We start from the raw sequence: 230,686 nt of genomic DNA, 5'->3' as shown, positions 1-230,686 counted from the left end.
CAATGCTCAACTATACTTCCGGGGCGAAAGGGATTCAGAGCGCGATGACCGCGGCGCGGATTAAAACCATCGTCACCTCGCGGCAGTTTCTGGAGAAAGGCAAGTTGACCTACCTGCCGCAGCAGGTGAAAGAGGCTAACTGGGTCTATCTGGAAGATTTGAAGGATACCGTTACGCTGTCGGACAAACTGTGGATCCTGTTCCACCTGCTGTTCCCGACGCGCGCCATGCGCCCGCAACAGTCGGACGACGCGGCGATCATCCTGTTTACCTCCGGCTCGGAAGGCAACCCGAAAGGGGTGGTGCATACCCACAACAGCCTGACGGCCAACGTGGAGCAGATCCGCACCGTGGCCGATTTCACGCCGCGCGACCGTTTTATGTCGGCTCTGCCGCTGTTCCACGCCTTCGGGCTGACGGTGGGGCTGCTGACGCCGCTGATGACCGGCGCGCGGGTGTTCCTCTACCCGAGTCCGTTGCATTACCGCATCGTGCCGGAGCTGGTGTATGACCGCAACTGCACGGTGCTGTTCGGCACCTCCACCTTCCTCGGGCACTATGCGCGCTTCGCCCATCCGTACGATTTCGCCCGCCTGCGCTACGTGGTTGCCGGGGCGGAAAAACTGTCCGAACGGGTGCGGACCGTATGGCAGGACAAATTCGGCATCCGCATTCTGGAAGGCTACGGCGTGACCGAGTGCGCGCCGGTGGTGGCGATCAACGTGCCGATGGCTTGCAAACTGCATTCCGTCGGCCGGCTGTTGCCGGGCATCGAGTCGCGGTTGATTCCGGTGCCGGGCATCCATCACGGCGGCCGTCTGCAACTGCGCGGGCCGAACGTGATGAAAGGCTATCTGCGGGTGGAAAATCCCGGCGAGCTGGAGTTGCCCGCGGCGGAAAACGCGCTGGGGCAGCGTGAAGCGAACTGGTACGACACCGGCGACATCGTCGATCTGGATGAACAGGGCTTCTGCACCATCGTCGGCCGCGTTAAGCGCTTCGCCAAGCTGGCCGGGGAAATGGTGTCGCTGGAGAGCGTGGAGCAACTGGCGAATCAGGTATCGTCGCAGGCGCAGCACGCCGCCAGCGCCCGCAGCGACAGCAGCAAAGGGGAGGCGCTGGTGCTGTTTACCACCGATGCCGGTCTTACCCGCGACAGCTTGCTGACGCAGGCGCGCCAGAGCGGCATGCCGGAACTGGCGGTGCCGCGCGATATCCGTTACCTGAAAGAGCTGCCGTTGCTGGGCAGCGGCAAACCGGACTTCGTCACGCTGCGCCAACTGGCGGAACAGCCCGTCGGTGAGGCGGCGGAGGAAACCGGGGAACAACCGGAGCATGATGCATGAGTAATCAGATTTCTCCCTCGTCATCGCTGTTTTCCCGCGGCATGAACGCGGTGATGGTGGCGCAGTTTTTCTCCGCCTTCGGCGATAACGCGCTGCTGTTCGCTACGCTGGCGCTGGTGAAATCGTTGGCTTACCCCGACTGGAGCCAGCCTTTCCTGCAGATGGGGTTTGTCGCCGCCTATATCGTGCTGGCGCCGTTTGTCGGCCAGTTCGCCGACAGTTTCGCCAAAGGGCGGGTGATGATGTTCGCCAACGCCCTGAAGCTGGCCGGCGCGTTGCTGATCTGCCTGGGCGGCAATCCGTTTCTGGGCTACACGCTGGTGGGGTTGGGCGCGGCGGCCTATTCCCCGGCCAAGTACGGCATTCTGGGCGAAATCACCCGCGGCGATCAGCTGGTGAAAGCCAACGGCCTGATGGAAGCGTCCACCATCGCCGCCATTCTCACCGGATCGGTGGTGGGCGGCGTGCTGGCCGACTGGCATATCTACGGCGCGCTGGCGGTGTGTGCGCTGGCTTATGGCATCGCGCTGGCCGCCAACCTGTTGATTCCGAAACTGGCGGCGGCGCGCCCCGGCGCGTCCTGGCGCCCGGCGCGCATGACCCGCTCGTTCTTTGACGCCTGCCGCGTGCTGTGGCGCAACGGCGAAACCCGTTTTTCACTGGTCGGCACCGGCATGTTCTGGGGGGCGGGCGTGACGCTGCGTTTCCTGCTGGTGCTGTGGGTGCCGCTGGCGCTGGGCATCAACGACAATTCGACGCCGACGCTGCTCAACGCCATGGTGGCGGTGGGGATTGTGGTCGGTGCGACGGCGGCCGGTAAGCTGGTCACGCTGAAAACCGTGCGACGCTGCCTGCCCGCCGGGGTATTGATCGGCGTGATGGTGGTGGTGTTCACCCTGCAACACAGCCTGATTAGCGCTTACGCCTGCCTGCTGGTGCTGGGGGCGCTGGGCGGCTTCTTCATCGTGCCGCTCAATGCGCTGTTGCAGGAACGCGGCCGGGAAAGCGTGGGGGCGGGCAACGCCATTGCGGTGCAGAACCTGGGCGAAAACGGCGCCATGTTGTTGATGCTGGCGCTCTACTCGCTGGCGGTGAAGGTCGGCGTGCCGGTACTGGCGATCGGCGTCGGCTTCGGCGTGCTGTTTGCGCTGGCCATTGCCGGTTTGTGGGTCTGGGTACAGGTCACCCAGTGGCGGCGTCGGCCTGAACCGGCGGCAACGACCCATTCGGCTGACGGCGAATAAGGAGCGGCGATGAGTCTGATTTGGCATGACTGGGGCGTGAAAGACCTGAACCCTTATGCGCTATACGACATTTTGCGCCTGCGCAGTCAGGTCTTTGTGGTGGAGCAGCAGTGCGCCTATCAGGACCCGGACGGTCTGGATCTGGTGGACGGCAACCGCCATGTGACCGCCTGGCAAAACGGCAGGTTGATCGCCTGCGCGCGATTGCTGGCGCCCCATGACGGGCAGGACGCCGTAACCATCGGCCGGGTGGTCGTCGCGCCCGACGCGCGCGGTCAGCAGTTGGGGCATCAGTTGTTGATGCATTCACAGGCCGCCTGTGCCCGACACTGGCCGGGGCGGGCGCAATACTTGTCCGCGCAGGCGCACCTGCAGCATTTTTATCAACAGTTCGGTTTTGCCGTCTGTGGCGACGGTTACGACGAGGATGGGATTCCCCACGTGCCGATGCGAACGGCGGGGTAATGACGGTTCTGTAAAGGTGACCCGCCTGCCTGTGCGGCAGGCGGGGCGCCGATCAACTGGCGGTATGGGAAATGGAACTGCCGAGTTTCTGAACGTCCTGACCGAATCCGCGAGCGGTGTTGCAGCCGGTCAATGCGGTCGCCATAAATAGCGTGGCAACCAGTAGGGTGATCGTTTTCATGGTGGTTTACCTTTTATAGCGTATAACGGGGCAAATCCCGCCTTCACTTTGTCATAATCCCGTGCCGGAATTCAACGTGTCGTCAGTCGGTTAAGCCGGATTTTTGTGCTGCGACCGTGTCTCTTAGCTACTCATTCTTCCGCCAGAAACAGCTCCAGCAACGAGTTGAGAAACAGCTTGCCGTGTTCGGTCACCTGCCAGTGCTGCCCGGTTTCGGTCAGGTAGCCTTGCGCCAGCGCCGCGTCGATGTACGGACGGATGGCGCTTTCCGGCAGTCCGGTGTAGGCGGTGAAATCAGCGCGCGGCGCCGGTTCCAGCAACCGGAAACGGTTCATGAAGAACTCGAACGGCCGGTCGGCCATCGCCACCTCGCTGCGTTGCTGCAGGTAATTGCCCTGCATGTAGCCGCGTGGGTGGCGGGTTTTCACCGTGCGCACAATACTGCCGTCGGCGAAGGTGATTTTGCCGTGAGCGCCGCAGCCGATGCCCAGATAATCGCCGAAACGCCAGTAATTGAGGTTGTGCTGGCACTGGTAACCCGGTTTGGCGTAGGCCGAGGTTTCATACTGCTGATACCCGGCGTCGCTCAACAAACGGTGACCCTGCTCGAAAATGTCCCACAGCGCATCGTCGTCCGGCAGCACCGGCGGGCGCGAACCGAACAGGGTGTTGGGCTCAATGGTTAACTGATACCAGGACAAGTGCGGCGGATTGAGCGCGATGGCCTGACGCAGATCGTCCAGCGCTTCGTCCAGCGATTGCTCCGGCAGCCCGTGCATCAGGTCGAGATTAAAACTGCGCAGCCCCAGACCGGCGGCCAGCCGGGCGGCGCGTTTGGCCTCTTGTGGACCGTGGATGCGGCCCAGCCGCGTCAGTTTATCCGGGCTGAAACTCTGCACGCCGATGGAAATCCGGTTGATGCCTGCCCGCTGGTAGCCGCTGAAGCGGTCGGCTTCCACCGTACCGGGATTGCCTTCCATAGTGATTTCCGCCTCGGCCGGCAAGGACAGCCTTGAGCGCACGCCATCCAGCAACTGTTGCATCGCGTCGGCGCTGAGCAGGCTCGGCGTGCCGCCGCCGATAAAGATACTGTGCAGAGGGCGTCCGCCCGCCAGCGGCAGGTCGGCATCCAGATCCGCCAGCAGGTGCGCCACGTAGTCGTCGTGCGGCACCTCGCCTTTCAGCGCGTGGGAGTTGAAGTCGCAATAGGGGCACTTCTGCACGCACCAGGGAATGTGGATGTACAGGCTGAGCGGCGGCAGATTAAGCATGTCGCAGGGCATCCAGCAGCTGACGCAACGCCTGACCGCGGTGGGAAAGGGCGTTTTTCTCTTCGCAGCTCAGCTCGGCGGCGGTTTTGCCGATTGACGGCACAAAAAACACCGGGTCGTAGCCGAAGCCGCCTTCGCCGACCGGCGCGCGGGCGATGACGCCCTGCCAGCTGCCGTGGCACACCAGCGGCGTCGGGTCGTCGGCGTGGCGCAGATACACCAGCACGCAGTGGAAGCTGGCCCGACGCTGCTCGTCCGGCACGTTGTCCAGCGCCGCCAGCAGTTTGTCCAGATTCTGCCGATCGCTGGCGTCTTCCCCGGCGTAGCGGGCGGAGTAAATCCCCGGCGCGCCGCCCAGCGCGTCCACCGCCAGGCCTGAATCGTCGGCGATGGCCGGCAGACCGGTTTCACGCGCGGCGTGGCGCGCTTTCAGAATGGCGTTTTCGATAAAGGTTAAACCGGTTTCCTCGGCGGATTCGACCCCCAGCGTGGTTTGCGCTACCACGTCGAGGCCGAAATCCGCCAGCAGACCGGCGAGTTCACGCACTTTACCGGCGTTGCCGGTGGCTAAAACCACGTTTTGCATCTGTTGTTCCTGCAATCTGTTCAGGGTATTTGTTCAGGGAATCACTTCCGTTCAGGGAATCACTTCTGTTCAGAGAATAAATTCCGTTCAAAGAATAACTTCAGGAGATGAGTTCCGCGACATCGGTCGGGATGGCTTGCGGGTTGACGATTCTAATCTGTTTGTGACGCCCAAGCTCGCCCTTTTCGATGGTCACCATGCCTTTGGCGACGCGAAACTGTTTGGCAAGAAATTTGATGAGGTGAGCGTTGGCCTGACCGTCCACCGGCGGTGCGGTGATGGCGACTTTAAGCTCGTCGCCATGCAGCCCGACAATCTGATCCCGGCTGGCTTTCGGCTGAATATACAGCCGAATCACCAGCCCGTCTTCGCAACGACTGACGGCACTCACAACAGGAACCACAGCCCCGGGAAAAAATCCATGCCGAGATAGTTCAACAGGTACAGCACCAGAATCACCACCATCGGCGAAAAATCCAGCCCGCCGGCCGACGGCAGAATGCGGCGCACCGGCCCCATCAGCGGTTCAGTCAACTGATGCAGCATGTAGTCCACCGGGCTGCGGCCTTGGCTTATCCAGCTCATCAACGAACGGATAATCACCACCCAGAACACCAGATAACCGGCGGATTTGACCAGCGCCAGCAGCCCCACCAGCAGGTTGATCGGGCTGAGCGACAGCGAGCCGACCTGAATCAGCAACAGTAACGGATACTTGAGCGTGGTGAGCAGAAACGCCAGCAGCAGCGAGGCGCTGTCGATCGGCCCCAGCGACGGGATGATGCGGCGTAGCGGCCCGATGATCGGCTGGGTGAGCTTCACCACGAATTGCGCCAGCGGGTTGTAAAAATCACTGCGCGCCCACTGCATCCAGATGCGCAGCAATAACACCATCACGTACAGGTCAATCAGGGTCTTGACCAGAAAAGTCAGGGTCAGCATGAGACGGTTATTCCTTCATTAAAAATCATGTTTCAGACGGCAATCAGAACAGCGATTCCATTTCCTTCGCACGGTGTACGGCGGCTTGCATAGCATCGGCGACAATCTGGCCCAACTGGCGCTCGTTGAACACGCGCAGCGCTTCAGCGGTGGTGCCGCCTTTGGAGGTCACATTTTCCCGCAGTGTCGACAGCGGGATGTCCGGGCTGGCGTCCACCAGCGCCGCCGCGCCGCTGGCTGCCTGCTGTACCAGCAACCGGGCGGTGTCGGCGTCGAAGCCCTGACGAATCGCTTCCTGCTGCATGGCTTCCATGAACAGGAAGAAATAAGCGGGAGCGCTGCCGGCGGCGGCAATCACGCCGTTAATCTGCGCTTCGTCGGCGACCCAGCACAGCTTACCGACGCTCTTCATCAGGTCGGCGGCAAACGCCCGATCGGCTTCGCCGACGTTCGCCGGCGCGTACAGCCCGCTCATGCCCTGGCCCACCAGCGATGGGGTGTTGGGCATGATGCGTACGATGTTGAGCGAATCGCCCAGTAACTGACGGAAACGGGCGACGCTGACGCCGGCGGCGATCGACAACACCAGTTTGCCGCTGAAATCCACCTGCTGCGCCAGCGTTTGGCAGACGTCCGCCATCAATTGCGGTTTGACCGCCAACACCACAACGTCGGCATCGCGGGCGCTGGCGATATTGTCGCTCAGGCTGGCAACGCCATAACGGGCGGCCAGTACGTCCCGGTTTGTGGCGGACGGCGCGCTGACGCTGACCTGGCTGGCCGGATAGCCGCCCGCCATCAGACCGGCGATGATCGCCTGCGCCATATTGCCCGCGCCGATAAAGGCTATTTTACGGTGTTCCATCAGATTCTCGCTGTTCTCATCTGTCCGTTAAGGTTAACTGGCCGGTGAACGGTAATCACGTGCGCCAAAAATCGCGGTGCCGATCCGCACCAGCGTGCTGCCGGCCTCAATGGCGGCGGCCATGTCGTCGGTCATGCCCATCGACAGGGTATCCAAAGTGCCATAATCCGCTTTTAGTTGCAGAAAAAGTTCGGTCATCTGGCGAAATACCGCCAATTGACGGTCATGATCCGTTTCCGGCGCGGGGATCGCCATCAGCCCGCGCAGCCGCAGGTTCGGCAACTGGGCCACGCTGGCCGCCAGTTCCGGCAGGTCGCCGGCCAGAATGCCGGATTTGCTCTCTTCCTGGCTGATATTGACCTGCAACAGCACGTTGAGCGGCGGCAGATGTGCCGGGCGCTGTTCGCTCAGGCGTTGGGCGATACGCAGCCGATCGATGGTGTGGCACCAGTCGAAGTGCTCCGCTACCGGGCGGCTCTTATTCGACTGCAACGGTCCGATAAAGTGCCATTCCAGCGCCGTATCCGGCCGATGTGTCTGAAAATGGCGAATCTTGTCGACCCCTTCCTGCACATAGTTTTCGCCAAATGCCCGCTGCCCGGCCGCAATGGCTGCTTCGATCGCGCTCACAGGTTTGGTTTTGCTGACGGCAAGCAGCGTAATTTCTTCTGGCGCACGCCCGCAACGTTCCGCCGCCGCCGAGATTCTCTGCCGGACGTCCTGTAGATTTTGCTGGACTGTCGATATCGTCATAATGGTTCAGGAGGCCAATCAATGGATGTGAGTGAATGGGTGCGGTCTAGTGTAAAACAGAATGTGTCCGATCTGCACCTGTGCAGCGGTCATCCGCCGGTTTGGCGTATCGACGGGCAACTGGTGGCGGATGCTGCGCAGCCGCCGTTGCACAACGACGAGCTGGAGCAGTGGTGCGGCAGCTGGCTGGAACCAGCCTGCGAGCAGCAACTGCGGCAAAGCGGGCAGACCGACTGCGCGCTGACGCTGCCGGAGGGTCAGCGGTTACGGGCCAATCTGTTTATGCAGCGCCACGGCCTGTCGGCGGCGCTGCGCCTGATCCCGTCACATCAGCCGGATCTACAGGCGCTGGGCGCGCCGCCGATGGTAGCGGAGCTGGCCGATCGTCCCGATGGTCTGATTCTGGTGACCGGCGCGACCGGCAGCGGTAAATCCACCACGCTGGCGGCGATGATCGCCTCGCTCAATCAACGCCGTGCGCGCCACATTATTACGCTGGAAGACCCGATTGAGTTCCTGCATGTCAGCCAACGCTGTCTGATTCAACAGCGGGAGATTGGCCGTCATAGCGATGCGTTCGCCAGTGCGCTGCGGGCGGCGCTGCGCGAAGACCCGGACGTGCTGCTGCTCGGCGAGTTGCGCGACAGCGAGACGATTCGGCTGGCGCTTACGGCGGCGGAAACCGGTCATCTGGTGCTGGCGACGCTGCATACCCGGCGGGCGGTGCAGTCGGTGGACCGGCTGGTGGATGTCTTTCCCGCCGAGGAGAAAGCGTTTGTTCGCACGCAACTGGCCGCCAGTCTGCAGGCGGTGGTGGCGCAGAAACTGTTGCCGGGCGCGCAAGGCGGGCGCGTGGCGCTGTTTGAAGTACTGCTCGCCACCCCGGCGGTCAGCAACCTGATCCGCGAAGGTAAAACCCACCAGTTGCCGAGCCTGCTGCAAACCGGCGGCCAGGTCGGCATGCAGACCTTTGAACAGAGTTACCAGCAGCGATGCCGGGAGGGGAGGCTGCGGCCTGAAATGAATGCCGGTTAATAATCTGGATGCCAGTGAAGGTCATGGTGTGTTGCCGGGGCGGCAATGTGCCTAAACAGATCGGGAGGGTTTCCTTTTGCTTTCAGCACAGGATTACTTCATGCCAGGTTGCATGTATAATAAACAGACCAACATGGGGAGGACGATATGGCTGTCAACCAAAAGCACCGGAATGAGCAGTATGTTATGCCTTCTCGCGAACAAATCATCCGTACTGTGGCGACATCGACAGCCATTGAAACCGGCCAGTCTTCCAGCATGATTGCTTCTTCACTGGACGAGCAGCGGGATAAGTTCGCTTACCTGAGTTTGGCTGTTCACCCACCCGTTAGTGCTTGATTAACCCAGTATGTCATCGGCACCAAAGCGCGTTTCATGCCCTGATCAGGTCGAGACTGAGTGGCTGGTTGGCGGGAAAGTGATCTTCAAAGACGAAATGATACAGTTTTTCCAGTAGTACTAATTCGGCACCGTCAATGTCATCAGGGGTGGTAATACCGAGCCTGTTTTTCAGCACCAGATCTTCCGAGCCTTGTGCGTACTGCCCTTCACTGTTGAAAACATTATATCGTGTATTAGCTCAAACTTGGGCTGATAGTTTTCTCTGGCAGCGAACAGTTAAATTTGACAGTCGGCTTTGAGTGAGGAGCGGAAGTTGTTATCAAAAATGACTTCCGAAGCTGCTGCGATTCATGAATCTTATTATAGGGCAGGATCGTCTACCGGTGTGGGGTCAGTCCAAAGATACACTGACTGAAGAACTCTACGATTAGCATTGCCAACCCAGTAAATCCCCTTTGTTTGCTGGATAAAACACTTACCAGTGGCTTGATCATTTTTGATTAATGACGTAAATTTAGCCAACTGTTGACGAATCTGTCAGTAGTAAATGAAGTTCTACGCATACTCGTAGCCTTTTCTCCCTTGCAGGAGAACGCCGGAGAGGTGGATTACACCCACGGTTTAGTTGGCCGCAGCATCTGAAACGCTCGCGGTTTTCGCTGTAGAGGCCAAAGCGCCCACAGCTAAGGTGGACACATGCATGATGTACTGAACGAAAAGCGTTCAATTCAGACTATTCGTGATCATACCAGCATCATTGCCACGCATACCTTCAATCAGCATTTGCTCCAGGTGCGCACTCTCGACAATGAAGGTATGGTCGCGCCTGAAGACTTTCACTTTATTATCACCTTCAAGGATGATGTGGACAACGCTGATGCTACGGTTAAGCCGTTGGCCGAAGCAGTCCTGCTCGGTGATCGTGTTCGTTTCATCGTTAAACCTGCAAAACAATACCCTGAGCTGGCTAAAGCAATAGCTGGCTTCGTTGAGGTTATTGAACATTCTATTCGTCGTTTTTTCGATACTAATGGTAGAATTATAAGCACCAGAAAAGCTAATGGTTCTGCTGAGAAATGGCACCTACACTGATAGAATCCTACATCAAAGATTTAAGAGAGTGGCCTCATACCGGAGCCACTCTTTTTGTTCGTTCTGGTTTCCTTCTTGCCTCCAGATCTCTTTTCAAAGTGTCAGAGCATGAAATCCTCGATCCCGAAGATGACATTGTTCGGTACATTCTTATTGAGTGTGTAGGCGCACATATCAGTGACGCTGAGCTGAGCAACCTCATTTTCGACCATGAAGACGATGGTTTGGATGAGCAAGGCATTATTCAGGAGCTTTTTCGCTCAGGGATCATTGATCAGACCCAGAATGTCACCGTCGGTCGGGTTGGACTTCGAAACTACAGCTTTGTCGAGGGTGGCCAGCCCGTAGGCTGTTTCCAAGTTGCAGGGGCATACATTCAGCCCACAAATCATCACAAGGGCATCATGAGCAGGACTTACCTGTTCTTGCTTAACTGGTATGAGCATTTGGTTTGTGATGATATGCAGACTATACCTGGCGCGCGCATTTGGGCTGGCCCGATGGTTCGTGCTGGTGAGGTGCGGATCTACAACGAGAAGGGCAAATTGTTTGAAGACGTTCTCGGTGAGAAAGGGATTGGCAGACACACCGGTTTCTTACCGTGGAATAAAGGCCGTCTGTTTGACATTTCCTCTTGGGAGCCAAATAAACTTCAGGCCATGGTGCAAAAATTCATTGTGCTAATCATATCCCGCGGTACGTGCCTGAGAATTGGTTTCATTCCCTGAATAAAAGTTATTGCATAACCCGCTTCGGCAGGTTTTGGCCGCCGGATATGTGGTCACAAACCGCATCGAATCAGCACTTACATCACCCAGTGCGTCCATATATGGTAGAATAAAACTAGTCTCCACTTTAGATTTTTCTAGTATCAATTTCTTTCTCCATTTGTTTGGCGATAATCCACGAATTATATTCGTGTGGTCTGAGCCCTTTTGAAAAACTTGCGTGATGCTCATAACGTCCCCTCCTATCACAACGCTGCCTGCCAGCTTAGGTCAACCTCTGTGCCGTAAGCGTACCAGTTCAGGTGTGAGCTAATACGGTTGATGATAGCATTGAATGAGCTCATTCCTGTGCGGGCGCAGCGAAGAGCCTGTTTCAATAAGCTCTTCGTCACGCTTATTGTGGATGACGTTAATCAGGTTGGCGGTTCGGATACCGAATCAGCTCCGGTTCACGCTGCATGATGACCTTGCCGTGGCGTATCGACAGGCGCGCCTTGGCCTGACGCCGCACCGCTTCGTAGTCGTTTTCCGCATCCAGAATCAGCAGGTTGGCCGGGCGGCCGACGGCGAGGCCGTAGCCATCGCCCAGATGCAGCGCTTTGGCGCTGTTGTCGGTCACGAAATCGAGACAACGCTGCAGATCCTGATACCCCATCATGTGGCAGATATGCAGCCCGGCGTCGAGAATGCGCAGAATGTTGCCGTTGCCGAGCGGGTACCAGGGATCCTTGATCGAATCCTGCCCGAAGCAGACGTTCATGCCGGCACGGTCCAGTTCGGCTACCCGGGTGACGCCGCGACGTTTGGGAAAGGTGTCGAAGCGCCCTTGCAGGTGGATGCTTTCGGTCGGGCAGGAAACGAAGTTGATGCCCGAGCGGCGCAGCAGACGGAACAGTTTTGAGCAGTAGGCGTTGTCATAGGAACCCATCGCCACGGTGTGGCTGGCGGTGACGCGGGCACCCATGTTCCGCACCCGCGTTTCTTCCGCCAGCACTTCCAGAAAACGCGAGTTCGGATCGTCGGTTTCGTCGCAATGCACGTCCACCAGACAACCGGTGCGTTCCGCCAGATCCATCAGGAATTTCACCGAGCTGACGCCCTGTTCACGGGTGTTCTCAAAATGGGGAATCCCGCCAACTACGTCGGCGCCCAGTGCGATGGCGCGTTCCATCAACTGGCGACCTGCCGGGTACGACTCGATGCCTTCCTGCGGGAAGGCGACGATTTGCAGGTCGATCAGCTCCTTCGCTTCTTCTTTAACTTCCAGCATGGCTTCCAGCGCCGCCAGCGACGGGTCGGTGACATCGACGTGGGTACGCACATGCTGGATGCCGTGGTCGCGCAACATGCCGATGGCGGTATGCGCCCGGCGCTTGGTGTCTTCGTGGGTGATGACGGCCTTGCGCTGGCTCCAGCGTTCAATGCCTTCAAACAGCGTGCCGCTCATGTTCCATTCCGGTTCGCCGGCGGTCAGGACGGCATCAAGGTGAATATGCGGTTCCACCAGCGGCGGGAGCGCTAGTTGCCCGGCGGCGTCGATGGTATCCGGCGTGGCGGGCAGCATGGCGGGCTGGGGGACCATCGCGGCAATCAGGCCGTCCTGCAGTTGCAGCGTGTGAAGCCCGGCCTGATGGCGCAGGGCGGCGTTGATAATCTTCATAATCACTCCTGTGAGGTTGTCTTGAACGACGGTATGGCGGTTCCCTGCGTCTGTGAACCAGACAGGCGCCAGACTAATAGCGCGACGGAAGCGTTGAGGCGAAACAGCGGATCGTTCAACGCGCCGCCCGACAGCTGTTCAATACGTTGCAGGCGCTGATGCAGCGTATTGCGATGGATTGTCAGCCGCTCAGCGGCTTTGATCAGATTGCCGTTTTCCTGCAATACCGCATCCAGCGTTTCAATCAGCAAATTGGGCGATTTGCGGTTATTCTCCACCAGATTACCCAGCGCGTCGTGCATAAAGCGGGTAAGCAATGTCGGGTCGCTGACGGAAGTCAGCAATTGCAACACCCCCAGATCAGTGTAGTCGCACAGGCCTTTTTCCGGGCGCATGCTTTCTGCTGCGTTAAGCGCCTGCCGCGCTTCGCTCAGCCCGCGCCGATAGTGCTCGGCCGCGTTGATCGGGCCGGAAATCCCGCCAAACAGCGTCAGCGGCGCGATATCGGCGTTGATAGCCTGACGGAATGCGGTGAAGTCCTGATGTCCGCGGCGCAGCAGCGGGCTGTCGGCCGGCAGCGCCAGCAGACAGAGGTCGCCCAGCATGACCGGCGGCAGGTATTCCGACATGAGTTCCTGTAGCTGTTGTTGCAACTGCTGGCGTGCTCCGTGCAGTTGCGCTTCCGGGCAGCCGGCATAAGACGGGGAAAACAGCGTCGGCATACCGGACAGACGCCACGCCGTTACCCGATGGGGCCTGTCCAGCGGCAATTGCAGCCTGGCGGCGCGCTGATGGAGGAGAGGCAGATCCGGATGATCGCAGGTCAACAACTGGAGCAGAAAGTCGCTTCGCCACCTGTCCTGCTCACTTTCGGTATGATGATGAGGCAGGTTCCTGTGATGAAATACCGGCATGATGGTCCCTCTGGTTTTGCCCCGACATGGGGAACAGCAATCAATGTCCGTGGAATGACGTCCTTGGAGTTACAGCAAGGAGCGTGCCGGTTTTTCGGTTAGCGGCAGCCGGGCGGCGAGGGCGTGGCTCACTGTGCAGGTTGCATGGTTTGGCGCTGAAAACAGGCATACTGCGCCCGTTTGTTGTGCGTCATGCTGTGTTATGCACTGAAAGCGTGAATCTGCCGGGCTGGGAAAGGCTGAGCGTTCGGTTAGACGGGAAAGGCAGTGACCGATGGCCGGTCACTGCCGAAGCGGGGATGAGAATCAGCGCGCCTGCAGCAGCGCGGTGTGGTCTTCGATACGGAACATGGCCATCGCCTGCACCAACTGGCGAGACTGCTCTTCCAGCGATTGGGTGGTGTCGGCGGAAGCCTTGACCAGCGAGGCGTTTTGCTGGGCCACTTTGTCTATCTGGGTGAAGGCGATATTCACCTGTTCGATGCCGCGATGCTGTTCCTGAGAGGCGTAGGAGATCTCTTTCATCAGGCTGGTGATACGGTTGATCTCTTCCGCCACGTCGTCCATGGTGGTACCGGCTTTGGCAGCCAGGTCCAACCCTTCCGACACATGGGACTGAGAATCCAGGATCAGGGTGCGGATCTCTTTGGCCGCCTGAGCGCTGTGCTGCGCCAGACTCCGCACTTCGCCTGCCACCACCGCGAAGCCTTTACCTTGCTCGCCGGCGCGGGCCGCTTCCACCGCCGCGTTCAGGGCCAGAATATTGGTCTGGAAGGCAATGCCGTCGATAACGCCGAGAATATCGCTGATTCGTTTGGCGCTGGCGGCGATTTCACGCATTTTTTCCACCACGTAGTTAACGGATTCGTTGCCGCGATCGGTGGTGTCGGAAACCTGATTGGTCAACTGATGCGCCAGCTCGGCGTTGTCGGCGTTGCGTTTAACCGTCGCGCTCAGTTCTTCCAGGCTGGCGGCGGTCTGTTCCAGCGCCGCGACCGACTCTTCGGTCCGTTCCGCCAGATTGCGGTTGCCGCTGAACAACTCGCGGCTGCCTTGATCGATCTGATGACTGGCGTCACGCACCTGACTGACCGAATCCAGCAGCGCCAGCTGCATGCGCTCGATGGCGTCGCTCAGCCGGCCCAGTTCATTGTTGCCCCCCTGAGTAATGCGGCGGGTCAAATCGCCGGAGGCCACGTGTTCCAGCTGTTCAATGGCGTGATCCAGCGGTTTGAGCAGCATGTGGCGCAGCGCCAGCCAACCCAGCAGTACCAGCAGCAGCGACAGCAGGCAGGCGAACGCGATCAGCATCAGCATTATCCGTTCGTTGTTATTGGCCTGTTGGATATGTTGTTCGGAGAGTTGCTGGGAGTAGCTACGGAAGTTCTGGATGGATTTATCAAATGCGTCGCTCAGGGGCGTCAGGTTGTTTTCCAGCAAGGTGTAATATTCGTCGGTGTACTGCTTTTTCAGGGAGTCCAACATCGGTTTTAGTCCCTGATTCAGGTAGTCCTGATAACTTTTTAACACCTGCTGCGCCAGTTTCTGCTCCTGTTCGCCATTGGTTCCCACGCTGCTGAACTGGCGAATCTCTTTTTCCGATTGTTGTACATAACCTTCCAGCTTTTCGGTTTCCTTGGCCCCGACGTCCAGCAAACCGATTTCGATTTTGCGCACCGCCAGCGTGGCGGAGGCTCTGGCTCGTAGCGTCAGGTTATAACCATTCATCAACGCGCCCAGTTGTTCTCCCTGAATCTGATTGAGCGCCGTCAGGGAGGCGCGGCTCTTGTTGATGGCCTGAATCCCCATACCGCTGACCAGCAGCAACAACAGGGTGATGACGGCCAGCAATGTCAGCAGACCGGTGCGGATGGAGAGATTTTTCAAACGCATGGTTCATTTCCTAGTGTGTGCAGAGCAAAAAACCACTGACAGAGCCTATTCCGGGCTCGCCGTACGTTAAGGTGTTGTAGGGTTATTTTTGTTCAGAACATAACAGATGAAACAGCATGTTAGGAAGCACGATTCTCTTATCTTTTGTGAATGGAAATGCATGGACTCGGGGAATTCCACTTTGGAAAGGATCGGTTAGCGCTAAATAAATTCGCCCGGCGTTGATCACTGGTTTATCATCTGCTGATAAAAAATGAACATGACGGGCACGAACCAGGGCTAACGAGCGCCATCCCGGTTCCAGCCCGCGTTTTTCGGGGCGGTCGCCTGACTGTCCGGCAAGGTACCCAGAGGTCTCTGTGCAGTTAACAAGTTTTACAGATTATGGTTTGAGGGCGCTGATTTATATGGCGTCATTGCCGGAGGGCAAAATGACCAGCATCTCAGAAGTAACTGAAGTGTATGGCGTTTCACGTAACCATATGGTGAAGATCATTAATCAGCTGAGCCGCGCCGGGCTGGTCATGGCAGTGCGTGGCAAAAACGGCGGCATCCGGCTGGGCCGCGATGCGTCCACGATTCGCATCGGAGATGTGGTGCGAGAGCTGGAACCGTTGTCGCTGGTTAACTGCAGCAAGGAATTTTGTCATATCACCTCCGCCTGCCGCCTGAAGCAGGTGCTGCAGCAGGCTGTACAGAATTTCCTGAAAGAACTGGATAATTACACGCTCGCCGATATGGTGGAAGAAAACCCGCCCCTCTATAAATTACTTCTGGTTGAATAAGCCTGTTCAGCCGCCTGCTGATGACAACGGAGGAACCGCAATGTCACAAGATCCGTTTCTGGAACGTGAAGCAGAAAAATACGAATTCCCCATCCCCAGCCGCGAGTACATTCTTGAGCATCTGGCAAAACGGGACACCCCCATCAGCCGTGAGGAACTGGCCGCCGACCTGCAACTGACCAATGATGAACAACTGGAAGCGTTGCGTCGCCGGCTGCGCGCTATGGAGCGCGACGGTCAACTGGTGTTCACCCGCCGCCAGTGCTACGCGCTGCCGGAAAAACTGGATCTGCTGCGCGGCACGGTGCTCGGCCACCGCGATGGCTACGGCTTCCTGCGGGTGGAAGGGCGCAAAGACGATCTTTACCTCTCCGCCGAACAGATGAAGACGGTGATCCACGGCGATGTGGTGCTGGCCCAGCCGTTGGGCGAAGACCGCAGAGGGCGCCGCGAAGGGCGCATCGTGCGTATTCTGGAGCCCCGCACCAGCCAGATCGTCGGACGTTACTTCACCGAGGCCGGTACCGGCTTCGTGGTGCCGGACGACAGCCGGCTGAGCTTCGACATCCTGATCCCGCCGGAATTTATCGCCGGCGCCCGCATGGGCTCCGTGGTGGTGGTGGAACTGACCCAGCGCGCCACTCGCCGTACCAAGGCTATCGGCAAGATCGTGGAAATCCTCGGCGACAACATGGGCACCGGGCTGGCGGTGGATATCGCGCTGCGTACCCATGAAATTCCGCACAGCTGGCCGCCCAAGGTGGAAGAGCAGGTGGGCGACCTGACGGACGAGGTGCCGGAAAACGCCAAGAAAGGCCGGGTGGATCTGCGTTCCCTGCCGCTGGTGACCATCGACGGCGAAGACGCGCGCGATTTTGACGATGCGGTGTACTGCGAGAAGAAACGCGGCGGCGGCTGGCGGCTGTGGGTGGCGATCGCCGACGTCAGCTACTACGTACGCCCCGGCACGGCGTTGGACCATGAAGCCCGTGCGCGCGGCACTTCGGTTTACTTCCCGTCGCAGGTGGTGCCGATGCTGCCGGAAGTTCTTTCCAATGGGCTGTGTTCGCTCAACCCGCAGGTGGACCGCCTGTGTATGGTGTGCGAAATGACGGTTTCCACCCAGGGGAAACTGTCCGGCTATAAATTCTATGAGGCGGTGATGAGTTCTCACGCCCGTCTCACTTATACCAAGGTGTGGAGCATCCTGCAGGGCGACGAGGCATTGCGTGAGCATTACCAGCCGCTGGTGGCGCCGCTGGAAGAGCTGCACCGGATGTACAAGGTGCTGGAGCATGCCCGCGAGGTGCGCGGCGGCATCGCTTTCGAAACCGAAGAAGCCAAATTCATTTTTAACGCCGAACGCCGCATTGAGCGGGTGGAAGCGGTGGTGCGCAACGACGCGCACAAGCTGATTGAAGAGTGCATGATTCTGGCCAACATCTCGGCGGCGAAGTTTGTCGAGAAGAGCGAAGAGCCGGCGCTGTTCCGCGTGCATGACCAACCCAGCGAGGATCACGTGCTGGCGCTGCGCAGCGTGCTTGGCGAACTGGGGCTGACGCTGAAAGGCGGCATGAAGCCGCAGCCGAAAGATTACGCCGAACTGATGGATTCCATCGCCGACAGGCCGGACCACGAAATGCTGCAAACCATGCTGCTGCGTTCGATGAAACAGGCGGTGTATGACCCGGAAAACCGCGGCCACTTTGGCCTGGCGCTGACTTCGTACGCGCATTTCACCTCGCCGATTCGGCGTTACCCGGATCTGTCGCTGCATCGCGCCATCAAGTACCTGCTCAGCGACCGTAAGGCGCGCTGGACTCACAGCGGCGGCTGGCACTCGGATTTCAACGAGATGCTGCAACTGGGCGAACACTGTTCGATGACCGAACGCCGGGCCGATGAAGCCACGCGCGACGTGGCTGACTGGCTGAAGTGCGACTTCATGCAGGATCATGTCGGTGAAGCCTTCACCGGCATTATCTCCAGCGTCACCGGTTTCGGTTTCTTTGTGCGCCTCAACGACCTGTTTATCGACGGTCTGGTTCACGTTTCCACGCTGGATAACGACTACTATCGTTATGACAATGTCGGCCAGCGCTTGATCGGCGAATCCCGTGGTCAGACGTACCGACTGGGGGATGAAGTGCAGATCCGCGTTGAAGCCGTGCATATGGATGAACGCAAGATCGATTTCGCACTGGTGTCTTCCACCCGTAAGGTGCGCGGCGAAGGCAAAACCGCGCGCGATCGGGCGAAGAAAGGCGGCGAAGCGGACGCAAAACCGCCGCGTCGTCGTCGTACCGGGCAGCGCGCCAACTTTGAGCCGGATAGCGCATTCCGCAGCGACGGTGACGGCAAGCGTCAGCCTGCCGGCAAGGGCAAGGATAAAGATAAAGCGAAAACCGGCGGCAGGAAGAAGACGGCTAAATCGCAAAAGAACGCTGAAAAAACGCGTAAAATTGCTGCCGCCACTCGCGCCAAACGCGCCAGCAAAAAGAAGGCGCCGGCGGAATAACGGAAGTCGGCTGACCATCGCACCTGTATCATGGGCAGCCGGGCCGGCTGCCCCGTTAACCTGTTTGAAGCGTACTATTGAAGAGTTGTAATGAGCGAAATTATTTACGGCATCCATGCGGTGAAAGCGCTGCTGGAGCAAGACCCCCAACGTTTTCTGGAAGTGTTCACCCTTAAAGGGCGTGAGGATCGCCGCCTGCAGCCGTTGATCGCCGAGCTGGAAGCCAGCGGCATCACGGTACAGGTCGCTAACCGCCAGTGGCTGGACGACAAAGTGGAAGGCGCGGTGCATCAGGGCATTGTCGCCCGGGTGAAAGAGGGGCGTCAGTATCAGGAAAACGACCTGCCGGGGCTGCTGGCGTCGCTGGATACCCCGTTCCTGCTGGTATTGGATGGCGTAACCGACCCGCACAACCTGGGAGCCTGCCTGCGCAGCGCCGATGCGGCGGGCGTTCACGCGGTGATTGTGCCGCGCGATCGGTCTGCCCAACTCAACGCTACCGCGAAAAAGGTCGCCTGCGGCGCGGCGGAAACCGTACCGCTGATTCGTGTGACCAATCTGGCGCGCACGCTGCGTTTCCTGCAGGAGCAGAACGTCTGGATCGTTGGTACGGCGGGCGAAGCGGACCACACCCTGTATCAGAGCAAACTTACCGGCCCGCTGGCGCTGGTGATGGGTGCGGAAGGGGAAGGGATGCGTCGCCTGACCCGCGAACACTGCGATGAACTGATCAGCATTCCAATGGCGGGCAGCGTGTCGTCGCTGAACGTGTCGGTCGCCACCGGAATCTGCCTGTTTGAGGCGGTACGTCAGCGCTCGGCGTAATCATGGCGCAGGCGCGCTAAAAGAGAACGGGCGTCAGACAAGATTCCCGACAGGCAGGGCAACCGCGATAGGTTGCCCTGTTGCTATCCACTTCAGGATGGGCGTTATTTTTTCAGGCTGGCGAGTTTCTGTTCTACGGCCGCGCACCACAGCACGGAATTGCGCGATGGCCAGGAGGTCGCAGGCAGTCGGCTTTCTACCGCCTGCTGCCACACCAGCGAACCGACTTCCACATCGCCCAACTGTCCGCGGGTATTCACCTGCATTTCAACCCAGACATTCCATTCCGGGCTGCGGCACGGGTATTCCGAGGCCGCAGCCACGCCGCTAACGCCGGTTGTCAGCAGTAACAGGGCGATGGCGGCAATCTTTGTTTTCATCCTTATCCTCTCAATCTTTTTGGGGCGCTGATTGGCCTGGTTGGTTCAGGGGCGGGCGGCGGCAGGCGGGCGGTAGAAGATTGCATAGCCGTGCCAGCTATCCCGTCGCACATGTTCGTTTTCCGTCAGGCTGACCACCCGGTAGTAAGGCATGCCGCGAGCGTTGGCCTGACGCTGTATTTCCCGTACCGCATCATCCAGACTGCCGCGTACATCGACCGAAACTGAACCGGTTTTTTCCAGCAGATAGCTCTGTTCTCTGGATATTTCGGCCGCCTGTTCCGCGGGCGGCGGCGGCGGGACCGGCTTACCGGCCAGCAACGTGCAACCGCTGATCAGCATCGACAACAGGGTGCTCAGCAACACTCGGTTCAACGGCGTAACGCTGAATAGCCATGATGGGCGTGTCATTGGTGGTGTTCCGGTCAGTCCGGTACTGGGTGGATATAGTGTAACCCCTTGAGGCAGACAGGGATACCGCCGGCGTGTAACGGAGGATAACCCGCCTAAGCGGACCTCTGCCGGTAGCCGGCAGAGGTAATGAAGCGATCAGGAGTGGATGCGGAACACGCTGACCACATCGCTCAGATGATGGCCTTTTTCGCGTAGTCCCTGCGCGGTGCTTTCCGAATTCTGCACCAGCGAAGCGTTCTGGTTGATGGCCTGCCCAATCTGGTTGATGGCCACGTTAACCTGTTCAATGCCCAGCGACTGCTCGCGCGAGGCGATATCAATGTCGTTGACGATAGTGCTGACCTGCTGGATGCGATGCAGCAGATCGTCCATCACCGAACGGGTTTTTTCCGAGAAACGGTAGCCGGTTTCGATTTGATGCAGCGATTCGGCAATCAGCGCTTCGATTTCCTTCACCGCTGAAGAGCTGCGTTGGGCCAGCGAACGCACTTCGGCGGCAACCACGGCGAAGCCCTTGCCGTGCTCGCCGGCGCGTGAGGCTTCCACCGCCGCGTTGAGCGCCAGAATATTGGTCTGGAAGGCGATCGACTGGATGGTGGTGGTAATGTCGGCGATCTTCTGCGACGAGCGTTTGATTTCGCTCATGGTTTCCACCGAGTCCGTCACCGTGATGCTGCCGTTCTGCGCGGCGCTGGCGCTTTCCGCCGCCAGCCCTTTAGCGGCGGAGACGTTGTCGGCATTCTGTTTCACCGTCGAGGACAACTGTTCCATCGTGGCCGAGGTTTCTTCCACGCTGCTGGCCTGACGGGAAATCTGCTCGCTGATGTTGCCGCTGTCTTCGGCCAGCGCGTCAGTACCGGCGGCGATCTCTTCCGCGGCGTCGCGCACCTGAGACACCAGGCGGGTCAGGCCGTGGCCCATACCGTTGATGGCGTCCACCAGACGGCCGACTTCATCCTGGCTGTCGGTGGTCAGCGTCGCCTGCAGGTTACCGGCCGCGAACTGCTCCGCCACTTTAACCACTTCCTCCAGCGGCCGGCTCAGCCAGCGACGGGTAAGGTAGACAAAGAACACGGCGAACAGCACCACCAGCGCGATGCCGCCGCCCAGAAACAGATTGCGGATCGTGTTGATTTCCGCCAGCAGGCTGGCCTTGCTGATGGTGCCGATGACGACCCATTTCCACTGCGGCACGCTGCGATATACCATCACCTGGGTACGGTCATCGCCGCTCAGGCTGTTATCAGCGTATTCCAGCCTGCCGCCGTCGTTTTTCAGCACCTGCTGCAGAGCATCGCCAGACCAGTCCGGTTTTTGCCCGGCCAGCGACGGGTGCACCAGATAGGTGCCGGCCGTCGCGCCTGCCTTGCTGAGCACGATAAAGTGGCCGGTATCGCCGATACGCTTATCCAGAATGCGTTTTTGCATCTGGGCAAATTCTTTGCTGATATCAATCCCCACGAACAAAATGGCGATCACGCTGCCGCTGGCGTCGGTGACCGGTTTGTACTGGGTGATATATTGCTTGCCGAACAGTACCGCCAGGCCGCTGAAGGACTTGTTGCCGGAGACGGGCGCGAATGCCGGGCTGGCGCGATCCAGTTTGGTGCCGATGGCGCGCGAGCCGTCTTCCTTTTTCAGCGAGGTGGTGATACGCACGAAGTCGTCGCCGTCGCGCACGAAAATGGTGGAAATAGCGCCGGTACGGTTGAGAAAGTCGTCGGTGACGGCGGTGTTCATGTTGAGGACGGTATCGCCGGATTTCAGGGTCGGCGCGGTCGTGCCGCTGATGGGCAGACGCGCCTGATTGTCCACGGTAAAACGAGAAGGAAGAAAGCTGGCAAACAGATTGGTATAGCTGTCGACGCTGGCCTGCAGGCTGGTGTCGTACATGGCTATCATATCTGTAATACCCGTAACCTGACTTTCCATGTCATGCATTGTCAATGATTCCAGTTTTTCACCGGCCGAACGTGTCAGGCTGAGGCTGAATGCGATAAACAGCACGGCCACACTCAGGGAGGCGATAACTGAAAGTTTGACACCGAGGCTCCAGCGTCTAAAAGCAAGCTGCATGATAATTCTCTTTATTGTGAGACGTTATTAGGGGTGGTTAATGCCGTTAACGGCAAAAAAGTGCGAAATTTTACACTAACTGGTGCTTTTGTAACTAATTTGATCAAGATCATTGCGATCTATTTTTCTATGTGTCGATTGTTGTTGATGGTTAAATGATATACAGAATAATTGTAGGCGTTTTTTACGGTTTTACCTGTCAATCAACGAAGGAATGGAGGCAAGGATGGTAGAAATGGGAAGTGAGAATGTTTCAGGGATAGAGGTGTTGCATGCCTTTCCATCCGGCAGCCGAACGCGGCCGTTGCCAACCATTTTCTTCTTTCATGGCTATACCTCGTCGAAGGAAGTCTACGCGTATTTTGCCTACGCGCTGGCGAAGGCCGGGTTCCGCGTCATCGCGCCGGATGCGTTGATGCATGGCGCGCGGTTTGACGGCGATGAAGCGCGTCGCTGGCGCTGTTTCTGGGATATTTTCCTGAATAATGTCAGTGAATTGCCGCTCCATCTGGACTGGTGTCGGGAGCAGGGGCTGATTGACGGGGATCGGGTCGGGATTTGCGGCGCATCAATGGGGGGAATGACCGCGCTGGCTGCGATGACGCAATATCCCTGGCTGCGGGCTGTGGCCTGTTTTATGGGCTCCGGATACTTTTCATCGCTGTCGCAGACGCTGTTTCCGCCGGTCGCGCCGGAAGAGCCGGGCGCGCAGGCGCAGTTGCAGGCGCTGGCTGATCGCGTCGCGCCCTTTGATGTGCGTCATCAACTGGACAAGGTTTCCGACCGGCCGCTGCTGCTCTGGCACGGTCTGGCGGATGAGCTGGTGCCGGCGCAGGAGAGCGAACGGCTGTACCGGGAGTTAACCGCTCGCCAGTCCCACCAGCATCTGACTTACCTGACCGAGGCCGGCATCGGCCACAAGATCACCCCGACCGCCCTGCAGGCCGGCGCGGATTTCTTCTCGCGCTCGCTTTGATTTACCCGTCTATGGCCCGCCAGCGGCGGGCTATTTCTCCTGACCCAGCCCCCTCATGATGGAAATCAGCGATATGGCTTGTTTTCCCGCGTGGCAGTCAGTACAATTGCGCGTCATTTTTTCAGCCGTACACACAACACGTTCCTTGCTTCCATGGGCCGCGGCTGACCCTGACAGGAGGCTGAATAATCCGTAAGGAGCAATTCGATGCGTCATTACGAAATCGTTTTTATGGTTCATCCTGACCAGAGTGAACAGGTTCCGGGCATGATCGAGCGTTACACCGGTGCTATCACAGCAGCGGAAGGCAAGATCCACCGTCTGGAAGACTGGGGCCGTCGTCAGCTGGCTTACCCGATCAACAAACTGCACAAAGCTCACTACGTTCTGCTGAACGTTGAAGCCCCGCAGGAAGTGATCGATGAGCTGGAAACTAACTTCCGCTTCAACGACGCCGTTATCCGCAGCATGGTTATGCGCGTTAAGCACGCGGTAACTGAAGCATCTCCGATGGTTAAAGCGAAAGACGAACGCCGTGAGCGTCGTGACGAATACGCTGAAGCCGATGATGATGCTGAAGTTGGGGATTCTGAAGAGTAATTGTTGTGGTGACGGTGAATCGACTGGAGCTGTCGGGCACGGTGTGCAAGACGCCCATTCGAAAAGTCAGTCCGTCGGGTATTCCTCACTGTCAGTTTGTGCTTGAGCACCGCTCAGTGCAGGAAGAAGCCGGACTCAGCCGACAAGCATGGTGCCGTATGCCCGTGATTGTCAGCGGACACCCGTCACAGGCATTTACCCACAGTATAACGGTCGGTATGCAACTCAGGGTTCAGGGGTTCATTAGTTGCCATCAAGGGCGCAATGGCCTGAGCAAAGTGGTGCTGCATGCCGAGCAGATTGAATTGATTGATTCTGGAGACTAGCCAAATGGCACGTTATTTCCGTCGTCGCAAGTTCTGCCGTTTCACCGCGGAAGGCGTTCAAGAGATTGACTATAAAGACATCGCAACGCTGAAAAACTACATCACTGAAAGTGGTAAAATTGTACCGAGCCGCATCACCGGCACCCGTGCAAAATACCAGCGTCAACTGGCCCGCGCTATCAAGCGTGCGCGCTACCTGTCTTTGTTGCCGTACACTGATCGTCATCAGTAATCGGCCACTGTCCATTAACGAGACTTTGAGAGGATAAGGTAATGCAAGTTATTCTGCTGGATAAAGTAGCAAACCTGGGCAGCCTGGGTGATCAGGTTAACGTTAAAGCGGGCTACGCTCGTAACTTCCTGGTTCCGCAGGGCAAAGCTGTGCCGGCAACCAAGAAAAACGTTGAGTTTTTCGAAGCCCGCCGCGCTGAACTGGAAGCCAAACTGGCTGACGTTCTGGCTGCTGCTGAAGCCCGCGCTGAGAAAGTCAACGCGCTGGCTTCCGTGACCATCGCATCTAAAGCGGGTGACGAAGGCAAACTGTTCGGTTCCATCGGTACTCGCGACATCGCTGACGCGGTCACCGCTGCTGGTGTTGATGTTGCCAAGAGCGAAGTTCGCCTGCCGAACGGCGTTCTGCGCACGCTGGGTGAGCACGAAGTAAGCTTCCAGCTGCACAGCGACGTATTCGCCAAGCTGAACGTCGTGGTTGTTGCCGAGTAATTTTTACTTCGGTTGACCACAACAGGTAAAACGCTGGCCTTGTGCCAGCGTTTTGCATTGGTAAGTCGGTCAAAGCGGCCTATCATCAACGTGTGTATCACTGAACGACATACGAGATGAGCGAGCTGGTCCAATTGATGCGTGTCTATGATGCGCAGCCTCCTTTTTCTTCCCCCACGTTTCTGGTCGATCGGCTGTGGCCGCGCGGCATCGCCAAAATCCGTCTACCCGACGTCGTCTGGCTTAAAGACGTCGCACCCAGTCATGAATTGCGCCGCTGGTATCATGCTAACCCAGTAGAGTGGGAAACATTCGTCGGGATGTACCGCGCGGAGCTGAGTCAGCACACTGCGTGGCAGCCGCTGGCGGCGTTATTGCGTCAGTCGCAGCCGATAACCCTGCTGTATGGCAGCCGGGATACGGAACGGAATCATGCGGTGGTGTTGCGTGATTTTTTGATAGAACAGGCTGCGCTTAGCGAACGCGAATGAAGGAACCGTCCTGCTGGCGAACGAACTGCACCTGCTGACCGTCCGGGGTGTCGATCTCAAGCTGGCTCACCATTCCTTGCGTATTGAGCTGCAGCTGGACTTTCTGCCCGGTCCGCAGATTGCTGAGCGGCTTGCTTTGCCCCTCCACCTGCGCCATGGCGAAGACATCGTTGACGGGAAGGTTGTTGTCGCGAAACAGCTGGGCCAGCGTCTGGCCGGACGCGATCTGATAGGATTGCCAGGTGGCGCCAGACGTCGCCGGGCGCGGCGTCTGGCTGGCGGTGGCTGCAGGAGCCACCAATTGCGCCTGTATAGGCGCGGTCTGCGAGCTGAGCGGCACGTCCACCTGACGGGAAGGCGCGGGGGCTGGGGGGGACACCGGCCACAGCAGCACCAGCAACAGCAAACACAGCAAAATCAAAATACAACGACGGTGAAAATAGGGCAGCGGTTCCATCCAGCTGAAATCATCCGGCAGATGCCAAAGCGTTCGCAGCCAGGGTTGCTGTCTGCGATGTCTGCGGCGTGGAGCGGGGTCCGGGGTAACCGTCTCCGTCTCGTCTGCGCTTTCTTCCGGTTCACCGGGAATTTCCTTGCGTCGACGCCATTGGGCCAGCCAATTCTGGCAGGATTGCCATAGCGTCAGGTGATTCCAGGTGGATTGCTTTCTCCTGGGCGCGATTCTGCCCATGGTGACCTCTCTTAGAACCGTATAAAGGTGAAACAGCTTAATTATATCGGTAATCAAGGACAGATAACCAGTTAAGGTCATCGTCATTGGGTTCCGACGCCGCAAACATGAGCGGTTTGACGCTGTGCCGGCCGGCAACACGGCGAGATCGCGACAGAACGTTTTACCCTCAACCGACTCGCTGCTATGCTGCGCTTTCGTATTTTACAGATTAAAGGAACATTCATGACAACGCCTTCTTATGACAGCGTCGAAGCGCAGGCAAGCTACGGCATTGGCCTGCAGATTGGTCAACAACTGCAGGAATCTGGTCTGGAGGGGTTGATCCCCGATGCGCTGGTAGCGGGTCTGTGCGATGCGCTGGAAGGAAAAGCGCCTGTGGTGCCGGTTGATGTGGTACATCGCGCGTTGCGTGAAGTGCATGAGCGGGCGGATGCGGTGCGTCGTGAGCGTCAGCGTGAGCAGGCGGCGGAAGGCCAGCGCTTTCTGGAAGCCAACGCTGGCAAAGACGGCGTCAGCAGCACCGAGACCGGCCTGCAGTTCCGTGTACTGACGCAGGGCGAAGGCGCTATCCCGGCGCGTCAGGATCGGGTGCGGGTTCACTACACCGGCCGCCTGATTGACGGCACCGTGTTCGACAGCTCGGTGCAGCGCGGCCAGCCGGCGGAATTCCCGGTTAGCGGCGTGATTCCTGGCTGGATCGAAGCGTTGACGCTGATGCCGGTCGGTTCGAAGTGGGAACTCTATATTCCTCAGAATCTGGCGTATGGCGAACGTGGCGCGGGTGCGTCCATCCCGCCGTTCAGCACGCTGATTTTTGAAGTGGAACTGCTGGAAATCCTGTAAGTTTCTCTGCCGGGGACGTCGCGACCCGGCATGCTTTTCTCTGACCTATCATGGCGTTAGCCGCAGCGGCCTCATTGCTTTCATCCCTGCTGATTCCGTGTCGTGTAACCCGTCGATACACCTCGTAAAGGCGGCCTGACGATTGCCTCGTTATGCTGACGTCGATAAGCGGCGCCAAACCTGAATTGCTTTCCTGAAGGTATTAATATTTAGCCATTTTCTGATAGCGGCTCATGGCGGCGCGCCGTATAAGTGAGTCATCCGCCGCATCGCGGTGAAGCAGAGGTTAGCATTATGATTAAGCCACTTTTATTAGGTGCCATTATGACGGGTGTACTGTTGTCGGCGATGCCCGCCGCACAGGCCGACAGCCTGAGTCTGGCGCTGCCGGGTGTGTATCTTCACATCGGCGATCGTGACGATCGTGGCTATTACTGGGACGGCAATCGTTGGTGCGATCCCGACAGCTGGTATGAGCGTCGGCACCATCATGCCCGCCAGGTTTATTACTACGCACCGCCACCCCCGCCACGCGTTGTGGTGATTGAACGCCCGCAACCGGTTTACGTTGTCCCTGCCGGACCACGCGGTCCGGGGCCTGGCCCGGGGTGGGGCGGCTGGGGCCATCATGGCGGCGGCCCGCGCTGGTAAGCCGGGCGGCCGATAACGAAAAGACAAAAACCGCGCTAAAACGGCGCGGTTTTTTTATGGCGGCGGGCGCGGTGTGATGGATAGGCGCTGACGGATAACGCCAATTACTCGCCCCGCAGTGCCCGTGGGAACAGCTGGTTATTTTCCAGATGGATGTGCTCCATCAGGTCGTCGATAAACTCGTTGATGCCGGTATACAGCGCCCGCCAGGTGGTGCAGGCATTAGCGGGCGGCGTAACGTTGTTGGTGATCGTTTTGACCACTTCCAGTTGCTGACCGGCGTCATCATGTTCGTGTTCCATCATCGAAATCGGTCCGCCGGCTTGCGCGCCCATACCGGACTGAATCATCGGGAACAGGATCCGTTCTTCTTTCATCATGTGTTGCGCCAGATCGTCGTGAATCAGCATCAGTTGATTGGTCAGTCCGTGCGGGCAGGCCGGTTTGTCGTGGTGCACGCGTTCCACTTTTTCGGCCATGTGGATCAGTTCCGGCAACTGCTCACGGTGACGATCGTGGAAACGGCTGATGATGTGTTGGATCATCTCGCTCAACGAGGCCTGCTGCCAGTCTTTTTCCGTTGACGGCTGCGCCGCCAGATCGGCCAGACGCGATTCCAGTATCTCGATATCCAACGCCTGTTTGCTGGCGGCGCGCAGCAGCGTCTGTTTGCCGCCACAGCAGAAATCGAGGTTGAATTCACGAAACAGCGCGGTGGCGCGAGGGATGGTGATGGCCAGTTCGCCTAATGATTGGTCGCGGTAATGCATGATGGGTACCCCTGAACGGTGTAATTTATAAAATGTATTTTAAATGCATCTTTTAAAATTAGCTATCCCTAAAAAGGATTACGATGGCGAATGCGGGGGAGACGAAAAAAAACCGCGCCGTGGGAGCGCGGTTTGATAGGGTTACTGTTTTTGCAGGTCCAGACGGTAGACGGCAAAGCCGATGTCGTCGTTACCTACCAGCGTTAGCGGGTACTGCGATTTTTCCTTGATGAAGGCAGCCGCTTTCGGCGACGGCGATGTTTCCACCCGGATATCCAGCGGGGTATCACTGACAATTTTTGCCAGACGCCAGTTGTTGTCCGCGGCCGGTTTTACCTCGCCGGTTTTTTTCGTTTCGGCGCTGATATAGGCGGCCAGCACCGCGCGGTTTTCATCCGGCGAGGCGAACGCGACCTGTTTTTCGCCGGTGCCGGCGAATTTCTCGCCGTAGGCGCGGTAGTTGTTGGTGGCGATCAGGAACGTGGCCTGCGGATCGATGGGTTTGCCTTTGAAGGTCAGATCCTTGATGCGATGCGCATTGCCGTTGATCAACTGGCACTCGCCGTCGTAGCGGGCGGGCTGGGTGACGTCGATCTGATAATTCACGCCGTCAATAACGTCAAAGTTGTAGGTGCGAAAGCCTTCCCAGTTGATGAGCGACTGCGGCTCGCGTTTGTGCGCGTCAATCTGGTTGAACTGACCGGCGGAGCATTCCAGCCATTCCCGTACCTGCTCGCCTTTAACTTTTACCACTACCAGCGTGTTGGGGTAGAGATAGAGGTCGGCGGCGTTACGGAAGGTCAACTGGCCTTTTTCCACTTCCACGTAGCTGGCCGGGTCGTTCTTGCGGCCGCCCGCTTTGAACGGCGCCGCCGCCGACAGCACCGGCAGTTCGGCTAAATCCGGGTCGCCCTGAATAAAGTGCTCGACGTACGCGGTCTGCGCGTTGTTGACAATCTGCACCGTCGGGTCGTCCTGAATCAGCGACAGGTAGCTGTACATATTGTCGGAAGCTTTGCCGATCGGCTTACTGACGAACTCGCGGGTTTTCTGATGGGCGTCCGACAGCACGTTGACCAGTTGCGGGTCTTCCGCCGCCAGCGATTTCTTCTGCGCTTTGTCGTAGATCGGGCGGGCTTCCGCCTTACCTTCGGTCACTTTCCACTGGCCGCTGTCGTTGTTCAGTACCAGATCCACCACGCCGAGATGGTCGCCCCACTGGCCGGGCATCACGGCGGGAACGCCGTTCAGCGTGCCTTTTGCGATATCGGCGCCTTTGATGCTGGCGAAATCCTTGCTCGGGAATACCGCGTGGGCGTGGCCGAACATAATGGCGTCAATACCGGGGATGTGGCTTAAGTAGTAGACCGAGTTTTCCGCCATCGTTTTGTACGGCTCCGCCGACAGGCCGGAATGCGGTATGGCAACCACCACGTCCGCCCCCTGTTTGCGCAGTTCCGGCACCCATTTTTTCGCGGTTTCGGTAATGTCCGCTACCGTAACTTTGCCGCTTAGGTTAGCTTTGTCCCACACCATGATTTGCGGCGGCACGAAGCCGATATAACCAATGCGCAGCTCGTGGGATTTGCCGTCGCGGTCTTTCACCGTTTTCTTTTCGATCAGGTAAGGGGTAAACAGCGGTTTGCCGGTTTTCGCGTCCAGCACGTTGGCGTTGATATACGGGAAATGGGCGCCGGCCAGCGCGTTGTGCAGGTAGTCCAGCCCGTAGTTGAATTCGTGGTTACCGATATTGCCGACCGCATAATCCAGCGTGTTCATCGCCAGATAGACCGGGTGCACGTCGCCTTTCTGCAACCCTTTGGCGGCGGCGTAGTCGCCCAGCGGGCTGCCCTGAATAATGTCGCCGTTGTCCACCAGCACGCTGTTGACGGCTTGCTGACGGGCGGCTTGAATCAGGCTGGCGGTACGGACCAGTCCGAATTTATCCGTTGGACTGTCTTTATAGTAGTCATAGTCCATCATATTGCTGTGAAGATCGGTGGTTTCCAGCACCCGTAAATCGACGGTGGCTGCCTGAGTGGCGTTAGCGATGGCTATCGCGAGCAGGCTCAGCACCAGCTTATGCTTCATAAAGGTCGCTCCTGTGACGAGGTATCAACATGGCGGCGCCTGCGCAGTCGGACGGTTGTCCGACAATGGCGGCGCGGCCAGAATGTGTATCGCAGATTTTGATGAATATCGTGTTAAATATCAGCCTGAATTGTGAAGCATGACATAGAATTCCGGGGCAGACATAAAAATGGCCCGGTGCGTGCGCTGTCGCGGCACCTGACACATGGCCTGTACGTATAATGAGGTGAAACGATGTTAGAACAGATCTGCCAACTGGCGCGTGAGGCGGGAGACGCCATCATGCAGGTTTATAACGGTCAGCAGCCGCTGAACGTGGCGCTAAAGAAAGACGACTCGCCGGTGACGGCCGCCGACCTGGCGGCGCATCAGGTGATTGCGCGTGGATTGGCCGAACACTACCCCGAGACTCCGATGCTGTCGGAGGAGGACCCGCAGGCGTGGTCCGAACGTCAGCACTGGCAGCGTTACTGGCTGGTGGATCCGCTGGACGGCACCAAAGAATTTCTCAATCGCAACGGCGAGTTCACCGTCAATATCGCGCTGATCGATAACGGCAAACCGGTGCTGGGCGTCGTATACGTGCCGGTGACCGGGGTGATGTACGCCGCGGCGGACGGCAAGGCCTGGAAGGAAGAGGGTGGGAAACGCCGCGCCATTCAGGTAAAAGACGCCAGACCGCCGCTGGTCGTGGTGAGCCGCTCTCACGCCGATGCAGAGCTGGACGATTATCTGCGACAGTTGGGCGAACACCAGACCGTGTCCATTGGCTCGTCGCTGAAGTTCTGTCTGGTGGCGGAGGGCAAGGCCCAGCTTTATCCGCGTTTTGGGCCGACCAATATCTGGGATACCGCCGCCGGGCACGCGGTGGCGCTGGCCGCCGGCGCGCAGGTGCATGACTGGCAAGGGCGCTCGCTCTCTTATCTGCCGCGCGAATCCTTCCTGAATCCGGGCTTTCGCGTTTCACTGTTCTGATGCCTTTTCCGGTCGCTCCGGCCGGATTTTTCCTGATGATAGCCACGGCAGGCGATAGGCCTGCCGTGCTCTTCCCGCCTTCCCGTTTTTATCTTTATGCCGCTGGCGGCGCACTGTCGTTTTTTGGTCATATTTTCACGGTAGATTGGCGGCCGTTGATGCGTTTACCGTCGCGTATGTGAGTTTGCGGCATATCGCACATACGGCAATAACTTGAAGGTTTATACTGATTTAAAAAGTATGGCATTAGTCTATTCGGTAAAAATATGTAAACGCCGTAAATAATTCTGTCATTGCGGGAACTAACCGCAGGATAAGGACACTAACCAGTTGTACGTGATTGCCGTGCTGAACATCATCCGACCCTAATTGGGAACGGGTAGCGCGGTGGAAAAAAAACGGGAGGAGAGGAAGACGATGAGGATCTTCGAACGTTACAACCCCCTGAAGGTCGCCAAGTATGTGAAAATCCTGTTTCGTGGAAGACTCTACATTAAAGGGATTGGCGCTTTTGAATTTGATCAGGGCCGCATTCTGTTGCCCAAAACGCAGGATAAACAGCATCTGGTGGTGATGTCCGAAGTCAACCGTCAGGTACTGAAGTTGCAGGCTGAATTGGGTTGAAGGAACTCGCCCCCTGCGACAGGAAAACGGCCCGTTAACGGGCCGTTGTTATTTGTTGGGGTTGTACTCTTTGTTGAAGTTAGTGCGCGAAGCGGCTTATGCCGGATGCGTTTCAGCGTTGAGCGCCGTTTTTTCTTCCAGCCGTGTGACCAGCAGCTGGTCGATCTTGTAGCTGTCGATATCCACCACTTCGAACTTATACCCGGCGTAGCGAACAAAATCGGTGCGTTTGGGGATTTTACGCAGCGTGTACATCATGAACCCGCCGATGGTTTCGTAATTGTCGGAGTGGGGGAACTCATCGATGCTGAGTGCACGCATGACATCTTCTATCGGCGTACCGCCATCGACAAGCCAGGAGTTCTCGTCACGGGCGACGATCTGCTCTTCCAGCCCCTGCCCAACCAGGTCGCCCATCAGCGTGGTCATCACGTCGTTAAGGGTGATAATTCCCACCACCAGCGCGTACTCGTTGAGGATCACCGCGAAGTCTTCGCCGGCGGTTTTGAAACTTTCCAGCGCTTCCGACAGCGTCAGCGTGTCCGGCACGATCAGCGCCGGGCGAATCTGTACGCCGCTGGTCAGTTCCAGACTCTGATTGCCCAGCACCCGGTTCAGCAGATCCTTGGAATCCACATAGCCGACAATCTGATCGATGGTGCCGTTGCACACCAGAAACTTGGAATGCGGCTGGTGCGCGATTTTCTCTTTGATCTGCGTTTCATCTTCATGCAGGTCGAAATAGACCACGCTTTCGCGCGAGGTCATTGAAGAGGGCACGGTGCGCGACTCCAGTTCGAACACGTTTTCGATCAGCTCATGTTCCTGTTTACGCAGTACGCCGGCCAGCGCGCCGGCTTCCACCACCGCATAGATATCGTCGGGAGTGATGTCTTCTTTACGCACCATCGGCAGCTTGAACAGCCGGAAAATCAGGTTAGCCAGACCGTTGAACAGCCAGACCAGCGGGCGGAACACCAGCAGACAGAAGCGCATGGGGTTGATGATCCGAATGGCTATCGCTTCCGGGGCAATCATACCAATGCGTTTCGGCGTCAGGTCGCCAAACAGGATGAACAGGCTGGTAACCAGCACAAACGAGCAGATAAAACTGGCGCGGGCGACCATGTCCTGCGGCAGAAAGCTGGCAAACAGCATTTCGAAATAGGGCGAGAAGGCGGCGTCGCCGATGATACCGGCCAGGATGGCGACCGCGTTGAGGCCGATCTGAATCACGGTGAAGAAAATGCCCGGCGTTTCCTGAAATTTCAGTACCAGGGCGGCGTTCAGGTCTCCTTCGTCGGCCATCAGCTTCAGTTTGATCTTGCGTGAAGCGGCCAGCGATATTTCAGACAAAGAGAAAAACGCACTGATGGCGATAAGACATAAAATAATTAACAGACTGTTTAACATAGTTTTTTCGCACAGTCGTCACGGACGGCGAACCTCTGAAAGGGAATAACATTATGGGTGCGGCATCGCCGCAACAGGGGCCGGAAGCCGGCCCGTGGTCGCCCAGTATAGCAGGCGAGGTTAAATCGCCGCCAGTTTCACCCCTGCGGGGGCAGGCAAACCCCGATGCCGCCCAGCCCACAATAGCCGTTCGGGTTCTTGTGCAGGTATTGCTGGTGCTCGTCTTCGGCGTAGTAAAACGGCCCGGCGGGCTGGATTTCCGTGGTGATGTCGCGGTTCTCGCCCGCATCGCGCATGGCCTGCTGGAAGCGCTGGTAGCTCTCTTTCGCCGCGGTTTCCTGCTCCGGGGTTAACGTATAGAGAGCGGAACGATACTGCGTACCGATGTCGTTGCCCTGTCGCATGCCTTGCGCCGGGTTATGATTTTCCCAAAACAGTTGCAGTAACTGCGGGTAACTCACCACCGCAGGATCAAACACCACCCGCACGGCTTCCGCGTGGCCGGTTTTGCCGGTGCACACTTCCCGATAAGTGGGGTTGGGGGTATAGCCGCCGCAATACCCGGACGCAGTGCTGTACACCCCGGACTGTTGCCAGAACAGCCGTTCCACGCCCCAGAAGCAGCCCATGGCGAAGATCGCCACCTCCATGTGATCCGGCACATGGGTCATGGAATGCTGATTCACCACATGCAGACGGGCGACCGGCATCGGTGTGGTGCGGCCCGGCAGGGCGTCCGACTGGCCGATCAGCTGTGTCTTATCAAAATTCGCTATCACGTTTGGCTCCTGATTATCACCCTGTGTTTCATACTTTCAGAGCATAACCGAGTTAATGCGCTCTGTCTTTATGGCGAAATAGCACGGCAATATGACAGCGATGCTGGCGTCGGGCGGCGCGTTGCAACGATAGGCGCACGTATGGTCAGCATCCGGAGACCGTCAGACCTGCCCGTCGACTGGCGATGTCCGACATCAGCGATGGGGGTTTTCAGGGCGATAGCGTTGTCTGCATGGCGACGACTATCTATAGTTAACAGCACCGTTACAGGCATACTTGTCTGTGGTTAATCAGAAAATACGTCGATTCTGCTGACACTGCCGGGAAGTTAAGTGACAATTTTTATCAGGACAAAAAACAAATTTTGCCGTCGCGGCGTCATGTTCTGCCGCATGTTGGGACTCGGAAGTCTGCTGCTGATGGCGGCGCCGGCGCTTGCCGCATCGAACGTGCGCCTGCAGCTCACCGGGCTGGAGGGCGAACTGCAGAAAAATGTACGTGCCCGTCTTTCCACCATCACGCCAGATGAAGTCAACGCCGATGGCCGTTTCCGCGCCCGGGTCGATGAAGCGATCCGCAAAGGGTTGCGCGCGCTGGGTTACTACGACCCTGAGATCCGCTTTGAGTTTATCCCGGCGCAGGGGCGCGGCCGTCCGGTGCTGAAGGTGACCGTCAAGCCGGGGGAACCGGTGAAAATCGCCGGCTCCAGCATTGCCATTCGCGGCGGCGCGCAGAGTGATGAAGACTATCAAAAACTGGTGAGACAGCATCGTCCCGCCGAAGGCAGTATCCTCAATCACGGCGCTTACGATGATTTCAAAAGCGAACTCGGCACCCTGTCGATGCGAAAGGGGTACTTTGACGGCCGCTTCAATAAAAGCCAACTGGGCGTGATGCCGTCCACCCATCAGGCCTGGTGGGATATTGACTACGACAGCGGCACGCGTTATCGCTTCGGCAAGGTCAACTTTCGCGGTTCCCAGATCCAGTCGGCTTATCTGCACAATCTGGTGCCGTTTCAGGAGGGCGATGTTTACTCTGCGGAACAGTTGGGGGAGTTTAACCGACGTCTGTCCGCTACCGGCTGGTTCAATTCGGTGGTGGTGGCGCCCGATTTCGAACAGGGCCGCCAGAGTAAAGTGCTGCCGCTGGATGCGGTGCTGACGCCGCGCACCCGCAACAGCGTGGAAACCGGTGTCGGCTACGCCACCGATGTCGGGCCGCGGCTGAAAACCACCTGGAAAAGACCCTGGGTCAATTCTTACGGCCACAGCCTGGAAAGCAGCCTGAGTTTGTCCGCGCCGGAGCAGCAACTGGATCTGAGCTACAAGATTCCGCTGCTGAAAAGTCCGCTGGAGCAATACTATCTGATGCAGGGCGGTTTCAAGCGCGAAGATCTCAATGACACCCAGTCCGACTCGACGTCGCTCAACCTGGCGCGTTACTGGGAGCTGTCCAGCGGCTGGCAGCGGGCGGTCAACCTGCGCTGGACGCTGGATCACTTTACCCAGGCCAACGTCACCAATACCACCATGCTGATATACCCCGGTCTCAGCTTTAACCGTACCCGGCAGCGGGGCGGGCTGATGCCCGACTGGGGCGATACCCAGCGCTATTCGGTGGATGTCTCCAATACCCTGTGGGGCTCGGATATCGATTTTGCGGTGTTTCAGGCCCAGAACGTCTGGATCCGATCGCTGGCGGAAAAACACCGCTTCGTGGCGCGCGCCAATCTGGGCTGGATTGAAACCGGCAGCTTCTCCCGCGTACCGCCGTCGCTGCGTTTCTTCGCCGGCGGCGATCGCAGCATTCGCGGCTATAAATACAAGTCCGTTTCTCCGCGCGACAGCGACGGCAAACTCACCGGGGCCTCAAAACTGGCAACCGGTTCGCTGGAATACCAGTACAACGTCACCGGGAAATGGTGGGGCGCGGTCTTTGTGGACAGCGGCGAGGCCGTCAACGATCTGGCGCGCACCAACCTCAAGACCGGTGCCGGCATCGGCGTGCGTTGGGCGTCGCCGGTGGGGCCGATCAAATTCGATATCGCCCGGCCGATTGGGGATGACGACAAACACGGATTGCAGTTTTATATCGGGCTGGGGCCGGAGCTATGAGCAGGATGAAAAAAGCCGGAATTGGCCTGATGGCTGGCGTACTGGCGTTGTTGCTGGCGGTGGTGTTGCTGGTGACCACGACGCCGGGGTTGCATCTGTTACTCAGCGCCGCCGTGCGCTGGGTGCCGGGGCTGGAGATAGGGCAGGTCGAGGGCGGCTGGCGCGATTTGACGCTGAAAGCGGTACGCTATCAAATGCCCGGCGTGACCGTGCAGACGGACAATTTGCATCTGGCGCTGGCGCCGGATTGCCTGTGGCGCAGCCAACTGTGTCTGGACGACCTGTCGTTGCAAAATCTGACGGTGGCGATCAATACCAGCGATATGCCGCCTGCTGAACCCGAGCCGGTGACGCAGGCGGCGCCGGTGACCGAAATCAGCGCGCCGGTGGCAGTGCTGCTGCGCCGTGTAAACCTGAGCAACAGCCGTATTATTGTCGATGGCGCCGATGTGTCGCTGTCGTTGCTGCAAACCGGACTGAACTGGCAGGGGCGGTCGCTGACGCTGCTGCCGACGCAGGTATCGGGCCTCACCGTGGCGCTGCCTGCCGCCCCGAAAACGCCGACCACGCCGCCGGCGACTGCGGGTAAACCGCAACCGCTGGGCGAGACGCTGCGCACCCTGTTTGCCGCACCGCTGTTGCCGGCGATGCCTGAATTTACGCTGCCGCTGGATATCACCATCGCCGATTTGCGCGGCGAGTCGTGGCAGATTCTGGGCGGCCAGCCGGTGACCCTTTCCCGTTTTCAGTTGCAGGCCGCCACCCGGCAGCAAACACTGACGTTGCAACAGCTGACGGTACAGTCGCCGCAAGGCGCGCTGTACGCCCACGGCGAGGCCCGGCTGGCCGGCGACTGGCCGGTAACGCTCAACGTTAACGGCATTCTGAACCGCGACCCGCTCAAAGGCGAACGGCTGCGACTGACGGCCGAAGGCAGCCTGCGCCAGCAGTTGCGGCTGGCGATGAACTTGTCCGGCCCGCAGCGGGCGCAACTGGATATCCAAACCGCGCTGGCCGAGCCGGGACTGCCTTTGAATATCAGCCTGCACAGCCCGCAACTGCGCTGGCCGCTGACCGGCGACGCCCTATATCAGTTCAACGACGTACAACTGAGCATCGGCGGCAAAGCCACCGATTACTCGTTGGCCCTGCGGGGCGATATTCGCGGCCGCGAGTTACCGCCCGGCACGTTGACGCTGGAGGGCAACGGCAGTGAGCAGCAGTTCGCGCTGACGCGATTGCGGCTGGCCGCGTTGCAGGGCACGGCGGATATCACCGGTCAGTTGGACTGGCGCGATGCAATCAGCTGGAACAGCAACCTGACCCTGAAAGGCATCAATACCGCACAGCAATGGCCGGAGTGGCCGGCGCGGCTGGAAGGATCGTTGACCACCCGCGGCAGTCTGGCGGGCGAGACGTGGCAACTGGACGTGCCGCAGCTGGCGCTGGACGGGCAGGTACGGCAGAACAAGGTGATGGTCAAAGGGGCGCTGAGCGGCAACGCCGGCGGCCAGTGGTCGATTCCAGGCGTGACGCTGGCGTTGGGGCGTAACCAACTGACGCTGCAGGGTGAGCTAAGCGACCAGTGGCGGCTGAACGGCGATATCAACGCGCCGTCGCTCAACGGGATTCTGCCGGGTCTGGGCGGGCAGGTGATGGGGAAATTGCGACTGAGCGGCAAACGCGACGCGCCGCAGTTGCAGACGGAAATCAATGCCACGGCGCTGCGCTGGCAGGAACTAAGCCTTGGCAAACTGACACTCAATGGCGATGTGCAGTCGGATAAACAGGTGCACGGCACGCTGACATTGCAGCTACAGCAACTGGCGCAGGGCGACCTGCGTCTGGCGTCCCTGAATGTGCGCGCTACCGGCGACGAAAACCAACACCAGTTGCGGTTGACCATGAACGGTGAGCCGATAGGCGGTCAGTTGTTGTTGAGCGGTCATTTCGACCGTGCGCAGCAGCGCTGGCAGGGGGAACTCAGCGATACGCGCTTTGAAACCCCGGTCGGCGAGTGGCGGCTGGCGCCGGCGATGTCGCTGGTTTATCAGGCGGCGGCGCAGAAAGTCACGGTAGGAGCGCATTGCTGGCGTAACCCGGATGCCGAACTGTGTGTGCCGCAGCCGATCGAGGCGGGCGCCAGCGGCAAGGCGAGCGTCAATCTGAACCGGTTTAATCTGGCGATGCTGAAACCCTTTATCGGCCAGCAGACGGCGGTCAACGGCACGATTACCGGCAACGCTCAGGTTAGCTGGCAGGCAAACGGCGGTCTGCCGGAAGCCCACGTCGCGCTGGCCGGCAATGGCGTAACCGTGCGTCAGCAGGTGCAGGGCGGTACGCTGCCGGTGGTCTTTGATACGCTGACGCTGGAGGCCGGGTTGCAGCGAGGGCAGGCGCGGCTGGCATGGCTGATGGGGATTCAGGGCAATGGCCGTTTTCGGGGCGACGTACAGATTGCCGACCCGCAGCGACGCCGTAGCCTGAGCGGTACGGTGACGTTAAACGCGTTGTCGCTCGATCTGCTGCGGCCGATTCTGCGCCAGAACGAGAAGGCGGCCGGGGTCGTTAATGCCGATCTGCGGCTGGGGGGCGACCTGCAACGCCCGCAGGTGTTCGGGCAGATGACGCTGGATAATCTTGACGTGGACGGCAGTTGGATGCCGGTGGATTTGACCAGCGGGCGGCTGGCGCTGTTGTTCAACGGCATGTCGTCGACGTTGCAGGGCGTATTTCGCACCACGCAAGGGCAGATTAATTTGGCGGGGAACGCCGACTGGTCGGTGCCTGAAGCCTGGCGGGCGCGCATCGCCGTCAACGGCGACCGCATGCGGGTGACGGTGCCGCCGATGGCGCGACTGGATGTGTCGCCGGATATTGTGTTCGAGGCGACGCCGCAGTTGCTGACGCTCAACGGCACGGTGACGATCCCCTGGGCGCGAATCGTAGTGCATGACATGCCGGCCAGCGCGGTGGATGTGTCGTCGGATGAGGTTATTCTGGATGAACGGCGACGCCCGATGCCGACCGCCGCCAGTTCGATTCCGATTGCCAGCAACCTGATCGTGCGGGTGGGCGATGATGTCTGGCTCGACGCCTATGGCCTGCGCGCCCGGCTGAGCGGCGATTTGAAAGTCACGCAGGACACGCAGGGGCTGGGCCTGAACGGCCAGATTTCGATGCCGGAAGGGCGTTTCAAGGCGTATGGTCAGGATCTGCAGGTGCGCAAGGGACAGTTGCTGTTCTCCGGCCCGCCGACGCTGCCGGTGCTGAATATCGAGGCGATCCGCAATCCGGACAATACCGCAGACAGCGTGACGGTTGGCGTGCGGGTAACTGGCACGGCCACCGCGCCTAAGCTGGAAGTGTTCTCCGACCCGACCTTATCTCAGGAAGAGGCCTTGTCCTACCTGTTGCGCGGCCAGGGACTGAACAGCAGCGGAACGGATAGTTCGATGATGACATCGGCCCTGATCGGTTTGGGGGTTGCACAAAGTGGTCAAGTTGTGGGTAAAATCGGCGAGGCCTTTGGCGTAAGCAATTTAGCTCTGGATACACAGGGGGTTGGCGACAAATCGCAGGTGGTTGTCAGCGGTTACGTCCTTCCGGGCCTACAGGTCAAGTATGGTGTCGGCCTGTTCGATTCATTGGCAACGTTAACCTTACGTTACCGTTTAATGCCAAAACTATATCTGGAAGCGGTGTCTGGTGTGAATCAGGCGCTTGATGTGCTCTATCAGTTCGAGTTTTAGCAATGCGAATTATTGTCTACGGCAGTTTACGGCGCAAACAGGGAAACAGTCATTGGATGACCAACGCTCAGTGGTTAGGGGATCATCAGCTTGAAGGGTATGAGCTGTACGATCTGGGACACTACCCGGCGGCGGTTGCAGGCAAAGGAGAGATTTACTGCGAAGTGTACCGCATCAGTTCGTCTATTCTGACCGAATTGGATGAACTGAAGCGGGGAGACGGCGTTTACCAGCGTGAGCTTATCGCCACGCCTTTCGGCAGCGCCTGGATCTACCTGTATCAGCGCCCGGTTACCGGTCTGCGCCGCATCGCCAGCGGCGACTGGTTGAAGCGTAACGAAGAGCAGTAAAAAAAACACCGCCTCGGCGGTGTTTTTGTTTCTGGCATTGCCGGTTCGCGCGTGCTGCAACCGGCAGAATAGCCTTATTTATTTTTGGCGCGTTCGAAAGACGTCAGGATTTCAGCTTTCGCGGCGGCGGCGTCGGCCCAGCCGTCCACTTTCACCCACTTGCCTTTTTCCAGGTCTTTATAGTGCTCGAAGAAATGGCCGATCTGGGCGCGCAGCAGCTCCGGCAGGTCGTTCACGTCTTTGATGTGATCGTACTCTTTGCTCAGTTTGGTGTGCGGTACCGCCACCACTTTAGCGTCTTCGCCGGATTCGTCGGTCATTTTCAGTACGCCAACCGGACGGCAGCGGATCACTGAACCCGGCTGCAGCGGATACGGGGTCGGCACCAGAACGTCAACCGGGTCGCCGTCCAGAGACAGCGTGTTGTTGACGTAGCCGTAGTTGCACGGATAGAACATGGCGGTAGACATAAAGCGGTCTACGAACAGGGCGCCGGTTTCCTTGTCCACTTCGTACTTGATCGGATCAGAGTTGGCAGGGATTTCGATCACTACATAGATATCTTCCGGAAGGTCTTTGCCCGCCGGTACCGTATTCAAACTCATGTCGGTTTCCTTCTTCTTCAAACCAGAATGGAGTGGCGCTCATTATAGCCAACTGATGGCGAAAGTCGTGATTTTTTAGGCTGGGCGCATTGCGTCTGTTTGCCGGTTGCCGTATCGGATTCCCATAAGCCTAATCAATGGAAATTAAATAATTAATCTAATTAAAGAACAACGGCAGGATTCCGATAAACGTGGATCCTGAATCGTGTCACCCGGCGTGTTCCGCGATGCACCGGCATGGTGCGTCGTACTGGACTACGCCATCTTATTTATTTGCTGCTTTTTATTATTTTGAATCACAAGGGAGAGTACGGATGCTAAAGAACATTACGGTCAAGCATGGCCTGCTGGCGCTGGTGGGCATCATGCTGGTGCTGCTGGCGATTGTCGTTGGAATCGGCACCAGCGCGATCAGCCAGGGGAACCGCTCGCTACTGTCTATCGATAAAATTCAGGGGAAAGAACTGAGTGCGCTGTCGTCAAGCTATACCGCCACGTTGCGTGCCCGCACCGCTGCGGCTCAGGCAGTCAGGCTGTATGAAATCGGTTTGATCGACAAGGCGAAGGAAACCGTGGGGCGCGTGGAAAATTATGCCGAGGCGTCGCGCCGGGAGATGGCGCGGTTTCTGGCGTATGGCACCGTGACCAAACGCGGCGCCGAAATGGCCGAGCATGTCAAAGTCGCGTATGAAGCCTACGATCGTCAGGGCATGACGCCGATGATCGCCGCGCTGAAGAAAGACAATCTGGATGACTATTATTCTCTGATGCAGGATACCCTGCCGGCGCTCAGCATCGGCATGGATACTTCTATTGCCGATTTCCGCGATTTTGCGCTGCAGGTGGGAGAAACTATGTTGCAGCAGGCGGACGAACTGGCTTATGGCCGCCTGTGGTCGATGGGGGTGGTATTTGCGGTGGCGCTGTTGCTGGCGGTGCTGGCATGGTGGGCGATCCGTCAGGTGGTTTTGCGCCCGCTGGACGGCGCGGTACGGCAGCTTGAAGTGATTGCGCAAGGCGATTTGTCGCGCACCATTGAAGACGGCGGCAACAACGAAATCGGCCGGCTGATCCGGGCGATGAAATCCATGCAGCACTCCCTCGCCGTGGCGGTGGGGCGCGTGCGCGACGCCGGCAGTCAGATTGATATCGGCACCAGCGAGCTGGCGTCCGGCAACAGTCATCTGGCGGAGCGTACCGAAGAGTCCGCCGCGTCGCTGGAACAAACCGCCGCCAGCATGGAACAGCTGGCTTCCACCGTGAAGCTGAACGCCGATAGCGCCGATCAGGCTTATCTGCTGGCGCAGCGGGTATCCGATACCGCCACGAAAGGCAGCCAGGCCGTTGATCAGATGCTGGACAAAATGCAGCTGATCTCCGCTACGGCGGCACGGGTGGCCGACATTCTGACGATGATCGACGGCATCGCTTTCCAGACCAATATTCTGGCGCTGAATGCGGCGGTGGAAGCGGCGCGCGCCGGCGAGCAGGGCCGCGGTTTCGCCGTGGTGGCGGGCGAGGTGCGTAGTCTGGCGCAGCGCAGCGCTCAGTCGGCCAGAGAGATCAAGGTGCTGATGCAGGATTCGCAAACGCAGGTCAACGAAGGCGCCGAAATCGCCCGCGTCGCCGGCGAAACCATGAGTGACGTGGCGTCGTCGGTGTCGCAGGTGACCACCCTGATGCGTGAAATTTCCACCGCGACCCGTGAACAGAGCAATGGCATTGAGCAGGTAAACCTGGCGGTGTCGCAGATGGATTCGGTGGCGCAGCAGAACGCATCGCTGGTAGAAGAGTCGGCGGCGGCGACCCGCTCGCTGGAAGAGCAGGCGCGCGAACTGGCGGCCAGCATGGCTCAGTTCCGGCTGGAACAGCAAGCTCTGGCAGCGTTAGGACGTTACTGATTAAAACCGGGAAGACTACCTCTAACCTGATAAAAAACGAAGCGGCCAATTAAGGCCGCTTTTTTTACGCTCAGGATTCGTCGTGTTTATCTGGCGTATCGTCCGCCGAATGGTGTTTGCGACGCAGCTTTTTCCAGATCTTGCTTTCCTGACCGCGCCACAGCCGCTGGATGTTATCGTGATGCCGCATCAGGATCAGGCAGGAGAGCATGGCTACCGGAAAGGTGAACTGGGGCTTGAACCACCAGACGTAGAACGGCGCGATCAGCGCACTGATAATCGCCCCCAGCGAGGAATAGCCGCTCAGCAGCACGGTCAGGAGCCAGGTGCCGGTCATCAGGCCGGTCAGATCCCAACCGATAGGCGCGATGGCGCCAAACGCGGTAGCGACCCCTTTGCCGCCGTGGAAGCGAAAAAAAATCGGGTAAATATGGCCCAGACAGGCGGCGATGGCCGTCAGGCCGAGATACAGCGGCGAACTGCCCAGCGCGTAAGCGCCCCACACCGGCAGCATGCCTTTAAGAACGTCAAAAACCAGTACGGCGGCGGCAGCGGTTTTACCGCCGATGCGTAGCACATTGGTGGCGCCAGGGTTGCCGGAACCGTGTTCGCGCGGATCGGGCAAACCGGCGATGCGACAAATCAGAATCGCACTGGAGATCGAGCCACACAGATACGCGACGATAATCATTCCGGGCGCGATAACACTCATAAACGGCTTCCGTCCAATAAAGGTCGTTTTAAGTTCAGCATCTGTGGATAATACGCACTTTCTGCCGGAAGTGGTATCCGGCGGCGGCAAAAACAGGGGATGACGTGATGGATATCGTGTTTATTGAAGAACTGAGCGTAATCACCACCATCGGTGTTTATGACTGGGAACAGACCATCCAGCAGAAGTTGATGTTCGATATCGAAATGGCCTGGGATAACCGCCCGGCCGCCGCCAGCGACGACGTAGCCGATTGCCTGAGCTATGCCGATGTCAGCGAGGCGGTGATTGAACTGGTCGCCGGCGGGCGATTTGCGCTGGTGGAGCGGGTGGCTGAAGAGGTGGCGGCCACACTGATGCAGCGCTTCGGCATTCCCTGGCTGCGGCTGAAGGTCAGCAAGCCCGGCGCGGTAGCGCAGGCGCGCAGCGTGGGCGTGGTGATTGAACGCGGCGTCCGTCCGTCAGCATGAATCGGTTGGCGATCATTTCGGCGCAAACACAGACCCTTCTTAAGGTAATCAAAAGATAATATCTCTATTTTAAGTTGGTCCCCAAAGCGTGGGACATCTTCGATGTGCTTTATACGTTGCGGCTTGCTGACGGCAAGGCCGCTTTTTTATGTGGCAGGTAGGGAGTTAACGGTCGATGGCGGATCTGCATTCGTTGCTGGTGGCGTTCATTCTTGGGGTGGTGGAAGGGCTCACCGAATTTCTGCCGGTGTCATCCACCGGGCATATGATCATTGTCGGTCACTGGCTGGGGTTCGAGGGCGACACCGCCAAGACCTTTGAAGTCATCATCCAGTTGGGGTCGATCCTGGCGGTGGTAGTGGTGTTCTGGCGGAGAATGTTCGGTTTGATCGGCATTCATTTCGGGCAACCGCCGCAGCATGAAGGGCGCGGCAAAGGCCATCTGACGCTGGCGCACATCGTGCTGGCGATGATCCCCGCCGTGGTATTGGGGCTGGTGTTGCATGACTTCATCAAGTCGCTGTTCAATCCGGTTACCGTGACTTACGCGCTGGTGGTCGGGGGCGTGCTGTTGCTGCTGGCGGAGTGGTTTAAACCGAAAAAAGCGAAGGCGGAAGGGCTGGATGACATCAGCTATCTTCAGGCGTTCCTGATTGGCTGTTTTCAGTGTCTGGCGCTGTGGCCGGGGTTCTCGCGTTCCGGCGCGACCATTTCCGGCGGGATGTTGGTCGGGGTCAATCGCTACGCGGCGTCCGAATTCTCCTTTATTCTTGCGGTGCCGATTATGCTGGGCGCGAGCGGGCTGGATTTGTATAAAAGCTGGCATTTCCTGTCGCTGTCCGACCTGCCGATGTTCGCTACCGGTTTCTTGACCGCGTTTGTGGTGGCGATGATCGCCATTAAGACTTTCCTGCAGTTGATTAAGCGCATCTCTTTCGTGCCGTTCGCCATTTATCGCTTCATCGTGGCGGCAGTGGTGTGGCTGGTGCTGATGTGATGCCGCCGGGATGCGCCGATGCATCCCGACGATGACGATAATGGTTATGTGCTTATGATGACGGCCCGGCAGCTTCGGCGCGCCGGGCTTTCCATTGTTCCAACGCGGCGCAGCGACGGCGCTGCAGCTCTTCCCTGATCGCGGCATGCTGGAATCCGGCCGCCACCACTTCCGCGCTGGTTATACTGCTGGCGGCAGCAAAGGCTTCACGCAGATAGTCTCCCTGCGGATAGGGCTGTTGCTCCAGTCCGGCCCGCCCGCGTGCGTCCGCCTCGCTGGCGAGGAGCAACTGTTCCAGACGCTGGGGTTTGCGCCAGACATCGATGGCATCAAACAGCTTCAGCAGGGTTTTGGGCTGCAGTATCTGCACGGTGTGGACCACATCATGGTATTCGGCCACCAGACAGGCCAGATCGCGCAGCGCGTTAGGCACCCGCAATCGCTGGCACAAGGCCTCCACCAGCGGCACGCCGGCCGGGCCGTGACCATGATGGCGCGGCCACAGTTCCGGCGGCGTCAATCCTTTACCGAGATCGTGACACAGGGTGGCGAAGCGGATATCAAGCGCCGGGCTGAGGCGGGCGGCCATCGCCAGACTCATCATCACGTGGATGCCGGTGTCGATTTCCGGATGCCATTGGGCGGGAGCCGGCACGCCGTAAAGACTGTCGACTTCGGGGAACAGCACCGCCAGCGCGCCGCAGTCGCGCAGCACCTGAAAATAGACCTGCGGATCCTGAGTGGCGAGGGCTTTTTCCGTTTCTTTCCACACCCGTTCCGGCGTCAGGAAATCCAGCTCGCCGTTGCGGGTCATCGTCTGCATCAGGTTCAGGGTTTCTTCGGCAATCAGAAAACCGAGGTGGGCATAACGGGCGGCGAAGCGCGCGACCCGCAGCACCCGCAGCGGATCTTCGCTGAAGGCGCCGGATACATGGCGCAGGAGCCGATTTTGCAAATCACGCTGACCGTCGTAAGGGTCAATCAACCGCCCGTCTTCATCCTGCGCGATGGCGTTGATGGTCAGATCGCGCCGTTGCAGATCCTCTTCCAGCGTGATGTCCGGCGTGGCCTGGCAGGTAAACCCGGTATACCCATTGCCGGATTTGCGCTCGGTACGCGCCAGCGCATACTCCTCTTTGCTCTCCGGGTGCAGGAAAACCGGAAAATCCCGCCCGACCTGCTGGTAGCCTTGCTGCAACAGCATTTCCGGCGTAGCGCCGACCACTACCCAATCGCGTTCGGTGACCGGCCTGCCCAACAGGCCATCGCGCACTGCGCCCCCTACAAGGTAAATCTTCAAACCCGGCTCCCGATGTTAGGCTGTGTCGATAATTGAAATAATAACCAACCGTAACCGAAATGATAGTTAACGATAATTTCGGTTATTGTTGATTAACATCCTCTCGAACACAACGGGGCGTCCGTGCGGCTGGCGAGCCGGTGTTCAGGTGTTACCCCATCCAACGGTCGTTCTTTTTGCGTCTGGGCAACAGGTGCGGCAACAGCAGCCCCAACACCAAACCACCGCCCGCCACGCCTCCGCCGTACATAAACCACTGCATGATCAGCGTGCGCTGCTTGTCGTCCAATTGCAGGTTGGCTACCTCAAGTTTTTTCTGCGCCACTTCCAACTGGGTTTTCAGCGCCTGATTTTCTTTTTGCAAAGAGGAAAGGGTACCGTCACTGGCGGCGACTTTCTGGCGCAGGTCGACGGTGCGCTGGTTCCAGTCCTGATCGACGCTGTTAAGTCTGTCCGTCAGGGTTTTGACCTGATTTTCCAGTTCTGGCACCCGGGTTTTCAGGCTGGGCGTCTGGCTGAGCTGGTCAAGTTGAATCCAACTGGTGCGGCCTTTTTCGTCACGAATCTGTGCGTAACCGGCACCGTCGTTGGCGCTGATGAGCGTCACGGCTTCACCGGCATTCAACGTGCCGACGATACGATACTGGTTGCCCGGACCGCTGCGGGTGTAGGTGACAAGTTCATCGGAGATGTAGCGTTTTTCTTCCGCATGCAGGCCCAATGTGGTGGACAGGCCCAGGATCGCGGCAAGGAACAAGGGTAATTTATTCATCATATTCAATATATTAAGTTCATTGAGATTCTGCGGTTAGCGCGCCCAGTCTGACGATGCCGCCGGCAAACCTGAATGGGAACAGTCTTACTCTTGGTTTTGTAAACTTGGTTTTGTAAATCAGTGCGTTGGTTAATTCGTGATGAGGACTCAAGCATAGCCAAAATTCGGCGATGGCGAAAACCGGTTGCATACGCCTTGTGAGAACGCTCGCAGGGCGTTTGCGACGCCATGCCGCAAAAGTGGCAACCTGAGATAAAATGTTATTTACTGGCGACATTTCCGCAATATCCGGTAGTGCAAGACTATGAGCGAAGAGATCGAGTTAAAATTTATCATTCACCCCGATGCGGTGGAGACGGTCAAACAGGGCCTGAAAAACTGGCAGAGCGACGTGGGGCACAGCAACCATCTGCATACCCGTCAACTGGCGAATATTTATTACGAAACCGCCGACGCTTATCTGCGCCGGCATGGCATTGGGCTGCGTATCCGCGGTGAAAACGGCCGTTATGAGATGACGGTGAAGACCGCGGGGAAAGTGGTGGGCGGATTACATCAACATCCGGAATACAACGTGGATCTGCCCGGGCCGCAACTGGATATTCGTCTGCTGCCTGCGGAGATTTGGCCGGAGGATTGCGATATCGATGCGCTGGCTCTGGCGTTGCAGCCGCTGTTCAGCACCGATTTTCAGCGGGAAGCCTGGGTGGTGTCCCACCATCAGAGCCTGATTGAGATCGCCATTGATCAGGGCGAGGTCAGCGCCGGCGAATTCGTCGAACCGCTGTGCGAACTGGAACTGGAGCTGAAAAACGGTCGCACCGCGGATTTGCTGGCGTTCGCCAGCGAACTGGCCGACATCGGCGGCTTACGGCAAGGGAGCCTGAGCAAAGCCGCCCGCGGCTATCATCTGGCGAAAGGCAATCCGGCCCTGCCGCGCAGCGAGCTGGGTTTTCTGCCGGTGGAGCCGAAAATGACGCTCGATCAGGGCATTGCCGCCGGACTGGAATATGCGTTCAGTCACTGGCAATACCATGAGGAACTGTGGGCGCGCGGCGATAGTGCGGCGCGCCAGGCATTGCTGGAAGCCGGTGCGATGATGCGGGAACTGCTGGTGCTGGTCGGGGGCGTGGTGCCGCGTAAGATAACCTCGGAATTCCGTGCGGCGTTGACCCATCTTGAAGAGGGGATCGAGCGTACGGAAACGGCGGGTACGCTCTGCTACAGCGCCGATTACCTGAAGGGCAAACTGATTCTGACCTCGTGGCTGGTAAAACACGGCTGGCGCGGCTACATGGACAACCGTGAGCTGATGCGGTTGCAGAGTTCCTGGAAGCGCTTTGCCGATATCATGATGAGCCGCGGGCTGGCTGAACTGAAAGCCGTATTCAGCCATGCGCTGGATGCGTTGCATTACGCCCAGCAATTGCCGCGCTTGCAGCGAGGCGTGTACGCCTTTTTGCTGCTGGGCGGCTCTTATCCGCCGGAGGAGGCCCACCGCTATCTGCAGCCGTGGCGTGAGCTGATGCAACTGATTGAAGCGCTGTCCGCCGGCCAGAGTATACCCAGCGAACTGGAGCACTGCCGCAAGCAGGCGCTCGAACAGCCGCCGTTCTGGCTGCACAGCGGCCAGTAATCCGCCTGTCGCGCTTCGGGGTTATCGCTTTTCCTGCACCGGCAAGGCGGATAACCCCGGTTCAACATTTTATTGAAGCTGCCTGACGGGGCAGCTGTGCAAGGATATCGCCATGACCTGTCATCCCGCATCGTTGTTTCCGCTGTCTGAACCACTGACCGAACAGGCGCGCCATGAGGCGGAACGTCTGTTGACTTCCGATCCGACGCCGCTGGCCGATGAGGCGATGGCGGTACTGATTTGCAGCGAGTTCGTTAGCGACGCGCTGGCGCGCTATCCGGAGTGGCGGCAGGAGATGGTGCGGCAGCCGCCCCAGCCGGAAGAGTGGCGGCAGTATGCGGACTGGCTATCGCAGACATTGAGCGGCGTCAGCGATGAGGCGGCGTTAATGCAGGCGTTGCGCCTGTTCCGCCGCCGCATTCTGACGCGCATCGCCTGGGGGCAATGGCTGCAGCTCAGCACCACCGTGCAGACATTGCAGCAACTGAGCGTCCTGGCGGAAGCGCTGATCGTCGCCGCCCGCCAGTGGTTGTATGACGCCTGCTGCCGCGAGTGGGGCACGCCGTGCAATGCGGCGGGCGAGCCCCAGCCATTGCTGATTCTGGGCATGGGCAAACTCGGCGGCGGCGAGCTGAATTTTTCCTCGGATATCGACCTGATTTTCGCCTATCCGGAAAACGGCCAGACCCGCGGCGGACGCCGGGAGCTGGATAACGCCCAGTTCTTTACCCGCCTCGGCCAGCGGCTGATCAAAGCGCTGGACCAGCCGACCGTGGACGGCTTCGTTTACCGGGTGGACATGCGCCTGCGGCCGTTTGGCGACAGCGGCCCGCTGGTGATGAGCTTCGCCGCGCTGGAAGATTACTATCAGGAACAGGGGCGCGACTGGGAGCGGTATGCGATGGTCAAAGCCCGGCTGATGGGCGGCGATGACGACCATTACAGCCAGGAGTTGATCCGCATGTTGCGGCCGTTCGTGTTCCGCCGCTATATCGATTTCAGCGTGATTCAATCGCTGCGCAACATGAAGAGCATGATCGCCCGCGAAGTGCGGCGACGAGACCTGCGCAACAACATCAAGCTGGGAGCGGGCGGCATCCGTGAAGTGGAGTTCATCACCCAGGTGTTTCAACTGATTCGCGGCGGCCGCGAGCCCACGTTGCAGGGGCGTTCTCTGCTGCCGACGCTGACGCAGGTCGGCGAGCTGGGGCTGTTGACCCCGGCGCAGGCGGCTCAACTGCGCGAGGCTTATCTGTTTTTGCGTCGGCTGGAAAACCTGTTGCAATCAATCGCCGACGAACAAACGCAAACCCTGCCGGAAGACCCGCTTAATCAGGCGCGGCTGGCGTGGGGGATGCGCTGCGACGACTGGTTGCAACTGAGTGAACGCTTACATCAGCAGATGCATGCGGTGCGTGCGGTGTTCCATGAGCTGATTGGCGATGACGCGCCCGACAGCAGCGAAACCCCGGAACACAGCCATTACAGCAGCCTGTGGCAGGATGGCCTGGATAGTACCGACCTGGCGACGTTGGCGCCTGACCTGACCCCGGAGGTGTGCGAACGGCTGTTGGCGCGGGTGACGGATTTTCGCGCTGATTTATCCCGCCGTACCATCGGGCCGCGCGGTCGCGATGTGCTTGACCAACTGATGCCGGCGTTGCTGGCGCAGGCCTGCGGTCACGCCAACGCCGACGTCATCGTGGCGCGCCTGACGCCGCTGTTGCTGGGTATCGTCACCCGTACCACCTATCTGGAACTGTTGCTGGAGTCGCGCCCGGCGCTGACGCAGCTGATTCGTCTGTGCGCCGTGTCGCCGATGATAGCCAGCCAGCTGGCGCGTTATCCGTTGTTGCTGGATGAACTGCTGGACCCGGCTAGCTTGTACCAACCGACCGCGCTGAATGCGTACGCCGACGAATTGCGTCAATACCTGATGCGCGTGCCGGAAGAGGACGAAGAGCAGCAACTGGAAGCGTTGCGTCAGTTCAAGCAGGCGCAGCATCTGCGCATCGCGGCGGCGGATATTGTCGGCGCGCTGCCGGTCATGAAAGTGAGCGATCACTTAACTTATCTGGCGGAGGCGATCATCGCCGCCGTGGTACAGCAGGCGTGGAACCAGATGGTGGCGCGTTACGGCCAGCCTGCCCACCTGCACTCTCATTCCGGGCGCGGGTTCGCCGTGGTGGGGTACGGCAAGCTGGGCGGCTGGGAGTTGGGCTACAGTTCCGACCTTGATCTGGTGTTCCTGATCGATTGCCCGGATAACGTGGCGACCGATGGCGAACGCAGCATCGACGGCCGTCAGTTCTATTTGCGGCTGGCCCAGCGCGTGATGCACCTGTTCAGCACCCGCACCTCGTCCGGCATCTTGTATGAGGTCGACGCCCGTTTAAGGCCATCGGGAGCGGCGGGGATGCTGGTGAGCACCGTGGCGGCGTTCGAGGATTATCAGCGCAATGAAGCCTGGACCTGGGAACATCAGGCGCTGGTGCGCGCCCGGGTGGTGTATGGCGAACCCGCTATTCAGCAGCAGTTTGAGCAGATTCGCCAGCGGATTCTGTGCCGTGAGCGCGATGGCGATGCGCTGCGTACCGAAGTACGGGAAATGCGGGAAAAAATGCGTCAGCACCACGCCAGCAAAGACCCGGGGTTTGATATCAAGGCCGACGCCGGCGGCATCACCGATATTGAGTTCATCGCCCAGTATCTGGTGCTGCGTTACGCGGCGCAGGAGCCGCGGTTGACGCGCTGGTCTGATAACGTGCGCATTCTGGAACTGCTGGCCCGCCACGGCGTGATGGCGGAAGAAGAGGCTGACGCTTTACGGCTGGCTTACATCACCCTGCGCGATGAAATCCATCATCTGGCGTTGCAGGAACTGCCCGGCCGCGTTGGTCAGGATCGTTTCAGCGCCGAGCGGCGGCAGGTGCAACAGAGCTGGCAAAAGTGGCTGGAGTGAGACGCGCCGCGCAAAACGGCCCACCAGGGTGCTGTGGCTACCCGGTGAGTGTGGTAGTTGAGTGTGATGGTGTGGTAGTTGAATGTGATAGTATAGCGCGCGTTAAAAATGAACCTGTTTTTGGAGCCAGGGAATGAAAGTAACGCTACCTGATTTTCGCCACGCCGGTGTTCTGGTTGTGGGTGACGTAATGCTGGACCGCTACTGGTACGGCCCGACCAGCCGTATTTCGCCGGAAGCGCCGGTGCCGGTGGTCAAGGTGGATACCATCGAAGAACGTCCCGGCGGCGCGGCCAACGTGGCGATGAACATCGCCGCGCTGGGAGCGGGTTCGCGTCTGGTGGGGTTGACCGGCATCGATGATGCCGCCCGCGCCCTGAGCGCCAAACTGAACGAAGTTAACGTCAAATGCGACTTCGTTTCCGTTCCCACCCATCCGACCATCACCAAGCTGCGTGTGCTGTCGCGCAACCAGCAACTGATCCGCCTCGACTTTGAGGAAGGGTTCGACAGCGTCGATCCGCAGCCGATGATTGAACGCATCCAGCAGGCATTGCCGAAAATCGGCGCGCTGGTGCTGTCCGACTACGCCAAAGGGGCGCTGGTGCATGTACAGAGCATGATCCAGACCGCCAGAGCCGCCGGCGTGCCGGTGCTGATCGACCCGAAAGGCACCGATTTCAACCGTTATCGCGGTGCGACTCTGCTGACGCCGAACCTGTCTGAGTTCGAAGCGGTGGCTGGGCGCTGCAAAGATGAAAACGATCTGGTGGAACGCGGCGTGAAGCTGCTGGCGGAGCTGGATCTGTCTGCGCTGCTGGTCACCCGTTCCGAGCAGGGCATGACGTTGCTGCAACCGGGCAAAGCGCCGTTGCATCTGCCGACGCAGGCGCAGGAAGTGTATGACGTCACCGGCGCCGGCGATACCGTAATTGGCGTGCTGGCGGCGGCGCTGGCGGCGGGCAAACCGCTGGAGGAAGCCTGCTTCCTGGCCAACGCGGCGGCCGGCGTGGTGGTCGGCAAACTCGGCACCTCCACGGTAACGCCGATCGAGCTGGAAAACGCCATTCGCGGCCGTGCCGACACCGGCTTTGGCGTCATGACCGAAGCACAGCTGAAAGACGCGGTGGCGCTGGCGCGTCAGCGTGGCGAAACGGTGGTCATGACTAACGGGTGTTTCGATATTCTGCACGCCGGACACGTCTCCTATCTGGCTAATGCGCGCCGTCTGGGCGATCGCCTGATTGTGGCGGTGAACAGCGATGACTCCACCAAACGCCTGAAAGGGCCGAGCCGTCCGGTCAATCCGCTGACGCAGCGTATGATCGTGCTGGGCGCGCTGGAAGCCGTGGACTGGGTGGTGCCGTTTGAGGAAGACACGCCGCAACGCCTGATTAGCGAAGTCCTGCCGGATATTCTGGTGAAGGGCGGCGACTACAAGCCGGAAGACATCGCCGGCAGCAAGGAAGTATGGGCCAATGGCGGCGAGGTGCGGGTGCTGAACTTTGAAGACGGCTGCTCGACCACCAATATCATCAACACCATCAAAGCCAGAGACTGACGGGCGCGCTTATGTTGGAAAAAGAGTCGAAGCCTGCCGACGATATCTCCACCGTGTCGGTGCAGATTGAAGCGCTGCGCGCTCAACTGCGCTATCACGAGTACAAATATCATGTCGAGGATGCGCCGGAAATTCCCGACGCGGAATACGACAAGCTGATGAATGCGCTGAAAACGCTGGAGCAGGTGCATCCTGAACTTGTGACACCCGATTCGCCGACCCAGCGGGTCGGCGCTGCGCCGCTGGATGCGTTTGACACGATAGCGCATGAAGTGCCGATGCTGTCGCTGGATAACGTCTTCGACGAGACCAGTTTTCTGGCGTTCAGCAAACGTATCAATGACCGTCTGAAAAATGATGGCGAGTTGGCATTTTGCTGTGAACTGAAGCTCGACGGTCTGGCGGTCAGCCTGCTGTATGAAAACGGTCTGTTGGTGCGCGCGGCGACGCGCGGCGATGGCACCACCGGCGAGAATATTACCGCCAATATTCGCACCGTCGGCGCGATTCCGTTGCGTCTGCGCGGCGACAACATCCCGGAACGGCTGGAAGTGCGCGGCGAAGTGTTCATGAAACACAAGGGATTCGAAGCCCTGAATGAGGAAGCGCGCCGCACCGGCGGCAAGGTGTTCGCCAACCCGCGGAATGCCGCAGCCGGCTCGTTGCGTCAACTGGACCCGCGCATCACCGCTACCCGCCCGTTGACCTTTCTGTGCTATGGCGTTGGGATGGTGGAAGGCGGAACCCTGCCGGACACCCACTGGCAGCGGCTGATGCAGTTCCGGGACTGGGGGCTGCCGGTCAGCGATCGCATTCGCCTGTGTACTGGCAGCGATGCGGTGCTGGATTTCTACCGTCAGGTGGAACAGGAACGCGAGACGCTGGGGTTCGATATCGACGGCGTGGTGATTAAGGTCAACGAGCTGACGCTGCAGGAACGGCTGGGGTTTGTCGCTCGTGCGCCGCGCTGGGCGGTGGCGTTCAAGTTCCCGGCGCAGGAGCAGTTGACCTGGCTGCGCGACGTTGAATTTCAGGTCGGCCGTACCGGTGCGATTACGCCGGTGGCGCGGCTGGAGCCGGTCGCCGTCGCCGGGGTGGTGGTCAGCAACGCTACGCTGCACAATGCCGATGAAATCGAGCGTCTGGGGATTCAGATTGGCGACCGGGTTGCAGTAAGACGCGCCGGCGATGTGATCCCGCAGATTGTCAGCGTGGTGCTGTCCGAACGCCCGGCGGATGCCCGCCCGGTGGTGTTTCCTGAGCAGTGCCCGGTGTGCGGTTCAGAATTGGAGCGGGTAGACGGCGAAGTGGTGACCCGTTGCACCGGCGGCCTGTTCTGCGGCGCGCAGCGTAAAGAAGCGTTGAAGCACTTCGTTTCCCGTCGCGCGCTGGATGTGGAAGGGATGGGCGATAAGATTATCGACCAACTGGTGGAGAAAGAGTACGTCAAGACGCCGGCGGACCTGTTTCGCCTGAGCGCTGGTATTCTTACCGGACTTGACCGTATGGGGCCGAAATCGGCGCAGAATCTGGTGAATGCGCTGAATAAAGCCAAATCCACCACCTTTGCCCGTTTCCTGTATGCGTTGGGGATCCGCGATATCGGTGAGGCGACCGCCGCCAGTCTGGCGTCGCATTTCGGTACGCTGGAGGCATTGCAGTCCGCCGATCTGGAGGCGCTACAGCAGGTGCAGGACGTCGGCATCGTGGTGGCGACCCATGTGCGTAATTTTCTTGATGAAGCGCACAATCAACAGGTGATTCAGGACTTGATCAGCGAGAGTATTGGCATTCACTGGCCGGCCCCGGTAGTGGTGGATGTTGAGGCTTCGGATAGCCCGTTCGCCGGAAAAACCGTGGTGTTGACCGGCTCGCTGACGCTATTATCCCGTGACGAAGCCAAAGATCGCCTCACGGCGTTGGGGGCGAAGGTCAGCGGCAGCGTGTCGAAGAAAACCGATCTGGTGATCGCGGGCGAAGCGGCCGGTTCCAAGCTGACCAAAGCGCAGGAGCTGGGCATTGAGGTCATCGATGAAGCGGAAATGATGCGCCTGCTGGGGTGAGGGGAACATGGAAAAAGCGGATCTGCTGGCGATAGCCAATACGCCGATGCCTTTTGGCAAATACAAAGGCCGGATGCTGATCGACTTGCCGGAAGAGTATCTCCTCTGGTTCGCCCGCAAGGGCGAATTCCCGGCCGGGCGGTTAGGGGAGCTGATGCAGATTACGCTGGCGATCAAGATGGAAGGGTTGCAGGGGCTGGTTAAGCCGCTGCGCCGTCCCCAGCCCTGATACATTGTGGTTCGAATGGGTTGTGCTCTGGAACGTTATCCTCTGGGCAGGTTGTTATCAGATTGAGGTTGTCATGGCAGGAGTCCACCGCCGATGATCTCACCGCTTCGCTGTTCTCTGGCATATCTATTATTCACGCTGCCTGCCGTATCGAGTCCCCTGAAATAAAAAAGCACCATTAATCCTCTCGATAATGATGCTTTGTTCATGCCAGACAATAATCAGTCAGCTACAGGATTAGATGTAGATATTGATGCTGTTCTCATCCGTCGGCGCGTTGACGCCTTCCTGAGGTTTGGTCGATTGCACTGAGGACGACACATCAGACTGTTGGGACTGAGACTGCTGCGTTTTCTGCTGCTGCAACTGCTGAATCTGTGCCTGCAACTGCTGGATTTGCGCCTGAATCAGTACCTGCTGTTGTTTATAAACTTCCTGCTGATTTGCATCCTGGGTTGATGCCAGCTGTGTCGCCAGTTTTGTCGCCTGCTGAGTCAACTTTTGGATCTGTTGATTGAGCTGGGCGATCTGCTGATCAACGCTGGTACCGCTGCTGCCCGAGGATGCAGAGACGGCCGATGTTGCCGAGCCGATAGAGCTTGCCATAAATTCCTCCTGAAAATAGTCATAGTGGCTATGCCGTTATCGACATAGCCCAGCTGCATCCTTACTGGCTTTTCGCTTTCCTGACGATAAACATACAAATACATCAGGATAATAACATCCCGTCAGATGTAGGTATCGATTGTGCGATCGGATGAAAGCGGGTTGGTCTTTTCCTGTTTCTCGGTCTGCGAAGAGACAGCGTCAGTCGCTGATTGTGATTGCTGCTGCGCTTTCTGTTGCTGCAGTTGCTGAATCTGCTGCTGTAATTGCTGGATTTGCGCCTGGACCATTTTTTGTTGCTGCTGCAACAATTGGCGTTCTTCATCGCTCTTGGCTTCGAGCATTTTCGCCACAGTTTTACTCAGATCTTTGGTCAAGGTCTGAATCTGTTTGGTGAGTTGCATGATCTTTTGCTCAATGCCTGCAGTGCTGGTACCTGCTGATCCTGAGGCCGCTGATGTTGCTGAACCGACGGAACTTACCATACCTACCTCCTTTGCTTTCTGAGAAATAATCTACTTCCTAAGAATGATCACACCTGCGATATGGCTATCGGCACCGCTCTCTGGTGACTTTAGCGTCCTTTGTGCCGCTTCCCTAAAAAAGCAAAACCCGCTGTCTGGCAGCGGGCTTGGTTATTCGGTTTCACGCTCTTGACCAATCAAATGTAAATATCGATCGCATGTTCGGCAGACGGACGATTGACGCCTTCAACCGGCTTGACCAGCGGTTTGCTTTCCTGCGGCGGCGGCACTTGCTGAGTCTGCAACTGTGCGATTTGGCCTTGCATCACCACAATCTGAGCCTGCATCGACTGCTGCTGTCCGTTAATCGTGGTTTCCTGCTGCTTTTTAGTGCTCTCGCCCGATGTCTCGGCGGCTTTCAGGTTTTGCAGATTGCGATCGGAAACCTTCTGTTCAGTGTTGGTTTCGACGCTGGTGGATGCTGGCACCGGCATCACTGCAAACGCAGAGCTGGTAATTGGACTCAGCATACATCCTCCTGATTATGTCGTCTGGGCAGGGGACTGTCCCTGCTATCTTTATTATCGGCACCTGGCGCGATCTTATGAGTGATTATTAACCAAAAAGCGAATTCTATCTACCCTTTGTTCGGGGCGAGGCGTAAAGAATTGTATCTTTACGCCAACCATTATTTCCCGTAGACATTAATCGCATCGGTCAACCGCAGAGCCTGTCTGCTGAGGCAGGTGGCGAACTCGGCTGACTGATCGACCATGCCGGTATTGCCGGCGGTCATTTGCTCGATTTGGGCAATCGAGTCGTTGATCAGCGACAGCGCGGCGGTTTGTTCGCGGGTGGCGTTGCTGATCTCGCTGATCATGGTCGCGACCTGTTGCACGTCGTTGACGATGTCCTGAATATGCTGACCGGCTTTGTCCACCAGCGCGCTGCCGTTTTCAACGCTGGTCATGTTGGCGTCGATCAGCGTTTTGATTTCGCGGGCGGCAGACGCGGAATGTTGCGCCAGGCTGCGTACTTCCGCCGCCACGACGGCAAAGCCGCGTCCTTCCACACCGGCCCGCGCCGCTTCCACCGCGGCATTGAGCGCCAGAATGTTGGTCTGAAACGCGATGCTGTCGATGACGCCGATGATATCGACGATTTTGCGGCTGGCGTTCGAAATCGCCTCCATCATACCCACCGCTTCAGCCATGATATCGCCGCCTTTACCGGCGGACAGGCTGGCGTTTTGCGCCATATTGGTCGCCTGCGTGGCGGTGTCCGCGCTCTGTTGAACCGCGACGGTAATCTGCTCGATGGCTGCCGCTGTCTGTTGCAGATTGGCGGAGGTTTCCTCGGTACGCGCGCTCAGATCGCCGTTGCTGTCGGCCAGTTGCTGGCTGACGCTGTTGATGCCCGCGACCTGCGTGCCGACGTCGTCCACCAGTGAATGCAGGTTCAGCCCGAACTGATTGACCACCCGCAGCAGCAGGCCGATTTCATCCACCCGGTTGAGATGGATACTGTCCGCCCGACGGCCGGACACCACCTGTTGCGCCTGGCGCAGAATCAAACGCAGCGGATGCGCGATTTGCCGTTGCAGAAATCGATCGAGCGCTACCATCAATAGCAGGGTGGCGACCATCGACGTTGCGGCGCCGAAACCCAGTAAGATCAGCGCCAGCGGCACCAGACCGCCAAGCAGAACGGCCAACCGTAACCGCGAGCGCACCGATAGCCGCTGGAACAGGGACAGAACCGAGAACAGACCGGTCCGGACCACCAGCCCTTTATAAAACCGGATATGGCGGGCCTGCTTATTCTGTACCGCTTCGTACAAGGGTTCCGCAGCCTGAATTTCTTCCGCTTTGGGGGTATTGCGCACCGAAATATAACCGGCGAGCTGATTGTGGTGATAAACCGGCGTGACGTTGGCGCGTACCCAGTAATGATCGCCGTTCTTGCGACGGTTTTTGACCAGACCGGTCCAGCTGTCTCCCTGCTGCAGCGTGTACCACATGTCGGCGAAGGCTTCGATGGGCATATCCGGATGACGCACGATATTGTGCGCCGTTCCCATCAATTCGTCTTCATCAAAACCGCTGACGCGAATAAAGGCGGAATTGGCGTAAGTGATGTGGCTTTTAACATCCGTGGTCGACATTAATGTGGTGTTGTCATCCAACAGGTATTCCTGTTGTGTAATAGGTGCATTAACCCTCATTGGAAACCCCGATGCTGTGTATCAGTAATATATCGTGAGAATAGAAGGGCCGACGTGTGAGCACGGCCTGATTAATCACACGGGCTGAGAGGTGTGTTGAATAATCGTTTTTATTTTTTTAACGCAAAGTTAAAAGATGCGAAAAAAAGGGCGCTTTAAAATTCAAAGCATCCCTGCGTAAAGTTGTTCCATTTTTTTGTAAGGGGGAATTTATGCTTTGCGTCTTTGTGTTGTCAATCAAATCATTTTTTGAGCAGCGTTTTTTTTACCTTCTTTGAGTTTATTAAATATTGTTCGATTTTTTCTTAAACTTAGGATCACAATAAAAACGTTTTATTAACAGCAATAACGAAAAAGTGCGTTATAAAAATAAAAGGCAATAATGCGAATTATTAAGTGAAATTAAATGGTGACTCAATGAAAGGAACGGCGGGTTATTTTCTGTCGTAAATAAATTTACGTAGATGATATCTCTAATTAATGTCGGCGGATTAAAAGGCGACGGGCGGAAAATATTTTAAAACGTTCGCCGCCGGATGAACCATCCGGCGGCGAACAGGGCGATTTACGTCTAACTGCGTATATCAGGTCACCGGCGCCGGGTTGAACACCGACAGGGCGTTGTGCAGACCCCATTGATCGGACCAGGTTTTTTTCTTGCCGCTGGCGATATCCAGAATAAAGCGGAACAACTGCCAGCCCACATCCTCAATAGTGGCTTCGCCGGTGGCGATGGTGCCGGCGTTGATATCCATCAGGTCATGCCAGCGTTCCGCCAGCGCCGTGCGGGTCGCCATCTTGATAACCGGTACGGCTTTCAACCCGTAAGGGGTGCCGCGTCCGGTGGTGAATACCTGTACCGTGATGCCGGAAGCCAGTTGCTGGGTACCGCACACAAAGTCGCTGGCGGGCGTGGCCGCGTAAATCAGGCCGCGTTTGGTCGGGCGCTGACCCGGCGACAGCACTTCGACAATCGCGCTGGTGCCGGATTTGGCGATTGAACCCAGCGCTTTTTCCACCACGTTGGCCAGGCCGCCTTTCTTGTTGCCGGGAGACGGGTTGGCGCTGCGGTCGGTTTTGCCGCTGTCCAGATAATCGTCATACCAGGCCATCTCTTCCAGCAGGCGTTTACCCACCTCTTCATTGATGGCGCGCGGCGTGAGCAGATGGATGGCGTCGCGGACCTCGGTGACTTCGGAAAACATCACCGTGGCGCCGCAGCGCACCAGCAGATCGGAGGCGAATCCCACCGCCGGGTTAGCGGTTACGCCGGAAAAGGCGTCGCTGCCGCCGCACTGCATGCCGACCACCAGTTCGGAAGCCGGCACCGTTTCGCGCTGACGGCGGTTGAGCTGTTGCAGATGTTTATCCGCCATGCTCAGGATGTCGTCCACCATAGATTTGAAACCGACATGATGTTCATCCTGCAACCGCACGATACTGGTGTCGTCCAGTGAAATGGCCTGTACATCCGGCGTACCCTGCAGCAGACGTTCCGGCTGGAGTTTTTCGCAGCCCAGCCCGACCACCAGCACTTCGCCGCCGAAATTTGGGTTCAGCGCCAGGTTATGGATGGTGCGAATCGGCACTACCGCGGCCGGGGCATTGATCGCCACGCCGCAGCCGTACAAATGGTTCAGCGCTACCACGCCGTCCACGTTGGGGTAACGGGGCAACAGGTCGCGTTCGATCAGCGTGACGACATAATCCACCACGCCGGCGACGCAGTGTACGCTGGTGGTGATGCCAAGCAGGTTTTTGGTGCCGACGCTGCCGTCTGGGTTACGGTAGCCTTCAAAGGTATAACCTTCCAGCGGCGGCAGCGACGGTGGAACCCGGGTCGCCAGCGGCAAGGTTTCCAGCGCCGGGGCGTTGGGCAATTCCACCAGAGATTCATCGATCCAACTGCCGCGGGCGATGTCTCTGAGGGCGTAGCCGATGATTTCGCCATAACGGACGATGGAGTCGCCGAGGGCGATATCGCTTAATGCCACTTTGTGGCCCTGTGGTACGTGCTCTTTCAGTTCCAGGCCGCAGCTGAATCGGGTGCCGGCTTTCAGGCCGTTATTGTTAACGACAATGGCAACATTGTCAGACTCATGGACCTTGATATAAAGCGGCCGCTCACTGGCCACACCCTTGTTTGTGTTATCTGACATGGTGCTAACCTTTATTATGTTATATACCCGTCATACTTCAAGTTGCAGGTGCGTTGGCTTTATTACTCGGCCCATCCCTGGGCCTCGCCCCTGCGGGGCCGCTGCCAGCAGCGTTCAACTCTGCTCCCGGCAGAGTTGTCGCTCACCCCAGTCACTTACTTGAGTAAGCTCCTGGGGATTCGCTGCGTCGCCGCCTTCCTGCAACTCGAATTATTTAGGGTATCCCGTCATGCATCAGGTTGCCGGGATGTCGGCGGCGCTACCGGCCCGTACTCAGGCCTGCCGCCCACCGAGTTCAAATCGGCTCGCGCCGGTTTGTCACTTACCTCAGCCGCTGACTGCGATAAGTTCCCTGGGAGTTCACTCGGTCGCCGCGTTACAAGGCTCGTTATGAGCCTTGCCCTGAAGGGCCAACGCGAACGTTTTGTCCTGCAACCCGAATTATTGGGGTATATAACGCTGGTTAAAGTTATAACGCGCGGTTTATTTTCACTGCTGCTAATAATGACTTTGCTCGGCACCAGTATAGGGGAGCTTTCCTCATCCGGGCATTATGCAATTGACTGACATCCTGATGCGCTGTGCTTAATTTCTCTGGCGAAGAAACAACATGCAGTGAGACTTGTCACATTATTCCGTTCCCCTGTCTTCTCCCGCCTTATCGATACCGTCGCGCCCTGTGACCAGAACGACAAAAAACGGCGTTTTCGTGAAATGACTCCCAATTCGTTAGGCGATTGCAAGAATCCGTGTTGGTGATGATGGTAATTGTTGGGCGCTTGTCCAGTGAGGCTCTCAGGGCCGCCCTTTATAATTCTCCCCAGAAGTCGAAGAGGTCTCGTGGTTTATTTTTGCTGTTCTGTTTGTTCCTTTGCTCAGGTTTCAAACCATTACCGACTCTTGATTTCATTCTGGTAACCCAACCCTACATTGTGTTGTTATTCGGAATGAATGAGCTAACCGCTATCTGAAAGTAGGAGTTCATCATGAATACCGTCAGCACAGCAGCAGGCGTATTACAAAAGAAAACCAACGCCCGTTACTGGATTGTCGTGATGCTGTTTATCGTCACGTCATTCAACTATGGCGACCGCGCCACGATCTCCATCGCCGGTTCCGCCATGTCCAAAGAGATTGGTCTTGATGCCGTGGGCATGGGCTATATCTTCTCCGCGTTTTCCTGGGCTTATGTCATAGGCCAAATCCCCGGCGGCTGGCTGCTTGACCGCTTCGGTTCCAAGCGGGTCTACTTCTGGAGTATTTTCACCTGGTCGCTGTTTACCCTGTTGCAAGGGTTCGTGGATCTGTTCCACGGTTCAGCCATTGTGATTTCACTGTTTATGCTGCGTTTTATGGTGGGATTGTGTGAATCCCCGTCCTTCCCTGGTAACAGCCGTATCGTTGCGGCCTGGTTCCCGGCGCAGGAACGCGGCACCGCTGTCGCCATCTTCAACTCCGCACAGTATTTCGCCACCGTTATCTTCGCTCCCATCATGGGCTGGCTGACGCACGAAGTGGGTTGGGCGCACGTGTTCTGGTTCATGGGCGGTCTTGGCATGATCATCAGCTTCCTGTGGCTGAAAGTGATTCACGACCCGAAAGATCACCCGAGCGTGAACAAGGCGGAACTGGAGTACATCGAAGCGGGCGGCGCGCTGGTCAATATGGATGCGGCGGCGACTAAAAAAGAGGTCGCCCGCGGCGAGAAGTGGCACCAGATTAAGCAATTACTGACTTCCCGCATGATGATGGGGATTTATCTTGGTCAATACTGCATCAATGCGCTGACTTACTTCTTTATCACCTGGTTCCCGGTGTATCTGGTGCAGGCTCGCGGCATGTCGATTCTGAAAGCCGGCTTTGTGGCCTCTATCCCGGCGATCTGCGGTTTTGTCGGCGGCGTACTGGGCGGGGTGATTTCCGACTTCCTGATGCGTCGTACTCAGTCACTGACTGTCGCGCGTAAAACGCCGATTGTGCTGGGGATGTTGCTGTCCATGTCGATGGTGATTTGTAACTACGTCACCACGGAATGGGTGGTGATTGCGGTGATGGCGGCGGCCTTCTTCGGTAAAGGCATCGGCGCGCTGGGTTGGGCGGTAATGGCGGATACGGCGCCGAGGGAAATCAGCGGCCTGAGCGGCGGTCTGTTCAACATGTTCGGCAACATCTCCGGCATTGTGACCCCGATTGCCATCGGCTACATCGTCGGTAGCACCGGCTCCTTCAACGGCGGCCTGATTTATGTCGGTATCCATGCGCTGGTGGCGATTCTGAGCTTCCTGTTCATCGTGCAGGACATTAAACGTATCGAATTGAAACCTTATCAATCCCGCTGATGCAGGGTAAGGACGTGACTATGAGCAGTACGCAAGATTCCCCCGTCATTACCGACATGAAAGTCATCCCCGTCGCGGGCTATGACAGCATGTTGCTCAACATTGACGGTGCGCACGGGGCGTATTTCACCCGCAACATCGTGATTCTGAAAGACAACGCCGGGCACACCGGCGTAGGTGAAGCGCCGGGCGGCGAGGTGATTTACAACACGCTGACGGCGGCAATCCCACAGGTGGTGGGGGCGCAGGTGGCGCGTATGAACCATCTGGTGCATCAGGTTCACAAAGGCAACCAGTCTTCGGATTTCGATTCGTTCGGCAAAGGCGCCTGGACGTTCGAATTGCGGGTCAACGCTGTCGCCGCACTGGAAGCCGCCCTGCTGGACCTGCTGGGTCAGCACCTGAATGTACCGGTGGCCGAGTTGCTGGGGCCGGGCAAGCAGCGCGACGAGGTGACGGTGCTTGGTTACCTGTTCTACATCGGCGATCGCACCAAAACCGATCTGCCCTACCTTGAAGGTGAGCAGGGCAAGCATCCGTGGTATCACCTGCGTCACCAAAAGGCGATGGACAGCGAGGCGGTGGTGCGGCTGGCGGAAGCGGCGGCCGATCGCTACGGCTTCAAAGACTTCAAACTGAAAGGCGGCGTACTGCCGGGCGAACTGGAAGTCGACGCCGTCAAGGCGCTGAAAAAACGTTTTCCGGATGCCCGCATCACGGTGGACCCGAACGGCGCCTGGCTGCTGGACGAAGCGATTGGCTTGTGCAAGGACCTGAACGGCGTGCTGACTTACGCCGAAGACCCGTGCGGCGCCGAGCAGGGTTTCTCCGGCCGCGAGGTGATGGCGGAATTCCGCCGCGCCACCGGTTTGCCGGTCGCCACCAATATGATTGCCACCAACTGGCGTGAGATGAACCATGCCGTGATGCTGCAGGCGGTGGATATTCCGCTGGCGGATCCGCATTTCTGGACCATGCACGGTGCGGTGCGGGTGGCGCAACTGTGTGACGAGTGGGGATTGACCTGGGGTTGCCACTCCAACAATCACTTCGATATTTCGCTGGCGATGTTTACCCATGTGGGCGCCGCGGCGCCCGGTAAACCGACCGCCATCGACACCCATTGGATCTGGCAGGAAGGTCAGCATCTGACCAAAGAACCGCTGCAGATTGTGAACGGCAAAATCAAGGTGCCGGAACGCCCGGGGCTGGGTATCGAGCTGGATATGGAACAGGTGATGAAAGCTCATGAGCTGCACAAGAAACTGCCGAGCGGCGCGCGTAATGACGCGGCGGCCATGCAGTACCTGATCCCCGGCTGGAAATTTGATCGCAAGCGCCCGGTGTTCGGACGCGAGTTACCTAAGAATTCAACGTTTTAACAGAAGGAAACTATCATGACGTCGCAAAGTTCCACCCCGGTTATTACCAGTATGCAGGTGATCCCTGTCGCCGGGCACGACAGCATGTTGCTGAACCTCAGCGGAGCGCACGCGCCGTACTTCACCCGTAATATCGTGATCCTCCAGGACAATGCGGGCCATACCGGCGTGGGTGAAATCCCTGGCGGCGAGAAAATCCGCCAGACGTTGGAAGATGCCGCTGCGCTGGTAGTGGGTAAAACGCTGGGCGAATACAAAAACGTGATGACCGCGGTGCGTAACCAGTTCGCCGACCGCGATGCCACCGGCCGCGGTCTGCAAACGTTCGACCTGCGCACCACCATTCACGTGGTGACGGGAATCGAAGCCGCGATGCTGGACCTGCTGGGTCAATTCCTGAACGTGCCGGTGGCGGCGTTGCTGGGCGATGGTCAGCAGCGTGACGCGGTGGAGATGCTGGGTTATCTGTTCTACATCGGCGATCGCAACAAGACCGACCTGCCGTACCAGAATCAGTCGAATGAAAAATGCGACTGGTATCGTCTGCGCCATGAAGAAGCGCTGACGCCGGAAACGGTAGTGCGTCTGGCGGAAGCGGCGTACGAAAAATACGGCTTTAACGATTTCAAACTGAAAGGCGGCGTGCTGGCCGGCAGCGAAGAGGCCGAAGCGGTCACCGCGCTGGCTAAACGCTTCCCGCAGGCGCGCATTACGCTGGACCCGAACGGCGCCTGGTCGCTGAACGAGGCGATTGGTCTTGGCAAACAACTGCGCGGCGTGCTGGCTTACGCCGAAGACCCGTGTGGCGCCGAACAGGGCTTCTCCGGCCGTGAAGTGATGGCGGAATTCCGCCGCGCCACCGGGCTGCCCACCGCCACCAACATGATCGCCACCGACTGGCGTCAGATGGGCCACACTATTTCCCTGCAGTCGGTGGATATTCCGCTGGCGGACCCGCACTTCTGGACCATGCAGGGGTCGGTGCGCGTGGCGCAGATGTGCCACGAGTGGGGATTGACCTGGGGCTCGCATTCCAACAACCACTTCGATATTTCGCTGGCGATGTTCACCCACGTGGCTGCCGCCGCGCCGGGTCGGATTACCGCCATTGATACCCACTGGATCTGGCAGGAAGGTAATCAGCGTTTGACCAAAGAGCCGTTACAGATCGTCGGCGGCATGGTCGAAGTGCCGAAGAAACCGGGTCTGGGCGTCGAACTGGATATGGATCAGGTGATGAAGGCCCATGAGCTGTATAAAAACATGGGGCTGGGGGCGCGTAACGACGCCGTCGGCATGCAGTACCTGATCCCCAACTGGACGTTTGATAACAAACGTCCTTGCCTGGTTCGCTAATCCATCGCTGTTCGTTAATTATCGACAGTCGTTAATTGAGGTGCGCCGCCTCATCCGGGGCGGCGAGGTAAAGAGTAAGGACAAAACATGAAGACGCCACTGTTGCCTAACCAATTTCGCCAGGATTTACAGCAGGGGAAAACCCTGATCGGTTGCTGGTGCGCGCTGGGTAATCCTATTTCCACCGAGGTATTGGGACTGGCCGGGTTTGACTGGCTGGTACTGGACGGCGAGCACGCGCCGAACGATATCAACACCTTTATCCCGCAACTGATGGCGCTGAAAGGCAGCCACAGCGCGCCGGTGGTACGTCCGCCCTGCAATGAGCCGGTGATCATCAAGCGATTGCTGGATATTGGTTTCTACAACTTCCTGATCCCGTTTGTGGAAAGTGAAGAAGAGGCGATTCGCGCCGTGGCGTCGACCCGTTATCCGCCGGCCGGTATTCGCGGCGTGTCGGTCGGTCATCGCAGCAACGCCTACGGCACCGAGCCGAACTATTTCGCCACCATTAACGACAACATCACCGTGCTAGTGCAGATCGAAACGCAGGAAGGGGTGGACAATCTGGACGCGATCGCCGCGGTGGACGGCGTTGACGGTATTTTCGTCGGCCCGGGCGACCTGTCGGCCGCGCTGGGGTATCTGGGGCAGCCCAACCACCCGGAAGTGCAGAAAGTGATTCGCCATATTTTTGAACGCGCGGCCGCCCACGGTAAGCCGAGCGGCATTCTGGCGCCGGTGGAAGCGGACGCCCGTCGCTATCTGGAATGGGGCGCGCGTTTTGTTGCGGTGGGCAGCGATCTGGGCGTGTTCCGCGGCGCTACGCAGGCGCTGTGCGACAAATTCAAAAAGTAACTTGGATTAATCAGGGCCGCATCGGCCGTAAACATATCTGACCATGTCACTGAATGGACAACGAGGTTATCGCAATGAAAATTGGTTTTATTGGACTGGGTATCATGGGCAAACCGATGAGCAAAAACCTGATCAAAGCGGGTTACTCATTGGTCGTGCTGGACAGAAACAGCGCGGCGGTCGCTGAAGTTGTGGCGGCGGGCGCCACCTCGGCTGAAACGGCGAAAGCCGTGGCTGAGCAGAGCGATATCGTGATTACCATGTTGCCGAACTCCCCTCACGTTAAAGAGGTGGTGCTGGGTGAAAACGGCGTGATTGAAGGCGCGCGTAAAGGCACGGTGGTGATCGACATGAGTTCCATCGCCCCGTTGGCCAGCCGTGAAATTGCCGCGGCGCTGGCGGAAAAAGGCGTCGAGATGCTGGACGCGCCGGTCAGCGGCGGCGAGCCAAAAGCGATCGACGGTACGTTGTCCGTGATGGTGGGCGGCGACAAGGCGGTCTTCGACCGTAGCTATGAGGTGATGAAGGCGATGGCGGGTTCGGTGGTACACACCGGCGATATCGGCGCGGGCAACGTCACCAAGCTGGCGAATCAGGTCATCGTGGCGCTGAATATCGCCGCCATGTCGGAAGCGCTGGTGCTGGCGACCAAAGCCGGCGTGAATCCGGACCTGGTGTATCAGGCGATTCGCGGCGGTCTGGCGGGCAGCACCGTGCTGGATGCCAAAGCGCCGATGGTGATGGACCGCAACTTCAAGCCCGGTTTCCGCATCGACCTGCATATCAAAGATCTGGCCAACGCGCTGGATACGTCTCACGGCGTCGGGGCGCAGCTGCCGCTGACCGCCGCGGTGATGGAAATGATGCAGGCGCTGAAGGCCGATGACCTGGGCGGCGCCGACCACAGCGCGCTGGCTTGTTATTACGAGAAACTGGCGAAAGTGGAAGTTACTCGGTAGTTGACGGGGCGGCGTCGGCGCAAGGCGCGGGGCCGCCCGGTTGACGGAACATTTTTGACTTGCGCCGGTTCCTGGTTGTGTCCCGCAATTGTGCGTGACAGCGGCTGGCGGTCAAATCGCAGCGAGATCGGACGCGAACCGCGTGGTTGGGGAAGCCCAGACACACGTCGGGTCGTGCGGGATACTGCGTTTTGGCCCCGGCTCTGCGCCGGCGACGCGAATAATTGCGGGACACAGCCTACAGCGCGGGTAGTTGATGACGCGAGTCGTTTATGAAAATAGTTATCGCACCGGATTCTTACAAAGAGAGCTTATCCGCCCAGGAAGTGGCGACGCAGATTGAGGCCGGTTTTCGGGAGGTGTTCCCCGACGCCAGCTACGTGAAACTGCCGGTCGCCGATGGGGGAGAGGGAACCGTGGAAGCCATGGTGGCGGCAACCCGCGGTAAAATCGTCAAGGTGAACGTCACCGGTCCGCTGGGCGATGATATCGACGCTTTTTTCGGGCTGTCAGGGGATGAAAAAACGGCGTTTATCGAGATGGCGGCCGCCAGCGGGCTGGAACGGGTGCCGCCGCATCTGCGCAATCCGCTGCTGACCACCAGCTATGGCACCGGCGAGCTGATTCGCAGCGCGCTGGATCACGGCGTTCGCCACTGTATTATCGGCATCGGCGGCAGCGCCACCAACGATGGCGGCGCAGGGATGATGCAGGCGCTGGGCGCGCAGTTGCTGGACGACGCGAAGCAACCGATCGGGTTTGGCGGCGCGGAGTTGGCGCGGCTGGCGCACATTGATATTCATTCGCTGGACCCGCGTATCCGGCAGTGCCGGTTTGAGGTGGCTTGCGATGTCACCAATCCACTGACCGGCAAGCAGGGCGCATCGGCGATATTTGGGCCGCAGAAAGGCGCCACCGAGGCGATGGTAGAACAGTTGGATCAGGCATTACGCCACTATGCGGGCGTGATCCGCAACGATCTGGATATCGACGTGGAGCAGGTGCCGGGCGCGGGCGCCGCCGGCGGCATGGGTGCGGCGTTGCTGGCGTTCTGCGGCGCGGAATTGCGTCGCGGCATTGAGATTGTCACCGAAGCGTTAGGGCTGGACGAACTGGTCAGGGACGCGTCGCTGGTGATCACCGGCGAAGGCCGTATCGACAGCCAGACTATTCACGGCAAAGTGCCGATCGGCGTCGCTTCTGTGGCTAAACGCTACCACAAACCGGTGATCGGCATTGCCGGCAGCCTGACCGCCGACGTAGGCGTGGTGCACGATCATGGGCTTGATGCGGTATTCAGCGTGCTTTACAACATCTGTTCGCTGGAGGAAGCGCTGGACAACGCCGCCGCCAACGTGCGGATGACTGCGCGCAATATTGCCGCCACCATCAAACTGGCGCAGGCGATTTCCTGAGCTCGTCGCTGGCCGTCACCGCGACGGCTGACCAACCGGCAGGCGCTGCCTTTGCGTGCATCCGCCTGCCTGATGGTATTTCTGGTTTGTTATCGCCGCCGGCGTTTCAGGCTGAGGCTTCCAGCCGTTTGCGCGCCGCTTTTTCCACATTGGTCATTTCGTCCATCAACTCCAGCCATTCCGGCTCCAGTTCATCAGCCGACAGGCCTTTGCGCAGCGACTGTTCGAGGTAGTGACAGATCTGTTTGAGCCGCGGTACGCCGCTATAGCTGCAACTGCCGTGCAGTTTGTGAATGATGTCGACCAGATTGTCCGGTGAGTTGCCCGCCAGCACCGCGTCTACCTGCTGACGGACATCCGGCAGAAAATCCAGCAGCATCGCCAGCAGGTCGCGCGCCAGATCCGGTTTGCTGGCGGCCTGCCGCAACGCCAGATCCCAGTCCAGCGACAGCGGCGATTGCGCCGTGACCGCCATCATCGGCATCGGCGGCGCGGGCAGTTCGCTGGGCGTTTTACAGGCATGGCGCAGCAGCGTCTGGCGCAGCATCTGTTCGTCGATGGGTTTGGACAGATAATCATCCATACCCGATTGCAGCAGCACTTCGCGCTCGCCGCTCATGGTGTGCGCGGTTACCGCCACGATTGGCGTATGCGCGTGCTGCGACAATCGGCGGATATGCTCGCTGGCCTGCAGGCCGTCCATGCCGGGCATCTGTATATCCATCAGAATGATATCCAGATGGGTACCCTGCGCGCGGGCGATAGCGTCGGCGCCGCTTTCGCACAGAATGATGTTTTCCACCTGTTCTTCCAGCAGCGCGCCGATCAGCTTCAGGTTGGCCGGGTTGTCGTCCACCGCCATCACGCTGAGCGGTAAACGGCTGAGCGACGCGGCGGGCGGCGGTAGCGCGCGCTCGCTGCTGTCCTGACTAAACAGGCTGTTATCCTGCAGCATCGGCAACAGCCGCGGCGCGGTGATGGGCTTGCTCAGGCTGGCGTGGATGCCGAACGATTTCAACTGCTCCGCTTCCATTTCCGCCATGCTCGGCAGCGCCAGAATCACGCAGGAGGCCAGGCGACAGAAGTCACGAATCTGCGGCGTGAAATCCAACAGCGTATTGCGGTAGTGGATCGGTACGCCGATCAGCAGGATGTCGAAGGTGCGTTCCGGCAACTGTTCCATCGTCGGGCTGTAGCTGACGGTCAGCGGCGTATGCACCAGAATGTCCAGCGTCGCCTGAGCCGCCGCTGGGTTAGCTTCCACATAGGCCAGATGTTTGCCCTGCAAACTATCAAAGTGATAATCAGGCTCCAGCACGTGCGGGTTCATCTGTAGATTAACGGTACACCAGAAGGTGGTGCCCTGATTCAGTTTGCTGTGGAAACTGATGTCGCCGCCCATTTCCCGCACCAGCCGCTGGGTAATCACCAGCCCCAGACCGGTGCCGCCGTGCTGGCGTGAAATACTGGTATCCGCCTGACGGAACGCCTGAAACAGCTGAGTCTGCTGCGCTTCGGCAATGCCGATGCCGGTATCCTTGATCTGGATTTCCAGCAGCACCTGCAAACTCTCCTGCCTGCGCTTTTCGATGCGGATATCAATGTTGCCCTGTTCGGTAAACTTGATGGCGTTGCCCAGCAGATTGGTGATGATTTGCTGCAAGCGCAGCGGGTCGCCGACGAACTGTTCCGGCACGTCATGCTGGATGTTTAGCGTCAGTTCCAGCCCTTTCTCATGGGCGGTATGCGCCAGCAGCATAATCACTTCATCCAGCGTGTTGTGCAGCGAGAACGGGATATTCTCCAGCACCAGTTTTCCGGCTTCCAGCTTGGAGAAGTCCAGTACGTCATTGATGATATTGAGCAGATTGTTGGCGGAGCGCTCAATGGTTTGCAGGTAATCCTTTTGGGTCGGCGTCAGCTGGGTTTTCAGCGTCTGGCGGGTAAAGCCGATGACGCCATTGAGCGGCGTGCGTAGTTCGTGGGACATGTTGGCCAGGAACTCGGATTTGATGCGCGCCGCTTCCTGCGCCCGCTTTTTGGCCAGATCCAGCTCGACGTTCTGGATCTCCATCTGTTCCAGCGTTTCGCGCAGGTCATAGGTAGCCTGATCGATGTTTTGCTGCATCTCCTCATGATAGGCGGTGAGCGACATCGCCATCGAGTTGATGCCGTTTTTCAGCATGTCCAGCTCGCCCAGCATGTGGCCTTCCACCCGGCTGTCCAACTGGCCGCGACGGATACGGTCCACCGTTTCCACCATGTTGCGGATGGGGATGGTGACATCGCGCATCAGCCGATAGGCCAGCAGCATCGCCACGCCCATGCAGAACAGCAATAGCATCGCGGCCATGAACATCTCGCGGTATTGCTGCAACCGGATGGTGTTCAAATCCAGCTCGACTGCGACATAACCCATCGGCGCCTGCCGGCTGATCAGCGTACCGGCGGAGACTTCGCCTTCGTTTTCGATAGGCATCTGCAACACCAGGCACTCTTCTTCGTTTTGCAGCCGCAGGGCGGTCGGCAGCGGATTGCCGGACGGCACCTGCAACAGCTGGCCGTGGGGGTTATTGGGGTTGCTGGTGACGATGAGCTGGTTGCGGGCGTCGAATACGCTGATGGTGCGCACAATGCCGGAATGATGACGATGCAGCATATTGACCAGTTGCCGCAGCGATTCCGGCTGACGCTGGGTCAAGGCATAGGCGCTGTTGACCGCCAGCGGTTGAATGATACTGGCGCCGGCGTCGGCCAACTGTTCCTGCAACTGGTTATAGCGGTGGATGACGAAAAAACTACTGAGCAGCAGACCGATCAGCATGGTCGGGGCCAGAATCAGTATCATCATACGTGCGCGCAGACTGTATTTGGTCATGAGGTTCCAATGTGGGACAATTAAGGTCGACTATTCCATTAAATCAATGACAGCACACTTATGGCGCAATTCTACTCTCCAAACCGGCGCGTGACGACCCGGCAAACCCTTACCGTGACGGCGAATGATCTGGATCCATTCGGACAGGGAGTAGCCCGCCATCAGGGAAAAACGCTGTTCATCCCCGGCGTGCTGCCGGGTGAGCAGGCCGAGGTGCAGTTGACGGAAGAGAAACGCCAGTTTGCCCATGCCCGGCTGCGGCGGTTGTTGACCACCAGCGAAGAGCGCGTGACGCCGCGCTGCCCGCACTTTTCCGTTTGCGGCGGTTGCCAGCAGCAGCATGCCAGCCAGCCGTTGCAGCACCGCAGCAAGGCGGCCGCGCTGACACACCTGATGACGCGGGAAACCGGCGCCGTCCCGCCGGAGCCGGAGGTAATCGCCGGATCGGCCTATGCCTACCGCCGCCGCGCGCGCCTTGCATTATACTATCAGGCGAAAACGCGCCGGTTACAGATGGGCTACCGGCAGGCGGGATCGCACGATTTGGTGGATATCGGCGCCTGCCCGATTTTGCGGCCGGAACTGGAAGCGCTGCTGGCGCCGTTGCGCGATTGTCTCGGGCAGTTGCAGGCCGTCCGGCGGCTTGGGCACGTGGAGCTGGTGCTGGCCGAGCAGGGGCCGTTGGTGATCTTGCGCCATCTGGATCCGTTGCGCGACGCTGACCGTCAGGCGATGACGGCGTTCGCCGCTCAGCATGGCGCGGCGCTGTTTGCGGCGCCGGAAGCCGGCGCGCTGGAATGCCTGCACGGCGACATGCCGTCTTATCGCATCGCCGGATTATCGCTGGCGTTCAGCCCGCGGGATTTCATTCAGGTCAATGACGACATCAACCAACGTATGGTGGAACGGGCGTTGGCGTGGCTGGATCCGCAGCCGCAGGACCGGGTGCTCGACCTGTTTTGCGGCATGGGCAATTTTACCCTGCCGCTGGCGGCGCGCGCCGCCAGCGTGGTCGGGGTCGAAGGCGTGGCGGCGCTGGTGGACAAAGGGCGGGAAAACGCCCAGCGCAACGGGCTGACGCAGGTCACATTTTATCATCATGACCTGGAAGAGGACGTCACCCGGCAACCGTGGGCGTCGATGGGATTTGATAAGATACTGCTCGATCCGGCCCGCGCCGGCGCGCCGGGCGTGATGCCGCAGATTGTGAAACTGGCTCCCCGGCGGGTGGTGTATATATCCTGTAATCCCACCACGCTGGCGCGGGACAGCAAGGTGCTGATGGCCGCCGGTTATCGTCTGGCCCGGCTGGCCATGCTGGATATGTTTCCACATACCGGACATCTTGAGTCGATGGCACTGTTTTTGCTTGGTTCCGATGGCTCGGTAAAGTAGGGAGAAATTATGGTTGCGGTAAGAAGTGCGCATTTGAATACTGAAGGCAAGTTCGTGCCGGACGCGTGGATTGCCTCCCTGGGTATCGCCAGTAAAACGTCGTGCGAACGCCTCGCCGAAACTTGGCGCTACTGCGAAGAAAAAACAGAAGGCCACCCTGATGCGATGCTGCTGTTGTGGCGCGGCATCGAGATGGTGGAAATCCTCTCCACGCTGAGTATGGATAACGACAGCATGCGCGCGGCGATGCTGTTCCCGCTGGCGGACGCCAACGTGGTGGATGAAGAAACGCTGCGGGAAACCTTCGGCAAGAATATCGTCAATCTGGTGCATGGCGTGCGCGATATGGATGCGATTCGCCAGCTCAAGGCCACCCAGCACGATTCGATGGCCTCCGAGCAGGTGGATAATATCCGCCGTATGCTGCTGGCGATGGTGGAAGATTTCCGTTGCGTGGTGATCAAGCTGGCGGAGCGTATCGCCCACCTGCGCGAAGTGAAGGACGCGCCGGAAGAAGAGCGCGTGCTGGCGGCCAAAGAGTGTACCAATATCTACGCGCCGCTGGCTAACCGGCTGGGTATCGGCCAGCTTAAGTGGGAACTCGAAGATTTCTGCTTCCGCTATCTGCACCCGGATGAGTACAAACGCATCGCCAAACTGCTGCACGAACGCCGTATCGACCGTGAGCAGTACATCGACGATTTCGTCAAAAACCTGCGCGCCTCTATGGCGCAAGAGGAACTGAAGGCCGAGGTGTATGGCCGGCCTAAACACATCTACAGCATCTGGCGCAAGATGCAGAAGAAATCGCTGTCGTTCGACGAACTGTTCGACGTGCGGGCGGTGCGTATCGTGGTGGAGCGGTTGCAGGACTGCTACGCCGCGCTGGGGATCGTGCATACCCACTATCGTCACCTGCCGGATGAGTTCGACGATTATGTCGCCAACCCCAAACCCAACGGTTATCAGTCGATCCACACCGTGGTGCTGGGGCCGGGCGGCAAGACGCTGGAAATTCAGATTCGTACCCGGCAGATGCACGAAGACGCGGAGCTTGGCGTCGCCGCACACTGGAAATACAAGGAAGGCGCCGCCACCAGCGGACGTTCCGGTTACGAAGAGCGTATCGCCTGGCTGCGTAAATTGCTGGCCTGGCAGGAAGAGATGGCCGACTCGGACGAAATGCTCGACGAAGTGCGCAGCCAGGTGTTCGACGACAGGGTCTATGTGTTTACGCCCAAGGGCGATGTGGTGGATTTGCCGACCGGTTCCACGCCGCTGGATTTTGCCTATCACATCCACAGCGACATCGGCCACCGTTGCATCGGCGCCAAGGTGGGCGGGCGTATCGTGCCGTTCACCTACCAGTTGCAGATGGGCGACCAGATCGAGGTCATCACCCAGAAGCAGCCGAACCCGAGCCGCGACTGGCTGAACCCCAATCTGGGGTACATCACCACCAGCCGCGGACGTTCCAAAATCCACAACTGGTTCCGCAAGCAGGATCGCGACAAGAATATCCTGGCGGGCAAACAGATTCTGGAAGACGAATTGGCGCATCTCGGCGTGAGCCTGAAAATGGCCGAAAAACTGCTGCTGCCGCGTTACAACATCAATTCGATGGATGAATTGCTGGCCGGCATCGGCGGCGGCGATATCCGCCTTAATCAGTTGGTTAACTTCCTGCAGTCGAAGGTGAACCAGCCGAGCGCCGAAGAGCAGGATCGCGAGGCGCTGCGCCAGTTGACGCAGAAATCCCAGCAACCGGCCCAGCGCGCCAGCGCTAAAGACAACGGCCGGGTGGTGGTGGAGGGCGTCGGCAACCTGATGCACCACATCGCGCGTTGCTGTCAGCCGATTCCGGGCGACGATATTATCGGTTTCATCACCCGCGGACGCGGCATTTCCATCCACCGTGCGGACTGCGAACAGCTCGACGACCTGCGCAGTCACGCGCCGGAGCGTATTGTCGAAGCGGTATGGGGCGAAAGCTACTCCAGCGGCTATTCGTTGGTGGTACGGGTGACCGCTAACGATCGCAGCGGCCTGTTGCGTGACATCACCACCATTCTGGCTAACGAAAAGGTCAATGTGTTGGGGGTTTCAAGCCGCAGCGACGTGAAGCAGCAGCTCGCCACTATCGACATGGACATCGAGATCTACAACCTGCAGGTGCTGGGCCGGGTGCTGGCCAAGCTCAATCAACTGCCGGATGTGATCGACGCCCGGCGCTTGCAGGGCAATTGATACTGTTGTTACTACCCTAAGGCGGGCCTGTCCCGCCTTTATCATGTCATTATCAGGATTATTATGAATTCATCCGCCATCGAGCGCTTACTCCACATCATGCAGCAACTGCGCGATCCGGAAACCGGTTGCCCGTGGGATCGCGAGCAGACGTTTGACACCATCGCCCCTTACACGCTGGAGGAAACCTACGAGGTGCTCGACGCCATCAGCCGTAAGGATTTCGACGACCTGCGCAGCGAACTGGGCGACCTGCTGTTTCAGGTGGTGTTTTACGCCCGAATGGCGCAAGAGCAAGGGCTGTTTGATTTCTCGGACGTGTGTGACGCCATTAGCGACAAGCTGGAACGCCGCCATCCGCATATCTTCGGCGACGCCACGCTGCCGGACAGCGACGCGGTGCTGGCTAACTGGGAGCAGACCAAGGCGCAGGAGCGGGCGGAAAAAGATCGTCATTCGCAGTTGGACGACATCCCGCAGGCGCTGCCGGCGCTGATGCAGGCGCATAAAATCCAGCAGCGCTGCGCCGCCGTCGGTTTCGACTGGACCACGCTCGGACCGGTGGTGGACAAACTGTACGAAGAGATCGACGAGGTGATGGTCGAAGCGCAGCAGGCGGTGATCGACCCGGAAAAACTGGGCGAAGAAATTGGCGATATGCTGTTTGCGGCGGTCAATCTGTCTCGCCATCTCGGACACAAGGCGGAAATCGCATTGCAACAGGCCAATCGCAAGTTCACCCGCCGTTTCCAGCAGGTGGAGCAACTGATTGGCGAAAGCGGCAAATCCCTTGCCGACGCCACGCTTGATGAGATGGAAGCAGCCTGGCAACAGGTAAAAGAATCAGAAAAAAAGGATTGAAATCATTTCCTGAACGAAAGTCGGGTTTTTCCCGGTTTTTGGCGCTATCCGGCTGATTTTAAACCCGGTCATCGTCTCCCGCGTGGGTGGGAGATACCGCATCAGCCGGAGCCTGTCAACGTCACAAAGGGTAAAACGATCATTTGTGACGCCTCCCAGGTTCGGGTATACTACTTTCCCGTCCTGGTCTTTCCATCGTCCTTAAACCTAAACTTTCAGGTTCAGCATGACAACTAATTATATTTTTGTGACCGGCGGGGTCGTATCCTCTCTGGGTAAAGGCATTGCCGCAGCCTCTCTCGCGGCTATTCTCGAAGCCCGTGGCCTCAACGTGACCATCATGAAACTGGACCCGTATATCAATGTGGATCCGGGCACGATGAGCCCGACGCAGCACGGCGAAGTGTTCGTCACCGAAGATGGCGCCGAAACCGACCTCGATCTGGGTCACTACGAGCGTTTTATTCGCACAAAGATGACGCGCCGCAATAACTTCACCACCGGACGCATTTATTCTGACGTTCTGCGCAAGGAGCGTCGGGGCGACTATCTGGGGGCGACCATTCAGGTTATCCCGCACATCACCAACGCCATTAAAGAACGCATTATCGAAGGCGGCGAAGGCCACGACGTGGTGCTGGTGGAAATCGGCGGTACGGTCGGCGATATCGAATCGCTGCCGTTCCTTGAAGCGATTCGCCAGATGGCGGTGGAAGTGGGCCGCGAGCACACCCTGTTCATGCATCTGACGCTGGTGCCGTACATGGCGGCGGCGGGTGAAGTGAAAACCAAGCCGACCCAGCACTCCGTGAAAGAACTGCTGTCCATCGGTATCCAGCCTGATGTATTGATCTGCCGTTCCGACCGCACCGTGCCGGCTAACGAACGCGCAAAAATCGCGCTGTTCTGCAACGTGCCGGAAAAAGCGGTCATCTCGCTGAAGGATATTGATTCCATTTATAAAATTCCGGCGCTATTGAAATCTCAGGGTCTGGACGATTATATTTGTAAACGATTCAGCTTGAACTGTCCGGAAGCAAACCTGTCAGAATGGGAACAGGTTATTTACGAAGAAGCCAATCCGGGCGGCGAAGTGACCATCGGCATGGTCGGCAAGTACGTAGAACTGCCGGATGCCTACAAGTCAGTGATTGAAGCGCTGAAACATGGCGGTCTGAAGAACCGCCTGACGGTCAACATCAAGCTCATCGATTCGCAGGACGTGGAAACGCGCGGCGTCGATGTGCTGAAAGGGTTAGACGCGATTCTGGTGCCGGGCGGGTTCGGCTACCGCGGGGTGGAAGGGAAAATCATGGCGGCGCGCTATGCCCGCGAGAACAACATCCCGTACCTTGGCATCTGTCTGGGTATGCAGGTGGCGCTGATGGAGTTCGCCCGCAATGTCGCCGGTATGGAAGGCGCCAACTCCACCGAGTTTGTGCCAGACTGTAAATACCCGGTAGTGGCGCTGATTACCGAATGGCGTGACGCCGAGGGTAATATCGAAGTGCGCAGCGAAGACGGCGATCTCGGCGGCACCATGCGCGTAGGCGGGCAGCAGTGCCATCTGACTGAAGGCAGCCTGGTGCGCCAGATGTACGGTGAGCCGACGATCATTGAACGTCATCGTCACCGTTACGAAGTCAACAATATGCTGTTGAAACAGATTGAGGCGGCGGGATTGCGTGTTGCTGGTGTCTCCGCCGACCGTAAGCTGGTGGAGATTATCGAGATCCCTGATCATCCGTGGTTTGTGGCTTGTCAGTTCCATCCGGAATTCACGTCCACGCCGCGTGACGGGCACCCGCTGTTTGCCGGCTTTGTGAAAGCCGCCGGGGCGTACCAGAAGCGTCAGGTGAAGTAAGGTTTTACCGGTGAAATGAGTTTTGCAGCAACGCGCGGTCCTCTGATCGCGCGTTGCCGTCTGAGGTTTTAGTTTAACTTGTACTGAGGAAAATCTGATGTCCAAAATCGTTAAAGTCATTGGCCGTGAAATCATCGACTCACGCGGAAACCCGACCGTTGAAGCTGAAGTTCATCTGGAAGGTGGTTTCGTCGGTCTGGCTGCGGCACCGTCAGGTGCTTCCACGGGTTCCCGCGAAGCGCTGGAACTGCGTGACGGCGACAAATCCCGTTTCCTGGGCAAAGGCGTGACCAAAGCCGTTGCTGCGGTAAACGGTCCGATCGCACAGGCTATTCTGGGCAAAGACGCCAAGGATCAGGCTGCCATCGACAAGATCATGATCGACCTGGACGGCACTGAAAACAAATCCAACTTCGGCGCCAACGCCATTCTGGCCGTTTCTCTGGCTTCAGCTAAAGCTGCTGCGGCTTCTAAAGGCCTGCCGCTGTATGCTCACATCGCTGAACTGAACGGCACCCCGGGCAAATACTCCATGCCGCTGCCGATGATGAACATCATCAACGGTGGTGAACACGCCGACAACAACGTCGACATCCAGGAATTCATGATTCAGCCGGTTGGCGCGAAAACCGTGAAAGAAGCCATCCGTATGGGTTCTGAAGTTTTCCATCACCTGGCTAAAGTACTGAAAGGCAAAGGCCTGAACACCGCTGTTGGCGACGAAGGCGGCTACGCGCCGAACCTGGGTTCCAACGCCGAAGCGCTGGCTGTTATCGCTGAAGCGGTGAAAGCGGCTGGTTACGTGCTGGGCAAAGACATCACGCTGGCGATGGACTGCGCCGCATCTGAATTCTACAAAGACGGTAAATACGTTCTGGCTGGCGAAGGCAACAAAGCGTTCACCTCTGAAGAATTCACCCACTTCCTGGAAGAGCTGACCAAACAGTACCCGATCGTATCCATCGAAGACGGTCTGGACGAATCCGACTGGGCTGGCTTTGCTTACCAGACCAAAGTGCTGGGCGACAAAATCCAGCTGGTGGGCGACGACCTGTTCGTAACCAACACCAAGATCCTGAAAGAAGGTATCGAGAAAGGCATCGCTAACTCCATCCTGATCAAATTCAACCAGATCGGTTCTCTGACCGAAACGCTGGCTGCTATCAAGATGGCGAAAGACGCAGGCTACACCGCTGTGATCTCTCACCGTTCCGGCGAAACCGAAGACGCTACCATCGCCGACCTGGCGGTAGGTACTGCGGCTGGTCAGATCAAGACCGGTTCCATGAGCCGTTCTGACCGTGTGGCTAAATACAACCAGCTGATTCGTATCGAGGAAGCGCTGGGTGATTCTGCACCGTTCAACGGCCTGAAAGAAGTGAAAGGCCAGGCGTAAGCGCCTGCCGACCGGCGAACTCGACTCGCCGGTCATCACGTCTGACAATCCGGAAGCATTTCTGCTTCCGGATTTTTTTTGCCTGCCGGTTGGCCTCTGTGCGGTTTTAGGGCCCGCTATCAGCCTGCCTGATTCTGCGCTGAATTATGTGAATTGCGAGCGTGCTTCCAGACTTTTCTGCCCCGTTGGGTCATGGGCATGACAAACAATGAACCCGATCCCAAATCCCTTCTTCACTGCATGCGAGCAGCATCTCTACCCGCTAGAGTAATTTTGGACCGTAGGTTCTGTTGATTCGAAATCGTATTTCGACCAGAAGTTTGAAGCCGATCGGTTGGTTCTTCCCGCGGATGCCAGTAGCGGCGATGGGGTGGCAAACGCGCAAAGGTTTTTGCCTTGCCGCCTCGTTACCTTAACGCTACGGCGGCAACGATGTTTTTGGGTCCGCCGCAACACCTTCATAAATAAATCAATGAGGAAGGATGGCGATGAAAACACGTAAAATTGGGCTGGCGAATTACCTGGCCTACGGTTCCGGCGATTTCCTCGGGGCCGGCACCACGGCGCTCACCGCCGGCTGGCTGCTCTATTTTTACACCACGTTTTGCGGCCTGACGCCTATCGAGGCGACCTTTATTTTTGCCATGGCCAGGGTACTGGATGCGGTGGTCAGTCCGCTGATGGGGTTCCTGACCGATAATTTCGGCTCTACCTGGCTGGGCAAACGCTTCGGGCGCCGTAAATTTTTTATTTTGCTCGGTATTCCCTGTGTCTTCAGCTACAGCCTGATGTGGGTCGGCCACATGGATTACTGGTACTACCTGATTACCTACCTGCTGTTTGACGTCATCTACACCATGGTGCTGGTGCCGTATGAAACGCTGGTGCCGGAAATGACCGATGATTTCAAACAGAAGACCAAGTTCTCCGGCGCGCGTATCGCGCTGGCGCAACTGTCGGCGATTCTGGCGGCGTTTCTGCCCGGTATCCTGCTGGGGTACTTCGGCAAAGACAATGCGGTGTCCTTCTTCTACTCCAGTCTGGTGTTCTCGGTGATCTGCGCCTGCGTGCTGGCGCTGGTGTACTTCTTCACCTGGGAGCGGCCGCGCGATCAAATGTCGGAAGCCTCGCTGCAGGCGGAAAAAGAACGCCAGTCGCTGACGCTGGGGCAGAGTCTCAGACGCCTGAACATTGAACTGTTGTCCACACTGCGTATCCGCATCTTCCGCCAGCATCTGGGGATGTATCTGGGCGGCTATATTGCACAGGACGTGTTCAACGCGGTGTTCACTTACTACGTGGTGTTCGTGCTGATGCAAAGCCCGACCATGGCGTCCAACCTGATGGGGACGATGGCGATCCTGCAGTTTATTTCGGTGATTGCGATGATCCCGCTGTGCATCAAGTTCGGCCCGGCGCCGTCCTACCGTATGGTGGTCTGCCTGTTTGGTCTGAGCGCGCTCTCCTATGGCTTCCTGTACTACAGCGGCATGCATTCGGCGTTTTCGCTGTTGTTGCTGGTGTCCGGTCTGGCCGGCTTGGGCCGCGGCGGCATCAACTATGTTCCCTGGAATACTTATACCTACATCGCTGACGTGGATGAAGTCATCACCGCTCAGCGCCGTGAAGGGATCTTCGCCGGCATTATGACCCTGACCCGTAAAGCCTCTCAGGCCGGCGCGGTGATGCTGGTGGGCGTGGTGCTGCAGCTGTCCGGCTTTGTTTCCGGTCAGAGCGTGCAGGCGCCGGGCGTCAGCCACACCATTCTGATGGTGCTGTGTTTCGGCACTGTCGGGGTACTGGCGTTAGGCTTCCTGGTGTCGCTGCGCTTCAAGCTGAACCTGCAAACGCATGAAGTGCTGCGTCAGGAAACGGCGAAAATGCGCGAAGCAGGCCGCATCGTGCCGGAAAAAGTCACGCCGGAAGCCCGTGCCACGGTGGAAATGCTGGCCGGTATGCCATACGAATCCCTGTGGGGGAACAACAACATTGGTTATCTCAATCGTCACAAGGCGCCGGCCCGGCCGATCACCGGCGGAACGCCTCACCACGGCGTGCATTAAGCCGTGCTGCGCAGATTGATACGTATCGAGAAGTCATCGATTGATAGGTAATGAAACTGGAATCGGATATCTGTTATGACCATTTTTCCTGTAAAACATAGCGCGCTGCTGCGCCAGCCCGAATACTTCATCTCCCGGGACGATTTAAAGGCGTTGATTTGCCGGGTGACCGACAATCTGATCAATATTGAGGATAAAACCGGTGAATTCCTGCTGCGGCTGGATGACGGTCGGGTGATCGATACCAAAGGCTGGGCCGGCTGGGAGTGGACGCATGGCATCGGGCTGTACGGCATCTACCAGTATTATCGTCAGACCGGCGACGAGCGGATGCGCGCCATCATCGATGACTGGTTCACCGCCCGGCTGGAAGAGGGCACGCCGACCAAAAACGTCAATACCGTGTGTCCGTTCCTGACGCTGGCCTACCGTTATGAAGAAACCGGCGACAGCCGTTGGGTACCGTATCTCGAACGCTGGGCGGAATGGGTGATGTACGACATGCCGCGCACCCACAAGAACGGTTTGCAGCATATCGTCTACAACAGCGAAAACACCGATCAACTGTGGGACGACACGTTGATGATGAGCGTGCTGCCGCTGGCGAAAATCGGTAAGCTGCTCAACCGCCCCGAATTTGTAGAAGAAGCCACCTACCAGTTTCTGCTGCACGTGCAGTACCTGATGGATCGCCAGAGCGGCCTGTGGTTCCACGGCTGGACTTTCGACGGTAACCACAGTTTTGCGCAGGCCCGCTGGGCGCGCGGCAACAGCTGGCTGACCATCGTGATCCCGGAATTCATCGAATTGCTGGATCTGCCCGAACACAACGCCACCCGTCGTTTTCTGATTCAGGTGCTGGAAAGTCAGGTGGAAGCGCTGGCGAAGTATCAGGACGACAGCGGCCTGTGGCACACCTTACTGGATGACCCGACCTCGTATCTGGAAAGCTCGGCGACCGCCGGGTTTGCCTACGGTATCCTCAAAGCGGTACGCAAGCGCTATATCGATCGTCGCTACGCCGACGTGGCGGAAAAGGCGATGCGCGGCGTGGTAGCGAATATCAGCGAGAACGGAGAGTTGCTGAACGTCTCCTTTGGGACGGCGATGGGTAAGGATCTGGACTACTACCGCCAGATTCCGCTGACCTCGATGCCATACGGTCAGGCGATGGCGATTCTGTGTCTGTCGGAGTATTTGCGCGTCTATCTGTAAAACGTGTCGAAGAGATAGCGAGTTTTGGACGGGCTTCCAGTGGAAGCCCGTTTTTTGAGGCTTGTGTGACTCACAACCCCGACAGACTGTAATTGACCGGCAACCAGCGGTAACCGTTGGTTTTACCGTTAGCGTCATGCTGTACCGCCACATGACCGATGCCGGGGAACGGCATGTGCGCGCCCGCTACCCAGTAACCCTGTTTCACCGTTTCTTTCAGCAGTGCATCACGGGTGCGAACCGCCTGCTCGCTATCAGAGTCAAACGCGATGGCGGTGTCTGGCAGCGGCATTTGTACCGCTTCGGCGTGCACGATATCACCCCACAGCAGGATTTTCTGGCCGTCGCTGTTGACCAGGAACGATGTATGGCCGGGGGTATGACCTGGCGTCGGCACGGCGGTAATGCTGGCGGGCAGTGACTGATGATCGGTGAAGGTCTTGAGTTTGCCGGCTTCGCGGATATGGCGGAACACTTCCTGCACGCGCTCAAATCCGGCTTTTTTGTCCTGCGGCGCTTTTTTCAGATTGTCCGGGCTTAGCCAGAAATCGGTGTCTTTCTGGTTCACGTAAATGGTGGCGTTGGGGTAAACCAGTTTTCCGTCGCTGACCAGTCCGCCGAAGTGATCGGCATGCAGGTGAGTTACCAGTACGCTATCGACCTGCTCCGGTTTGTACCCGGCGGCTTTCAGGTTAGCCAGCGTTTTACCGGTGGTTTTTCCACCCAACGCGCCGGTGCCGCTATCAACCAAAATCAGGTTTTTTCCGGTATTGATCAGAAACGCGTTGATAGAGGTTTCCACCTGCGGTTTCAGGTAGCTGGCTTCCAGCAGGCTGACGATTTTCTCCCGCGGCGTGCGGGTGAGCAGCTTGTCCATCGGCATGGTGTTGGTACCGTCGGACAGCGCGGTGATTTCATACTGCCCGACCATAATGCGGTAATAACCGGGCTGAGTTTTAACCTGGGCGACCGCTTCGGCATTGGCGAATGCCGGAACCAGAGATAATGACAAACAGAAAACAGCAAGGGGCTTTAATAACGTCATCTTACATTTCCTTATTTGTAAATATACCTTTCATCTTCCACATTGCAGCCGGCAGCGCTCAAATCGGCTTACGCAAACTTGCCGCGCATTCCCGTCGCTTACTGCGGTAAGCAAGCCCAGGGGATTCATGCTGTTGCCGCGTTCTACCTTGCCCTAAGGGGCCAACGCGTTGCGTTGTTCAAAACGCAAGCATTTTGTCCTGCAATGCGAGATCGATTGGCGATAGAGGTATGGTCGCATCATGTGCGACCTGTTGATTATTAACCGGGAATCGCACAGGCACAAATTTCGGGCAGCCGTTCTTTTTGGTTATTGCATCCGGCGGTTTGGCATGGCTTGCGCTATCGGCGATAATAGTGGTTTAGCCAGAAGGAATAATGAAACACGATGCTTTACCCGATTAACGAAATGTTCCAGACCCTACAGGGCGAAGGTTTTTTCACCGGCGTCCCGGCGGTGTTTATCCGTTTGCAAGGGTGCCCGGTGGGGTGCAGCTGGTGCGATACCAAACATACCTGGGAAAAACTGCCTGAGCGGCAGATTCCGCTGGCGGAGGTACTGGTTAAAAGCGGGGAAAGCGACGCCTGGAGCGGTTCCAGCGTTGAGGATCTGTTGCAGCAGATGGCATTGCAGGGGTACAGCGCCAGACACGTGGTGATTACCGGCGGCGAGCCTTGTATCCACGATCTGACGCCGTTGACGCAGACGCTGGAGCAGCGGGGGTTCAGTACTCAGATCGAAACCAGCGGCACCCACGAAGTACGCTGCTCACCCGATTGCTGGGTGACGGTTTCTCCCAAAGTGAATATGCGCGGCGGTCTGACGGTATTGGATCAGGCGTTGCAACGGGCGAATGAAATCAAACATCCGGTGGCGCGCGAGCGGGATATTGAGGCGCTGGATGCGTTGCTGGCAAGACTGGATGACGACAAGGCGCGGGTTGTGGCGTTGCAGCCGATTAGTCAGAAGGACGACGCCACCCGGTTGTGTATTGAAACCTGCATCGCCCGCAACTGGCGTTTATCGATGCAGACCCACAAATACCTCAATATTGCCTGATGGGCGTCGTTTTAGCTGATAGCCGCGCAGGCCGCTGACTCAGTCGTCCTCGCCGCGGTATACGCAACCGGCGGTGCAGGTTTCTTTGACGGTCACCGCGCTTAATAATGGCAGCGTCGGTTTGAGTTGCTGCCAGATCCAGCGCGCCAGCACTTCGCTGGTAGGGTTTTCCAGCCCTGGAATATCGTTCAGGTAATGGTGATCCAACTGTTCCCAGGTGGGTTTGAATGCGGCTTTCAACTCGGCGAAATCCATCACCCAGCCGGTATAAGGATCGACCTCACCGGTAATTTCCAGACGAACCATGAACGAATGACCATGCAGGCGGCCGCATTTATGGCCGTTCGGCACATGGGGAAGCCGGTGCGCGGCTTCGAACTGGAAATCTTTAAACAGTGTGGTTGGCATGGTGAGGCTCTCGTGTCATTCAAAAAACCGTCGCATACTACCGGAAAGTGCCGTGTTAAGCACGTTTCCTGACACCAAACTGTCCTTTCTGCCAGTATCTGCGCGCCATCCTGCCAGGCTGTCAATCGGGCTATTCCGTCAGTTCGATAACCGCATCGTGACTCCAGCCGATGGGCAACGGAGACGGACGCTGCAACGTCATGTTGTGTAACGTTAATCCGCTGACGCCGCGTGCAAACAGCGCGGGCAGCCCGCTTGGGTAGGTTTCCACCCCGTAAGCGCGCCCGGTCTCCGGGTTGACCAGATAAGCATTGTCCAGCCCCATGCCGGTGGGGCGCTCCGGGTTGCAGGGCGGGCGGACGTCGTACAAGCCCTGTTCCGGCGAATCGCTCGGTCGCTGTTCTAACGTGATGCCGTCGAAATGAATATCGCGGATATAACCCGCCGGCGTACTGTGCAGGTTGATGGCGCCTTCGCTAACGCCGGACAGCCGCACGAAGCGCACATTCTCAATCACTCCGGGTTCAATCATCGGGTCGCGGTAACGTACCGACACGAATACCGGGTCGGCCTTGCCCCAGTGACAGGGCGGCGCCGCGACGCATTCGAAGGTGATATCGCTGAAACAGATACGGCGAAACGCGCCGCCGTCGCGGGAAATCAGTCCAATCCCCCGGTTGGAGTCGTAGATGGCGCAGTGGCTGACGGTCAGGTCTTCAATGTCGGCGAAGGTTTCGGTACCGATTTTCAGCGCGCAGCTGCGCGAACGCAGCCGGCAGTGACTGACCGTCATTCGCTGGGCCTTATACTGCATGGCGGGGGGCTTGGCGGTGGTTTTGATGCACAAGGCGTCATCGGCGGCGCTCAGGTGACAGTGGTGTACCGTCACGTCCTGACAGCTGTCGAGATTAAGCGCATCGGTGTTAGCCATAGTCATGTCGTTATCCACCGTCAGGCGTTCAACGTTAACCTGACGGCAACTCACCAGATGGACGGTCCACATCGGCGCCTGTTCGATGGTCACGTCCTGCAAACTGACCTGTTCGCAGTCCTCCAGCACCAGAATCCGCGGGCGATGCTGCGCCGGCAGGCGATAGCCCTGCTCATCGGGCTCGGCTGAGAAGTAGGCGTCGGCGCTACCGGTGATTTTCCCTTTTCCGCACAGGGTGATGTTGCGCTGCCGGCGGGCGTACAGAAACGCGCGATCGGAAAGCTCGGCCACGCTGACGGTAGTGGTTTGAGCAAAATCGTCATAGCAGGCGCTGGCGATCAGTTCCGCTCCGGCGTCCAGTTGCAGGCAGAAATTCGAGGGTAGCCGTAATCCTCCTAGCAGATAACGCCCCGCTTCCACCACCAGCGTGCCGCCGCCTTGCGCGGTCAGGTCGTCGATCGCCCGCTGGAACAGCACGGTGTCGGGGGTAACGCCATCGGCGGCGGGCGTGTAGGAGCGAATGGATAGCCTCATGGTTTTTATCCTGTTTCGATAGGGGTACGGAGGTCATTCCAGCACGGTTTTTCATCGCAGGCAGCCGCGGCGCGGCGGGAAATCGCTCAGGGTTAGAGCGCCTTCACAGCCTGTCCGACGCCATCCGACGGAATGTGAGCGTGATAACGTCATACTCGCTGCGGCCCTAACGCGATGTGTGTTTCATCACGTTTTTTATCCCTTCCGGCGAATGCGCGTAGCGTTGTCGGCGCATAGTGTTTTATTTTTGTTAAATAACTGTGAACTCGATCGCGCAACCTGTTCACAGTTGAACGCTGGTTGTGAGGCAAGGGCGCGGCAATGCGCCGGGCGGTGAACCCGCTTCCATGAAATGAGCGTTACCGGGGTTGTCGACACTCATTTTTTCAGCCTGCTCCGCATAACGCGCATTTGGTCGTTCCCCGGCGCTGGTGAAGAAAAAAACAATCTGCCTATCTTGTTTTCCAGCGGGAGGCGCCCTGTACCTGCCTGATTACCCTTCCGCCCTGAAATAACAACATAAAGAGGATCGGGGACATGATGAAATTGCTGGTAGGACTGGTGTTGTTGGCGTTTACCGTGCTGGGCCAGGTTCAGGCCGCGGAGCAGGTGACATTGCGTATGTCCTGGTGGGGCGGCAACAGCCGTCATCAGGCCACGCTGGCCGCCATTGAAGCCTTTCAGAAAAAATATCCGGGGATCACGGTCAAAGCCGAATATACCGGCTGGGATGGCTACCTCTCGCGCCTGACCACCCAAATCGCCAGCGGCGAAGAGCCGGACGTGGTGCAGATCAACTGGAACTGGATACCGATCTTCTCCCGCACCGGTACCGGCTTTTACGATTTGAACAAACTGAAAGAGACCCTAAAACTGCAGGATTTTCCGGCGGATGCGCTGACCACGGTGGACGGCAAAGTCAACGCCATCTCCACTTCGCTCAACGGGCTGGTGATGTATTACAACGTCGATACCTGGAAAAAGGCCGGTCTGGCGTACCCGACCTCCTGGGAGGAGCTGTTCCAGGCTGGCAAGGTGTTCAGGGATAAGCTCGGCGACAACTACTTCCCGCTGGCTTCCCCGGCGCAGGATAGCGGCGAGGGATTGCTGGAGCTTCTCAACACCTATATGACCCAGAAATTTCATATCGGCATGATTGACGAGCAGAACAAACGCTTCAATTACACCGAGGCGCAGTGGCTGGAGGCGTTTCGTTTCTATAAACGGCTGGTGGATGATCATGTCATTCCGTCGGCGAAATACTACAACGCCTTTGGCAAAGCCGGGGTGTTTGAGACAAGGCCGTGGATCAACGGCGAATACGGCGGGGCGCAGCTCTGGGCCTCGGTGGTGAAAAAATACGCCGAACCGCTGGCGCCGCCCGCCAGACTGGAACTGGGGCCGTACATGATGACGCCGGGCTCCGACAATCCGGGGCAATTCTTCAAACCATCGATGCTGTTTGCCATCAGCAAAAGCAGCAAACACCCGAAAGAAGCGGCGCTGCTGCTCAATTTCCTGATGAATGACCCGGAAGGCAGCCTGCTGATGGGCACCGAGCGCGGCGTACCGCTCAGCCGGGTGGCGCGTCAGGCGTTGCAGGACAGTCAGCGGCTGGATACGCAGGATCTGGCGGTGAAAGGGCTGATGCAGGCGCTGGAAAAACCGATGCAGACGCCAGTGTCCTCGTATATTGAAGATCCGCAACTGGCCAGCCTGATTTTGCAAACGGTTGAACAACTGGATTACGGCAACAGGAGCGTGGAGACGTCGGCGAAGAATTTCAACGACACGGGCAACCGCATCCTGAAACGAGTGATCCGCTGATTTACCGGCCCGGCGGCGTTACGCCTCGTGACGTGACGCCGCCTGATGACCGCCGCCGGTGTCCTGCGTCAGCACAGTCAGCTGTTGTTGCAGGCTGTCTGCCAGCGCGCGCGGGCGGGCGGCATCAAACATGACGTGCATACTCACCGGGTAGTCCCGGTGTTGCAGGCAGAAATCGTCCATTTCATGCGCGATGCCGTAGAGCGCCTGAATATTGGTTTTGGCGATTTCACGCAGCGTCCAGTTGTTTTCCACCCGCTGGCAGTAGTGCAGGGTGAAAAAGGCTTTCTGGGCATGGACGAAGGCGCGGCAATAGAGCGCCAGGCCGCGCCATTCCTGCTGCCAGCGCTGGCGCAGCGGTTCCGGCAGGTCGTGGTCGCGGGCAAACTGGCTGGCGGCCTGCTGGCTCTGGTCGGCCAACTGCCAGGCCGCATCTTTCTCCCGCACAATCTGGTACAGATTCTGGGAAGCCAGTTCCGTTTCGCGGCGATCAAAGGTGATGTCGCGCCCGGAACCGGGCAACCAGTGGTTGCGGTTGAGTTGACCGTACAAACTCCACACCGCCTGACCGTAACTGGACGGCAGCAGGCTATGGCGGTGGAACACATGGTGACGCGCATACAGCGACAACGACAGCGCTTGCTGCGCCTGTTCCAGCAGGGCGCGCATGGTGTGACGGACCGCATCGTCCGGCTGCCATTGCCAGCATTCCGCCAGCCACTGGCGAAACAGTTCGCTTTCGTTAACCGGCGGCGCGCTGTCGTTCAACAGGCGTGCGCAGGCGAACAGCGTGAATTCGCTCAACGACCCCAGCACGCTGTGGTTATCGACGCCGTCCCAACTGATGCGGCAGGCTGCGCTGACGATGGCCGGGTTCTTTTCCCGACACCACAGCAACCGCCCCTGAATCTCGGTGTAACGCAGAAACGGCAGATTGCCCCAGCCGACTTCCTCGCCCGCCAGATCCAACTCCACCCAAATCTCCCGGTCATCCAGCTCCAGCAGCGCCGGGTTGTTGGGGAATTCCGGCCAGAAGCGTTCCGGCGTCATCTTGATGGCGGCGGAGACGGTGACCGGCAGGCTGCGGATGGCCTCCAGTACGTGAGACATATCGTGATGATTGGCCGGAAAGGCGCGCAAGACCAGATGACGCTGATGGGCGTGAACGACGCGGGAAACGGCGGTAAACAATTGCCGGTAAATTGGTTCGCTGTCTAGTGTTGGCGGCATTGCCGGTGGCATCGTCGGTGAAATAATGCCGTTTTGCATCTCTTCGCCGGGCGGCGGAGCAAAACGTATCAGGCTATCGCTGTTGGAAATCGCCAGCATCAATCCACTCAAACGCGGGATCTGCTGCATCAACAGATCCACTTTAGCGGCCAGATAATCGCACCAGAAATGGGTGTCGATACGGAACTGACGCGCGTCGTCCAGCAACTGCGGGTGCTGCAGCAATAGGTCGGTGGGGAAGGCCAGCTCCTTGCATTGCAGGTACAGCGCCAGCCCCTGTTCGCGACAATAGGCGGCGACCTGATTGAGATAGACGCAGCGCGAGCGTTGCTGGCTGCTGATGCGATCGTCAAAGCGGGCATGTTGATAGGCGGGCGGCGTCACCAGCTTGTCCAGCAGGTCCGCCTGTCCCAGCACCAGCGTATTGAAACCGTAACGGCGGGCGTAGTCCGCCAGCGCGGTAATGTGTCGCCAGTGCCAGATATCCTGGGTGTTCAGTTCCAGTGCGCGACGCTGCCACATAATCGGTGTGCTCCCTGAACCACAGAGCATCGAGTATAACGCCGGCGCGATGGCGCAAAAGAAACATTAAAATAATCAATGCAGTAAATTGTGATCAATAACACTTAAAGCAATAAGTGTTATCAAAAAAACCATTTAGTCGTTTTGGTTATTAAATATTTCCATCATGTCTTTAATTGTTAAGATGGGGATGGTTACCTTATGTCCCATCTGACTTTCTATTTCATGAATTTGACTATTGCGGCAACCCGGCATTAGCGCCCGCGACCAGAACAAGGATACCGACACTACAATGACAACTCCGGCTTCTCCGACTCCGCTGCTCCCGTTGAGCGCGGAGCAACTTTCGCGTCTTCAGGCCGCGACCGGTGATCTTTCACCGACGCAACTGGCCTGGTTGTCCGGCTATTTCTGGGGCGTGATTCAGCAGCAGCCCGGCGCGCTTGCCGTACCGGTTGCAGCGGCGGCGCCAGCGGTTGACGCGGCGCCGCCGGCGTCCATCACGCTGATTTCCGCCTCTCAGACCGGCAATGCCCGCCGCGTGGCGGAGCAGGTGCGCGACGATCTGCTGGCGGCCAGCCTGCCGGTGACGCTGGTGAATGCCGGCGACTACAAATTCAAACAGATTGCGCAGGAAAAACTGCTGCTGGTCGTCACCTCGACGCAGGGCGAAGGCGAACCGCCGGAAGAAGCCGTGGCGTTGCACAAATTCCTGTTTTCGAAGAAAGCGCCGTCGCTGGCGGGCGCCGCGTTTGCGGTGTTCGGCCTCGGCGATACCTCGTACGAGTTTTTCAGCAAGGCGGGTAAGGATTTTGACGGCCGTCTGGCTGAGTTAGGCGCCGAACGCCTGCTCGATCGCGTCGATGCCGATGTGGAATTCCAGCCGCTGGCGGAGCAGTGGCGTCGTCAGGTTGTGGAAACGTTGAAGACGCGCTTTGCCAGCCAGACGGCGGTGGCGGTGCAAACCGCGGCCAGCGGTCAGGTCAACGCCATCACCACCAGCCCCTATCACAAAGAGGCGCCTTACACCGCATCGCTGTCGGTCAACCAGAAGATCACCGGCCGCAACTCGGAGAAAGACGTTCGTCATATCGAAATCGATCTGGGCGATTCCGGACTGCATTATCAGCCGGGTGATGCGCTCGGTGTCTGGTATGAGAACGCCCCGGCGCTGGTGCAGGAACTGCTGGGATTGTTGTGGCTGAAAGGCGACGAATCCGTTGTTGTGGACGGCAATACCCTGCCGTTGAGCGAAGCGCTGCAACGCCATTTCGAACTGACGCAAAACACCGCGCCGATTGTCGCCAAATACGCGGCGTTGTCCCGCAACGAGGCGTTGCTGGGGCTGGTTGCCGATAAATCCGCGCTACAGCAGTACGCACAGCGTACTCCGCTGGTGGATATGGTGCGTGAAGCGCCGGTGGAACTGACGCCGGAACAGCTCACCGGATTGCTGCGTCCGTTGACGCCGCGCCTCTATTCCATCGCCTCGTCGCAGGACGATGTCGGCAGCGAAGTGCACATCACCGTCGGCGCCGTGCGTTATGAGTATGAAGGCCGTGCGCGTAGCGGCGGCGCGTCAGGCTATCTGGCGGACCGGTTGGAAGAGGACGGCGACGTTCGCGTGTTCATTGAGCACAATGATAATTTCCGCCTGCCCACCAACCCCGAAACGCCGGTAATCATGATTGGTCCGGGCACCGGCATCGCGCCGTTTCGCGCGTTTATGCAGCAGCGTGAGGCTGAAGGCGCCGGCGGTAAAAACTGGCTGTTCTTCGGCAACCCGCATTTTACCGAAGATTTCCTCTATCAGGTGGAGTGGCAGCGCTACGTGAAAGACGGGCTGCTGACGACTATCGATCTGGCCTGGTCGCGCGATCAGGCGCACAAGGTCTACGTACAGGACAAAATCCGTGAAAAAGGCGCGGATGTGTGGCGCTGGATTCAGGATGGCGCCCATATTTATGTCTGCGGCGACGCCAATCGCATGGCGAAGGATGTAGAGCAGGCGCTGCTGGCCGTGGTGGCTGAACACGGCGGAATGGACGCCGAACAGGCGGATGAGTTTTTAAGCGAGCTGCGTCTTGAGCGGCGTTATCAGAGAGATGTGTACTAATGAGCGAAAGATATTCTGGTCCGCTGGTGGTCGAGGGCAAGCTGGCTGATGCCGAGCGTTTGAAGCTGGAAAGCAATTACCTGCGCGGCACGATTACAGAGGATTTGAGCGACGGCCTGACCGGCGGCTTTAACGGCGACAACTTTCTGCTGATTCGCTTTCACGGCATGTATCAGCAGGATGACCGCGATATCCGCGCCGAGCGCGCGGAGCAGAAGCTGGAACCGCGTCATGCCATGATGCTGCGCTGCCGCCTGCCGGGCGGGGTGATGACGCCGAAGCAGTGGCTCGGCATCGACCAGTTCGCCGGTGAAAAGACGCTGTACGGCAGCATCCGCATCACTAACCGCCAGACATTCCAGTTTCACGGCATTCTGAAGTCCGACCTGAAATCCGCCCATCAACTGTTGCATGAGGTTGGGCTGGATGCGCTGGCGACCGCCAACGACGTCAACCGTAACGTGCTGTGCACCTCTAACCCGGTGGAGTCAGAGCTGCATCAGCAGGCCTATGAATGGGCGAAGACGATTTCCGAACACCTGCTGCCGCGCACCCGCGCCTACGCCGAGATTTGGCTGGATAAGGAAAAAGTCGCCACCACCGACGAGGAGCCGATTCTGGGGGCGACCTATCTGCCGCGCAAGTTCAAGACTACGGTGGTGATCCCGCCGCAGAACGATGTGGATCTGCACGCCAACGATTTGAACTTTGTTGCCATTTCAGATAACGGCCAACTGGTAGGTTTTAACGTACTGGTAGGCGGCGGTCTGTCTATCGCCCACGGCGACAAGGCCACCTATCCGCGCACCGCCAGCGAATTGGGCTATATTCCATTAGCGCACACGCTGGCGGTAGCTGAAGCGGTGGTGACCACTCAGCGTGACTGGGGCAATCGCACCAACCGCAAGAACGCCAAGACTAAATACACGCTGGAACGGGTGGGCGTCGAGACCTTTAAACAGGAAGTGGAGCGCCGCGCCGGCATCACTTTTGAGGCCGTTCGCCCGTATGCGTTTACCGGTCGCGGCGATCGCATCGGCTGGGTGAAAGGGATCGACAATAAATGGCACCTGACGCTGTTTATTGAAAACGGCCGCATTCTGGATTATCCGGGGCGCCCGCTGAAAACCGGCATGGCGGAGATCGCCAAAATCCACAAGGGCGATTTCCGGTTGACCGCCAACCAGAACCTGATCGTGGCCGGCGTCGCTACCCGCGACAAAGCCAAAATCGAGGCGCTGGCGCGCCAGTATGGCCTGATCGACGACAGCGTCACCGAGCAGCGTCAGAACTCGATGGCCTGCGTATCGCTGCCGACCTGCCCGTTGGCGATGGCCGAAGCGGAGCGCTTCCTGCCGGAGTTTGTCACCAGGGTGGAAGCCATCATGCAGGCGCATGGCGTGGGTGATGACCATATCGTGTTGCGCGTGACGGGCTGCCCTAATGGCTGTGGCCGCGCCATGCTGGCGGAAATCGGTCTGGTGGGTAAAGCCATCGGCCGCTACAACCTGCATATCGGCGGCAACCGCGAAGGCACGCGTATTCCGCGCATGTATCGGGAGAACATCACCGAGAAAGAGATTCTGGCCGATATCGACCAACTGGTCGGGCGCTGGGCCAGCGAACGCGAGAGCGGCGAAGGGTTTGGCGATTTTGCGATCCGTGTCGGCATCGTTAAACCGGTGCTGGATCCCGCCGTTGATTTTTACGACTGACAGGAGAACCTGATGTCTATGTTGAATCTGGAGGCGCTGCGCGCCTTGCCCCAACCGGAACAGGCCGCCGCGCTGGCGGACGTTAACCAACAGCTGGAGAGTCTGTCCGCGCAGGAGCGCGTCAGCTGGGCGCTGGAAAACCTGCCGGGCGAGTTTGTGCTTTCCTCCAGTTTCGGCATTCAGGCAGCGGTGTGCCTGCATCTGGTTACCCGACAGCGGCCGGATATTCCGGTGATCCTCACCGATACCGGTTATCTGTTTACAGAGACGTATCAGTTCATCGATCAACTGACCGAACAGTTGGGTCTTAACCTTCAGGTTTACCGTGCCGCGCAGTCTCCCGCCTGGCAGGAGGCGCGTTACGGCAAACTGTGGGAGCAGGGGCTGACAGGCATTGAGCAGTACAACCAGATCAATAAAGTCGAGCCGATGGATCGGGCGTTGCAGGAACTGCGCGCCGGCACCTGGTTCGCTGGTCTGCGCCGTGAACAGTCGGGCAGCCGTGAAGGGTTGCCGGTGCTGGCGATCAAGCGCGGCGTATTCAAGTTTTTGCCGATCATCGACTGGGATAACCGCACGGTGTACCAGTACCTGAAAGCCAACGGATTGAGCTACCACCCGCTATGGGAACAGGGCTATCTGTCGGTGGGCGATACGCATACCACCCGCAAGTGGGAACCGGGCATGAGCGAGGAAGAAACCCGTTTCTTCGGCCTGAAACGCGAATGCGGGCTGCATGAAGGCTGACTATTATCCTTTTATGGATGAATGTGACGGCAGCAGCAGCACCGAGTCGACCCATCCCGATCGCGGGTATCAACCAGACGATGATTAACCTGTATGATAATTACGGGTAGTTATCTGGCCTGACATTCAGCCGGGTGGTGCTGCATCTTCAGCCCTGGCTTCAGGAAGTCCGGTGGTACCTACGTCAACAGCGTCTTGAAAATTATCAGCCGTATTTTTGTGAAACGTCACCGCCTGCGTGCTGATGTTTCTGCCTGCCCGAAGCAGGCCCAGGCGAACGCGAAGTGTAAAAATAGTCATGAAAACCGTTATTAAGCGTTTTTATTCTTTCCCGCATGGTTTGTTATTCCATTACGGAACTAATCATACTAATTCGGCATTTCATAACCTTTCTCTTCACGTTTTATAGTCGCTTTATAAAATTTTTAGCTTAGTAAAGGCATCTGTGAACTATCTCCCTATATTCGCCGATCTCCGGCAACGCCCCGTGCTGGTCGTCGGGGGCGGCGAGGTGGCAACCCGCAAGATTGACCTGCTGCAGCGCGCCGGGGCTGAGGTTCGGGTGGCGGCGCGGTCGCTGTGCGAGCCGCTGCATGAGCAGCATCAGGCGGGTCGGCTGGCATGGGTCGCGCAGGAATTTTCGCCTGCGCTGCTGGATAACGTGTTTCTGGTGATTGCCGCGACCGATGATGCCGCGCTGAATGCCACGGTATTTGAGGAAGCCAATCGCCGTCAGTTGCTGGTCAACGTGGTGGATGATCAGCCCAAATGCTCATTCATTTTTCCTTCGCTGATCGACCGCTCGCCGCTGATGGTGGCGATTTCGTCCGGCGGTCAGGCGCCGGTGCTGGCGCGTTTGCTGCGGGAAAAACTGGAGGCGCTGCTGCCCGCCCGTCTGGGGCAGATGGCGGCGCTGGCCGGAAAATGGCGCGGCCGCATCAAGCAGCGGCTGGCGTCGATAACGGAACGCCGTCGTTTTTGGGAGCGCATTTTTACCGGTCGTTTTTCCAGTCTGGTGGCCGCCGGGCAACTGGCGCAGGCCGAGCAGGAACTGGAACAGCAGCTGGCGCAGCCCGATATTCAGCAAGGCGAGGTGGCGCTGGTTGGCGCCGGGCCGGGCGACGCCGGTTTGCTGACGCTGCGCGGCCTGCAGGTGATTCAGCAGGCGGATGTGGTGCTTTACGACCATCTGGTCAGCGATGAGGTGCTGGATCTGGTGCGCCGTGACGCGGAGCGGATTTGCGTCGGTAAACGCGCCAGCGCGCATCTGCTGCCGCAAGACGAGATTAACGCGCTGCTGGTGAAGCTGGCGCAGGAAGGCAAGCGGGTAGTGCGGCTGAAAGGCGGCGACCCCTTTATTTTTGGTCGTGGCGGCGAAGAGCTGCAGCAGGTGGCGCAGGCGGGGATTCCGTTTCAGGTGGTGCCGGGCATCACCGCGGCGGCTGGCGCCACGGCGTATGCCGGCATTCCGCTGACGCACCGGGATTACGCGCAGAGCGTGATATTTATCACCGGGCACTGCCGCCCGGATGGCGACGCGCTGGAGTGGGCGACGCTGGCGCGCGGCCGACAGACACTGGCTATTTACATGGGTGCGGTCAAGTCGGCGGAAATCAGCCAGCAGTTGATCGCGCATGGCCGGGCGCCGCACACGCCGGTGGCGGTAATCGGCCGCGGCACGCGGCAGGATCAACAGGTGCTGACCGGCACGCTGACGGAACTGGAACAACTGGCGCAGCAGGCTCCGACGCCGGCGCTGCTGGTGATTGGCGAGGTGGTGAATTTACATCAACACATCGCCTGGTTTGGTGAACAAGCGCGGATGACGCCGACTGACGGGCGCTCGGCCGTGGTGAATCTGGCTTAAGGTTAAGGTTATGGACGAGAAAAGACTCACGCATTTAAAACAGCTTGAAGCGGAAAGTATTCATATCATTCGTGAGGTAGCGGCTGAGTTCAGCAACCCGGTGATGCTGTATTCCATCGGCAAGGACTCCTCCGTGATGCTGCATCTGGCCCGTAAGGCGTTCTTTCCGGGCACGCTGCCGTTCCCGCTGCTGCATGTGGATACCGGCTGGAAATTCCGCGAAATGTACCAATTCCGTGATCGTACCGCCAAAGCCTACGGCTGCGAACTGTTGGTGCACCGCAACCCGGAAGGGGTAGCGATGGGCATCAACCCGTTTGTGCACGGCAGCGCCAAGCATACCGACATCATGAAAACCGAAGGGTTGAAACAGGCGCTGGACAAGTACGGCTTTGACGCCGCGTTCGGCGGCGCCCGCCGCGACGAGGAAAAATCCCGCGCCAAAGAGCGTATCTACTCTTTCCGCGATCGCTTCCATCGCTGGGACCCGAAAAACCAGCGTCCGGAGCTGTGGAACAACTATAACGGCCAGATCAACAAGGGCGAAAGCATCCGCGTGTTCCCGCTGTCCAACTGGACCGAACTGGATATCTGGCAGTACATCTATCTGGAAAATATCGATATCGTGCCGCTGTATCTGGCCGCTGAGCGCCCGGTGCTGGAGCGCGACGGCATGTTGCTGATGGTGGACGACGACCGCATCGACCTGCAGCCTGGCGAAGTAATTACCCAGCGCATGGTGCGTTTCCGTACGCTCGGCTGCTGGCCGCTGACCGGCGCGGTGGAATCGCAGGCGCAGACGCTGCCGGAAATCATTGAAGAGATGCTGGTGTCGACCACCAGCGAGCGTCAGGGACGGGTGATTGACCGCGATCAGGCCGGCTCGATGGAGCTGAAAAAGCGTCAAGGGTATTTCTGAGGAATCGTCAAATGAATCATAGTATTGCAAAACAGATTGCCGATCAGGGCGGGGTTGAGGCTTATCTTCACGCACAGCAGAACAAAAGCCTGTTGCGTTTTCTGACCTGCGGCAGCGTTGACGATGGCAAAAGCACCCTGATCGGCCGGCTGTTGCACGATACCCGTCAGATTTACGAAGATCAGCTCTCTACGCTGCACAATGACAGCAAGCGCCTTGGCACCCAGGGCGAAAAACTCGATCTGGCGCTGCTGGTGGACGGCTTGCAGGCGGAACGCGAGCAGGGCATCACCATTGATGTGGCTTACCGCTATTTTTCCACGGAAAAACGCAAGTTCATCATTGCCGACACACCGGGGCATGAGCAGTACACCCGCAATATGGCGACCGGCGCTTCCACCTGCGAGCTGGCGATCCTGCTGATCGACGCGCGCAAGGGCGTGCTGGATCAGACTCGCCGCCACAGCTTTATCGCCACGCTGCTGGGCATTCGTCATCTGGTGGTGGCGGTCAACAAGATGGATCTGGTGGGGTATCAGCAGGCGGTCTTCGAGCAGTTCAAACAGGATTATCTGGACTTCGCCAGTCAACTGCCGACCGATCTGGATATCACCTTTGTGCCGATTTCCGCGCTGGATGGCGACAATGTCGCGACGCCGAGCACGACCATGAACTGGTACCGCGGTCCGACGCTGCTGGATGTGCTGGAGACGGTCAATGTCTCTTCCCGCAGCCTGAGCCAGCCGATGCGTTTCCCGGTGCAGTACGTCAACCGCCCGAACCTTGATTTTCGCGGCTACGCCGGCACGGTGGCGTCTGGCGTGGTGCGGGTCGGACAGCGTGTGAAAGTGCTGCCGTCCGGCGTGGAGTCCAGCGTCAGCCGCATCGTCACCTTTGATGGCGACCTGCAACAGGCACAGGCTGGCGAAGCGGTGACGCTGGTGTTATCCAGCGAAGTCGACATCAGTCGGGGCGACCTGCTGGTCGGCAGCGAGGAAACGCTCCAGCCGGTACGCAGCGCGAAGGTGGATGTGGTGTGGATGGCGGAGCAGCCGCTGGTGTCGGGACAAAGCTACGACATCAAGATTGCCGGTAAGAAAACCCGCGCGCGGGTGGAAAACATCGACTATCAGGTGGAAATCAATACGCTGACTCAGCGGGTTACCGAGTCGCTGCCGCTCAACGGCATTGGTCTGGTCGAGCTGACCTTTGATGAACCGCTGGTGCTGGACAAATATCAGCAAAATTCTGTCACCGGCGGCATGATTTTTATCGATCGCCTGAGCAACGTGACGGTCGGCGCCGGGCTGGTGCGTGAGCCGGTCGAGCTGGCGGAAGCGGAAACCGGCAGTTACAGCGCTTTTGAGCTGGAACTGAATGCGCTGATTCGCCGCCACTTCCCGCACTGGGGCGCGCGCGATCTGCTGGGAGGAAAATAACGTGGCGCAAACGCATTCCCGGCCGGGCGCGCCGGCCGACGACAATGTGGTGTGGCACGACCATGCGGTCACGCGCGAAGACCGTGAGCGTCAGCACGGGCACCGTGGGGCGGTGGTGTGGTTCACCGGGCTGTCCGGTTCCGGTAAATCTACGCTGGCCGGCGCACTGGAGCAGGCCTTGTTTGCCCGTGGCGTCAGCACCTATCTGCTGGATGGCGATAACGTTCGGCATGGGCTGTGCCGGGATTTGGGATTCAGCGATGACGACCGGCGGGAGAACATCCGCCGGGTGGGGGAAGTGGCCCGGTTGATGGTCGATTCCGGGCTGGTTGTATTAACCGCGTTTATCTCTCCGCACCGTGCTGAACGGCAGATGGTGCGAGAACTGCTTGATCAGGAGCAGTTTCTTGAAGTGTTCGTCGATACGCCGCTGGCTATTTGTGAAGCCCGCGACCCCAAAGGTTTATACAGGAAAGCCCGTGCCGGCGAGTTGCGCAATTTCACCGGCATTGACGCGGTTTATGAGGCGCCGGAACAGCCGGAATTGCATCTGGACGGCCAACAATTGGTAACAAATTTAGTCGCTGAATTATTAGATATGCTGCACGGTCGAGCTATCATCTAAGCCTCAGCTTGCCCCTTTGCAGGCGCTACGGTATGCGTGTTTTGCCTCGCTGCCGTTTGCCTGACGAAGGGGCAGTCTTCAGGCCCAACGGTTACCCGGTGATGGGGTAAAGCAGGAACGATGATGCAGAGTGTGACGCCATTACCTGATAGCAATACGCAAGCCGACCATGCCGAGGAGGAGGACGCGTCCTTCGTTTCTTGCAGCCCGCTGGTAGGGGCGCTGGCAGGCTTCTGCTTTTACTGGTTGGCTTTTTCTCTGCCGTTTATCGTGTATGGCCTGAATTCCACGCTATTGCTGATGCTTTACACCTGGCCCTTTTTTCTGGCGCTGATGCCCCTGTCGGTATTGATCGGCATGCTGTTTCGCGTGCTGTTGCCGAATCATGTGGTGTGGATGATGCTCTGCTGCGCAGTCAGCATTCCGGGCGTGTTCTGGCTGGTGTTCTTACTGATCACCGGGTGGTAGCGGCTCAGGCAACGCATCTCACCAGGATATCGATTTCAGAGAAACCGATTTCAGATTATTTACTCCTTTCGTGAAACTATTTCCCTGTGTGAGCAATTTTATCCTTCGCCACCCGGTGTGTGCCTGGCTTTTTCCTGCCGGAGGGGAATGCTGTTGGCGAAGGTGGAGTCCTGACAAAAGTTATGGGATGATTAGGCGGCTTTTCAGGGGGCTGGATGGGAAAACTTTCGCTGTTATTGTTGATTCTTCTCGGTTGGTTGCAATATTCGCTCTGGCTGGGGAAAAACGGTGTTCATGACTATGTGCGGGTGAAGGATGACGTGGCGGTGCAACAGGCCAACAACGTCAAACTGAAATCCCGCAACGAACAGCTGTTTGCGGAAATAGACGATCTCAATGGTGGTCAGGAAGCCATTGAGGAACGGGCGCGCAACGAGCTGGGCATGACTAAACCCGGAGAAAGCTTTTATCGTCTGGTGGCCGACCAGGCGGATCGTCGCGTCGGCGCGAACCCGTCGACGGCCCCTTCCACTTCATCATCGACGTCTCGCTAGGTATGTCTACTCCAAATCAGTCTTTGGCTGAGGTGGTTGCTGTTTTGCCGGCGGCCGGTAACGGCAGCCGGATGCAGAGCGACCGCCCCAAGCAGTACCTTTCCATCGGCGGTAAAACCATTCTTGAGCACACGGTCGCGGCTTTGTTGCGTCATCCGCGTATTCAACGGGTGGTTATCGCCATCAGCGCCGATGACCGTTATTTTCCCGAACTGCCCCTCGCAACTGATCCGCGTATTCAGGTAGTGACCGGCGGCCGCCAGCGGGCCGATTCGGTGCTGGCCGGTTTACTGCAGTTGCCGCACACCGATTGGGTGCTGGTGCATGACGCGGCGCGGCCCTGTTTGCATCAGGACGATCTGTCCCGGCTGCTGGCGCTGACCGGGCAAAGTGAGGTCGGCGGCATTTTGGCGGCGCCGGTGCGTGATACCATGAAGCGAAGCCGGGATGGCGTCATCGACCATACGGTGGAGCGCGAGGCGCTGTGGCACGCCCTGACGCCGCAGCTGTTCCCGCTGGCGCTGCTGCGGGGCTGCCTGGAGCGAGCGTTGCGCGAAGGCGCGACCGTTACCGACGAGGCGTCGGCGCTGGAATATTGCGGCTATCGTCCGCAGATTGTTCCGGGACGGGCAGACAACATCAAGGTTACGCGCCCGGAAGATCTGGCGCTGGCGGAGTTTTATCTGACGCACCGCCCGGATCATCATCAACAAGATAATAAAGGAGCCTGAGTGATGCGTATCGGTCACGGTTTTGATGTGCATAAATTTGGCGGAGAAGGTCCGCTGGTGATCGGTGGGGTACGTATTCCCTATGAGCGTGGCTTGCTGGCGCATTCCGATGGCGACGTGGTGCTGCACGCCGTCACCGATGCGTTGCTGGGCGCGGCGGCGATGGGCGATATCGGTAAACTGTTTCCCGACACCGATCCGGCCTACCGCGGCATTGACAGCCGCGAACTGCTGCGCGAAGCCTGGCGTCGCATCACCGCTAAAGGTTACCAACTGGGCAACCTTGATGTCACCATCATCGCGCAGGCGCCGAAAATGGCGCCGCACATCCCGCAGATGCGCGTCAACATCGCCGAAGATCTGCAATCACACATGGATGATGTCAACGTCAAAGCCACCACGACTGAACAGCTGGGCTTTACCGGCCGTGGCGAAGGGATTGCCTGCGAGGCGGTGGTGTTGCTGGTCAAGAGCGATGCTACCGGCGTGGTGGCATGGTAATGCGTGAATCACTGTTTTGGTTGCATGGCGAACCGGCCGCAACGGGGGTGCTGAAAGCATCGCCGGATGATTTTTTTGTCGCCGAAGATCTGGGATTTGCACCTGATGGCGATGGCGAACATGTGCTGGTGCGTGTGCGCAAACGCGGTTGCAACACCACGTTTGTGGCGGAAGCGCTGGCGAAGTTCGCCGGCATTCCGGCGCGTTCCGTCAGTTATGCCGGGTTGAAAGATCGCCATGCGGTAACCGAACAATGGTTCTGCCTGCATTTGCCGGGTAAAGCGGTGCCGGCGTGGGCGGCATTTGCGCTGGAAGGGTGCGAAATTCTTGAAGCGCAGCGCCATCGCCGTAAACTGCGTATTGGCGCGTTGCGCGGCAACCATTTTAGTCTGGTGCTGCGTGAGGTTAGCGACCGTGCCGATGTTGAAGCCCGTCTGGCGCTGATCGCCGGTGAAGGCGTGCCCAACTATTTCGGCAGCCAGCGTTTCGGTCGTGACGGCAACAATCTGGAACAGGCCCGCCGCTGGGCGAATGACGAGATTCGGGTTAAGGATCGCAGCAAGCGCAGCTTCTACCTTTCCGCCGTGCGCAGTGAGTTATTCAACCTGATGGCCAGTGCGCGTCTGGCGACGTATGGCGCAACGCAGGTGTTGACCGGCGATGCGCTGCAACTGGCTGGCCGCGGCAGTTGGTTTGTGGTCAAGCCGGAAGAACAGGCTGAGGCGCAGTCGCGCGTGATAGCCGGCGAACTGCAGATTACCGCCGCATTGCCGGGGCAGGGCGAATCAGGTGTGCAGGAACAGGCGCTGGCGTTCGAGCAGCAATGCCTGGAAGGCCAGACGCTGTTGTTGTCATTGCTGACGCGTGAGCGAGTGGACAGCGCGCGCCGCGCCGTCATGTTATATCCGCAAGACCTGCGCTGGTCATGGCGGGATGACGTCACGCTTGAGTTACACTTCTGGTTGCCGGCAGGGTGCTTCGCCACCAGCGTGGTGCGGGAGCTACTGCTTCCCGTGCAACAGGAAAACGAGTGGGCGGCCTGATAGCAGGCGGCTTTTTTCGGTTTCAGACGCGTGATTTATCCTGATACGGGCTGTCGATTTTCTTTGCTATCGGAGAACGGGGCGAATTGATGAGGTGGGCTAACGCCGGAGTTGACGGGGAATGGTGAATAAACGCGTGCAAACGTTGCTGGCGCAGCTTCACCAGCAGGGAATTCAGGACGAACGCCTGTTGCAGGCCATGGCCTCGGTTCCTCGCGAGCGTTTTGTTGACGAGGCGTTCGAACATAAAGCCTATGATAACGTCGCCCTGCCGATCGGTTCCGGACAAACCATCTCTCAACCTTACATCGTAGCCAGAATGACCGAGCTGCTGCGGCTGACACCGGAGTCCCGCGTGCTGGAGATCGGCACCGGTTCCGGTTATCAGACCGCGATTCTGGCGCATCTGGTGCGGCATGTGTTTTCGGTGGAGCGTATTAAATGCCTCCAGTGGCAGGCCAAGCGGCGTCTTAAGCAACTCGACCTGCACAATGTGTCCACCCGTCATGGCGATGGCTGGCAAGGTTGGGCGTCCAAAGGGCCGTTTGACGCCATCATCGTCACGGCGGCGCCGCCGGAGATTCCGTCCGCACTGATGGCGCAATTGGACGAAGGCGGCGTCATGGTCTTGCCCGTAGGCGAAGAGCAGCAGACATTACAGGTCGTTTTGCATCGCAACGGCGAGTTTATCGTTCAGACGGTGGAAATGGTTCGGTTTGTTCCGCTGGTCAAAGGAGAATTGGCCTGATACCGTTGCCAATCTCGGTAAAAAGTCCGTCTTTAAAATTTCAATACAACTGTCTTATGGTGATAACGGATTGATATTGATAGGCTGTGTCCCGTCGTTGTCCGTGATTCTGACCCTGTTGGTATGGCGTAACCGCCAGACAGACCTTATGGTACCGCCTGTTTGCGTCGACGAATAAAATAAACGGTAATCGTTTTACGTTCCTCGCTTCGCATTATTGCCTGCCTTTATCAGGGTGTTCCGAACGAAAATACGCGTCGGGACCGGACAGATTTCGTCATTTTTGGTTATAGGGGGAGTTTGGCGCATGGGAAGCCAAATCGTGAACTGGCGTCAGATCGCTGTGTGTTCGGTTATTACTCTGGGATTGGCCGGTTGTGCAAATGACAATAATCAGGCGGCCCCGATCAGCAGCGTGGGAGATAACGGCGCAGGAAGTCGTTCGGGCAGTACCACCACCTATTCGCCGCCGCCGCGCATTTCCAGCGTGGGCAGCGTGAGCAATAATACTCAAACCGTTCCTTCGGCGGGCATCAGCCGCCCTCCCAGCGATGCGGGGGTCACTACCCGTGAAGGTAAGATTGTCTATAACCGCAGCTATAACAGCATCCCCAAAGGGAGCTACAGCGGCAATACCTACACCGTCAAACGCGGGGATACCCTGTTCTATATTGCCTGGATTACCGGCAACGATTATCGCGAACTGGCGCAGCGCAACAACATTCAGGAACCTTACAGCCTGAATGTGGGCCAGTCGTTAAGCCTCGGTAGCAATATGAATGCCGGCGGTAGCACCCAGGGCATGGCGATTGCCAGCGCGCCGACGACGGTAACGACATCCGCACCGGTGGAAATCAGCCCGTCCAACAGCGGTCATATGCTGCCTGAAAATGCCGCTAAAGCCTCCGGCAGCGGCCGTATGCTGTCAGGCAACGCCACCGCCAGCAGCAGCGGTCATATGCTGCCGGCTAACGCAGCCGCCGCAGCTGCCGCGCAGCCGTCATCGGCAACACAAATGCAGACTACGCAGGTTGATTCTCAACCAACTAATGCGTATTCTGAAAGTTCGGGTAAACAGAATGTGGGTAAGATGTTGCCCACGGCGGGAGCCGCGACCACGCTTCCGACCACCGAACCGACGCAAACGAACACGGCAATTGCCAGCTGGCGTTGGCCTACAGACGGGAAAGTCATAGATAGTTTCTCAGCCTCAGAGGGGGGAAATAAAGGGATTGATATCGCCGGCTCACGTGGGCAATCCGTTATCGCTACCGCATCCGGGCGTGTAGTGTATGCGGGTAATGCGTTACGTGGTTACGGTAATCTGATCATCATCAAACATAATGATGATTACCTGAGCGCCTATGCCCATAACGAAACCATGCTGGTCCGGGAACAACAAGAGGTAAAGGCGGGTCAACAAATTGCTACCATGGGTAGCACCGGAACCAGTTCAGTACGCTTGCATTTTGAAATTCGTTACAAGGGGAAATCCGTAAACCCGCTGCGTTTTCTTCCGCAGCGATAAATCGGGCAGAGTATTTCGGTATTCTGCCATGGGATCACGGGTAGGAGCCACTTATGAGCCAAAACACGCTGAAAGTTAACGAGTTACATGAAGATGCTGAATTCGATGAGAATGGAATCGACGTTTTTGACGACAAAGCGCTGGCGGAGGAAGAAACCGGCGATAGCGACCTGCTCGACGAGGAATTGCTTTCGCAAGGAACTGCTCAGCGCGTGCTGGATGCAACCCAGCTTTATCTGGGAGAAATCGGCTACTCACCTCTTCTGACCGCTGAAGAAGAAGTTTACTTTGCCCGTCGGGCGCTGCGCGGCGATGTTTCATCTCGCCGCCGCATGATCGAGAGTAACCTGCGGCTGGTGGTGAAAATCGCCCGCCGCTACAACAATCGGGGACTGGCGTTGCTGGACCTGATTGAAGAAGGAAACCTCGGTTTGATCCGCGCAGTCGAGAAGTTTGACCCTGAACGCGGGTTCCGCTTTTCGACTTACGCCACCTGGTGGATCCGTCAGACCATTGAACGGGCCATCATGAATCAGACTCGCACCATCCGTTTACCCATCCATATCGTCAAAGAATTGAATGTCTACCTGCGTACCGCACGCGAACTGTCCCACAAGCTTGATCACGAGCCCAGTGCGGAAGAAATCGCCGAGCGGCTGGATAAGCCGGTAGATGACGTTAACCGTATGCTGCGTCTCAACGAGCGCATCACCTCGGTGGATACGCCGCTGGGCGGGGATTCGGAAAAGGCGCTGCTGGATATTCTGGCCGATGAGAAGGATAACGGCCCGGAAGATACCACGCAGGATAACGATATGAAGCAGAATATCGTTAAGTGGCTGTTTGAACTGAACGCAAAACAGCGTGAAGTGCTGGCTCGCCGTTTTGGCCTGCTGGGATATGAAGCCGCCACGCTGGAAGATGTGGGTCGTGAAATCGGGTTGACTCGTGAACGGGTGCGCCAGATTCAGGTAGAAGGGCTGCGCCGTTTACGCGAGATCCTGCAGGTGCAGGGGCTGGACATCGAAGAACTGTTCCGCGAATAACTCGCACAATAACTAACATGGCACAAAAAAATGGTGGGATACCCCACCATTTTTTATATCTGCAATTAGGTTCGTGCGTTATCGGGCACACTGAGACAGCAGGAACTCGACGATATCGCCGGCCTTGATCATCTCTTTTTCGCCTTTACGGCGGTGCTTGTATTCGATCTCGTCGTTATCCAGATTGCGATCGCCGATCACGATGGTGTGCGGAATGCCGATCAGTTCCATATCCGCAAACATCACGCCGGGGCGTTCTTTGCGATCGTCCAGCAATACATCGACGCCGTTGGCGCGCAGTTGCTGATAGATATTCTCGGCCACTTCCTGCACGCGGAAGGACTTATGCATGTTCATCGGCAGAATCGCCACCTGGAACGGCGCAATGGCGTCAGGCCAGATAATGCCGCGATCGTCATGGTTCTGCTCAATGGCGGCGGCGATCACGCGTGTTACGCCGATACCGTAGCAGCCCATGGTCAGCGTCTGATTGCGGCCGTCTTCGCCCTGAACCGTTGCTTTCAAGGCTTCGGAGTATTTCTTGCCCAACTGGAAGATGTGGCCGACTTCAATACCACGCTTAATCAGCAGCGTGCCTTTGCCGTCCGGGCTGCGATCGCCTTCCACTACGTTACGGATATCGGCAACCTGCGGCAGAGCGGTATCGCGTTCCCAGTTAATGCCGAAATAGTGTTTGCCGTCGATGTTGGCGCCGGCGCTGAAATCGCTCATCGCTGCCACGGTACGATCGACCACAACCGGCACCGGCAGATTTACCGGCCCCAGCGAACCCGGACCGGCCTTAACCACCGCACGGATTTCTTCTTCAGTCGCGAAGGTCAATGGGCTGGCGACCAGCTCCAGTTTTTCCGCTTTGACTTCGTTCAGTTCATGATCGCCACGCACCAGCAGCGCAACCAACTTATGGCCGCTTTCTTCGGTCGCTTTCACCAGCAGGGTCTTGACGGTTTTTTCCACCGGCACTGCGAATTGTTCCACCAGCTCGGCGATGGTTTTGGCGTTCGGGGTATCCACCAGCGTCATGGCCTGAGTCGGCGCCGCGCGGCCGTGCTCCGGCGCCACGGCTTCCGCCAGTTCAATGTTGGCGGCGTAATCCGACCCGGTAGAGAACACGATGTCGTCTTCGCCGCTGCTGGCCAGAACCTGGAATTCATGCGATGCGTTACCGCCGATGGAACCGGTATCGGCCTGTACGGGGCGGAAATCGAGATCCATGCGGCTGAAAATCTTGCTGTAGGCCGCGTACATGGCATCGTAAGTGACCTGCAGGGATTCCTGCGTGGTGTGGAACGAGTAGGCATCCTTCATCAGGAACTCGCGGGCGCGCATTACGCCAAAACGTGGGCGCACTTCGTCACGGAATTTGGTCTGGATCTGATAGAAATTCAGCGGCAACTGCTTGTAGGAGCTGATTTCATTGCGGATCAAATCGGTGATGACTTCCTCATGCGTTGGGCCGAGCACAAACGGACGGTCGCCTCGGTCAACAAAGCGCAACAGTTCCGGGCCATATTGTTCCCAGCGGCCGCTTTCCTGCCACAGGTCGGCGGGTTGAACTACCGGCATCGAAATTTCGATGGCGCCGGCATTGTTCATTTCTTCACGCACGATGTTTTCGACTTTTTTCAGCACCCGCAACCCGGTCGGCAACCAGGTATAAAGGCCGGAAGCCAGTTTACGAATCATCCCGGCTCGCAGCATCAACTGATGGCTGATGACTTCGGCATCGGCGGGCGTCTCCTTCAGCGTGGAGAGCATGTATTGACTTGTACGCATGATGTTTGAGTTCCGTCAGAACAAATAAATAGCATTAACCACAACGTGGTTCAGGCAGAAAAAGTGGTTTAGTTTACCAGTGCGGGCCGTTCCCCAAAAGGCGCAGCCACGTTTTTTAACCGGCATCGAGGCTGATGACTTCCGTTTGACCGTCAATAACCTGCCATTTGACATTAAATTCCAGCAACCGCGCGACATAGACCTTGAGGTCATCTTCTCCTTTGCGGTAAGCCGGGCGGGGGTCCTGCGCCAGCACCTGGCTAATGAAACGCCGCAGATTGGGGTGACGCTGCTGATGTTCCGTCAGTTGTTGCTCCGCCAGAACGGAAAAATGGATCGGCATATCGGCTTCGGGCGCCAACTGGGCAAAACCGGCCCGCGCCTGCGGCTGACTTTCCGCGAACGGCAGGTAGGGTTTGATGTCCACGACCGGGGTGCCGTCCACCAGATCCAGACTGCCCAGCTCCAGTATCACGCTATCCCGCATGGTGCGTATCGCTTTCAGTTCAACCAGCGACATACCGATCGGGTTAGGGCGAAACGTTGAGCGGGTAGCGAACACGCCCATGCGGGCATTGCCGCCTAGGCGAGGCGGCCTGACCGTTGGGCGCCAGCCCGCGGAGGCTGTCTGGTGGAAAATGAACAGCAGCCACAGGTGGCTGAAATCTTCGAGCCCGCGTACGGCCTCGGGTTGGTTATAAGGCGAGAGGAGATGTAATTCTCCGCCGCCATCCTTAATCAGACCGGGCTGTCGGGGTACGGCAAATTTTTCTTTATAAGGTGAGCGGATAACGCCGATCTGATTAAAGCAAAATTGGCTCATTGCGCGGAAACTTTCAGTGCATAACCCTGGCAGACAGCCTGACGGTAGCATCCCGCTACATTACTGATGATCTGGCAGTCATGCAGCAGCACGGCATTGGCTTTCATGGCGGTGGCGCGATTCTGCATTCTTCTACGGGCAGACGGAATGCTGGGCGGCGAGTCCTGCGCGCTGGCCTGGCAGGATGAACCAGACACTTCACCCATATCGCGGAACGGCTTACCTACCAACTCTTCGGCACTTTTATACAACACGGCAGGGGCGGGATGCGTGACCGGCTTCGGCTTCGGCGGAGGTTCCACAGCCACTGGTGTCTGCGGTTGTGGTGCCGGCGCAGCAGGTTTGTGCAGCAGGGAACATCCTGTCAGCGAAAACGCCAACAGCAGAACAGGTACAGCACGCATAAATTTTCCTCTGGCTTGGATAAAGTGCGGTTATTGAAGCAAGCAATACAGAAAATAACAAGACGGGCAGTTGCCCGTCTTTCATCTCTTTTATGCAAGAAAGTAAGTATTAACTTACCATCCTTTCACCGCGCCACCATTAAATGTTTTCAGCGCCGCCTGATTTACTTCGTCAGACTGATAAGCCTTTACGAATTTTTTCACGTTTTCTGCATCTTTATTGTCTTCACGAGCAACCAGCAGGTTAACGTACGGTGAGTCTTTTTCTTCTACGAACAAACCGTCTTTGGTCGGGGTCAGGTTGATCTGGCTGGCATAAGTGGTGTTGATGATGGCCAGAGCAATCTGATCGTCATCCAGAGAGCGCGGCAGCTGCGGTGCTTCCAGTTCGACCAGCTTCAGGTTTTTCGGGTTTTCAGTCACATCCAGTACGGTCGGCAGCAGGCCAACGTTGTCTTTCAGTTTGAGCAAGCCCACTTTCTGCAGCAGCAGCAGCGAACGGCCCAGGTTGGTCGGATCGTTCGGCAGGGCGATCTGAGCGCCGTTTTGCAGGTCATTCAGCGATTTGATTTTTTTGGAGTAACCGGCGATCGGATACACGAAGGTGTTGCCGACGGAAACCAGCTTATAGCCGCGATCCTTGATCTGCTGGTCGAGGTACGGTTTGTGCTGGAAAGCGTTCAGGTCGATATCACCTTTGCTCAGCGCTTCGTTCGGCAGCACGTAATCATTAAAGGTAACCAGTTCAACATCCAGACCGTATTTTTCCTTGGCGACTTTCTGCGCCACTTCCGCTACCTGCTGCTCGGCACCGACGATCACGCCCACTTTAATGTGGTTAGGGTTCTTCTGCTCCTGACCGCATCCGGCCAGCGCCAGCGCACCAATCAACGCACCAACCGCCGCGAGAGATTTCAATTTAATTGCCATTTTTTACCTCTGTTTAATGTTTTAACCTGCATCGAAGAATAATAGACGCGATGGTGAAACCCGTTATTTGTGGGTAACCGCGCGAACTGCTCTGTCACCAAAAAACTGAATGAGATAAACCAGAACCACCAACAGGACCAGCACGGTATTCATCACGGTGGCGTTATAGCCGACATAACCATACTGATAACCAATCTGCCCCAGACCACCGGCGCCGACCGCACCGCCCATGGCTGAATAACCTACCAACGTAATCAATGTAATAGTGGCGGCGTTGATCAGACCGGGCAGGGCTTCGGGTAGCAAAATCTTGCGGATAATCTGCAGCGGCGTAGCGCCCATCGCGCGTGCCGCTTCGATCAACCCGGTCGGAATTTCCAGCAGGGCGTTTTCCACCATGCGGGCGATAAAAGGCGCCGCTCCTACCGTTAACGGTACAATCGCTGCCTGTAGACCAATTGCGGTGCCTACAATCACTCGGGTAAAAGGAATCATCCACACCAGCAGAATAATGAAAGGAATGGAGCGGAAAATATTCACCAACGCGGAAATGCTGCGATAAAGCTTAGGATTGGCGATAATCTGCCCGGGGCGGGTGATATACAACAGCACGCCGACGGGCAAACCCAGCATAAAACCGAAAAAGCCGGACACGAATGTCATCACCACGGTCTCCCAAACGCCGCGGGCAATCAACCAGAGCATGGCTTCAGACATAACCCAATACCTCAATATTCACGTGATGTTGCTGCAGAAAGGCTATGGCTGCCTGGGTGTCGGTTTCCTGCCCGTGCATTTCGGCCAGCATGATGCCGAATTTCACACCGCCAGCGTAATCCATCTGCGCGCTGATAATGTTGTTGTTGACGTTGAACTTCCGGGCCACTTCGGACAATAGGGGCGCGTCGACCGACTGGCCAGTAAACTCCATACGCAGCAGCGGCACGCTGCCTGGGCGAGGCGTTGCCGACAGTCGCTGCTGATAGTCATCCGGAATATCCAGATGCAGGGTGGACTGGATAAATTTCTGAGCCAGCGGTGTTTTCGGATGAGAAAACACTTCGCTGACCGTATCCTGCTCAATCAGTTTGCCGTTACTGATAACCGCCACCTGATCGCAGATACGTTTAACCACATCCATTTCATGCGTAATCAACAGGATGGTCAGCCCCAGCCGACGATTGATGTCTTTCAGCAATTCAAGAATAGAACGGGTCGTGGCCGGGTCCAGCGCGCTGGTTGCTTCATCGCACAGTAGAACTTTGGGGTTGCTTGCCAGCGCGCGGGCAATGGCGACGCGCTGTTTTTGCCCGCCGGACAGATTAGCAGGATAGGCGTCATGCTTGTCCGACAGCCCGACCAAATCCAGAAGCTGATGCACCCGCTGTTTGATTTCAGCCGCGGGCGTGTTGTCCAGCTCCAGCGGCAGCGCCACATTGCCGAATACGGTACGTGAGGACAACAAATTGAAGTGCTGGAAAATCATGCCGATTTGGCGGCGGGTGCGCGTTAATTGGCTTTCCGACAGGCTCATCAGCTCTTTCCCGTCGATCAACACTTTCCCCTGAGTCGGTCTTTCCAGCAGATTCACGCAGCGAATCAGCGTGCTTTTACCTGCGCCTGATGCGCCAATCACGCCATAAATCTGACCCGCGGGCACGCGTAATGTCACGTCGTCCAGCGCAGTGACGGCGCGTCCTTTTTGCTGGAAAACCTTTGTAATATTAATCAGTTCAATCATAAGTTTTATCAAAGATGACGATGGCCGGACAAGAAACCATAATATTCCGACCTAATGTGGAGGGGATGTTAAGGCGTCTAGACGTCTAAGTCAATCGAGATCCCGTCAGGGATGACATTCTCTCTGGTGATGAAAACATGCGATACTAAGCACAATTTACGCCATCAGGAGCAAAGGTAAGTGGCAAACAGCGTCCCTGCAATTTTTCTCGACCGTGACGGTACCATTAATGTTGATCATGGCTATGTCCATGAAATCGATCAGTTCCAGTTCATTGACGGCGTGATTGACGCCTTGAATGAACTCAAAAAAATGGGCTTTGCTCTGGTGCTGGTGACCAACCAGTCAGGGATTGCCAGAGGTAAGTTTACCGAAGATCAGTTCATGCAACTGACCGAGTGGATGGATTGGTCGCTGGCCGATCGTGGTGTTGACCTGGACGGTATCTATTATTGTCCGCATCACCCTGATGCTGGCGAAGGAGAATATCGTCAACAGTGTGATTGCCGTAAACCTCAACCGGGGATGTTTATCTCTGCGCAGCGTCATTTGCACATTGATATGGCCGCTTCTTATATGGTGGGCGATAAAGTTGAAGATATGCAGGCAGCGCAGGCAGCGGGGGTAGGCACTAAAGTATTGGTTAAAACCGGCAAACCGATCACCGAAGAAGGCGAAAAATTGGCTGATTGGCTAATAGATAGCCTGGCGGACCTGCCAAAAACGATCAAACAGCACGTAAAATAGCCGTAAGGGTGGAAAAATGCGCGAACGGAAAAAAAGATCGAGAAAGTGGTTGTGTAACCCGTTCGGATCCCTATAATGCGCATCCACTGACACGGCAACGGCGATGAGCCAGCGCGGTGTGAGGCGGAGAAAGCGAGAAAAAAGTCGTTGACTCTGAATGAGGAAAGCGTAGTATACGCCACCTCGCGACAGCAGGCTGTAAGCCGGTCGCACTGCTCTTTAACAATCAATCAGACAATCTGTGTGGGCACTCGCAGGACGCTTCACTAAAATATTTGTGAAAAGTCTTGAAGAGTGACAACAGTTAATTCATACGAACTAACAGTAAATTCTTTGAGCACGTTTTCTTCGGAAAACACATCAAACTTTAAATTGAAGAGTTTGATCATGGCTCAGATTGAACGCTGGCGGCAGGCCTAACACATGCAAGTCGAGCGGCAGCGGGGGGAAGCTTGCTTCCCCGCCGGCGAGCGGCGGACGGGTGAGTAATGTCTGGGGATCTGCCTGATGGAGGGGGATAACTACTGGAAACGGTAGCTAATACCGCATAACGTCGCAAGACCAAAGTGGGGGACCTTCGGGCCTCACGCCATCGGATGAACCCAGATGGGATTAGCTAGTAGGTGGGGTAACGGCTCACCTAGGCGACGATCCCTAGCTGGTCTGAGAGGATGACCAGCCACACTGGAACTGAGACACGGTCCAGACTCCTACGGGAGGCAGCAGTGGGGAATATTGCACAATGGGGGAAACCCTGATGCAGCCATGCCGCGTGTGTGAAGAAGGCCTTCGGGTTGTAAAGCACTTTCAGCGGGGAGGAAGGCGGTAAGGTTAATAACCTTACCGATTGACGTTACCCGCAGAAGAAGCACCGGCTAACTCCGTGCCAGCAGCCGCGGTAATACGGAGGGTGCAAGCGTTAATCGGAATGACTGGGCGTAAAGCGCACGCAGGCGGTCTGTTAAGTTGGATGTGAAATCCCCGGGCTTAACCTGGGAACTGCATTCAAAACTGACAGGCTAGAGTCTCGTAGAGGGGGGTAGAATTCCAGGTGTAGCGGTGAAATGCGTAGAGATCTGGAGGAATACCGGTGGCGAAGGCGGCCCCCTGGACGAAGACTGACGCTCAGGTGCGAAAGCGTGGGGAGCAAACAGGATTAGATACCCTGGTAGTCCACGCTGTAAACGATGTCGATTTGGAGGTTGTGCCCTTGAGGCGTGGCTTCCGGAGCTAACGCGTTAAATCGACCGCCTGGGGAGTACGGCCGCAAGGTTAAAACTCAAATGAATTGACGGGGGCCCGCACAAGCGGTGGAGCATGTGGTTTAATTCGATGCAACGCGAAGAACCTTACCTACTCTTGACATCCAGCGAAGACTGCAGAGATGCGGTCGTGCCTTCGGGAACGCTGAGACAGGTGCTGCATGGCTGTCGTCAGCTCGTGTTGTGAAATGTTGGGTTAAGTCCCGCAACGAGCGCAACCCTTATCCTCTGTTGCCAGCACTACGGGTGGGAACTCAGGGGAGACTGCCGGTGATAAACCGGAGGAAGGTGGGGATGACGTCAAGTCATCATGGCCCTTACGAGTAGGGCTACACACGTGCTACAATGGCGTATACAAAGAGAAGCGACCTCGCGAGAGCAAGCGGACCTCATAAAGTACGTCGTAGTCCGGATTGGAGTCTGCAACTCGACTCCATGAAGTCGGAATCGCTAGTAATCGTAGATCAGAATGCTACGGTGAATACGTTCCCGGGCCTTGTACACACCGCCCGTCACACCATGGGAGTGGGTTGCAAAAGAAGTAGGTAGCTTAACCTTCGGGAGGGCGCTTACCACTTTGTGATTCATGACTGGGGTGAAGTCGTAACAAGGTAACCGTAGGGGAACCTGCGGTTGGATCACCTCCTTACCGAGTTGAAGTGCCTGCGTGGTGTCCACACAGATTGTCTGATGAAGTAAACGAGCGGTAAAACCTTATAGGCTTGTAGCTCAGGTGGTTAGAGCGCACCCCTGATAAGGGTGAGGTCGGTGGTTCAAGTCCACTCAGGCCTACCAGATTTCTCCTGATACTGCGTTGTGAAATAGCCCGCATATTGATGTATGCGTCGTCATTCCACGCCTTGTCTCAGAAGAAATTACGGGTAAAGGTTTACGTGTTGCATTCTATGGGGCTATAGCTCAGCTGGGAGAGCGCCTGCTTTGCACGCAGGAGGTCTGCGGTTCGATCCCGCATAGCTCCACCATTTACGAATGACTTCAGAGTATACTGGCGACAGTATGCTGCGAAGTATTCTGCTCTTTAACAATCCGGAACAAGCTGAATAATTTGAAACGACGGCATATGAGTGTGAATTCATGTGTTGTTCGAGTCTCTCAACATACCCGCATCCCGAGACACTTTCGGGTTGTGAGGTTAAGCGACTAAGCGTACACGGTGGATGCCTAGGCAGTCAGAGGCGATGAAGGGCGTGCTAATCTGCGAAAAGCGTCGGCAAGGTGATATGAACCGTTATACCCGACGATACCCGAATGGGGAAACCCAGTGTGATTCGTCACACTATCATTAACTGAATCCATAGGTTAATGAGGCGAACCGGGGGAACTGAAACATCTCAGTACCCCGAGGAAAAGAAATCAACCGAGATTCCCCCAGTAGCGGCGAGCGAACGGGGAGGAGCCCAGAACCTGAATCGGCTTGTGTGTCAGTGGAAGCGTCTGGAAAGTCGCACGATACAGGGTGAAAGTCCCGTACACGAAGATGCACAGGCCGTGAGTTCGATGAGTAGGGCGGGACACGTGGTATCCTGTCTGAACATGGGGGGACCATCCTCCAAGGCTAAATACTCCTGACTGACCGATAGTGAACCAGTACCGTGAGGGAAAGGCGAAAAGAACCCCGGCGAGGGGAGTGAAATAGAACCTGAAACCGTGTACGTACAAGCAGTGGGAGCACCTTTTGGGTGTGACTGCGTACCTTTTGTATAATGGGTCAGCGACTTATATTCTGTAGCAAGGTTAACCGCATAGGGGAGCCGCAGGGAAACCGAGTCTTAACTGGGCGTTAAGTTGCAGGGTATAGACCCGAAACCCGGTGATCTAGCCATGGGCAGGTTGAAGGTTGGGTAACACTAACTGGAGGACCGAACCGACTAATGTTGAAAAATTAGCGGATGACTTGTGGCTGGGGGTGAAAGGCCAATCAAACCGGGAGATAGCTGGTTCTCCCCGAAAGCTATTTAGGTAGCGCCTCGTGAATTCATCTCCGGGGGTAGAGCACTGTTTCGGCTAGGGGGCCATCCCGGCTTACCAACCCGATGCAAACTGCGAATACCGGAGAATGTTATCACGGGAGACACACGGCGGGTGCTAACGTCCGTCGTGAAGAGGGAAACAACCCAGACCGCCAGCTAAGGTCCCAAAGTCATGGTTAAGTGGGAAACGATGTGGGAAGGCCCAGACAGCCAGGATGTTGGCTTAGAAGCAGCCATCATTTAAAGAAAGCGTAATAGCTCACTGGTCGAGTCGGCCTGCGCGGAAGATGTAACGGGGCTAAAACCATGCACCGAAGCTGCGGCAGCGACGCTTAGGCGTTGTTGGGTAGGGGAGCGTTCTGTAAGCCGTTGAAGGTGGACTGTGAGGTCTGCTGGAGGTATCAGAAGTGCGAATGCTGACATAAGTAACGATAATGCGGGTGAAAAACCCGCACGCCGGAAGACCAAGGGTTCCTGTCCAACGTTAATCGGGGCAGGGTGAGTCGACCCCTAAGGCGAGGCTGAAAAGCGTAGTCGATGGGAAACAGGTTAATATTCCTGTACTTGGTGTTACTGCGAGGGGGGGACGGAGAAGGCTATGTCATCCGGGCGACGGTTGTCCCGGTTTAAGCGTGCAGGTGGGTGGACCAGGTAAATCCGGTCTGCTGTCAACACTGAGGCGTGATGACGAGGTACTACGGTACTGAAGTGACAGATGCCCTGCTTCCAGGAAAAGCCTCTAAGCATCAGGTAACATTGAATCGTACCCCAAACCGACACAGGTGGTCAGGTAGAGAATACTCAGGCGCTTGAGAGAACTCGGGTGAAGGAACTAGGCAAAATGGTGCCGTAACTTCGGGAGAAGGCACGCTGGGCATGGTGAAGTCCCTTGCGGACGGAGCTGAGCCCAGTCGCAGATACCAGCTGGCTGCAACTGTTTAATAAAAACACAGCACTGTGCAAACACGAAAGTGGACGTATACGGTGTGACGCCTGCCCGGTGCCGGAAGGTTAATTGATGGGGTTATCCGTAAGGAGAAGCTCTTGATCGAAGCCCCGGTAAACGGCGGCCGTAACTATAACGGTCCTAAGGTAGCGAAATTCCTTGTCGGGTAAGTTCCGACCTGCACGAATGGCGTAATGATGGCCAGGCTGTCTCCACCCGAGACTCAGTGAAATTGAACTCGCTGTGAAGATGCAGTGTACCCGCGGCAAGACGGAAAGACCCCGTGAACCTTTACTATAGCTTGACACTGAACCTTGAGCCTTGATGTGTAGGATAGGTGGGAGGCTTTGAAGTGTGGACGCCAGTCTGCATGGAGCCAACCTTGAAATACCACCCTTTAATGTTTGATGTTCTAACGTAGACCCGTAAACCGGGTTGCGGACAGTGTCTGGTGGGTAGTTTGACTGGGGCGGTCTCCTCCCAAAGAGTAACGGAGGAGCACGAAGGTTAGCTAATCCTGGTCGGACATCAGGAGGTTAGTGCAAAGGCATAAGCTAGCTTGACTGCGAGAGTGACGGCTCGAGCAGGTGCGAAAGCAGGTCTTAGTGATCCGGTGGTTCTGAATGGAAGGGCCATCGCTCAACGGATAAAAGGTACTCCGGGGATAACAGGCTGATACCGCCCAAGAGTTCATATCGACGGCGGTGTTTGGCACCTCGATGTCGGCTCATCACATCCTGGGGCTGAAGTAGGTCCCAAGGGTATGGCTGTTCGCCATTTAAAGTGGTACGCGAGCTGGGTTTAGAACGTCGTGAGACAGTTCGGTCCCTATCTGCCGTGGGCGCTGGAAGATTGAGGGGGGTTGCTCCTAGTACGAGAGGACCGGAGTGAACGCACCACTGGTGTTCGGGTTGTGATGCCAATTGCATTGCCCGGTAGCTAAGTGCGGAAGAGATAACCGCTGAAAGCATCTAAGCGGGAAACTTGCCCCGAGATGAGTCTTCCCTGGGCCCTTGAGGCCCCTGAAGGGACGTTCGAGACGAGGACGTTGATAGGCTGGGTGTGTAAGCGTAGCGATACGTTGAGCTAACCAGTACTAATGACCCGAGAGGCTTAACCTTACAACACCGAAGGTGTTTTGGTGAGAGAGACGAGAAAGAATTTGGCTTGTTCGACGGATGGATTCTGATGGTTGTGCGGCGCATGAGTGTGGGCATAACGGTTGGAATGAAAAGAATTTGCCTGGCGGCGAGAGCGCGGTGGTCCCACCTGACCCCATGCCGAACTCAGAAGTGAAACGCCGTAGCGCCGATGGTAGTGTGGGGTCTCCCCATGCGAGAGTAGGGAACTGCCAGGCATCAAATTATGTGTGCTGATATGGCTCAGTTGGTAGAGCGCACCCTTGGTAAGGGTGAGGTCCCCAGTTCGACTCTGGGTATCAGCACCACTTGTTTTAAATAGTGTTCGGCAAATTAAATAAAAGAATTTGTCTGGCGGCGAGAGCGCGGTGGTCCCACCTGACCCCATGCCGAACTCAGAAGTGAAACGCCGTAGCGCCGATGGTAGTGTGGGGTCTCCCCATGCGAGAGTAGGGAACTGCCAGACATCAAACAGCAAGAAAGGCCATCCATGCGGATGGCCTTTTTTCTTTTCTATTGTTCATCCTGAATAACGTTAAGACATGAGGTTCTACACGGGTAAAAGAAAGTATTGCCGCGGCACGATGGGGCACAATTCAGGTACGTTAAATGATGGCTTCTGTCCTGTTCAGGCAATGACCTTTCGAATGCCTTATGGCAAACGTTTTACAATAGAATCGCCATATTCACGGATTATATCCTTACCATATTCGCTGAATTCCCTGTTTTAATCGCAATGAAATAACCTCTGCTGTTATTTCATTGTAGAGTGACGCCGTCAGCTTAAATAATTACATGAGCCAGTTAGCCTTTGCCTGAACTACCGAGCCTGTTTTACTGTATCTGCTATAAGATAATCATTAAATAGCAGACAGGAAGGGTAACGCTTATATGGCAAATACAATAAACCCACAACAGGAAACAGAATCAACAACTATAAATACCGCCCGTCAACGCATCTGGGCGATAGTCGGCGCGTCATCGGGAAATTTGGTGGAATGGTTTGATTTTTATGTCTATTCGTTTTGTTCCCTTTATTTTGCGCATATCTTTTTCCCAACCGGTAATACCACAACGCAATTGTTACAGACCGCCGGCGTATTTGCTGCCGGATTTTTGATGCGCCCGATTGGCGGCTGGTTATTCGGCTATATCGCCGATAAATATGGCCGTAAAAAATCGATGCTGATTTCTGTGTGTATGATGTGCCTGGGATCTTTAGTGATCGCCTGCCTGCCCGGCTATGCGACGATTGGCGTCTGGGCGCCATTATTGTTGCTGATAGCGCGTTTGTTTCAGGGGCTGTCGGTCGGCGGGGAGTACGGCACCAGCGCAACCTACATGAGTGAGGTGGCGCTGGAAGGGCGCAAAGGATTCTATGCTTCATTCCAATACGTGACGCTAATCGGTGGTCAATTGCTGGCGTTACTGGTGGTGGTAATCCTGCAACAATTGCTTTCCGATACGGATTTGCGTACGTGGGGCTGGCGTATTCCGTTCGCATTGGGTGCGGCGTTGGCTGTGGTAGCGCTGTTTCTGCGTCGTTCGCTGAATGAAACCTCCGCCAGTGAAACCCGTGCCCGTAAGGATGCCGGATCGCTGCGCGCGCTGTGGCGTAATCGCAAGGCTTTCGTCATGGTGTTGGGTTTTACCGCCGGCGGTTCGTTGAGCTTCTATACCTACACCACCTATATGCAGAAATATCTGGTGAATACTGCCGGGATGAATGCCAAATCCGCCAGCGGGTTGATGACTCTGGCGCTGTTTGCTTTCATGCTGTTGCAGCCTTTGTTCGGTGCGCTGTCCGACAAAATTGGTCGTCGTAGTTCCATGCTGGTTTTTGGGGCGTTTTCGGCGTTGCTGACGGTGCCGATTCTGTCTACTTTGCAGGGCGTGACTAACCCGGTTATCGCGTTTGCGCTGGTAATGCTGGCTCTGGTGATCGTGAGCTTTTATACCTCGATCAGCGGCATTCTAAAGGCGGAAATGTTTCCTCCGGAAGTGCGAGCGCTGGGCGTCGGGTTGTCTTACGCCGTGGCGAACGCCCTGTTTGGCGGCTCCGCTGAGTATGTGGCGCTGTCGCTAAAATCGCTGGGTACGGAAGAGGCTTTCTTCTGGTATGTTTCGCTGATGGGAGCGCTGGCGTTTCTGGTTTCGCTCGGGCTGCATCACAAAGGGAAAGGCGAGACGCTCTAACGATGGGATGCCTGCCATAAACAGTAGCCGGCCGTTGCGCCGGCTATATCCCAGGTGAAATCTTTCCAACTCCAGCCACTGCCTTGCGGCCGGCTGTCATAGGCTTCTTTGGCTGCGCCGATACTGACGGAAAACATCAATCCGAATGCAGCGCTGCGGTCGCGGCTCTGATGCTGATGTTCCTCGAATTCACTGCCCGCGGCGCTTAGTAGCGCTGATGCCATGAAATGTTTCGCTTTGTCGGGCCCCGTCCACTGATCCTGCGCCATGTGCGCGCACCCTGAACAAACGGACAGCAGTAATAGCAGCGCTTTGCGCATCATATCCCCTCATGACCTGTATACCGCCACTGGCCGAAGAAACCTGACAAAGCTTACTACAGGCATGATAATTCCCGGCAGAGCATTAACAAACTGTGCCGGGAATACGGCAGATGGTTACAAAATTCGGCTGATCAGGCGATCGATGCGGATGCGGCGCAGACGGCGGATAAGCTTGCGCACTTTTACCGGATATTGCGCGATACTTTGCAATTGCTGATAGTGCGTGATGATCTGGGTATGAGCGCGGATGCACTCCAGCTCTTGCTGACGCTGTACCTGTAATACCTGCTCCGGGTCATGAATCAGAATGGCATTTTCCAGATCCAGCCGCCAGGCGCGAGGATTGAGGTTGTTGCCGGTCAGCAGTTGCCAGTTATCGTCCACCCACATGCCTTTGAGGTGAAAGCTGTTATCGCCGTCCTTCCACAGACGGATCATCAGTTGATTGCTGTCGATGTATTTCTGCAACCGGCTCAGGAAACGACGCAGGTTGATTTCATACAGGTACGGCAGCGCGCCGATAATCCGGAACGGCTGGTCTTCAGGAATAAAGAAGTCGTTGGCCGTCTTGTCGCCGATAATGATCTCGATCTGTTTGCCGTTGCGCAGCAGACGGATAATGTTGCGAACCAGCAGAGCCGGCAGATTGAAGTACGGGGTACACATCACCAGACGCTGCTCAGTGCAGTACATCAGGTGATGGATAGTCCGGTTCAGCGGGCTCTGTTTACCCAAACCGACCAGCGGCGTCACCGTCAATTGGTGGTTGTTGTCGCCGACGCCAGGCAGCATATACGTTGCCGAACGCAATGACTGACGGAACTGACGGATATCGTTTTTGATGTCGATGGTTTTGGGACGAGACGAGCGGTCCAGCCGCTGCACGGCGGACGAAGCCAGCAGGTCCTGCACATAACGCGCCATGACATCAGCCAGCACGGGGTTATGAATCAGCTGATAGCGGTCATAACGGTATTTTTCATGCTGATGCAGGTAGACGTCGTTCAGACTGGCGCCGCTGTAAAGCACCGTGTCATCGATAATAAACCCTTTCAGATGCAGGACGCCCAGCGCTTCACGCGTATTGACCGGGACGCCATAAATCGGGAAGGGCGCATCATCGTACCGCTGCGCCATTTCGTAGTACCAGTCAGCGTTGGTGCTGTCGGCGGCAACGCCGATGCGGCCGCGCTGGGCGCGATGCCAGTCGACCAGTACGGTGATCTCCAGTTCCGGGCATTGGCGTTTGGCCTGATAGAGCGCCGACAGAATGCCTTCGCCGCCGTCATCGTGTTCCAGATACAGGGCTACCAGATAGATGCGTTTCTTCGCCTGCAGAATCTGTTCTGTCAGCGTAGTACGGAAAAGCGCTGGGCTGTGAAGCGTCTGGACGTCATCGGCAGACTGAGGAATTTTAGGCAGTTGTGCAAGGTGTTGTTGATATTTCGTACGCTTTAATTTTGACAACATCACAGTGCGATTCTTCTCTCATCGTGGGATGACCGCGTGGTCATAAATATACGTTAAGGCATAGCCGAATCGGGCGATGATACCACTACTTGGCAAGCGTTGTGAGCAAGTTTTACTGCCTGTAGCGAGATCCCGCCCGCATCTGCACGCCTGATTATGGCTGTGCGGACGAGTCCAGCGGCAGCTCCAGCGTCACAATACCGTCTTCCAATTGCACATCAACGGCGAAGCCCAGTTTTTTCGCCAGCGTGACCATACCCTGATTCGTCGGCATGGTGATGCCGCTCAGACGCGCCAGACCGTGGGCGCGGGTATAGTGGATCAGTTTTTCCAGTAGTTTCCTGCCTAATCCCAGCCCTTTCAGATCGGATCGCACCAGTACGGCGAATTCCGCGTTGGTATTATCCGGGTCGGCGATGGCGCGTGTGACGCCGATGATCTCCGGCTCACCTTCCGTACCTGACCGCACAGCAATAAAAGCCATCTCACGATCGTAGTCAATTTGGGTCATATTGGCTAAATCTTCATGGGTAAATTCGTTGATTTCACTGAAATAACGGTAATACAGATCTTCGCGGGTTACTTTGCCGATAAAATGGGCCAACAGCGGTTCGTCTTCGGGCAGGATGGGGCGGAACAGACAGGACGCGCCATCCTTGAGCCGGACGGTTTCTTCCAGTTCCTGCGGATAAGGGCGGATAGACAGACGAGACTGCGGGTCGCCGCTGAAAGGCGCCAGATGCAGCGTAACATCCAGCAGCGTGAATTCCTCGCCGGAGGCCAGCAGCGGGTGAATATCCAGACGCGAGATCTCCGGGCAATCCAGAATCAGGTTGGAAACCTGCACCAGCAACCGGCTGAGCGCCGGAATATCCAGCGGCTTGAGTGCGTTTTGGCTGCGGATTTTGCCGCTTTTCAACGCCTGAACGATCAGATAGCGCGCCAGCGCCATATTCAGCGGCGGCAGTGCCACCGCCGCCTGCGTTTCCCGGCGCCATTCCATGCCGCCTGCACCCAGCATGATGATCGGACCAAAGATGGCATCCTGTTCGACCGCGATACGTAACTCCAGCGCGCCGGTACGATTAGCCATGCCCTGTACCAGCAAGCCGAGTACGCGTGCTTGCGGATTGGTATGTCTGACTCGTTCCAGCATTGCTTCCGCCGCCAGTTGCACCTCCTGAGCATTCTGCAGGTACAGCACGACGCCCTGAATTTCCGATTTATGGGGGATATCCGGGGATCGCAGTTTAAGCGCGACCGGGTAGCCGATTTTTTCCGCGATGTACACCGCTTCGGTACTGTCGCCGGCAATCCAGGTTGGCAACGTATTCAGGCCATACGCCTGCAGAATCGGCTGGACCTCGTGGGTATCGAGCCGGGTGGCGCCTTCCTGCAGCGCCTGACCGATCAACCGATGCGCCTGTGCGGCATTGGCGGTGAGATCCGATGGCAGCGCCGGGGTTTCTTTCAGTTGCTTCTGGTTACGACGGTATTCGACGATATGCATGAACGCGATCACCGCGCCTTCCGGGGTGCGGTAAGTCGGGATGCCCGCCTCGTTAAACAGACGGCGTGCTTCCTGGGAAGAGAATTCACCGCACCAGTTGGTCAGCAACGTGATGCGTTTGCCGCGCGAATGTTGCTGCAACAGCTGAATAAGGCTTTCAGCGCTTTCCGTACCCGGCGCGGCGGCGCTCGGGGCGTGGATAATCAGCAACGCGTCGTAATCGTCGCTGTCCAGCAGCGCCGACAGCGCCGCCAGATAGCGTTGCGGCGTGGCGTCGTCGCGCAAGTCCAGCGGGTTGCCGACGGAGACGGTATCGGGCAACACGGCACGCAACGCCTGCTGCGTCGTCTCGCTCAGCGTCGCCAGCTTGCCCTGACGGGCAATTAACTGATCCAACGCCTGGGCGGCGGGCGATGCGCCGTTGCTGACGATCAGCAAACGCTCGCCGCGCAGCGGGCGTAGGTGGCTGAGGGTTTCCACCGCCGAAAACAGTTCGTGGGTATCCTGCACCCGCAGCAGCCCGGCGCGCTGGATGGCGGCGTCGTAGGCGGCGTCCAGCCCGTGCTGGCCGTCATGCAACAGCTGTTGCGCCTGTCGGCTGCGCCCGCTTTTGATCACCAGAATCGGCTTGTTGCGGGATGCGCTGCGCGCTGCCGAGAGAAAACGCCGCGCGTCGCTGACATGCTCCAGATGCAGCAAAATAGCGCTGGTTTTACCGTCCCGCGCCAGAAAATCCAGCAGGTCGTCGACGTCAATATCCAGGCTGTCGCCGAGCGCGATAAAGTAGGAGAAACCGATGCCGCGCTGTTGCGCCCAGTCCAGTATGGTGTTGGAAACCGCCGCCGACTGGGAAATAAACGCCAGTTTGCCTTTTAGAATCGGCACCGGCGAAAAGCTGGCGTTGAGTCCCTGCCAGGGCGCCAGCAGGCCGAGGCTGTTTGGCCCCAGAAGCCGTACGGCATAGCGGGCGGCGCAGTTTTTCAATTCGGCGAATTGCGCCGGCGGCGCGGAAAGTATGATGACCGTTTTACAACCGCGCTGCCCCAGCGCTTCCAGCAGCGGCAGATTACGGTCGGCACGGGTGCAGATAACGGCGAGATCGGGCGTCATCGGTAAGCTGGCGACATCACGGTACGCCAGTACGCCGCAGACTGCCTGATATTTGGGCGTAACCGGCAGCACCGGTCCGTTGAAGCCGCCGTCAAGCAGGTTGCGCATCATCAGAAATCCGGCTCTCCCCGGTTTTTCCGACGCGCCGATTACGGCAATCGAACGGGGCCGCAGCAGAGCCTCTAATCCGCGCTGACTCATCAGTTACTCCTGTTAGAAGACACCTGATTGATCTTAAACGTCTGTTGCCGGTTTTGCTGTGACAGTGGAAGAAATTTTCTTTTTCGCGTGATGGGCTTTGCCTGCCAGATAGTGGCGGCGAAAACGGTCGAAATGCTGCGCCAGCGCTTCGGCGGCATCGTTATCGCCGGCCTGACGCAGCAGGGCGATGGCGATTTCCGCCGTGCAGTGCTGCCCGGCGCTGCTGGCCTCCCGTAGCTGGTAGCTGGACAAAGCGTCCACGCTTAACGACAGGATCGGCAACGTATCGAGGTACGGACTTTTGCGAAACATTTTTCGCGCTTCCGGCCAGGTGCCGTCCAGCATCACGAACAGCGGCGGTTTGCCGTCGGCGGGTAGTTGGTGACAGACCTGACGGCCGCTTTCATCGTCGTCCGCCAGAAAGACCAGCCAGGGCTGATACTCTTCTGTTTGCAGGGCGGCAAGCAACGCCGGGTCCGGCTCGGTACGGGACCACAGAAAGGCATCAGTCTGCGGCAGGACATCGGCAATCAGGCGGCCGGTATTACTGGGCTTCATCGGTTCGGTGTCGAACATCACCAGACAGAAGCGGCTGCGGGCGGTGCGCGGCGAGAGGGTGTCGCACAGGCAGTGGACTTCCGGCAGCAGGCAACGCTGGCAGCGGATGACACGGCAGCCGCGGGCGCGAAACGGGCGCGTGGAAAGAGCAAGGCGTTGCTGGCGCAGACGCAGGACGGCGTTACCGGTCATGATTTTCCATTAAAAAGGGACATTCTAAACGACCGGGCTGCCGACCTGAAGCCCCGCGTGTTGGCGGGGCGTCTGGTGAGGAATGATTTACAGCGATTCACTAAGCCAGCTTTCAAAGGGAGCTTTGGGCATGGCGCCGTTGAGCATATCAACCACTTTGCCGTGTTTGAACAGCATGATGGTAGGAATGCTGCGGATACGGAAGCGGGCGCTCAGGCCGGGTTCCGCTTCGGTGTTGACCTTGATGAAGCGGATTTTGCCGCCGTTTTCGTCGGCGACGCTTTCAAATACCGGGGCAAAGTTAACGCACGGTCCGCACCAGGGCGCCCAGAAATCCACGACCACCGGCAGATCGTCCTGCAACAGTTTATCCAGCGTTTCTTCAGTGGCGTTAATCACCTTGCCGCTGAACAGCGCCTGACCGCAGCGGCCGCATTTGGCGTGTTGATGATCATTGCTGCGTTCTTCTGGCAGGCGGTTGGTGGCGTTGCAGGATGCACATACCGTATTCATAAACGGGCCTCGGTAGCAAAAGGGCTGGAATCAAGTGTACTGTTGACGGAAGCGCGCCCAGCATACGCGAAGAGATCAACAGACGGTGGTGCGAAAGCAGGATAAGTATGGATAGCGGGTCGAACGCCAACAAGGCGTTTTACCCAATGGTTATAATAGTTAGTGACTTTTATGATCGGGTTGGTGGCTAAGCCGGTGGACATAGGGTAATCTTCGCGCCCAGCGCGTAGGTGGAGAACAACATGAGCGATGAATTAAGTGGAAAGAGCGGCAAAGTCCGCGTCATGTACGTCCGCAGCGAAGACGGGGACGAGAAGAACGGTAAGCAGAAACGTACGCCGGATAAGCGTCGTGGCGATGGCGACAACCGTGGCCGTAAAGGGCGAGATAGCGCGCCGCGCGGCGGGCGGGACAGAGATAATAAAGATGGCGCCGAGCGTGGCGGCAAATGGCGTAGCGAGTCGGCGGGGCGTGAGCGTGAGCGTCCACCGCGTCGCGAGCCGGTTGATCATGCGGATTCTCCGTGGAAAACGGTATCGCGCGCACCGGGAGAAGAGCCGGATCACGGCGGTATCAGCGGTAAGAGCCAGATCGATCCGGAACAGATTCGTCGCCAGCGGTCGGAAGAGACCCGCGTCTACGGAGAAAATGCCTGTCAGGCGCTGTTCCTGAGCCGTCCGGAAGCAATTGTGCGCGGTTGGTTCCTGCAGGAAGTCACGCCGCGTTTTCGTGAGGCGCTGCGCTGGATGGCGGCCAACCGTAAGGCTTACCACGTGGTGGAAGACGACGAGCTGATCCGCGCGTCCGGTACGGAGCATCACGGCGGCGTGTGTTTCCTGATCAAGAAACGTCGTGGTCTGGATGTGACGGCGTACCTGCGCGAAGCCGGGGATACCGACTGCGTGCTGGCGCTGGAAGATGTCGGCAATCCGCATAATCTGGGCGGCATCATGCGTAGCTGCGCCCATTTCGGCGTGAAAGGCGTGCTGGTGCGCGATGCATCGCAGCTGGAATCCGGCGCGGCGGTGCGCACGGCGGAAGGCGGTGCCGAGCACGTGAAAGCGATCAGCGCTGACGGTCTGGTCGATGCGCTGGCGCAGTTCCGTGCCGCCGGTTACACCATCGTCACCACCTCCAGCCACAAAGGCACGACCTTGTCGAAAGTCTCGCTGCCTGCCAAAACGGTGATTGTGCTGGGGCAGGAAGGGGATGGCTTGTCTGACAACGCCTGGCAGCAGGGCGACGTCAAAGTGTCGATTGACGGCACCGGCAACGTGGAAAGCCTGAATATCTCGGTCGCGACCGGGATCCTGCTGGCGGAATGGTGGCGCCAGAATCACGGCTAAAACCCTGTGTCGTGTGATGTCGTGCGGCAATAAAAAAGGTGGCGTAGCCACCTTTTTTGCTTTTGCGCTTTAGCTCTGTTCGGCGTGGGAAATCAGTGTGCGCCGCCAGCCGAGTGACTGCCGAATGGCGGTTTGGCGAACCACACCAGCACGATCAGCACGACGAACACCCCGGCCGACAGCCAGAAGATTTCGTTGGCGCCGATAATCAGCCCTTGCGCCGTGATCTGCTGAGCCAGATAGCTGGACACCTGCTGCTGACTCATTCCCATCGCTTCCAGTTGCTGATAGGTCTGCTGCGCCAGCGGGTTGTAGGGATTGATCACCTCGCTAAGCTGTTCGTGATGCAACGCTTCCCGACGCTCCCACAATGTGGTAGTGATCGACGTGCCGATGGAGCCCGCCAGCGTACGGGCAAAGTTCGACAGACTGGAGGCGGCCGCCATCCGTTCCGGCGGCAGGCCGGAGAGGGTGATGGTGGTCAACGGCATGAAGAAACAGGCCACGGCGAACCCTTGCACGAACTGGGGCCAGGCGGACGCGCCGAAATCCATTGCCGGCTCAAAGGTGTAGGCTCGCCAGTAGAAACAGACCGCATACATGATGAAGCTGAACGTCACCAGACGGCGCATATCGAGCTTATGCATGAACCGCCCGATGATCGGCGAGAGAATCACCGGCATCAGGCCCACGGGAGCGGAAGCCAGCCCGGCCCAGGTGGCGGTATAGCCGAACACGACCTGCAGCAACTGCGGCAACAGTACGATGGCGCCGAAATAGAGCATGAACGCCAGGCTGGTGCACAGGCAGCCGATAGTAAAATTGCGCATTTTGAACAGCGACAGATCGACCACCGGGTGATCGTCGGTCAGCTCCCAAACCACCAGCACGGTGAGCGAAATCACCGCAACCACCGCCAGCACCACGATTTCCGTCGAGTTAAACCAGTCCAGCTCTTTGCCGCGGTCCAGCATCATCTGCAGGCAGCCAATACCCGCCGCCAGCAGAATCAGCCCAATGGTGTCGATGGGGCGAATTTCGGTTTTGGTTTCGCGCCCGCGCAATGTCTGCAGGGTGATCAGCACCACCACGATGCCTAACGGCACGTTGATGAAGAAGATCCACCCCCAATGGTAGTTGTCGCTGATCCAGCCGCCGAGGATCGGGCCGAAGATCGGGGCAACCACCACCGTCATTGACCACAAAGCCAGCGCAATGCCTCGTTTGGCAGGCGGGTAGTTATTCAGCAGCAGGCTTTGGGACAGCGGAATGATCGGCCCGGCAACCAGACCCTGCAGCATACGGGAAACGATCAGCATTTCCAGACTGGTGGACATGCCGCACAGCCAGGAGGTCAGGGTAAACAGCACGGTGGCCCAGATAAACAGGCGCACCTCGCCGAATCGTTTGGCTAGCCAGCCGGTGATGGGGATGGAGATGGCGTTTGCCACCCCAAAAGACGTGATGACCCAGGTGCCCTGTGAGTTGGATGCGCCGAGATTCCCGGCGATGGTCGGAATAGCTACGTTGGCAATTGTCGAGTCCAGCACCTGCATGAACGTCGCCAGCGACAGGGCGATCGTCATCAGAGCCAGCGTCATGCCCTCAAGTGGTTTTCTTGTCACGCTGCTCTCCTCTGGGGTCAGCCAGCGTTGGCGCCGATGATCTGGTCGATCATCTGATCAACCGGCGTCAGATCCAGATCCAGTGCATCACTCTGATAGGCCGGTGTCGCGCGGGACGCATCGGACAGCACCTTGCCGTCGGTATTGGCGGTATCCACTTTAACCAGCATCGACAGGCCGATACGCAGCGGGTAATCGGCCAGCTGTTTCGGATCCAATTCGATACGCACCGGCAGGCGCTGTACTACCTTGATCCAGTTGCCGGTGGCGTTCTGGGCCGGCAACAGCGAGAAGGCGCTGCCGGTTCCCATGTCCAGACCCACCACTTTGCCTTTGTACACCACGCTGTCGCCATACAGGTCGCTGACGATGGCCGCCGGCTGACCGATGCGCATATTGGCTAACTGGGTTTCCTTAAAGTTGGCGTCGACCCACAGCGGAGCGGCCGGCACCACCGCCATCAGAGCGGAAGACGGGGTGACGCGCGCGCCCAGTTGCACGCTGCGGCGGGAGACATAACCATCCACCGGGCTGACGATATGGGTACGTTTGAGCGCCAGCCAGGCGTTGCGCAGGTCAGTGGCGGCCTGGGCAATGGCGGGCTGCTGCTCTAATGGGGTATTCAGCACCAGCGCCTGAGTGGCGGCATACTGCTGTTTGGCCGCTTCCAGCGACGCTCTGGCGCTGGCGACCTGATCGCGCGCATGTTGCAGGTCTTCCCGGCCGATAGCATTGGCCCGCCCCAGCGCTTCACGGCGGTTCAGGTCGCTGATAGCCTTGTCCAGCGCAATCTGCTGCAGGTCGATGTTGGCTTTGTACTGGCGGACGTTGATCATCTGCTGATGAACCTGACGCACGCTGTTGGCCAGCGTGGTTTTCGACCGTTCAAAGGCCTGCTCGGCGTCGGTTGGGTCGAGCTCTACCAGTACGTCGCCTTTTTTAACGAAGTCGGTATTGTCGACGTTGACGCGGGCGACGCTGCCGTTGACCTGCGACATAATTTGAATCTGGTTGCCTGCGACGTAGGCATCATCGGTTTCCTGATGGTGCCGCAACACCAGATACCAGTAGGCAAACCACACACAGCCAATAAAGAAAAACAGAATCATCAGCAGCGTGAGAATTCCCTTACGCGATTTTCTGGACTTCGATGGCATAGTTGGTGGAGTCTGCTTTTCCACGTTGGCACTCATGGTTCTCTCCCAGTTAAATTTCTTTTTTTTCGGCCTTTCATGGCCTTTGATTGCCTTTCATGGCGATATCGCGCGGTGACGGTTTTTTTAAAAAAAACACGACTCCCCCTGCAAACCATTAAGGTTTGCAGGCAACGATGGCGATGGTCTCTGTCAGGAATGGCGACGGGCGTTAAATGCCGTCCTGATCCATTTCATCAAGACGCTGTAACAGCTTGCGCATCAGCACTTCCAACTGATCTCTTTCACTGTCTTCAAGGGCGGAGCAGAGAATATTCAGGCTTCGGTGCTGAGGCGGCAGCAGTTCGTCCAGAAAGGCTTTACCTTTCTCGGTCATGTACAGGTACAGACAGCGGCGGTCGCTGTCGCTTTCGCGTCGTTCGATCCAGCCGCGTTTTTCCAGCTCATCCGCGATGCGGGTGGCGTTGGTGCGCGAGGAACCGAGCGCCGCGCTTAATTCGGAAGGCTGAATGCAGTAGTTTTCCTGCGATTCGAGCGTAAGCAGCGCCATGAACAGGGTTTCATTGATATCCTGTTCTTTCAGCATACGGTTGCGGTGTTCCAGTATTTTGGTTTGCATATGCAGGAATAAACGCAGCAGCAGGACTTCACGATAAGGGAAATCCGGGCGGCGTGAAGCCCGCATACGCAGCATGTCTTCAATTGGGGCGAATGAACTTTCCATAGATGTCAACCTTATTAATCACGACCCGTATAGTAACGAATGTTACTAATTAGGTAAATGCGAGAAACTTGTCGATTAGTGCTTATTTTGTCACTGGTCGAAACATGTGCAGGTGGTACGGTCTGTCGCCGTTTATTGTTTTTGGCTGTGCGAGTGACGTTAGCCGGTTACGTTCAGGCCATCGTCTGAAACCATTTAAATACTATGCCGTAGCACAGCGCGCCCAACAGCGTCGACAGTACGATGCTGCGGGTTTTGTAAAAACAAAGCGTCAGCAGGGCGAACCCTGCCAGCGTTGGCAACAGTCTTTCTGTGTGCTGCATGATATCCGGCAGGGCGGACACCACCAGCAGAGCGCAAATGGAAGCAATGCCGATACTGTCGAGCAGCAGGGCGGTTTTGCCCCGACGCAGGTTACCGGACGCCCGGTCGGCGCCCAGCCGCAGCGGCAGGTATCGGAACAGAAAGTTAACTGTTCCCACCAGTAAACCAATCAATAATACTGAAGTATTCATCGCGTTTCTTCCTTTACTGATGTCGGTTGATACAGCGATGCCAGACAACCGCCGCCGATGCCGATCAGGATGGCGGCGGGAATGGACGATACCAGCAGCCCCAGACAGGCGCCGCCCAGCGCGGCGGCTACCACCAGGCTCTGACGGCGTTTGAAGGACGCGAGCAGAAAACTCAGAAACAGCGCCGGCAGCATAAACGCCAGTGCGGCCTCGACCGCGGGGTAACCTTCCAGCGGGCCATTACCGAATACCGCGCCGAGCACGGTGCCGGCGACCCACGACAGCCAGGCGCTCAGCGCCACTCCCAGCATCCAGGACTCGCTCCAGCGTCGGTTATCCCGCGACAGCCGCGCCGTCGCGGCGGCGAAGACCTCATCGGTCAGTCCGAATGCCCACCAGACGGTTTTGCCGGTCGGCAGTCGCTGCATAATACGGCGGCGCAGCGAGGGGCCGTACAGCACATGGCGGACGTCCATCGCCATTACGGTCAACGCCGCCACCCAGATAGACGCGCCCGCGCTCAGTAGCGCGGTAATGACGAACTGGCTGGCGCCGGCGTAAATGATGCAGGAAAGAAAAATGGCTTCCAGCGGCGTGAAACCCAGCTTGACGGCGTTCAGGCCAAAGGCGAACGCCACCGGCACGTAACCGATGACGATCGGCAGGCTGTCAAACAGACCGCTGGCAAACGAGGCGTCGGCCGTCGTGCGGGCATCAGTCTGGCTGGAAGAAACGGAGTTCACGGTGTCTGGGCTCATCCACGGATTGAAAAAATATACTGGTCGAAAAAACAACATCATAGGCGCAAACCGCCGTCAGCGATAGCGCTTTACCGTCAATTGGGCAGCGGCGGGGCGTCATCCGTGCGTCTCCGGCTGCGAAGATTCGTAATGATGATTTTGCCACCACACCAGCAGCGCCAGCAGACTTAGCGCGCCTCCGGCTCCCGATACCCCCAGCCAGCCGAAATGCTGATAAGCGTAGGCGGAAATCAGCGAGCCGAGGGCGCCGCCGATAAAGTAGCTGGTCATGTAACCGGCGGTAAGACGGTTGCGCGCGTCCGGCAACATACGGTAAATCGCGCTCTGGTTGGTGACATGCAGCCCCTGAACCGCCATATCCAGCGCCACAATGCCGATCAGCAACGGCGCTATGGCGCTGACGCCGGCGGCGATCGGCAGCCATGACAGCGCCAGCAGCAACAGCCCCACGGTGGTGGAGAGTTTGGCTTTGCCCTGATCCACCAGACGGCCGGCCCGGCTGGCGGACAACGCGCCGGCGGCCCCCGCCAGACCGAATAACCCGATCACGGCCTCGCTGTAATGGTAAGGAGGAGCGGAGAGCAGGAACGCCATCGATGTCCACATGATGCTGAAATTGGAGAAAGAGAGCGCGCCCAGTATCGCGCGGGTGCGCAACGGGCGGGAGCTGCCGAATAACTGGAAGATGGAGATCAGTAACTGTGGATAGTTAAGGTTGGTTGACGGGTGATAACGCGGCAGCGCGCGCCACATCAGCAACGCCATTCCCGTCATCAGCAGGCTGGCGACCCAGTACACCGTGCGCCAGTCTCCCAGCGACGCCAGCGCGCCGGCCAGCGTTCGGGCCAGCAGGATCCCCAGCAGCAGGCCGCTCATGATCGTGCCGACGACCTTGCCGCGGCTTTCCGGCGAGGCCAGCGTGGCGGCCAGCGGCACCAGAATCTGCGCCACGACCGAGAACAGGCCGGTAATGGCGGTGCCGGCCACCATCAACCACAGTGAAGGGGCGGAGGCGGTAATCAGCATGCCGCCTGCCGCCAGCAGGGTCATCCCGACGATCAAACCGCGGCGCTCGAAGCGGTCGCCCAACGGCACCAGAAACATCAGGCCGCAGGCATAACCCAACTGGGCGGCAGTGACGATAAAACCGGCCTGATTGACCGACAGGCTGAATGCCTGGGCGATAGCGTCCAGCAACGGCTGGGCGTAATAGTTACTGGCTACCGCCAACCCGGTGGCGGCGGACATCAACAGCGTCAGTGCCGGGCTCAGGCCGGCGGTGGTGGTGGTAGATGCAGACATGCGAGAAATGTTAACTTAATGTTAAATCGGATTTATTAATTTAGTATTGAACAGTCACGCCGGAGAATCCAGCAATTTATCTTATAAATTTCCCTGAAAATAATCAGGAGTTTTATCAGCCAGACCGGAAGAAGCCTATTATTCTCCGCTTCCGGCAAAGGGTAAGCGTTTACTTTCGGGGCGATAAAAACTGATAAGGCGGAAACCGATAAAAAGGGAAAACGGCGAAGGAAAAGCGGAGTCGATCCGAAACGGCGGGTAAGACATAGAGGATACCCTGGCGGGCATCCTCTGGATTATGGTGGCGTAGCGACTTACTTTGCCGCCGCGCGGGCGGAATTAATCCAGCCGTCAAACTGCGCCTGATGCGCTTTGATCCAGCCGTTGACGTGGCGCTCGATAGCTTCCTGAGACGCTTCGCCCTGATGCATGCGCAGGTTCTGGGCGTTGATGTCCGCCAGCGGCAGTTTCATGGTGGCGAACAGGGCGGCCGCGGCCGGGTTTTTCTCCGCCCACGCCTTGTTGGCGACGATGCGCATAGTGTTGACCGGGAAACCGTAGTTGGCGCCGTTAGGCAGTTTGGTGTCGGTGCCTTTCTGCTTGCCGGGCAGCGAGGAGAACGGCACCTGCAGCCACACCACGTCACGCCCCGGCACCAGTACGTCGCTCACCCAGTACGGCGTCCAGGTGAAGTACAGGATCGGTTTGCCCTGCTTGTAGCGGGTAATGGTATCGGCGATCAGCGCCGCGTAGTTGCCCTGATTGTGGTTGACGGCGTCGCTCAGCCCGTAAGCCTGAATCTGGTGATTGATGACGCTGTCGCAGCCCCAGCCGGGGTTACAGCCGGTCAGGTCCGCCTTGCCGTCACCGTTGGTATCAAACAGTTTCGCCAGTTTCGGATCCTTTAGCTGATCCAGACGGGTGATGTGGTACTGATCGGCGGTTTTCTTGTCGATCAAATACCCTTGCGCCGCGCCCGAAACGTAGACGCCCTGACGGTAGAATTTGGTATCGCCGCCGGCAGCCTGATACATGTCGTCGTGCAGCGGTTGCCAGTTGACGGCGGTAAAGGTGGCGTCACCGGCGGCAATTGAGGTGTAACCGACGTTGTAGTCCACTTCGCTGGGCTTATCGACGGTATACCCCAGTTTTTCCAGCGCTTTGCTGACCAGCAGGGTCTGGAACGTTTCTTCGGAAATGGTGCTTTGCACCGGTTTGACGGTGATGCCTTTGCCGGGAAGGTCGTCGGCGGCAAACAGGCTGGTACTGAGTACGGTAGTCAGGGCAAGCGTTGCCATGCTGATGTTACGCATACGGATAGTCCTCATATTGTCTTATTCAATAAGCAGTCGTGAACGACGCACAGACACCTGTGTCAGAGCGTGCGGCCAGCCGGCGCCGGCCGCAGGGTCAGGTGGTGCGGTCCGGGCGCGGTTAGGCCCGGGATTTGATGAAGGGGCGAACCAGCAGTCCCAGCGGGCCGTGGTGGTACCAGTGACGGTTGCCGCGGCTGCGGGCGTCGCGCCCCAGCGACTGGGTCAAACGATCCAGAATAATGGCCAGAATTACGATGCCGACTCCGCCGATGGACGCCAGCCCCATGTCGAGGCGGCCGATGCCGCGCAGCACCATCTGTCCCAGCCCGCCGACGGCGATCATCGAGGCGATCACCACCATCGACAGCGCCAGCATCAGCGTCTGGTTGATGCCGGCCATGATGGTCGGCATCGCCAGCGGCAACTGCACCTTAAACAGCATCTGGCGCGGGCTGGCGCCAAAAGATTGCGCTGCTTCCACCAGGTCCGCCGGCACCTGACGGATGCCGAGGATGGTCAGGCGAACAATCGGCGGCAGGGCGAAAATGATGGTCACCACCACGCCCGGCACGTTACCGATGCCGAACAGCATCACGATCGGCACCAGATAGACGAACGCCGGCGTAGTCTGCATGGCGTCCAGCAGCGGGCGCACGATACGGGCCGCGCGATCGCTGTGCGCCAGCCAGATCCCCAGCGGCAGGCCGATGATCACGCAGAAGAACAGCGCGGTCAGCACCAGCGCCAACGTGACCATTGCCTGCGACCAGGCCCCGATAGCGCCGATGGCGACGAGCGACAGCAGTGTCGCCACGCCCATGCCGAAACTGGACGCCTGCCAGGCCAGCAGCGAGAACACCAGAATGGCGATCGGCGCGGGCAGGCCGGTCAGCAGTTGCTGAAAGCTGGTGAGGATCACGTCGACCGGTACGCGAATGCCCTGAAACAGCGGGCGAAAATGCAGTACCAGCCAATCGATGCCTTCGGTCACCCAGCGGTCGAGCGGCACCAGCGTATGGCGGAACGGATCCATCAGGTTGATGTGTTCCTGTGTCGGTGTTGGCGCGCTGTTCAGCCAGTCGCTGCCGCTCTGGTGTACGTCGCTGGCGGCGGGCGGCGGCGCATTGCTCCAGGCGTCGGCGGCGTTATCCGTCGGCGGGGCGTTGCCTGCCGGCGCTGATGATGCCGCCCAGGGGTCGGCCTGCGCTGGGGTACCCGAGGAGCCCGCCGTAGCGGCATGCCCGCCCGGTGTGGCGGCGGCGTGGTTGTGGCCGGCGTTGGTCGCCGAATCCGGCGTTTGGGTGTCGTCCCAGGGGTTTTGCGTGGTGTCAGTCATTCAGCGTACTCTCCTTATCCAGCGCCTGCAGCAGCATCCCTTTGGAGATAATGCCGAGATATTCATGGTTTTCGTCCACAACAGGTACCGCGCAGGGGGCTTGCGCCACCTGAGATATCAGCTCGTTGAGCGACATCTCCGCGGGGACCGGCGTCGGGGCGGGCAATAATGCCTGCTCCAGCGGTTGCTGCTCGCGCAGCGCCTGTTTGAGGGAGTCGATGGAGACTACGCCGATGAACTTGCGCCCCCGCTCCAGCACATACCCGTACTCGCGATCCTCCTCTTGCAGGATCTTGAGCGCGGATCGCGGGCCAACGCCCGGCGTTTTGCGGATCACCGCGACCGGGCGGCGGCGGGCGATGTCTTTGGCGCTGAATACGTGGCTGATATCCACGCCGCGGAAGAAGGTGCGCACATAGTCGTTAGCCGGGTTATTGAGAATCTCATCCGGCGTGCCGACCTGAATCACCTCGCCGCTGTGCATGATGGCGATGCGATCGCCGATGCGCATCGCTTCGTCCAGATCGTGCGAAATGAACACGATGGTGCGTTGCTGGCGCGCCTGCAGCTTGATCAATTCATCCTGCATCTCGGTGCGGATCAACGGGTCGAGCGCCGAAAATGCCTCATCCATCAGCAGGATATCGGGGTCGTTGGCCAGCGCGCGGGCCAGGCCGACACGCTGGCGCATCCCGCCGGAGAGTTCGTCCGGGTAGGCGTTGGCGTACGCCTCCAGGCCGACCTGCTGCAAGGCGCTCAGCGCTTTCTGCTCGCGTTCCACGCGGGGCACCCCGGCCAGATCCATGCCGAATGCGGTGTTGTCGAGAATATTCAGGTGGGGCATCAGCGCGAAAGACTGAAACACCATGCTGATCTTCTTGCGGCGGATCGCACGCAGCGCGCCGTCCGGCAGGCGAGAGATATCCTCGCCGTCGATCAGTACCTGACCGCGAGTGGGTTCTATCAGGCGATTGAGAAGGCGTACCAGAGTGGATTTGCCGGAACCGGACAATCCCATGATCACAAAAATCTCGCCTTCTTCAATGGCCAGACTGGTGTCTTTTACCCCCACCGTCAGACCGGTTTTCTCAAAAATCTGATCCTTATTCAGCCCCTGTTCCAGGAGCCTGAATGCCCTATCGGGATGCTCGCCAAATATTTTATATAGATGTGTTACTTCAAGTTTAATTGCCATGTAATTAGGGGTTTCCTGTGTGGTTTAATTGTTTTTTCTCGCTGCCTCATGGTGGGTGACACTTTTTATACCCTACCATAAACCGACGCTCTGACAACCCTTTGGTGAGGATTGATGTCCATTTTTGGCGACTGGATGGCAATATTTATTCGAATTAATTCTTTCTGTATGAAAAGTGAAAGAGAAATTTTCTGTGGGTAAAATTGTTTATTTTTGTTTTAAATTCATATCGTTATTGTTTTTGTTGTCTGGGGTTTAATTGAATTTTTGAAAAGGGATTTCATCAGGAAAACAATGATTTTTGCAAGGTGTAAGATGAGTGAAATAATAATGTCATTTAATGCGAAATTCATATGGATTGAACGGATTGCGTCAGTGGTTGAAATGGGATATTTATGGTTTGAGTGGTCGTTTTGAAATGAGTTTTGGCGCTAAAAAATAGTCTGGTTTGAGCGGCGATTTTGACGGGGATAATGCGGTGTGATATGCCGTATTATCACGATGAAATAATCGGATGATTCTGAGTGTTTATCCCCGAAATAATGTAAGGGGACAGAAAGGCGGCCACCGGGTGAATCCCCGGTGGCTTACGTTGGTCAGCGACGGGAGTGAACGGAGCAGACACCGCGCCAGCGGCGCGAATAATCGCGGAATGTAATCAGGAAATACTGCCGGGCTCGGCCGGCAGTATCGATGTCAATCGTTGGCCTGATTTCTGGCTTGCTGCAACAGATGCAGAGTAATGTTGCGAACCTCGGCTTTGCTGCCGGCGATATGTTCGGCAAGCAACCGGCAGGCTTGCCCGCTATTCTGAGCGAGGATGGCTTGCAGGATGGCGGCATGTTCCTGATAAGTGGCCTGAATGCGATCCTGACGGGTGAAATCTAGCCGGCGGATAATGCGAATTTTTTCGGTGACGTCCCGGTGCACGCGCGCCATTTCCCGGTTGCCGGCGGCCGCGACCAGCGCCAGGTGAAAGGCTTCATCCTGCCGGGAAACCTGCTGGCCGTCATCCTGCCGCGGGTCGTCTATCCAGTACTGATGCAACGGCTGGAGCAGCGCGGCGCAGGCGTCAGGCGACAGCAGGCACAGCCGCTGCACCGCTTCCCGCTCCAGTACGATGCGCAGGTCATACAGTTCCTCGAAGTAAGCGAAATCGAACGGTTTGACCTGCCAGCCGCTGCGGTAGTACACGCTCACAAACCCCTCGGTTTCCAGCCGGAACAGCGCCTGACGGATCGGCGTGCGGCTGACCGACAGGCGTTCCGCCAGTTCGTTCTCGGTAAAGCGATCTCCCGGCAGCAACCGAAAATCGAAAATATCCTGCTTGAGCCGTTGGTAAACCTGTTCCGCCAGTACCGGCGGTTTGCTTTTATGACGCGCGTTCCGGTCGTCGGGCGCAGAGAATTGCATCCTGTTTCCTCCCGTTGTCAGGCTGGTGAGCGTTGGGTTACAAAGGCGCGCCAACCGCCGAATTCGGTAATGTCCCGCGCGCCGTTAAGCGCCGCCGGTTCACAGATGAAACCTTTGACCTGACGGCCATCCGCCAGCGTCAGCGTGCCGATGCCGAGCGGTGCCGGGACTTCCGCCACCAACTCGCCGAAGCGCGCCAGCGGGACATCCCACAGCTCCACTGTAATCGGCTGTCCCTGACCGGTGTTGACCAGTCCTGGCTTGGGCGGCTGGGTATTCGCCAGCGCGTACAGGCGGTAGTCGGCTGATGTGACGGTTTCTTCCACTTTGACGGCGTTGCGGGTCAGCAGCTGAAAATTGAGCGGCATACCGCTTAAGTGAGCGCCTACTACGGCGAGTCGTACATGATGAGGAGAGGCTGTTTCCTGCGGCGGAACCGGCGGCAGGGTATTGCCGGTAGCGCCCAGCGGCAGCGCCGTGACTGACTGCCAGCGCTGACCGAACGCCGCCAGCGCGGCGTCGTGCCAGGCCGGCGCAATCAGCGTGATGCCGGCGGGCAGGCCGTCGTCGCGAAACGGCGCCGGCAGCGCCAGCCCGCACAAATCCGCCAGATTGGTGAAGTTGGTGTAGAAGCCGAACTGCGAGTTGTAGGCCACCGGCTGTTGTTTCATCTCTTCCAGCGTATGAATGGTCGGCGCGGTGGGCACCACCAGCGCGTCAAACCCGCTTAACCGGGCGGCAATGTGCCGGGCCAGCCCCGCTCGCAGGTATTCCGCTTCAAACACCTCGCAGGCGCTGTAATCGGCGCCTTTGGCGATGATGCTGCGTACGGTCGGGTCCATCGCTTCCGGCTGTTCGTGCAGCAGGTCGCCGACCGCCACGGTGCGTTCCGCTACCCACGGCCCTTCATATAATTGACGCGCCAGCTGTTCGAACGGGCTGAAATCCAGTGGTTCCAGCGTCGCGCCCATTGACTGCAAGTGCGACAGTGCCTGCTGAAACGCTTGCTCCGCCTGCCGATCGCCAAAGAATTCCAGCGGATGCGGCACCGCCAGCCGTAACCGGGCCGACATCGTCGCCGGCGTGGTGCGGGGATGATGACGCGAATAAGCGTCGCCTTCGTCATAGCCGCCGGCCTGCATAGCGACGAGCCAGGCATCGGGCACCGTCAGTGCGAACACCGACACGCAATCGTTCAGACGGCAGGCGGGCACGACTCCCTGCGTCGACAGCCAGCCTTTGGTGGGTTTCAGACCGACGATATTGTTGAATCCGGCCGGAACGCGGCCGGAGCCAGCCGTGTCGGTGCCCAGCGCGAACGGCACCAGCCCGCGTGCGACTACCGAGGCGGAACCGGAGCTGGAGCCGCCGCTGACGTACTGCGGATTAACGCTGTTGGGAACCGCGCCAAACGGTGAGCGGGTGCCCACCAACCCGGTGGCGAACTGGTCAAGGTTGGTTTTGCCGAGCACGATGGCGCCGGCGGCTTTCAGTCGTGCGACCACCGTGGCGTCTTGCGCCGCGGTGTAAGTAAAAGCCGGACAGGCGGCGCTGGTGGGCCAACCGGCGACATCAATATTGTCTTTGACCGCAAACGGAATGCCGTAAAGCGGCAGGCGTTGGGCGTCAGGCTGGCTGAGCAGGTGGGTGATTTGCTCATGCAGTCGGGCTTCGTCGGGCAGATAAATCCACGCCGGGTCGTCAGCGCGCAGCGATCTCCAGACGGTCAGCAGGGTTTCAGTCAGGCGGTCCGGGTGCTGCTGGTGGTGGCGCTGCCACTGAGGCAACGTGAAGCCGGTATAAACAGTCTGCGATGTCATGAAATGCATTCCAGTTGGTATACAAGATGGAATGCAACATTCAAACCTTATGCCAGTTTTTTAATGCACTGTTTTTACTTGCTTTATGGTCAGTCGAGCCCGGTCTGGCAGCAGAAGAACGCACCGCGATGGCACAGCCGCATCCGGTGCGGGCTCGAAAACAGGGCATACGGGCATATGGAAAGGAGCAAAGACGGATCGCGACGCCGCGCCGCGATCCCGGTGTGATTTATTCTTTACCCAACACGAAGCCAGACATGTTGCTGGCGGCCGGCATGACGGCCTTTTCGCGGCGCGCCAGATAGCGGTAGCTGCCGGCGCCCAGCGCCACGCCGATAAACCAACTGAAATTGGCGACCTCATGCCAGGCCGGCACAAAGCTTATCACCAGCCCGATAGCCACCGAGGGCAGCAGCGCCAGCACCGCGTTCGGGTTGATGCCGTTGCGATACCAGTAGCGCCCGCTGGGGGTGTCGTTGAACAGCGCATCTACGTCGATCTTGCCGCCTTTGATCAGGTAGAAATCCGCCAGCAGGATGCCGAACAGCGGGCCGATAAACGCGCCCAGCACGTCGAGCGTGTAGTGAATCAGTTCCGGCGAGTTGAACAGGTTCCAGGGAGTCAGCAGCACCGAGCCGACCGCGGCGATCATCCCGCCGGTACGGAAACTGATGCGCTGCGGCGCGCAGTTGGAGAAGTCGAACGCCGGAGAAACGAAGTTGGCGACAATGTTGATGCCGATGGTAGCGACAATCATGGTCAGCAGGCCTAACGCCACCGCCACGCTGTTGCCGACGCGGCTGACGGTTTCGATCGGGTCGGTGATCATCTGGCCGAACAGCGACTGGGTGCCGGAGACGATCACCACCGTCACGATGGAGAACAGCAGGAAGTTGAACGGCAAACCCCAGCGGTTGCCGCGACGGATTTCCTGCATGCTTTTACCGTAACGGGAGAAATCGCCGAAGTTGAGCAACGGACCGGAGAAATAGGACACCACCAGCGCCGTGGCGGTGATCATCTGCCAGACCTGCTCGCCGCTGCTGAGGGATTTGCTGCCCAGCGTGAAGGAGATATTCTCCAGCCCGGTTTTGTATACAATCCATCCGGCCAGCGCCAGCATCACTATGTAGACCGCCGGGCCGGCGATATCAATAAAGCGCTTGATGGCGCTCATGCCGTGCCAGAACACCATCGCCTGCAGCAGCCACATCACGCCGAAGCACAGCCAGCCCAGCGCCGACAGACCGAGCCAGTGGCTGGTGGTCAGCGGCGTGAGCGACGGTACGAATTTCAACAGCACCAGCATCAGCGCGTTGGCGGCCAGATAAGTCTGGATGCCGTACCAGGCGAAAGCGATCAGCCCGCGGATCACCGCCGGAATGTTGGCGCCGAACACGCCGAAGGACTGACGGCAAATCACCGCATAGGGTACGCCGCTGAGCTGGCTGGGTTTGGCCACCAGATTGGCGCACAGTTGCACGATGCAGATACCCGCCAGCAGGCACAGCAGCACCTGCCAGCTGGCCAGACCCAGCGTAAAGAAGCTGGCCGCCACCACGTAGCCGCCCATGCTGTGTACATCCGACATCCAGAATGAAAAGATGTTGTACCAGGACCAGCTTTGTACACGCGTCGGGGCCAAATCTTCATTGCACAGTCTCGGGCTGTAATGCGCCGGGGTGTTTCCGGCGGACGTCATGTTTTCTGGCATGGAATCTGCTCCTTTTGGTGACGATAAAAATAAAGGTGAAAAAATCAGGCAGTGGGGTGTTGCAGGATTTGGGCCAGATCAGTGAATTTTGTATACAATAAATTTATTTTGTGTGTACGATTTGGCGATGAACGTGATGACGGAAGAAACCGATGAGCGATATTTACGGTCTTGGAAATGAGACATTTTTCGAGCAAAAAGATGAAGTTATCTATCAGGCACTGTTAAACGCGATCGTCGAGCATCAATTGTTGCCCGGCGCTCGCCTGCCGGAGGAGGCGCTGGCGGAGGTGTTCGGCGTCAGCCGTACCGGGATCCGCAAAGTGCTGCAGCGTTTGGCGACGGTGCAAATGATCACACTGTTGCCCAAACGTGGTGCACAGGTGGCGACGCCGACGGTGGAAGAAGCGCGTGAGATCTTTCAGACCCGTAGCCTGATGGAGTGCGCCAACCTGCCCGCGGTGATCGCGCACTGCCAGCCGCCGCATCTGGCGGCGCTGGAGAAACTGATGGCGGCGGAAGAGAAGGCGCATCAGGATCGCAACGGGCCGGAGGCGATCCGCCTGTCGGCGGCGTTTCACATCCAGTTACAGGCGATTTCCGGCAACAGCGTGCTGACCAGCATGGTGTCGCAACTGACGTTGCGATCGTCGCTGGTGATCGCCGCCTACGGCGCGCCCTGGCAGCAGGGATGCCGCTGTCACGATCATCACGATCTGCTGGCGTTGTTGCGTAACCGGGATCTGGCGGCGCTGACCAGCGCCATGCAGCAACATTTCGACGATATCGTCGCCAGCCTGCGTTTTGACGGCGACGGCGCGACCACGCCGGATTTCTCGCGGTTGTTCAGCCATCTGAAGCCGTTCGGTCGTAATAAAGAGGAGCAAGCCGAATGAGCCAATGCGTAATTCAGGTGATCAACCCCAACACCAGCCTGGCGATGACCGAAACCATCGGCGAGGCGGCGCGGCGAGTGGCTGCTCCCGGCACCGACATTCTGGCGGTATGCCCGTCGCAGGGCGTGCCGTCGATAGAAGGACATTTTGACGAAGCGGTGGCGACGCTCGGGGTGCTGGAGCAAATTCGGCTGGGCCGCGAGCAGGGCGTCAGCGGCCATGTCATCGCCTGTTTTGGCGACCCCGGCCTGCTGGCGGCGCGGGAACTGGCGCGCGCGCCGGTGGTGGGCATCGCTGAAGCGGCGATGCACCTGGCGACGCTGGTGGCGACGCGCTTTTCCATCGTCACCACGCTGCCGCGCACGCTGATCATCGCCCGTCATCTGTTGCAGCGTTACGGTTTCGAGCATCACTGCGCCGCGCTGCACGCCATCGAGCTGCCGGTACTGGCGCTGGAAGACGGCCAGGGGCTGGCGCAGCACAAGGTGCGGGAAATGTGTATACAAGCTAAGCGACAGGATGGATCCGGCGCCATTGTGCTTGGCTGCGGCGGTATGGCCGATCTGGCGCAGGCGCTGACGCAGGAACTGGGGATCCCGGTTATCGACGGCGTGGGCGCGGCGGTGAAAATGGTGGAGTCGCTGATCGGGCTGGGGCTGACCACCAGTAAACACGGCGATCTTGACTATCCGCTGGACAAGCCGTTGACCGGCGCCTTCGGGGCTTTGCGTTAATCGGCGGCGTACGACGTTGCGGTCACCACAATAAGGAAAGAAACCATGACACTCTCTCAGCAATGGGGCTCTGACCCTGACTACCCGCGCGACCTGATCGGCTATGCCGGTAAACCGCCGCACGCCCGCTGGCCCGGACAGGCGCACATCGCGGTGCAGTTTGTGCTCAATTACGAAGAAGGGGCGGAAAACCATGTGCTGCACGGCGACGCCGGTTCCGAGCAGTTCCTGTCCGATATCATCGGCGCGGCCAGCTACCCGGCGCGGCACATGTCGATGGATTCGCTCTATGAGTACGGTTCCCGCGCCGGTTTCTGGCGTATTCATCAGGAATTTCAGCGCCGCGGCCTGCCGCTGACGGTGTTCGGCGTAGCGATGGCGCTGGCGCGTAATCCGGCGGTGGTCGAGGCCATCAGGGCGGCGGACTATGACGTGGTCAGCCACGGCTGGCGCTGGATTCACTACCAGAATATGGATATCGACGCCGAGCGCGCGCATTTGCAACAGGCGATCGCGGTGCACACGGAATTGTTCGGCCGGCCGCCGCTGGGCTGGTACACCGGGCGCGACAGCCCCCACACCCGGCAACTGGTGCTGGAGCAGGGCGGTTTCCTGTACGACAGCGACTACTACGGCGACGACCTGCCATTCTGGCTGCCGGTGCGGCGAGCGGACGGCGGGGTGCAGCCGCATCTGATCGTTCCCTATACGCTGGACGCCAACGACATGCGCTTCGCCTCACCACAGGGTTTCAACAGCGGCGAGCAGTTTTTCAGCTATCTGAAGGACAGCTTTGACGTGTTGTATGCCGAAGGGGATGAGGCGCCGAAGATGATGTCTATCGGCATGCACTGCCGCCTGCTGGGGCGGCCGGGACGTTTCCGGGCGTTGCAGCGCTTCCTCGATTACATCCAGCAGCACGAGCGGGTGTGGGTTTGCCGCCGTCAGGATATCGCCGAACACTGGTATCGGGCACATCCGTATCAGGGGTGATGAGGCGCCACCGGCCTGATACGGCAATCTGCCGGCCTGATAAGCCGTATCGGGTTACGCCATCAGGCTGACGTGGGCGGCGACAATACGCCAGCCCTGCGCGGTGCGCAGCCAGGTTTGCATCTGGCGGCCGATTTTCTCACTGCCTTCACGACGAAATTCGGTGCTGGCGACCGCCATATCGCGGCCGTAGCTCGTGATCACCGTGTTTTGCAACCGGCGATCCAGCCCGGCCGACGGGCGAGCGGCGCGAAACTCGCGGATCTGTTCGATGCCGTACAGGTTTTCCGACGCGCCGTAGCGCACGGTGCGTTCATCGTGCCAGAACAGCTCGTCCAGTACCTCGATGTCGTTGCCGGTGAGCGCCTTTTCATAACGATAAAACGCGGTGGTGATCTCGGCCAGAACGTCGGGCAGATTGATCTCGGGTGTCATACGGAAGCTCCTTGTGAATGAAGGGACACGGGCGGTAAAACCCGGGCAATGCCTTGTTGTTCCAGACGCCAGGCGGCGCGCAGCGCGACATCTTCCCGCCACGGCGCGGCGATCAACTGGACGCCGATCGGCAGCCCGCCGGCGGTTGCCAGCGGTACCGTCACCACCGGCAGGCCGACGAACGAAATCGGCTGGGTCAGCATTCCCATGCTGGCGCGGATCGGCAAATCGGTGTGATTGATGCGCATGGTTTCCTGACCAATGAGCGTTGCCGGGCATGGCGTGGCCGGCGCGATCAGCAGATCGGTATCGGCGAACAGCGCCAGCATGTCGCGGCGGAAATGATCGCGGAAACGCTGCGCCTGCACGTACCAGGCCGCGGGGATCATCGCCCCGGCCAGTAGCCGTTCGCGGGAGAGTGGTTCAAACAGATCCGGCGTGGCGCGCAGGGCGGGCAGATACTGGTTGCCGCCTTCGCTGGCGGAGAGAATAAACGCCGCCGTACGCGCCAGCGCGGCATTATCCAGCGCCACGTCATCAGCGGCGTTTAACGCATTCGCCACCTGTCGTACCGCGGCGGCGGCCTGTTCATCGCACCATTGCGCGAAGTAACCGCCCAGCACCCGGCTGCGCAGCGGCGTCTCGTCCGTCAGCGACGGTACGGTCGAGCGCAGCGGTTGAATCGCCTGAAATCGATCCGCCGGATCGAACCCTTGCAGCTCGTCATACACCAGCGCCAGATCTTCAGCGCTGCGCGTCAGCGGGCCGATATGATCGAGGCTGCCGACAAACGGCTGGGTGCCGTGGCGCGACAGCCGGCCGAAGGTGGGCTTCAGCCCGAAGATCCCGCAGAGTGAAGCGGGAACGCGGATCGACCCGTTGGTGTCGCTGCCGAGCGAGAAATTCACCAGTCCGGCCGCCACCGCCGCCGCCGATCCACCGGAAGATCCGCCGGCGATACGCGTCAGATCGTGTGGATTGCGGGTGGCGCCGTAGTGACTGTTTTCGGTGGTAAAACCGTAGGCGTAGGCATCCATATTCAGCAGCCCGGACAGCAGCGCGCCGCAGGACTGTAACTGACGCACCGCAAACGCGTCCTGCGTTGCCGGCGCGCGCTGGCTGAACAGTCTGGCGCCGGCCAGCGTGGTTTCACCGGCGACGTCAAACAGGTTCTTCACCGCGTAGGGGACCGCCGCCAGCGCGGGCAGCGCCTTCCCCTGATGACGCTTGCCGTCGATGTCGGCGGCTTCCGCCAGCATACGTTGCGCGGTGACGCCGGTATAAGCGTTGACCGCCGGATTGCGCCGTTCGATTTGCGCCAGCGTGTCGCGGGCGATGTCGGTGGCGGAAAGGTGACCGCCCGTCAATTCGGCCCGTAGCGCGCGGATAGACAATTGAGCGGGGTTCATGGCCGGTACACTCCCGCCACTTCCTGGCGCTCGTCCAGCGGGAACGCCATCAGCGGCTGCGCCATCGCGGCGATGCGTGTGAATTGCACCTGCAGTTCCTGGCGACGGGCATCATCCAGCTCCAGTTGCAGCAGGGTTTCCATCTGTTGCAGGTACGCGGCCAGCGCGTCCTGATCGATATCCTTTTTTTCCATGAGCAAAGACCTTATCAGGGGGTGAGATTAGCCAGGTAGCGAGATTAAAATCCGGCGGCGCTGCCGTTGCTGCGCGGATCGCTGGCGCCTTCCAGCATGCCGTTGGCATGACGGACGATGGCGCCGGCATGGCCGACGGTTTCGCTAAATCCGGTGAGCAGTTCCACGTCGTGGCCCAGCGTGCGCAGCGCCTCGACGGTGGCCGGGGTGAAGCGGTCTTCCAGTTTCAGCGTGTCGGAAGATTGGCCCCAGGTGCGGCCCAGCAACCAGCGCGGCGCGGTAATCGCCTGTTGCAGCGGCACGCCCTGCATCACGTGGCGGATGAACAACGCCGCCTGCGTCTGCGGCTGGCCGTCGCCGCCCATCGAGCCGTAGACCATGGTGCGTCCGTCAGACAGTCGCGCCGCCGCCGGATTAAGGGTGTGAAACGGCTGCTTGCCCGGTTCCAGCGCCAGCAGGTGATTCGGATCCAGACTGAAGGAAGCGCCGCGGTTTTGCCACAGCACGCCGGTGCCCGGCAACACCATGCCGCTGCCGAATTCGTGATAAATGCTCTGGATAAACGACACCGACAGGCCGTGGCGATCGCATACGCCCAGCCAGACGGTGTCGCCCGGGCCCTTGCCTTGTCCCCAGGGCGCGGCGGAGCGGGTGTCGACGTGCTTGCTCAACGTATCCAGATGGCTGGCGGATAGCAGCGCCTGAATATCCTGCGTAATCCGTTTCGGGTCGGTGATGTATTTGTCGCGCAGCCTGAAAGCCAGCTTCGTGGCTTCCACCACGCGGTGTATGGTCTGGCTGTCGCTGAGGTCTGCCATCCCCAGTCGGTCGGCGATGCCCAGAATCGCCAGCGACACCAGCCCCTGCGTCGGCGGCGCCAGATTGAACACCTCGCCTTTGCTGTGTTTCAGCACCAGCGGCGTGGCGCGTCGGGCACGGTAGTTCGCCAGATCGTCAGCGGTGACCGGCATACCCAGCTCCGCCATTTGTGCCGTCATGCGCGCCGCCAGCGCGCCGCGGTAAAAGCTGTCCAGCCCGTCCTGCGCCAGTTGCTGCAGCGTGTCGGCCAGATCCGGCTGGGTAAAACGACTGCCGGTGCGCGGGATGACGCCCTGCGGTATGAACACGCGGCAGAATTCGGCGAAATCGCTCAGTTCGTGATGACGGCTGATCAGCGCGTCTTCCTGCGACTGGGTGACCGGAATGCCGTTGCGGGCATAGCCGATGGCGTCTTCCAGCAGGCTGGCGAGCGGCAACGGGCGGCTGATGTCCAGCTCGGCGGCATACGTCAGCGCTTCCTGCCAGCCGCCCACGGTGCCGGCTACGGTCAGTGCCGCCGTTGGGCCGCGGTGTGGAATGCGGCTGGCGCCGGCGTACCGATCGCGGGTCGCCAGCGAACCGGCCGCGCCGCTGGCGTCGATGGCAATCGGGTCGCCCTGCGGCGGCACAATCAGCCAGAAACCATCGCCGCCCAGACTGTTCATATGCGGGTAAACCACCGCAATCGCGGCCGCGGCGGCGACCATCGCTTCGATGGCGTTGCCCCCGGCGCGCAGAATACGTTGCGCGCTGGCGCTGGCAAGATGATGCGGCGTGACCGCCATGCCCGACGGGGCGATATTGCTTTGCATCATGAGGGATAAGGCTCTTGTTGGACTGTAGGGTGGTCGATGCTAAGCAAAAGCCGTTCCACCTTTTCTGCTTGCTGCCGACCGACGGTTGTATGCTATGTTCAGCATAGCGCCGAAAGGATGAAACAAAAGTTACAGGATTCAAAAAAATGGCAGAGACAGGCATGAAACAGATTGATGAACGGCTACGCAGTCAGTACAGCGAATTGTCGCCGCAGGAACAGCGGGTGGCGGAGTTTATCTTCGATCATCTGGATGACCTGATCAGCTATAACAGCGCCGAACTGGCGCGGCTGAGCGGCGTGTCCAAAGCCACGGTCAGCCGCCTGTTCCGCCGCCTCGGTTACCCCAGCTACCGGGAGATGCGCGATGAGCTGCGCACCCTGCGCCAGAGCGGTATGCCGCTGACCGATAACCGGGACGCGGTGCAGGGCAACACGCTGCTGGCGCGCCATTACAAACAGGAAATGGCTAACCTGACGCAGTGGGTCAACCAGATCGATCCGCAGCAGTTCGGCGCGCTGATCGCCGCGTTGCAGCAGGCGCGGCGCGTCTGTGTTCTCGGGCTGCGCAACAGCTACCCGGTGGCGCTGCACCTGCGCCAACAATTGCTGCAAATCCGCCCGCAGGTGCCGCTGCTGGCGCAACCCGGCCAGACACTGGCGGAAGAGCTGGCGGATCTGGATGAACGGGATGTGGTGGCGGTGGTGGCGTTCCGCCGCCGTCCGCGCCTGATCCTGCCGCTGTTGCAGCAATTGCGCGCCCGGCAGATTCCGGTGTTGTTGCTGTGCGAACCGCAGGCGCATACGCTGCCGCCGCTGGCTTCCTGGGCGTTGACCGCGCCGCTGGATAGCGTATCGGCCTTTGACAGCTACGCCAGCGCCATGAGTCTGGTTAACCTGATCAGCAACGCGCTGCTGCATCAGATGCTGGCGGAGGGCCGTCAGCGCATCCACGATATTGCCGACCTTTACCTGCAACTCGACGAACTGGAACAGCGATAAACGCGCGCCTTGCTGGTGCGATTGTTCTGTTTTGGTGCAACCCTTTCCCGTTTTTATGCCCTGCCATTGTGCGTTGCGGACGGCGGGTCCGGACGCATTCGCTCACTGAACGATAGCGTTGCTCGCGCTGCTCAGCCTGTCTCTGCCTTTGCTATTAGTGGTGATGTCGCGGTGTGATATCTGGCATGCATCTTGCTTTTCTTTCTGCAACGAAGGTTTCAATATTTTTATTGAAGAATCTTTGGTTTCAAACTAACTTAACCGGGGGCACAGCAATGAAGATCGGAAAACGTTTTTTGGCGGTAGTTGGCGCAGCGCTGTTGATGGTTCAGGCCGGACAGGCGATGGCGGATCAGTTGCAGGATATCCAGAAACGCGGCGTGCTGCGTGTCGCCGTGCCGCAGGATTTCCCGCCGTTCGGCTCGGTCGGCACCGATCTGCAGCCGCAAGGCTATGACATCGACATGGCGCGCTATCTGGCCAGTGAGATGAAACTAAAGTTGCAGCTGGTGCCGGTAACCAGCGCCAACCGCGTGCCCTATCTGCAAACCGACAAGGTGGATCTGGTGATTTCCAGCCTGGGTAAAAACGCCGAACGTGAAAAAGTGATCGATTTCAGCCGCGCCTATGCGCCGTTCTTCCTCGGCGTATTTGGTCCGAAAGACACCGCTGTCGGCGCGCCCGAGGCGTTGCAGGGCAAAACCGTCGGCGTGACCCGCGGCGCGGTAGAAGACATGGTGCTGACCGAGATCGCGCCCAAGGCTGCCGACATCAAGCGCTACGAAGACAACAACACGACGCTGTCTGCCTACCTGTCCGGTCAGGTGCAATATATCGCCACCGGCAACCTGGTGGTGGCGGCGATTGCCGAGAAGAACCCGGCCAACGCGCCGGTGGCGAAATTCATGCTGAAAGACTCGCCCTGTTACATCGGCCTGAAGAAGGACGAGCCGGCGCTGAAGGCAAAAATCAACGAGCTGATTGAAAAAGCCGTCAAGGACAACACGCTCAACGGCCTGTCCGAGAAATGGCTGAAAGCGCCGCTGCCGGCCAATCTGGGCGCGTAAGGATAAGCCATGACCTACCAGCTTCATTTCGCGGCGCTATGGCCTTACTGGCCGGAGTTATTGGCCGGCCTGTGGGTCACCGTGCAACTGACGACGATGGCGACGATCGGCGGGATCGCCATCGGCATCTGCGGCGCGGCATTGCGCAGCGGTAAGCCGACCGTGGTCAGCCGCCTGTGGGGCCTGTACGTCGAGGCGATCCGCAATACGCCGTTTGTGGTGCAACTGTTTTTCATCGTGTTCGGTCTGCCGGGGCTGGGGCTCAAACTCACCGCCGGGCAGGCCGCCCTGCTGGCGATGCTGGTCAATCTGGGGGCTTACAGCACGGAGATTATCCGCGCCGGCATCCAGGTGACGCCGAAAGGCCAGTGGGAAGCCGCGCGGGTGCTGGGGCTGTCGCGCGCCCAGACATTTACACGGGTGATTCTGCCGCCCGCGCTGCAACGGATTTATCCGGCGCTGGTTAGCCAGTGCATCATCGTGATGCTCGGTTCGTCCGTGGTATCACAGGTGTCGTACGAAGAGCTGACCTTCGCCGCCAATTTAATTCAGTCCCGGACCTTCCTCAGTTTCGAGGTGTATCTGGTGACCACGCTCTGCTATCTGGCGCTGTCGATGCTGATGCGTCAGCTGCTGTTGCTGGCCGGGCGACGCTTTTTGGGGACGCCGCGCTGATGATGACGTTTACTGACTGGGATATTGTGCGCAACCTGCTGCTGGCCGGGCGCTGGACGGTACTGCTGTCGCTGGCGGCGTTTTTCGGCGGCGTGCTGGTCACGCTGCCGTTGTTGCTGCTGCGCCTGACCAAACGTCCGTGGCCGCTGCGTCTGACCCGGCTGTACGCCGATGTGTTTCAGGGCACGCCGCTGCTGATGCAATTGTTTCTGGCGTTTTTCGGGCTGGGACTGTTCGGCATCGACGTCAGCCCGTGGACCGCCGCTGCGCTGGCGCTGACGCTGTTTACCAGCGCATTTCTGCTGGATATCTGGCACGGCAGCGTGCAGGCGCTGCCGAAAGGACAGTGGGAAGCCTGCCGCTGTCTGGGGATGAGCTTCACGCAGACGCTGACCCGGGTGATCGCCCCTCAGGCGATGCGTATCGCCATCGCGCCGACGGTCGGCTTTTCGGTGCAGGTGATCAAGGGCACCGCGCTGGCGTCGATCATCGGTTTCGTCGAACTGACCAAGGCCGGCACCATGCTCAATAACGTTACCTTCCAGCCGTTCAAGGTGTTCGGGCTGGTGGCGCTGGGCTATTTCCTGCTGTGTTACCCACTGTCGTACTACAGCCGTTATCTGGAGAAGAAATTCAATGCCGCTCATCACCATTAATCAGGTCCATAAATATTACGGCCAGAACCACGTGCTGAAAGGGGTGGATCTGGATATCGACGTGGGCGAGGTGATCTCCATCATCGGCCGTAGCGGCTCCGGCAAAAGCACCCTGCTGCGGTGCATCAACGGGCTGGAGGGCTATCAGGACGGCAGCATCAAGCTCGGCGGCATGACCATTACCGACCGCGACTCGCAGGCGCGGGAAATTAGCCGTTCGGTCGGCATGATTTTTCAGAACTTCAACCTGTTCCCGCACATGACCGCGCTGGAAAACGTGATGCTGGCGCCCAAACTGGTGCTGGGTAAAAGCGCCGCCGAGTGCCGTGAACTGGGCGTGAAGATGCTGGAGAAGGTCGGGCTGGGCGAGCGCATCGATTACTACCCGTCCAGCCTGTCCGGCGGCCAACAACAACGCGTGGCGATCGCCCGTGCGCTGGCGATGAACCCGAAGGTGCTGCTGTGCGACGAGATCACCTCCGCGCTGGACCCGGAACTGGTCGGCGAAGTGCTGAAAGTGCTGGAACAGCTGGCGGCCGAAGGCATGACGCTGATTCTGGTCACCCACGAAATGAATTTTGCCCGTGAGGTCGGCGATCGGGTGGTGTTCATGCATCAGGGCAAGGTGTGGGAACAAGGCAAAGGCGATGAACTGTTCGCCAACCCGCAGACCGCTGAACTGAAACAGTTTATCGCCTCGGTGCGGCTGTAACGCCGTGAGCCGTATGAGCGATTACGATTTTAATGTTATCAAGGACATCAGGAGTTCATCACATGCATAACGACCTGTTTGCGCAGATCAATCCGCCCCATCGCCTGCTGATGGGGCCCGGCCCGATCAATGCCGACCCGCGCGTACTGCGCGCGATGGCCAGCCAACTGGTCGGGCAGTATGACCCGGCGATGACCGAGTACATGAATCAGGTGATGGCGTTGTATCGCCAGCTGTTCCGCACCGACAACCGCTGGACGATGCTGGTGGACGGCACGTCCCGCGCCGGTATCGAGGCGATTCTGGTCTCGGCGATCCGCCCCGGCGATCGCGTATTGGTGCCGGTGTTCGGCCGCTTCGGCCATCTGCTGTGCGAGATTGCCCGCCGCTGCCGCGCCGATGTGCACACCATCGAAGCGCCGTGGGGCGAGGTGTTCACGCCGGACCAGATCGAAGACGCCATTAAACGGGTGAAACCGCGTCTGCTGCTCACCGTACAGGGCGATACCTCCACCACCATGTTGCAGCCGCTGGCGGAGCTGGGCGCTATCTGCCGTCGTCATGACGTGCTGTTTTACACCGATGCCACCGCGTCGTTCGGCGGCAACCCGCTGGAAACCGACGCCTGGGGGCTGGATGCGGTCTCCGCCGGGTTGCAGAAATGCCTGGGCGGGCCGTCCGGCAGTTCGCCGGTGACCCTCAGCCCGCGTATGGAGGCGGTGATTCGTCAGCGCAAATGTGTGGAGCAGGGCATCCGCACCGTCGATCATCAGGACGGCGACGACGAAATGATTTATTCCAACTACTTCGACCTCGGCATGATCATGGATTACTGGGGGCCGGAGCGGCTGAACCACCATACCGAGGCCACCAGCATGCTGTTCGCCGCCCGCGAATGCGCCCGCGTTATTCTGGAAGAGGGGCTGGACGCCAGTATCGCCCGCCACCAGTTGCACGGTAATGCGCTGCTGGCCGGCATCGAAGGCATGGGGTTGCAGCCGTACGGCGATATCGCCAACAAGATGAACAACGTGCTGGGCGTGGTGATCCCGCAGGGGGTCCACGGCGAGCAGGTGCGCAAGCTGCTGCTGGAGGATTTCGCCATTGAGATCGGTACCTCGTTCGGGCCGTTGCAGGGCAAGATCTGGCGCATCGGCACCATGGGCTACAACGCCCGCAAAGACTGCGTGATGCAGACGCTGACCGCGCTGGAAGCGGTGTTGAACCACCTTGGCTTCCGTTCCGCGCAGGGTGCGGCGTTGCAGGCCGCCTGGGATGTGTACGCCGCCGCACGGGCGCCGGCATGAGCGAGGTGCTGATGGAAAGCGTAATGACGGACCTCGACGCGCAGACGGCGGCCCGCCGGGTGATGGCGCGCTGTGATCGGCTGGCGGCCATCAGTGAAACCGCCGGCCAGCTTACCCGGGTTTATCTGTCTCCCCAGCATCTGCAGGCCAACCAGCAGGCGGGCGAGTGGATGCGGGAAGCGGGCATGCGTGTGTGGCAGGACAGCGTCGGCAATATTTGCGGCCGCTATGAAGGCTGTGCGCCGGGCGCGCCGGCGCTGTTGCTGGGATCGCACCTCGACACCGTACGCAACGCCGGCCGTTACGACGGTATGCTGGGGGTGCTGGCGGCGATTGAAACCGTGTCATTTCTGAATCAGCGTGGCGTTCGTTTGCCGGTGGCACTGGAGGTGATCGGTTTTGGCGACGAGGAGGGCACCCGCTTTGACGTCACGCTGCTCGGCAGTCGCGGACTGACCGGCACCTGGCCCGATGGCTGGCTGTCGCGCCCGGACGCCAACGGCATTACCGTCGCGCAGGCGCTGGCGCAGGCCGGGCTGGATCCGGACGCCATCGCACAGGCGGCCCGTCCGGCAGCGGATATTCTGGCCTATCTGGAGTTGCACATCGAGCAGGGGCCGTGTCTGGAACAGGCCGGGCTGGCGCTGGGCGTGGTGACGGCGATCAACGGCGCGCGGCGGCTGAACTGCACCTTTATCGGTCATGCCGGCCATGCCGGTACGGTGCCGATGTCGCAGCGGCAGGACGCGCTGGCGGCAGCGGCGGCGTGGATGACCCAGGCCGAGCAGGTGACGCGCGACAGCGATCCCTATCTGGTGGCGACCTTCGGCACCTTGCAGTGCCTGCCGGGCGCCGCCAACGTGATTCCCGGTGAAGTCAGGCTGACGCTGGATATCCGCGGCCCGGACGACAAACCGCTGGATGCGTTGTTGCAACGGTTGCTGACGCTGGCGCACGACATCGCCATGCAGCGCGGCTGCGCTTTCAGCGCCGAAGAGTATTACCGCATCGCCGCCACTCGTTGCGACGACGATCTGCAACAGCGGCTGTCCGCTGCGGTGACGCAGGTGCAGGGCGATAATTTGCATCTGCCTAGCGGCGCCGGCCATGACGCCATCGCCATCGCCGAATGCTGGCCGGTAGGGATGCTGTTTATGCGTTGCAAGGGCGGCGTCAGCCACCATCCTGACGAGTCGGTGCTGACGGACGATGTAGCGCTGGCGGTGCAGGCGCTGCTGCTGACGGTGTTGGGATACCGATAATCAAGCGCGCCTGAGCGCGCTTGATATTACAAACCGAACTTATCGGCGTCGCGCCAGGCCGGGAAGGCTTCACGGTAGCTTTGCAGCGTTTCCAGCGACAGTTCGGCGTCAAGACGCGCGGGTTGATGTTCCGGCGCGGAAGCCAGAATCGCGCCCTGTGCGTCGATAATCAGGCTGTCGCCCTGATAGCTGTGGCCGTTGCCGTCGATGCCGACGCGGTTGCAGCCTGCCACATAAGCCTGATTTTCAATCGCCCGCGCCGCCAGCAGCGTTTTCCAGTGCAGCGCGCGCGGCGCCGGCCAGTTGGCGACGTACAACGCCAGATCGTAATCCTGACGGTTGCGGGACCACACCGGGAAACGCAGGTCGTAGCAGATCAGCGGCAGAATACGCCAGCCGCGCCACTCCACGATTTCCCGCGTCTGGCCGGACTGGTAATACTCGTGCTCGCCCGCCATGCGGAACAGGTGGCGCTTGTCGTACTGGTACACCCGACCCTGCGGGTCGGCCAACAGAAAGCGGTTGACCGCGCCTTTGCCGGTTTGCACCGCCACGCTGCCGCCCACCAGCGCATTGCTGCGCTGCGCCCACTGTTTCAGCCAGGCTTCCACCACCGACTGTTCCAGACTGTTTTTGGCCGCTTCCATCGCGAAACCGGTGGTGAACATTTCCGGCAGCACGATCAGATCGCGGTCGGTAATCTCGCCTAACAGACCGTCGAAATGGCTAAGGTTGGCGGGGCCGTCCATCCAGACCAGCGGTTGTTGTAACAGGGTGACCTTTAAAGTTGACATAAGCGCTCCGCGGCAGCATCCAGGGTTGATTCCTGTTTGGCAAAGCATAACCGAATCAGCGTATGAGGGAAGGGGGCTGCGCAGAAAACGGACAGCGGAATCGCCGCCACGCCGACGTGCTCGGTCAGCCAGCGGCAGAAACTGACGTCATCCTGGCTGGAAATGGCGCGGTAGTCCGCCAGCAGGAAGTAGGTGCCTTCGCAGGGCAGAATATCCAGCCGGCTGGCGGCCAGCGCGTTAACGAACCGGTCGCGTTTGGCGCGATAGAAGTCGGGCAGTTCGCGCCAGTGCTGCGGCTGGTGTTGCAGCATATCGGCAATCGCCAACTGCGCCGGCGTATTGACGGAAAACGTCAGGTACTGATGAACCTTGCGCACCTCGGCGCTGAGCGCCGCCGGCGCGACGCAATAACCTACTTTCCAGCCGGTCATATGATACGTTTTGCCGAAGGAGGACACGGCAATCGCCCGCTGGCGCAGTTCCGGATGCGCCAGTACGCTGGCGTGCCCGTCGGCGGCGAAACAAATGTGCTCGTACACTTCATCGCTCAGCACATAGATGTGGCGACTGGCGATGGCCTGCCAGAGCTGGCGGAAATCCTCCTGCTGCCAGACGGTGGCGGATGGATTGTGCGGCGTGTTGACGATCACCAGCCGGGTGCGATCGCTCAGCAAAGCGCCGAAAGCGGCCCAGTCGACGCGAAACGCCGGCGGCTGCAGGGCGATCCGCTTCAGTACGCCGCCGGCCAGTTGCACCGCCGGGGCGTAACTGTCGTAGCTGGGATCGAAGCAGACAACTTCGTCGCCGGGCCGCACCAGCGCGCTGATGGCGGCGAACAACGCCTCGGTGGCGCCGGCGGTGACCGTGACCTCGCTATCGGCGTCCGGCTGCCAGCCATACAGCGTCGCGGTCTTTTCCGCAATCGCGTGGCGCAACGGCGCTACGCCGGTCATCGGCGCGTACTGATTGGCGCCCTGACTGACGTGATAAGCCAGACGCTGTTTCAGGTAGTCCGGGCCGTCAAAATCCGGGAAGCCTTGCGACAGGTTGATCGCCCGATGCTGCTGCGCCAACGCGCTCATCTGGGTAAAAATGGTGGTGCCGAGGGAAGGGAGTTTACTGTCGGGGATCAGTGCGGCGCTCATGGCTGAAAAGGACTCCTGCAAGCCTGTATTGCTGCCACTATATACAGGATGCTAGTATTTGGCAATCAAGACGCTTGGACGTTTAAACGGCTAAATTCCATAATTCTCTAAGCCATAATCAAATATGATAAGCAGACTAATTAATTGGTTTGACAATTGCATGACAGCTTCACCTGCACAGGATGATTTATGAGTGATACTTCACAACTGGCCGCGCTGGTGGCGGCCTGCCACTGGATCGGCGAGAAAGGCTGGTGCCCGGCGACGGGCGGCAACATGTCCGTTCGCCTTGATGAACGGCAGTGTCTGATTACCGAATCCGGCAAGGATAAAGGCAGCCTGCGCGAAGACGATTTTCTGCTGGTCGATATCGCCACTAATCATGTGCCGAGCGGCCGTACGCCATCGGCGGAGACCGGGCTGCATACGCTGCTCTACCGCTTATCTCCGGCAACAGGCGCGGTGTTGCATACCCATTCGGTCAACGCCACGGTATTGTCGCGGGTGGAAAAAAGCGACGCGCTGGTGCTGCAAGGGTATGAAATGCAGAAATCGCTGAGCGGTCAGCGTACCCATCTGGATCAGGTGGCGATCCCGATTTTCGACAACGATCAGGATATTCCGGCGTTGGCGGAGCGGGTGGCGGCCCGTCATGAGGCGGCGCCGCTGCGCTACGGTTTTCTGGTGCGCGGGCACGGCCTTTATTGCTGGGGCAATGACGTTAAAGAGGCTCGTCGTCATCTGGAAGGGCTGGAATTCCTGTTCCAGTGCGAACTGCAACGACGTTTACTGGAGGCTAAATGATCAAAGCGATTGTCACCGATATTGAAGGCACCACCAGCGATATTCGCTTTGTCCACAACGTGCTGTTCCCGTACGCCCGCGCAAGGCTGGCCGATGTGGTAGCGCTGGCGGACCGTGACCCGGAGATTACGGGCGCGCTGACGGTGCTGCGTCAGGAACTGGAGCAGCCGGACGCTTCGCCCGCGCAACTGCTGGCCGCACTCAACCAGTTTATGGATGAAGATCGCAAATCGCCGGCGCTGAAGTTGTTACAGGGCATCATCTGGCGCAGCGGCTACCGTAACGGCGATTTTCGCGGCCATGTCTATGACGACGTAGCGCCGCAACTGCGCGGCTGGCGCGAGCAGGGCATCGCGCTGTATGTCTACTCGTCCGGTTCGGTGGAAGCACAGCATCTGTTGTTTGGTCACAGCGACGCCGGCGATTTGCGGCCGCTGTTCAGCGACTATTTCGACACCCGCGTCGGCGCCAAGCGCGAGACGGCGTCGTACCAGAACATCGCCCGCGCTATCGGGTTGCCCGCCGGTGCGTTGCTGTTCCTGTCCGATATTCGTCAGGAACTGGACGCCGCCGAACAGGCGGGCTGGCATACCTGCCAGTTGATCCGTGACGACGCGGATACCGACAGTCGTCATCGTCAGGTAAACCGTTTTGATCAGATCGATCTGAATGCCTATCAGGCCAACTAACAGGAGAACCCGTCATGAGTGCTTTAACCATTTTCAGCGATACGGATGCCCGTCAGCCGGTCTGGCAAAGCCGCGATGCGGAGGCGATTAAACAGCAACTGAGCGCCATCAATGTGCGTTTTGAACGCTGGCAGGCGGATCGTGAACTGAGCGCCAGTCCCGCCGCCGAAGAGGTGCTGTCCGCCTATCAGCATGAGATTGACAAACTGGTGGCGGAAAAAGGTTACCAGAGCTGGGATGTAATCAGCATGCGTGCCGACAACCCGCAGAAAGCGGCGCTGCGCACCAAGTTTCTGTCGGAACACACCCACGGCGAAGATGAAGTGCGTTTCTTTGTCGAAGGCGCCGGGCTGTTTTGCCTGCACGTAGACGGCCGGATTTTCCAGATCCTGTGCGAAAAGAATGACCTGCTGTCGGTGCCCGCCGGTATTCCGCACTGGTTCGACATGGGATCCGAGCCGCATTTCACCGCCATTCGCCTGTTCGACAATCCGGATGGTTGGATTGCCCACTTCACCGGCGATGCCATCGCCGATGCCTATCCGAAACTGGCGTAACCCCGCATTAAGCCGTGTCTGCCTGTGCCAGACACGGCTTTTGGTTCCTATTCCTTTACTCTCATCCAGCCAGCGAGCGCTGAAAAACGCCGTTGCGTACGTGTTCCGGGGTGATCACGCCGCAATCCAGAACCCAGCCGCTGATAAGCGCTGCCGGCGTGACGTCGAACGCCGGGTTGTAAACCGGCGCGTTATGCGGCGCCCACTGACACTGACCAAAACTGCCGGACACGCCGGTGACTTCGCTGGCGGCGCGCTGCTCGATCGGAATGGCATTGCCGTCCGGGCAGTGCGGATCGTGGGTGGTATGCGGCGCGGCGACGTAAAACGGAATACCGTGGTAGTGCGCCAGCACCGCCAGGCTGTAAGTGCCGATCTTGTTGGCGACGTCGCCGTTGGCGGCGATGCGATCCGCACCGACCCAGATGGCGTCGACCCGGCCCTGCGCCATCAGCGAGGCGGCCATCGAGTCGCAGATCAGATGATACGGAATCCCCAGTTCGCCCAGCTCCCAGGCGGTCAGGCGGCCGCCCTGCAGCAGCGGACGGGTTTCATCCACCCAGACGTTTTCCACCTTGCCCTGTTGGTGAGCGCGCAGTATGACGCCAATCGCGGTGCCGACGCCCGCCGTCGCCAGCCCACCGGTGTTGCAGTGGGTCAACAGGCGACTACCCGGTTTCACCAGCGCGGCGCCGTTGTTGGCAATACGCTCGCACAGCGCTTTATCTTCCTCAATCAGCCGCAGTGCTTCCTGCGTCATGGCGCTGATGAAATCATCGGCGGCCAGCGCCTGCTTCATGCGATCCAGATTGTTCATCAGGTTGACGGCGGTCGGGCGGGAAGCGCGCAACGTATCCAGCGCCTGCGCCAGTTGCGGCTGCGGCAGACCCTGTTCCGCCAGCAGCGCCAGCAGCAGGCTGGCGGACAGCCCGATCAGCGGCGCGCCGCGTACCCGCAGGGTGCGGATATGGTCGACCAACGCATCGGTATCCGGGCAAGGGCACCAGATTTTTTCCTGCGGCAACGCCTGTTGATCAAGGATCCAGAGCTGATTATCAACGACGTTGAGGCTGGTGGTGTTAACGGTCTGCATGGGTGGTTAAATCCGTGTTGCGTTATTGCATCAGGATTCTTATTCTGCCAATATGCGATACAGAAGTATAGACGTCCAAACGCTTTTATGTCTAAAAGTAGGGCGCGCATAACAGCAAACACAAACGCACATCAATGAGGTGGGTCATGTCGCTTTACCGTACTTTTAACGCGGACGATGCCGTGCAGTACGCCCGTCAGTATGGCGGGGTTACCGATCCGCAGTCGTTGGTTACCGCCGATGAAATCGGCGACGGTAACCTGAATCTGGTGTTCAAGATTCGTGATACGCAGGGCGTTAGCCGGGTGATCGTCAAGCAGGCGTTGCCGTATGTCCGGTGCGTCGGCGAATCCTGGCCGCTGACGCTGGATCGCGCCCGCATCGAAGCGGAAACGCTGCTGGCGCACGCGCAGTATTGCCCGCAGCACACGGTAACGGTGCTGCATCATGATCCGGAACTGGCGGTGATGGTGCAGGAAGATCTGTCTGACCATGAAATCTGGCGGCGTGAACTGGTGAAAGGGCGTGACTATCCGCAGGCGGCGGCGCAACTGGGGGAATACCTGGCGCAAGCGCTATTCCACCACACGGATTTCTACCAGTCGCCCCATGATAAGAAGGCGGCGGTGAGTCGTTTTACCAACCCGGAACTGTGCCAGATCACCGAAGATCTGTTTTTCACCGATCCCTACATCGATCATGAACGCAACCAGTTTGACCCGGCGCTGCTGCCTGATGTGCTGGCGTTACGCGATGATCAGCCGCTGAAATGCGCCGTCGCCGCGCTCAAGCATGCCTTTCTGAGCAAAGCGGAAACGCTGCTGCACGGCGATATTCACAGCGGCTCGATTTTCGTGGCGGAAAACCGCCTGAAAGTGATCGACGCCGAGTTCGGTTTCTACGGCCCGATTGGGTTTGATATCGGTACGGCGCTGGGCAACCTGCTGCTGAACTACTGCGGGTTGCCGGGATTGCTGCCGCCGCGCGAGGCTAGCGCCGCACGCGAACGGCGTCTGGAGGATATCGTGACGCTGTGGCAGACCTTCGCCAGCCGTTTTGCGGCATTAGGCCGCGAGAAGAGCCGGGATCCAGCGCTGGCGGTGGAAGGCTACGTTGAGCGATTCCTGCAGCAGGTGTGGCAGGATACGGTGGGGTACTGCGGCACCGAACTGATTCGTCGCACTATCGGGCTGGCGCATGTCGCTGACCTCGATACCATTGCCGATGACGCCGCCCGTCAATCCTGCCAGCGTCATGCCATTCAGCTTGGCAAGACGCTGATTCTGGCCGCCGCGCACATCGACGGCCCGGAGGCTTTACTGGCACGAGTGCGTCAAAGCGGCGCCTGATTCGGATAGCGCATAGCAGAAAAATGGCGCCTCTGTGCAGACAGGAAAGGCGCCGTTATTGTTTCAGGCGGCCGTATCGGCAGGCAGTCGTCGCTCTGCCGCCGCCTTGTGCGCGCTCAGCGCGTCCGGTGCGAAGTCGTCAACGTTGATGGAACGCAGCCGACTGGCTTCCGCCTGCATCAATACGCTGGCTTCTTCCGGCGTAATCACCCCTTCCGCCAGCCCATGTTCCGCCAGTTTATCCAGTTGCATGAAAGGCAACGGGTAACCAGCCGACTGCGACAGCCGTTGATGGATCGGCTCGGCAGCCAGAATATCCTGCAACGATTGCTCCAACTGCGCGGCCGGGTGGTGAGCCCCTGCTTTCAGGTACAGACCGCGCCCCAGTCGGCTGCGGGTCGCCGACGGCGCCTGCAACAACCGCGCCAGTTGATGGTCCAACTGGTCGGTGGGGGCCGGGCTGGTACGGCCCAGCGGGAAGATGACCGCCCGCAGCAGCCCGGCTACCAACCGGTTGGGGAAGTTACGCAGTAGCTCGGTCATCGCCTGTTCCGCCTGATGCAGACAATCCTGCACGCCCCAGTGCACCAGCGGCAGATCGGCCTGCTGACGGCCTTCCTCGTCGTAGCGTTTTAGCGTGGCGGACGCCAGATACAGTTGACTCAGTACGTCGCCCAGCCGGGCGGAAAGGCGCTCGCGGCGTTTCAGGCTGCCGCCCAGCACGCCCATCGACACATCCGCCAGCAGCGCCAGATTGGCGCTTAGCCGGTTCAGGCGCTGATAGTAACGGCGGGTGGCGTCGCTGACGGGCGCACGGCTGGTGCGCCCGTTGGTCAAGCCCAGCCACAGGCTGCGCATGGTATTGCCGCCGATATGTCCCAGGTGGCCGAACAGCGCCCGGTCAAAGGCTTTCAGGTCGTTGTCCTGCGCCGCGCCCATCTCTTTCAACACGTACGGATGGCAGCGGATGGCGCCTTGCCCGAAGATGATCATGCTGCGGGTCAGGATATTGGCGCCTTCGACGGTGATGGCGATCGGCGCGCCCTGATAGTGACGGGCGACAAAGTTGGACGGACCAAGGCAGATGCCTTTGCCGCCGGTGACGTCCATCGCGTCGATGATGCCGCGCTGACCGCGATGGGTGCAGTGATATTTGACGATGGCGGACAGCACCGACGGCCGTGCGCCTTGCATGATGCCGCTGGTGATAAGCGTAGCGGCGGCGTCCATCACGTAAGCGTTGCCGGCCATGCGGGCCAGCGGCTCTTCAATGCCTTCCATTTTGCCGATCGGCAGTTTGAACTGGCGGCGGATGCGGGCGTAAGCGCCGGTCGCCAGCGCTACGCTTTTCAGGCCGCCGGTGGCGTTGGACGGCAGGGTGATGCCGCGACCGACCGACAGACATTCCATCAGCATACGCCAGCCCTGGCCCGCCATCTGCGGCCCGCCGATGATGTAGTCCAGCGGAACAAAAATGTTTTCGCCCTGCGTCGGGCCGTTCTGGAACGGGATATTAATCGGAAAGTGACGGCGGCCGATTTTCACGCCTTCGGTACGGGTGGGGATCAGCGCGCAGGTGATGCCGATGTCGTCGCGGTCGCCCAGCAAATGGTCCGGGTCGTACAAACGGAACGCCAGACCCAACACGGTGGCGACGGGAGCCAGCGTAATGTAGCGTTTGTTCCAGGTTAGCCGCATCCCCAGCATCTGCTGGCCTTGCCACTGGCCGTAGCACACCACCCCCAAATCAGGGATGGCGCTGGCGTCGGACCCGGCTTCCGGGCTGGTCAACGCGAAACAGGGGATTTCGTCGCCGCGCGCCAGCCGCGGCAGGTAGTGATCCTTCTGTTCGTCGGTGCCGTAGTGCTGCAGCAGCTCTCCGGGGCCGAGCGAGTTGGGCACCCCGACGGTGATCGCCAGAATGCTGGATACCCCGGCCAGTTTTTGCAGCACCATCGCTTGTGCATAAGCGGAAAACTCCAGTCCGCCGTACTCTTTTTTGATGATCAGCGCGAAGAAACGGTGCTGTTTCAGGAAACCCCACAGCTCCGGCGGCAGGTCGGCGCGTTCGTGGGTGATTTCAAAGTCATTCGCCAGACGGCAAGCCTCTTCCACCGGCCCGTCCAGAAACGCCTGTTCTTCCGGCGTCAACGCCGGGCGGGGATAGGCGTGCAGGGTATGCCAGTCGGGCGCGCCGCGAAACAGTTCGCCTTCCCACCAGGTGGTGCCGGCGTCAATGGCTTCTTTTTCCGTTTTGGACATGGGCGGCATCACGCGCCGGAACGCCGTCAGCGCCGGTGCGGAGAGAAACCGTTGCCGCAGCGGCGTCGCCAGCAGCGGCAAGAGCAACAAGCCCAGCGGAATCAGCAGCCAGGCCGACCACAGATTCAGCGCCGCCATAGCGACGACCCAAAGTACAATCAACGCACTGCTCAGCCACAGCGACAGCCGGTGGTAGAACAGGGCGCCGATAAGCATCAAAACGATCAGGACACTGACTGCAACCATGGTTTTATTCTCCAGTCCGTATAATCAGTTCACGCTTGGTGGTCTGACCTGTTGGTATAATGTGGTTTTAGTTCAGTGAAATGTTTTTATCAATTCTTTTACAACGCAATTACAACTTGACTCACAAAGTCACATCCGAACGACACCGCTGACGCGCGATGCCGCCGTTTGGCAATTGTCTGCTTCTCGTGGTTTGGGCGATCCGCTACACTGCACGGCAGCACAGGTTATGTCCCTTCATGCCGGGTATCGCCGGCGCAGCCTGACTACATTGCGCTGCCGCGGCCCGTGCATCATCAAGGGACACAGCCTAAATATCATGATGTCATTGAATGAGAGGATTCCATGTACCAGGACTTAATCCGTAATGAGCTGAAAGAGGCGGCGTCCACGCTGAACACATTTTTAAGTGATGATGCCAATATTCAGGCGATTCAGGATGCGGCCGTTTTGCTGGCGGATGCCTTTAAGGCGGGTGGAAAGGTGATCTCCTGCGGTAACGGCGGCTCTCACTGTGATGCCATGCATTTCGCGGAAGAACTGACTGGCCGTTATCGCGAAAACCGCCCCGGTTATCCGGCTATCGCCATTTCCGACCCGAGCCACCTGTCCTGCGTCAGCAACGATTTCGGCTATGATTTCGTGTTCTCCCGCTATGTGGAATCGCTGGGGCGTGAAGGGGACGTACTGCTCGGCATCTCCACCTCCGGCAATTCCGGCAACATCATCAAAGCGATCAGCGCCGCACGCGCCAAGCGTATGAAAGTGATTACGCTGACCGGTAAAGACGGCGGCAAGATGGCGGGCACCGCGGATGTGGAAATTCGCGTGCCGCACTTTGGTTACGCTGACCGCATTCAGGAAGTGCACATCAAGGCGATCCACATTCTGATTCAATTGATTGAAAAGGAAATGGCCGGCAACTGATCGCCGGTCATCGCACACAGCAGCTAAAGGGATCAGACGCCGTTAATTAAAGGAATCGGACATGTGTGAACTGCTTGGGATGAGCGCCAACGTCCCAACGGATATCTGTTTCAGTTTTACCGGCCTGATGCAGCGGGGCGGCCGTACCGGGCCGCACCGCGATGGTTGGGGAATTACCTTCTACGAAGGCAACGGCTGCCGTACCTTCAAAGACCCGCTGCCCAGCTTCAACTCGCCGATTGCCGAACTGGTGCAGAACTATCCCATCAAGTCCTGCGCGGTGGTGTCTCACATCCGCCAGGCCAACCGCGGCGCGGTGGCGCTGGAAAACACTCACCCGTTTACCCGCGAGCTATGGGGCCGAAACTGGACCTTTGCCCATAACGGCCAGCTCAAAGGGTATCGCCGTTTGAAAACCGGCCATTTTCGTCCGGTTGGAGAAACCGACAGCGAATACGCCTTTTGCTGGCTGCTGTATCAGCTGTCGCAGCGTTATCCGCGCACGCCGTCCAACTGGCCGGCGGTGTTCCGTTACATCGCCACGCTGGCCGATCAACTGCGTAAAAAGGGCGTGTTCAATATGCTGCTGTCGGATGGGCAGTTCGTGATGGGGTTCAGTTCGACCAAACTGCACTGGATCACCCGACGGGCGCCATTTGGCAAGGCGACCTTGCTGGATGATGATGTGGAAATCGACTTCCAGCAGCAGACCACACCCAACGATGTGGTCACGGTGCTGGCGACTCAGCCGTTGACCGGCAACGAAACCTGGCACCCGATTGCGCCAGGCGAGTTCGTGTTATTTTGTTTTGGCGAGCGTGTAATTTGACTCAGGCTGACCGACGGGCGCGGACTGGTTAACCACGTACTGCCCGTTGAGCACCGACACCGCCGGCGGCTGGTGGGTCCGGTTGAAGTAGGCGTAACCCGGCTGCAGCTGACTCCAGAATTTGTAGTAGCTGGAGCGGCTGTGGCGCTTCATGTTCTGCTCGTTCATGCGGAACGGGTAAATCGCCAGCTCTACTTTCTGCTGCCCGTTGCGCAGCGCTTTCTCCACATAAGTGTAAATCTCTTCAATATATTTGTTGGTCATGGCATAGCAGCCGATAGACACGCACTCGCCGTGGATCATCAGGTAACGGCCGGAATAGCCGTGCGCGCGATCGTACTCGTTCGGGAAGCCGACGTTGATGGCGCGATAATAATGGCTGTCGGGTTTCAGTTGCTTCAGATCAACCTGATAAAACCCTTCCGGACTTTTAAAATCGCCCTCGGTCATTTTGGGGCCGAGGCCGCCGGAATATTTACAGATCGGGTAACTCTGCACCAGCTTGTACTCGTCGCCTGTTCTGGTGTAAAGCTCCAGTACCCGTTCTTCCTTGAAGATCTGAATATAAACCGGTGATCCTGCCACCTGCTGTTTCATTTCTGTCGTCGCCGGCGACACCTGATTGGCGTAACTGTTGCTGATGGCGACGGAAGGCAAAATAAACAACATCGCAAGCGAAAGCGCGACTTTGTGCATTGTTAATCCTGATTATTGGAGCTGTTATTTTATACCCGTCATACTTCAAGTTGCCGGTGCGTTATTCAACACGCGAGCGTATTGTCCGGTAAATCGAATAATCTTGGGTATATCTGATACGGTGTGTGGCGGTGCCGCCCCGCATCTCTTATCTGTCAGGCTTTGTCCTGCCATTAGGCTATGCCCCATAGCGAGGGATAGCCTGATGTCAAGTCGCGCAACCACATTATCACCGTATCCGTTTTATTCAGGAAGGAAAAAAGAATAAAAAATCGGACTATTCCGGCCAATAGCGCCCGCCGCTCATCTGATGCAGTGGAACCGTTAAGCGAAGGTGTTGCCTGTTGTAATATTGATCTGTATATTTATACAGTAATTTGGAGGGGCGATGCGCAAGATCATTCATGTCGATATGGATTGCTTTTACGCCGCGATAGAGATGCGGGATAATCCGCGCCTGCGTGATATTCCGCTGGCGATCGGCGGCAGCGCCGATCGGCGCGGCGTGATCTGCACCGCCAACTACCCGGCCCGCCGTTATGGCGTACGCAGCGCTATGGCGACCGCCACCGCGTTGCGGCTTTGCCCTCATCTGACGCTATTGCCCGGTCGAATGGAAGTTTACAAAGCCGCCTCCTACCAGATTCGGGAGATCTTTTCCCGTTACACCTCGCTGATTGAGCCGCTTTCGCTGGATGAAGCTTATCTCGATGTGACCGACAGCCTGCATTGCGGCGGTTCCGCCACCCTGATGGCCCAGGAAATCCGCCAGACGATTTCCGACGAACTGCACCTGACCGCTTCGGCCGGCGTCGCGCCAATCAAGTTTCTCGCCAAAGTCGCCTCCGAACAGAACAAACCCAACGGGCAGTATGTGATTTCACCGGCGCAAATGGAGGCATTCCTGCTGGCGCTGCCGCTGGAAAAAATCCCCGGCGTCGGCAAAGTGACCGCCAAACGGCTGGCGGAGTGCGGGCTGCTCACCTGCGCCGATGTTCGCCGCTATGCGCTGACCGAACTGCTGCGGGAATTCGGTAAATTCGGTCGGGTGCTGTGGGAACGCTGCCACGGTATTGACGAGCGTCAGGTGTCGCCGGATCGTCTGCGTAAGTCGGTCGGCGTTGAGAAAACGCTGGCGCAGGATATTCACGACTGGACCGCCTGCGAAGCGTTGATTGAGCGATTGTATGACGAGCTGGAACTACGCCTGCGGCGTGTTCGCCCGGACCTGCATATTGCCCGACAAGGGGTAAAGCTGAAATTCGACGATTTTCGCCAGACGACGCAGGAACATGTCTGGCCGGTGCTGAATAAACCGGATTTGCTAAGGCTGGCACGGGAGAGTTGGGAACAGCGGCGTGAAGCGCGGGGCGTGCGGCTGGTAGGGTTGCATGTTTCGTTGATCGACCCGCAACTTGAACGGCAACTGGTATTCCAGTGGGATTGACGCCCTGCGGCGAGGGCATCGGCATTTGGCGGTGATGCCCGACGGATCGGGCATCACCGGCGCGGGTTACGCGCGTTCCGGAATGGCTTTCAGCAGTGCGGTCAGCAGTTTCCAGTACTGGCCGACGCTGGCGATGTGAACCTGTTCATCCGGCGAGTGCGGACCGGTGATGGTCGGCCCAATGGAAACCATATCCATGTCTGGATACGGTTTCTTGAACAGACCACACTCCAGCCCGGCGTGGATCACCATGATGTTAGGCGTTTTGTCGAACAGCTTCTGGTAGGTTTCACGCACCAGATGCATCACCGGCGACTGGGCATCCGGCTGCCAGCCGGGGTAACCGCCTTTGGCCTGGGTGTCGGCGCCCGCCAGTTGACCCAGTGAAGTGAGCATGCTCACTACGTAGTCTTTGCCGCTGTCGACCAGCGAACGAATCAGGCAGTGAATTTCCGCCTGCGTGTCGGTCATGCCGACCACGCCGACGTTCAGCGACGTTTCCACCACGCCTTTCACGTCGTCGCTCATGCGGATCACGCCGTTCGGCGTGCTGTTCAGCAGGGCGATGAAACGATCACGGCTGGCGGTGGTCAGCGCTGCCGCCGTGCCGTCTGTGGCTTCCAGCAGCAGGGTGATGTTCTTTTCCACCGCCGCGAGTTCGTGCTTCAGCACGGCCAGGTAGGCTTGCGCCGCGGCTTTCAGCGCGTCCGCTTTGTCGGCTGATACCGCCAGAGTGACGGCGCCTTCGCGCGGAATGGCGTTGCGCAGCGTGCCGCCGTGCAGGTCGATGACCCGCAGGTCCAGTTCTGCGGCGTGCTGGGCCAGAAAGCGCGCCAGCAGTTTGTTGACGTTGCCCAGTCCCAGGTGGATGTCGCAACCGGAGTGGCCGCCTTTCAGCCCTTTGATGACCAGTTTCAGCGTCTGATAACCGACTGGAACCGCTTCGCGTTGCAGCGGCAGACGGGTCAGGAAATCAATACCGCCGGCGCAACCCATGTAAATTTCGCCTTCCTCTTCGGAATCGGTATTGATCAGAATGTCGCCCCGCAGCCAGTTGGGTTGCAAGCCGAATGCGCCGTCCATGCCGGCTTCTTCCGTCATGGTCAGCAGCACTTCCAGCGGCCCGTGCTCCACGCTGTCGTCAGACAGCACTGCCAGCGCCGAGGCCATGCCGATGCCGTTGTCAGCGCCCAGCGTAGTGCCGCGGGCCTTGATCCATTCGCCATCGATGTAAGGTTGGATTGGGTCTGTGGTGAAGTCGTGTACTGTGTCGTTGTTTTTTTGCGGCACCATGTCCAGATGCGCCTGAATCACCACCGGTTTGCGGTTTTCCATGCCGGGCGTCGCCGGTTTGCGCAGCAGAATATTGCCCACCTGATCGCGCTCCGTATGAAGGCCTCGCTCCTGCGCCCAGGACAGAATGTAAGCGGCCAGCGCTTCTTCATGATAGGACGGGTGCGGAATAGAACAGATTTTGGCAAAAATGTCCCACAGCGGCTGTGGGGAGAGTTGAGACAAGGCTGACACTATTTAACCTCTCCAGTTAAGCATCCACGCGACGGATGGCGTGCGATGCCGAAAAACCGTTATTGATCGCCTGAAAACGCAGGCACGCTAAGACAGAATAACACTTTCCCACGATCGGGGAGAATGTCCGCGGCATAAGGATTATGAATAGTAAGAGAGGATAAACGATGAACGAACGTAAAGGATCAGGGAGAGGGAAGACGGGGGAAGAGAACGCGCGCTCTTCCCATCATTCGGCCTTAATCGTAGTCGTTGCGACGGCGTGCGCTGGAGGGCTGTTCGTCCCGGCGAATCTCGACGGGGATCAGGGCGGGCTGGCGCCGCATTAACAGACGCAAGCTGATGCTCAGCTCAAAACAAAACAGTATCATCAACGCGAGGCCGGATACGGGGATGAACACGTCCAGTTGTGCAAGGAGGAAGCTGTCGAAAATAGTCATGAGTGTTCTCCTGGCTGTGGTTATTCAACCTGTTTTTAACGTATAGGCAACATCTAGTCTAATAACTTTTTTACATTATAGCGGCTTGATTGATTACGCAGCGTTACCATTTGATTAGCGTATGGCGCACATATTGTATAAATACTGGTTTTTGTCCGATCAGCTATCTATAATCTCGCGCAACCTTATTTTCCCCTTCCGACTCTGATTAAGCCGACTTCACCGTTGGCTGGGATATGTTTTATGAGTGAAAAGTACATCGTCACCTGGGATATGTTGCAAATCCACGCCCGTAAACTGGCTCAGCGTTTGCTGCCGGCCGAACAGTGGAAAGGCATTATTGCCGTGAGCCGTGGTGGTCTGGTGCCGGGGGCCCTGCTGGCCCGCGAGCTGGGTATCCGCAATGTGGATACCGTGTGCATCTCCAGCTACGATCATGACAACCAGCGCGAGCTGAAAGTGCTGAAACGGGCTGAAGGCGATGGCGAAGGCTACATCGTGATCGATGACCTGGTGGATACCGGCGGCACCGCCAAAGCTATCCGCGACATGTATCCGAAAGCTCACTTTATCACCATCTTCGCCAAACCGGCCGGCAAACCGCTGGTAGATGACTACGAAGTGGATATCCCGCAGGATACCTGGATTGAACAGCCGTGGGACATGGGCGTGGTGTTTGTACCGCCTCTGGCCGGCCGTTAATCCCGCCACATCGCTTTTTACGCGCCCGGTTATGCCGGGCGTGTTTGTTTCTGTGACCGGGATTGGCGCGCCGTATTTGTTTTTCACCGCTGCGGTTCGGTACACTTTTCCCTCATACCATTATCTTTCTTGTTTTGATTCGTCCACGGAGGCTGCTGTGATTAAGGCCAACCTGTCCGAAACGTTGTTTAAACCGTCGGTAAAACATCAGGAAACCTCTACGCTGATCCAACGTTCGCGCAATGCGGCCGGCGTGGCTGCCATGCAGTCGGCGCTGGAGGGGGAAAACACCCGCAACTGGTATCGGATGATCAACCGGTTGTTATGGATTTGGCGCGGCGTGCATCCGTGGGAGATTGAAGAAGTATTGGCGCGGATTGCCGCCAGCGAAGCGGAACGCAGCGACGATCAATTACTGGATACGGTCATTGGCTACCGGGGCGGCAACTGGATATACGAATGGGTATCGCAAGGCATGCGCTGGCAACAGCAGGCTGGGCAGTATCCGCAAGGCGAGCAGGCCGGGCAGTGCTGGCTGAACGCCGCTAACCTGTACAGTATCGCCGCCTATCCTCATCTCAAAGGCGACGAACTGGCGGAACAGGCTCAGGCACTGGCCAATCGCGCTTATGAAGAAGCCGCCAGTCACTTGTCTTACGAACTGAAAACCCTGACCCTGCCGGTGGAAGGCGGGGGACAGGTGACGGCGTTTTTGCATCTGCCGGCTCAGGGGCAGGCGCCGTTCCCGACCGTATTGATGTGCGGCAGTCTGGATACGCTGCAATGCGATTATCATCGCTTGTTTCAGGACTATCTGGCCCCGGCGGGGTTCGCGATGCTGACGGTGGATATGCCGTCGGTGGGATTGTCTTCGCGCTGGAAACTGGATCAGGATTCCAGCTTTCTGCATCAGCAGGTGCTGCGGGCTTTACCGGATGTGCCGTGGGTTGAGCACACCCGCGTCGGCGCTTTCGGTTTCCGTTTCGGCGCCAATATCGCGGTGCGGCTGGCTTATCTGGAGGCAAACCGGTTGCGGGCGGTCGCCTGTCTGGGGCCGATCGTCCATCATCTGCTCTCGGACGCCCGGCGCCAGCAGCAGGTGCCGGACATGTTTATGGATGTGCTGGCGAGCCGCCTCGGCATGACCTATTCCTCGGACGCCGCGTTGCTGGTGGAAGTAGGGCGCTATTCCCTGAAAACGCAGGGATTGCTGGGGCGACGTTGCCCAACGCCGATGTTCTCCGGCTACTGGAAAGACGACCTGATCAGCCCTAAAGAGGAGTCGATGCTGATCGTCAATTCGTCGCTGCAGGGTAAATTACTATCGCTGAATTTTTCGCCGGTGTACCAGACGTTTCATCTGGCGCTGCAACAGATGACCGACTGGTTGCGTCGCCAGTTGCGGTAGCCTTTGCATCGTGTGAAAAAATTATGCCGTGGCGTCTGGTTCGCCGCCGCGGTGTCAGCTACTGTATGGCAACTTCGTTTCAACGGACGACCAGAACTAACATGGTAGGAAAAGCGACATTATTTGCCGTGATGGTACTGGCATCCATGCTGATTTGCCCCTCGTTAAGGGCGCAGGCGCCGCATGATGACCTGACGCAGGTTTCGGATGTCGATGTGCGCCGCACGGTATCCGGTATCATCAGTTATTCCCACTGGCCGCGTCTGAACGGGCTTCCCACGCTGTGCGTGTTCTCTTCCGCGCATTTTTTGTCGGGGTTGACCATGCCGGCGGAGGCACAGGAAAAGCGGCTCTTTAACACGGTGACCGTCAAAGACACTCAGGAGCTGTTTGCTTCCGATTGTGACGCGGTGTACTTCGGTGAAGAAACGGTCTCTGAGCAGGTGGATATCGCCAGTTACGCCGTCGGCCATCCGCTGATGACCATTGCCGAGCAGTCGCCCGACTGCCATGAAGGCAGCGCGTTCTGCCTGGTGTTCGCCGGGAAGAGCGTCGGGTTCTCCATCAACATGGAGGCGCTGTCCCGTACCGGGGTCAGGGTGAATCCGGACGTGTTAATGCTGGCCCGGGTCCGGAACTGAACCGATGGCGATACCTGTACCGCACGCTTATCGACAGAAAACCTTCAGGCAGGCGCTGACCCGCATCAATACGCTGGGGGTGGTGATCGCCATGGTGTTTTCATGGCTGTTGATTACCGTCGCCTCCATGTTCTGTTTCAAGCAATATGCTGAGAAAAACCTGCAACTGCTGGGTTATACCCTGAGTCGCAACGTCGAAGCGGCGGTGGTGTTTCGCGATGTGACGGCGGCAAACGAAACCTTGAGCAGTTTGGGGCGGCAGGGACAGTTCAGCAGCGCGCTGCTGACGGATGCCAAAGGCAAGCCGCTGGCGCAATGGAGCGCAGGAGAAGCAGCAACGCCGGATTGGCTCAGTCATCTGACGTCAAAGTGGCTGTTTCCCGGTAGCGTGATACAGCCCATCACCCACCGCGGCCAGCGGATCGGGTATCTGGAAATCAGCGGCGCGGACACGCCCGCCAGAAATTTCGTGTTCTTCTCGTTGGGTTCGCTGACCTTATGCATGTTGCTGGCGTCGTTGCTCGCCATCGTGATTTCCCGCCGCCTGCACCGCGGGTTGATCCTGTCGCTGCATCATATTGCCGAAGTGGTGCATGATATCCGCGAAAATCGCCATTTTTCCCGCCGGGTGCCGACGGTCAAACTCGCCGAGCTGGATGGTTTTGGGCGTGACCTCAACAGCTTGCTGGATGAAGTTGAATCCTGGCAGCGCCAGATGCAGCACGAGAACGATTCGCTGCTCAGACATTCACTGCACGACTCGCTGACCGGGCTGGCGAATCGCACCGCTTTTCTCAGCGCGCTTGCCGGCGTGCTGCAGGATCCGCAATACCAAACCAACACTGCGCTGCTGTTTATGGATGGCTACCGTTTCAAGAAAATCAATGACACTTACGGTCATGGCGCGGGCGATCAGGTGCTGCTGGCGGTAGCCAACCGGCTGACGCACTGCGCGTGCAACCAGGATTTACCGGCCAGGTTGGCGGGCGACGAGTTCGCGTTGATTCTGGTGGGAGTACACGATATGCAGGATGCGCAGCAACGGGTGGAGGCGATCCGGCAGATCATGCTTGAGCCGGTTATTCTGCCGGACGGGCAGGAAGTCGTGATGTCGCTCAGCATCGGCGTGGCGCAGGCGTTGCCGTCGATGACGCCGGAAATGCTGATCGAACTGGCTGACAAGGCGATGTATCAGGATAAACAGCGTCAGCGTCGTCATGATTTTGAACGCGTTTTACGCTACTTTGATGAAGACGCGACGGTGAATCAGTAGTGTTGCTTATCAATATGATGCACATTGGTGTGACACGGCTCGCGCCCTGAAACGTCGGATGCGAAAAAACTTGAACCCATGTTGGAAGTCCGGCAGGGTTGACCCATCTTCGATCGCTGTGAATGCTTGGAAGTCTTCTGATTTTAAGGAGGGTGTCATGGCAGTGAAAAGCAGGCTTATGAAGCGCTTTGCTTCGTTAGGGCCTTATTTGCGTGAAGGTCAGTGCGAAGAAAACCGTTTTTTCTTTGATTGCCTGGCGGTTTGTGTCAATGTAAAACCTGCGCCGGAAAAGCGAGAGTTTTGGGGCTGGTGGCTTAATCTGGAGTGGCAGGAGCAAACCCTGTTCTATGCCTACCGCATCGGTCTGTTTGACAAGGCTGGCAACTGGCGCGAAGAAAACATCAAAGATACTGAGGTACATGAGAAAGTGCTGGCTACCCGTGAAGATTTCCACACCCGCCTGCAGGCGCTGGTAGAACAACTCGACCCACCTTTTTCCCTCTCCGCACGACCGTGATGCTGTCCGGCATCGCGCCGGAGCCTGGGGTTTTCGCGTTGTGCCGGTTGGCATAGCGCGTCTCTCCTGTTACAACGTTTTTTTCATCCTTAATTATTTATTGTTCAACGCAACGGCAGAAAAATTATGAGTGGCAGCCAGACCTTGGTTGTAAAACTGGGCACCAGCGTGCTGACCGGCGGTTCGCGCCGTCTCAACCGTGCCCATATTGTCGAACTGGTGCGCCAGTGCGCCCAGCAGCATGCCGCAGGGCATCGCATCGTGATTGTGACTTCCGGGGCGATTGCCGCCGGCCGCGAGCATCTGGGGTACCCGGAACTGCCACCGACCATCGCCACCAAGCAGTTGCTGGCCGCCGTAGGGCAGAGCCGGTTGATTCAACTGTGGGAACAGCTGTTTTCCATCTACGGCATTCACGTCGGCCAGATGCTGCTGACCCGTGCCGATCTGGAAGATCGCGAACGCTTCCTCAACGCCCGCGACACCATGCGCGCCTTGCTCGACAACCATATCGTACCGGTCATTAACGAGAATGATGCGGTTGCCACCGCTGAAATCAAAGTCGGCGACAACGATAACCTGTCGGCGCTGGCCGCTATGCTGGCGGATGCCGACAAACTGCTGCTGCTGACCGATCAGGCCGGGTTGTTCACCGCCGACCCGCGTTCCAATCCCGATGCGGAGCTGATTCGTGAAGTGCAGGGCGTGACCGACGAACTGCGCCAGATTGCCGGCGGCAGCGTGTCCGGCCTCGGTACGGGCGGGATGTCCACCAAACTGCAGGCGGCGGATGTCGCCTGTCGTTCCGGCATCGATGTGATCATCGCCGCCGGCAACCGGGTCGGCGTGATTGCCGATGTGATTAACGATGTATCGGTCGGTACCCGTTTCCACGCGCTGGAAACCCCGCTGGAAAGCCGTAAACGCTGGATTTTTGGCGCGCCGCCCGCCGGTGAAATCACCGTTGACGACGGCGCGCTGTCCGCCATGCTGGAACGCGGCAGTTCGTTGCTGCCGAAAGGCATCCGCGACGTGGCGGGCAATTTCTCCCGCGGCGAGGTGATTCGCATCCGCAGCCTGAACGGGCGTGACCTGGCACATGCCGTCACCCGTTATAACAGCGATGCGCTGCGTATGATCGCCGGGCATCACTCTCAGCAGATTGCGGAGATTCTGGGTTACGAATACGGCCCGGTGGCCGTCCACCGCGACGACATGATCATTATTTAAGGAGCAGGCGATGCTTGAGCAAATGGGTAAAGCGGCCAAAAAAGCCTCTTATCAGCTGGCGGCGCTCAGCACCAGCCAGAAAAATCGGGCGCTGATGACGATAGCGGATCTGCTGGAAGCGCAGCATGACGTCATTCTGGCCGCTAACGAGCAGGATCTGGCGCAAGCCAGAGCAAACGGCATGAGCGAAGCGTTGCTGGACCGTCTGCAACTGACCCCGGCGCGCCTGAAGGCGATTGCCGATGATGTGCGTCAGGTTTGCCGTCTGAACGACCCGGTAGGCGAAATCATCGACGGTCGCATTCTGGATAACGGTTTAAAACTGGAACGACGCCGCGTGCCGCTGGGCGTGGTCGGCGTAATCTATGAAGCCCGTCCGAATGTCACGGTGGATGTCGCCAGCCTGTGCCTGAAAACCGGCAACGCGGTGATTCTGCGCGGCGGCAAAGAGACCTATCGCACCAACGCCGCCACGGTAAAAGTGATTCAGCAGGCGCTCACCGAATGCGGCTTACCCGCCGCCGCGATTCAGGCGATTGAAAGCCCGGATCGTGAGCTGGTCAACCAACTGCTGAAACTTGATCGCTACGTCGACATGCTGATCCCTCGCGGCGGCGCCGGCTTGCACAAGCTGTGCCGCGAGCAGTCCACCATTCCGGTGATCACCGGCGGCATTGGCGTGTGCCATATCTATGTCGACGAGTCGATGGAATTCGAACCGGCGCTGAAGGTGATTGTTAACGCGAAAACCCAGCGTCCCAGCACCTGCAACACGGTGGAAACGCTGCTGGTGCACCAGGGCATTGCCGACGCTTTCCTGCCGGCGTTGAGCGAGCGGATGAAACAGGTGGGTGTGAGCCTGCATGCCTGCCCGGCATCGTTGCCGTTGCTGACTAGCGGCCCGGCGGACGTCACTGCGGTAGCTGCCGCGAATTATGACGACGAGTGGCTGTCGCTGGATCTGAACGTGAAGCTGGTCGCAGACATTGACGACGCCATCGATCACATCCGTGAGCACGGCACCCAACACTCCGACGCTATCCTGACCCGTTCTCTGAGCCGTGCCGAACAGTTCGTGCGCGAGGTCGATTCCTCGGCGGTGTACGTCAACGCCACCACCCGTTTTACCGACGGCGGTCAGTTCGGACTGGGTGCGGAAGTGGCGGTCAGCACCCAGAAACTGCACGCGCGTGGCCCGATGGGGTTGGAAGCGCTGACCACGTACAAATGGATCGGTTACGGCGACGATTTGGTTCGCGCTTGATCCACATCAAGGCCCGGCGGCCGTGTTTTCACACCTGTCGGGCCAGTCGTTTATAAAATCGTCAGACGGTACCTTGAAGTCTTGACTTGCCAGAACGATTTTACTAGTTTGTCACCCCGTAGTTCATCGTCATGCGTTCGCAGGATGATTCCCTCGCCGATATAGCTCAGTTGGTAGAGCAGCGCATTCGTAATGCGAAGGTCGTAGGTTCGACTCCTATTATCGGCACCACTTACACGTTTCCCTAAGTCTACTAAAATCCACTCGAAGCCCTTGTAATGCGGGGTTTAAGCCCTTTTTTGTGTCCTGACGTCTACTGAGATACCCCAAAATCTACAGTCAGATGGGGTATATCTAGGGGTATATGCTGTTCGGTCTTGTGGAGATACCCCCAATGAAACTCAATGCCAGGCAGGTAGACACCGCCAAACCTAAAGACAAGCCCTATAAACTCTCGGATGGCGGTGGGCTGTAAAAGCCAGCCCGTATGCGCTGGGAAACCTTTGAAAGAAAGTTAGCCAGGCTGATAAAAACCGAGGCCGCATATTGGCGGGTGTCAGATGCGAAAATGACAAGAATGACCGGACGGCTGATTAGGAAGGTAGAAAAGGCAGAACGGGAAGCCAGAAAAGCGGCCTGTTAAACACCGGGCCGTGGTATTAGCATTGTCTGTTTTTTAAGCGTACAACTGGATGTTTATTATCATGTACATTAAAATGATCACTATAACAGACATTTTACAGGTGATTTATGGAACGCATTCTTGCTGAAAAATCTATCAACATCACAGAGTTAAGAAAAAACCCGGCGAAATATTTTATTGATGAACCTGTTGCAGTTCTCTCCAACAACCGCCCGGCTGGCTATATGGTTAGCGCTAAGGTGTTTGAAGAACTGATCGACCTGTTGGAAGAGAAACAGGGTAGGGTGCATACCGCCGCGCGTTTTCGGCCAACCGCTGAACGGTTAAGCGAGATTGCGCAGAACGGGCAGACACTGCTGCAAAATGCCTCTGACAAGGATCTGACCGAGTTCTCTGAATGAGCATCAGGATTTTCAAATCAACGCTTATCCGCCAGCAATAGCTGGATGATTTGGTGGCGGATTTTCTGTCGTATAAAAAAGAGGGCGTGTTGCCGGATACCTTTGGCCGTGACGCCCCTTACGATGATGACCGTACCTATCCCCCTGGTGAAAGAAGAGCAGGTAGCGCACATTCATCTTGCTGATACGGATGCCCCTTTTCCTAAGTTTTTACGCCAGTTCAAGCGAACCAGCGATCAGGCCCACTTGGTGTACTGCCAGGGTGCCAGTGAGCCTGATGCCTACCTGCTGATTATCATTCTGAAACCCGAAGCGCATAAGATGGCCCGAAATAATAACCACATGCACAAAATAGGCGTGATGGCCGAAGCATTCAGAATGAAGTATTAAGTTGTTCAAAAAACACCCGAATAACCGGGGCGCAAAAGCCGTTGGGGTATCAGTAAAGATGGAATGGATTATTTTTTAATATTATCAATAAATTAGTTTTTATATTTCGTTCCTATTATCGAATCGTTCTTCAGTTCACTGAAAAAAGAGCGCATCAGAAAACGGATCGACAAAACCCGCGATCTGGCCCGTGCCGATATCTTCGATTGCATTGAAGCCTTCTACAGTCGGGCCCCGTCACAGTCGCCTCGGCGGCGTCAGCCTACTTTTTTCCCGATGGTACCGCAGAATATCATTTCGGTTTTTCTGATTAAGAGCGCAGAAAATCGATGTGGTTTATTCAAAAGTCCGCTATGTAGCGAGCGACGTGGTGATTCCTTTCCTACGATAAACAATCCGTTTATCAATGGTATATAGACCACACTTAGTGTGAGGTGCTAGCGTACCCCTATGACAAGAAAAGCTTTTGTGTCCTTCATTCAGGCTGAGATGCAATCCATGCGAAAATATATTCTTTTTTTTGCCATGACAATCCTGTTGACAGGGTGTATAGCAAAATCACAGGCACCCGATCCGTTACAGGTTCAGCTTGCTAATTATGGAACGCTACCCGGCGACTATAAGCAAAGCATTAAAAATCATTTTTATTATCGCTTAAAAGATCCCTACAGTGCCCATTATAAATTTTTTGAACCTTATAAAGGTTATTCGTGGGTCATGAATGTTCCAGCCGATAAAGAACAGTTAATGTTTGGCTGGATTATCCCTGTATCGGTCAATGCTAAAAATGGATTTGGTGCTTATGCCGGCACGGTTAGAGTTATGATTATTTACTCGAATGGTCAGTATCACGATCTTTCCACCATAAAAGGAACAACGAAAATTACGCGCGTACCATAAATATTTTTAGGTAACGGAGAGGCTCGTGTAAGTTTCCCGGCAATCCGAACCGGGTCTGGATGGTTGACTCACCAAGTCAGAAAGGAAGAGAACCACGATTGATAAGCGCTGGCTCGTCAGTTGGCGATGTTGCACTCCTGCTTTGCCACGGCATACCCGGTTTTATCAGAATGATGCATGATCCGATCCTGTAATCTGCCAAAAGTTCGATTTACCCCCCAAAACCCCTTCATGCCCTGAAACCGGCGTACCGGACGGAAAGTGTATAACGGTGTCGCCTGGCAATGGCACCATCTCCTGCATTACCCCTTTTTCCGCTCATCCCAGTACCGGTATGGGGCTTATACTTAAGACGGGCTAAACCCTGTACATACCGTTACACAGCAGTACTCATCATCGAATATTAGCTTGGTATATAGTGTCGAAAAAAACAGTAGTCGATTCACTGTGAAGATAAAAAATTAACAATTTTTAAACAATTTGATACGATGTGGTTTTACTTTTATGATAAAAATTAAAAATACTATCTGCCTACATATCCTGATGGCTACCCTGGCCATCCTGTTTCTGAGCGTTCCCCCGCTGGTGACGAGCTTTGATCCGCCGCTAACATTCCAGCCGCTGATTAAAACTCTGGAAGGAACGCCAAAAGAGCTGAAGGAGAAAACGGCCACCATTTCCCATGCGTTGCAGGGAAATGCGATTTTTTTCATCGGTGCTTCGGAAGTATCCACATCTGAAGATGAACATTACGCGGTATATAATTACTTTAATAATCAGTTAAAACGACCGGTAGTCGCCTATGGTGATGCTTATATCGATAACGTCGCGCATTTTTTACTGCTCTCACGTTTTAAAAATGACCTGAATGCGAACAGCAAGGTGGTTTTACAACTGGCGCCGGATAGTTTTTACGGCGATGGCCTCCCACCGGCAGTTTTTGCCGACAATTTTCCGGCATCCGTTTTTAATCCCCTGATGGAAGATGCTCAGGCACGAAATTTTCTGGTTGATTATTTGCAGCATCATATTAATGAGGAAGAGATCAGCCATTTAACTTTTGCTCAAATGGGCATTTATGGCTGGAACCTGAATATTGTCTGGCAGGAAATAAGCTATCAGTTTGCGATCTTCTGCGAGATGGTAAAGAACGACTGGCTGGCAATGTTGGGAATTGTCGCTCAGCCTTCACAACCGTGGCCCACTCCGCCTGCTACTGAAATCGTTCCCGATTGGGATAACGAACTGGCTCACGCCCATGAACTGAATAAGTCTCGCCAGCAAAGCGCGGAGACATTGTGGATGGATAAGTCTGTATTCGATGAGGATCCCACGCAGGATGTGTGGGATGACGCACCGCTATATCCCACACAAATGGAAGCCTTCCAGGCGACCATCAAACTGCTGAAAGAGCGTCACGTTCAGGTTGTGGTGATTGTCGATGCGATTAATCCGTGGGCGATTAAAAACTCTGAGAAATTCCAGTCTATTGATAAGCAAATCAGGTCGGAGCTGGAGGCGAATCAGGTGCCTTATCTGGATATGTACGCGCAACCTTATCAGAACGGCTGGAATTGGGATCGCCTGCACCCGACAGACCCGGCATGGGTTGTCATGGACCGTTTTATTGCTGAGAGTTTTAAACGATGAAATACGCTATTCGCCTCTTTTTTCTTTATCTCTTTCTGGCGGTTACCATCGTCGCGTGGACCTCTGTTGATGACAGCATGAGTTTAAAAGTACATTTTGAATATCAAAAGTTCTGAAGGATGAATGATGTATAGCTCCGGAACATTTTTTTTCTTTCTGTTTTTATCAGCACTGCTGTTTGCGCTGGTTAATCGGCTATTTAATTACCGACTGACTTATTTATCCGCTTTTTCGGTGCTGACAATATTAGGCTGGGGATATATTTTCCAGGGTGATTATATTGTGCCCGTGGCAGTTTTCCTGGGATTTTATATTCTGATCACGCTGAAAGAGAAAGGGTGGTTAAAAACCTGGCAGGCGGTCTGCCTGACGTTGCTCCCGTTGTTTTTGGTGAAATTGCACCTCAACAACCATCTGGGTATGCTCGGCTTGTCTTTTATGACTTTCCGCGCTATTGATGTATTACTTTATCGCACCAAAAAAGATAGTCAGAATTTCCTGCATTACTTTTGCTATCTTTTCCTGCCATTTATTATCACGGCCGGTCCGATGTATCGCTGGCGGACATGGACTAATGATATTAATAAACAGGTTTTTACTATCACCCGTGAGCAGTTTTTACCCGCCATGGAGCAAATTTTTGTCGGTATTATCCAGAAGTTCTTATTAGCCATGCTTATCGACAACCTGGTTATTCAGTCATGGAGTCATCGTCCATTTACGTTAAGCGTTGGCGTCGTTATGTCGCTGGCCTACAGCGCGTATCTTTATTTTGACTTTGCTGGGTACAGTAATATGGCGATTGGGGCCGGGCGCTTGTTTGGCCTGAATATCCCGGCGAACTTCAATATGCCCATTCTGGCGAAAAATCCACAGGATTTCTGGCGTCGCTTCCATATCAGCCTGTCTGAATGGTTGAGGGACGTGGTCTTTATGCCGATTTATATGAATTTGATGAAGCTCGACTTTTTCCGCCAGAACAAAACGCTGGCGCAGAATATCGGCATTTTTTGCACCCTGTTTTGTATGGGGGCATGGAACGGACTCGAACGACACTATATCATTAGCGGCGCGCTGTTTGGCGCCATTTCCGTTGCACACAACATGCTACAGTGGTCAGCCAAACGCAGTCCGACGCTCAGCAACTGGTTACATTATCCAGTTATTGTGTTTTTGGGACGAATTCTGACGCTGGCAAGCGCCGCTGTCTCCCTTTACATCTTTAGCGGAATGTCACCTCTATGAACCTTCACTCCGAGCTTCAGGAACTGCAAGATTTCTTGCGTACGGCATTACTTGAGCCCGCGAATCCACATCAGTTGGCGATTAGCGGTAGCGACGAAGCGATGACCTGGCAACAGCTATCCGTAGCCGTTACCGACTGGTCGCAGCGCTATCAGCAGTGCCGGCAGCCTGCCGGGACACCGGTAGTTTTATACGGACATCAGCAGGCTGAATTTGCCGTGGCTATCTATAGCTGCCTATTGCATAACATTCCGTATATCCCGGTGGACTGCATCTATCCTCAGGAGCGGCTTAAAGAGATTTGCCAGCTGGCGAGTGCCCCTTACTATTACGATGTGGCGACAAAGCAGTTCGTTGCAACCGGTGAGCTTGGTCAGGTGCTGGTCGAACAGGATCTCGCCTATATCATGTTCACCTCCGGAAGCACCGGAAAGCCTAAAGGGGTGCAGATCGGGCGTGAAAGCCTGTGGCACTTCATGAAGTGGGTACGTCAGGACTTTTCACTGCCTGAAGTGCCGGTGCTGATGAACCATGCGGTGTTCAGCTTCGATCTCTCGTTGATCCCGCTGCTGGCGAATCTGGCAACCGGGGGGCATATCGTTCTGAATGCGAAAGAGGATATCGCCGCGGAAAACTGGCTTGAGCGACTGAAAAACAACGGCGTTTCCGTCTGGGTTTCAACGCCTTCGTTTGCCTACCAGAGGCTGCTCTCTCCGCAGTTCAACAGTGAATATTTACCTGAACTCAGCGTCTTCGTGTTCATCGGCGAAGTGTTAAACAAAGCGCTGGTAAAACAGTTACGCCGTCGCTTCCCGCACGCCAAAATTCTTAACTCGTATGGCCCAACGGAAGCCACCATTGCGACAACCGTCATTGAAATCACCGATGAAATCCTGCACAGCGAAAACGACCTGTTGCCGATCGGCGTGATGATGCCGGACACCAGAATGGAAATCACCGCAGACGGTGAGCTGGTGATCTGGGGCAAACATGTGATGCGTGGCTACCTCGGGCTCTCGAAGGAGAACGCAGAGAAGTTGCTGCATCGGGAGAGTGAAGCGTTCCGGGGTTACAGAACCGGCGATCTGGGCTATGAAGACGATGGTATCCTGTACTGCCAGGGCCGAAATGACAGCCAGATCAAGCTGAATGGCTACCGTATCGAAATCAACGAGATTGAAAATCGCCTGCTGGCGATGTCCGATATCAGCGAAGCGGTGGTCCTGCCGCTGATGAAATCGGGCGGCGGCGTTCTGCGTATTGCGGCGTTTTGCGTGACGAACTTAGCCCCTGAAGCGATTAAAACCTCGCTTTCGAAGGTGATTCCACCCTATATGGTGCCTTCTCAAATTATAATTAAAGACGCGCTGCCGCTTAATCCTAACGGCAAAATCGACCGTAAGCTGCTGGATACCCATGCCCGCACTAACTGATCACACCAGGAAAAAATGATGGAACAAGAAATACTCGCCCTGTTTGAAAAGGTCTTATCCCGCAAAGTAGGCTTTAACGATGAGCTGATTGAGTCCGATATTCTCGACTCTATTCTGGCGGTAGATCTGGTGCTGGAAGTACAGGACGTTTACGGCTGCATGATCCCACCGACCGAAGTCGCCAACGTTCTGAAGACTCCGGCGGATTTGGCTCGTTACATTGAAGAGAATCGCGGCTAACCCTTAACCGGCGAAGGCTTTCGTACTTTCAAGACCCTGGATGTCATCATTCAGGGTCTTTTTTTCAGGTGACGCGGATAAGAAAAGCAGCAGAAGCATCAGCCTCCAGGCTGTCCCGCCGCTATGGCTTTTGCCGACATCTATCACTGGTTCAATCTTGAAAGCCTGCCTCACCGGTTATCCATATATCCGATGTGATCCACCCGGTTAATAAAGGGATGGATGACATGAGCACGAACCACCGGGTAGCGCGATTTTGCCCGGCAACCCTATTTTTCTGGCAACCCTATTTTTCCCGGCCACCATATAGAAACGGTGCGAGCATCACGCCGCTCAGGATTGGTCGTGGTTATCCGATATTATGTTTTTATCGTTTCTCAGCAAATTATCATTTCTTAATAGCGCCCACTTTCGATACTGGATTGGCGCCATTCCCATCAATTGTGAAAAGGCGCGCCTGAAGGCGGTGTCTTCACTGTAACCACATTCCCGGGCCACCTGTTTGATGTTGGCTGCCGGGTTTTCGAGAAGCAGACAGGCCGTTTCGATCCTAACGCGTGTAATAAAATTTTTGGGGCTTTCGTTAGTCAGCTCCTTAAGCTTTCTGTGAAGCGTCCGATCGCTAAAGTTCAGGGCGCTGGCTAATTCCTCCGCGGTCATGGACGGGTTTTCGTATCGGATCAGGTGTTCAGCGCGCAGCAGTAAAGGATCAACCGTATTCATAAATCCTTGCGGAGCATAAATACGTTGCGACAAGGGCTGGCTGTCGGCAACGGCGATATCTGCCGCCAACTTGGCGACGTTGGGCCCGGCTTTATGCCGAATAATATGCAGGGCAAGCTCAACCCAGGATAAGGGGCCGCCGGTGGTTATGATGCCATCCTGTTCTTCCAGCGCTTTGCCCCATACCGGTTTTGCCTTTGGGTATTTTTGCTTGAAAGTATGGTAGAGCCACCAGGTCGTGCTGCAAAACCGTCCATCCAGCAGCCCGGCATCCCCCAGAATGAAACTCCCTGCGCATGCGCCGCCTATCAGCGAGCCACGCTGGTATTGCTCTCTTAGCCAGCTTGCCGATTCGCTGACCGATGACGTTGCTACCGGCAATTTATCGGGGCCGAGCACCATTCCCGTTGCCAGAACCACGTCGGATTTGCCGATTGCCTCAAACGAACTGTCGACATGAATAAGCCTTCCCTGTGCGTCGCGTACTGGTTTTCCGTCGACGCTGACAATGGCTGTTTCAAAAGACAGGTCAGGGGGAGAGGATAACGGGTTCTTCTCGGGCCGTGCCATCAGCGCCTGATTCACAATCCAGAACATATCGGCCAGTCCCGCTATGGCCGACAGCATACTGCCCGGCAGCGCCAGAATTGAAATACGCATGGTGATTTTCTCCCGTCATACAATTTGGCGAATTTTGCATGAACTATGTCAAGTTTGCCATCTTACCACAAGCGTTTGGGCCGGCTAAACTTCAACCATTCCGTATCGTCAGGGGAATACCGGCACCAGGGAAAACCCGGCGATCAAGATTAATCCGCCAAAGGAGAGCATATGACCGATTCCCGCATGACATGGCTGCACAATCTGGTTATCGCCGTGGTTCTGACGCTCTGCTTCAGTGTTCAACAGGCTGCGGAGGCTGCGAAAATTAATAATATGAATATCAAGAATATCGTGTTGGTGCATGGCGCATTCGCGGACGGCTCCAGTTGGTCGTCCGTAACGGCCAAATTACAAGGCATGGGATACCATGTCACCGCCGTGCAAAACCCTCTTACCTCTTTGGCCGACGATGTCGCGGCGACAGAGCGCGTGTTGCAAAGACAGCAGGGAGACGTCTTGCTGGTGGGGCATTCATGGGCGGGAGCCGTCGTCACCCAGGCGGGGAATGCGCCGAACGTTCGCGGCATCGCCTATTTATCGGCGCTGGTTCCAGACAGCGGAGAATCCGCCGCTGACTTATTGCAACGGCTGGGCGCGCCGATGGAAGGGATGGCGCCGGATGCCAATGGGTTAATCTGGCTGGATAATCCGGAACAGTATCGTGCGGTGATGGCAGGGGACGTGCCGTTAAAAAAAGTACTGGAATTAACCGCGGTACAACAGCCGATCGCAGCCAAAGCGTTTGGCGATAAGGTTCAGCACGCTGCGTGGAAAGATAAACCCACGTGGTATTTGCTGACGGAGAATGACCACGCATTACATTCATCGGTTCAGAAAAAAATATCCGACCACATCGGCGCAAAAGTCATGTCGATTTCATCCAGTCACATGTCTCTGGTGTCGCACCCTGATGCTGTCGCGAATTTTATTGATAGTGCCGCCAAAGCAATTAAATGATTATACCCGTCATACTTCAAGTTGCAGATGCGTTGGCTTTCCTCGCTCACCCCAGTCACTTACTAATGTAAGCTCCTGGGGATTCGCTGCGTCGCCGCGTTACAAGACTCATTATGAGTCTTGCCCTGAAGGGCCAACGCTTTGCGTTGTTCAAAACGCAACACGTTTTGTCCTGCAACTCGAATTATTTAGGGTATAAACGGTAACGTTAAAATAAAGGAGAAGTTATTGTGAAAATCTTACATATAGACTCCAGTATTCTTGACGACGGTTCAGTAACACGGCAGATTTCCGCTGATGTTATTGCGCAGTTGATCAAACACTATCCGCAGGCCACCGTGTCTTACCGTGATGTCGTTAAACATGAAATACGCCATCTGACCGGTGCTATCGCCGCTGGTTTTCGCCAGATAGCGTCAGCGTCGGTGGACAGTTCGACGTTGCAGGAGCATATGATCTCTGAACAGCTGGTGTCAGAGTTTCTGACCAATGACGTAATTGTCATCGGCGCGCCGATGTACAATTTTTCAGTACCCAGTCAGCTGAAATCGTGGCTGGATAGAATTGCACAGGCAGGAAGGACATTTAAATATACCGAAAAAGGGCCGGTAGGCTTGTCCGGCGGCAGAACCATCATTGTGGTATCTGCGCGCGGCGGATTTTATACCGAGCAGCCTTTTGCTGGTATGGACTTTCAGGAACGCTATCTCCAGGCCTTTTTCCGGTTTCTCGGTATTAACGATATTTATTTCATTCGTGCGGAAGGCGCATCAAAAGGCGATGAAATAAAAAATCATGAAATCCAAAATGCGAAGGCGTCCATCCAGACAATCATCGACTCCCTTGCCGTCTAATTTACTTAATTAAGGTGGTAGCTATGTTATATGCAATTACGCTTGAGTATGCCAGCCCCAAAAACGAACTTGAAAAGCATATTGATTCACATAAAAAATGGCTGGCTGATAATATCAAACAAGGGGCCGTGATTTTTGCTGGTCCATTAGAAGACGGAACCGGCGGGTTTATTCTGGCTTATGCCACGGATAACGCGGCAGTGCATGCCTCGTTGTCAGACGACCCGTTCGTCAACCTGGGTTTGGTTAAGGTGGATATAAAAGCGATTGAACCGGCAATTTGCTCTGGGCACTTTTATTCCGAATGGGCCGGGAACGCAAAATCGTTGTAATAATCTAAATCCCCCAATGAATGATTTCTGTGCTGGCGAAACGATAATATCATCCGGAAGTCAATTCTGTATTGACGTGTAATACAGTCTGTTTTCAATGCAATATATGGTGTCGGGTTGGTTTTTTACTCGCTGCATCATGTTTAATTCAATGTCGGGGTTTTAGTTAAATATAATATTTTTAGTTTAATACCGTACATACCCTAAATCATTCGGGGGGCGGTAATACCGTATATCCCCAACCACGGACCTGAGTCTGTGGTTGGGGAGCATTGCCGGGGCCAGTCTGAACACCGTTTGCTGCACTCCCGAAGGGGAAAGGCCCAGGAAGTGGGCCGGGCAAAACAGCCGACTCGTTCTTAACGAGGACTGTGACGGAGATACAAAACCGGCGGGGATGCAAATAAGTGAATCTCGTCAAAGTAACGCCGCGCTTTTGTGTTAGGGTATGCTTCCCTGAGCATCGCCAGATTTCCGGTTTTTTTGCCCCGTCCGAGTTTTTATCATGTATGAGTTCAAACTGGTTTTACTGTTGCTCCAGCAGATGTGCGTCTACCTGGTGATCGCCTATCTGCTCAGTAAAACGCCGCTGTTTATCCCGTTGATGCAGGTGACGGTTCGGTTGCCGCATAAGCTGTTGTGCTACGCCATGTTTTCTATGTTCTGCATCATGGGCACCTATTTCGGGCTGCATGTGCAGGACTCCATCGCCAATACGCGCGCGATCGGCGCGGTGCTGGGCGGCCTGCTCGGCGGGCCGGGCGTGGGCATGCTGGTGGGGATGACCGGCGGGCTACACCGTTATTCGCTCGGCGGCATGACCGCGTTCAGCTGTATGGTGTCGACCATCGTCGAAGGGTTGCTGGGCGGCATGGCGCACCGTTTGCTGATGCGTCGCGGGCGGGTCGACCGGCTGTTCAATCCCTTTACCGTGGCGGGGGTGACGTTTATCGCCGAATTGCTGCAAATGGCGATTATTCTGTCGCTGGCGCGGCCGTTTGATGATGCGCTGAAACTGGTCAAGGACATTGCCGCGCCGATGATTGTCACCAACAGCATTGGCGCGGCGATGTTCATGCGCATCCTGCTGGACCGGCGCGCCATGTTCGAAAAGTACACCTCGGCGTTTTCGGCCCGGGCGTTGAAAATCGCCGCCTGTACCGAAGGTATCCTGCACCAAGGGTTTAACGAAGAAAACAGTATGCGGGTGGCGCAGGTGATCTATCAGGAGATGGATATCGGCGCGGTGGCGATCACCGATCGCGAAAAGCTGCTGGCCTTTATTGGCATCGGCGACGATCACCATCTGCCGGGAACGCCTATCGCCTCGGGCCATACCCGGCGCGCCATCGAGCACAACGAAGTGGTGTACGCCGACGGCAACGAAACGCCTTACCAGTGTTCGTTGCAGTCCACCTGCCGGTTGGGGTCGACGCTGGTGATCCCGCTGTGCGGCGAGAATCAGCAGGTGATCGGCACCATCAAACTGTATGAAGCCAAAAACCGGCTGTTCAGTTCGATCAACCGTACCTTCGGCGAAGGCATCGCCAGCCTGCTGGCCGCACAGATCCTGGCTGGTCAGTATGAGCGCAGCAAGCAGTTGCTGACGCAATCGGAAATCAAGCTGCTGCATGCCCAGGTCAACCCGCATTTCCTGTTTAACGCGCTCAACACGCTGCTGGCGGTGATCCGCCGCGACAGCGAACAGGCCGGTCAACTGGTGCAATCATTGTCGACGTTCTTTCGCAAAAACCTCAAACGCTCTGAAGAGATCGTCACGCTGGCCGATGAAATTGAGCATGTGAACGCCTATCTGCAAATCGAGAAAGCGCGTTTTCAGGAGCGATTGCAGATCCGCTTCAATCTGCCGCCGGCGCTGATGTCGATGCGATTGCCGGCGTTCTCGTTACAGCCGCTGGTGGAAAACGCCATTAAGCACGGTACCGCGCATCTGCTGGGTACCGGCGTGATCACCATCAGCGCCAGCCAGCAGGGCGATCGTCTGCTGTTGAGCATTGAGGATAACGCCGGTCTGTACCAGCCGCGTACCAACTGCACCGGGCTGGGGATGAATCTGGTTGATAAGCGCATCCGCAGCCGTTACGGCAACGACTATGGCCTGAGCGTGGAATGCGAGCCCGATCGCTACACCCATATCCATCTAACCCTGCCTTGCGAGGAACGCCACTCATGCTGAGCGTGCTGATTGTTGACGATGAACCGCTGGCGCGGGACAACCTGCGTTGCCTGCTGGAGCAGGATGACGGCCTTGAGCTGGTGGGGGAGTGCGCGAATGCGGTGGAAGCGATCAGCGCCATCCACCGGTTTCATCCCGACGTGGTGTTTCTGGATATTCAGATGCCGCGTATCAGCGGGCTGGAGATGATCGGCATGATCGATCCGGACAACATGCCCTACATCGTGTTCATTACCGCCTACGATGAATATGCCATCAAGGCGTTTGAGGAACAGGCGTTCGACTATCTGCTCAAGCCGATCGACCCGCCGCGGCTGGCGAAAACCCTGCGTAATCTGCACCGGGAGCGCCCCGTGCAGAATGTCGATAAACTGCCCGACCATCAGGCCGGCCTCGACTACATCCCTTGTACCGGGCACAGCCGTATCTATCTGATGAAAAGCAGCGAAGTGCAGTTTGCCAGTTCGCGGCAGAGCGGGGTGTATGTGACCGGCCCGCAAGGGGAGGAGTGCTTTACCGAACTGACCCTGAAAACGCTGGAAAGCCGCACTCCGTTGGTACGCTGTCATCGGCAGTATCTGGTCAATATGGACCATCTGCGCGAAATCCGGCTGGAGGAGAGCGGTCAGGCGGAAATTGTGCTGAAAAGCGGCCAGCCGTTGCCGGTCAGTCGCCGCTACCTGAAAACCCTCAAGCAACTGCTCGGCCTTAAAGGCTGAAAGCCGGGTCCGTATTGGTACAGGCCGGCTGACCTGCTGTTTTTCCGCTTTTCTGTCACCGTATTTTCGACCGACGCGTTGGCTGGCGTCGGCGTATCTCTTGTCCGGTTTTTCCTGCCCGTCGAAGCGTGAATTTTCGTCAGTTTAGGTAAAAATCCGTCACCGCTTATTCCGGTATGCGACCGGTCGTCGGCTTATCCGACCGCTAACCTAAATTCCGCTTTTACCCGACTTGTTGGCTGAATAAAGTCACGAAACGTTACTACTACATAAGAAGAGTAAAGAGATGAAAGATAAACTTCTCAAGCATCTTCCCTGGGTATTGCTGGGGTTCATCGGGGCCTGTTGTCTCGGCGTGGTCGCGCTGCGTCGCGGCGAGCACGTCAGCGCCATGTGGATCGTGGTGGCCTCGGTAGCGGTCTACCTGGTCGCTTACCGTTACTACAGTCTGTACATCGCCCGCAAGGTGATGGAGCTTGACGCCAACCGCGCCACACCGGCGGTGGTCAACAACGACGGGCTCAACTATGTGCCGACCAACCGCAATGTGTTGTTCGGCCACCACTTCGCGGCCATCGCCGGCGCCGGTCCGCTGGTAGGTCCGGTACTGGCGGCCCAGATGGGCTACCTGCCCGGCACGCTGTGGCTGCTGGCCGGGGTGGTGCTGGCGGGCGCGGTGCAGGACTTCATGGTGCTGTTCATGTCGACCCGCCGCAATGGCGTATCGTTGGGTGAAATGATCAAAGAGGAAATGGGGCCGGTGCCCGGCACCATCGCGCTGTTCGGCTGCTTCCTGATTATGATCATCATTCTGGCGGTATTGGCGCTGATCGTGGTGAAAGCGCTGGCGGAAAGCCCGTGGGGCGTATTCACCGTCTGCTCTACCGTGCCGATCGCGCTGTTTATGGGCATTTATATGCGCTTCCTGCGCCCCGGTCGGGTAGGGGAAGTGTCGGTGATCGGCATCGTGTTGCTGCTGCTGGCGATCTGGTTCGGCGGCGTTATCGCCCACGACCCGTACTGGGGCCCGGCGCTGACCTTCAAAGACACCACCATCACCTTCGCGCTGATCGGCTATGCCTTTATCTCCGCGCTGTTGCCGGTGTGGCTGATTCTGGCGCCGCGCGACTATCTGGCGACTTTCCTGAAAATCGGGGTGATTGTCGGTCTGGCTATCGGCATCGTGATCATCAACCCTGAGCTGAAAATGCCGTCCATGACGCAGTTTGTCGATGGCACCGGGCCGGTGTGGAAAGGCGCGCTGTTCCCATTCCTGTTTATTACCATCGCCTGCGGCGCGGTATCGGGTTTCCATGCGTTGATCGCTTCCGGCACTACGCCGAAGCTGCTGGCTAACGAAACCGACGCCCGCTTTATCGGCTACGGCGCGATGCTGATGGAGTCCTTTGTCGCCATCATGGCGCTGGTCGCCGCGTCGATCATCGAACCGGGTCTGTACTTTGCCATGAACACCCCGCCGGTGGGGCTGGGCATCACCATGCCTAACCTGCATGAGTTGGGCGGCGCCAACGCGCCGGCCATCATGGCGCAACTGCAAGACGTCACCGCGCATGCGGCGGCCACCGTCAGCTCCTGGGGCTTTGTGATTTCGCCGGAGCAGATTCTGCAGACCGCGAAAGACATCGGCGAACCGTCCGTGCTCAACCGCGCCGGCGGCGCACCGACGCTGGCGGTAGGTATCGCACATGTGTTCCATCAGATTATCCCGAGCGCCAACATGGGCTTCTGGTACCACTTCGGTATCCTGTTCGAAGCGCTGTTCATCCTGACCGCGCTGGATGCGGGCACCCGTTCCGGCCGCTTTATGCTGCAGGATCTGCTGGGCAACTTCGCGCCGTTCCTGAAAAAGACCGATTCGCTGGTGGCGGGTATCGTCGGTACCGCCGGTTGCGTCGGCCTGTGGGGTTACCTGTTGTATCAGGGCGTGGTGGATCCGCTGGGCGGCGTCAAGAGCCTGTGGCCGCTGTTCGGCATCTCCAACCAGATGCTGGCTGCCGTGGCGCTGGTGCTGGGCACCGTAGTGCTGATCAAGATGAAACGCACCCGTTATATCTGGGTAACGCTGTTGCCGGCGGTCTGGCTGCTGATTTGTACCACCTGGGCGCTGGGTCTGAAGCTGTTCAGCAATGATCCGCAACTGGAAGGCTTCCTGTATCTGGCTCGCGCTTACAAACAGCGTATTGCCGAAGGCACCGACCTGAGCGCACAGCAGATCAGCAACATGCATCACATTGTCGTCAACAACTATACTAATGCTGCGCTGAGCGTTTTGTTCCTGGTGGTGGTGTATAGCATAATTTTCTATGGCATCCGCACCGCGATGAATGTGCGCAACTCGTCGGAACGCTCCGACCGGGAAACACCGTATGTGCCGGTGCCGGAAGGCGGCGTGAAGATCTCATCCCATCACTGATAGACTACGGGGATGACGTCGCCGGCAGGCGCCTGTACGGGCCTGCCGGCGTTCATGTCCTGCCGGCGCGCAGACCAGCGGATACAAAGAGAGGGCGATATGTTCGGAAACCTTGGGCAAGCGGGAAAATATCTGGGGCAGGCCGCCAGAATGCTGGTGGGCATCCCGGATTACGATAACTATGTGCAGCACATGCAGACCAACCACCCGGGCAAGGACATCATGAGCTATGAGGAGTTTTTCCGTGAACGCCAGCAGGCACGCTACGGCGGCAGCGGCAAAGGCGGTTTCCGGTGCTGTTAAGCGCGCAGGCGCGACAAGGAGCTTTTTCCTATTATGACCAACGTATTACCCGCGACTATTCTCACCGGTTTTCTCGGCGCCGGTAAAACCACGCTGTTGCGGCATCTGCTGTATGCCGACCACGGTGAGAAAATCGCCGTCATTGAAAATGAATTCGGCGCGGTCGCCATTGACGACGCCTTGCTGGGCGACCGGGCGACCCGCATCACCACGCTGAGCAACGGCTGTATCTGCTGCAGCAGCGCCAACGAGCTGTCCGATGCGCTGCATGACCTGCTGGACGGTATTGACCGCGGCGAACTGCTCTTCGACCGGCTGGTGATCGAATGCACCGGTATGGCCGACCCGGGGCCGGTGATTCAGACCTTTTTTTCCGATGAACGCCTGAGCCAGCGTTTCCTGCTGGACGGCGTGATTGCGCTGGTGGACGCGGTGCACGCCGACGAGCAGTTGAGCCGGCATACCGTGGCGCAGGCTCAAGTGGGCTATGCCGACCGTTTGTTGCTGACCAAGACCGACCTGGCGGGCGATACGTCGGAACTGGAGGCGAGACTGACGCGCATCAATGCGCGCGCCGGCCTGCATCGGGTGGTCAACGGTCAGATCGACCACCGCCAGATCTTCGGCGTCGACGGTTTCATGCTCAACGATCGCCTGTCGGTGTCTCTGCCGCGTTTTCGGCCGTTGATCGAACAGGATAACGCCATCACCTCGCTGGTGGTGCGGCTGACGCGCCCGGTAGACATGGCGGCGGTATCGGCGGTGATGGAGCAGTTGTTGCTGAACTGCGCCGACAACCTGCTGCGTTATAAAGGCGTGCTGGCGATCGACGGCGATGACCGTCGCCTGTTGTTTCAGGGGGTGCAGCGGCTCTACAGCGCCGACTGGGACCGGGAATGGCGCGCCGATGAACCGCGCGAAAGCGTGATGGTGTTTATCGGCATCCGGTTGCCGGAGGACGACATTCGCCGCGCGTTTGATGCGCTGAGTGCATGACCTGACGCTTGCCGGATGAAAACGCATCCGGCAATGCTCCTGCTGCTCTTTCCCTGTTTCAGCACACCGCCTGTCTGATCTTCTCCTTGCCGCGCGTGCGGTGATGCCGCAAAGGGATAACCGACCTCATCAGGCACGAACCTATCACCGTTCTGGCATCAATCGTCAACACCCACACCGCCGGGCTGGTGGTCCATCACTTCTATTTTAAACCGCTTATTATAGTCAATAAATTGATTTTTAAAGATATTTGTATGATTATCTGACGGCTAATCAATTTATTCAGAAGGATATTGAATCATGAAAAAGGTTACCAAAATTTTAGTGGCTACGGCTTCGCTGCTGGCGTCTTACTCGGCGATGGCCGGCTGGCAGCCGTATAAAACCGTGACGCTGGATGGGTATAACAATACCGTTCCGGGAGGAAGCGCCTACAATGAAACCACGATTGCATCGGGGGTTTATCGTTTTCGCATCGACCCGACGTCGGCTGGGATTGACTATGCCACAGGGCAGGCCGGTAATACGCGTTCAAAATCGGCGGCGCTGATGGTGTATGACCGCACCAGCACCACTGACAAGACCGCCGCTGTCAGCTATTACGGCCTGAATGACGACGGGATGCATGCCGCCGCCATCATCCATGCGTTCCCGCAAACCGGGGGCTTCGACTTGTACCTCCAGGACTGGCAGCGCGTGGACAATTCGGGCACGGTGAAAGTCATCATTGAAAAATGGCAGGATTGATCGCCTGATAATCGCCTGAGATGACGAGCCGATTTCGGCCGGCTCGTTGTCATACACCGCCCGATACCTATGTCCTCCAGACCACCGCTTTCCCTTCTTTCTATCCTATCCGGCTAATCGTGCTTTTAGCGTTACCGATGGTTTTTCATCAAACAGCCGCTGGTAGTCGCAGGCGAACTGGCTCAGATGCCAAAACCCCCACTGCATGGCGGCATCCTGCACGGTGCGGTGGTGGGAATAAGGGCTGACCAGCTCGCGGCGTACCGCGTTGAGGCGGATCATCTTCAGCCAGGCGTTAGGGCCGCACCCCATCACATCGCAGAACGCGTTTTGCAGCGTGCGGCGGCTGACGTGCAGGCGGCGGCACAGGTCGAGCACGGTGACCGGTTCCGACTGCTGGCTGAGGACGTATTCTCTGGCGCGGCCGATCAGGCTGCGGTAACCGATGCGTTTGTCGGTGTGCGCGCTGCTGGCGACGGCAGGCTGGGCGCTTTCCAGAAACGAGATCACCGTGGTCAGCAGGTTGTGCTTCAATACCTTGACCGCATTGCTATGGCGCAGGCGTTGCGGTTCATGACCGCCATACCAGAGCGCTTCGCGCACAAACGACCAGAAGATCTCGCGCCGGCGCGGCTCCACCAGCAGCGTGGCGCTTTGCGACAGCAGGCGGGTCAGGTGTTCCGGCTCTTCCAGTACGTCGGTGTATTGCAGCAGTTCGTCGCGGGAGACCACCACCCCCAGAATGGCGTAGTCATCCGGCGTGTTCAGTTCGAACTCTTTACCGCCGGGGCTGACGGCAATCGCGCTGTTGCTGATGGGATGGGAGCCGATGAACCCCGTCCCGACATGACGGGCCGGGATGCCGAACCAGAAGGAGTCCGGCCACACCATGCAGGACTGGCGCAGCGCCAGACTGGTGTATTCGTGACAAAGCTGGATGCCGTCGAGCAGGATTTCTTGCAGTTCGCCGTTGAAATGCCCCGGCGAAACCTGATCGTAAATCTGCTGCCAGGCGGTAATGGTGCGGGACTGGGCGTAGACGTCCTGCGTCTGGCGCTGATGCACGTTATCGCCCGGCGACACCGCTGCTGTTGCCGGAAGACGGCGCAACGCATCCAGATGATGCAGGTTGACCGGATTGTGTTTCATCGTCAGCTCCCCTCCGTGACAATATCGGGCGAGGTCCGCAAGGCATGATGGCCGGGCTTTGCCGGCGACAGGGCTTATGCAGACCTGCGCATTACCCGTTATACGGCATTCGGTTGGGGAGGAACAGGCGCTGCGGCACACTTTATTCCATCCCCTGTTTCCCCCTTGCTCCCTGTTGCTGTGTCGTGTCGCCGCCGGCTGTTGTCGGCGGCGAACGTGCGGTCAGGCGATACGGAACATGTCCACCAGTACGCAACGGCGCAGACGGACAAAGGTGCGGGCCGAGGTGACGCCTTCGCCGGTCGGGGTCGAGATGGTCATCGAGGTCCAGCCTTCGCCGCCCAGCCCCAGCCCGGCGATACAGGGGCCGTTTTTCACAAAGATGCTGGTGTTGATGGCGTTAGCCATTCGATTCAGGTTCCGGATGTTGGTGGAGTGCATCGCCGCGGTGTGGCGACAGCCGTTTTCCAGCGTAATCGCCAGCGCGATCGCGTCGTCCACGTTCTTCACCCGCACCACCGGCAGCACCGGCATCATCAGTTCGGTGACGGCGAACGGGTGGCTGGCATCGGTTTCCGCCAACAGCAGACGGGTATACTCGTTGACCTCCAGCCCGATGGCGGCGGCGAGTTTAGTGGCGTCGCGGCCGACATAGTCGCGGTTGACGCGGCCTTTACCCTGCGCGTCGATATCGCTTAGCAGCACCGGCAGCAAGCGTTCAGTCTGTTCGGGCGTGAGCAACACCGCATGGTTGCGCTGCATTTCCGCCAGCAGCGCATCGGCCACGCTGTCCACCACGATCAGCACCTTCTCGTCGGCACAGATGATGTTGTTGTCGAACGAGGCGCCTTTGACGATAGCGCGGGCGGCTTTCGGGATATCGGCGGTTTCATCCACCACCACCGGCGGGTTGCCCGCCCCGGCGGCGATCAGCCGTTTGTCGGTGTGCTTGCGCGCCGCTTCTACCACCGCTTCGCCGCCGGTAACCACCAGCAGGCCGATGCCGGGATAGCGGAACAGGCGTTGCGCGGTTTCGATATTCGGGTCGGCGACGCTGACCAGCAGGTTCTCCGGGCCGCCCGTCGCGACAATCGCTTTATTGAGCAGGCTGATGGTGCGCAGCGACACCTTTTTCGCCGACGGATGGGGCGCGAACACCACGCTGTTGCCCGCCGCGATCATACTGATGGCGTTATTGATCACCGTAGCCGCCGGGTTGGTGGACGGGGTAACCGAGGCGACGACGCCCCAGGGCGCGTTTTCGATTAGCGTCAGGCCGTTATCGCCGGTCAGCACTTCCGCCGACAGGCATTCGATTCCCGGTGTATGGCGCGCCTGAGACACGTTTTTGATGTATTTATCGACCACGCGGCCCATGCCGGTTTCGGCCACCGCCATTTCCGCCAGCACCTGCGCGTAGCGCTCGCCGGCGACGCGAATCGCCTTTATCACCTGCTGGCGCAGTTCAACGCTGGTCAACTGTTGCTGGGCCTGCGCCGCGGCCTGAACCGCATCGTCAAGCGAGTCGAAAATACCGCTCGGCGCGTCAAATATCACCGGGGTGGGCATCGGTACCATCGGTTCAATCACGGGGTATTCCATAGGGTCTATCCTCTTGTTATGTCACCTGTTTAAACCACGTCAGCCAAAAGTACGGATGAGGTAAAAGTGCTGATGCGGCAAAAGTACGGATGCGAATTCGGTGTCTGGTTCAGGTCGGACAGCGTCCGGTTCGGCAGCTGCAGACCACGCTTTACCGGCATGGAAAACGGGTGCCGATGGGCGGCCTGCGTCATTTCGCCGCGCTCGGGGGGAATCTCATCCCTGAGAGAACCCTTCCATTATTCAGGCCAGGCCCTCTGACGGGCCGGTCTGATGTCTCCTGTGTTGACTTGTGGTCATTGTGGCAACGGTGCGCCAAAGCGAATAACAAAAATCGGCATCCGGCGGCAAAAGGTGAAAGGGATCACGAAAAAAGAAACGCCGGATGAGCAGATAAAGGAAACGCTGGTGATGAGGTGGGGGGCCCGGCCCGGGCAGCAGGTGACGGGAACGGCGCTGCTCCGGATAAACGGGCCCGGCCGCAGCCGGAGCCCGATGCGGGCGCTTATTGGCCTTGGTGATCCAACGCGGTGGCGATCACGCTGCCCAGCGGGGTGGGATTTTTATCGTTGCGGTGACGGGCGGCGTCGATGGCCCATTTTTCCAGCGCCACCCGATCTTTCTGGAAGATCATCATGTGGGTCGAACCGCCGAACTCGAAGTGACCGATTTCGACGCCGCGGGTGATGCTGACCGGCTCGGCGCTCTCTTCAACGATAAAGGTGCTGGGTTCGATTACGCAACTGGATACCTCCACCATGCCGATGCAGATCAGCGCCACGTAACCGCAGGTCTTGTGCCGGAAGATAAACACCGCGCGCGCGGCCACATGGCCGAGGTAAGGTTGCGACTCGGTGCCTTCCCAGGTGCCCTGATCTTCGCCCTGCCCCGGACGCTGGGCGAAGTAAGTGCCTGGTTCGACCCAGGAGCGCACCAGAAAACCGTCCAGCGGCGCGTTCCAGCGATGGTAGTGGGTGGCGGAGAGGAATCCCTGATAGAGCTGTCCTCCCTCGAACAGTTTGGCCCATTGCCGCTGCCCGCCGAACAGATCGAGCAGCGAATAGGGTATGTCTTTGACCCAGAATCGGCTCTCCAACTGTAGCTTGTCGGCATAGCGCCACGGCGTGGTTTCGCAGCCGATGTCGATCTGCGTTTTCGGATCGCCCTGGAATGGGCGAGCGCCGGGCACGAACTGGCGGATAAAGAAATCGTTCCAACTGGCGAAACCGTAGCCCGGCAGTTTGGGATCGTGCTGCATCTGGTGCCAGACGCCGGCCTGGTGCGCGGCTTTGGAGATCCAGGAACCCGCTTTTTCCGGCTGTGCGATATCGAGTTTGTCGAGCGAGGCGCTGCTTTTCAGGAAGCTGTTCCAGGCGTCCAGCACCTGGCGGAACTGCTGATTGAAGGTGGCGTCGTGGAACAGCGCCACGCCCGCTTCCGTTCCCATCGCCACCGCCAGAAACGCATTCATCGGCGTCCCGACCTGCGCGGTGGTGTTGAATGACGGTGAGGTGGTGATGATTTCGTTGAGGATCTCGAAGAAGCTGTCATAGCTGTCGATCCAGGTGGCGTCGCCGTCGTCGCTGATTTCCTTACGGGTGGATTCGGGCAGGGAGGCGACATAGGCGTTGGACTGTTCGATCATGCTATTGAGCCACATGCGGTAGACGCTGTGGTTAGTCACCCAGTTTTTAAAGTTCTGGAGCACCGGCTGCATCGGCGTCAGGGTATTGTCCTGTTTTCTTTTGGCGATATGTTCGCGCAGCGGCGTCAAAAATCTGGCTGTGGCCCATACCCGATTGGGTACCCAAAATCCCATCTGGATCGGCCCGGCGTTATCAAGGGTCAGCAGGTTGTGTCCGCTGCTTTCGTAATGCGGCTGCTGTTCTGCTGCAGATGTACTTGCTGTGTGGCTTTTGGCGCGATTCATGGCATTTCCTCTCGATAGAACGTGTCAGTGTCGAAAATGAATGTGCGTCGAAAAATGGACGTGCGTCGAAAAATGAACGTACAGCCACCCGAAAAAATCGTTACGCAGGCCAACCGCCGGGCTGACGGCAGCCTATCGTTATGTTTTAACCGCGTACGACCTGGTGGGGTGAAGAAAGGAAAGCGAAGGGTGGCAAGGGCGAAAAGCGCTATGGCTATATATGCCGGGTCGTTGCCCGGTGGCCACATGCGCTATCTCTGTATTCAAGCATAGGCGGACTCCGGGCGATGGCAAGTTTGCCGCCGGCGTGGACATTGGCTGAAAACATGGGCGACCTGCTGTGGGGGATTAATGCAGAGCGCGCAAACGTAGGGTGAGGTCTGGGAAGATGAATCTCACACCTACGTTTGGGGCGGGATTACCGGGTCTGCCGTCATCAGTGTGGGGCGATACGGCGCACCGGTGCGTTTTGGCGGTTTTCCCACAGCGCGGTCAGCCCGCGTTGCAGGGCGATGAACACAAACAGCAGCACGCCGATGGCGATCTTGGTCCACCAGGAGCTCAGGGTGCCGTCGAAATTGATATAGGTTTGAATCAACCCCTGAATCGCCACGCCGAACAGCGTGCCGAGCACGGTGCCGACGCCGCCGCTCAGCAGGGTGCCGCCGATCACCACCGAGGCGATGGCGTCCAGTTCGACGCCGACCCCGGCCAGCGCATAACCCGCCGAGGTGTAAATGGAAAACACGATGCCGGCGAGGGTCGCCAGCCCGGTGGACAGCATGTAAATGCGGATGGTGGTGCTGCGGGTGGAGATGCCCATCAGGTTAGCGGAGGTGCTGTTGCCGCCGATGGCGTAGACCTGATTACCGAAACGGGTATGGCGCGCCAGCACGATGCCGACGGCGACCACCAGCAGCATCAGCAACCCCATCGCGCTGAGCCGACCGCCGCCGGGGATGATCCACGCCAGACTGGAAAGCGTCTCATAGATCGGGTGGTTGATCGGCAGGGATTCTTTCGACACCAGATAGCTGGCGCCGCGCAGGAAGAACATCCCCGCCAGCGTGATAATGAACGCCGGGATTTTCAGCGCGTCGATAAGCAGGCCCATGAACGCGCCGAAGGCGCAGCCCATCAGCAGGATCAGCGGGAACGCCGCCAGCGGCGACAGCCCCCAGACGCCGATGGCTTTGGCAAGAAACACGCCGGTGAAGGCGATCACCGACCCGACGGACAGGTCGATGCCGCCGGAGAGGATCACAAAGGTCATGCCGACGGCGATGATGCCGAGAAAGGCGTTGTCGGTGAGGATGTTGCAGATCACCCGGGTGGAGGCGAAGCCGGGAAACTGGGTCAGGCAGTACAGGTAACCCAGCACGAATACCGCCAGGGTGATCATCAACGGCAGATTACGCTTTATCATGATGGCCAGCTCCTTTCAGCAAGGTCATGAAACGGGGCGACTGGACGATCAACACGCACAGCACCACGATGGCTTTCACCACCTGATTCAGTTCCGGCGGAAAGCCGGACAGCAGAATGCCGGTGTTCATGCCCTGAATGATCAGCGCGCCCACCACCGAGAGCGCCAGATTGAAGCGCCCGCCCATCAGCGAGCCGCCGCCGATGACGACCGCGAGAATGGCGTCCAGCTCCAGCCACAGCCCGGCGTTGTTGGCGTCGGCGCCGCGAATGTCGGCGGTGACGATCACCCCGGCGATGGCGGCGCATAGCCCGCTCAGCATGTACGTCATCGTGACCATCGCGCGGGTGCTGACCCCGGCGTTTTTCGCCGCCCGGATGTTGATCCCCACCGATTCAATGAACAGCCCCAGCGCGGTTCGCCGCACCAGCAGCCAGAACAGCATCAATGTGACCAGCGCGATGATCACCGGCGTCGGGAACCAGAACAGCGCGCCGCTGCCGAGCCACGCCAGCGGCGGCGAGTTGAAGGTGACGATCTGCCCGGCGGTGATCAACTGGGCGATGCCGCGCCCGGCCACCATCAGGATCAGGGTGGCGACGAACGGCTGGATCTTCAGCACCGCGACCAGAATCCCGTTCCACAGCCCGGCCAGTATGCCGACGCCGAGCGCCGCCAGCAGCACCACCGGCAGGCTGTAGCCCTGCACGGTAAGCGACGCGGCCACCGCGCCGGCGATCGCCATGATGGCGCCGACCGACAGGTCGATGCCGCCGGTGGCGATCACCAGCGTCATGCCGATAGCCAGCAGCGCCACCGGCGCCGCCCGGTTGAGGATATCGATCGGGCTGCCGAACAGGCGGCCATCCTGTACTACGATCTGGAAAAAGTGGCTGGCGACCAGGCTGTCCACCAGCAGCACCAGCGCCAGCGCGACGATCTGCGGCATACCTTGCGGCAACCGTAACGGCGGCCAGCGAAACGGGCGTTTGTCGGAGCCCGGTGTGAGCAGTGATCGAGGCATCACCATGCCCTCCTTATGCCGCGATGGCATTCATGATGGCGGAAACGGACAGCTGGTCGAGCGGGATTTCCGCCACCTGCCGCCGGTCACGCATAATCAGTACCCGATCGGCGTATCCCACCAGTTCCTCCAGCTCGGATGAGATCACCAGCAGCGCCAGCCCGTTGGCGCACAGACTTTCGATCAGACGGATGATCTCGGCGTGGGCGCCGACGTCGATACCGCGCGTCGGTTCATCGAGGATCAGGAATTGCGGCTTGGTCAACAGCCAGCGGGACAGCAACACTTTCTGTTGATTGCCGCCGGACAGCAATTCGATGGGCTGTTCGGCGCTCGGCGTGCGAATGCCAAGCTGGCGGATGAAGCGCTCGGCGATGGCCTGCTGCTCCTTGCGGGGGATCGGGCGTAGCCAGCCGCGCTGGGCTTGCAGTGCCAGAATGATATTTTCCCGCACCGAGGCGGCGGCGATGATGCCGTCGGTTTTGCGATCTTCCGGGCAAAAGCCGATGCCAAGGCAGGAGGCCTGATGCGGCGAGCGCAGCGTCTGCGGCTTGCCTTTGATCACCGCGTCGCCGCGATCGGCCGGTTTGATGCCGAAAATCACTTCGGCGGTTTCCGTACGACCGGATCCCAGCAGCCCGGCAAGGCCGACGATTTCGCCGGGGCGCACCGCCAGTTCGAACGGCTCAATAACGCCTTTTTTGCCGTAGCCTTTGAATTCCACCACCGGCTTGTCGCTCAGCAGCGTGCGGCCGGCGCGTTGCAGCGCGTTCTGCTCCAGCTCGCGTCCCAGCATCATCTTCACCAGTTCTATCTGCGGCAGCGAGGCGGTATCGCGGGTGCCGACGAACGCGCCGTTGCGCAGCACCGTGATGCGGTCGGTTACCTGATACACCTGGTCGAGAAAATGCGTGACGAAAATCAGGCTGACGCCCTGATCGCGTAGCTGACGCATCAGGGTGAACAGCATCTCCACTTCCTGAGTGTCGAGGCTGGCGGTGGGTTCGTCGAGGATCAATACCTTGGCGGAAAGGTCGATCGCGCGGCAGATGGCGACGATTTGCTGCATCGCCACTGAAAAGCGGTTCAGCGGTTCGCGGACATCCAGTTCGAAACCGTAGGAGGACATCAGCGCGGCGGCGCGTGTTTCCATCTCTTTGCGCTGCAGTAATCCAAAGCGCCTGGGTTCGCGGCCGATAAACAGGTTATCCGCCACCGACAGGTTGGGCAGCAGGTTCACCTCCTGATACACCGTACCGATTCCCAACTGCTGGGCGTGAGCGGTGTTTTTGGGCGAGATGGGCTGGCCTTCGAGGTAGATGGCGCCCGTATCGCGCTGGTACACCCCGGTGAGGGTTTTAATCAGCGTGGATTTCCCGGCGCCGTTTTCCCCCAGCAACGCCATGATTTCCCCGCGCCGCAGGCTGAAGTCCACCTTATCCAGCGCTTTTACCCCGGGAAAGTGTTTGCTCAGCCCTTCCGTACGCAGGATGTCCTGATTGTCGAAACCGTTCATGCGATTCTCCCTCACAAAACAGGCGATGTCCTGCCACGGCGGCGGCAGGACGGGGATGACGATAAACGATCAATATCCCATGTTCTTTTTCTTATCGAGCTCGGCCTGTGCGCTGTCGGGTTTGAACAACGTGGACGGCGTCAGAATCAATTTGGGCGGCAGCGTGCCATCCTTTTTATATTTTTCCAGCGCGTCAAACGCCGGTCCGGCCATATTCGGCGTCAGTTCGACCGAGACATTGGCTTCGCCCGCCAGCATGGCGCGGAAAATATCCGGTACGCCGTCAATCGAGCCGGTCAGAATATCTTTGCCCGGCTTTAATCCGGCTTCCTTAATAGCCTGAATGGCGCCAATGACCATATCGTCGTTATGGGCGAAGACCATGCAGATATTTTTGCCGTTGTTTTCCGACTTGATAAAACTTTCCATCACCTGCTTGCCGCCGCTACGAGTGAAATCGCCGGACTGAGAACGGATGATTTTAATCGTCGGCGTTTTGGCGATGGCCTCTTCAAATCCTTTTTTACGGTCAATGGCGACGCTGGCGCCGACGGTGCCTTCCAGTTGAACCACATTACAGGTTTTGCCGTTTTCGTTTTTAATCAACCAGTCGCCAATCAATGCCCCTTCTTTGATATTGTCGGCGCGTACGGTGGTGAGATAGAGCGACTCGTCTTTGACGTCAATGCCGCGGTCCAGCAGGATCACCGGAATCTTGGCTTCTTTGGCTTCTTTCAGCACCGGTTCCCAGCCGGTCGCCACCACTGGCGCGATGAAAATGGCGTCCACCCCTTGCGCGATGAAGGAGCGTACCGCCTTGATCTGGTTTTCCTGTTTTTGCTGGGCATCGGCAATTTTCAGGTTAATGCCGCGTGTTTTCGCCTGCTCTTTTGCGACGGTGGTTTCAGCCGCGCGCCAGCCTGATTCCGAGCCGACTTGAGAAAACCCCACCGTTAATGGCGCTGCCAGCGCGACGGATGACAGGGACGCACACACAGCTGAAGCTAAAATGACGCGTTTCCACATAAAAGTGTCCTCTCTGGTAATCATTGGCTATCGGTCTTCGTTCTTGGGGACAGCGGTATTATTCGGTATTCAGAATTGTCGCCCGTATTCGGGATGCGTCAGGCGGCGTTATTTTTCCTCCGTCAAACCGTCATGACAAAACAGTAGTTTTTGCCACGAGGAGAGGGTCAGGGCGTATTCGCTGATCTTATGGATAAAATAGCCATCAGCGGGGAATCTGTGACTCCACGCAAATATTGTTTTAGGTCATTTTTTCGGTATTGAACGGATGAGCGCCGTATTCTGCTAGCGACGTCATGTTTTTTTTAAATAGCGGTATTTATCACGCCGGGTGATGTGTTGTGGACAGCCGGCGTATTTCTCGTTGACCTGATTTTTTTACCGTGTGTGGGGCCGGCATATGGATATTTGGGGCATTCTGCCTTTTGGCTTGTTGCCGGCGCATGGCACAACATGAACCATGTGAACATCGGGTAATTTCTCTTTATTATAACCATCGAAACGACGCGATGTTTCATTCATGGCTTAACCTTTTTAACGGCTGTTTGCTGATAAAAACAGGTTTGCGATAGGCGTATTTTAAAATAAGGCTGACAGAAATGACTGAAGAAGATATTTATCCGTTGCTGGGCAAGCTGGCTGATGGTCGTGTTTATTCCTATGCCGTACCTTGTTGTTCATACCATTCGCCATATCAGCAATGCGCATTCATTCTTTTTTCCCTGAGCCAGGAAAATAATTATGGCAGCGCGCAGCAACTGTCGAATCAGCAAATTACCGTCAGCGTTGATTGCTATGCCCACACCGTGGCGGCGGCCCGTGCTTTGCGTGAGCAGGTACACACGGCGCTGGCCGTATTAAAACCGTATCAGACCGTTGAATATAACGACTTTGACGTAGAGTACGAGCAGTTTCGTATGACGCTGGAGGTCAATGTTTCCCGTTGAGTTTATTTCCCCTCTGTTGCTTAATTTTTTATCGCTGAACATTCTGTGAAGTAAATTCCATAGCGAAAGTTATTGGAGTTTTTTCTGAAAATAAAGGAAGTCTTTATGTGGTATAAAGCGGGGCGCTTGTCTCTTTTTTCCGGCAGTAAAGTGGTACTGGGAAATAACACCGCCTGGGCAAATAAAAATAACGGCGTGGCCGCGGGCGGCATGCTATTGATCTTTGCCGACGGCAAAATCCGGATTTATGAAATCGAGTCGGTGGTTTCGGATACCGAACTGGTGCTGGTCAGCGAATATATCGGCTGTACCGAAAGCCACGTGCGTTACGCTATTCCGGTATTGGGCAGCAGCGATACCTTTGATCACGCCGCTTATGTGGCCCAGATTGCGGCAATGCTGGCCGGTTATCAGGCGCAACTGGCGCAGTGGAAAACGGTGCTGACCGAACGCGGTCAGGTGACCCTGACGGACAGCAACGGCCAGAGCGTGGTGGTGAAAACCCTGCCGGATCTGACCGATGCGATCGACCGGATGATGGACAAAACGCTGAACGGCGCGGATATTCCGGATAAGGCGCAGTTTGTGGCGAACCTGGGGCTGAGCGATGTGGTGCGTCAGTCGGACCTGGTCAATCACACCCATATCGCCTCCCAGATCACTGATTTTACCGATGCGGTGCGCAAAGTGCTGGTGAGTACGCTGGCGGCCGGCCGGGGGATCATGCTGGATTACGACAATACCCGCCATCAACTGACCATCAGCGCCACCGGGTCAGGTGGTAATGGCGGTGGTCTGGGGTATACCGTGGTGACGCAGGTTGGCGCTGCTGCCGGTCAGGTGTTTACCTTTCCGCTATCGCCCAATGGCGATATGGATTACAGCTTCGATGCCTTTGCTCTGAAAGAAGAGGCCGGTCAGGGCAATCTGTCTCTGACGCTGGAGTCTTTCGACGCGGAAAACCGTGACAAATACAGCCAGACCTCAGCGCTGGTCTGGAATGGCACGCTAAAACCTTTTACCGGCGGAGATTATCAATTATGATCAATTAGTCAACGACGGTCAATTAGTCAACGACGGTCAATTAGTCAAAGACGGCGATCTCTACTCCGTAACCATTCCGGCAGATGGAAAATCGCTGACTGTTAAAACCGCATCTAATTACAGCGATTTGCTGCCGTTGATGACGGCTAATAACGCGCCGGATGGTTATGTCGTCTCTGCGTCGTCAAGTTATACCGGCACCCAGCCCTATTATGCATTCCGGAAAAAAGTGACCGGCGCCGGGCAAAGCTGGTCATCCAACTCCTCTTTGCCGTGCTGGCTGCGGGTTGATTTACCGCAGGCGACCGCGGTGTCGGGATATCAGTTGGCGGGTCGTAATGATGTGATGCCGCCGCACTACAACCGGCCGGTGGATTTCGAGTTGCAGGGATCGAGCGACGGCAACGACTGGGCAACGCTGGACTCGCAATCAGGGATTGTCTGGAACGATCAACAGGAAATCAAAACCTTTCTGCTGACCAAAAAGCGTGTTTATGCCAAATACCGTATCTTTATTACCAAAGTGGACAGTTCGCCGGTCGAGCATGCCGTGCTGTCGTTCTTCACTCTGATTCACGCTCCCGGCGTAGTATTGAAAAGCGGTGATGACGTATATACCGTTGAGGACGGCAAGCTGGCGAAGATCGAACTGGCCGAACTCAATACGGATGCCATCAACCTGAACGGCTTTATTAATTCCGGCACTATTGCGGCTTCAGAATTGGCCAACAAATTGCCGATCACGGTGGTCGGCGCTGTGGACGCGACGGTAGCGGTTTCCTATCAGCCTTATACCCAGATTGCGATCCCGAATGCGCCGACCGACCTGAAGCTCTTCAACCAAATCAATTCGGTGAAACTGACCGCTACAGAACGAGGCAATGGTAAGGTTCGGGTCGCGGTAAGTACGGATCTGATCGACTGGCGTGCATGGAATGGCGCTGAGTGGGTGAACATCGGTGCGTTGACTGCGGATGTGGCCGGCGCTGGCAAACTGCTGGCTCAGGGAATGTCAGCCGATAATCTGGCTGCGATTACCAGCTCCGCGTGGGCGACGCTGTTGCCGGGGGTGAGTCAGTCTGAAACCGCCAATCTAGCCTTTGCGCTGGCGCTGGATGTGCCGAACATCGCCGGTGATGGCGCCACGGTCGATTCGCTGGTTCTGAGCGGCAATCAGGCCTCAGCCTGGAAGAAACAGACCGAGGCTGAAGTGGAAATCCGCTGGTATCCCGACAAAGTGACGTTCAAAACCGTCGCTGTGGGTAACTACAAGCTGGCCTATCAGCAACCGTAACGGCGTATCGTTTTCGTCGACGCCGGTTGTCGCACGCGGGCTGTCAGAGCAGCCCGCGTTTTCATTGCCCGCATTCTTATGGCGGCAGGGCGGTTTCGCCGCACATCACCACAGGGCGTAGCTGTTGTATCCGGCAATCCTTATTTTCACCGGTCTTCTCCCTGCAATTGCGGTGCGGCAGGTTATATATCCTTCATACTTCAAGTGACAGGTGTTGTCGTATGTCAGCCTGGCTTATAACTGTTTTTTTAAGGTTGGTATTTTTATTCGATTTTTTGTAATGACAGGCTGTCGGTCAGCGTTTTCAAAAAGCATTACATTTTTTCTGTGTTTTATTGTGTTGCTGACAAGAAATGGTGTTGCTGACAAGAAATGGTGTTGCTGACAATAAATATAGGTTTTTATTATTATCAATAAGCTGCATTACAATTAAATATATATTTAGGCGTATAGTTTTATCCGTGAGCAATGCCTGGTGGATGACTGATAACTGCTTTTGAAATAAGTGGTTACGGTGAGAGTTATTGGGTGAGTCGGCGGCGGTGAGTCCGACATGACGCTGGCAAAAGAGAGTGAGGACCTGTTGTTTGGCGTTTTTCGTCCTGCTCTGATTTTTTATCAATAAACGAGATATTAATGTTTGCTTAACTTTCGGCCGATAAAATCATCGTGTAGTGAGTGAAAGCGTAGTTAAACCATGAGGTCGTTTTACATGCAGATGTAGGAGGTTGTTATGATTGAACAGGTCACTGTTTATTTAGCGATACTGGCCGTTATCGTTGTTCCGGGATTTCTGGCCGCTTTTCTGAGCCCCAAATGGGATGACTGAATAATGCTAACCCAGCCTGATATCACACGCCCCGCCTGAAGGTTATTGATTCATGCGGGGCGTGCTATTTTAGGTGATGCACTTCGCTTATTGCCCTTTTACTTCCCCTTTTCCCAACGCCTGCACGCTATTGCCCATCGCGTCGGTGGCATTCATATCCGCGCCCTGTTCCTGTAACGCCTTGAGAATTTCCGCACGCTGAAATAACGATGCATACATCGCGGCGGTCTGCCCGGCATTGTTGCGGGTATCCGGATTGCATTTGGCCGCCAGCAGCAGATGGGCAATTTTCAGCTCACCTTTGAACGCCGCGCCCATCAGGGCGGTATTGCCGCGATTATCCTGCTGGCAAGGGTCTGCGCCGTGGTCGAGCAGCAGCGAAACCGTGTCGTAATGGCCGTGGTAAGCAGCCAGAATGACCGCGCTGTAGCCCTTTTCATCACGCGTATTGAGGTTATAACCAGCGCTGATGAATTCCCGGATCACGGCGTCGTTGCCAGTGCGGGCGGCATCCCACAAATACTGATTAAGCTGATTCTGAACCTGGCGCTCGTTTAGCGACGGCGCGGCGGGCGCGCTGGAGACTGATGCCGGTGGGGTGACCGGCGCCGCGGGTTGCTGCGCCTGCGCCGTTGTCAGCGTCAACGCCAGCAGGCAGAGCAAGGGACGAAATGGTTTCATGATGACAGTTCCCTGGTCGTTGGCGCCGCCCGGATGTGATGTCCGGACGGCGACGTTCAGTTAGTCAGCCAGTTTGCTGGCCAGTGACTGCACTTTGCTCAGGTCGCCTTTGGCGACGCCGGTCAGACGGGTACCGTAGGTCGCGTCAGCCTTGTAGAAATAGGAAAGCATGATGGTTTTGCTTTCGGTATCGGCCATCGCCAGCGCGGAACCCAGGCTTTGCACCAGATCGTCCTGATCTTTCTTGCTGTAGGAGCGATACAGTTCGCCGGTCTGCTTGAAGTTCTGCTCCTTCTGGATCTTGCGCTGCTGGGTGGTGCCGTTGAGCGGCGTCTGGCTATAGCGCGCGGAGACCAGTTCTTCACGCGGATACAGACGGCTCGGCTGGTAGTTCACCCCTTTATCTTGCGTGTGACCGCTGTTCAGGCTGCCATCCTGATTGATGTTGTTGGCTTTTTTCAGCGGGGCATTGATCGGCAGGCTCAGGCCGTTAGCGCCCAGCCGGTACATCTGGGTATCGGCATAGGAGAACAGGCGGCCCTGCAGCAGTCGGTCTTCAGACGGTTCGATTCCCGGCACCAGATTCGCGGGCGCCATGGCGACCTGCTCGGTTTCCTGGAAGAAGTTGTCCGGGTTCTTGTTCAGCACCATCTGACCGATTTTACGTTCGGGCACGTCCGGCCAGATTTTGGTGGCGTCCAGCGGGTTGAAATCGAACTTAGCCAAATCTTCCGGCGTCAGTACCTGAATGTAGAGATCCCATTTCGGATAATCGCCGCGGTTGATGGCTGCCACCAGATCGTTGGTCATGTGGCTGTAATCCTTACCCTGAACGTCCTCTACCTGTTTCGGGTCGAGATTTTTCACGCCCTGCAGGGTTTTCCAGTGGAATTTGACGTAATGCACTTCGCCTTTGGCATTAACCAGCTTGTAGGCATGGACGCCGTTGCCGTCCATGTTGCGATAGCTTGCCGGCGTGCCTTCGTTGGAGTAGAGCAGGGTCAGGGTACGGATGGATTCCGGAACGTGAGAGAAGAAATCGAACCGGCGTCCGTCATTATCCTGATTGGTGCGAGGGTCGGGTTTGAACGCATGCACCATGTCCGGGAACTTGATGGCGTCGCGGATGAAGAAGGTGGGAAAGTTATTGCCGACCAGATCCCAGTTGCCTTGCGTGGTATAGAACTTGGTGGCGAAGCCGCGCGGGTCGCGCAGGGTTTCCGGAGAATGGTTGCCGTGTACTACGCTGGAGAAACGTACGAATACCGGCGTTTCGCTGCCTTTTTTGAACACCTCGGCGATGGTCAGGTCCGAAATATCTTCGGTAGCGGTGAACTCCCCGTGTGCGCCGGTGCCGCGTGCGTGTACCACGCGTTCCGGAATGCGTTCACGATCAAAACGTTGCAGTTTTTGCAGCAGCTGAACATCCTGCAACAGAACCGGACCGTTGGGGCCGGCGACCTGTGAGTTCTGGTTGTCGCCGACCGGCGCGCCGTTGTCACGAGTCAGGGTATCGGCCATCGCCGGATAGGTCATTAACAGTGAAGACACGATCACCAGCGGCTTTTTCCAACTGGGGACACGATGTGTGGCGGTGTGATTGCTCATAACTTTCCTCATCTTCCGTATGATTATTATCAACAATAGGGTTTGGTTATTGCTGTGAGTCCATTGCACTGCTCGAAGCTATAAGCAGAGAAAATTCACCATCAGGAACGCGGAAACAAAGTGGTGAATGTGGTTTACCTGTCGTCATGACCGGCAACGGTTTTTCGCTTATGGGCGGCGGCGTGGTTGCCACCGGTGTTACTGGAGAGTCGCAAAGGCCCACAGCAACAGCAGGTACTTTACCGTTTTTGACACAACGGATAACGGCAGTTGTTTCTATCGAATTAATAGGCATGCCCTGAATAGGGAATAGGAAAAACGGTGAAGACAACCACGGACAACGCAGGAAAAGGGAATTGCGCATGGGGATGAAGGAGGTGAGTAAAGCGTCATACCGGAAAGCCCGCGGTGCTGCTGGAAACGGGCTTTCCGGTACGATGGTTCAGTCGAACGATTCTGTTTGCGAACTGAAGCGCTTGATCGGCACGCTGCCACGATGGTTGTTGCCTTCAACCAACGTTTTCATCATCTGAATAAAGGTCTTTCTTGACGCCGGCGGTAACGGCGCCAGTAATTTCATCTGCGCCTGATGCATGTCGGCGGCGGTTTTGTTCAGAATTTTTTTACCCCTGAGCGTGATTTCCACCGTTTTGCGACGGCGATCGGAATAGTGGATTTCGCGCCGGACATAACCCTTGAGTTCCAGTTGTTCAATCGTGCCGGCCAGCGTGGTGCGGTCGGTCCCCAGTTCGGCGCCGAGCGTGGTCTGGTCCAGGCCGCCGCGGGCGCCGACTACCGTCAGCAGGCCGTATTGCAGCGGGGTGATGTCGCCCCTGAGCGCTTCAAAGAATACCGTATGGTGAATCTGGTTTAGGCGACGAATAAGGAAACCGGGGCGTTCCCACAAATCGTCGGTGTTGATTTCATCGTCTTGCATCATCCTGACTCCTTTGTATGACGGCGGCTGCATGATGGAGACGGTATGACGGCGACCGTCAGCCTACATCAATGTCCCTGTGCGCACGATGCCATGCGTTCTTATTCGGGGTGATCTGGATATTCAGGGGCATAGATACATGTGGCGTCGTGCATGATGTTGCCAGCATGAGGCGACGCTCTGGTCATAGCCTGCCAACCGGGTTGCCACCATAACACAACTCTGGTTAATTTTTCTTCTGTGTATCGGAACAGGATTCAGACAGGAAACATCCTCAGCGCACGTTAAGACGCGTGAGGATGTAAGAGGGCGCGACATGCAGATAGCAAGGTCGCGCAATCGTGCAGATTCAGTTGAATAACATATCAACTGAATACGGTATCAGTTGAATACCATGCCGCCGTCGATCAACAGGGCCTGACCGGTCATGTAGTCGGAATCCGGGCCGGCGAGGTAGGAAACGCAGGCGGCGACGTCTTCCGGTTCGGACAGCCGGCCCAGCGTGATGCGTTTGGCGAATTCCGCCGTACCGTAGCCGAGCGGTTTGCCGGCGGCTTCGGAAATCTGGCGGTCAATCTCTTCCCACATCGGGGTTTTGACGATGCCGGGGCAATAGGCGTTGACGGTGATGCCAAGCGGCGCCAAATCGCGGGCGGCGGTCTGGGTCAGGCCGCGCACGGCGAATTTGCTGGAGCTGTAAACCGCCAGTTCCGGGTTGCCGACGTGACCGGCCTGAGACGCGGCATTGATGATCTTACCGCCCTGACCCTGAGCCTTGAAGGCTTCCACCGCGGCCTGGATTCCCCAGATAACGCCTTTTACGTTGATGTTGTAAACCTTATCGACGATTTCCGGCGTGATATCTTCAATCAGTGTGGTGGGGGCGATACCGGCGTTATTGACGATGACGTGGAAACCGCCCAGTTGTTTGTGCGCGGTGCGTACCGCATCGAACACCTGATCGCGGTTTGAGACATCCGCGGTAAGCGCGATGGCGTTACCGCCGTGGTGTCTGATTTCCTGCGCCACCTGACCTGCGGTATCGCTGTTGTAGTCCACGACCGCTACGGCAAAACCGTCTTTCGCCAGACGAAGAGCGATGGCCTTACCGATTCCCTGGCCTGCGCCAGTGACCAATGCTACCTTCTGTTTCATGGTCTTTTCCTGTGTTGTGAATGAAAGAATAGCCACTGCAGGCAGGCTAGCGCGCGATAACAGGAATGAAAACTTATAGTAAATATCGAAAACTATCATTTTAATGGATTAACTTTTTTTATTTGAAAATAAACCTGTTAATTACCACTATTACCTGTTGGTCTTTATGCAGCTTTATTCTGAGCGATGAGCCAGAAGCTAAGGGAACGACTTGTCGCGCGCGGTAAAGCGAGGTCTGGAAAAGATTGGTCTGGAGAAGGCGGAGCACACAGTGTACCCTGCGAAGAACATCATCCGGGTCATGTCCCGCCGATATCTGTCTTGATGACTGTTTAAAAGCCGGTAACCATGAGCTACATCGATACCATCAAACACGAACTGGTTGGTTTCCTTAACGGATTGCCAATCTATCATCCGCTTGAAGAGGTGACGGATTCGCCCTGGGGCGCGGATGACTTTTCCTGCACGCCAGACAATCTGATTATCGGTGGCGGCGCAGGCGAGCATCCGGCGCTGGTCATCCACCAGTTGGGGGCGTTGGTGGCATCTTATCTGTTGCTGTGTCTGCAAAAACACAATGAATTTTTTCCCGAACAGCCTGATCCGCTGCCGGCAATCTCGGTAGATCGGCTGTACGAAATGGCGGAGCGGCAGCGCTCGCTGGAGTTTTGCGGCTGGTCGATGAACCATGTTAAGGAGTTTGTCGATCTGGCTCGTTCGCCGTTGCATCCCAACCCGTTATCGGAATTGGGGGTTGCCGAGGAGTGGGTGGAGCACTCTATCGGCGAGTTCGTTTATTATTCGTTACCGGAGCTTAACCCGCTCGATGCCAAAATAGCGCGGCTGCCCGGCATGGGAAGCTGGTTTCCCGGTTACTGGATGTGCAATGTTACCTGTCCGCCGCCAAACTATGTCAAAACACGAAAGCAGTCGTTACTGTCTGGCTCATTTCAGGATCACGGTTTTTTCCGCTGGGATTACCGCTATCCACCGGAAGAGTAATCGGCGGCGCCGGTGGGGCGTGATGGCGGCCGGCACGAAATGAGATTGAGGCGGCTTCCAAAAACAGTTACATCTGAGGATTGTCTGCTGTTTGCCGAGGTTTGATGATGGTCAGTTCGTCCCAGTTGTTACCGTTTGCCGCCATTGCGTTAGGGCTGGTGTTGACGCCCGGTCCGAATATGATTTACCTGCTCTCGCGTACCGTCTGTCAGGGGCGGCGAGCCGGTCTGGTGTCGCTGTCTGGCGTTGCGTTGGGGTTCTTGATTTATATGAGCGCTGCGGCGCTCGGTATTACCGCTATCATGATGGCCGTACCGCTGGCCTACGATGTGCTGCGAATCGCCGGCGCGTGCTATTTGCTGTGGCTGGCCTGGCAGGCTGTGCGCGGCGGCGCATCGCCTTTTCAACTGCGCGAACTGAAGCCGGACAGCAATCGCCGCCTGTTTGTCATGGGGCTTGTCACTAACTTGCTGAATCCTAAAGCCGCAATACTTTATCTTTCGCTGCTGCCGCAATTTATTCGCCCGGAGCAGGGGAGCGTACTGGGGCAGTCGCTGACGCTGGGCATCACCCAGATAGCTATCAGCATGACGGTCAATGCGTCGCTGGTGATGGCGGCGGGGTACATCGCCGCCTTTCTGGCGGAGCGCCCGTTGTGGCAACGCGTGCAGCGCTGGCTGATGGGAACGGTGTTGGCCGGGCTGGCGGTAAGAATGCTGGTGGATAGCCGGCGCTGATCGGTGCGATGGCGGTCAGCGTTGACCGCCCTCTCTGTATGCACGGGCGCGCTTTTTACCGTTTCTTTCCCTATCCGATAGCCCCCGTTCGACAATGTTATCCCTGTCAAATTCGACTTACATCCTGCCAACCAACCTTACCGACAGATGACAGTTCTATACACTGCAACTGGTAATGTTTGTCTCAACCCTTGTTGATGTTGTGTTATTCATCCCTGTCAGAGAGTAGTCATTTTCCCGCCTTCCCATTAAGGCGGGATTTTTTTGTCCAAAAGAACGTTTCGCTGCTGTCAGCCAAAAACTAATGCTAGCTTAATAAAGTGAAGCTAGGCTGTATGCGTTTTATACTCACACAGATTGTATGCTCATACAGAGAAGGAATTCCATGAAGACCAAGTATCATTCATCTCAGATTGTGTTGCACTGGCTGGTATTGCTACTGGTGATCGTCACTTATGCCGCTATGGAGCTGCGTGGTTTCGCTCCGCGCGGGAGTAGTGCGCGAGCGCTGATGTCGACTATTCATTACAGCTGCGGCGTGTCCGTGTGGGTGCTGATGATCCTGCGGGTTGTGCAACGCTTTCGTTATCCTACTCCGCCTATCACCCCACAGCCGGGGCGGCTACTGGTGATTGCGTCCCATTCCGTGCATGGTTTTATTTATCTGATGTTTTTGGCGTTGCCGGTGCTGGGCGTGCTGGGCATGTACTATCGCGGCGCCGACTGGTCGGTGTTCGGTATTGCGATGCCGTTCGCTGCCGAATCGGATGAAGATATCAAACAGACATTGCTGAACATTCACGAACTGATTGCCAACGCCGGGTATTTCCTGGTGGGGCTCCATGCGTTAGCCGCCCTGTATCATCACTATGTGGTACGCGACGATACGCTGCTGCGGATGATGCCCGACAAGAAATAATACCGAGGGTTGTTAATACGACAGACGGCGGGTTTTCCCGCCGTCTGTTTTTTTATGAATGTCTGGATAATAAATGTGGGGCTTAATGCCCATCAGGCGGCATGGCGCCGGAGCCAGGCTGTTCCGCCATCTGTTTGAAGCGCAACAGCGTTTTGTGCAACATCTCTTTAGGCAGCAGTTGAAACACCTGGCTGAGGGTGCGTCCCAAAAAACCGCCCGGAGGATCGAAACGAATGCTGAGGGTTACTTCGGTGCCGTCACTGTGCGGAGCGGGACGAAACGAGAGGCGTCCTTCATTCGGGATTCTGGCGCCCGGCAGCGAACGCCAGTGAATAAACTGGCCGGGTTGTTCATCCACGATACGCGCCTGCCATTCGATATACTGGCCGAGCGGCGCTTTCATCCGCCACAGAGAATCCGTGCGGTTGATGATATCGATGTGGGCGACATGGTTCATCAGCACCGGTAGCGTTTTGGGATCGCGCCACAAATCGAACAGCACATCCGCCGGGCGGCAAATGACCAATGAACTACTGAGTCGGTCGGCGTGATTATCCGTTATGCCAGATCGACGTAAGAATGTGGGTGGCACGTTGTCTTCCCCTCCTGATTTGCCTGAGACAGACTCTGTTCTGCTATTGCTATAAGCGCTTATTGTCATAACCGCTCGAAATAGGCGAGTGAACCCTGTCTTGTACCGGACGTAATCGTGTCTTCTGGCGAGTGTACGTGATGCCTGGGGAAACCTGCAAACCTACAGGAAGTAAAAGCCTACTTTAGCTGATTGCCAGACCGCCGTTACCGATATCGGGCTGGGGAGGATGCGCATTCTCACAAAAACAGAAGAATAATGACCGCTGCCAGAGCAGGTTGGCGGATATCTGTTACACTTTTACTTAGTGTTAATTGACTGCCGTGCCATGTTATAGAGTAAGGAATTTTTTTTCGATTTTCATTTTTATTTGGCCCATCTTTTGATGGGCTTTTTGTTTTCTGATGATAATGACGATAGGGATTATTTTTGTGTGTTTGGTTTTCTGTTTTTTTCTGCTGTGATGGTCACGAAAATAAATGAGATAAATTATTTTTTTAAGGTTGGTTTAATCTCTCTGGTGTAATTTTATCAGCAGGTAATGATTTTACCGCGCCACAACACCAGGTTTTTTTATAATTATTAGATAGTATTCGCCCACCTCTCGGTGGGCTTTGTTTTTTGTCTTTTTTTATTTTTAGTGAACGGCTACGTTAAAAGTTGTTTTTTTCTTTTTTCCTAATGTTGGCTTAATATTCATATCATAGAATTCTTATCAGGCAGCGGAACGCTGCCAACCTGTGTCTTCAGGATGCTTCATGCCAGAGAATAGTGTCATTTTCGCCCACCTTTTGGTGGGCTTTTTTTTGCTTTTAGTACAGTGGTTTATTTTGATTTTTATGGTGGTTTTTTTTATCAATATTATGAGTGGTGAGATAAAACTAAGGTTATTTTAAGGAATGGCTGGTAAATTCATTTTCAGACAGTGGATAACTGTCGTGCCAGTACTAACAAATCTTTGCTGTTGAAAAACCCAATAGCTTTGCCCACCTTTTGGTGGGCTTTTTTTTATGTCTGTCAGCTGTCGCCGTATTCCAACATGACAATAGTTCAGTAGGGGATAATCATATCGGAAAATAAAAAATATTTTCTTTATGGGATAAGGTTATTGATTTTCTCGCCGATAAATAAAAGAGAAAAAGAGCACTCCAGAAAATAAGATATCATTGCAAAACGCACTTAAAGCAGAACAAGATGCGAAAACTAAATGGGAGAGTGTCGCGCTAATGACCCGCCAGGGATGAAACACCGATAACAAGGCTTTTATACCCAGGGAATTTCGAGTTTGCAGGACGCAGGCGAACAACTGAACCCTCAGTCGCTTGGCAAACAGTGACGGGGAAACGAAGCAGCCAATGCGTCAGCAGCTTGAAGATAACAGGTATGTCGTGAAGTCGATTCGCCTGATGTGTTAATCCACCATGTAGCCAGTGGTATTTCGCAACACGGCGCCACGCCTTTCTTGGGTTTCCTACCCAACTGGCCTGTCAACCGGCAGGCCAGCATTATTTCAGGTCCAGAAACCACGTCTGCCGGGATCCATCGGCCGTGTCTTGTTACGCCAATAAAAAAAGCCCCGAGGCGGGGCATGCATGTCTTAAAAACGCTATCGCCGTTATTATTGTGTGTCAATCATATACAGGCTGGTTGACAATAATAAGACAAAGGGCCGCGCTATGTTGCGTGCCGTCTCGCATTCCTGTTAAGCAACGGGGCTGCACGAGGAAAAGTGCTACCCTGAGGGAGAATGTGTTCATTACTATTGAGCCGCAATGGATAAAACAGGGTGCTGCGATGACAGAAACTGAAATCTTGCGACTGAGCGCGCTGGTGGGAGAACGTCTGAAGGCGCGTCAGGCGAAAATGACCTGTGCCGAGTCCTGTACCGGCGGATGGCTGGCCAAGGCGATTACGGATGTGCCCGGTAGTTCGGCATGGTTTGACTACGGCTTTGTAACTTACAGCAATCAGGCCAAGCAGGCGCTGATCGGCGTGCAGGAAAATACACTGACGCAGTTTGGCGCGGTTAGCCGCGACGTCGTGAACGAAATGGCGACAGGGGCGCTGAGCCGCTCCGGTGCGGATATCGCCGTATCGATCAGCGGTATTGCCGGGCCGGACGGTGGAACGCCAGACAAACCGGTGGGCACCGTATGGTTTGGTTTTAGCGATAAAAACGGCAACAGCGTGGCTCAAAGAATGCAGTTTGACGGCGATCGCCATGATGTTCGTTTGCAGGCGGTGGCGTTTGCCCTGCAGACGCTGCTGGAGAGATTTTTATAAAATAGGCTTGATGCTGTATGAGTATACAGTATAATGCGGCCATCGGTTCGGTGAATCATGAATAAGCAACAGCGTAGAGGCAGCGGCAGGCTGCGCGACAGGAGCAGAAATGGCTATTGATGAGAACAAACAAAAGGCACTGGCGGCGGCGCTGGGCCAGATCGAAAAGCAATTCGGTAAAGGTTCTATCATGCGTTTGGGCGAAGATCGCTCAATGGATGTTGAAACGATCTCCACGGGCTCCCTGTCGCTCGATATCGCACTGGGTGTCGGTGGTTTGCCGATGGGGCGGATTGTCGAAATCTACGGTCCGGAATCCTCCGGTAAAACCACGCTGACGTTGCAGGTTATTGCGGCCGCACAGCGCGGAGGCAAAACCTGTGCGTTCATCGATGCTGAGCACGCGCTGGACCCGATCTACGCAAAGAAACTGGGCGTTGATATCGATAATCTGCTGTGTTCCCAGCCGGACACCGGTGAGCAGGCGCTGGAGATCTGTGATGCGCTGGCTCGCTCCGGTGCGGTGGACGTGATTATCGTTGACTCCGTGGCGGCGTTGACGCCGAAAGCAGAGATTGAAGGGGAAATCGGTGATTCGCATATGGGACTGGCGGCGCGCATGATGAGCCAGGCCATGCGCAAACTGGCCGGTAACCTGAAACAATCCAATACGCTGCTGATTTTTATCAACCAGATTCGTATGAAGATTGGCGTCATGTTCGGTAACCCGGAAACCACGACCGGTGGTAACGCGTTGAAGTTCTATGCTTCCGTCCGCTTGGATATCCGCCGCATCGGCTCGATTAAAGAAGGCGAAGAAGTTGTTGGGAGCGAAACCCGCGTCAAAGTTGTGAAGAACAAGGTTGCCGCACCGTTCAAACAGGCCGAATTCCAGATTCTGTATGGCGAAGGGATCAACACCTATGGTGAGCTGGTTGATCTGGGCGTGAAATACAAACTGATTGAGAAAGCAGGCGCCTGGTACAGTTACAACGGCGACAAAATCGGTCAAGGCAAGGCTAACGCTTGCAATTTCCTGAAGGAAAATCCGGCTATCTCCGCTGAACTCGACAAGAAACTGCGCGAAATGTTGCTGCATAAGGATAATGAAGCCGTGCCGAGTGTTAGCAGTGAAAGCGCCGAGTACGATGCAGAAGCCGCTGGCGAACTCAACGACGATTTTTAATGAAACGTCGTAGCATGAGCAGCACATTCTCGGGATGACAGGTATGTCGAAAGTACTCCGTTATGCGATGAATGTGCTGGCTGTGCGAGATCATAGCGAGATGGAATTGCGCCGCAAAATTGCGGCGTATTTGCAGACAAACCGCGAATGCGACAATGCAGACGACTGCTCTGTGTTGTCCGAGCTCAATACCCAAATCGAGCAGGCGGTGGACAGTTGTCGGCAACAGGGCTGGTTGGATGATGCACGCTATGCCCTGCGTTATATTAGTAGTCGCTGTCGTAAAGGGTACGGTACTCAGCGTATTTGTGCCGAGCTCAGCCAGCGGGGCATCGATAAGTCTACCCAGCGCATGGCGCTACAATCTTGCGACATTGACTGGTATCTACAGGCGGAAGCAGTGGCGATCCGTAAATTCGGCTCACCGTTGCCAATGAACTGGCAGGAACGTGCCAAAGTTCAGCGTTACTTGCTTTACCGCGGTTTTTCCCACGACGAAATTCAGTCGGTATATATGAATTTTTCCGATTGAACGCATACGGGATTTTACTTCCCCCCTAAGAAAATTTATCTTATTCCCACTTTTTTGTTCGCGTTTGGCTCGGTCACATCAGCATGCTGCATCTACCTTGCCCGCGACTGTTCTTTTAGCTTGATTTCAGGACAATTATGAGCAAGAGCACCGCTGAGATCCGTCAAGCGTTTCTCGACTTTTTCCATAGTAAAGGACATCAGGTTGTCGCCAGTAGTTCCCTGGTGCCAAACAATGATCCTACGTTGCTGTTTACCAATGCCGGGATGAACCAGTTCAAGGATGTTTTCCTGGGGTTGGACAAACGTAATTATGTGCGAGCCACAACCTCTCAGCGTTGCGTGCGCGCCGGCGGCAAGCATAACGATCTGGAAAACGTGGGTTACACTGCGCGTCACCATACCTTCTTCGAAATGCTGGGTAACTTCAGCTTCGGTGATTATTTCAAACGCGACGCCATCACTTATGCCTGGGAACTGTTGACCAGCCCGCAGTGGTTTGGTCTGCCCAAGGAAAAACTGTGGGTTACGGTTTACGCCACTGATGATGAAGCCTATGACATTTGGGCGAATGAGGTTGGCGTACCTCGCGAGCGCATTATCCGCATCGGCGACAACAAAGGCGCGCCGTACGCGTCGGATAACTTCTGGCAGATGGGCGATACCGGTCCTTGCGGCCCTTGTTCTGAAATTTTCTACGATCATGGCGATCACATCTGGGGTGGACCGCCGGGAAGCCCGGAAGAAGATGGCGATCGCTATATCGAGATCTGGAACCTGGTATTCATGCAGTTCAACCGTCAGGCCGATGGCACCATGCTGCCGTTGCCGAAACCATCGGTTGATACCGGTATGGGACTGGAGCGTGTTTCCGCCGTCCTGCAGCATGTGAATTCCAACTACGAGATCGATCTGTTCAAGACACTGATCGCGGAAGCTGCCAGCGTGGTGGGAACCGATGATCTGAACAACAAGTCGCTGCGCGTTATTGCCGACCACATTCGTTCCTGTGCATTCCTGATTGCCGATGGCGTCATGCCGTCGAATGAAAACCGCGGCTATGTGCTGCGTCGAATCATTCGTCGTGCTATCCGCCACGGTAATATGCTGGGTGCGAAGGAGACCTTCTTCTATAAGCTGGTTGGTACCCTGATTAAGGTGATGGGGCCAGCTGCTGAAGAGCTTAAACGCCAGCAGAGCCTGGTGGAACAGGCGCTTAAGAATGAAGAAGAGCAGTTTGCCCGTACGCTGGAGCGCGGGCTGTTGTTGCTGGACGAAGAAATCAAACAGCTTAAGGGCGATACCCTGAGCGGCGAAGCGGCTTTCCGTCTTTATGACACTTATGGCTTCCCGGTCGATTTGACCGCGGATGTTTGCCGTGAGCGTAATCTGAAGGTGGATGAGGCGGGTTTTGAACGTGCAATGGAAGCGCAACGTCAGCGCGCGCGCGACGCCAGCGGCTTCGGCGCTGATTACAACAGTCTGATCCGTGTGGATGAGTCTACAACGTTCTGCGGTTACGAACGTACTGAACAGCAGTCGAAGGTTGTGGCGATTTATCGTCAGGGCGAGTCCGTGCAGGAAATCCAGGCGGGCGACGAGGCGGTCGTGGTTCTGAGCGAAACCCCATTCTACGGCGAATCCGGCGGTCAGGTTGGCGATCAGGGCGAATTGACGTCAACGACGGCCCGCTTCTCTGTCACTGATGCCCAGAAATATGGTCAGGCTATCGGCCATATCGGCAAACTGACTCAGGGCTCTCTGCGGGTGAGCGATAAGGTGGATGCCGTGGTGGATCATGTCCGCCGTGACCGTATTCGTCTGAACCACTCAGCGACCCACTTGCTGCATGCGGCCTTGCGTCAGGTATTGGGCGAACATGTGGCTCAGAAAGGTTCGCTGGTCAATGACAGCTACCTGCGTTTTGACTTCTCTCATCCGGAAGCGATGAAACCAGAGCAGATTCGTCAGGTGGAAGATATCGTCAATACCCAGATTCGTCGTAATCTGCCGGTAGAAACGGACGTGATGGCGCTGGATGCGGCCAGAGCGAAAGGCGCGATGGCGCTCTTTGGTGAAAAGTACGAAGAGAATGTCCGCGTGCTGTCGATGGGGGATTTTTCCATCGAACTGTGTGGTGGTACCCATGCTCGCCGCACCGGTGATATCGGCTTGTTCCGGATCGTATCTGAATCGGGTACGGCTGCGGGTATTCGCCGTATTGAAGCGGTTACTGGCGAGAATGCAATTGTCGCTCTGCACCATCAGAATGATTTGTTGCATGAAGTAACGCAACTGGTGAAAGGCGACAGCAACAATCTGGCAGACAAAGTGCGTTCTTTGCTGGAACGTACCCGCGGGCTGGAAAAAGAATTGCAGCAGTTGAAAGAGCAGCAAGCCGCGCAGGAGAGCTCTTCGCTGTCCAGCAAGGCGAAAGATATCAACGGCGTGAAGCTGCTGGTGACGCAGTTAAACAATGTTGAGCCCAAGCTGTTGCGGACGATGGTCGATGATCTGAAGAACCAGTTGGGTTCTGCGGTGATTGTGCTGTCGACGGTGGCGGATGGCAAAGTCAGCCTGATCGCCGGCGTGACCAAAGAATTGACCGATCGCGTTAAAGCGGGCGAGTTGATTGGCTTTGTGGCAAACCAGGTCGGCGGTAAGGGTGGTGGTCGTCCGGATATGGCGCAAGCAGGCGGAAATGATGTCGATGCGTTGCCATCGGCGTTGACCAGCATTGAAGCCTGGGTGGTTGATAAGCTATAAATATTAAATACGTGTTATCCCGGCAAAAACGCCATGACTATGAGTGGTTTTGGCGTTTTTAGCTTGCGGTAAGGATGGCCGTAAACAAGACTGTTCATAGGTCGTCTGTGGGGCTCCAGAGACGGCCTATGAGGTGAGGTCTGGTTGTGATAACAAAAAGCGCAAGCTGTCTTATATCGACTAAACTGAACATTAGTAACAGACAATGAGTGAGATGATGAGACATTTTCGTCATCCAGGTTTACGTTTTCCCCAACCATGATGGATAATGACGGGAGAACGGAGAGACCTGACTCTTTATAATCTTTCAAGGAGCAAAGAATGCTTATTTTAACTCGTCGAGTTGGCGAAACCCTCATGATCGGCGATGAGGTTACGGTTACCGTACTAGGAGTAAAGGGCAATCAGGTTCGTATCGGTGTTAACGCGCCGAAAGAAGTCTCTGTACACCGAGAAGAGATTTACCAGCGTATTCAGGCAGAGAAGTCTCAGCCTACCTCCTATTGATTGAATAGCGTCTCGTGTTGGCGAGGCGCTGTTGTTCACGTGTTTCTGTTTGCTCCCTGTATTTTCCTTTTTTGCCAATGAATAGTCTCCCAGGCATTTGCAGTTGTGAATGCAAATAACTGGTTGTTTTATTGGCGATAAAGCATGCTTTTTGTCGTTAATCTGTTCTTGTTGGGTGCGAAGTGTTCAAACGGAACTGATATCGGAAAAATTGTTTGACTTATAAGTCCGGGAAAGTAATATGTGCGCCACGCAGACAGGTGAGCGCTGAATGAAAACGAAATTCAGTGATTACCAGTCGGTACGGTGAGGTGGCCGAGAGGCTGAAGGCGCTCCCCTGCTAAGGGAGTATGCGGTCAAAAGCTGCATCGAGGGTTCGAATCCCTCCCTCACCGCCATTAAGATGCATCCGTAGCTCAGCTGGATAGAGTACTCGGCTACGAACCGAGCGGTCGGAGGTTCGAATCCTCCCGGATGCACCATTTAATGTGACGTGTTATCTGACAAAAGCACTGTCAGTTATACAATTTAAGAGAAGTTTGCAGTAAGTCTTGAAATGCATCCGTAGCTCAGCTGGATAGAGTACTCGGCTACGAACCGAGCGGTCGGAGGTTCGAATCCTCCCGGATGCACCATTCTCCTGATGCTGTTTCCTCTTGTTGTAAAATCATAGTCAGAAAGATTTCTAAAATGCATCCGTAGCTCAGCTGGATAGAGTACTCGGCTACGAACCGAGCGGTCGGAGGTTCGAATCCTCCCGGATGCACCATCTTCTTCAAATCTACCCCGGCTTACTTCCAACGTTATCGTTTTTCTTTTATCGAATCTCCTGGTATTTTTCCTGTCTGATATATCTATTTCACTGTTTTTACTAAGGTTATTGAGTAAGCGACAATGTTTTGACTTTGCGTTAAAGTAATCGTCTCTTTTCGGTGGGTACGGAGTCATGATGTACGATCGCTATCAGGGCCTCATCTTTGACATGGATGGCACCATCCTCGATACGGAGCCAACCCATTGCCGTGCATGGCAACAAGTACTGGCAAAGCATGGTATGAGCTATGACAACGATGCCATGACGGCGCTGAACGGCGCGCCGACCTGGCGTATTGCCGAAGTGATTATCAACCAGCATCAGTCGGATCTTGATCCGCATAAGCTGGCGGCGGAGAAAGCGTCCCTGACCGAAACCATGCTGATGGACACCGTACAGCCACTGCCGTTGATTGACGTCGTCAAAGCGTATCATGGCCGTCGCCCGATGGCTGTTGGCACCGGGAGTACGCATGGTTTGGCCGATCGTCTGCTGCGCCATCTTGGCCTGCGGGATTATTTTTCTGCGCTGGTCGGTGCTGATGATGTGCAGCGGCATAAACCGTTCCCGGATACCTTTCTGCGTTGCGCAACATTAATCCAGGTTGCCCCTGAGCACTGCGTCGTGTTTGAAGATGCCGATTTTGGTCTTCAGGCTGCCGCCAGTGCAGGTATGGATGTGATTGACGTAAGAACGCTGTGAGCGAGTTTTGGGCGGCCTTTTCCCTGTTCTGGAGCAGCTTCCTGAGTGCGACGCTGTTGCCGGGCAGTTCGGAAGTCGTACTGGTCTCGTTGTTGTTAACTCACAGCACCAGCCCATTGCTGCTGATTGTTATCGCTTCCATTGGTAATACCTTGGGCGGGATCACCAATATTGTTGTCGGGCGCCTGGTACCCGAACTTAAGCCGCAAAAAGGATTGAATACCGCCCGACGCTGGTTGCAGCGTTACGGCACCGCAGCATTATTATTTAGCTGGGTGCCGGTAGTCGGCGATATATTGTGCGTATTGTCAGGGTGGCTAAGGATGCCCTGGGGAAGTTCCGTAATATGTATTTTTATCGGAAAAACGTTGCGCTATCTGGTAGTGGCCGGCGTGGCGCTGAAATGGACGATGGGAACCGGGTGAGTTGTAATAACGATTGTTGTCCCCATATACCATCCATTATTCTTATTAACATGACTAAATCTTCATAGCGGGAGGTCAATTTGATCCCGGACGTATCAAAAGCGCTGTCCTGGCTGGAAAAACATCCTCAGTCGATAAAAGGGATCCAGCGTGGTATTGAGCGTGAAACACTGCGCGTGATGGCAAATGGACATCTGGCGAAAACAGGACATCCGGAGAAGCTGGGGGCGGCGCTGACTCACCCCTGGATTACCACGGATTTTGCTGAAGCATTGCTGGAATTCATTACGCCGGTTGACAAGGATATTGATCACCTTCTCGCCTTTTTGCGTGATATTCATCGTTATGTGGCGCGTCATCTGGGTGATGAGCGCATGTGGCCGTTAAGTATGCCTTGCTTTATTGAAGCAGGGCAGGATATTGAACTGGCACAGTATGGTTCCTCGAATATTGGTCGTTTCAAAACGCTATATCGTGAAGGACTGAAAAACCGGTATGGCGCGTTGATGCAGACCATTTCCGGCGTGCATTATAATTTTTCGCTGCCTTTGGCATTCTGGCAGGCTCGTGATGGCATTACCGACGCCATCAGCGGCAAGGAAGCGATTTCCGCCGGATATTTTCAACTGATTCGCAATTACTATCGTTTCGGCTGGGTAATTCCGTATCTGTTTGGCGCCTCGCCGGCGATTTGCTCCTCTTTCCTGCAGGGCAAAGAAACCCACCTGCCGTTTGAGCGTTCGGAAAAAGGAATGCTCTATTTGCCGTATGCTACATCGTTGCGTTTAAGCGATTTGGGCTATACCAACAAATCGCAGAGCAACCTTGGAATTACCTTCAACAGCCTGGAAACCTATGTTTCAGCGCTGAAAAAGGCGATTCACACGCCGTCTGAAGAGTATGCGGGGATTGGTCTCAAAAAAGAGGGGAGTTATCTGCAACTGAATACCAATGTGTTGCAGATTGAAAACGAATTGTATGCGCCGATCCGGCCTAAACGCGTCACCCGTCCGGGCGAGTCGCCTTCCGATGCGCTGCTGCGCGGCGGGATCGAGTATATCGAAGTGCGTTCGCTGGACATCAATCCGTTCTCGGCAACCGGCGTCAGCGCCGAACAGGCTCGATTCCTCGACCTGTTCCTGATTTGGTGCGCGTTGGCGGATGCGCCGGAAATGAGCGAAGCGGAACTGCTCTGCACACGTAAAAACTGGAACCAGGTGATTCTGGAAGGCCGTAAGCCAGGGCAGACGGTAGGCATGGGCTGCGATACGACGCGTCAGACGATTGCTGAGGTTGGGCGCTCGCTGTTTGCGGATCTGCGGCGTGTTGCGGAATTGTTGGATCAAGGGCACGCTAAGCCGTACTATCGACAGGTCTGCGACCAACTGGTGGAAGGGTTCGACGACCCGGACAAAACGTTCTCCGCACGGATTCTGGCGATGATGCTGGAAAATGGCAGCGGCGGCGTTGGTCTTCAACTAGCCGGACAATACCGCGAGCAACTGTTGCAGGAGCCGCTGGAGATTTTGTCTGAAGCCCAGTTTACTTCGGAGTGCGAGCGTTCATGGCAGCACCAGCGTCAACTGGAGTCGGAAGATACGCTGAGCTTTGATGCATATCTGTCCAGACAGTAACGCCGGTAGCCGGTGACGTAGCCGGTAAAAGAAAAGGCCACTCGATTGTCATCGGGTGGCCAAAGAAACATCTCTGATAATAGGGATGATGATAATAAATGCGCGTCTTTCATTTGTTATGACCGGTACCGGTAAGAAAAGTTTCCTGGAAACGAGAAATAAATTTTTCATGAGGAGGTGGCAACATGCCATTACTGGATAGTTTTACTGTCGATCATACTCGTATGGCTGCGCCAGCCGTTCGGGTGGCCAAAACCATGACAACCCCTCATGGTGATACGATTACCGTGTTTGATCTGCGTTTCTGTCGTCCTAACCAGGAGATCATGCCGGAGCGCGGTATCCACACTCTGGAGCATCTGTTCGCTGGTTTCATGCGCGATCACCTTAACGGCGATGGCGTGGAAATCATCGATATCTCTCCTATGGGTTGCCGTACCGGCTTCTACATGAGCTTGATTGGTACGCCGGAAGAGCAGCGCGTGGCTGACGCCTGGAAAGCGGCCATGACTGATGTGCTTAAGGTCACCGATCAGCGTAAGATTCCGGAACTGAACGAATATCAGTGCGGCACCTATGAAATGCATTCCCTGACCGAAGCGCAGGACATTGCACGCCATATTCTGGATCACGACGTGCTCGTCAACAAAAACGACGATCTGGCATTGCCGAAAGACAAACTGGCGGAATTGCACATCTGATTGCGTTCAGCGTATGTGCAGCAAAAAGAGAGCCGCGGCTCTCTTTTTTTATGTGCTGGATAAAGTCAGTCGCGGAAGCGGTCAATGCGCCAGGAAGTTCTGGATTACCCGGCTGCCGAAGTAGGAGAGCGTCAGCAACAGTGCGCCGATCAGGTTGAACCACACTACCCGGCGCCCACGCCAGCCTTCGTGATAGTGCCCCCAGAGCAGCAGAATGTAGACAAACCATGCCAGCAGGGAGAACAGCGCCTTATGCAGGTTCTCTTTGTTGCTGAGCAAATCGTTCATGTAGATAAGGCCGGTGCATAACGTCAGCGTCAGCAGAATGACGCCAATCTGGGTAATGTGGAACATCTTGCGCTCGATGCCCAGCAGCGGCGGCATGTCGGCGGTAAATCCCAGTTTCTTGGTTTTCAGCATGTAATCCAGCAACGCCAGTTGCAGCGCATACAACGCGGCAATCATCAGCGTAGCGTAGGCAAACAGCGCCAGACCGATGTGCACCATCAGACCGGGCATCGCTTCGAGGTGGGTAATAAACTCACCCGGCATGAAACTGGCGAACGCCAGATTAATGAACGCAAAGGTATAGACGATGGGCAGCAGAAACCAGCCGCGATTGCGCGACGCCACAATGGTCATCACCGTGCAGATAATCAGGCTGATGAGGGACCCGATGTTCAACAGACTCAGGTTTTGCCCGACCTGGACATCGAAAATACGCTGATACAAGGCCACTGCATGGCAGACCAGGGCGATCGTAGCGGATACCACTGCCAGACGGCGGTAGGTTCCGTTTTTTCGCACCAGACTGGGAATAATCAGCCCCAGACTGAGGAAATAGGCCGCTAAAGCTACAATGGCGAAGACAGACATAGCGATAGGTTATTCAATATCAACTGAGTAAAATGAAGGGTCAGTATAGCCTTAGTCGTCACCGCCACCAACCAGTTATCCGTGCCGGCGCACGCAGATTGGTCTGGCTTTCGTGTTATACTCCTCGCTGTTCGCGTCGCGGTAGCGGCCAGTTTCACATTGAGCATGAGATATGTTTGAAAATTTAACCGATCGACTATCGCGCACTCTGCGCAATATCAGCGGCCGTGGGCGGCTGACGGAAGACAATATCAAGGATACGCTGCGTGAAGTCCGTATGGCGCTGCTGGAAGCGGACGTGGCGCTGCCGGTGGTACGTGACTTCATCAACCGTGTAAAAGAGCAGGCGGTTGGTCACGAAGTCAACAAGAGCCTGACGCCGGGACAAGAGTTCGTCAAGATTGTGCAGAACGAGCTGGTGACCGCCATGGGCGAGGTCAACCAGGCGCTCAATCTGGCTGCTCAGCCGCCGGCGGTAGTACTGATGGCGGGCCTGCAAGGGGCGGGTAAAACCACCAGCGTCGGTAAGCTGGGCAAATTCCTGCGTGAAAAACAGAAGAAGAAAGTGCTGGTGGTGTCGGCGGACGTGTACCGCCCGGCGGCGATCAAGCAGTTGGAAACGCTGGCGCAGACCGTCGGCGTCGATTTCTTCCCCTCGGAAGCGCATGAAAAACCTATCGACATCGTTAACCGTGCGCTGCAGCACGCCAAACTGAAATTCTACGATGTTCTGCTGGTGGATACCGCCGGTCGTCTGCATGTCGATGACGCCATGATGGATGAAATCAAGCAGGTGCATGCGTCGATTAATCCGGTGGAAACGCTGTTTGTGGTTGACGCCATGACCGGTCAGGATGCGGCGAATACCGCCAAAGCCTTTAACGAGGCGCTGCCGTTGACCGGGGTGATTCTGACCAAGATTGATGGTGATGCCCGTGGCGGTGCGGCGCTGTCTATCCGCCATATTACCGGTAAACCAATCAAATTCCTGGGCGTCGGCGAAAAAACCGACGCCCTGGAGCCGTTCTACCCGGACCGTATCGCTTCGCGCATTCTCGGTATGGGCGATGTGCTCTCGCTGATTGAGGAACTGGAAAGCAAGGTCGACCGTTCTCAAGCCGAGAAACTGGCTAAAAAGCTG

At 57.3% G+C, this 230,686-nt stretch carries 200 protein-coding genes, 8 tRNA genes, 4 rRNA genes and 3 pseudogenes (2 of these 215 only partly in view); 135 read left to right on the top strand and 80 right to left on the bottom strand.

The window, feature by feature from the left end; genetic code table 11:
• The 3 genes in view from aas to CVE23_RS18085 are tightly spaced (at most 9 nt apart) and all read left to right on the top strand, a layout consistent with a single transcriptional unit that may run on beyond the window.
• Positions 1-1,346 carry the 3' portion of a bifunctional acyl-ACP--phospholipid O-acyltransferase/long-chain-fatty-acid--ACP ligase gene (gene aas / locus CVE23_RS18095; RefSeq protein ID WP_100850074.1) on the top strand. It extends 853 nt beyond the left edge of the window, so 1,346 of the gene's 2,199 nt are visible here — the last part of the coding sequence; its start codon lies beyond the left edge, outside the window; the stop codon is at positions 1,344-1,346.
• Complete coding sequence (gene lplT, locus CVE23_RS18090) at positions 1,343-2,590, top strand: lysophospholipid transporter LplT (RefSeq protein ID WP_100850073.1); 1,248 nt, start codon at positions 1,343-1,345, stop codon at positions 2,588-2,590. Before aas ends, lplT begins: the two co-directional genes overlap by 4 nt.
• A gap of 9 nt (positions 2,591-2,599) precedes the next feature.
• A complete protein-coding gene (locus CVE23_RS18085) occupies positions 2,600-3,055 on the top strand; it encodes a GNAT family N-acetyltransferase (protein WP_038666075.1) in 456 nt (151 codons plus the stop codon).
• 52 nt (positions 3,056-3,107) lie between these two features.
• Here CVE23_RS18085 and CVE23_RS18080 read toward each other — a convergent pair whose 3' ends face one another.
• The 7 genes from CVE23_RS18080 to CVE23_RS18050 all read right to left on the bottom strand — a co-directional run bounded on the left by CVE23_RS18080 (position 3,108) and on the right by CVE23_RS18050 (position 7,647).
• Positions 3,108-3,236: an entericidin A/B family lipoprotein gene (locus CVE23_RS18080; RefSeq protein ID WP_038666077.1), complete on the bottom strand. Its 129-nt coding sequence runs from the start codon at positions 3,234-3,236 to the stop codon at positions 3,108-3,110.
• A 131-nt stretch (positions 3,237-3,367) separates the two neighbouring features.
• Positions 3,368-4,507, bottom strand: a complete 1,140-nt coding sequence (gene hemW, locus CVE23_RS18075) for a radical SAM family heme chaperone HemW (protein ID WP_100850072.1) — start codon at positions 4,505-4,507, stop codon at positions 3,368-3,370.
• On the bottom strand, positions 4,500-5,093 hold the full coding sequence (locus CVE23_RS18070) for an XTP/dITP diphosphatase (RefSeq protein WP_100850071.1): 594 nt from the start codon (positions 5,091-5,093) through the stop codon (positions 4,500-4,502). The genes hemW and CVE23_RS18070 overlap by 8 nt, the downstream gene beginning before the upstream one ends.
• Positions 5,094-5,193: 100 nt before the next feature.
• Positions 5,194-5,484 (bottom strand): DUF167 family protein YggU, encoded by a 291-nt coding sequence (gene yggU, locus CVE23_RS18065; protein WP_100850070.1) that lies wholly within the window; start codon positions 5,482-5,484, stop codon positions 5,194-5,196.
• Positions 5,481-6,035, bottom strand: coding sequence for a YggT family protein (locus CVE23_RS18060; protein WP_038920114.1), 555 nt, complete (start codon positions 6,033-6,035; stop codon positions 5,481-5,483). Before CVE23_RS18060 ends, yggU begins: the two co-directional genes overlap by 4 nt.
• A 43-nt stretch (positions 6,036-6,078) precedes the next feature.
• Positions 6,079-6,900 (bottom strand): pyrroline-5-carboxylate reductase, encoded by an 822-nt coding sequence (gene proC / locus CVE23_RS18055; protein ID WP_038920112.1) that lies wholly within the window; start codon positions 6,898-6,900, stop codon positions 6,079-6,081.
• Between the two features lie 33 nt (positions 6,901-6,933).
• The gene (locus CVE23_RS18050) at positions 6,934-7,647 is read right to left on the bottom strand and encodes a YggS family pyridoxal phosphate-dependent enzyme (protein ID WP_100850494.1); all 714 of its coding nucleotides are present in this window, start codon (positions 7,645-7,647) and stop codon (positions 6,934-6,936) included.
• A 27-nt stretch (positions 7,648-7,674) separates the two neighbouring features.
• On the opposite strand from CVE23_RS18050, the gene CVE23_RS18045 reads away from it, so the two are divergent.
• From CVE23_RS18045 to CVE23_RS18025, 4 genes are all read left to right on the top strand, one after another.
• Positions 7,675-8,688: a type IV pilus twitching motility protein PilT gene (locus tag CVE23_RS18045; protein WP_100850069.1), complete on the top strand. Its 1,014-nt coding sequence runs from the start codon at positions 7,675-7,677 to the stop codon at positions 8,686-8,688.
• Positions 8,689-8,835: 147 nt separating this feature from the next.
• On the top strand, positions 8,836-9,027 hold the full coding sequence (locus tag CVE23_RS18040) for a hypothetical protein (RefSeq protein WP_072093512.1): 192 nt from the start codon (positions 8,836-8,838) through the stop codon (positions 9,025-9,027).
• Positions 9,028-9,726: 699 nt separating this feature from the next.
• A complete protein-coding gene (locus CVE23_RS18030; protein ID WP_049853843.1) occupies positions 9,727-10,122 on the top strand; it encodes a hypothetical protein in 396 nt (131 codons plus the stop codon).
• The gene (locus CVE23_RS18025; RefSeq protein WP_049853844.1) at positions 10,107-10,850 is read left to right on the top strand and encodes a hypothetical protein; all 744 of its coding nucleotides are present in this window, start codon (positions 10,107-10,109) and stop codon (positions 10,848-10,850) included. Before CVE23_RS18030 ends, CVE23_RS18025 begins: the two co-directional genes overlap by 16 nt.
• 409 nt (positions 10,851-11,259) lie before the next feature.
• Here CVE23_RS18025 and codA read toward each other — a convergent pair whose 3' ends face one another.
• The 3 genes from codA to CVE23_RS18010 form a co-directional block, all read right to left on the bottom strand.
• Positions 11,260-12,510: a cytosine deaminase gene (codA, locus tag CVE23_RS18020; protein ID WP_100850068.1), complete on the bottom strand. Its 1,251-nt coding sequence runs from the start codon at positions 12,508-12,510 to the stop codon at positions 11,260-11,262.
• A 2-nt stretch (positions 12,511-12,512) separates the two neighbouring features.
• Complete coding sequence (locus CVE23_RS18015) at positions 12,513-13,424, bottom strand: PucR family transcriptional regulator (protein ID WP_100850067.1); 912 nt, start codon at positions 13,422-13,424, stop codon at positions 12,513-12,515.
• 306 nt (positions 13,425-13,730) lie between these two features.
• On the bottom strand, positions 13,731-15,317 hold the full coding sequence (locus CVE23_RS18010) for a methyl-accepting chemotaxis protein (protein WP_038920105.1): 1,587 nt from the start codon (positions 15,315-15,317) through the stop codon (positions 13,731-13,733).
• 359 nt (positions 15,318-15,676) lie between these two features.
• On the opposite strand from CVE23_RS18010, the gene nsrR reads away from it, so the two are divergent.
• The 3 genes from nsrR (at position 15,677) to rlmB (ending at position 19,445) form a co-directional block, all read left to right on the top strand.
• The gene (gene nsrR / locus CVE23_RS18005; protein WP_038666099.1) at positions 15,677-16,102 is read left to right on the top strand and encodes a nitric oxide-sensing transcriptional repressor NsrR; all 426 of its coding nucleotides are present in this window, start codon (positions 15,677-15,679) and stop codon (positions 16,100-16,102) included.
• A 40-nt stretch (positions 16,103-16,142) separates the two neighbouring features.
• Entirely contained in the window at positions 16,143-18,620 is a 2,478-nt protein-coding gene (gene rnr / locus CVE23_RS18000) for a ribonuclease R (RefSeq protein WP_038920104.1), read from the top strand.
• Between the two features lie 90 nt (positions 18,621-18,710).
• Positions 18,711-19,445, top strand: a complete 735-nt coding sequence (gene rlmB / locus CVE23_RS17995; RefSeq protein WP_100850066.1) for a 23S rRNA (guanosine(2251)-2'-O)-methyltransferase RlmB — start codon at positions 18,711-18,713, stop codon at positions 19,443-19,445.
• Positions 19,446-19,549: 104 nt separating this feature from the next.
• On the opposite strand, the gene CVE23_RS17990 is transcribed toward rlmB, so the two are convergent.
• The 3 genes from CVE23_RS17990 to CVE23_RS17980 all read right to left on the bottom strand — a co-directional run bounded on the left by CVE23_RS17990 (position 19,550) and on the right by CVE23_RS17980 (position 22,315).
• Positions 19,550-19,825 (bottom strand): hypothetical protein, encoded by a 276-nt coding sequence (locus tag CVE23_RS17990; RefSeq protein ID WP_038920102.1) that lies wholly within the window; start codon positions 19,823-19,825, stop codon positions 19,550-19,552.
• 45 nt (positions 19,826-19,870) lie between these two features.
• Positions 19,871-20,236 carry a biofilm peroxide resistance protein BsmA gene (bsmA, locus tag CVE23_RS17985; RefSeq protein WP_100850065.1) on the bottom strand — a complete coding sequence of 122 codons (366 nt, stop codon included), beginning with the start codon at positions 20,234-20,236 and terminating at the stop codon, positions 19,871-19,873.
• Positions 20,237-20,374: 138 nt separating this feature from the next.
• Positions 20,375-22,315 (bottom strand): methyl-accepting chemotaxis protein, encoded by a 1,941-nt coding sequence (locus CVE23_RS17980; protein WP_049853847.1) that lies wholly within the window; start codon positions 22,313-22,315, stop codon positions 20,375-20,377.
• A gap of 226 nt (positions 22,316-22,541) precedes the next feature.
• Between CVE23_RS17980 and yjfP the strand changes: the two genes are divergently transcribed.
• From yjfP to CVE23_RS17950, 6 genes are all read left to right on the top strand, one after another.
• Entirely contained in the window at positions 22,542-23,291 is a 750-nt protein-coding gene (yjfP, locus tag CVE23_RS17975; RefSeq protein ID WP_049853848.1) for an esterase, read from the top strand.
• 207 nt (positions 23,292-23,498) lie between these two features.
• Positions 23,499-23,891 carry a 30S ribosomal protein S6 gene (gene rpsF / locus CVE23_RS17970; protein WP_012768533.1) on the top strand — a complete coding sequence of 131 codons (393 nt, stop codon included), beginning with the start codon at positions 23,499-23,501 and terminating at the stop codon, positions 23,889-23,891.
• Positions 23,892-23,896: 5 nt separating this feature from the next.
• Positions 23,897-24,217, top strand: a complete 321-nt coding sequence (priB, locus tag CVE23_RS17965) for a primosomal replication protein N (RefSeq protein ID WP_038920098.1) — start codon at positions 23,897-23,899, stop codon at positions 24,215-24,217.
• 4 nt (positions 24,218-24,221) lie between these two features.
• A complete protein-coding gene (gene rpsR / locus CVE23_RS17960; protein ID WP_000135199.1) occupies positions 24,222-24,449 on the top strand; it encodes a 30S ribosomal protein S18 in 228 nt (75 codons plus the stop codon).
• Positions 24,450-24,490: 41 nt separating this feature from the next.
• Positions 24,491-24,940 carry a 50S ribosomal protein L9 gene (gene rplI / locus CVE23_RS17955; protein WP_033569210.1) on the top strand — a complete coding sequence of 150 codons (450 nt, stop codon included), beginning with the start codon at positions 24,491-24,493 and terminating at the stop codon, positions 24,938-24,940.
• A 116-nt stretch (positions 24,941-25,056) separates the two neighbouring features.
• On the top strand, positions 25,057-25,431 hold the full coding sequence (locus tag CVE23_RS17950) for a DUF488 domain-containing protein (protein ID WP_038920097.1): 375 nt from the start codon (positions 25,057-25,059) through the stop codon (positions 25,429-25,431).
• Here CVE23_RS17950 and CVE23_RS17945 read toward each other — a convergent pair.
• On the bottom strand, positions 25,415-26,122 hold the full coding sequence (locus tag CVE23_RS17945) for a LysM-like peptidoglycan-binding domain-containing protein (RefSeq protein ID WP_038920096.1): 708 nt from the start codon (positions 26,120-26,122) through the stop codon (positions 25,415-25,417). The two genes, CVE23_RS17950 and CVE23_RS17945, sit on opposite strands and share 17 nt — an antisense overlap.
• Before the next feature lie 225 nt (positions 26,123-26,347).
• On the opposite strand from CVE23_RS17945, the gene bamJ reads away from it, so the two are divergent.
• Together bamJ and CVE23_RS17935 are read left to right on the top strand one after the other, a co-directional pair.
• Positions 26,348-26,968, top strand: a complete 621-nt coding sequence (bamJ, locus tag CVE23_RS17940) for a BamJ family beta-barrel-assembly machinery protein (RefSeq protein ID WP_042860926.1) — start codon at positions 26,348-26,350, stop codon at positions 26,966-26,968.
• A gap of 294 nt (positions 26,969-27,262) precedes the next feature.
• Positions 27,263-27,619 carry a DUF2502 domain-containing protein gene (locus CVE23_RS17935; protein ID WP_038920095.1) on the top strand — a complete coding sequence of 119 codons (357 nt, stop codon included), beginning with the start codon at positions 27,263-27,265 and terminating at the stop codon, positions 27,617-27,619.
• Positions 27,620-27,723: 104 nt separating this feature from the next.
• Here CVE23_RS17935 and ytfE read toward each other — a convergent pair whose 3' ends face one another.
• Together ytfE and CVE23_RS17925 are read right to left on the bottom strand one after the other, a co-directional pair.
• Positions 27,724-28,389, bottom strand: coding sequence for an iron-sulfur cluster repair protein YtfE (gene ytfE / locus CVE23_RS17930; RefSeq protein ID WP_100850064.1), 666 nt, complete (start codon positions 28,387-28,389; stop codon positions 27,724-27,726).
• Positions 28,390-28,530: 141 nt separating this feature from the next.
• Positions 28,531-30,480: a bifunctional 2',3'-cyclic-nucleotide 2'-phosphodiesterase/3'-nucleotidase gene (locus CVE23_RS17925; RefSeq protein WP_100850063.1), complete on the bottom strand. Its 1,950-nt coding sequence runs from the start codon at positions 30,478-30,480 to the stop codon at positions 28,531-28,533.
• Positions 30,481-30,714: 234 nt separating this feature from the next.
• On the opposite strand from CVE23_RS17925, the gene cysQ reads away from it, so the two are divergent.
• Both cysQ and CVE23_RS17915 read left to right on the top strand, forming a co-directional pair.
• Positions 30,715-31,455 (top strand): 3'(2'),5'-bisphosphate nucleotidase CysQ, encoded by a 741-nt coding sequence (gene cysQ / locus CVE23_RS17920; RefSeq protein WP_038920093.1) that lies wholly within the window; start codon positions 30,715-30,717, stop codon positions 31,453-31,455.
• A 417-nt stretch (positions 31,456-31,872) separates the two neighbouring features.
• Positions 31,873-32,079, top strand: a complete 207-nt coding sequence (locus CVE23_RS17915; RefSeq protein WP_012768543.1) for a DUF1107 domain-containing protein — start codon at positions 31,873-31,875, stop codon at positions 32,077-32,079.
• Positions 32,080-32,175: 96 nt separating this feature from the next.
• On the opposite strand, the gene paeA is transcribed toward CVE23_RS17915, so the two are convergent.
• Both paeA and msrA read right to left on the bottom strand, forming a co-directional pair.
• Positions 32,176-33,492, bottom strand: a complete 1,317-nt coding sequence (gene paeA, locus CVE23_RS17910; protein ID WP_038920092.1) for a polyamine export protein PaeA — start codon at positions 33,490-33,492, stop codon at positions 32,176-32,178.
• A 137-nt stretch (positions 33,493-33,629) separates the two neighbouring features.
• A complete protein-coding gene (msrA, locus tag CVE23_RS17905) occupies positions 33,630-34,268 on the bottom strand; it encodes a peptide-methionine (S)-S-oxide reductase MsrA (protein WP_038921109.1) in 639 nt (212 codons plus the stop codon).
• Positions 34,269-34,664: 396 nt separating this feature from the next.
• Between msrA and tamA the strand changes: the two genes are divergently transcribed.
• Genes tamA through CVE23_RS17890 form a run of 3 tightly spaced genes read left to right on the top strand, consistent with a single transcriptional unit; the run spans position 34,665 to position 40,491 of the window.
• Positions 34,665-36,389: an autotransporter assembly complex protein TamA gene (gene tamA / locus CVE23_RS17900; protein ID WP_225622607.1), complete on the top strand. Its 1,725-nt coding sequence runs from the start codon at positions 34,665-34,667 to the stop codon at positions 36,387-36,389.
• A complete protein-coding gene (gene tamB, locus CVE23_RS17895; RefSeq protein WP_100850061.1) occupies positions 36,386-40,141 on the top strand; it encodes an autotransporter assembly complex protein TamB in 3,756 nt (1,251 codons plus the stop codon). The genes tamA and tamB overlap by 4 nt, the downstream gene beginning before the upstream one ends.
• A gap of 2 nt (positions 40,142-40,143) precedes the next feature.
• Positions 40,144-40,491 (top strand): gamma-glutamylcyclotransferase family protein, encoded by a 348-nt coding sequence (locus CVE23_RS17890; protein WP_038920089.1) that lies wholly within the window; start codon positions 40,144-40,146, stop codon positions 40,489-40,491.
• 74 nt (positions 40,492-40,565) lie between these two features.
• Here the strand turns inward: CVE23_RS17890 and ppa are convergent, their stop codons facing one another.
• Entirely contained in the window at positions 40,566-41,096 is a 531-nt protein-coding gene (gene ppa / locus CVE23_RS17885) for an inorganic diphosphatase (protein ID WP_038666134.1), read from the bottom strand.
• Positions 41,097-41,410: 314 nt separating this feature from the next.
• On the opposite strand from ppa, the gene CVE23_RS17880 reads away from it, so the two are divergent.
• Positions 41,411-42,997 (top strand): methyl-accepting chemotaxis protein, encoded by a 1,587-nt coding sequence (locus CVE23_RS17880; protein ID WP_038920087.1) that lies wholly within the window; start codon positions 41,411-41,413, stop codon positions 42,995-42,997.
• A gap of 70 nt (positions 42,998-43,067) precedes the next feature.
• Here CVE23_RS17880 and plsY read toward each other — a convergent pair whose 3' ends face one another.
• Entirely contained in the window at positions 43,068-43,709 is a 642-nt protein-coding gene (plsY, locus tag CVE23_RS17875) for a glycerol-3-phosphate 1-O-acyltransferase PlsY (protein ID WP_145958432.1), read from the bottom strand.
• Positions 43,710-43,816: 107 nt separating this feature from the next.
• Here plsY and folB point away from each other — a divergent pair, with 107 nt between their 5' ends.
• Together folB and bacA are read left to right on the top strand one after the other, a co-directional pair.
• Positions 43,817-44,179, top strand: coding sequence for a bifunctional dihydroneopterin aldolase/7,8-dihydroneopterin epimerase (gene folB, locus CVE23_RS17870; RefSeq protein WP_038666140.1), 363 nt, complete (start codon positions 43,817-43,819; stop codon positions 44,177-44,179).
• 175 nt (positions 44,180-44,354) lie between these two features.
• Positions 44,355-45,176, top strand: a complete 822-nt coding sequence (bacA, locus tag CVE23_RS17865; RefSeq protein WP_038666142.1) for an undecaprenyl-diphosphate phosphatase — start codon at positions 44,355-44,357, stop codon at positions 45,174-45,176.
• Between the two features lie 52 nt (positions 45,177-45,228).
• Here bacA and CVE23_RS17860 read toward each other — a convergent pair whose 3' ends face one another.
• Positions 45,229-46,476, bottom strand: coding sequence for a multifunctional CCA addition/repair protein (locus CVE23_RS17860; protein WP_038920086.1), 1,248 nt, complete (start codon positions 46,474-46,476; stop codon positions 45,229-45,231).
• A 151-nt stretch (positions 46,477-46,627) separates the two neighbouring features.
• The gene (locus CVE23_RS17855) at positions 46,628-47,248 is read right to left on the bottom strand and encodes a TIGR04211 family SH3 domain-containing protein (RefSeq protein ID WP_038921108.1); all 621 of its coding nucleotides are present in this window, start codon (positions 47,246-47,248) and stop codon (positions 46,628-46,630) included.
• Positions 47,249-47,555: 307 nt separating this feature from the next.
• Here CVE23_RS17855 and CVE23_RS17850 point away from each other — a divergent pair, with 307 nt between their 5' ends.
• The 5 genes from CVE23_RS17850 (at position 47,556) to CVE23_RS17830 (ending at position 55,702) form a co-directional block, all read left to right on the top strand.
• Positions 47,556-48,887: a CYTH domain-containing protein gene (locus tag CVE23_RS17850; RefSeq protein WP_100850059.1), complete on the top strand. Its 1,332-nt coding sequence runs from the start codon at positions 47,556-47,558 to the stop codon at positions 48,885-48,887.
• Between the two features lie 133 nt (positions 48,888-49,020).
• Positions 49,021-51,849, top strand: a complete 2,829-nt coding sequence (glnE, locus tag CVE23_RS17845) for a bifunctional [glutamate--ammonia ligase]-adenylyl-L-tyrosine phosphorylase/[glutamate--ammonia-ligase] adenylyltransferase (RefSeq protein ID WP_455424151.1) — start codon at positions 49,021-49,023, stop codon at positions 51,847-51,849.
• Positions 51,850-51,982: 133 nt separating this feature from the next.
• A complete protein-coding gene (gene hldE, locus CVE23_RS17840) occupies positions 51,983-53,410 on the top strand; it encodes a bifunctional D-glycero-beta-D-manno-heptose-7-phosphate kinase/D-glycero-beta-D-manno-heptose 1-phosphate adenylyltransferase HldE (protein ID WP_038920083.1) in 1,428 nt (475 codons plus the stop codon).
• 11 nt (positions 53,411-53,421) lie between these two features.
• A complete protein-coding gene (gene ligA, locus CVE23_RS17835) occupies positions 53,422-55,473 on the top strand; it encodes an NAD-dependent DNA ligase LigA (RefSeq protein ID WP_100850057.1) in 2,052 nt (683 codons plus the stop codon).
• A gap of 7 nt (positions 55,474-55,480) precedes the next feature.
• Positions 55,481-55,702 carry a DUF3820 family protein gene (locus CVE23_RS17830; RefSeq protein WP_013319269.1) on the top strand — a complete coding sequence of 74 codons (222 nt, stop codon included), beginning with the start codon at positions 55,481-55,483 and terminating at the stop codon, positions 55,700-55,702.
• A gap of 237 nt (positions 55,703-55,939) precedes the next feature.
• Here CVE23_RS17830 and CVE23_RS17825 read toward each other — a convergent pair whose 3' ends face one another.
• The 5 genes from CVE23_RS17825 to garD all read right to left on the bottom strand — a co-directional run bounded on the left by CVE23_RS17825 (position 55,940) and on the right by garD (position 61,155).
• Positions 55,940-56,308, bottom strand: coding sequence for a FlxA-like family protein (locus tag CVE23_RS17825; protein ID WP_038920081.1), 369 nt, complete (start codon positions 56,306-56,308; stop codon positions 55,940-55,942).
• A 122-nt stretch (positions 56,309-56,430) separates the two neighbouring features.
• Positions 56,431-56,793, bottom strand: coding sequence for a FlxA-like family protein (locus tag CVE23_RS17820; RefSeq protein ID WP_038920080.1), 363 nt, complete (start codon positions 56,791-56,793; stop codon positions 56,431-56,433).
• 176 nt (positions 56,794-56,969) lie between these two features.
• Positions 56,970-57,302: a FlxA-like family protein gene (locus CVE23_RS17815; RefSeq protein ID WP_022634696.1), complete on the bottom strand. Its 333-nt coding sequence runs from the start codon at positions 57,300-57,302 to the stop codon at positions 56,970-56,972.
• Between the two features lie 158 nt (positions 57,303-57,460).
• Complete coding sequence (locus tag CVE23_RS17810; RefSeq protein ID WP_100850056.1) at positions 57,461-58,996, bottom strand: methyl-accepting chemotaxis protein; 1,536 nt, start codon at positions 58,994-58,996, stop codon at positions 57,461-57,463.
• A gap of 584 nt (positions 58,997-59,580) precedes the next feature.
• The gene (garD, locus tag CVE23_RS17805; RefSeq protein WP_038920078.1) at positions 59,581-61,155 is read right to left on the bottom strand and encodes a galactarate dehydratase; all 1,575 of its coding nucleotides are present in this window, start codon (positions 61,153-61,155) and stop codon (positions 59,581-59,583) included.
• A 986-nt stretch (positions 61,156-62,141) separates the two neighbouring features.
• On the opposite strand from garD, the gene CVE23_RS17795 reads away from it, so the two are divergent.
• The 6 genes from CVE23_RS17795 to CVE23_RS17770 all read left to right on the top strand — a co-directional run bounded on the left by CVE23_RS17795 (position 62,142) and on the right by CVE23_RS17770 (position 69,464).
• Positions 62,142-63,494, top strand: coding sequence for an MFS transporter (locus CVE23_RS17795; RefSeq protein ID WP_038920077.1), 1,353 nt, complete (start codon positions 62,142-62,144; stop codon positions 63,492-63,494).
• Between the two features lie 20 nt (positions 63,495-63,514).
• Positions 63,515-64,876, top strand: coding sequence for an enolase C-terminal domain-like protein (locus CVE23_RS17790; RefSeq protein ID WP_100850055.1), 1,362 nt, complete (start codon positions 63,515-63,517; stop codon positions 64,874-64,876).
• Positions 64,877-64,891: 15 nt separating this feature from the next.
• Positions 64,892-66,232, top strand: coding sequence for a glucarate dehydratase (gene gudD, locus CVE23_RS17785; protein ID WP_038920075.1), 1,341 nt, complete (start codon positions 64,892-64,894; stop codon positions 66,230-66,232).
• Between the two features lie 87 nt (positions 66,233-66,319).
• Positions 66,320-67,090, top strand: a complete 771-nt coding sequence (garL, locus tag CVE23_RS17780) for a 2-dehydro-3-deoxyglucarate aldolase (RefSeq protein WP_022634690.1) — start codon at positions 66,320-66,322, stop codon at positions 67,088-67,090.
• Positions 67,091-67,158: 68 nt separating this feature from the next.
• Positions 67,159-68,049: a 2-hydroxy-3-oxopropionate reductase gene (gene garR, locus CVE23_RS17775; RefSeq protein ID WP_038669312.1), complete on the top strand. Its 891-nt coding sequence runs from the start codon at positions 67,159-67,161 to the stop codon at positions 68,047-68,049.
• Between the two features lie 272 nt (positions 68,050-68,321).
• Complete coding sequence (locus CVE23_RS17770; RefSeq protein WP_038920074.1) at positions 68,322-69,464, top strand: glycerate kinase; 1,143 nt, start codon at positions 68,322-68,324, stop codon at positions 69,462-69,464.
• 106 nt (positions 69,465-69,570) lie between these two features.
• Here the strand turns inward: CVE23_RS17770 and barA are convergent, their stop codons facing one another.
• Positions 69,571-72,342 (bottom strand): two-component sensor histidine kinase BarA, encoded by a 2,772-nt coding sequence (barA, locus tag CVE23_RS17765; protein ID WP_038920073.1) that lies wholly within the window; start codon positions 72,340-72,342, stop codon positions 69,571-69,573.
• Positions 72,343-72,402: 60 nt separating this feature from the next.
• On the opposite strand from barA, the gene rlmD reads away from it, so the two are divergent.
• The 7 genes from rlmD to bglB all read left to right on the top strand — a co-directional run bounded on the left by rlmD (position 72,403) and on the right by bglB (position 83,383).
• A complete protein-coding gene (gene rlmD, locus CVE23_RS17760; protein ID WP_100850054.1) occupies positions 72,403-73,737 on the top strand; it encodes a 23S rRNA (uracil(1939)-C(5))-methyltransferase RlmD in 1,335 nt (444 codons plus the stop codon).
• A gap of 9 nt (positions 73,738-73,746) precedes the next feature.
• Complete coding sequence (gene relA / locus CVE23_RS17755) at positions 73,747-75,984, top strand: GTP diphosphokinase (RefSeq protein WP_038920071.1); 2,238 nt, start codon at positions 73,747-73,749, stop codon at positions 75,982-75,984.
• Positions 75,985-76,047: 63 nt separating this feature from the next.
• On the top strand, positions 76,048-76,845 hold the full coding sequence (gene mazG, locus CVE23_RS17750) for a nucleoside triphosphate pyrophosphohydrolase (RefSeq protein ID WP_100850053.1): 798 nt from the start codon (positions 76,048-76,050) through the stop codon (positions 76,843-76,845).
• Positions 76,846-77,071: 226 nt separating this feature from the next.
• Entirely contained in the window at positions 77,072-78,709 is a 1,638-nt protein-coding gene (gene pyrG, locus CVE23_RS17745) for a glutamine hydrolyzing CTP synthase (RefSeq protein WP_038920069.1), read from the top strand.
• 97 nt (positions 78,710-78,806) lie between these two features.
• Positions 78,807-80,105 (top strand): phosphopyruvate hydratase, encoded by a 1,299-nt coding sequence (gene eno, locus CVE23_RS17740; protein WP_038666183.1) that lies wholly within the window; start codon positions 78,807-78,809, stop codon positions 80,103-80,105.
• A gap of 488 nt (positions 80,106-80,593) precedes the next feature.
• A complete protein-coding gene (locus tag CVE23_RS17735; protein WP_038920068.1) occupies positions 80,594-82,168 on the top strand; it encodes an MFS transporter in 1,575 nt (524 codons plus the stop codon).
• A gap of 75 nt (positions 82,169-82,243) precedes the next feature.
• On the top strand, positions 82,244-83,383 hold the full coding sequence (gene bglB, locus CVE23_RS17730) for a beta-galactosidase BglB (RefSeq protein WP_038920067.1): 1,140 nt from the start codon (positions 82,244-82,246) through the stop codon (positions 83,381-83,383).
• Positions 83,384-83,453: 70 nt separating this feature from the next.
• On the opposite strand, the gene CVE23_RS17725 is transcribed toward bglB, so the two are convergent.
• Complete coding sequence (locus tag CVE23_RS17725) at positions 83,454-84,428, bottom strand: MBL fold metallo-hydrolase (protein WP_038920066.1); 975 nt, start codon at positions 84,426-84,428, stop codon at positions 83,454-83,456.
• 387 nt (positions 84,429-84,815) lie between these two features.
• On the opposite strand from CVE23_RS17725, the gene queE reads away from it, so the two are divergent.
• Positions 84,816-85,487, top strand: coding sequence for a 7-carboxy-7-deazaguanine synthase QueE (queE, locus tag CVE23_RS17720; protein ID WP_100850052.1), 672 nt, complete (start codon positions 84,816-84,818; stop codon positions 85,485-85,487).
• Between the two features lie 39 nt (positions 85,488-85,526).
• Here queE and queD read toward each other — a convergent pair whose 3' ends face one another.
• Complete coding sequence (gene queD / locus CVE23_RS17715; protein ID WP_033569254.1) at positions 85,527-85,895, bottom strand: 6-carboxytetrahydropterin synthase QueD; 369 nt, start codon at positions 85,893-85,895, stop codon at positions 85,527-85,529.
• Between the two features lie 130 nt (positions 85,896-86,025).
• Complete coding sequence (locus CVE23_RS17710) at positions 86,026-87,360, bottom strand: glycoside hydrolase family 28 protein (protein ID WP_100850051.1); 1,335 nt, start codon at positions 87,358-87,360, stop codon at positions 86,026-86,028.
• 537 nt (positions 87,361-87,897) lie between these two features.
• Here CVE23_RS17710 and CVE23_RS17705 point away from each other — a divergent pair.
• Complete coding sequence (locus CVE23_RS17705; protein ID WP_100850050.1) at positions 87,898-89,187, top strand: ABC transporter substrate-binding protein; 1,290 nt, start codon at positions 87,898-87,900, stop codon at positions 89,185-89,187.
• Positions 89,188-89,205: 18 nt separating this feature from the next.
• Here CVE23_RS17705 and CVE23_RS17700 read toward each other — a convergent pair whose 3' ends face one another.
• The gene (locus tag CVE23_RS17700) at positions 89,206-90,939 is read right to left on the bottom strand and encodes a hypothetical protein (RefSeq protein WP_038920063.1); all 1,734 of its coding nucleotides are present in this window, start codon (positions 90,937-90,939) and stop codon (positions 89,206-89,208) included.
• Positions 90,940-91,231: 292 nt separating this feature from the next.
• Here CVE23_RS17700 and cysJ point away from each other — a divergent pair, with 292 nt between their 5' ends.
• From cysJ to rpoS, 15 genes are all read left to right on the top strand, one after another.
• On the top strand, positions 91,232-93,055 hold the full coding sequence (gene cysJ, locus CVE23_RS17695; protein WP_100850049.1) for an NADPH-dependent assimilatory sulfite reductase flavoprotein subunit: 1,824 nt from the start codon (positions 91,232-91,234) through the stop codon (positions 93,053-93,055).
• Positions 93,055-94,770, top strand: a complete 1,716-nt coding sequence (gene cysI, locus CVE23_RS17690; RefSeq protein ID WP_039693600.1) for an assimilatory sulfite reductase (NADPH) hemoprotein subunit — start codon at positions 93,055-93,057, stop codon at positions 94,768-94,770. Before cysJ ends, cysI begins: the two co-directional genes overlap by 1 nt.
• A 12-nt stretch (positions 94,771-94,782) precedes the next feature.
• Positions 94,783-95,517: a phosphoadenylyl-sulfate reductase gene (locus CVE23_RS17685; RefSeq protein ID WP_038920060.1), complete on the top strand. Its 735-nt coding sequence runs from the start codon at positions 94,783-94,785 to the stop codon at positions 95,515-95,517.
• 445 nt (positions 95,518-95,962) lie between these two features.
• Positions 95,963-97,384: a siroheme synthase CysG gene (cysG, locus tag CVE23_RS17680; protein WP_049853865.1), complete on the top strand. Its 1,422-nt coding sequence runs from the start codon at positions 95,963-95,965 to the stop codon at positions 97,382-97,384.
• A 10-nt stretch (positions 97,385-97,394) separates the two neighbouring features.
• Entirely contained in the window at positions 97,395-98,303 is a 909-nt protein-coding gene (cysD, locus tag CVE23_RS17675) for a sulfate adenylyltransferase subunit CysD (RefSeq protein WP_100850048.1), read from the top strand.
• Positions 98,304-98,314: 11 nt separating this feature from the next.
• Complete coding sequence (gene cysN, locus CVE23_RS17670; RefSeq protein WP_100850047.1) at positions 98,315-99,742, top strand: sulfate adenylyltransferase subunit CysN; 1,428 nt, start codon at positions 98,315-98,317, stop codon at positions 99,740-99,742.
• Position 99,743: 1 nt separating this feature from the next.
• Positions 99,744-100,367, top strand: coding sequence for an adenylyl-sulfate kinase (gene cysC, locus CVE23_RS17665; protein ID WP_049853867.1), 624 nt, complete (start codon positions 99,744-99,746; stop codon positions 100,365-100,367).
• 123 nt (positions 100,368-100,490) lie between these two features.
• Positions 100,491-100,835, top strand: a complete 345-nt coding sequence (locus tag CVE23_RS17660) for a DUF3561 family protein (protein ID WP_049853868.1) — start codon at positions 100,491-100,493, stop codon at positions 100,833-100,835.
• 215 nt (positions 100,836-101,050) lie between these two features.
• A complete protein-coding gene (ftsB, locus tag CVE23_RS17655) occupies positions 101,051-101,389 on the top strand; it encodes a cell division protein FtsB (protein ID WP_038920054.1) in 339 nt (112 codons plus the stop codon).
• A gap of 2 nt (positions 101,390-101,391) precedes the next feature.
• On the top strand, positions 101,392-102,120 hold the full coding sequence (gene ispD, locus CVE23_RS17650; protein ID WP_100850046.1) for a 2-C-methyl-D-erythritol 4-phosphate cytidylyltransferase: 729 nt from the start codon (positions 101,392-101,394) through the stop codon (positions 102,118-102,120).
• Positions 102,121-102,123: 3 nt separating this feature from the next.
• Entirely contained in the window at positions 102,124-102,621 is a 498-nt protein-coding gene (gene ispF, locus CVE23_RS17645) for a 2-C-methyl-D-erythritol 2,4-cyclodiphosphate synthase (RefSeq protein WP_038666217.1), read from the top strand.
• Positions 102,615-103,664 (top strand): tRNA pseudouridine(13) synthase TruD, encoded by a 1,050-nt coding sequence (gene truD / locus CVE23_RS17640; protein ID WP_100850045.1) that lies wholly within the window; start codon positions 102,615-102,617, stop codon positions 103,662-103,664. Before ispF ends, truD begins: the two co-directional genes overlap by 7 nt.
• 121 nt (positions 103,665-103,785) lie before the next feature.
• Complete coding sequence (locus CVE23_RS17635) at positions 103,786-104,412, top strand: protein-L-isoaspartate(D-aspartate) O-methyltransferase (RefSeq protein WP_100850044.1); 627 nt, start codon at positions 103,786-103,788, stop codon at positions 104,410-104,412.
• 307 nt (positions 104,413-104,719) lie between these two features.
• Positions 104,720-105,940 carry a murein hydrolase activator NlpD gene (nlpD, locus tag CVE23_RS17630; protein WP_038920050.1) on the top strand — a complete coding sequence of 407 codons (1,221 nt, stop codon included), beginning with the start codon at positions 104,720-104,722 and terminating at the stop codon, positions 105,938-105,940.
• A gap of 53 nt (positions 105,941-105,993) precedes the next feature.
• A complete protein-coding gene (gene rpoS, locus CVE23_RS17625; protein ID WP_038666226.1) occupies positions 105,994-106,986 on the top strand; it encodes an RNA polymerase sigma factor RpoS in 993 nt (330 codons plus the stop codon).
• Between the two features lie 78 nt (positions 106,987-107,064).
• Here rpoS and proS read toward each other — a convergent pair whose 3' ends face one another.
• The 6 genes from proS to metN all read right to left on the bottom strand — a co-directional run bounded on the left by proS (position 107,065) and on the right by metN (position 112,681).
• Positions 107,065-108,783, bottom strand: coding sequence for a proline--tRNA ligase (gene proS / locus CVE23_RS17620; protein WP_100850043.1), 1,719 nt, complete (start codon positions 108,781-108,783; stop codon positions 107,065-107,067).
• Between the two features lie 115 nt (positions 108,784-108,898).
• Positions 108,899-109,606, bottom strand: coding sequence for a tRNA (N6-threonylcarbamoyladenosine(37)-N6)-methyltransferase TrmO (tsaA, locus tag CVE23_RS17615; RefSeq protein WP_100850042.1), 708 nt, complete (start codon positions 109,604-109,606; stop codon positions 108,899-108,901).
• On the bottom strand, positions 109,603-110,010 hold the full coding sequence (gene rcsF / locus CVE23_RS17610; RefSeq protein ID WP_100850041.1) for an Rcs stress response system protein RcsF: 408 nt from the start codon (positions 110,008-110,010) through the stop codon (positions 109,603-109,605). Before rcsF ends, tsaA begins: the two co-directional genes overlap by 4 nt.
• Positions 110,011-110,124: 114 nt before the next feature.
• The gene (locus tag CVE23_RS17605; RefSeq protein ID WP_038920047.1) at positions 110,125-110,940 is read right to left on the bottom strand and encodes a MetQ/NlpA family lipoprotein; all 816 of its coding nucleotides are present in this window, start codon (positions 110,938-110,940) and stop codon (positions 110,125-110,127) included.
• 63 nt (positions 110,941-111,003) lie between these two features.
• Entirely contained in the window at positions 111,004-111,657 is a 654-nt protein-coding gene (locus CVE23_RS17600; RefSeq protein WP_038920045.1) for a methionine ABC transporter permease MetI, read from the bottom strand.
• On the bottom strand, positions 111,650-112,681 hold the full coding sequence (gene metN / locus CVE23_RS17595; protein WP_038666237.1) for a methionine ABC transporter ATP-binding protein MetN: 1,032 nt from the start codon (positions 112,679-112,681) through the stop codon (positions 111,650-111,652). Before metN ends, CVE23_RS17600 begins: the two co-directional genes overlap by 8 nt.
• 180 nt (positions 112,682-112,861) lie before the next feature.
• On the opposite strand from metN, the gene gmhB reads away from it, so the two are divergent.
• From gmhB to CVE23_RS17545, 9 genes are all read left to right on the top strand, one after another.
• The gene (gene gmhB, locus CVE23_RS17590; RefSeq protein WP_038920043.1) at positions 112,862-113,428 is read left to right on the top strand and encodes a D-glycero-beta-D-manno-heptose 1,7-bisphosphate 7-phosphatase; all 567 of its coding nucleotides are present in this window, start codon (positions 112,862-112,864) and stop codon (positions 113,426-113,428) included.
• Between the two features lie 369 nt (positions 113,429-113,797).
• Positions 113,798-115,339: ribosomal RNA gene (locus CVE23_RS17580) — 16S ribosomal RNA — on the top strand.
• A gap of 69 nt (positions 115,340-115,408) precedes the next feature.
• Positions 115,409-115,485: transfer RNA gene (locus tag CVE23_RS17575), tRNA-Ile, on the top strand.
• 112 nt (positions 115,486-115,597) lie between these two features.
• Positions 115,598-115,673 (top strand) — tRNA-Ala (locus CVE23_RS17570).
• 168 nt (positions 115,674-115,841) lie between these two features.
• Positions 115,842-118,748: ribosomal RNA gene (locus CVE23_RS17565) — 23S ribosomal RNA — on the top strand.
• A 120-nt stretch (positions 118,749-118,868) separates the two neighbouring features.
• A 5S ribosomal RNA gene (rrf, locus tag CVE23_RS17560) occupies positions 118,869-118,984 on the top strand.
• A gap of 14 nt (positions 118,985-118,998) precedes the next feature.
• Positions 118,999-119,074: transfer RNA gene (locus tag CVE23_RS17555), tRNA-Thr, on the top strand.
• A 42-nt stretch (positions 119,075-119,116) separates the two neighbouring features.
• A 5S ribosomal RNA gene (rrf, locus tag CVE23_RS17550) occupies positions 119,117-119,232 on the top strand.
• Together the 16S, 23S and 5S rRNA genes with 3 tRNA genes alongside form the textbook arrangement of a ribosomal RNA operon.
• Before the next feature lie 425 nt (positions 119,233-119,657).
• Positions 119,658-120,962, top strand: a complete 1,305-nt coding sequence (locus CVE23_RS17545) for an MFS transporter (protein WP_038920042.1) — start codon at positions 119,658-119,660, stop codon at positions 120,960-120,962.
• On the opposite strand, the gene CVE23_RS17540 is transcribed toward CVE23_RS17545, so the two are convergent.
• The 5 genes from CVE23_RS17540 to trxC all read right to left on the bottom strand — a co-directional run bounded on the left by CVE23_RS17540 (position 120,959) and on the right by trxC (position 126,839).
• Positions 120,959-121,282 (bottom strand): YfiM family lipoprotein, encoded by a 324-nt coding sequence (locus CVE23_RS17540; RefSeq protein ID WP_038669319.1) that lies wholly within the window; start codon positions 121,280-121,282, stop codon positions 120,959-120,961. The genes CVE23_RS17545 and CVE23_RS17540 overlap by 4 nt on opposite strands.
• Positions 121,283-121,399: 117 nt before the next feature.
• Positions 121,400-122,755, bottom strand: coding sequence for a CDP-diacylglycerol--serine O-phosphatidyltransferase (pssA, locus tag CVE23_RS17535; protein WP_100850040.1), 1,356 nt, complete (start codon positions 122,753-122,755; stop codon positions 121,400-121,402).
• Positions 122,756-122,909: 154 nt separating this feature from the next.
• Positions 122,910-125,576, bottom strand: coding sequence for a bifunctional acetate--CoA ligase family protein/GNAT family N-acetyltransferase (locus CVE23_RS17530; RefSeq protein WP_100850039.1), 2,667 nt, complete (start codon positions 125,574-125,576; stop codon positions 122,910-122,912).
• Between the two features lie 33 nt (positions 125,577-125,609).
• A complete protein-coding gene (locus tag CVE23_RS17525) occupies positions 125,610-126,326 on the bottom strand; it encodes a tRNA-uridine aminocarboxypropyltransferase (RefSeq protein WP_038920039.1) in 717 nt (238 codons plus the stop codon).
• 87 nt (positions 126,327-126,413) lie between these two features.
• Entirely contained in the window at positions 126,414-126,839 is a 426-nt protein-coding gene (trxC, locus tag CVE23_RS17520; protein WP_038666248.1) for a thioredoxin TrxC, read from the bottom strand.
• A gap of 242 nt (positions 126,840-127,081) precedes the next feature.
• Here trxC and CVE23_RS17515 point away from each other — a divergent pair, with 242 nt between their 5' ends.
• Positions 127,082-128,185 carry a tRNA/rRNA methyltransferase gene (locus CVE23_RS17515; RefSeq protein ID WP_100850038.1) on the top strand — a complete coding sequence of 368 codons (1,104 nt, stop codon included), beginning with the start codon at positions 127,082-127,084 and terminating at the stop codon, positions 128,183-128,185.
• 92 nt (positions 128,186-128,277) lie between these two features.
• On the opposite strand, the gene emrB is transcribed toward CVE23_RS17515, so the two are convergent.
• The 12 genes from emrB to CVE23_RS17455 all read right to left on the bottom strand — a co-directional run bounded on the left by emrB (position 128,278) and on the right by CVE23_RS17455 (position 143,060).
• Positions 128,278-129,810: a multidrug efflux MFS transporter permease subunit EmrB gene (gene emrB / locus CVE23_RS17510; RefSeq protein WP_038920037.1), complete on the bottom strand. Its 1,533-nt coding sequence runs from the start codon at positions 129,808-129,810 to the stop codon at positions 128,278-128,280.
• Between the two features lie 17 nt (positions 129,811-129,827).
• Entirely contained in the window at positions 129,828-131,003 is a 1,176-nt protein-coding gene (emrA, locus tag CVE23_RS17505) for a multidrug efflux MFS transporter periplasmic adaptor subunit EmrA (RefSeq protein WP_038920036.1), read from the bottom strand.
• A gap of 172 nt (positions 131,004-131,175) precedes the next feature.
• Entirely contained in the window at positions 131,176-131,688 is a 513-nt protein-coding gene (gene mprA, locus CVE23_RS17500; RefSeq protein WP_013319204.1) for a transcriptional repressor MprA, read from the bottom strand.
• A 173-nt stretch (positions 131,689-131,861) separates the two neighbouring features.
• On the bottom strand, positions 131,862-132,203 hold the full coding sequence (gene ygaH, locus CVE23_RS17495; RefSeq protein ID WP_038920035.1) for an L-valine transporter subunit YgaH: 342 nt from the start codon (positions 132,201-132,203) through the stop codon (positions 131,862-131,864).
• A complete protein-coding gene (locus CVE23_RS17490) occupies positions 132,200-132,961 on the bottom strand; it encodes an AzlC family ABC transporter permease (RefSeq protein WP_225622606.1) in 762 nt (253 codons plus the stop codon). Before CVE23_RS17490 ends, ygaH begins: the two co-directional genes overlap by 4 nt.
• A 99-nt stretch (positions 132,962-133,060) precedes the next feature.
• Positions 133,061-134,266 carry an MFS transporter gene (locus CVE23_RS17485; RefSeq protein WP_038920033.1) on the bottom strand — a complete coding sequence of 402 codons (1,206 nt, stop codon included), beginning with the start codon at positions 134,264-134,266 and terminating at the stop codon, positions 133,061-133,063.
• Between the two features lie 314 nt (positions 134,267-134,580).
• The gene (gene proX / locus CVE23_RS17480; protein WP_100850037.1) at positions 134,581-135,579 is read right to left on the bottom strand and encodes a glycine betaine/L-proline ABC transporter substrate-binding protein ProX; all 999 of its coding nucleotides are present in this window, start codon (positions 135,577-135,579) and stop codon (positions 134,581-134,583) included.
• Between the two features lie 121 nt (positions 135,580-135,700).
• Positions 135,701-136,918: a glycine betaine/L-proline ABC transporter permease ProW gene (gene proW, locus CVE23_RS17475; RefSeq protein ID WP_038920031.1), complete on the bottom strand. Its 1,218-nt coding sequence runs from the start codon at positions 136,916-136,918 to the stop codon at positions 135,701-135,703.
• On the bottom strand, positions 136,911-138,113 hold the full coding sequence (gene proV / locus CVE23_RS17470) for a glycine betaine/L-proline ABC transporter ATP-binding protein ProV (RefSeq protein WP_038666265.1): 1,203 nt from the start codon (positions 138,111-138,113) through the stop codon (positions 136,911-136,913). The genes proW and proV overlap by 8 nt, the downstream gene beginning before the upstream one ends.
• A gap of 696 nt (positions 138,114-138,809) precedes the next feature.
• Complete coding sequence (locus tag CVE23_RS17465; protein WP_100850036.1) at positions 138,810-139,526, bottom strand: GntR family transcriptional regulator; 717 nt, start codon at positions 139,524-139,526, stop codon at positions 138,810-138,812.
• 17 nt (positions 139,527-139,543) lie between these two features.
• The gene (gene atzF / locus CVE23_RS17460; RefSeq protein WP_188726104.1) at positions 139,544-141,346 is read right to left on the bottom strand and encodes an allophanate hydrolase; all 1,803 of its coding nucleotides are present in this window, start codon (positions 141,344-141,346) and stop codon (positions 139,544-139,546) included.
• A 229-nt stretch (positions 141,347-141,575) separates the two neighbouring features.
• Entirely contained in the window at positions 141,576-143,060 is a 1,485-nt protein-coding gene (locus CVE23_RS17455) for an NCS1 family nucleobase:cation symporter-1 (protein ID WP_038920027.1), read from the bottom strand.
• Between the two features lie 152 nt (positions 143,061-143,212).
• Between CVE23_RS17455 and CVE23_RS17450 the strand changes: the two genes are divergently transcribed.
• Genes CVE23_RS17450 through puuE form a run of 3 tightly spaced genes read left to right on the top strand, consistent with a single transcriptional unit; the run spans position 143,213 to position 145,683 of the window.
• The gene (locus tag CVE23_RS17450) at positions 143,213-143,956 is read left to right on the top strand and encodes a GntR family transcriptional regulator (RefSeq protein WP_038920026.1); all 744 of its coding nucleotides are present in this window, start codon (positions 143,213-143,215) and stop codon (positions 143,954-143,956) included.
• Positions 143,953-144,690, top strand: coding sequence for an allantoin racemase (gene hpxA, locus CVE23_RS17445; RefSeq protein ID WP_100850034.1), 738 nt, complete (start codon positions 143,953-143,955; stop codon positions 144,688-144,690). The genes CVE23_RS17450 and hpxA overlap by 4 nt, the downstream gene beginning before the upstream one ends.
• Positions 144,691-144,735: 45 nt before the next feature.
• Positions 144,736-145,683 carry an allantoinase PuuE gene (gene puuE / locus CVE23_RS17440; RefSeq protein WP_100850033.1) on the top strand — a complete coding sequence of 316 codons (948 nt, stop codon included), beginning with the start codon at positions 144,736-144,738 and terminating at the stop codon, positions 145,681-145,683.
• Positions 145,684-145,737: 54 nt separating this feature from the next.
• Here the strand turns inward: puuE and hpxZ are convergent, their stop codons facing one another.
• Genes hpxZ through CVE23_RS17420 form a run of 4 tightly spaced genes read right to left on the bottom strand, consistent with a single transcriptional unit; the run spans position 145,738 to position 149,355 of the window.
• Entirely contained in the window at positions 145,738-146,118 is a 381-nt protein-coding gene (gene hpxZ / locus CVE23_RS17435; protein WP_038666279.1) for an oxalurate catabolism protein HpxZ, read from the bottom strand.
• On the bottom strand, positions 146,115-147,527 hold the full coding sequence (locus tag CVE23_RS17430; RefSeq protein WP_100850032.1) for an AtzE family amidohydrolase: 1,413 nt from the start codon (positions 147,525-147,527) through the stop codon (positions 146,115-146,117). Before CVE23_RS17430 ends, hpxZ begins: the two co-directional genes overlap by 4 nt.
• Positions 147,524-147,721: an oxalurate catabolism protein HpxX gene (gene hpxX, locus CVE23_RS17425; RefSeq protein WP_038666285.1), complete on the bottom strand. Its 198-nt coding sequence runs from the start codon at positions 147,719-147,721 to the stop codon at positions 147,524-147,526. Before hpxX ends, CVE23_RS17430 begins: the two co-directional genes overlap by 4 nt.
• A 44-nt stretch (positions 147,722-147,765) precedes the next feature.
• Entirely contained in the window at positions 147,766-149,355 is a 1,590-nt protein-coding gene (locus tag CVE23_RS17420; protein ID WP_100850031.1) for a gamma-glutamyltransferase family protein, read from the bottom strand.
• A 161-nt stretch (positions 149,356-149,516) separates the two neighbouring features.
• On the opposite strand from CVE23_RS17420, the gene CVE23_RS17415 reads away from it, so the two are divergent.
• The 7 genes from CVE23_RS17415 (at position 149,517) to hpxK (ending at position 156,035) form a co-directional block, all read left to right on the top strand.
• Positions 149,517-150,356 carry a MurR/RpiR family transcriptional regulator gene (locus tag CVE23_RS17415; protein WP_038920019.1) on the top strand — a complete coding sequence of 280 codons (840 nt, stop codon included), beginning with the start codon at positions 149,517-149,519 and terminating at the stop codon, positions 150,354-150,356.
• A gap of 275 nt (positions 150,357-150,631) precedes the next feature.
• Entirely contained in the window at positions 150,632-151,423 is a 792-nt protein-coding gene (locus CVE23_RS17410; protein WP_082170957.1) for a transporter substrate-binding domain-containing protein, read from the top strand.
• Between the two features lie 9 nt (positions 151,424-151,432).
• Positions 151,433-152,098 (top strand): amino acid ABC transporter permease, encoded by a 666-nt coding sequence (locus CVE23_RS17405; protein ID WP_038666293.1) that lies wholly within the window; start codon positions 151,433-151,435, stop codon positions 152,096-152,098.
• The gene (locus CVE23_RS17400; RefSeq protein WP_038920018.1) at positions 152,098-152,754 is read left to right on the top strand and encodes an amino acid ABC transporter permease; all 657 of its coding nucleotides are present in this window, start codon (positions 152,098-152,100) and stop codon (positions 152,752-152,754) included. Before CVE23_RS17405 ends, CVE23_RS17400 begins: the two co-directional genes overlap by 1 nt.
• Positions 152,735-153,466 carry an amino acid ABC transporter ATP-binding protein gene (locus CVE23_RS17395; RefSeq protein ID WP_033570587.1) on the top strand — a complete coding sequence of 244 codons (732 nt, stop codon included), beginning with the start codon at positions 152,735-152,737 and terminating at the stop codon, positions 153,464-153,466. The genes CVE23_RS17400 and CVE23_RS17395 overlap by 20 nt, the downstream gene beginning before the upstream one ends.
• Positions 153,467-153,528: 62 nt before the next feature.
• Positions 153,529-154,773 carry a pyridoxal-phosphate-dependent aminotransferase family protein gene (locus CVE23_RS17390; RefSeq protein WP_042860844.1) on the top strand — a complete coding sequence of 415 codons (1,245 nt, stop codon included), beginning with the start codon at positions 153,529-153,531 and terminating at the stop codon, positions 154,771-154,773.
• On the top strand, positions 154,770-156,035 hold the full coding sequence (gene hpxK, locus CVE23_RS17385) for an allantoate amidohydrolase (RefSeq protein WP_100850030.1): 1,266 nt from the start codon (positions 154,770-154,772) through the stop codon (positions 156,033-156,035). The genes CVE23_RS17390 and hpxK overlap by 4 nt, the downstream gene beginning before the upstream one ends.
• Positions 156,036-156,061: 26 nt before the next feature.
• Here the strand turns inward: hpxK and CVE23_RS17380 are convergent, their stop codons facing one another.
• Complete coding sequence (locus CVE23_RS17380; protein ID WP_100850029.1) at positions 156,062-156,829, bottom strand: amidohydrolase; 768 nt, start codon at positions 156,827-156,829, stop codon at positions 156,062-156,064.
• The gene (locus CVE23_RS17375) at positions 156,817-157,974 is read right to left on the bottom strand and encodes a pyridoxal phosphate-dependent aminotransferase (protein WP_100850028.1); all 1,158 of its coding nucleotides are present in this window, start codon (positions 157,972-157,974) and stop codon (positions 156,817-156,819) included. The genes CVE23_RS17380 and CVE23_RS17375 overlap by 13 nt, the downstream gene beginning before the upstream one ends.
• 189 nt (positions 157,975-158,163) lie before the next feature.
• On the opposite strand from CVE23_RS17375, the gene CVE23_RS17370 reads away from it, so the two are divergent.
• Genes CVE23_RS17370 through CVE23_RS17360 form a run of 3 tightly spaced genes read left to right on the top strand, consistent with a single transcriptional unit; the run spans position 158,164 to position 160,024 of the window.
• Positions 158,164-158,778 (top strand): methylthioribulose 1-phosphate dehydratase, encoded by a 615-nt coding sequence (locus CVE23_RS17370; RefSeq protein WP_100850027.1) that lies wholly within the window; start codon positions 158,164-158,166, stop codon positions 158,776-158,778.
• Entirely contained in the window at positions 158,775-159,467 is a 693-nt protein-coding gene (mtnC, locus tag CVE23_RS17365; protein ID WP_100850026.1) for an acireductone synthase, read from the top strand. Before CVE23_RS17370 ends, mtnC begins: the two co-directional genes overlap by 4 nt.
• 14 nt (positions 159,468-159,481) lie before the next feature.
• On the top strand, positions 159,482-160,024 hold the full coding sequence (locus tag CVE23_RS17360; protein WP_039694677.1) for a 1,2-dihydroxy-3-keto-5-methylthiopentene dioxygenase: 543 nt from the start codon (positions 159,482-159,484) through the stop codon (positions 160,022-160,024).
• A 61-nt stretch (positions 160,025-160,085) separates the two neighbouring features.
• Here CVE23_RS17360 and mtnA read toward each other — a convergent pair whose 3' ends face one another.
• Positions 160,086-161,117 (bottom strand): S-methyl-5-thioribose-1-phosphate isomerase, encoded by a 1,032-nt coding sequence (gene mtnA, locus CVE23_RS17355; protein ID WP_049842436.1) that lies wholly within the window; start codon positions 161,115-161,117, stop codon positions 160,086-160,088.
• A 146-nt stretch (positions 161,118-161,263) separates the two neighbouring features.
• Here mtnA and mtnK point away from each other — a divergent pair, with 146 nt between their 5' ends.
• Positions 161,264-162,466 (top strand): S-methyl-5-thioribose kinase, encoded by a 1,203-nt coding sequence (gene mtnK / locus CVE23_RS17350; protein ID WP_049842437.1) that lies wholly within the window; start codon positions 161,264-161,266, stop codon positions 162,464-162,466.
• Between the two features lie 63 nt (positions 162,467-162,529).
• Here mtnK and fadE read toward each other — a convergent pair whose 3' ends face one another.
• Positions 162,530-164,974: an acyl-CoA dehydrogenase FadE gene (fadE, locus tag CVE23_RS17345; RefSeq protein ID WP_100850025.1), complete on the bottom strand. Its 2,445-nt coding sequence runs from the start codon at positions 164,972-164,974 to the stop codon at positions 162,530-162,532.
• Between the two features lie 345 nt (positions 164,975-165,319).
• On the opposite strand from fadE, the gene lpcA reads away from it, so the two are divergent.
• A complete protein-coding gene (lpcA, locus tag CVE23_RS17340) occupies positions 165,320-165,901 on the top strand; it encodes a D-sedoheptulose 7-phosphate isomerase (RefSeq protein ID WP_022634611.1) in 582 nt (193 codons plus the stop codon).
• A 61-nt stretch (positions 165,902-165,962) separates the two neighbouring features.
• Positions 165,963-166,730: a class II glutamine amidotransferase gene (locus tag CVE23_RS17335; protein ID WP_100850024.1), complete on the top strand. Its 768-nt coding sequence runs from the start codon at positions 165,963-165,965 to the stop codon at positions 166,728-166,730.
• On the opposite strand, the gene dpaA is transcribed toward CVE23_RS17335, so the two are convergent.
• Positions 166,701-167,426, bottom strand: a complete 726-nt coding sequence (gene dpaA / locus CVE23_RS17330) for a peptidoglycan meso-diaminopimelic acid protein amidase (protein ID WP_038920007.1) — start codon at positions 167,424-167,426, stop codon at positions 166,701-166,703. The two genes, CVE23_RS17335 and dpaA, sit on opposite strands and share 30 nt — an antisense overlap.
• 388 nt (positions 167,427-167,814) lie before the next feature.
• Here dpaA and dinB point away from each other — a divergent pair, with 388 nt between their 5' ends.
• Positions 167,815-168,873, top strand: coding sequence for a DNA polymerase IV (dinB, locus tag CVE23_RS17325; protein ID WP_038920006.1), 1,059 nt, complete (start codon positions 167,815-167,817; stop codon positions 168,871-168,873).
• Between the two features lie 66 nt (positions 168,874-168,939).
• Here dinB and pepD read toward each other — a convergent pair whose 3' ends face one another.
• Both pepD and CVE23_RS17315 read right to left on the bottom strand, forming a co-directional pair.
• Positions 168,940-170,400, bottom strand: a complete 1,461-nt coding sequence (pepD, locus tag CVE23_RS17320) for a beta-Ala-His dipeptidase (protein WP_100850023.1) — start codon at positions 170,398-170,400, stop codon at positions 168,940-168,942.
• Between the two features lie 239 nt (positions 170,401-170,639).
• Positions 170,640-170,840 (bottom strand): hypothetical protein, encoded by a 201-nt coding sequence (locus CVE23_RS17315; RefSeq protein ID WP_038920004.1) that lies wholly within the window; start codon positions 170,838-170,840, stop codon positions 170,640-170,642.
• A 243-nt stretch (positions 170,841-171,083) separates the two neighbouring features.
• Between CVE23_RS17315 and gpt the strand changes: the two genes are divergently transcribed.
• The 17 genes and pseudogenes from gpt to CVE23_RS17235 all read left to right on the top strand — a co-directional run bounded on the left by gpt (position 171,084) and on the right by CVE23_RS17235 (position 184,777).
• Complete coding sequence (gene gpt, locus CVE23_RS17310; protein WP_038920003.1) at positions 171,084-171,542, top strand: xanthine phosphoribosyltransferase; 459 nt, start codon at positions 171,084-171,086, stop codon at positions 171,540-171,542.
• 157 nt (positions 171,543-171,699) lie between these two features.
• Positions 171,700-172,950: an esterase FrsA gene (frsA, locus tag CVE23_RS17305; RefSeq protein WP_100850022.1), complete on the top strand. Its 1,251-nt coding sequence runs from the start codon at positions 171,700-171,702 to the stop codon at positions 172,948-172,950.
• A gap of 101 nt (positions 172,951-173,051) precedes the next feature.
• Positions 173,052-173,591 carry a regulatory sequestration protein YfiR gene (yfiR, locus tag CVE23_RS17300; protein WP_038920001.1) on the top strand — a complete coding sequence of 180 codons (540 nt, stop codon included), beginning with the start codon at positions 173,052-173,054 and terminating at the stop codon, positions 173,589-173,591.
• A 4-nt stretch (positions 173,592-173,595) separates the two neighbouring features.
• The gene (gene dgcN, locus CVE23_RS17295) at positions 173,596-174,864 is read left to right on the top strand and encodes a diguanylate cyclase DgcN/YfiN (protein WP_049854399.1); all 1,269 of its coding nucleotides are present in this window, start codon (positions 173,596-173,598) and stop codon (positions 174,862-174,864) included.
• A 157-nt stretch (positions 174,865-175,021) separates the two neighbouring features.
• Positions 175,022-175,381, top strand: coding sequence for a sigma factor-binding protein Crl (crl, locus tag CVE23_RS17290; RefSeq protein ID WP_038666354.1), 360 nt, complete (start codon positions 175,022-175,024; stop codon positions 175,379-175,381).
• A 126-nt stretch (positions 175,382-175,507) separates the two neighbouring features.
• Entirely contained in the window at positions 175,508-176,611 is a 1,104-nt protein-coding gene (gene proB / locus CVE23_RS17285) for a glutamate 5-kinase (RefSeq protein WP_038919997.1), read from the top strand.
• Positions 176,612-176,621: 10 nt separating this feature from the next.
• Positions 176,622-177,875 (top strand): glutamate-5-semialdehyde dehydrogenase, encoded by a 1,254-nt coding sequence (gene proA, locus CVE23_RS17280; RefSeq protein ID WP_038919996.1) that lies wholly within the window; start codon positions 176,622-176,624, stop codon positions 177,873-177,875.
• A gap of 155 nt (positions 177,876-178,030) precedes the next feature.
• Positions 178,031-178,106 (top strand) — tRNA-Thr (locus CVE23_RS17275).
• Between the two features lie 163 nt (positions 178,107-178,269).
• Positions 178,270-178,347 (top strand): annotated as a pseudogene (locus CVE23_RS22955) (DUF4102 domain-containing protein); the annotation flags it as partial.
• Positions 178,348-178,625: 278 nt separating this feature from the next.
• A complete protein-coding gene (yafN, locus tag CVE23_RS17270) occupies positions 178,626-178,919 on the top strand; it encodes a type I toxin-antitoxin system antitoxin YafN (RefSeq protein WP_100850020.1) in 294 nt (97 codons plus the stop codon).
• A 41-nt stretch (positions 178,920-178,960) separates the two neighbouring features.
• A pseudogene (locus CVE23_RS17265) lies at positions 178,961-179,309 on the top strand (type II toxin-antitoxin system YafO family toxin).
• Positions 179,310-179,423: 114 nt separating this feature from the next.
• A pseudogene (locus CVE23_RS17260) lies at positions 179,424-179,619 on the top strand (hypothetical protein); the annotation flags it as partial.
• Positions 179,620-179,759: 140 nt separating this feature from the next.
• Positions 179,760-180,209 (top strand): hypothetical protein, encoded by a 450-nt coding sequence (locus CVE23_RS17255; RefSeq protein ID WP_225622605.1) that lies wholly within the window; start codon positions 179,760-179,762, stop codon positions 180,207-180,209.
• Between the two features lie 504 nt (positions 180,210-180,713).
• Positions 180,714-181,859, top strand: coding sequence for a D-alanyl-lipoteichoic acid biosynthesis protein DltD (locus tag CVE23_RS17250; protein ID WP_188726103.1), 1,146 nt, complete (start codon positions 180,714-180,716; stop codon positions 181,857-181,859).
• Positions 181,860-181,985: 126 nt separating this feature from the next.
• Complete coding sequence (locus CVE23_RS17245; RefSeq protein WP_100850019.1) at positions 181,986-183,104, top strand: membrane-bound O-acyltransferase family protein; 1,119 nt, start codon at positions 181,986-181,988, stop codon at positions 183,102-183,104.
• The gene (locus CVE23_RS17240; protein WP_038919977.1) at positions 183,101-184,537 is read left to right on the top strand and encodes an AMP-binding protein; all 1,437 of its coding nucleotides are present in this window, start codon (positions 183,101-183,103) and stop codon (positions 184,535-184,537) included. Before CVE23_RS17245 ends, CVE23_RS17240 begins: the two co-directional genes overlap by 4 nt.
• An 18-nt stretch (positions 184,538-184,555) precedes the next feature.
• The gene (locus tag CVE23_RS17235; protein WP_033570547.1) at positions 184,556-184,777 is read left to right on the top strand and encodes an acyl carrier protein; all 222 of its coding nucleotides are present in this window, start codon (positions 184,556-184,558) and stop codon (positions 184,775-184,777) included.
• Between the two features lie 333 nt (positions 184,778-185,110).
• Here CVE23_RS17235 and CVE23_RS17230 read toward each other — a convergent pair whose 3' ends face one another.
• A complete protein-coding gene (locus CVE23_RS17230; RefSeq protein ID WP_049854405.1) occupies positions 185,111-186,160 on the bottom strand; it encodes a GlxA family transcriptional regulator in 1,050 nt (349 codons plus the stop codon).
• A gap of 171 nt (positions 186,161-186,331) precedes the next feature.
• Here CVE23_RS17230 and CVE23_RS17225 point away from each other — a divergent pair, with 171 nt between their 5' ends.
• The 9 genes from CVE23_RS17225 (at position 186,332) to CVE23_RS17185 (ending at position 195,702) form a co-directional block, all read left to right on the top strand.
• Positions 186,332-187,120 (top strand): alpha/beta hydrolase, encoded by a 789-nt coding sequence (locus CVE23_RS17225; RefSeq protein WP_100850018.1) that lies wholly within the window; start codon positions 186,332-186,334, stop codon positions 187,118-187,120.
• Positions 187,121-187,350: 230 nt separating this feature from the next.
• The gene (locus CVE23_RS17220; RefSeq protein ID WP_038919973.1) at positions 187,351-187,974 is read left to right on the top strand and encodes an FMN-dependent NADH-azoreductase; all 624 of its coding nucleotides are present in this window, start codon (positions 187,351-187,353) and stop codon (positions 187,972-187,974) included.
• Between the two features lie 23 nt (positions 187,975-187,997).
• Complete coding sequence (locus CVE23_RS17215; RefSeq protein WP_049854408.1) at positions 187,998-188,306, top strand: YciI family protein; 309 nt, start codon at positions 187,998-188,000, stop codon at positions 188,304-188,306.
• Positions 188,307-188,811: 505 nt separating this feature from the next.
• Positions 188,812-190,503 (top strand): sensor histidine kinase, encoded by a 1,692-nt coding sequence (locus tag CVE23_RS17210; protein ID WP_049854409.1) that lies wholly within the window; start codon positions 188,812-188,814, stop codon positions 190,501-190,503.
• Positions 190,497-191,222 (top strand): two-component system response regulator BtsR, encoded by a 726-nt coding sequence (gene btsR, locus CVE23_RS17205; protein WP_042860807.1) that lies wholly within the window; start codon positions 190,497-190,499, stop codon positions 191,220-191,222. The genes CVE23_RS17210 and btsR overlap by 7 nt, the downstream gene beginning before the upstream one ends.
• A 286-nt stretch (positions 191,223-191,508) precedes the next feature.
• The gene (locus CVE23_RS17200; protein ID WP_039693518.1) at positions 191,509-193,656 is read left to right on the top strand and encodes a carbon starvation CstA family protein; all 2,148 of its coding nucleotides are present in this window, start codon (positions 191,509-191,511) and stop codon (positions 193,654-193,656) included.
• A gap of 99 nt (positions 193,657-193,755) precedes the next feature.
• The gene (locus tag CVE23_RS17195) at positions 193,756-193,959 is read left to right on the top strand and encodes a YbdD/YjiX family protein (protein ID WP_024106984.1); all 204 of its coding nucleotides are present in this window, start codon (positions 193,756-193,758) and stop codon (positions 193,957-193,959) included.
• Positions 193,960-193,992: 33 nt separating this feature from the next.
• The gene (gene yjiA / locus CVE23_RS17190) at positions 193,993-194,955 is read left to right on the top strand and encodes a GTPase (protein ID WP_038919968.1); all 963 of its coding nucleotides are present in this window, start codon (positions 193,993-193,995) and stop codon (positions 194,953-194,955) included.
• A gap of 300 nt (positions 194,956-195,255) precedes the next feature.
• The gene (locus tag CVE23_RS17185) at positions 195,256-195,702 is read left to right on the top strand and encodes a hypothetical protein (RefSeq protein WP_038666446.1); all 447 of its coding nucleotides are present in this window, start codon (positions 195,256-195,258) and stop codon (positions 195,700-195,702) included.
• 105 nt (positions 195,703-195,807) lie between these two features.
• Here the strand turns inward: CVE23_RS17185 and eutR are convergent, their stop codons facing one another.
• The 7 genes from eutR to ytfQ all read right to left on the bottom strand — a co-directional run bounded on the left by eutR (position 195,808) and on the right by ytfQ (position 205,375).
• Positions 195,808-196,851: an HTH-type transcriptional regulator EutR gene (gene eutR, locus CVE23_RS17180; protein WP_100850017.1), complete on the bottom strand. Its 1,044-nt coding sequence runs from the start codon at positions 196,849-196,851 to the stop codon at positions 195,808-195,810.
• A 222-nt stretch (positions 196,852-197,073) separates the two neighbouring features.
• Positions 197,074-198,429, bottom strand: a complete 1,356-nt coding sequence (locus tag CVE23_RS17175) for an aldehyde dehydrogenase family protein (protein WP_225622697.1) — start codon at positions 198,427-198,429, stop codon at positions 197,074-197,076.
• Positions 198,430-198,958: 529 nt separating this feature from the next.
• Positions 198,959-200,383, bottom strand: coding sequence for a phosphatidylserine decarboxylase family protein (locus tag CVE23_RS17170; protein ID WP_100850015.1), 1,425 nt, complete (start codon positions 200,381-200,383; stop codon positions 198,959-198,961).
• Between the two features lie 436 nt (positions 200,384-200,819).
• Positions 200,820-201,809, bottom strand: a complete 990-nt coding sequence (gene yjfF / locus CVE23_RS17165) for a galactofuranose ABC transporter, permease protein YjfF (RefSeq protein ID WP_100850014.1) — start codon at positions 201,807-201,809, stop codon at positions 200,820-200,822.
• Entirely contained in the window at positions 201,796-202,833 is a 1,038-nt protein-coding gene (gene ytfT / locus CVE23_RS17160) for a galactofuranose ABC transporter, ATP-binding protein YtfT (RefSeq protein ID WP_100850492.1), read from the bottom strand. The genes yjfF and ytfT overlap by 14 nt, the downstream gene beginning before the upstream one ends.
• Positions 202,834-202,846: 13 nt before the next feature.
• Positions 202,847-204,349 (bottom strand): galactofuranose ABC transporter, ATP-binding protein YtfR, encoded by a 1,503-nt coding sequence (gene ytfR, locus CVE23_RS17155; RefSeq protein ID WP_100850013.1) that lies wholly within the window; start codon positions 204,347-204,349, stop codon positions 202,847-202,849.
• Between the two features lie 69 nt (positions 204,350-204,418).
• A complete protein-coding gene (gene ytfQ / locus CVE23_RS17150; RefSeq protein ID WP_038919962.1) occupies positions 204,419-205,375 on the bottom strand; it encodes a galactofuranose ABC transporter, galactofuranose-binding protein YtfQ in 957 nt (318 codons plus the stop codon).
• Between the two features lie 599 nt (positions 205,376-205,974).
• Here ytfQ and CVE23_RS17145 point away from each other — a divergent pair.
• From CVE23_RS17145 to mgtS, 4 genes are all read left to right on the top strand, one after another.
• On the top strand, positions 205,975-206,322 hold the full coding sequence (locus CVE23_RS17145) for a DUF3168 domain-containing protein (RefSeq protein ID WP_049854414.1): 348 nt from the start codon (positions 205,975-205,977) through the stop codon (positions 206,320-206,322).
• A 105-nt stretch (positions 206,323-206,427) separates the two neighbouring features.
• Positions 206,428-207,366, top strand: a complete 939-nt coding sequence (locus CVE23_RS23130; RefSeq protein WP_225622604.1) for a hypothetical protein — start codon at positions 206,428-206,430, stop codon at positions 207,364-207,366.
• A gap of 139 nt (positions 207,367-207,505) precedes the next feature.
• Positions 207,506-208,660: a discoidin domain-containing protein gene (locus CVE23_RS23125; protein WP_225622603.1), complete on the top strand. Its 1,155-nt coding sequence runs from the start codon at positions 207,506-207,508 to the stop codon at positions 208,658-208,660.
• A gap of 733 nt (positions 208,661-209,393) precedes the next feature.
• Positions 209,394-209,489: a protein MgtS gene (mgtS, locus tag CVE23_RS22795; RefSeq protein ID WP_022634566.1), complete on the top strand. Its 96-nt coding sequence runs from the start codon at positions 209,394-209,396 to the stop codon at positions 209,487-209,489.
• 87 nt (positions 209,490-209,576) lie between these two features.
• Here mgtS and CVE23_RS17135 read toward each other — a convergent pair whose 3' ends face one another.
• The 4 genes from CVE23_RS17135 to CVE23_RS17120 all read right to left on the bottom strand — a co-directional run bounded on the left by CVE23_RS17135 (position 209,577) and on the right by CVE23_RS17120 (position 213,870).
• Complete coding sequence (locus CVE23_RS17135; protein WP_100850012.1) at positions 209,577-210,170, bottom strand: ankyrin repeat domain-containing protein; 594 nt, start codon at positions 210,168-210,170, stop codon at positions 209,577-209,579.
• A gap of 60 nt (positions 210,171-210,230) precedes the next feature.
• A complete protein-coding gene (gene katB / locus CVE23_RS17130; protein ID WP_373287847.1) occupies positions 210,231-211,706 on the bottom strand; it encodes a catalase KatB in 1,476 nt (491 codons plus the stop codon).
• Positions 211,707-212,220: 514 nt separating this feature from the next.
• Positions 212,221-212,718 carry a MarR family winged helix-turn-helix transcriptional regulator gene (locus tag CVE23_RS17125; RefSeq protein WP_197724572.1) on the bottom strand — a complete coding sequence of 166 codons (498 nt, stop codon included), beginning with the start codon at positions 212,716-212,718 and terminating at the stop codon, positions 212,221-212,223.
• Positions 212,719-213,096: 378 nt separating this feature from the next.
• Complete coding sequence (locus tag CVE23_RS17120) at positions 213,097-213,870, bottom strand: (S)-acetoin forming diacetyl reductase (RefSeq protein ID WP_038666476.1); 774 nt, start codon at positions 213,868-213,870, stop codon at positions 213,097-213,099.
• Between the two features lie 348 nt (positions 213,871-214,218).
• Between CVE23_RS17120 and CVE23_RS17115 the strand changes: the two genes are divergently transcribed.
• The 3 genes from CVE23_RS17115 to cybB all read left to right on the top strand — a co-directional run bounded on the left by CVE23_RS17115 (position 214,219) and on the right by cybB (position 216,528).
• Entirely contained in the window at positions 214,219-214,872 is a 654-nt protein-coding gene (locus tag CVE23_RS17115) for a hypothetical protein (protein ID WP_038666480.1), read from the top strand.
• Between the two features lie 107 nt (positions 214,873-214,979).
• Positions 214,980-215,609, top strand: coding sequence for a LysE family translocator (locus tag CVE23_RS17110; RefSeq protein ID WP_038921090.1), 630 nt, complete (start codon positions 214,980-214,982; stop codon positions 215,607-215,609).
• A gap of 385 nt (positions 215,610-215,994) precedes the next feature.
• Positions 215,995-216,528: a cytochrome b561 gene (cybB, locus tag CVE23_RS17105; protein WP_038919957.1), complete on the top strand. Its 534-nt coding sequence runs from the start codon at positions 215,995-215,997 to the stop codon at positions 216,526-216,528.
• Between the two features lie 82 nt (positions 216,529-216,610).
• Here the strand turns inward: cybB and CVE23_RS17100 are convergent, their stop codons facing one another.
• Positions 216,611-217,120 (bottom strand): SRPBCC family protein, encoded by a 510-nt coding sequence (locus CVE23_RS17100; protein WP_100850010.1) that lies wholly within the window; start codon positions 217,118-217,120, stop codon positions 216,611-216,613.
• A gap of 1,794 nt (positions 217,121-218,914) precedes the next feature.
• Here CVE23_RS17100 and pncC point away from each other — a divergent pair.
• The 13 genes from pncC to luxS all read left to right on the top strand — a co-directional run bounded on the left by pncC (position 218,915) and on the right by luxS (position 228,669).
• A complete protein-coding gene (pncC, locus tag CVE23_RS17095; RefSeq protein WP_038919955.1) occupies positions 218,915-219,403 on the top strand; it encodes a nicotinamide-nucleotide amidase in 489 nt (162 codons plus the stop codon).
• A gap of 109 nt (positions 219,404-219,512) precedes the next feature.
• On the top strand, positions 219,513-220,589 hold the full coding sequence (recA, locus tag CVE23_RS17090; RefSeq protein ID WP_100850009.1) for a recombinase RecA: 1,077 nt from the start codon (positions 219,513-219,515) through the stop codon (positions 220,587-220,589).
• Between the two features lie 43 nt (positions 220,590-220,632).
• Positions 220,633-221,121, top strand: a complete 489-nt coding sequence (gene recX / locus CVE23_RS17085; RefSeq protein WP_038919953.1) for a recombination regulator RecX — start codon at positions 220,633-220,635, stop codon at positions 221,119-221,121.
• Positions 221,122-221,258: 137 nt separating this feature from the next.
• Positions 221,259-223,886, top strand: a complete 2,628-nt coding sequence (gene alaS, locus CVE23_RS17080; RefSeq protein WP_100850008.1) for an alanine--tRNA ligase — start codon at positions 221,259-221,261, stop codon at positions 223,884-223,886.
• Between the two features lie 321 nt (positions 223,887-224,207).
• Entirely contained in the window at positions 224,208-224,393 is a 186-nt protein-coding gene (gene csrA, locus CVE23_RS17075; protein ID WP_005972168.1) for a carbon storage regulator CsrA, read from the top strand.
• Positions 224,394-224,698: 305 nt separating this feature from the next.
• Positions 224,699-224,791 (top strand) — tRNA-Ser (locus CVE23_RS17070).
• Positions 224,792-224,798: 7 nt separating this feature from the next.
• Positions 224,799-224,875: transfer RNA gene (locus tag CVE23_RS17065), tRNA-Arg, on the top strand.
• A gap of 76 nt (positions 224,876-224,951) precedes the next feature.
• A tRNA-Arg gene (locus CVE23_RS17060) sits at positions 224,952-225,028 on the top strand.
• A gap of 57 nt (positions 225,029-225,085) precedes the next feature.
• Positions 225,086-225,162, top strand: a tRNA-Arg gene (locus tag CVE23_RS17055).
• 180 nt (positions 225,163-225,342) lie between these two features.
• The gene (gene yqaB, locus CVE23_RS17050) at positions 225,343-225,909 is read left to right on the top strand and encodes a fructose-1-phosphate/6-phosphogluconate phosphatase (RefSeq protein ID WP_038919951.1); all 567 of its coding nucleotides are present in this window, start codon (positions 225,343-225,345) and stop codon (positions 225,907-225,909) included.
• A complete protein-coding gene (locus CVE23_RS17045) occupies positions 225,906-226,334 on the top strand; it encodes a YqaA family protein (RefSeq protein ID WP_100850007.1) in 429 nt (142 codons plus the stop codon). Before yqaB ends, CVE23_RS17045 begins: the two co-directional genes overlap by 4 nt.
• Before the next feature lie 80 nt (positions 226,335-226,414).
• Positions 226,415-227,968: a glutamate--cysteine ligase gene (gene gshA / locus CVE23_RS17040; protein ID WP_100850006.1), complete on the top strand. Its 1,554-nt coding sequence runs from the start codon at positions 226,415-226,417 to the stop codon at positions 227,966-227,968.
• A gap of 185 nt (positions 227,969-228,153) precedes the next feature.
• On the top strand, positions 228,154-228,669 hold the full coding sequence (gene luxS / locus CVE23_RS17035; RefSeq protein ID WP_013319092.1) for an S-ribosylhomocysteine lyase: 516 nt from the start codon (positions 228,154-228,156) through the stop codon (positions 228,667-228,669).
• An 81-nt stretch (positions 228,670-228,750) separates the two neighbouring features.
• Here the strand turns inward: luxS and CVE23_RS17030 are convergent, their stop codons facing one another.
• A complete protein-coding gene (locus tag CVE23_RS17030) occupies positions 228,751-229,545 on the bottom strand; it encodes a cytochrome C assembly family protein (protein ID WP_038666514.1) in 795 nt (264 codons plus the stop codon).
• 172 nt (positions 229,546-229,717) lie between these two features.
• On the opposite strand from CVE23_RS17030, the gene ffh reads away from it, so the two are divergent.
• Positions 229,718-230,686: the 5' portion of a signal recognition particle protein gene (gene ffh, locus CVE23_RS17025; protein WP_038919949.1), read on the top strand. 393 nt of this gene lie beyond the right edge of the window; 969 of the gene's 1,362 nt are visible here — the first part of the coding sequence; it begins with the start codon at positions 229,718-229,720; its stop codon lies beyond the right edge, outside the window.

The organism is Dickeya fangzhongdai (assembly GCF_002812485.1).
Classification (GTDB): domain Bacteria; phylum Pseudomonadota; class Gammaproteobacteria; order Enterobacterales; family Enterobacteriaceae; genus Dickeya; species Dickeya fangzhongdai.
The sequence above is the reverse complement of the archived record's forward strand: the minus strand, read 5'-3'. Positions and strand labels throughout refer to the sequence as shown.

Bases quoted from the DNA above. Each gene is read 5' to 3' on its own strand.
- CVE23_RS23130 (WP_225622604.1), top strand. From the start codon at position 206,428: ATGTGGTATAAAGCGGGGCGCTTGTCTCTTTTTTCCGGCAGTAAAGTG.
- proB (WP_038919997.1), top strand. From the start codon at position 175,508: ATGAGTGGCAGCCAGACCTTGGTTGTAAAACTGGGCACCAGCGTGCTG.
- cysJ (WP_100850049.1), top strand. From the start codon at position 91,232: ATGACAACTCCGGCTTCTCCGACTCCGCTGCTCCCGTTGAGCGCGGAG.
- hpxZ (WP_038666279.1), bottom strand. From the start codon at position 146,118: ATGACACCCGAGATCAATCTGCCCGACGTTCTGGCCGAGATCACCACC.
- btsR (WP_042860807.1), top strand. From the start codon at position 190,497: ATGCTGAGCGTGCTGATTGTTGACGATGAACCGCTGGCGCGGGACAAC.
- CVE23_RS17115 (WP_038666480.1), top strand. From the start codon at position 214,219: ATGAGCTACATCGATACCATCAAACACGAACTGGTTGGTTTCCTTAAC.
- CVE23_RS17700 (WP_038920063.1), bottom strand. From the start codon at position 90,939: ATGTGGCAGCGTCGCGCACTGGAACTGAACACCCAGGATATCTGGCAC.
- gpt (WP_038920003.1), top strand. From the start codon at position 171,084: ATGAGTGAAAAGTACATCGTCACCTGGGATATGTTGCAAATCCACGCC.
- garD (WP_038920078.1), bottom strand. From the start codon at position 61,155: ATGTCAGATAACACAAACAAGGGTGTGGCCAGTGAGCGGCCGCTTTAT.
- CVE23_RS17395 (WP_033570587.1), top strand. From the start codon at position 152,735: ATGCCGCTCATCACCATTAATCAGGTCCATAAATATTACGGCCAGAAC.
- queE (WP_100850052.1), top strand. From the start codon at position 84,816: ATGCTTTACCCGATTAACGAAATGTTCCAGACCCTACAGGGCGAAGGT.
- katB (WP_373287847.1), bottom strand. From the start codon at position 211,706: ATGACCTATCCGGCGATGGCCGATACCCTGACTCGTGACAACGGCGCG.
- CVE23_RS17120 (WP_038666476.1), bottom strand. From the start codon at position 213,870: ATGAAACAGAAGGTAGCATTGGTCACTGGCGCAGGCCAGGGAATCGGT.
- CVE23_RS17525 (WP_038920039.1), bottom strand. From the start codon at position 126,326: ATGACCGGTAACGCCGTCCTGCGTCTGCGCCAGCAACGCCTTGCTCTT.
- queD (WP_033569254.1), bottom strand. From the start codon at position 85,895: ATGCCAACCACACTGTTTAAAGATTTCCAGTTCGAAGCCGCGCACCGG.
- CVE23_RS17360 (WP_039694677.1), top strand. From the start codon at position 159,482: ATGAGTGCTTTAACCATTTTCAGCGATACGGATGCCCGTCAGCCGGTC.
- hldE (WP_038920083.1), top strand. From the start codon at position 51,983: ATGAAAGTAACGCTACCTGATTTTCGCCACGCCGGTGTTCTGGTTGTG.
- ispD (WP_100850046.1), top strand. From the start codon at position 101,392: ATGTCTACTCCAAATCAGTCTTTGGCTGAGGTGGTTGCTGTTTTGCCG.
- CVE23_RS17945 (WP_038920096.1), bottom strand. From the start codon at position 26,122: ATGGGCAGAATCGCGCCCAGGAGAAAGCAATCCACCTGGAATCACCTG.
- CVE23_RS18080 (WP_038666077.1), bottom strand. From the start codon at position 3,236: ATGAAAACGATCACCCTACTGGTTGCCACGCTATTTATGGCGACCGCA.
- folB (WP_038666140.1), top strand. From the start codon at position 43,817: ATGGATATCGTGTTTATTGAAGAACTGAGCGTAATCACCACCATCGGT.
- bacA (WP_038666142.1), top strand. From the start codon at position 44,355: ATGGCGGATCTGCATTCGTTGCTGGTGGCGTTCATTCTTGGGGTGGTG.
- mgtS (WP_022634566.1), top strand. From the start codon at position 209,394: ATGATTGAACAGGTCACTGTTTATTTAGCGATACTGGCCGTTATCGTT.
- metN (WP_038666237.1), bottom strand. From the start codon at position 112,681: ATGATTGAACTGATTAATATTACAAAGGTTTTCCAGCAAAAAGGACGC.
- rlmB (WP_100850066.1), top strand. From the start codon at position 18,711: ATGAGCGAAATTATTTACGGCATCCATGCGGTGAAAGCGCTGCTGGAG.
- relA (WP_038920071.1), top strand. From the start codon at position 73,747: ATGGTTGCGGTAAGAAGTGCGCATTTGAATACTGAAGGCAAGTTCGTG.
- rcsF (WP_100850041.1), bottom strand. From the start codon at position 110,010: ATGCGTGCTGTACCTGTTCTGCTGTTGGCGTTTTCGCTGACAGGATGT.
- proC (WP_038920112.1), bottom strand. From the start codon at position 6,900: ATGGAACACCGTAAAATAGCCTTTATCGGCGCGGGCAATATGGCGCAG.
- eno (WP_038666183.1), top strand. From the start codon at position 78,807: ATGTCCAAAATCGTTAAAGTCATTGGCCGTGAAATCATCGACTCACGC.
- pncC (WP_038919955.1), top strand. From the start codon at position 218,915: ATGACAGAAACTGAAATCTTGCGACTGAGCGCGCTGGTGGGAGAACGT.
- CVE23_RS17530 (WP_100850039.1), bottom strand. From the start codon at position 125,576: ATGAGTCAGCGCGGATTAGAGGCTCTGCTGCGGCCCCGTTCGATTGCC.
- CVE23_RS17815 (WP_022634696.1), bottom strand. From the start codon at position 57,302: ATGCTGAGTCCAATTACCAGCTCTGCGTTTGCAGTGATGCCGGTGCCA.
- hpxA (WP_100850034.1), top strand. From the start codon at position 143,953: ATGAGCCAATGCGTAATTCAGGTGATCAACCCCAACACCAGCCTGGCG.
- nlpD (WP_038920050.1), top strand. From the start codon at position 104,720: ATGGGAAGCCAAATCGTGAACTGGCGTCAGATCGCTGTGTGTTCGGTT.
- CVE23_RS17170 (WP_100850015.1), bottom strand. From the start codon at position 200,383: ATGAATCGCGCCAAAAGCCACACAGCAAGTACATCTGCAGCAGAACAG.
- ligA (WP_100850057.1), top strand. From the start codon at position 53,422: ATGTTGGAAAAAGAGTCGAAGCCTGCCGACGATATCTCCACCGTGTCG.
- bsmA (WP_100850065.1), bottom strand. From the start codon at position 20,236: ATGACACGCCCATCATGGCTATTCAGCGTTACGCCGTTGAACCGAGTG.
- CVE23_RS17855 (WP_038921108.1), bottom strand. From the start codon at position 47,248: ATGAATAAATTACCCTTGTTCCTTGCCGCGATCCTGGGCCTGTCCACC.
- CVE23_RS17135 (WP_100850012.1), bottom strand. From the start codon at position 210,170: ATGAAACCATTTCGTCCCTTGCTCTGCCTGCTGGCGTTGACGCTGACA.
- gudD (WP_038920075.1), top strand. From the start codon at position 64,892: ATGACGTCGCAAAGTTCCACCCCGGTTATTACCAGTATGCAGGTGATC.
- rlmD (WP_100850054.1), top strand. From the start codon at position 72,403: ATGGCGCAATTCTACTCTCCAAACCGGCGCGTGACGACCCGGCAAACC.
- CVE23_RS17770 (WP_038920074.1), top strand. From the start codon at position 68,322: ATGAAAATAGTTATCGCACCGGATTCTTACAAAGAGAGCTTATCCGCC.
- tsaA (WP_100850042.1), bottom strand. From the start codon at position 109,606: ATGAGCCAATTTTGCTTTAATCAGATCGGCGTTATCCGCTCACCTTAT.
- ytfT (WP_100850492.1), bottom strand. From the start codon at position 202,833: ATGCCTCGATCACTGCTCACACCGGGCTCCGACAAACGCCCGTTTCGC.
- CVE23_RS23125 (WP_225622603.1), top strand. From the start codon at position 207,506: ATGACGGCTAATAACGCGCCGGATGGTTATGTCGTCTCTGCGTCGTCA.
- tamB (WP_100850061.1), top strand. From the start codon at position 36,386: ATGAGCAGGATGAAAAAAGCCGGAATTGGCCTGATGGCTGGCGTACTG.
- barA (WP_038920073.1), bottom strand. From the start codon at position 72,342: ATGACCAAATACAGTCTGCGCGCACGTATGATGATACTGATTCTGGCC.
- CVE23_RS17145 (WP_049854414.1), top strand. From the start codon at position 205,975: ATGACTGAAGAAGATATTTATCCGTTGCTGGGCAAGCTGGCTGATGGT.
- CVE23_RS18030 (WP_049853843.1), top strand. From the start codon at position 9,727: ATGCATGATGTACTGAACGAAAAGCGTTCAATTCAGACTATTCGTGAT.
- cysN (WP_100850047.1), top strand. From the start codon at position 98,315: ATGAATCATAGTATTGCAAAACAGATTGCCGATCAGGGCGGGGTTGAG.
- CVE23_RS17450 (WP_038920026.1), top strand. From the start codon at position 143,213: ATGAGCGATATTTACGGTCTTGGAAATGAGACATTTTTCGAGCAAAAA.
- CVE23_RS17820 (WP_038920080.1), bottom strand. From the start codon at position 56,793: ATGGTAAGTTCCGTCGGTTCAGCAACATCAGCGGCCTCAGGATCAGCA.
- CVE23_RS17980 (WP_049853847.1), bottom strand. From the start codon at position 22,315: ATGCAGCTTGCTTTTAGACGCTGGAGCCTCGGTGTCAAACTTTCAGTT.
- yjiA (WP_038919968.1), top strand. From the start codon at position 193,993: ATGACCAACGTATTACCCGCGACTATTCTCACCGGTTTTCTCGGCGCC.
- CVE23_RS17245 (WP_100850019.1), top strand. From the start codon at position 181,986: ATGTATAGCTCCGGAACATTTTTTTTCTTTCTGTTTTTATCAGCACTG.
- fadE (WP_100850025.1), bottom strand. From the start codon at position 164,974: ATGGTTGCAGTCAGTGTCCTGATCGTTTTGATGCTTATCGGCGCCCTG.
- CVE23_RS17605 (WP_038920047.1), bottom strand. From the start codon at position 110,940: ATGGCAATTAAATTGAAATCTCTCGCGGCGGTTGGTGCGTTGATTGGT.
- proA (WP_038919996.1), top strand. From the start codon at position 176,622: ATGCTTGAGCAAATGGGTAAAGCGGCCAAAAAAGCCTCTTATCAGCTG.
- rnr (WP_038920104.1), top strand. From the start codon at position 16,143: ATGTCACAAGATCCGTTTCTGGAACGTGAAGCAGAAAAATACGAATTC.
- yjfP (WP_049853848.1), top strand. From the start codon at position 22,542: ATGGTAGAAATGGGAAGTGAGAATGTTTCAGGGATAGAGGTGTTGCAT.
- CVE23_RS18040 (WP_072093512.1), top strand. From the start codon at position 8,836: ATGGCTGTCAACCAAAAGCACCGGAATGAGCAGTATGTTATGCCTTCT.
- proS (WP_100850043.1), bottom strand. From the start codon at position 108,783: ATGCGTACAAGTCAATACATGCTCTCCACGCTGAAGGAGACGCCCGCC.
- CVE23_RS17880 (WP_038920087.1), top strand. From the start codon at position 41,411: ATGCTAAAGAACATTACGGTCAAGCATGGCCTGCTGGCGCTGGTGGGC.
- CVE23_RS17400 (WP_038920018.1), top strand. From the start codon at position 152,098: ATGATGACGTTTACTGACTGGGATATTGTGCGCAACCTGCTGCTGGCC.
- CVE23_RS17335 (WP_100850024.1), top strand. From the start codon at position 165,963: ATGTGTGAACTGCTTGGGATGAGCGCCAACGTCCCAACGGATATCTGT.
- CVE23_RS18085 (WP_038666075.1), top strand. From the start codon at position 2,600: ATGAGTCTGATTTGGCATGACTGGGGCGTGAAAGACCTGAACCCTTAT.
- CVE23_RS17660 (WP_049853868.1), top strand. From the start codon at position 100,491: ATGCAGAGTGTGACGCCATTACCTGATAGCAATACGCAAGCCGACCAT.
- CVE23_RS17925 (WP_100850063.1), bottom strand. From the start codon at position 30,480: ATGAAGCATAAGCTGGTGCTGAGCCTGCTCGCGATAGCCATCGCTAAC.
- ytfR (WP_100850013.1), bottom strand. From the start codon at position 204,349: ATGAACGGTTTCGACAATCAGGACATCCTGCGTACGGAAGGGCTGAGC.
- CVE23_RS17235 (WP_033570547.1), top strand. From the start codon at position 184,556: ATGGAACAAGAAATACTCGCCCTGTTTGAAAAGGTCTTATCCCGCAAA.
- CVE23_RS17915 (WP_012768543.1), top strand. From the start codon at position 31,873: ATGAGGATCTTCGAACGTTACAACCCCCTGAAGGTCGCCAAGTATGTG.
- eutR (WP_100850017.1), bottom strand. From the start codon at position 196,851: ATGAAACACAATCCGGTCAACCTGCATCATCTGGATGCGTTGCGCCGT.
- CVE23_RS17185 (WP_038666446.1), top strand. From the start codon at position 195,256: ATGAAAAAGGTTACCAAAATTTTAGTGGCTACGGCTTCGCTGCTGGCG.
- ispF (WP_038666217.1), top strand. From the start codon at position 102,124: ATGCGTATCGGTCACGGTTTTGATGTGCATAAATTTGGCGGAGAAGGT.
- CVE23_RS17810 (WP_100850056.1), bottom strand. From the start codon at position 58,996: ATGAGGGTTAATGCACCTATTACACAACAGGAATACCTGTTGGATGAC.
- trxC (WP_038666248.1), bottom strand. From the start codon at position 126,839: ATGAATACGGTATGTGCATCCTGCAACGCCACCAACCGCCTGCCAGAA.
- CVE23_RS17990 (WP_038920102.1), bottom strand. From the start codon at position 19,825: ATGAAAACAAAGATTGCCGCCATCGCCCTGTTACTGCTGACAACCGGC.
- proV (WP_038666265.1), bottom strand. From the start codon at position 138,113: ATGGCAATTAAACTTGAAGTAACACATCTATATAAAATATTTGGCGAG.
- CVE23_RS17415 (WP_038920019.1), top strand. From the start codon at position 149,517: ATGAAACAGATTGATGAACGGCTACGCAGTCAGTACAGCGAATTGTCG.
- rpsR (WP_000135199.1), top strand. From the start codon at position 24,222: ATGGCACGTTATTTCCGTCGTCGCAAGTTCTGCCGTTTCACCGCGGAA.
- hpxK (WP_100850030.1), top strand. From the start codon at position 154,770: ATGAGCGAGGTGCTGATGGAAAGCGTAATGACGGACCTCGACGCGCAG.
- CVE23_RS17830 (WP_013319269.1), top strand. From the start codon at position 55,481: ATGGAAAAAGCGGATCTGCTGGCGATAGCCAATACGCCGATGCCTTTT.
- CVE23_RS17240 (WP_038919977.1), top strand. From the start codon at position 183,101: ATGAACCTTCACTCCGAGCTTCAGGAACTGCAAGATTTCTTGCGTACG.
- pyrG (WP_038920069.1), top strand. From the start codon at position 77,072: ATGACAACTAATTATATTTTTGTGACCGGCGGGGTCGTATCCTCTCTG.
- CVE23_RS17705 (WP_100850050.1), top strand. From the start codon at position 87,898: ATGATGAAATTGCTGGTAGGACTGGTGTTGTTGGCGTTTACCGTGCTG.
- hpxX (WP_038666285.1), bottom strand. From the start codon at position 147,721: ATGGAAAAAAAGGATATCGATCAGGACGCGCTGGCCGCGTACCTGCAA.
- CVE23_RS17600 (WP_038920045.1), bottom strand. From the start codon at position 111,657: ATGTCTGAAGCCATGCTCTGGTTGATTGCCCGCGGCGTTTGGGAGACC.
- puuE (WP_100850033.1), top strand. From the start codon at position 144,736: ATGACACTCTCTCAGCAATGGGGCTCTGACCCTGACTACCCGCGCGAC.
- CVE23_RS17250 (WP_188726103.1), top strand. From the start codon at position 180,714: ATGATAAAAATTAAAAATACTATCTGCCTACATATCCTGATGGCTACC.
- CVE23_RS18045 (WP_100850069.1), top strand. From the start codon at position 7,675: ATGGATGTGAGTGAATGGGTGCGGTCTAGTGTAAAACAGAATGTGTCC.
- yqaB (WP_038919951.1), top strand. From the start codon at position 225,343: ATGTACGATCGCTATCAGGGCCTCATCTTTGACATGGATGGCACCATC.
- CVE23_RS17850 (WP_100850059.1), top strand. From the start codon at position 47,556: ATGAGCGAAGAGATCGAGTTAAAATTTATCATTCACCCCGATGCGGTG.
- CVE23_RS17465 (WP_100850036.1), bottom strand. From the start codon at position 139,526: ATGCAATTCTCTGCGCCCGACGACCGGAACGCGCGTCATAAAAGCAAA.
- CVE23_RS17125 (WP_197724572.1), bottom strand. From the start codon at position 212,718: ATGATGCAAGACGATGAAATCAACACCGACGATTTGTGGGAACGCCCC.
- CVE23_RS17430 (WP_100850032.1), bottom strand. From the start codon at position 147,527: ATGAACCCCGCTCAATTGTCTATCCGCGCGCTACGGGCCGAATTGACG.
- CVE23_RS17485 (WP_038920033.1), bottom strand. From the start codon at position 134,266: ATGTCTGCATCTACCACCACCACCGCCGGCCTGAGCCCGGCACTGACG.
- ppa (WP_038666134.1), bottom strand. From the start codon at position 41,096: ATGAGTTTGAATACGGTACCGGCGGGCAAAGACCTTCCGGAAGATATC.
- CVE23_RS17405 (WP_038666293.1), top strand. From the start codon at position 151,433: ATGACCTACCAGCTTCATTTCGCGGCGCTATGGCCTTACTGGCCGGAG.
- rpsF (WP_012768533.1), top strand. From the start codon at position 23,499: ATGCGTCATTACGAAATCGTTTTTATGGTTCATCCTGACCAGAGTGAA.
- bglB (WP_038920067.1), top strand. From the start codon at position 82,244: ATGACCATTTTTCCTGTAAAACATAGCGCGCTGCTGCGCCAGCCCGAA.
- bamJ (WP_042860926.1), top strand. From the start codon at position 26,348: ATGACAACGCCTTCTTATGACAGCGTCGAAGCGCAGGCAAGCTACGGC.
- ytfE (WP_100850064.1), bottom strand. From the start codon at position 28,389: ATGCATTACCGCGACCAATCATTAGGCGAACTGGCCATCACCATCCCT.
- CVE23_RS17825 (WP_038920081.1), bottom strand. From the start codon at position 56,308: ATGGCAAGCTCTATCGGCTCGGCAACATCGGCCGTCTCTGCATCCTCG.
- recX (WP_038919953.1), top strand. From the start codon at position 220,633: ATGTCGAAAGTACTCCGTTATGCGATGAATGTGCTGGCTGTGCGAGAT.
- CVE23_RS17790 (WP_100850055.1), top strand. From the start codon at position 63,515: ATGAGCAGTACGCAAGATTCCCCCGTCATTACCGACATGAAAGTCATC.
- mtnK (WP_049842437.1), top strand. From the start codon at position 161,264: ATGTCGCTTTACCGTACTTTTAACGCGGACGATGCCGTGCAGTACGCC.
- ftsB (WP_038920054.1), top strand. From the start codon at position 101,051: ATGGGAAAACTTTCGCTGTTATTGTTGATTCTTCTCGGTTGGTTGCAA.
- CVE23_RS17685 (WP_038920060.1), top strand. From the start codon at position 94,783: ATGTCTATGTTGAATCTGGAGGCGCTGCGCGCCTTGCCCCAACCGGAA.
- crl (WP_038666354.1), top strand. From the start codon at position 175,022: ATGGCAGTGAAAAGCAGGCTTATGAAGCGCTTTGCTTCGTTAGGGCCT.
- CVE23_RS18015 (WP_100850067.1), bottom strand. From the start codon at position 13,424: ATGCCGGTATTTCATCACAGGAACCTGCCTCATCATCATACCGAAAGT.
- codA (WP_100850068.1), bottom strand. From the start codon at position 12,510: ATGAAGATTATCAACGCCGCCCTGCGCCATCAGGCCGGGCTTCACACG.
- hemW (WP_100850072.1), bottom strand. From the start codon at position 4,507: ATGCTTAATCTGCCGCCGCTCAGCCTGTACATCCACATTCCCTGGTGC.
- plsY (WP_145958432.1), bottom strand. From the start codon at position 43,709: ATGAGTGTTATCGCGCCCGGAATGATTATCGTCGCGTATCTGTGTGGC.
- CVE23_RS17515 (WP_100850038.1), top strand. From the start codon at position 127,082: ATGAGCGATGAATTAAGTGGAAAGAGCGGCAAAGTCCGCGTCATGTAC.
- proX (WP_100850037.1), bottom strand. From the start codon at position 135,579: ATGCGTAACATCAGCATGGCAACGCTTGCCCTGACTACCGTACTCAGT.
- garL (WP_022634690.1), top strand. From the start codon at position 66,320: ATGAAGACGCCACTGTTGCCTAACCAATTTCGCCAGGATTTACAGCAG.
- CVE23_RS17195 (WP_024106984.1), top strand. From the start codon at position 193,756: ATGTTCGGAAACCTTGGGCAAGCGGGAAAATATCTGGGGCAGGCCGCC.
- yfiR (WP_038920001.1), top strand. From the start codon at position 173,052: ATGGTAGGAAAAGCGACATTATTTGCCGTGATGGTACTGGCATCCATG.
- CVE23_RS17540 (WP_038669319.1), bottom strand. From the start codon at position 121,282: ATGCGCAAAGCGCTGCTATTACTGCTGTCCGTTTGTTCAGGGTGCGCG.
- CVE23_RS17230 (WP_049854405.1), bottom strand. From the start codon at position 186,160: ATGCGTATTTCAATTCTGGCGCTGCCGGGCAGTATGCTGTCGGCCATA.
- CVE23_RS17490 (WP_225622606.1), bottom strand. From the start codon at position 132,961: ATGAGCCCAGACACCGTGAACTCCGTTTCTTCCAGCCAGACTGATGCC.
- CVE23_RS17225 (WP_100850018.1), top strand. From the start codon at position 186,332: ATGACCGATTCCCGCATGACATGGCTGCACAATCTGGTTATCGCCGTG.
- ygaH (WP_038920035.1), bottom strand. From the start codon at position 132,203: ATGAATACTTCAGTATTATTGATTGGTTTACTGGTGGGAACAGTTAAC.
- mprA (WP_013319204.1), bottom strand. From the start codon at position 131,688: ATGGAAAGTTCATTCGCCCCAATTGAAGACATGCTGCGTATGCGGGCT.
- CVE23_RS18070 (WP_100850071.1), bottom strand. From the start codon at position 5,093: ATGCAAAACGTGGTTTTAGCCACCGGCAACGCCGGTAAAGTGCGTGAA.
- rpoS (WP_038666226.1), top strand. From the start codon at position 105,994: ATGAGCCAAAACACGCTGAAAGTTAACGAGTTACATGAAGATGCTGAA.
- CVE23_RS17795 (WP_038920077.1), top strand. From the start codon at position 62,142: ATGAATACCGTCAGCACAGCAGCAGGCGTATTACAAAAGAAAACCAAC.
- CVE23_RS18025 (WP_049853844.1), top strand. From the start codon at position 10,107: ATGGCACCTACACTGATAGAATCCTACATCAAAGATTTAAGAGAGTGG.
- CVE23_RS18060 (WP_038920114.1), bottom strand. From the start codon at position 6,035: ATGCTGACCCTGACTTTTCTGGTCAAGACCCTGATTGACCTGTACGTG.
- lpcA (WP_022634611.1), top strand. From the start codon at position 165,320: ATGTACCAGGACTTAATCCGTAATGAGCTGAAAGAGGCGGCGTCCACG.
- emrA (WP_038920036.1), bottom strand. From the start codon at position 131,003: ATGAGTGCCAACGTGGAAAAGCAGACTCCACCAACTATGCCATCGAAG.
- CVE23_RS17215 (WP_049854408.1), top strand. From the start codon at position 187,998: ATGTTATATGCAATTACGCTTGAGTATGCCAGCCCCAAAAACGAACTT.
- atzF (WP_188726104.1), bottom strand. From the start codon at position 141,346: ATGACATCGCAGACTGTTTATACCGGCTTCACGTTGCCTCAGTGGCAG.
- rplI (WP_033569210.1), top strand. From the start codon at position 24,491: ATGCAAGTTATTCTGCTGGATAAAGTAGCAAACCTGGGCAGCCTGGGT.
- proW (WP_038920031.1), bottom strand. From the start codon at position 136,918: ATGACTGACACCACGCAAAACCCCTGGGACGACACCCAAACGCCGGAT.
- yafN (WP_100850020.1), top strand. From the start codon at position 178,626: ATGGAACGCATTCTTGCTGAAAAATCTATCAACATCACAGAGTTAAGA.
- luxS (WP_013319092.1), top strand. From the start codon at position 228,154: ATGCCATTACTGGATAGTTTTACTGTCGATCATACTCGTATGGCTGCG.
- CVE23_RS17375 (WP_100850028.1), bottom strand. From the start codon at position 157,974: ATGAGCGCCGCACTGATCCCCGACAGTAAACTCCCTTCCCTCGGCACC.
- cysQ (WP_038920093.1), top strand. From the start codon at position 30,715: ATGTTAGAACAGATCTGCCAACTGGCGCGTGAGGCGGGAGACGCCATC.
- CVE23_RS17455 (WP_038920027.1), bottom strand. From the start codon at position 143,060: ATGCCAGAAAACATGACGTCCGCCGGAAACACCCCGGCGCATTACAGC.
- cysI (WP_039693600.1), top strand. From the start codon at position 93,055: ATGAGCGAAAGATATTCTGGTCCGCTGGTGGTCGAGGGCAAGCTGGCT.
- dinB (WP_038920006.1), top strand. From the start codon at position 167,815: ATGCGCAAGATCATTCATGTCGATATGGATTGCTTTTACGCCGCGATA.
- recA (WP_100850009.1), top strand. From the start codon at position 219,513: ATGGCTATTGATGAGAACAAACAAAAGGCACTGGCGGCGGCGCTGGGC.
- CVE23_RS17390 (WP_042860844.1), top strand. From the start codon at position 153,529: ATGCATAACGACCTGTTTGCGCAGATCAATCCGCCCCATCGCCTGCTG.
- CVE23_RS17110 (WP_038921090.1), top strand. From the start codon at position 214,980: ATGGTCAGTTCGTCCCAGTTGTTACCGTTTGCCGCCATTGCGTTAGGG.
- CVE23_RS17635 (WP_100850044.1), top strand. From the start codon at position 103,786: ATGGTGAATAAACGCGTGCAAACGTTGCTGGCGCAGCTTCACCAGCAG.
- alaS (WP_100850008.1), top strand. From the start codon at position 221,259: ATGAGCAAGAGCACCGCTGAGATCCGTCAAGCGTTTCTCGACTTTTTC.
- CVE23_RS17890 (WP_038920089.1), top strand. From the start codon at position 40,144: ATGCGAATTATTGTCTACGGCAGTTTACGGCGCAAACAGGGAAACAGT.
- mtnA (WP_049842436.1), bottom strand. From the start codon at position 161,117: ATGCAGACCGTTAACACCACCAGCCTCAACGTCGTTGATAATCAGCTC.
- CVE23_RS17210 (WP_049854409.1), top strand. From the start codon at position 188,812: ATGTATGAGTTCAAACTGGTTTTACTGTTGCTCCAGCAGATGTGCGTC.
- CVE23_RS17420 (WP_100850031.1), bottom strand. From the start codon at position 149,355: ATGATGCAAAGCAATATCGCCCCGTCGGGCATGGCGGTCACGCCGCAT.
- csrA (WP_005972168.1), top strand. From the start codon at position 224,208: ATGCTTATTTTAACTCGTCGAGTTGGCGAAACCCTCATGATCGGCGAT.
- CVE23_RS17315 (WP_038920004.1), bottom strand. From the start codon at position 170,840: ATGACTATTTTCGACAGCTTCCTCCTTGCACAACTGGACGTGTTCATC.
- lplT (WP_100850073.1), top strand. From the start codon at position 1,343: ATGAGTAATCAGATTTCTCCCTCGTCATCGCTGTTTTCCCGCGGCATG.
- tamA (WP_225622607.1), top strand. From the start codon at position 34,665: ATGTTGGGACTCGGAAGTCTGCTGCTGATGGCGGCGCCGGCGCTTGCC.
- CVE23_RS17710 (WP_100850051.1), bottom strand. From the start codon at position 87,360: ATGAGGCTATCCATTCGCTCCTACACGCCCGCCGCCGATGGCGTTACC.
- CVE23_RS17545 (WP_038920042.1), top strand. From the start codon at position 119,658: ATGGCAAATACAATAAACCCACAACAGGAAACAGAATCAACAACTATA.
- CVE23_RS17255 (WP_225622605.1), top strand. From the start codon at position 179,760: ATGACAAGAAAAGCTTTTGTGTCCTTCATTCAGGCTGAGATGCAATCC.
- CVE23_RS18010 (WP_038920105.1), bottom strand. From the start codon at position 15,317: ATGCGTTTGAAAAATCTCTCCATCCGCACCGGTCTGCTGACATTGCTG.
- CVE23_RS17410 (WP_082170957.1), top strand. From the start codon at position 150,632: ATGAAGATCGGAAAACGTTTTTTGGCGGTAGTTGGCGCAGCGCTGTTG.
- CVE23_RS17950 (WP_038920097.1), top strand. From the start codon at position 25,057: ATGAGCGAGCTGGTCCAATTGATGCGTGTCTATGATGCGCAGCCTCCT.
- dpaA (WP_038920007.1), bottom strand. From the start codon at position 167,426: ATGCACAAAGTCGCGCTTTCGCTTGCGATGTTGTTTATTTTGCCTTCC.
- mtnC (WP_100850026.1), top strand. From the start codon at position 158,775: ATGATCAAAGCGATTGTCACCGATATTGAAGGCACCACCAGCGATATT.
- cysD (WP_100850048.1), top strand. From the start codon at position 97,395: ATGGACGAGAAAAGACTCACGCATTTAAAACAGCTTGAAGCGGAAAGT.
- yjfF (WP_100850014.1), bottom strand. From the start codon at position 201,809: ATGATAAAGCGTAATCTGCCGTTGATGATCACCCTGGCGGTATTCGTG.
- CVE23_RS17725 (WP_038920066.1), bottom strand. From the start codon at position 84,428: ATGACGTTATTAAAGCCCCTTGCTGTTTTCTGTTTGTCATTATCTCTG.
- mazG (WP_100850053.1), top strand. From the start codon at position 76,048: ATGAATTCATCCGCCATCGAGCGCTTACTCCACATCATGCAGCAACTG.
- CVE23_RS17175 (WP_225622697.1), bottom strand. From the start codon at position 198,429: ATGGTACCGATGCCCACCCCGGTGATATTTGACGCGCCGAGCGGTATT.
- CVE23_RS17735 (WP_038920068.1), top strand. From the start codon at position 80,594: ATGAAAACACGTAAAATTGGGCTGGCGAATTACCTGGCCTACGGTTCC.
- ytfQ (WP_038919962.1), bottom strand. From the start codon at position 205,375: ATGTGGAAACGCGTCATTTTAGCTTCAGCTGTGTGTGCGTCCCTGTCA.
- CVE23_RS17380 (WP_100850029.1), bottom strand. From the start codon at position 156,829: ATGTCAACTTTAAAGGTCACCCTGTTACAACAACCGCTGGTCTGGATG.
- CVE23_RS17935 (WP_038920095.1), top strand. From the start codon at position 27,263: ATGATTAAGCCACTTTTATTAGGTGCCATTATGACGGGTGTACTGTTG.
- CVE23_RS17030 (WP_038666514.1), bottom strand. From the start codon at position 229,545: ATGTCTGTCTTCGCCATTGTAGCTTTAGCGGCCTATTTCCTCAGTCTG.
- cybB (WP_038919957.1), top strand. From the start codon at position 215,995: ATGAAGACCAAGTATCATTCATCTCAGATTGTGTTGCACTGGCTGGTA.
- CVE23_RS17370 (WP_100850027.1), top strand. From the start codon at position 158,164: ATGAGTGATACTTCACAACTGGCCGCGCTGGTGGCGGCCTGCCACTGG.
- pssA (WP_100850040.1), bottom strand. From the start codon at position 122,755: ATGTTGTCAAAATTAAAGCGTACGAAATATCAACAACACCTTGCACAA.
- CVE23_RS17200 (WP_039693518.1), top strand. From the start codon at position 191,509: ATGAAAGATAAACTTCTCAAGCATCTTCCCTGGGTATTGCTGGGGTTC.
- paeA (WP_038920092.1), bottom strand. From the start codon at position 33,492: ATGTTAAACAGTCTGTTAATTATTTTATGTCTTATCGCCATCAGTGCG.
- dgcN (WP_049854399.1), top strand. From the start codon at position 173,596: ATGGCGATACCTGTACCGCACGCTTATCGACAGAAAACCTTCAGGCAG.
- truD (WP_100850045.1), top strand. From the start codon at position 102,615: ATGGTAATGCGTGAATCACTGTTTTGGTTGCATGGCGAACCGGCCGCA.